Annotated in this window: 198 protein-coding genes, 2 tRNA genes and 3 rRNA genes (2 of these 203 running past the window's edge); 108 read left to right on the top strand and 95 right to left on the bottom strand. The window is 64.2% G+C overall.

Features of this window, described 5'->3' with window-relative positions; genetic code table 11:
- Together AC1TXO_RS20910 and AC1TXO_RS20905 are read right to left on the bottom strand one after the other, a co-directional pair.
- Positions 1-2,629: the 5' portion of a transglycosylase domain-containing protein gene (locus AC1TXO_RS20910; RefSeq protein ID WP_486403497.1), read on the bottom strand. Its footprint begins 488 nt before the window's first position; 2,629 of the gene's 3,117 nt are visible here — the first part of the coding sequence; the start codon lies at positions 2,627-2,629; its stop codon lies off the left edge, out of view.
- Between the two features lie 102 nt (positions 2,630-2,731).
- Positions 2,732-4,351, bottom strand: coding sequence for an FMN-binding glutamate synthase family protein (locus AC1TXO_RS20905; RefSeq protein WP_486403496.1), 1,620 nt, complete (start codon positions 4,349-4,351; stop codon positions 2,732-2,734).
- Between the two features lie 182 nt (positions 4,352-4,533).
- On the opposite strand from AC1TXO_RS20905, the gene AC1TXO_RS20900 reads away from it, so the two are divergent.
- Entirely contained in the window at positions 4,534-4,794 is a 261-nt protein-coding gene (locus tag AC1TXO_RS20900; protein WP_486403495.1) for a type B 50S ribosomal protein L31, read from the top strand.
- Positions 4,795-4,842: 48 nt separating this feature from the next.
- On the opposite strand, the gene AC1TXO_RS20895 is transcribed toward AC1TXO_RS20900, so the two are convergent.
- Positions 4,843-9,135 carry a DEAD/DEAH box helicase gene (locus AC1TXO_RS20895; RefSeq protein ID WP_486403494.1) on the bottom strand — a complete coding sequence of 1,431 codons (4,293 nt, stop codon included), beginning with the start codon at positions 9,133-9,135 and terminating at the stop codon, positions 4,843-4,845.
- Between the two features lie 140 nt (positions 9,136-9,275).
- On the opposite strand from AC1TXO_RS20895, the gene AC1TXO_RS20890 reads away from it, so the two are divergent.
- Positions 9,276-9,689, top strand: a complete 414-nt coding sequence (locus AC1TXO_RS20890; RefSeq protein WP_486403493.1) for an NUDIX hydrolase — start codon at positions 9,276-9,278, stop codon at positions 9,687-9,689.
- Here AC1TXO_RS20890 and metR read toward each other — a convergent pair.
- A complete protein-coding gene (gene metR / locus AC1TXO_RS20885) occupies positions 9,673-10,590 on the bottom strand; it encodes a transcriptional regulator MetR (RefSeq protein WP_486403492.1) in 918 nt (305 codons plus the stop codon). The two genes, AC1TXO_RS20890 and metR, sit on opposite strands and share 17 nt — an antisense overlap.
- Before the next feature lie 198 nt (positions 10,591-10,788).
- On the opposite strand from metR, the gene AC1TXO_RS20880 reads away from it, so the two are divergent.
- Entirely contained in the window at positions 10,789-11,784 is a 996-nt protein-coding gene (locus tag AC1TXO_RS20880) for an alpha/beta fold hydrolase (protein ID WP_486403491.1), read from the top strand.
- 19 nt (positions 11,785-11,803) lie between these two features.
- Here the strand turns inward: AC1TXO_RS20880 and aauR are convergent, their stop codons facing one another.
- From aauR to AC1TXO_RS20850, 6 genes are all read right to left on the bottom strand, one after another.
- Positions 11,804-13,078 carry a two-component response regulator AauR gene (gene aauR, locus AC1TXO_RS20875; protein ID WP_486406876.1) on the bottom strand — a complete coding sequence of 425 codons (1,275 nt, stop codon included), beginning with the start codon at positions 13,076-13,078 and terminating at the stop codon, positions 11,804-11,806.
- Positions 13,079-13,142: 64 nt separating this feature from the next.
- Positions 13,143-15,047, bottom strand: a complete 1,905-nt coding sequence (aauS, locus tag AC1TXO_RS20870; protein ID WP_486403490.1) for a two-component sensor histidine kinase AauS — start codon at positions 15,045-15,047, stop codon at positions 13,143-13,145.
- Between the two features lie 60 nt (positions 15,048-15,107).
- Positions 15,108-15,842: an amino acid ABC transporter ATP-binding protein gene (locus AC1TXO_RS20865; RefSeq protein ID WP_186668548.1), complete on the bottom strand. Its 735-nt coding sequence runs from the start codon at positions 15,840-15,842 to the stop codon at positions 15,108-15,110.
- Positions 15,839-16,510, bottom strand: coding sequence for an amino acid ABC transporter permease (locus AC1TXO_RS20860; protein WP_486403489.1), 672 nt, complete (start codon positions 16,508-16,510; stop codon positions 15,839-15,841). The genes AC1TXO_RS20865 and AC1TXO_RS20860 overlap by 4 nt, the downstream gene beginning before the upstream one ends.
- On the bottom strand, positions 16,510-17,256 hold the full coding sequence (locus tag AC1TXO_RS20855) for an amino acid ABC transporter permease (RefSeq protein ID WP_486403488.1): 747 nt from the start codon (positions 17,254-17,256) through the stop codon (positions 16,510-16,512). Before AC1TXO_RS20855 ends, AC1TXO_RS20860 begins: the two co-directional genes overlap by 1 nt.
- Before the next feature lie 149 nt (positions 17,257-17,405).
- Positions 17,406-18,323: a glutamate/aspartate ABC transporter substrate-binding protein gene (locus tag AC1TXO_RS20850; RefSeq protein ID WP_486403487.1), complete on the bottom strand. Its 918-nt coding sequence runs from the start codon at positions 18,321-18,323 to the stop codon at positions 17,406-17,408.
- A gap of 327 nt (positions 18,324-18,650) precedes the next feature.
- On the opposite strand from AC1TXO_RS20850, the gene AC1TXO_RS20845 reads away from it, so the two are divergent.
- A complete protein-coding gene (locus AC1TXO_RS20845) occupies positions 18,651-22,985 on the top strand; it encodes an NEL-type E3 ubiquitin ligase domain-containing protein (protein ID WP_486403486.1) in 4,335 nt (1,444 codons plus the stop codon).
- 12 nt (positions 22,986-22,997) lie between these two features.
- Here the strand turns inward: AC1TXO_RS20845 and glpD are convergent, their stop codons facing one another.
- The 4 genes from glpD to AC1TXO_RS20825 form a co-directional block, all read right to left on the bottom strand.
- A complete protein-coding gene (gene glpD, locus AC1TXO_RS20840; protein ID WP_486403485.1) occupies positions 22,998-24,539 on the bottom strand; it encodes a glycerol-3-phosphate dehydrogenase in 1,542 nt (513 codons plus the stop codon).
- 197 nt (positions 24,540-24,736) lie between these two features.
- Entirely contained in the window at positions 24,737-25,492 is a 756-nt protein-coding gene (gene glpR / locus AC1TXO_RS20835; RefSeq protein ID WP_486403484.1) for a DNA-binding transcriptional repressor GlpR, read from the bottom strand.
- A gap of 149 nt (positions 25,493-25,641) precedes the next feature.
- A complete protein-coding gene (gene glpK, locus AC1TXO_RS20830; protein ID WP_486403483.1) occupies positions 25,642-27,141 on the bottom strand; it encodes a glycerol kinase GlpK in 1,500 nt (499 codons plus the stop codon).
- A 67-nt stretch (positions 27,142-27,208) separates the two neighbouring features.
- On the bottom strand, positions 27,209-28,060 hold the full coding sequence (locus tag AC1TXO_RS20825) for an MIP/aquaporin family protein (protein WP_486403482.1): 852 nt from the start codon (positions 28,058-28,060) through the stop codon (positions 27,209-27,211).
- A 304-nt stretch (positions 28,061-28,364) separates the two neighbouring features.
- On the opposite strand from AC1TXO_RS20825, the gene ybaK reads away from it, so the two are divergent.
- Positions 28,365-28,835: a Cys-tRNA(Pro) deacylase gene (gene ybaK / locus AC1TXO_RS20820; RefSeq protein ID WP_486403481.1), complete on the top strand. Its 471-nt coding sequence runs from the start codon at positions 28,365-28,367 to the stop codon at positions 28,833-28,835.
- 32 nt (positions 28,836-28,867) lie between these two features.
- On the opposite strand, the gene AC1TXO_RS20815 is transcribed toward ybaK, so the two are convergent.
- Complete coding sequence (locus AC1TXO_RS20815) at positions 28,868-29,971, bottom strand: ABC transporter ATP-binding protein (RefSeq protein WP_486403480.1); 1,104 nt, start codon at positions 29,969-29,971, stop codon at positions 28,868-28,870.
- Positions 29,968-30,888 carry an ornithine carbamoyltransferase gene (gene argF / locus AC1TXO_RS20810; RefSeq protein ID WP_486403479.1) on the bottom strand — a complete coding sequence of 307 codons (921 nt, stop codon included), beginning with the start codon at positions 30,886-30,888 and terminating at the stop codon, positions 29,968-29,970. Before argF ends, AC1TXO_RS20815 begins: the two co-directional genes overlap by 4 nt.
- 366 nt (positions 30,889-31,254) lie before the next feature.
- On the opposite strand from argF, the gene AC1TXO_RS20805 reads away from it, so the two are divergent.
- Positions 31,255-33,363: a molybdopterin oxidoreductase family protein gene (locus AC1TXO_RS20805; protein ID WP_486403478.1), complete on the top strand. Its 2,109-nt coding sequence runs from the start codon at positions 31,255-31,257 to the stop codon at positions 33,361-33,363.
- Between the two features lie 105 nt (positions 33,364-33,468).
- Complete coding sequence (grxD, locus tag AC1TXO_RS20800) at positions 33,469-33,804, top strand: Grx4 family monothiol glutaredoxin (RefSeq protein ID WP_201202735.1); 336 nt, start codon at positions 33,469-33,471, stop codon at positions 33,802-33,804.
- Between the two features lie 71 nt (positions 33,805-33,875).
- Here grxD and bfr read toward each other — a convergent pair whose 3' ends face one another.
- Together bfr and AC1TXO_RS20790 are read right to left on the bottom strand one after the other, a co-directional pair.
- Entirely contained in the window at positions 33,876-34,349 is a 474-nt protein-coding gene (gene bfr, locus AC1TXO_RS20795) for a bacterioferritin (protein ID WP_486403477.1), read from the bottom strand.
- Between the two features lie 202 nt (positions 34,350-34,551).
- On the bottom strand, positions 34,552-34,773 hold the full coding sequence (locus AC1TXO_RS20790) for a bacterioferritin-associated ferredoxin (RefSeq protein WP_110995144.1): 222 nt from the start codon (positions 34,771-34,773) through the stop codon (positions 34,552-34,554).
- 214 nt (positions 34,774-34,987) lie between these two features.
- Here AC1TXO_RS20790 and AC1TXO_RS20785 point away from each other — a divergent pair, with 214 nt between their 5' ends.
- A complete protein-coding gene (locus AC1TXO_RS20785) occupies positions 34,988-35,590 on the top strand; it encodes a peroxiredoxin (RefSeq protein ID WP_054891793.1) in 603 nt (200 codons plus the stop codon).
- Between the two features lie 72 nt (positions 35,591-35,662).
- On the opposite strand, the gene rnt is transcribed toward AC1TXO_RS20785, so the two are convergent.
- Positions 35,663-36,337 carry a ribonuclease T gene (gene rnt / locus AC1TXO_RS20780; protein WP_486403476.1) on the bottom strand — a complete coding sequence of 225 codons (675 nt, stop codon included), beginning with the start codon at positions 36,335-36,337 and terminating at the stop codon, positions 35,663-35,665.
- A complete protein-coding gene (pyrC, locus tag AC1TXO_RS20775; RefSeq protein WP_486403475.1) occupies positions 36,334-37,380 on the bottom strand; it encodes a dihydroorotase in 1,047 nt (348 codons plus the stop codon). Before pyrC ends, rnt begins: the two co-directional genes overlap by 4 nt.
- Before the next feature lie 130 nt (positions 37,381-37,510).
- Between pyrC and AC1TXO_RS20770 the strand changes: the two genes are divergently transcribed.
- Complete coding sequence (locus AC1TXO_RS20770; protein ID WP_486403474.1) at positions 37,511-38,503, top strand: flagellar protein MotY; 993 nt, start codon at positions 37,511-37,513, stop codon at positions 38,501-38,503.
- A gap of 126 nt (positions 38,504-38,629) precedes the next feature.
- Positions 38,630-39,847, top strand: a complete 1,218-nt coding sequence (locus tag AC1TXO_RS20765; RefSeq protein WP_486403473.1) for an argininosuccinate synthase — start codon at positions 38,630-38,632, stop codon at positions 39,845-39,847.
- Positions 39,848-39,891: 44 nt separating this feature from the next.
- Here the strand turns inward: AC1TXO_RS20765 and AC1TXO_RS20760 are convergent, their stop codons facing one another.
- Both AC1TXO_RS20760 and AC1TXO_RS20755 read right to left on the bottom strand, forming a co-directional pair.
- Positions 39,892-41,223: an IS4 family transposase gene (locus AC1TXO_RS20760; protein ID WP_486403472.1), complete on the bottom strand. Its 1,332-nt coding sequence runs from the start codon at positions 41,221-41,223 to the stop codon at positions 39,892-39,894.
- 117 nt (positions 41,224-41,340) lie between these two features.
- Positions 41,341-41,775, bottom strand: coding sequence for a hypothetical protein (locus AC1TXO_RS20755; protein ID WP_486403471.1), 435 nt, complete (start codon positions 41,773-41,775; stop codon positions 41,341-41,343).
- A gap of 367 nt (positions 41,776-42,142) precedes the next feature.
- On the opposite strand from AC1TXO_RS20755, the gene AC1TXO_RS20750 reads away from it, so the two are divergent.
- Positions 42,143-42,769 (top strand): response regulator, encoded by a 627-nt coding sequence (locus tag AC1TXO_RS20750; protein ID WP_486403470.1) that lies wholly within the window; start codon positions 42,143-42,145, stop codon positions 42,767-42,769.
- Between the two features lie 39 nt (positions 42,770-42,808).
- On the opposite strand, the gene AC1TXO_RS20745 is transcribed toward AC1TXO_RS20750, so the two are convergent.
- From AC1TXO_RS20745 to metG, 3 genes are all read right to left on the bottom strand, one after another.
- Positions 42,809-42,979: a PA3496 family putative envelope integrity protein gene (locus tag AC1TXO_RS20745; RefSeq protein ID WP_486403469.1), complete on the bottom strand. Its 171-nt coding sequence runs from the start codon at positions 42,977-42,979 to the stop codon at positions 42,809-42,811.
- Positions 42,980-43,083: 104 nt separating this feature from the next.
- Positions 43,084-43,722 carry an endonuclease III gene (gene nth / locus AC1TXO_RS20740; protein ID WP_486403468.1) on the bottom strand — a complete coding sequence of 213 codons (639 nt, stop codon included), beginning with the start codon at positions 43,720-43,722 and terminating at the stop codon, positions 43,084-43,086.
- Between the two features lie 90 nt (positions 43,723-43,812).
- Positions 43,813-45,852, bottom strand: coding sequence for a methionine--tRNA ligase (metG, locus tag AC1TXO_RS20735; protein WP_486403467.1), 2,040 nt, complete (start codon positions 45,850-45,852; stop codon positions 43,813-43,815).
- A gap of 160 nt (positions 45,853-46,012) precedes the next feature.
- Here metG and apbC point away from each other — a divergent pair, with 160 nt between their 5' ends.
- Positions 46,013-47,107 carry an iron-sulfur cluster carrier protein ApbC gene (gene apbC / locus AC1TXO_RS20730; protein ID WP_486403466.1) on the top strand — a complete coding sequence of 365 codons (1,095 nt, stop codon included), beginning with the start codon at positions 46,013-46,015 and terminating at the stop codon, positions 47,105-47,107.
- 110 nt (positions 47,108-47,217) lie between these two features.
- On the opposite strand, the gene AC1TXO_RS20725 is transcribed toward apbC, so the two are convergent.
- On the bottom strand, positions 47,218-47,427 hold the full coding sequence (locus tag AC1TXO_RS20725; protein ID WP_016488765.1) for a cold-shock protein: 210 nt from the start codon (positions 47,425-47,427) through the stop codon (positions 47,218-47,220).
- Positions 47,428-47,752: 325 nt separating this feature from the next.
- Here AC1TXO_RS20725 and dcd point away from each other — a divergent pair, with 325 nt between their 5' ends.
- Complete coding sequence (dcd, locus tag AC1TXO_RS20720) at positions 47,753-48,319, top strand: dCTP deaminase (RefSeq protein WP_003258001.1); 567 nt, start codon at positions 47,753-47,755, stop codon at positions 48,317-48,319.
- A gap of 96 nt (positions 48,320-48,415) precedes the next feature.
- Complete coding sequence (locus AC1TXO_RS20715) at positions 48,416-48,646, top strand: hypothetical protein (protein ID WP_486403465.1); 231 nt, start codon at positions 48,416-48,418, stop codon at positions 48,644-48,646.
- Here AC1TXO_RS20715 and pdeM read toward each other — a convergent pair whose 3' ends face one another.
- The 16 genes from pdeM to AC1TXO_RS20635 all read right to left on the bottom strand — a co-directional run bounded on the left by pdeM (position 48,647) and on the right by AC1TXO_RS20635 (position 66,448).
- Positions 48,647-49,303 carry a ligase-associated DNA damage response endonuclease PdeM gene (gene pdeM, locus AC1TXO_RS20710; protein WP_486403464.1) on the bottom strand — a complete coding sequence of 219 codons (657 nt, stop codon included), beginning with the start codon at positions 49,301-49,303 and terminating at the stop codon, positions 48,647-48,649.
- A gap of 37 nt (positions 49,304-49,340) precedes the next feature.
- Positions 49,341-51,791, bottom strand: a complete 2,451-nt coding sequence (locus tag AC1TXO_RS20705) for a ligase-associated DNA damage response DEXH box helicase (protein ID WP_486403463.1) — start codon at positions 51,789-51,791, stop codon at positions 49,341-49,343.
- Between the two features lie 68 nt (positions 51,792-51,859).
- Positions 51,860-52,975 (bottom strand): succinylglutamate desuccinylase/aspartoacylase family protein, encoded by a 1,116-nt coding sequence (locus AC1TXO_RS20700; protein ID WP_486403462.1) that lies wholly within the window; start codon positions 52,973-52,975, stop codon positions 51,860-51,862.
- A gap of 106 nt (positions 52,976-53,081) precedes the next feature.
- Entirely contained in the window at positions 53,082-54,746 is a 1,665-nt protein-coding gene (locus AC1TXO_RS20695) for an ATP-dependent DNA ligase (protein ID WP_486403461.1), read from the bottom strand.
- Positions 54,743-55,759, bottom strand: coding sequence for a ligase-associated DNA damage response exonuclease (locus AC1TXO_RS20690; protein ID WP_486403460.1), 1,017 nt, complete (start codon positions 55,757-55,759; stop codon positions 54,743-54,745). Before AC1TXO_RS20690 ends, AC1TXO_RS20695 begins: the two co-directional genes overlap by 4 nt.
- A gap of 135 nt (positions 55,760-55,894) precedes the next feature.
- A complete protein-coding gene (locus tag AC1TXO_RS20685; RefSeq protein ID WP_486403459.1) occupies positions 55,895-58,333 on the bottom strand; it encodes a penicillin acylase family protein in 2,439 nt (812 codons plus the stop codon).
- A gap of 102 nt (positions 58,334-58,435) precedes the next feature.
- Positions 58,436-58,633, bottom strand: coding sequence for an SEC-C metal-binding domain-containing protein (locus AC1TXO_RS20680; protein ID WP_138221141.1), 198 nt, complete (start codon positions 58,631-58,633; stop codon positions 58,436-58,438).
- A gap of 6 nt (positions 58,634-58,639) precedes the next feature.
- Positions 58,640-59,116, bottom strand: a complete 477-nt coding sequence (locus AC1TXO_RS20675; protein ID WP_486403458.1) for an LEA/WHy family protein — start codon at positions 59,114-59,116, stop codon at positions 58,640-58,642.
- Positions 59,116-59,595, bottom strand: a complete 480-nt coding sequence (locus AC1TXO_RS20670) for a YchJ family protein (protein ID WP_486403457.1) — start codon at positions 59,593-59,595, stop codon at positions 59,116-59,118. Before AC1TXO_RS20670 ends, AC1TXO_RS20675 begins: the two co-directional genes overlap by 1 nt.
- A gap of 406 nt (positions 59,596-60,001) precedes the next feature.
- The gene (locus AC1TXO_RS20665) at positions 60,002-60,526 is read right to left on the bottom strand and encodes a hypothetical protein (protein WP_486403456.1); all 525 of its coding nucleotides are present in this window, start codon (positions 60,524-60,526) and stop codon (positions 60,002-60,004) included.
- A 438-nt stretch (positions 60,527-60,964) separates the two neighbouring features.
- Positions 60,965-61,969, bottom strand: coding sequence for a hypothetical protein (locus AC1TXO_RS20660; RefSeq protein WP_486403455.1), 1,005 nt, complete (start codon positions 61,967-61,969; stop codon positions 60,965-60,967).
- Between the two features lie 54 nt (positions 61,970-62,023).
- Entirely contained in the window at positions 62,024-62,425 is a 402-nt protein-coding gene (locus AC1TXO_RS20655) for a hypothetical protein (RefSeq protein ID WP_486403454.1), read from the bottom strand.
- A 304-nt stretch (positions 62,426-62,729) separates the two neighbouring features.
- On the bottom strand, positions 62,730-63,059 hold the full coding sequence (locus AC1TXO_RS20650) for a hypothetical protein (protein WP_486403453.1): 330 nt from the start codon (positions 63,057-63,059) through the stop codon (positions 62,730-62,732).
- 164 nt (positions 63,060-63,223) lie between these two features.
- On the bottom strand, positions 63,224-63,859 hold the full coding sequence (locus AC1TXO_RS20645; protein WP_486403452.1) for a hypothetical protein: 636 nt from the start codon (positions 63,857-63,859) through the stop codon (positions 63,224-63,226).
- A gap of 592 nt (positions 63,860-64,451) precedes the next feature.
- Complete coding sequence (locus AC1TXO_RS20640) at positions 64,452-65,726, bottom strand: site-specific integrase (protein WP_486403451.1); 1,275 nt, start codon at positions 65,724-65,726, stop codon at positions 64,452-64,454.
- Positions 65,727-65,953: 227 nt separating this feature from the next.
- A complete protein-coding gene (locus AC1TXO_RS20635; protein WP_486403450.1) occupies positions 65,954-66,448 on the bottom strand; it encodes a DUF6231 family protein in 495 nt (164 codons plus the stop codon).
- 160 nt (positions 66,449-66,608) lie between these two features.
- Between AC1TXO_RS20635 and AC1TXO_RS20630 the strand changes: the two genes are divergently transcribed.
- The 4 genes from AC1TXO_RS20630 (at position 66,609) to AC1TXO_RS20615 (ending at position 69,208) form a co-directional block, all read left to right on the top strand.
- Positions 66,609-67,304, top strand: coding sequence for a PA1041 family peptidoglycan-binding anchor lipoprotein (locus AC1TXO_RS20630; protein ID WP_486403449.1), 696 nt, complete (start codon positions 66,609-66,611; stop codon positions 67,302-67,304).
- A gap of 57 nt (positions 67,305-67,361) precedes the next feature.
- Positions 67,362-68,084: a PA1041 family peptidoglycan-binding anchor lipoprotein gene (locus tag AC1TXO_RS20625; protein WP_486403448.1), complete on the top strand. Its 723-nt coding sequence runs from the start codon at positions 67,362-67,364 to the stop codon at positions 68,082-68,084.
- A gap of 97 nt (positions 68,085-68,181) precedes the next feature.
- The gene (locus AC1TXO_RS20620; protein WP_486403447.1) at positions 68,182-68,457 is read left to right on the top strand and encodes a DUF1145 domain-containing protein; all 276 of its coding nucleotides are present in this window, start codon (positions 68,182-68,184) and stop codon (positions 68,455-68,457) included.
- Entirely contained in the window at positions 68,450-69,208 is a 759-nt protein-coding gene (locus AC1TXO_RS20615; protein WP_486403446.1) for a collagen-like protein, read from the top strand. The genes AC1TXO_RS20620 and AC1TXO_RS20615 overlap by 8 nt, the downstream gene beginning before the upstream one ends.
- 104 nt (positions 69,209-69,312) lie before the next feature.
- Here AC1TXO_RS20615 and AC1TXO_RS20610 read toward each other — a convergent pair whose 3' ends face one another.
- Positions 69,313-69,777: a CopD family protein gene (locus AC1TXO_RS20610; protein ID WP_486403445.1), complete on the bottom strand. Its 465-nt coding sequence runs from the start codon at positions 69,775-69,777 to the stop codon at positions 69,313-69,315.
- Positions 69,778-69,875: 98 nt separating this feature from the next.
- Here AC1TXO_RS20610 and dinG point away from each other — a divergent pair, with 98 nt between their 5' ends.
- The 6 genes from dinG (at position 69,876) to AC1TXO_RS20580 (ending at position 78,044) form a co-directional block, all read left to right on the top strand.
- The gene (gene dinG, locus AC1TXO_RS20605) at positions 69,876-72,020 is read left to right on the top strand and encodes an ATP-dependent DNA helicase DinG (protein ID WP_486403444.1); all 2,145 of its coding nucleotides are present in this window, start codon (positions 69,876-69,878) and stop codon (positions 72,018-72,020) included.
- A gap of 81 nt (positions 72,021-72,101) precedes the next feature.
- Complete coding sequence (locus tag AC1TXO_RS20600; protein WP_486403443.1) at positions 72,102-74,339, top strand: beta-agarase; 2,238 nt, start codon at positions 72,102-72,104, stop codon at positions 74,337-74,339.
- A gap of 108 nt (positions 74,340-74,447) precedes the next feature.
- A complete protein-coding gene (locus tag AC1TXO_RS20595; RefSeq protein WP_486403442.1) occupies positions 74,448-75,593 on the top strand; it encodes a serine hydrolase domain-containing protein in 1,146 nt (381 codons plus the stop codon).
- 99 nt (positions 75,594-75,692) lie between these two features.
- The gene (locus tag AC1TXO_RS20590; RefSeq protein WP_486403441.1) at positions 75,693-76,682 is read left to right on the top strand and encodes an OmpA family protein; all 990 of its coding nucleotides are present in this window, start codon (positions 75,693-75,695) and stop codon (positions 76,680-76,682) included.
- Positions 76,683-76,701: 19 nt separating this feature from the next.
- On the top strand, positions 76,702-77,349 hold the full coding sequence (gene pdxH, locus AC1TXO_RS20585) for a pyridoxamine 5'-phosphate oxidase (protein WP_486403440.1): 648 nt from the start codon (positions 76,702-76,704) through the stop codon (positions 77,347-77,349).
- A 230-nt stretch (positions 77,350-77,579) separates the two neighbouring features.
- Positions 77,580-78,044, top strand: coding sequence for an outer membrane lipoprotein (locus AC1TXO_RS20580; RefSeq protein ID WP_110996277.1), 465 nt, complete (start codon positions 77,580-77,582; stop codon positions 78,042-78,044).
- A 61-nt stretch (positions 78,045-78,105) separates the two neighbouring features.
- Here AC1TXO_RS20580 and nhaA read toward each other — a convergent pair whose 3' ends face one another.
- Positions 78,106-79,296 carry a Na+/H+ antiporter NhaA gene (gene nhaA, locus AC1TXO_RS20575; protein ID WP_486403439.1) on the bottom strand — a complete coding sequence of 397 codons (1,191 nt, stop codon included), beginning with the start codon at positions 79,294-79,296 and terminating at the stop codon, positions 78,106-78,108.
- Between the two features lie 497 nt (positions 79,297-79,793).
- Here nhaA and AC1TXO_RS20570 point away from each other — a divergent pair, with 497 nt between their 5' ends.
- Positions 79,794-81,065, top strand: a complete 1,272-nt coding sequence (locus AC1TXO_RS20570; RefSeq protein WP_486403438.1) for an OprO/OprP family phosphate-selective porin — start codon at positions 79,794-79,796, stop codon at positions 81,063-81,065.
- Between the two features lie 63 nt (positions 81,066-81,128).
- Positions 81,129-82,061 carry a ParB/Srx family N-terminal domain-containing protein gene (locus AC1TXO_RS20565; protein WP_486406875.1) on the top strand — a complete coding sequence of 311 codons (933 nt, stop codon included), beginning with the start codon at positions 81,129-81,131 and terminating at the stop codon, positions 82,059-82,061.
- A gap of 24 nt (positions 82,062-82,085) precedes the next feature.
- On the opposite strand, the gene AC1TXO_RS20560 is transcribed toward AC1TXO_RS20565, so the two are convergent.
- The 7 genes from AC1TXO_RS20560 to AC1TXO_RS20530 all read right to left on the bottom strand — a co-directional run bounded on the left by AC1TXO_RS20560 (position 82,086) and on the right by AC1TXO_RS20530 (position 89,591).
- Positions 82,086-83,699: an NAD(P)/FAD-dependent oxidoreductase gene (locus AC1TXO_RS20560; RefSeq protein ID WP_486403437.1), complete on the bottom strand. Its 1,614-nt coding sequence runs from the start codon at positions 83,697-83,699 to the stop codon at positions 82,086-82,088.
- A gap of 103 nt (positions 83,700-83,802) precedes the next feature.
- Complete coding sequence (locus tag AC1TXO_RS20555) at positions 83,803-84,477, bottom strand: COG3650 family protein (RefSeq protein ID WP_486403436.1); 675 nt, start codon at positions 84,475-84,477, stop codon at positions 83,803-83,805.
- Between the two features lie 129 nt (positions 84,478-84,606).
- On the bottom strand, positions 84,607-85,308 hold the full coding sequence (locus AC1TXO_RS20550; RefSeq protein ID WP_486403435.1) for an ABC transporter ATP-binding protein: 702 nt from the start codon (positions 85,306-85,308) through the stop codon (positions 84,607-84,609).
- Positions 85,309-86,076 (bottom strand): high-affinity branched-chain amino acid ABC transporter ATP-binding protein LivG, encoded by a 768-nt coding sequence (gene livG, locus AC1TXO_RS20545; RefSeq protein ID WP_054891752.1) that lies wholly within the window; start codon positions 86,074-86,076, stop codon positions 85,309-85,311.
- On the bottom strand, positions 86,073-87,329 hold the full coding sequence (locus tag AC1TXO_RS20540) for a high-affinity branched-chain amino acid ABC transporter permease LivM (RefSeq protein ID WP_486403434.1): 1,257 nt from the start codon (positions 87,327-87,329) through the stop codon (positions 86,073-86,075). Before AC1TXO_RS20540 ends, livG begins: the two co-directional genes overlap by 4 nt.
- Positions 87,326-88,249, bottom strand: coding sequence for a high-affinity branched-chain amino acid ABC transporter permease LivH (gene livH / locus AC1TXO_RS20535; protein ID WP_054891750.1), 924 nt, complete (start codon positions 88,247-88,249; stop codon positions 87,326-87,328). The genes AC1TXO_RS20540 and livH overlap by 4 nt, the downstream gene beginning before the upstream one ends.
- A gap of 226 nt (positions 88,250-88,475) precedes the next feature.
- Positions 88,476-89,591 (bottom strand): branched-chain amino acid ABC transporter substrate-binding protein, encoded by a 1,116-nt coding sequence (locus tag AC1TXO_RS20530; protein ID WP_486403433.1) that lies wholly within the window; start codon positions 89,589-89,591, stop codon positions 88,476-88,478.
- A gap of 361 nt (positions 89,592-89,952) precedes the next feature.
- Between AC1TXO_RS20530 and AC1TXO_RS20525 the strand changes: the two genes are divergently transcribed.
- Entirely contained in the window at positions 89,953-90,258 is a 306-nt protein-coding gene (locus AC1TXO_RS20525) for a DUF2288 domain-containing protein (RefSeq protein ID WP_486406874.1), read from the top strand.
- A 232-nt stretch (positions 90,259-90,490) separates the two neighbouring features.
- Here AC1TXO_RS20525 and AC1TXO_RS20520 read toward each other — a convergent pair whose 3' ends face one another.
- Positions 90,491-92,662, bottom strand: coding sequence for a hypothetical protein (locus AC1TXO_RS20520; RefSeq protein ID WP_486403432.1), 2,172 nt, complete (start codon positions 92,660-92,662; stop codon positions 90,491-90,493).
- A 184-nt stretch (positions 92,663-92,846) separates the two neighbouring features.
- Between AC1TXO_RS20520 and AC1TXO_RS20515 the strand changes: the two genes are divergently transcribed.
- Positions 92,847-93,734 (top strand): NAD(P)-dependent oxidoreductase, encoded by an 888-nt coding sequence (locus AC1TXO_RS20515; RefSeq protein WP_486403431.1) that lies wholly within the window; start codon positions 92,847-92,849, stop codon positions 93,732-93,734.
- On the opposite strand, the gene AC1TXO_RS20510 is transcribed toward AC1TXO_RS20515, so the two are convergent.
- Together AC1TXO_RS20510 and rapA are read right to left on the bottom strand one after the other, a co-directional pair.
- Positions 93,634-95,898 (bottom strand): putative bifunctional diguanylate cyclase/phosphodiesterase, encoded by a 2,265-nt coding sequence (locus tag AC1TXO_RS20510; RefSeq protein WP_486403430.1) that lies wholly within the window; start codon positions 95,896-95,898, stop codon positions 93,634-93,636. The genes AC1TXO_RS20515 and AC1TXO_RS20510 overlap by 101 nt on opposite strands.
- A gap of 212 nt (positions 95,899-96,110) precedes the next feature.
- A complete protein-coding gene (rapA, locus tag AC1TXO_RS20505; RefSeq protein ID WP_486403429.1) occupies positions 96,111-98,957 on the bottom strand; it encodes an RNA polymerase-associated protein RapA in 2,847 nt (948 codons plus the stop codon).
- 115 nt (positions 98,958-99,072) lie between these two features.
- Between rapA and AC1TXO_RS20500 the strand changes: the two genes are divergently transcribed.
- The 7 genes from AC1TXO_RS20500 to AC1TXO_RS20470 all read left to right on the top strand — a co-directional run bounded on the left by AC1TXO_RS20500 (position 99,073) and on the right by AC1TXO_RS20470 (position 103,919).
- The gene (locus tag AC1TXO_RS20500; protein WP_486403428.1) at positions 99,073-99,768 is read left to right on the top strand and encodes a M949_RS01915 family surface polysaccharide biosynthesis protein; all 696 of its coding nucleotides are present in this window, start codon (positions 99,073-99,075) and stop codon (positions 99,766-99,768) included.
- Positions 99,769-99,878: 110 nt separating this feature from the next.
- Positions 99,879-100,217: a hypothetical protein gene (locus AC1TXO_RS20495; RefSeq protein ID WP_054891742.1), complete on the top strand. Its 339-nt coding sequence runs from the start codon at positions 99,879-99,881 to the stop codon at positions 100,215-100,217.
- A gap of 67 nt (positions 100,218-100,284) precedes the next feature.
- Complete coding sequence (locus AC1TXO_RS20490) at positions 100,285-100,446, top strand: hypothetical protein (protein WP_486403427.1); 162 nt, start codon at positions 100,285-100,287, stop codon at positions 100,444-100,446.
- Between the two features lie 133 nt (positions 100,447-100,579).
- On the top strand, positions 100,580-100,696 hold the full coding sequence (ccoM, locus tag AC1TXO_RS20485) for a cytochrome c oxidase subunit CcoM (RefSeq protein ID WP_486403426.1): 117 nt from the start codon (positions 100,580-100,582) through the stop codon (positions 100,694-100,696).
- 160 nt (positions 100,697-100,856) lie between these two features.
- Complete coding sequence (locus AC1TXO_RS20480) at positions 100,857-102,845, top strand: FUSC family protein (protein WP_486403425.1); 1,989 nt, start codon at positions 100,857-100,859, stop codon at positions 102,843-102,845.
- Positions 102,832-103,038, top strand: coding sequence for a DUF1656 domain-containing protein (locus AC1TXO_RS20475; protein WP_486403424.1), 207 nt, complete (start codon positions 102,832-102,834; stop codon positions 103,036-103,038). The genes AC1TXO_RS20480 and AC1TXO_RS20475 overlap by 14 nt, the downstream gene beginning before the upstream one ends.
- 11 nt (positions 103,039-103,049) lie before the next feature.
- Positions 103,050-103,919: an efflux RND transporter periplasmic adaptor subunit gene (locus AC1TXO_RS20470; RefSeq protein WP_486403423.1), complete on the top strand. Its 870-nt coding sequence runs from the start codon at positions 103,050-103,052 to the stop codon at positions 103,917-103,919.
- Positions 103,920-103,949: 30 nt separating this feature from the next.
- On the opposite strand, the gene AC1TXO_RS20465 is transcribed toward AC1TXO_RS20470, so the two are convergent.
- Complete coding sequence (locus tag AC1TXO_RS20465; protein WP_486403422.1) at positions 103,950-104,678, bottom strand: SDR family oxidoreductase; 729 nt, start codon at positions 104,676-104,678, stop codon at positions 103,950-103,952.
- 101 nt (positions 104,679-104,779) lie between these two features.
- Here AC1TXO_RS20465 and AC1TXO_RS20460 point away from each other — a divergent pair, with 101 nt between their 5' ends.
- Positions 104,780-105,568: a LysR family transcriptional regulator gene (locus AC1TXO_RS20460; protein WP_486403421.1), complete on the top strand. Its 789-nt coding sequence runs from the start codon at positions 104,780-104,782 to the stop codon at positions 105,566-105,568.
- On the opposite strand, the gene AC1TXO_RS20455 is transcribed toward AC1TXO_RS20460, so the two are convergent.
- Positions 105,565-106,323: an SDR family NAD(P)-dependent oxidoreductase gene (locus AC1TXO_RS20455; protein ID WP_486403420.1), complete on the bottom strand. Its 759-nt coding sequence runs from the start codon at positions 106,321-106,323 to the stop codon at positions 105,565-105,567. The genes AC1TXO_RS20460 and AC1TXO_RS20455 overlap by 4 nt on opposite strands.
- 116 nt (positions 106,324-106,439) lie before the next feature.
- Between AC1TXO_RS20455 and AC1TXO_RS20450 the strand changes: the two genes are divergently transcribed.
- Positions 106,440-107,360: a LysR family transcriptional regulator gene (locus tag AC1TXO_RS20450; RefSeq protein ID WP_486403419.1), complete on the top strand. Its 921-nt coding sequence runs from the start codon at positions 106,440-106,442 to the stop codon at positions 107,358-107,360.
- Between the two features lie 124 nt (positions 107,361-107,484).
- Positions 107,485-107,847 carry a DUF2025 family protein gene (locus AC1TXO_RS20445; RefSeq protein WP_486403418.1) on the top strand — a complete coding sequence of 121 codons (363 nt, stop codon included), beginning with the start codon at positions 107,485-107,487 and terminating at the stop codon, positions 107,845-107,847.
- On the opposite strand, the gene AC1TXO_RS20440 is transcribed toward AC1TXO_RS20445, so the two are convergent.
- Entirely contained in the window at positions 107,825-108,901 is a 1,077-nt protein-coding gene (locus AC1TXO_RS20440) for a diguanylate cyclase (RefSeq protein ID WP_486403417.1), read from the bottom strand. The genes AC1TXO_RS20445 and AC1TXO_RS20440 overlap by 23 nt on opposite strands.
- 128 nt (positions 108,902-109,029) lie before the next feature.
- On the opposite strand from AC1TXO_RS20440, the gene AC1TXO_RS20435 reads away from it, so the two are divergent.
- The gene (locus tag AC1TXO_RS20435) at positions 109,030-110,124 is read left to right on the top strand and encodes an MBL fold metallo-hydrolase (protein WP_486403416.1); all 1,095 of its coding nucleotides are present in this window, start codon (positions 109,030-109,032) and stop codon (positions 110,122-110,124) included.
- 3 nt (positions 110,125-110,127) lie between these two features.
- On the opposite strand, the gene AC1TXO_RS20430 is transcribed toward AC1TXO_RS20435, so the two are convergent.
- Complete coding sequence (locus AC1TXO_RS20430; protein ID WP_486403415.1) at positions 110,128-111,024, bottom strand: formate/nitrite transporter family protein; 897 nt, start codon at positions 111,022-111,024, stop codon at positions 110,128-110,130.
- Positions 111,025-111,480: 456 nt separating this feature from the next.
- Between AC1TXO_RS20430 and AC1TXO_RS20425 the strand changes: the two genes are divergently transcribed.
- The 14 genes from AC1TXO_RS20425 (at position 111,481) to AC1TXO_RS20360 (ending at position 128,039) form a co-directional block, all read left to right on the top strand.
- Positions 111,481-113,017: ribosomal RNA gene (locus AC1TXO_RS20425) — 16S ribosomal RNA — on the top strand.
- Between the two features lie 77 nt (positions 113,018-113,094).
- Positions 113,095-113,171 (top strand) — tRNA-Ile (locus AC1TXO_RS20420).
- A 6-nt stretch (positions 113,172-113,177) separates the two neighbouring features.
- Positions 113,178-113,253 (top strand) — tRNA-Ala (locus tag AC1TXO_RS20415).
- A 222-nt stretch (positions 113,254-113,475) separates the two neighbouring features.
- Positions 113,476-116,368, top strand: a 23S ribosomal RNA gene (locus tag AC1TXO_RS20410).
- Positions 116,369-116,501: 133 nt separating this feature from the next.
- Positions 116,502-116,617: ribosomal RNA gene (gene rrf, locus AC1TXO_RS20405) — 5S ribosomal RNA — on the top strand.
- The 16S, 23S and 5S rRNA genes sit together here with 2 tRNA genes alongside, the layout of an rRNA operon.
- Before the next feature lie 167 nt (positions 116,618-116,784).
- A complete protein-coding gene (locus tag AC1TXO_RS20400; RefSeq protein ID WP_486403414.1) occupies positions 116,785-117,678 on the top strand; it encodes a LysR family transcriptional regulator in 894 nt (297 codons plus the stop codon).
- Between the two features lie 149 nt (positions 117,679-117,827).
- Positions 117,828-120,485 (top strand): aconitate hydratase AcnA, encoded by a 2,658-nt coding sequence (gene acnA, locus AC1TXO_RS20395; protein ID WP_486403413.1) that lies wholly within the window; start codon positions 117,828-117,830, stop codon positions 120,483-120,485.
- Between the two features lie 67 nt (positions 120,486-120,552).
- The gene (locus AC1TXO_RS20390) at positions 120,553-121,605 is read left to right on the top strand and encodes a lactonase family protein (protein WP_486403412.1); all 1,053 of its coding nucleotides are present in this window, start codon (positions 120,553-120,555) and stop codon (positions 121,603-121,605) included.
- Positions 121,606-121,713: 108 nt separating this feature from the next.
- Entirely contained in the window at positions 121,714-122,442 is a 729-nt protein-coding gene (locus AC1TXO_RS20385) for a transporter substrate-binding domain-containing protein (RefSeq protein WP_486403411.1), read from the top strand.
- Between the two features lie 48 nt (positions 122,443-122,490).
- Positions 122,491-124,134 carry an acetolactate synthase large subunit gene (locus AC1TXO_RS20380; protein ID WP_065861364.1) on the top strand — a complete coding sequence of 548 codons (1,644 nt, stop codon included), beginning with the start codon at positions 122,491-122,493 and terminating at the stop codon, positions 124,132-124,134.
- A 234-nt stretch (positions 124,135-124,368) separates the two neighbouring features.
- Positions 124,369-125,256, top strand: coding sequence for a nitrilase family protein (locus tag AC1TXO_RS20375; protein ID WP_486403410.1), 888 nt, complete (start codon positions 124,369-124,371; stop codon positions 125,254-125,256).
- A 9-nt stretch (positions 125,257-125,265) separates the two neighbouring features.
- On the top strand, positions 125,266-126,420 hold the full coding sequence (locus AC1TXO_RS20370) for a hypothetical protein (RefSeq protein WP_486403409.1): 1,155 nt from the start codon (positions 125,266-125,268) through the stop codon (positions 126,418-126,420).
- The gene (locus AC1TXO_RS20365) at positions 126,417-127,406 is read left to right on the top strand and encodes an asparaginase (protein WP_486403408.1); all 990 of its coding nucleotides are present in this window, start codon (positions 126,417-126,419) and stop codon (positions 127,404-127,406) included. Before AC1TXO_RS20370 ends, AC1TXO_RS20365 begins: the two co-directional genes overlap by 4 nt.
- A gap of 78 nt (positions 127,407-127,484) precedes the next feature.
- A complete protein-coding gene (locus AC1TXO_RS20360) occupies positions 127,485-128,039 on the top strand; it encodes a UPF0149 family protein (RefSeq protein ID WP_486403407.1) in 555 nt (184 codons plus the stop codon).
- Between the two features lie 23 nt (positions 128,040-128,062).
- On the opposite strand, the gene AC1TXO_RS20355 is transcribed toward AC1TXO_RS20360, so the two are convergent.
- A complete protein-coding gene (locus AC1TXO_RS20355; protein WP_486403406.1) occupies positions 128,063-128,968 on the bottom strand; it encodes a LysR family transcriptional regulator in 906 nt (301 codons plus the stop codon).
- A 169-nt stretch (positions 128,969-129,137) separates the two neighbouring features.
- On the opposite strand from AC1TXO_RS20355, the gene AC1TXO_RS20350 reads away from it, so the two are divergent.
- The 6 genes from AC1TXO_RS20350 to AC1TXO_RS20325 all read left to right on the top strand — a co-directional run bounded on the left by AC1TXO_RS20350 (position 129,138) and on the right by AC1TXO_RS20325 (position 134,165).
- On the top strand, positions 129,138-129,515 hold the full coding sequence (locus AC1TXO_RS20350; RefSeq protein ID WP_486403405.1) for a c-type cytochrome: 378 nt from the start codon (positions 129,138-129,140) through the stop codon (positions 129,513-129,515).
- Between the two features lie 145 nt (positions 129,516-129,660).
- Entirely contained in the window at positions 129,661-130,734 is a 1,074-nt protein-coding gene (locus tag AC1TXO_RS20345) for an aldo/keto reductase (protein WP_486403404.1), read from the top strand.
- Between the two features lie 65 nt (positions 130,735-130,799).
- On the top strand, positions 130,800-131,963 hold the full coding sequence (locus tag AC1TXO_RS20340) for an SMP-30/gluconolactonase/LRE family protein (protein ID WP_486403403.1): 1,164 nt from the start codon (positions 130,800-130,802) through the stop codon (positions 131,961-131,963).
- 331 nt (positions 131,964-132,294) lie between these two features.
- Positions 132,295-132,924, top strand: coding sequence for a glutathione S-transferase family protein (locus AC1TXO_RS20335; protein ID WP_486403402.1), 630 nt, complete (start codon positions 132,295-132,297; stop codon positions 132,922-132,924).
- Between the two features lie 37 nt (positions 132,925-132,961).
- Positions 132,962-133,174, top strand: coding sequence for a hypothetical protein (locus AC1TXO_RS20330; RefSeq protein WP_486403401.1), 213 nt, complete (start codon positions 132,962-132,964; stop codon positions 133,172-133,174).
- Positions 133,175-133,268: 94 nt separating this feature from the next.
- Positions 133,269-134,165 carry a LysR family transcriptional regulator gene (locus AC1TXO_RS20325; protein WP_486403400.1) on the top strand — a complete coding sequence of 299 codons (897 nt, stop codon included), beginning with the start codon at positions 133,269-133,271 and terminating at the stop codon, positions 134,163-134,165.
- A gap of 7 nt (positions 134,166-134,172) precedes the next feature.
- On the opposite strand, the gene AC1TXO_RS20320 is transcribed toward AC1TXO_RS20325, so the two are convergent.
- The 9 genes from AC1TXO_RS20320 to AC1TXO_RS20280 form a co-directional block, all read right to left on the bottom strand.
- A complete protein-coding gene (locus AC1TXO_RS20320) occupies positions 134,173-135,042 on the bottom strand; it encodes an aldose 1-epimerase (protein WP_486403399.1) in 870 nt (289 codons plus the stop codon).
- 19 nt (positions 135,043-135,061) lie between these two features.
- Positions 135,062-135,991 carry an EamA family transporter gene (locus AC1TXO_RS20315; protein WP_486403398.1) on the bottom strand — a complete coding sequence of 310 codons (930 nt, stop codon included), beginning with the start codon at positions 135,989-135,991 and terminating at the stop codon, positions 135,062-135,064.
- A gap of 122 nt (positions 135,992-136,113) precedes the next feature.
- The gene (locus AC1TXO_RS20310; protein WP_065861368.1) at positions 136,114-137,394 is read right to left on the bottom strand and encodes a TRAP transporter large permease; all 1,281 of its coding nucleotides are present in this window, start codon (positions 137,392-137,394) and stop codon (positions 136,114-136,116) included.
- Positions 137,395-137,922, bottom strand: coding sequence for a TRAP transporter small permease (locus AC1TXO_RS20305; protein WP_486403397.1), 528 nt, complete (start codon positions 137,920-137,922; stop codon positions 137,395-137,397).
- A gap of 64 nt (positions 137,923-137,986) precedes the next feature.
- Positions 137,987-138,958 (bottom strand): TRAP transporter substrate-binding protein, encoded by a 972-nt coding sequence (locus tag AC1TXO_RS20300; RefSeq protein ID WP_486403396.1) that lies wholly within the window; start codon positions 138,956-138,958, stop codon positions 137,987-137,989.
- 62 nt (positions 138,959-139,020) lie between these two features.
- Positions 139,021-139,902, bottom strand: coding sequence for a glucurono-1,5-lactonase (locus AC1TXO_RS20295; RefSeq protein ID WP_486403395.1), 882 nt, complete (start codon positions 139,900-139,902; stop codon positions 139,021-139,023).
- 27 nt (positions 139,903-139,929) lie between these two features.
- Complete coding sequence (locus AC1TXO_RS20290; RefSeq protein ID WP_486403394.1) at positions 139,930-140,736, bottom strand: NAD-dependent epimerase/dehydratase family protein; 807 nt, start codon at positions 140,734-140,736, stop codon at positions 139,930-139,932.
- A gap of 97 nt (positions 140,737-140,833) precedes the next feature.
- The gene (locus tag AC1TXO_RS20285) at positions 140,834-142,072 is read right to left on the bottom strand and encodes an OprD family porin (RefSeq protein WP_486403393.1); all 1,239 of its coding nucleotides are present in this window, start codon (positions 142,070-142,072) and stop codon (positions 140,834-140,836) included.
- Positions 142,073-142,578: 506 nt separating this feature from the next.
- Complete coding sequence (locus AC1TXO_RS20280; RefSeq protein ID WP_486403392.1) at positions 142,579-143,511, bottom strand: alpha/beta fold hydrolase; 933 nt, start codon at positions 143,509-143,511, stop codon at positions 142,579-142,581.
- A gap of 306 nt (positions 143,512-143,817) precedes the next feature.
- Here AC1TXO_RS20280 and AC1TXO_RS20275 point away from each other — a divergent pair, with 306 nt between their 5' ends.
- Positions 143,818-143,997 carry a hypothetical protein gene (locus AC1TXO_RS20275; RefSeq protein WP_486403391.1) on the top strand — a complete coding sequence of 60 codons (180 nt, stop codon included), beginning with the start codon at positions 143,818-143,820 and terminating at the stop codon, positions 143,995-143,997.
- A gap of 81 nt (positions 143,998-144,078) precedes the next feature.
- Here AC1TXO_RS20275 and AC1TXO_RS20270 read toward each other — a convergent pair whose 3' ends face one another.
- On the bottom strand, positions 144,079-144,762 hold the full coding sequence (locus AC1TXO_RS20270; protein ID WP_486403390.1) for a Crp/Fnr family transcriptional regulator: 684 nt from the start codon (positions 144,760-144,762) through the stop codon (positions 144,079-144,081).
- Positions 144,763-144,863: 101 nt separating this feature from the next.
- Between AC1TXO_RS20270 and AC1TXO_RS20265 the strand changes: the two genes are divergently transcribed.
- Together AC1TXO_RS20265 and AC1TXO_RS20260 are read left to right on the top strand one after the other, a co-directional pair.
- Positions 144,864-146,012: an aminotransferase class V-fold PLP-dependent enzyme gene (locus AC1TXO_RS20265; protein WP_486403389.1), complete on the top strand. Its 1,149-nt coding sequence runs from the start codon at positions 144,864-144,866 to the stop codon at positions 146,010-146,012.
- Positions 146,013-146,150: 138 nt separating this feature from the next.
- Positions 146,151-146,837, top strand: a complete 687-nt coding sequence (locus AC1TXO_RS20260; protein WP_486403388.1) for a GntR family transcriptional regulator — start codon at positions 146,151-146,153, stop codon at positions 146,835-146,837.
- A gap of 20 nt (positions 146,838-146,857) precedes the next feature.
- Here the strand turns inward: AC1TXO_RS20260 and argE are convergent, their stop codons facing one another.
- Positions 146,858-148,030: an acetylornithine deacetylase gene (gene argE, locus AC1TXO_RS20255; RefSeq protein ID WP_486403387.1), complete on the bottom strand. Its 1,173-nt coding sequence runs from the start codon at positions 148,028-148,030 to the stop codon at positions 146,858-146,860.
- A 314-nt stretch (positions 148,031-148,344) separates the two neighbouring features.
- Between argE and AC1TXO_RS20250 the strand changes: the two genes are divergently transcribed.
- Together AC1TXO_RS20250 and AC1TXO_RS20245 are read left to right on the top strand one after the other, a co-directional pair.
- Positions 148,345-149,652, top strand: a complete 1,308-nt coding sequence (locus AC1TXO_RS20250; RefSeq protein ID WP_486403386.1) for an MFS transporter — start codon at positions 148,345-148,347, stop codon at positions 149,650-149,652.
- Between the two features lie 116 nt (positions 149,653-149,768).
- Entirely contained in the window at positions 149,769-151,094 is a 1,326-nt protein-coding gene (locus AC1TXO_RS20245; protein ID WP_486403385.1) for an OprD family outer membrane porin, read from the top strand.
- Here the strand turns inward: AC1TXO_RS20245 and AC1TXO_RS20240 are convergent.
- Together AC1TXO_RS20240 and AC1TXO_RS20235 are read right to left on the bottom strand one after the other, a co-directional pair.
- Positions 151,066-151,962 (bottom strand): LysR family transcriptional regulator, encoded by an 897-nt coding sequence (locus AC1TXO_RS20240; protein ID WP_486403384.1) that lies wholly within the window; start codon positions 151,960-151,962, stop codon positions 151,066-151,068. The genes AC1TXO_RS20245 and AC1TXO_RS20240 overlap by 29 nt on opposite strands.
- 277 nt (positions 151,963-152,239) lie before the next feature.
- Entirely contained in the window at positions 152,240-152,767 is a 528-nt protein-coding gene (locus AC1TXO_RS20235) for a BRO-N domain-containing protein (protein ID WP_486403383.1), read from the bottom strand.
- A 263-nt stretch (positions 152,768-153,030) separates the two neighbouring features.
- On the opposite strand from AC1TXO_RS20235, the gene AC1TXO_RS20230 reads away from it, so the two are divergent.
- Positions 153,031-153,957 carry a hypothetical protein gene (locus AC1TXO_RS20230; RefSeq protein WP_486403382.1) on the top strand — a complete coding sequence of 309 codons (927 nt, stop codon included), beginning with the start codon at positions 153,031-153,033 and terminating at the stop codon, positions 153,955-153,957.
- A gap of 60 nt (positions 153,958-154,017) precedes the next feature.
- Here AC1TXO_RS20230 and AC1TXO_RS20225 read toward each other — a convergent pair whose 3' ends face one another.
- Complete coding sequence (locus AC1TXO_RS20225) at positions 154,018-155,268, bottom strand: ribonucleotide-diphosphate reductase subunit beta (RefSeq protein ID WP_486403381.1); 1,251 nt, start codon at positions 155,266-155,268, stop codon at positions 154,018-154,020.
- Positions 155,269-155,526: 258 nt separating this feature from the next.
- Positions 155,527-158,406, bottom strand: a complete 2,880-nt coding sequence (locus tag AC1TXO_RS20220; protein WP_486403380.1) for a ribonucleoside-diphosphate reductase subunit alpha — start codon at positions 158,404-158,406, stop codon at positions 155,527-155,529.
- Between the two features lie 681 nt (positions 158,407-159,087).
- Between AC1TXO_RS20220 and AC1TXO_RS20215 the strand changes: the two genes are divergently transcribed.
- Both AC1TXO_RS20215 and AC1TXO_RS20210 read left to right on the top strand, forming a co-directional pair.
- Positions 159,088-159,789: a response regulator gene (locus tag AC1TXO_RS20215; protein WP_486403379.1), complete on the top strand. Its 702-nt coding sequence runs from the start codon at positions 159,088-159,090 to the stop codon at positions 159,787-159,789.
- Entirely contained in the window at positions 159,786-161,390 is a 1,605-nt protein-coding gene (locus AC1TXO_RS20210; protein ID WP_486403378.1) for an ATP-binding protein, read from the top strand. Before AC1TXO_RS20215 ends, AC1TXO_RS20210 begins: the two co-directional genes overlap by 4 nt.
- Positions 161,391-161,393: 3 nt before the next feature.
- Here AC1TXO_RS20210 and AC1TXO_RS20205 read toward each other — a convergent pair whose 3' ends face one another.
- Both AC1TXO_RS20205 and AC1TXO_RS20200 read right to left on the bottom strand, forming a co-directional pair.
- Positions 161,394-162,095 carry a 4'-phosphopantetheinyl transferase family protein gene (locus AC1TXO_RS20205; RefSeq protein ID WP_486403377.1) on the bottom strand — a complete coding sequence of 234 codons (702 nt, stop codon included), beginning with the start codon at positions 162,093-162,095 and terminating at the stop codon, positions 161,394-161,396.
- A gap of 89 nt (positions 162,096-162,184) precedes the next feature.
- On the bottom strand, positions 162,185-162,976 hold the full coding sequence (locus tag AC1TXO_RS20200; protein ID WP_486403376.1) for a dienelactone hydrolase family protein: 792 nt from the start codon (positions 162,974-162,976) through the stop codon (positions 162,185-162,187).
- 138 nt (positions 162,977-163,114) lie between these two features.
- Between AC1TXO_RS20200 and AC1TXO_RS20195 the strand changes: the two genes are divergently transcribed.
- The 4 genes from AC1TXO_RS20195 (at position 163,115) to AC1TXO_RS20180 (ending at position 167,543) form a co-directional block, all read left to right on the top strand.
- Positions 163,115-163,720: an outer membrane protein gene (locus tag AC1TXO_RS20195; RefSeq protein ID WP_486403375.1), complete on the top strand. Its 606-nt coding sequence runs from the start codon at positions 163,115-163,117 to the stop codon at positions 163,718-163,720.
- Between the two features lie 109 nt (positions 163,721-163,829).
- On the top strand, positions 163,830-164,507 hold the full coding sequence (locus AC1TXO_RS20190; protein ID WP_486403374.1) for a response regulator: 678 nt from the start codon (positions 163,830-163,832) through the stop codon (positions 164,505-164,507).
- Positions 164,504-165,850: an ATP-binding protein gene (locus AC1TXO_RS20185; RefSeq protein WP_486403373.1), complete on the top strand. Its 1,347-nt coding sequence runs from the start codon at positions 164,504-164,506 to the stop codon at positions 165,848-165,850. The genes AC1TXO_RS20190 and AC1TXO_RS20185 overlap by 4 nt, the downstream gene beginning before the upstream one ends.
- Before the next feature lie 367 nt (positions 165,851-166,217).
- Positions 166,218-167,543, top strand: coding sequence for a dicarboxylate/amino acid:cation symporter (locus tag AC1TXO_RS20180; protein WP_486403372.1), 1,326 nt, complete (start codon positions 166,218-166,220; stop codon positions 167,541-167,543).
- Positions 167,544-167,688: 145 nt separating this feature from the next.
- Here the strand turns inward: AC1TXO_RS20180 and AC1TXO_RS20175 are convergent, their stop codons facing one another.
- Positions 167,689-168,183, bottom strand: coding sequence for a SprT family zinc-dependent metalloprotease (locus AC1TXO_RS20175; protein ID WP_486403371.1), 495 nt, complete (start codon positions 168,181-168,183; stop codon positions 167,689-167,691).
- A 127-nt stretch (positions 168,184-168,310) separates the two neighbouring features.
- Entirely contained in the window at positions 168,311-168,910 is a 600-nt protein-coding gene (locus AC1TXO_RS20170) for a Yip1 family protein (RefSeq protein WP_486403370.1), read from the bottom strand.
- A 252-nt stretch (positions 168,911-169,162) separates the two neighbouring features.
- On the opposite strand from AC1TXO_RS20170, the gene ttcA reads away from it, so the two are divergent.
- Positions 169,163-169,987, top strand: coding sequence for a tRNA 2-thiocytidine(32) synthetase TtcA (ttcA, locus tag AC1TXO_RS20165; RefSeq protein WP_486403369.1), 825 nt, complete (start codon positions 169,163-169,165; stop codon positions 169,985-169,987).
- 3 nt (positions 169,988-169,990) lie between these two features.
- Positions 169,991-170,662 (top strand): DNA-3-methyladenine glycosylase I, encoded by a 672-nt coding sequence (locus tag AC1TXO_RS20160; protein ID WP_486403368.1) that lies wholly within the window; start codon positions 169,991-169,993, stop codon positions 170,660-170,662.
- Positions 170,663-170,759: 97 nt separating this feature from the next.
- On the opposite strand, the gene AC1TXO_RS20155 is transcribed toward AC1TXO_RS20160, so the two are convergent.
- Genes AC1TXO_RS20155 through arsC form a run of 3 tightly spaced genes read right to left on the bottom strand, consistent with a single transcriptional unit; the run spans position 170,760 to position 172,115 of the window.
- Entirely contained in the window at positions 170,760-171,167 is a 408-nt protein-coding gene (locus AC1TXO_RS20155) for a DUF2069 domain-containing protein (RefSeq protein ID WP_486403367.1), read from the bottom strand.
- Entirely contained in the window at positions 171,160-171,765 is a 606-nt protein-coding gene (wrbA, locus tag AC1TXO_RS20150; protein WP_402765720.1) for an NAD(P)H:quinone oxidoreductase, read from the bottom strand. Before wrbA ends, AC1TXO_RS20155 begins: the two co-directional genes overlap by 8 nt.
- A complete protein-coding gene (gene arsC / locus AC1TXO_RS20145) occupies positions 171,762-172,115 on the bottom strand; it encodes an arsenate reductase (glutaredoxin) (protein ID WP_486403366.1) in 354 nt (117 codons plus the stop codon). The genes wrbA and arsC overlap by 4 nt, the downstream gene beginning before the upstream one ends.
- Before the next feature lie 87 nt (positions 172,116-172,202).
- On the opposite strand from arsC, the gene AC1TXO_RS20140 reads away from it, so the two are divergent.
- Complete coding sequence (locus tag AC1TXO_RS20140; RefSeq protein WP_486403365.1) at positions 172,203-172,670, top strand: TlpA disulfide reductase family protein; 468 nt, start codon at positions 172,203-172,205, stop codon at positions 172,668-172,670.
- A gap of 36 nt (positions 172,671-172,706) precedes the next feature.
- On the opposite strand, the gene AC1TXO_RS20135 is transcribed toward AC1TXO_RS20140, so the two are convergent.
- The 4 genes from AC1TXO_RS20135 to AC1TXO_RS20120 form a co-directional block, all read right to left on the bottom strand.
- Positions 172,707-173,111: an META domain-containing protein gene (locus tag AC1TXO_RS20135; protein ID WP_486403364.1), complete on the bottom strand. Its 405-nt coding sequence runs from the start codon at positions 173,109-173,111 to the stop codon at positions 172,707-172,709.
- Entirely contained in the window at positions 173,108-173,545 is a 438-nt protein-coding gene (locus AC1TXO_RS20130) for a hypothetical protein (RefSeq protein ID WP_486403363.1), read from the bottom strand. The genes AC1TXO_RS20135 and AC1TXO_RS20130 overlap by 4 nt, the downstream gene beginning before the upstream one ends.
- Before the next feature lie 31 nt (positions 173,546-173,576).
- Positions 173,577-174,566 carry a 2-hydroxyacid dehydrogenase gene (locus AC1TXO_RS20125; protein ID WP_486403362.1) on the bottom strand — a complete coding sequence of 330 codons (990 nt, stop codon included), beginning with the start codon at positions 174,564-174,566 and terminating at the stop codon, positions 173,577-173,579.
- A 126-nt stretch (positions 174,567-174,692) separates the two neighbouring features.
- Positions 174,693-177,449: a response regulator gene (locus AC1TXO_RS20120; RefSeq protein WP_486403361.1), complete on the bottom strand. Its 2,757-nt coding sequence runs from the start codon at positions 177,447-177,449 to the stop codon at positions 174,693-174,695.
- A 202-nt stretch (positions 177,450-177,651) separates the two neighbouring features.
- Here AC1TXO_RS20120 and AC1TXO_RS20115 point away from each other — a divergent pair, with 202 nt between their 5' ends.
- From AC1TXO_RS20115 to AC1TXO_RS20085, 7 genes are all read left to right on the top strand, one after another.
- The gene (locus AC1TXO_RS20115) at positions 177,652-178,368 is read left to right on the top strand and encodes a response regulator transcription factor (protein WP_486403360.1); all 717 of its coding nucleotides are present in this window, start codon (positions 177,652-177,654) and stop codon (positions 178,366-178,368) included.
- A gap of 2 nt (positions 178,369-178,370) precedes the next feature.
- Entirely contained in the window at positions 178,371-179,801 is a 1,431-nt protein-coding gene (locus AC1TXO_RS20110; RefSeq protein ID WP_486403359.1) for a histidine kinase sensor domain-containing protein, read from the top strand.
- Positions 179,802-179,896: 95 nt separating this feature from the next.
- Positions 179,897-180,796: a cysteine synthase CysM gene (gene cysM, locus AC1TXO_RS20105; RefSeq protein ID WP_486403358.1), complete on the top strand. Its 900-nt coding sequence runs from the start codon at positions 179,897-179,899 to the stop codon at positions 180,794-180,796.
- The gene (gene rlmD, locus AC1TXO_RS20100; RefSeq protein ID WP_486403357.1) at positions 180,796-182,160 is read left to right on the top strand and encodes a 23S rRNA (uracil(1939)-C(5))-methyltransferase RlmD; all 1,365 of its coding nucleotides are present in this window, start codon (positions 180,796-180,798) and stop codon (positions 182,158-182,160) included. The genes cysM and rlmD overlap by 1 nt, the downstream gene beginning before the upstream one ends.
- Before the next feature lie 96 nt (positions 182,161-182,256).
- The gene (gene relA, locus AC1TXO_RS20095) at positions 182,257-184,497 is read left to right on the top strand and encodes a GTP diphosphokinase (RefSeq protein WP_486403356.1); all 2,241 of its coding nucleotides are present in this window, start codon (positions 182,257-182,259) and stop codon (positions 184,495-184,497) included.
- A gap of 104 nt (positions 184,498-184,601) precedes the next feature.
- Entirely contained in the window at positions 184,602-185,435 is an 834-nt protein-coding gene (gene mazG / locus AC1TXO_RS20090) for a nucleoside triphosphate pyrophosphohydrolase (protein ID WP_486403355.1), read from the top strand.
- A gap of 26 nt (positions 185,436-185,461) precedes the next feature.
- Entirely contained in the window at positions 185,462-186,001 is a 540-nt protein-coding gene (locus AC1TXO_RS20085) for a DUF2058 domain-containing protein (RefSeq protein ID WP_486403354.1), read from the top strand.
- Between the two features lie 44 nt (positions 186,002-186,045).
- Here AC1TXO_RS20085 and AC1TXO_RS20080 read toward each other — a convergent pair whose 3' ends face one another.
- The 4 genes from AC1TXO_RS20080 to purM all read right to left on the bottom strand — a co-directional run bounded on the left by AC1TXO_RS20080 (position 186,046) and on the right by purM (position 188,841).
- Complete coding sequence (locus AC1TXO_RS20080; RefSeq protein ID WP_486403353.1) at positions 186,046-186,228, bottom strand: hypothetical protein; 183 nt, start codon at positions 186,226-186,228, stop codon at positions 186,046-186,048.
- Positions 186,229-186,410: 182 nt separating this feature from the next.
- Positions 186,411-187,121 (bottom strand): DUF3108 domain-containing protein, encoded by a 711-nt coding sequence (locus AC1TXO_RS20075; RefSeq protein WP_486403352.1) that lies wholly within the window; start codon positions 187,119-187,121, stop codon positions 186,411-186,413.
- An 8-nt stretch (positions 187,122-187,129) separates the two neighbouring features.
- The gene (gene purN / locus AC1TXO_RS20070; protein WP_486403351.1) at positions 187,130-187,783 is read right to left on the bottom strand and encodes a phosphoribosylglycinamide formyltransferase; all 654 of its coding nucleotides are present in this window, start codon (positions 187,781-187,783) and stop codon (positions 187,130-187,132) included.
- Positions 187,783-188,841 carry a phosphoribosylformylglycinamidine cyclo-ligase gene (gene purM, locus AC1TXO_RS20065; protein WP_003252437.1) on the bottom strand — a complete coding sequence of 353 codons (1,059 nt, stop codon included), beginning with the start codon at positions 188,839-188,841 and terminating at the stop codon, positions 187,783-187,785. The genes purN and purM overlap by 1 nt, the downstream gene beginning before the upstream one ends.
- A gap of 271 nt (positions 188,842-189,112) precedes the next feature.
- On the opposite strand from purM, the gene AC1TXO_RS20060 reads away from it, so the two are divergent.
- From AC1TXO_RS20060 to mqo, 3 genes are all read left to right on the top strand, one after another.
- Complete coding sequence (locus AC1TXO_RS20060; protein ID WP_486403350.1) at positions 189,113-190,177, top strand: DUF2066 domain-containing protein; 1,065 nt, start codon at positions 189,113-189,115, stop codon at positions 190,175-190,177.
- 12 nt (positions 190,178-190,189) lie between these two features.
- Positions 190,190-191,263, top strand: a complete 1,074-nt coding sequence (locus AC1TXO_RS20055) for an AI-2E family transporter (protein ID WP_486403349.1) — start codon at positions 190,190-190,192, stop codon at positions 191,261-191,263.
- Positions 191,264-191,529: 266 nt separating this feature from the next.
- Positions 191,530-193,173, top strand: a complete 1,644-nt coding sequence (mqo, locus tag AC1TXO_RS20050; RefSeq protein ID WP_486403348.1) for a malate dehydrogenase (quinone) — start codon at positions 191,530-191,532, stop codon at positions 193,171-193,173.
- Between the two features lie 251 nt (positions 193,174-193,424).
- Here the strand turns inward: mqo and AC1TXO_RS20045 are convergent, their stop codons facing one another.
- A complete protein-coding gene (locus AC1TXO_RS20045) occupies positions 193,425-196,850 on the bottom strand; it encodes a hypothetical protein (RefSeq protein WP_486403347.1) in 3,426 nt (1,141 codons plus the stop codon).
- 324 nt (positions 196,851-197,174) lie between these two features.
- Here AC1TXO_RS20045 and AC1TXO_RS20040 point away from each other — a divergent pair, with 324 nt between their 5' ends.
- The 3 genes from AC1TXO_RS20040 to AC1TXO_RS20030 are packed head-to-tail and all read left to right on the top strand — an operon-like array spanning position 197,175 to position 201,248.
- Complete coding sequence (locus tag AC1TXO_RS20040; RefSeq protein ID WP_486403346.1) at positions 197,175-198,527, top strand: cytochrome C; 1,353 nt, start codon at positions 197,175-197,177, stop codon at positions 198,525-198,527.
- 4 nt (positions 198,528-198,531) lie between these two features.
- A complete protein-coding gene (locus tag AC1TXO_RS20035) occupies positions 198,532-199,029 on the top strand; it encodes a sorbitol dehydrogenase (RefSeq protein WP_486403345.1) in 498 nt (165 codons plus the stop codon).
- On the top strand, positions 199,026-201,248 hold the full coding sequence (locus AC1TXO_RS20030) for a GMC family oxidoreductase (protein WP_486403344.1): 2,223 nt from the start codon (positions 199,026-199,028) through the stop codon (positions 201,246-201,248). The genes AC1TXO_RS20035 and AC1TXO_RS20030 overlap by 4 nt, the downstream gene beginning before the upstream one ends.
- 45 nt (positions 201,249-201,293) lie before the next feature.
- Here AC1TXO_RS20030 and AC1TXO_RS20025 read toward each other — a convergent pair whose 3' ends face one another.
- Together AC1TXO_RS20025 and AC1TXO_RS20020 are read right to left on the bottom strand one after the other, a co-directional pair.
- The gene (locus tag AC1TXO_RS20025; RefSeq protein ID WP_486403343.1) at positions 201,294-202,616 is read right to left on the bottom strand and encodes an APC family permease; all 1,323 of its coding nucleotides are present in this window, start codon (positions 202,614-202,616) and stop codon (positions 201,294-201,296) included.
- Positions 202,617-202,797: 181 nt separating this feature from the next.
- On the bottom strand, positions 202,798-203,622 hold the full coding sequence (locus AC1TXO_RS20020) for a carbon-nitrogen hydrolase family protein (protein ID WP_486403342.1): 825 nt from the start codon (positions 203,620-203,622) through the stop codon (positions 202,798-202,800).
- A 177-nt stretch (positions 203,623-203,799) separates the two neighbouring features.
- Here AC1TXO_RS20020 and AC1TXO_RS20015 point away from each other — a divergent pair, with 177 nt between their 5' ends.
- From AC1TXO_RS20015 to AC1TXO_RS19980, 8 genes are all read left to right on the top strand, one after another.
- The gene (locus AC1TXO_RS20015) at positions 203,800-204,585 is read left to right on the top strand and encodes a helix-turn-helix transcriptional regulator (protein WP_486403341.1); all 786 of its coding nucleotides are present in this window, start codon (positions 203,800-203,802) and stop codon (positions 204,583-204,585) included.
- Positions 204,586-204,994: 409 nt separating this feature from the next.
- Positions 204,995-205,159, top strand: coding sequence for a hypothetical protein (locus tag AC1TXO_RS20010; protein WP_172964786.1), 165 nt, complete (start codon positions 204,995-204,997; stop codon positions 205,157-205,159).
- A gap of 111 nt (positions 205,160-205,270) precedes the next feature.
- A complete protein-coding gene (locus tag AC1TXO_RS20005; RefSeq protein ID WP_486403340.1) occupies positions 205,271-206,200 on the top strand; it encodes a SctD/MshK family protein in 930 nt (309 codons plus the stop codon).
- An 8-nt stretch (positions 206,201-206,208) separates the two neighbouring features.
- Entirely contained in the window at positions 206,209-206,571 is a 363-nt protein-coding gene (locus AC1TXO_RS20000) for a hypothetical protein (protein WP_486403339.1), read from the top strand.
- Positions 206,571-206,906 carry a type III secretion apparatus assembly chaperone SctY gene (gene sctY, locus AC1TXO_RS19995; protein ID WP_486403338.1) on the top strand — a complete coding sequence of 112 codons (336 nt, stop codon included), beginning with the start codon at positions 206,571-206,573 and terminating at the stop codon, positions 206,904-206,906. The genes AC1TXO_RS20000 and sctY overlap by 1 nt, the downstream gene beginning before the upstream one ends.
- Positions 206,903-209,044: a type III secretion system export apparatus subunit SctV gene (gene sctV / locus AC1TXO_RS19990; protein WP_486403337.1), complete on the top strand. Its 2,142-nt coding sequence runs from the start codon at positions 206,903-206,905 to the stop codon at positions 209,042-209,044. Before sctY ends, sctV begins: the two co-directional genes overlap by 4 nt.
- Positions 209,045-209,058: 14 nt before the next feature.
- Positions 209,059-210,363 (top strand): type II and III secretion system protein family protein, encoded by a 1,305-nt coding sequence (locus AC1TXO_RS19985; protein WP_486406873.1) that lies wholly within the window; start codon positions 209,059-209,061, stop codon positions 210,361-210,363.
- A 21-nt stretch (positions 210,364-210,384) separates the two neighbouring features.
- Complete coding sequence (locus tag AC1TXO_RS19980; protein ID WP_486406872.1) at positions 210,385-210,810, top strand: hypothetical protein; 426 nt, start codon at positions 210,385-210,387, stop codon at positions 210,808-210,810.
- Positions 210,811-210,830: 20 nt separating this feature from the next.
- Here AC1TXO_RS19980 and AC1TXO_RS19975 read toward each other — a convergent pair whose 3' ends face one another.
- Complete coding sequence (locus tag AC1TXO_RS19975) at positions 210,831-211,616, bottom strand: tetratricopeptide repeat protein (RefSeq protein ID WP_486403336.1); 786 nt, start codon at positions 211,614-211,616, stop codon at positions 210,831-210,833.
- Positions 211,617-211,728: 112 nt separating this feature from the next.
- Between AC1TXO_RS19975 and AC1TXO_RS19970 the strand changes: the two genes are divergently transcribed.
- The 13 genes from AC1TXO_RS19970 to AC1TXO_RS19910 all read left to right on the top strand — a co-directional run bounded on the left by AC1TXO_RS19970 (position 211,729) and on the right by AC1TXO_RS19910 (position 220,599).
- Positions 211,729-212,301 (top strand): type III secretion protein, encoded by a 573-nt coding sequence (locus AC1TXO_RS19970; RefSeq protein ID WP_486403335.1) that lies wholly within the window; start codon positions 211,729-211,731, stop codon positions 212,299-212,301.
- Positions 212,302-212,323: 22 nt separating this feature from the next.
- On the top strand, positions 212,324-212,539 hold the full coding sequence (locus tag AC1TXO_RS19965) for a hypothetical protein (protein WP_486403334.1): 216 nt from the start codon (positions 212,324-212,326) through the stop codon (positions 212,537-212,539).
- A 93-nt stretch (positions 212,540-212,632) separates the two neighbouring features.
- Positions 212,633-212,980, top strand: a complete 348-nt coding sequence (locus AC1TXO_RS19960) for a hypothetical protein (RefSeq protein WP_486403333.1) — start codon at positions 212,633-212,635, stop codon at positions 212,978-212,980.
- Positions 212,981-212,984: 4 nt separating this feature from the next.
- Positions 212,985-213,767: a type III secretion system inner membrane ring lipoprotein SctJ gene (gene sctJ / locus AC1TXO_RS19955; protein WP_486403332.1), complete on the top strand. Its 783-nt coding sequence runs from the start codon at positions 212,985-212,987 to the stop codon at positions 213,765-213,767.
- Positions 213,764-214,390 carry a type III secretion protein gene (locus tag AC1TXO_RS19950; RefSeq protein ID WP_486403331.1) on the top strand — a complete coding sequence of 209 codons (627 nt, stop codon included), beginning with the start codon at positions 213,764-213,766 and terminating at the stop codon, positions 214,388-214,390. The genes sctJ and AC1TXO_RS19950 overlap by 4 nt, the downstream gene beginning before the upstream one ends.
- On the top strand, positions 214,387-214,977 hold the full coding sequence (locus AC1TXO_RS19945) for a FliH/SctL family protein (protein ID WP_486403330.1): 591 nt from the start codon (positions 214,387-214,389) through the stop codon (positions 214,975-214,977). Before AC1TXO_RS19950 ends, AC1TXO_RS19945 begins: the two co-directional genes overlap by 4 nt.
- A 59-nt stretch (positions 214,978-215,036) precedes the next feature.
- Complete coding sequence (locus AC1TXO_RS19940) at positions 215,037-216,296, top strand: FliI/YscN family ATPase (protein ID WP_486406871.1); 1,260 nt, start codon at positions 215,037-215,039, stop codon at positions 216,294-216,296.
- A 13-nt stretch (positions 216,297-216,309) separates the two neighbouring features.
- On the top strand, positions 216,310-216,783 hold the full coding sequence (locus tag AC1TXO_RS19935) for a hypothetical protein (protein ID WP_486403329.1): 474 nt from the start codon (positions 216,310-216,312) through the stop codon (positions 216,781-216,783).
- Positions 216,780-217,808: a type III secretion system cytoplasmic ring protein SctQ gene (gene sctQ, locus AC1TXO_RS19930; RefSeq protein ID WP_486403328.1), complete on the top strand. Its 1,029-nt coding sequence runs from the start codon at positions 216,780-216,782 to the stop codon at positions 217,806-217,808. Before AC1TXO_RS19935 ends, sctQ begins: the two co-directional genes overlap by 4 nt.
- Entirely contained in the window at positions 217,805-218,461 is a 657-nt protein-coding gene (gene sctR / locus AC1TXO_RS19925; protein ID WP_486403327.1) for a type III secretion system export apparatus subunit SctR, read from the top strand. Before sctQ ends, sctR begins: the two co-directional genes overlap by 4 nt.
- Positions 218,462-218,465: 4 nt before the next feature.
- The gene (locus AC1TXO_RS19920) at positions 218,466-218,735 is read left to right on the top strand and encodes an EscS/YscS/HrcS family type III secretion system export apparatus protein (protein WP_486403326.1); all 270 of its coding nucleotides are present in this window, start codon (positions 218,466-218,468) and stop codon (positions 218,733-218,735) included.
- 6 nt (positions 218,736-218,741) lie between these two features.
- The gene (sctT, locus tag AC1TXO_RS19915; protein ID WP_486403325.1) at positions 218,742-219,560 is read left to right on the top strand and encodes a type III secretion system export apparatus subunit SctT; all 819 of its coding nucleotides are present in this window, start codon (positions 218,742-218,744) and stop codon (positions 219,558-219,560) included.
- On the top strand, positions 219,553-220,599 hold the full coding sequence (locus AC1TXO_RS19910) for an EscU/YscU/HrcU family type III secretion system export apparatus switch protein (protein ID WP_486403324.1): 1,047 nt from the start codon (positions 219,553-219,555) through the stop codon (positions 220,597-220,599). Before sctT ends, AC1TXO_RS19910 begins: the two co-directional genes overlap by 8 nt.
- 131 nt (positions 220,600-220,730) lie before the next feature.
- Here AC1TXO_RS19910 and AC1TXO_RS19905 read toward each other — a convergent pair whose 3' ends face one another.
- Positions 220,731-224,288, bottom strand: coding sequence for a hypothetical protein (locus AC1TXO_RS19905; RefSeq protein WP_486403323.1), 3,558 nt, complete (start codon positions 224,286-224,288; stop codon positions 220,731-220,733).
- A 168-nt stretch (positions 224,289-224,456) separates the two neighbouring features.
- Positions 224,457-226,934, bottom strand: the 3' portion of a protein-coding gene (locus AC1TXO_RS19900; protein ID WP_486403322.1) for an ATP-binding protein. It continues 375 nt past the right edge of the window; the window shows 2,478 of its 2,853 coding nt (coding positions 376-2,853); its start codon lies off the right edge, out of view; its stop codon occupies positions 224,457-224,459.

The raw sequence follows: 226,934 nt of genomic DNA, 5'->3' as shown, positions 1-226,934 counted from the left end.
TCGGCAGGCGCACCCCGTCGTTCTGGATGATCCCCACCAGCTCGGACAGCGCCGCAGGACGGTCACCCGAGCTGCCGATGGCGGTGGCCAGCGACGGCACCAGGTGATCGAACGGGTAGCCCACGCGTTTCCAGCGCTGGTGGATGTCGAGAAACGCCTCGATCTCGACCATGGTGCGGATGCGGCTGTCACGGGCGCCCTGGTGACGGCTCTTGAACAGCCAGCTGTACACCTCCTGGCGCTCGAAGCGGCTGGCATTGACCATGTCGGTGGTGGTGGCGCCGGGGTTTTTCAGCAGGTAGCCGAGCAGCCACAGGTCGAGCGGGTGGACCTTGGCGATGAAACCCTGGTCGGGCAGGTCGTATTTGCCGGGGCCGTAGGCGACGTACATTTCGGCAAGCCTGCCGTCGTTGAGCCTGGCCATGGCTGCCTTGTCCCTGGCGCTGTGCGCGCGCACGAAGGCGTTGAAGGTTTCCTGGCCTGCCTCGGGGAACAGGTAGCGGTGTACGGCAGCCAGGCGTTGCGGGGTGACCCGCATGCTGTCGAGGAAGGTGTCCAGGCGCTGCTGCGAGGTCTTGCGCTGGTACTTGCGCCAGAAGCGCATGAGGTAGTTGGTGCCTTCGCGGTCGGCGAAGCGCGCCAGGTACTCCTGGCGGCGCGGGTCGGCGTCATCCTTGAGCAGCGGCTCGCGGTTGTAGGGCTGCTGGTAGGTGACGTAGCGCACCAAGTCGCGCATCAGGCGGATGAACGGCAGGTTGATCGACTCGCGCAAGGCGTCCTTGAGCGTTGGGTTGCGGCCGTTGTCCTCCTTGCGGAAGTTGTTGAACACGTGCATGCCGCCGCCGGTGAAGAAGGCCTCGCCGGTGTTGGCCGAGTACTTGCGCTCCAGCGCTGCGTCGAGCATGGCGTCGAGGTTCTGGTCCTTGCTGTTCTGCATCAGCCATTCCAGCGACCACTGGCTGATACGGTCGAGGTCGGCCACTTCGACCTTCTTCAGTTCGGCCACCGGTTTGCCGGCGTACTTGTCGTGCAGTTCGGCGATGATCTCCAGGTAGGTGGTCAGCACCCGCAGTTTGGCGGTCGAACCCAGCTCCAGCTTGCTGCCCTCGTTGATGTCGAACGGCTGGTTGGTGCTGTCGGTCTGTACCCGGACCCGCGAGCCATCGGCGGTGCGCTCGAACAGGGTGAAGCTGTAGCTGACCTGGTCGGTGGTCTTGCTGGTCAGCAGGCGTTCGCCGATCAGGCCGATCTGCGCGGCGAACTCGGGGTCGGCGAGGTTCTTCAGGTACTGGCTGACCTGGGTCTGCAGGTCGGCCTGCAGGGTGCTGGTAGCCGAGACGTCGAGGCGGTCGAGGTCGTACAGCGGGCGGTTGAGCATGGCCGCGAGGCGGTTGCGGGCCAGGCTGATGCCCTTGTTGGTGATGATCGGCACGATGGTCGGCTGGGCCACCCAGTCGCGGTACACCGCCTTGCTGGCCAGCGCGGCGTCGGCCAGCGGACGGTCGATGATGCCGTTGGCGGCGAGCACGCGGATGTGCGAGTCGGTGAGCTCTGCCAGTTCGACGCGGCCCTTGGACAGGTAGTGGGACGGCCGGCGCTGGGCGATCATCAGCGACAGCACCTCGCGCAGCGCCAGGCCACGCGCGGCCATGCTCTTTTCATCGGTCTCGGTGGCATTGAGGATCTGGTTCACTTCGGCGAAATCGGCGCCGTACCAGACCCGCAGCCCCTCGGCCAGGCCATGCACCTCGCCATGCCCCGGCACTGCCGAGAGCGGCACGCTGTTGAGGTAGTCGCGCACGATGCGCTGGCGTGCCTCAAGGGTGTCCGGCCCCCCCTGGTAGGCGCGCACGCTGGCGGAAATCATCTGGCGGATCTTCTCGGCGCCATTGACCGTCAGGCCGTCGGGCGAGTGCCGGTACTTTTCCAGCTGGGTCGCCAGGGTGCTGCCGCCAGCCGACTGGCCGGGCAGGGCGAGGTACTTGGCGACCTGGCTGTAGGCTGCCTTGGCGAAACGCGGCCAGTCCACCGCCGGGTTGTTCTGCGGATCCTTGTTGTCGAGCAGGTCGCGGTTCTCGATGAACAGCAGGCTGTTGACGATCACCGGTGGAATCGAGGCGAAGTCGCCATACAGGTGCTGCGGGTAGTGGTACTGGTAGAGGGTGTCGCCACGGCAGTCGGTGATCGACAGGCCGGCCTGGATCTTCTCGACGTAGGGCACGAACAGGCCGTGGTCGACGTAGCGCATCAGCGCCGGCGAGAAGCGTACCTGCTCGCTGATCAGGTAGTCGCGCTTGAGCAGGCGCGGCAGGAACTGCCCCAGGGCGCTGTAGCCCAGGCGCTTGTCGAACGGGCCGTCGCCGGGGTAGACGATGGCATCGCTCGGGCCACGCTCGAGCGAGTAGGTGAGGCTGCTGGCCAGGCGGCTGAATTCACGCGACTGCAGGTCCGAGCTCTGGAGCTCGTCGTAGACGGCAAAGCCCACCGCCACCATGCCCACCAGCACGATCAGGATGATCAGCCGCCACCACAACCGACGCTGACGAGGAGTCTTCGGCTGTGGGGTCTCGGCCAGAGGTGGTTCGGGTGCTTCCGTTCTGGTGTGTTCCGATTGCCACAGTGCGCCCATAGAATTCAGTCCGGCCAGGTGTTTTCGTCTTGCTTGTCTGAAGCTTAGACGCTGGCCGGGTTTGGTGAAAAAATTGTGAGGGCGACGAACTGCGCAGGTGGATCAGGCAGCGGCTTCGCTGTGCGGCTCGAAGCTGTCGGCGCGCGCCAGTTGCCACATCCGCGAGTAGAACTGCCCATCGACTTCACCGGTGAGCAGTTCGCCGGGCTTGAGGAACACGTGCATCTGCGAGAACAGCTTGATCTCGGTGGCGGAGATACGTCGCACCAGGTGCTTGGCTTCCAGTTGCGCCGGGTGCTCGAGCCCGGCGGCGGCCAGCATTTCGGCAAGGGCGCGCAGGGTGTTGTGGTGGAAGTTGAGCACGCGCTGGGCCTTGTCCGGCACCACCAGCGCGCGCTGGCGCAGGGCGTCCTGGGTCGCCACGCCGGTCGGGCACTTGTTGGTGTGGCAGCTCTGCGACTGGATACAACCGATGGCGAACATGAAGCCGCGCGCCGAGTTGGCCCAGTCGGCGCCGATGGCCAGCACGCTGGCGATGTCGAAGGCGCTGACGATCTTGCCGCTGGCGCCGAGCTTGATCTTGTCGCGCAGGTTCAGCCCGACCAGCGTGTTGTGCACGAACAGCAGGCCTTCGCGCAACGGCACGCCGATGTGGTCGGTGAACTCCACGGGCGCGGCGCCGGTGCCGCCTTCCTTGCCGTCGACGACGATGAAGTCAGGAAGGATGCCGGTTTCCAGCATGGCCTTGGCGATGCCCATGAATTCCCATGGATGACCCAGGCAGAACTTGAATCCCACCGGTTTGCCGCCGGACAGCTCACGCAGCTGGGCGATGAACTGCATCATTTCCAGGGGGGTGGAGAAGGCGCTGTGGCGCGACGGCGAGATGCAGTCCTCGCCCATGACGATGCCACGGGTGTCGGCGATTTCCTGGGTCACCTTGTGCTTGGGCAGGATGCCGCCGTGGCCGGGCTTGGCGCCCTGGCTCATCTTGATCTCGATCATCCGCACCTGTGGGTTGGCGGCCTGCTCGGCGAAACGCGCCGGGTCGAAGCGCCCGTCGGCGGTGCGGCAACCGAAATAGCCACTGCCCAGCTCCCAGACCAGGTCGCCGCCGTGCTCGCGGTGATAGGGGCTGATGCTGCCCTCACCGGTGTCATGGGCAAAGTTGCCGAGCCGGGCCCCTTCGTTGAGGGCGCGGATGGCGTTGGCGCTGAGCGAGCCGAAGCTCATGGCCGAGATGTTGAAGATCGACGCCGAATAGGGCTGGCTGCACTGCGGGCCACCAACGGTGATGCGAAAACCCGAGGGGTCGGCCAGGGGCGCCGGGCGCATGGAGTGGCCGATGAACTCGAAGCCCGATTCGTAGACGTCGATCAGGGTGCCGAAGGGCTTGTCGGACGCTTCGTTCTTGGCCCGCGCATACACCAGCGAGCGTTGCGCGCGCGAGAACGGCAGGGCGTCGCTGTCGGACTCGAGCAGGTACTGGCGGATCTCCGGGCGGATGCCTTCGACCAGGTAGCGGATGTTGCCGAGGATCGGGTAGTTGCGGCGAACGGCATGGCGTTTCTGCAGCAGGTCGAACAGGCCGATCAGGCTGAGCACTGCGGTGGTCAGGGTGAAGGGCCACAGCCATTCGTGGTGCAGGAAAGGCAGGCTGGCCAGTGTGAACAGGACACAGGCGGCGAACACGGCGTAACGGCTGAGGAGTGACAGACTCATGCGGAAATCCTTGCGAATGCTTCGGTCAATCAGGCTCAGGGCCTGGGCAAACCCCGACCATAGCCCGGTCGGGTGACAAATGGCCAGCGGACGAAAGGAGGGGAAAAATGAAACTTTGGGTATCGAAAATCATTCTCAATATAGTATGTTATAAAGTATCAACTTGGAGCGAGGAGATTTTCATGAAAGCAGGTATCCATCCCGACTACCGTCCGGTGCTGTTCCACGACACCGCAGCCGATGTGTTCTTCCTGATCGGCTCGACCGTGGACACCGACCGCACCCATGTGCACAGCGATGGCCAGACCTACCCCTACGTGGCGCTGGATGTGTCCAGCGCATCGCACCCGGTGTACACCGGACAGCAGCGCAAGACCACGGTCGAAGGGCGCGTGGCCGGGTTCAACAAGCGCTTTGCCGGATTTGCCGGGAAAGCCAGGTAATCTCGTTGCGCTGCAGCAGCGGTCTGGTGTCGCCACACGAGACCGCTGCTACGCGAGGGAGGGCGGGCGCAACAGGCGCTGGCGCCAGGTCTCCTGTTCCTGCCCAGGTGCTTCGACCAGGAACCGGTATCGACCCGCCACTCGCACCGCCACCGGCACGCCGTCGCGATACAGCAAGCGGTTGCTGCCCATTGCGGGCAGCCTGTCGCCCGGCAGCAGGGTACCGATCAGGTTCAACGGATCGCTGGCACTGACCGCCAGCAGTGCGCCGTCCGGCTCACGCCGGCGCACCTGACGCAACAACCCCACAGCCTCGGGCAGGGCGAATTGCTCGCCGGCCAGCCCGGCGATGAAGCGCCCTCCACGAATTTCCCCGCGAGCCTCGAGCCGGTGATAGCAGCGCAGCAGCTCGCGCCACGGCGGCAGTACGTCACTTTCACGCGCCAGCAGGCGCCAGCAGATCACCCCATAACGACGCAGCAGGGTGCGGGCGATATGCTCCAGGCGTTGCTCGCCATCCTGCTCGTCCGTGCTGCGCCGCAGCAATGCCCAGCGTCCGGCTTGCACCATGCTGCTGGACAGCGGCGGATGGCCGCGCCGGCTGTTGCGCGACGAGCGTTTGGCCGCTGGGGTGATCAGGCTGCGCAAACCGCTGAAGCTGTCTGCGCCCACCAACCCGGAGCCGACCAGCTCCTGCAGGGCCTGTTCCAGCTCGCTGGGCAGCAGGTGGGCTTCCCGGGCGAGCTCGTCGAAGAACAGCGCGCCCTGTGCCTGCAGTGCCTGGTGTACCCGTTGTGCCCGTGCGCCGAGGGCCTCGGGCGCCGCTGCCGTGGCCAGGCTGCGCCACAGCGGCAGGTGCTCGCGGGGCAGCAGCACCAGCGGCGTGCTCGAGAGGGTGCTGCTCGACACACTCGCGGTCAGCCGGGTCCAGGCCCATTGCCCGCTGCGGCAGGCGTCATCCAGCCAGTGCGGGCTGTAATCCTTGATCCGCGCCGGCAGCAACTCGGCCTCCCAGGCGCCGGCAGCGCCGGGGAAGCCTTCCAGTTGCCCGAGCACTTGCGCCACCGCCTGCGGGCCGCGCTGGCGTTGCTCGGCACTCAGGTGCTGCCAGTCGAACAGAAAACGCATGAAGTCCTGCAGGCTGACTGGCTCGATTTCCCGGCGCAGGCGCCTGACGGTGTAGCGGTGGATGCGCGCCAGCAGATGCCGCTCGCACCACTGCAGCGTTGGCTGGCCCGGGCTGAAGTGTCCGCGCAGGACATGCCCCTCGCGCTCCAACCGCGCCAGGGCCTGTTCGACGTCATTCTCGGAGTGACCCAGTGGCTTGGCGATCTGGGCCAGGGTGAGGGGACCGAAGGCACTCAGGCGCCCGCGCAACAGATCGCTCAGGGCGGTGTCCGGATCGATGGCCTGGTCGAAACCGGGCAATGGTTGCAAGGCGGGAACGAGCGTTGCACCGGGATACAGGGCGGTCAGCAAGGTCAGGCGTTCGCGGGCCAGCCACAGCGGCTGGGCGCAGGTGTCCAGGCGGCAGGCGCGGCCACCGTCGGCCAACTGCTCGAGCAGGGTGGCCCAGCCATCGTTGGCCTGCACCTCGGCTTGCGTGATGGCTCCCAGGCTCATCAGTGCCTCGTGCATCTCGTCGACATTGGCCGGTCGGGGCCAGGCTTCATCCTCTACTGCACGGATTGCATCGGCATCCAGCGCGCCGAGGTCGTCACCGTTGTGCACCTCGTTCCAGCGTCGGTTGAGCACCGCCTGGGTGCGTCGTTCTTCCAGCGGGGCGTCGTCGAGAAACGCATACGGGCGGGCATTGAGAATGGCCGAGGCCAGCGGCGAAGGTGCCGGCAGGTCGCGGCTGAGCAAGCGCACCTCGCCGCGCTCCATGCGTCGCAGCAATGCCAGCCAGCCCTCGCTGTCCATGGCCTCGTGCAGGCAGTCGTCGAGGGTCTGCTCCACCAGCGGATGGTCGGGCACCTGGCGTTCGCCGACGATGTTCTCCAGGCAGGCGATCTGGTCGGGGAACACAGCGGCGACCAGGTCCTCGCTCTTCATCCGCTGGATCTGCGGCGCCACCTTGCGCCCGCCGATGTAGCGCGGCAGAGCCATGGCCACCGACGCGTTCCAGCGCCAGCGCACGCCGAACAGCGGGGCATCGAGCAGCGCCTGGACCAGCACCTGTTCGGCGCTGTTGCTCGACAGGTAGCGCCACACCTCGTCGAGGTCGAAGCTGTGGCTGGTCGACAGCGACAACACGATCGCATCTTCGCTGGCCGCTGCCTGCAACTCGAAATTGAACGTGCGACAGAAGCGCTTGCGCAGCGCCAGGCCCCAGGCGCGGTTGATGCGGCTACCGTAGGGCGAATGGATGATCAGCTGGGTGCCGCCGGATTCGTCGAAAAAGCGCTCCATCACCAGCGTCTGCCGGGACGGCAGGGCGCCGAGCACCTGGCGGGTGCGACCCAGGTAGTCGAGCAGTTGGCTGGCGCTGTCGTCGTCCAGGGCATAGTCGGTTTTCAGCCACTGCAGCACGCAGGACAGGTCGGCCTCGTGCTGTTGCAGTTGTCGATCGAGACGCGCCTGCAGGCGGGCGACTGCACTGGACAGTTCGTCACTGCGCCCCGGCGCTTCACCGAGCCAGAACGGGATGGTCGGTGGCAGGCCATGGGCATCCTCGACCCGCACCCGCCCGGGCTCGACCCGCAGGATGCGATAGGAGGCGTTGCCGAGCTGGAAGATGTCGCCAGCGATGCTTTCCACCGCGAAGTCTTCGTTGACGCTGCCGATGTTCAGCGCCTGGGGTTCGAGCAATACGCTGTAGTCGGCGGTTTCGGGAATGGTGCCGCCGCAGGTCAGGGCGGTGAGCTGGCTGCCCCGACGCCCGCGCAGGGTGGCGCTGACGGCGTCGCGGTGCAGGTAGGCGCTGCGCACGCCCTGGCGGCCACTGTAGCCCTCGGCGAGCATGCGCAGCAGCGCCTGGTAGTGCTGCTGGTCAAGGGCGGCATAGGGTGTCGCTGCGCGCAGGCAGTCGAACAGCGCCTGCTCCGGCCAGGGCTGATTGCTGACTTCGGCGACGATCTGCTGGGCCAGCACGTCCAGGGGCGCCTTGGGGATGTGCAGCACATCCAGCTCGCCGCGACGTACGCAGTCGAGCAGGGCCACGCATTCGATCAGGTCGTCGCGCGAGGTGGCGAACAGACGGCCTTTCGGGGTGCCGTCGACCTGGTGCCCGGAGCGCCCGACCCGTTGCAGGAAGGCTGCGATGGAGCCGGGCGAAGCGATCTGGCACACCAGGTCCACCTCGCCGATGTCGATGCCCAGTTCCAGCGATGCGGTGGCCACCAACATCCGTAGCCCACCGGCCTTGAGGCGCTGTTCGGCAGACAGGCGATGCTCCTTGGCCAGGCTGCCGTGGTGGGCGGCGACGGCGTCCTGGCCCAGGCGCTCGCTCAGGTGCCGAGTCAGGCGTTCGGCCAGGCGCCGGGTGTTGACGAACACCAGGGTGGTGCGGTGCTCGCGGGCCAGCTCGGCAAGGCGGTCGTAGAGAAGCGCCCACACATCCGTGGCCATCACCGCCCCCAGCGGCACCGGCGGCACCTCGATGGCCAGGTCGCGCGCGCGGGCATGGCCGACATCGACGATTGCGCAGGGCCGCTGGTGCCCGACCAGAAACTGTGCGACGCGCTCGACGGGGCGCTGGGTGGCCGACAGGCCGATACGGCGCAACGGGCGGCCGCACAGGGCTTGCAGGCGCTCCAGGGTCAGCGCCAGGTGGCAGCCGCGCTTGTTGCCGGCCAGGGCATGGATCTCGTCGACGATCACCGTGTGCACCGCGCCCAGCCCGGCTCGTCCGGAGGCCGAGCCCAGCAGCACGTAGAGCGATTCAGGCGTGGTTACCAGGATGTGGGGCGCGCGCTTGCGCATGGCCGCGCGGTCTTTCTGCGGGGTGTCGCCGGTGCGTACGGCGGTGGTGATGGACGGCGCGTGCAGGCCTTGCTCGGCGAGTACCTGGGCAATGCCCTCCAAGGGCGCCTGGAGGTTGAGGCGGATGTCGTTGGACAGCGCCTTGAGCGGCGAAACATAGATTACCCGGGTGTGTGCTGGCAGCTCGCCGTCGTGTTCGAGCGCCTCGCGAAACAGTTCGTCGAGCACCGCGAGAAAGGCGCTGAGGGTCTTGCCCGAGCCGGTCGGTGCCGCCAGCAGCATCGACTGCCCGGCGTGGATCAGCGGCCAGGCGCGGGCCTGGGCGTCGGTGACCGTGGCGAAACGCTGCCGGAACCAGGTGCCGACGGCAGGATGGAACAGGTCGAGCGCCGGGTGGTGCAGGGCGGGGAGGTTCATGCAGTGGTTATGGCGCCTGGGCAGGTGATTGGCAAGGGGCCGTTCGTCCGGCATCGGTCGGGGCAGCCTTTTCTCGGACAGACCCGCTCCCGTCTGGCTCCATCAGGTATCCTTGCCGGCTTCTGCCCAGGAACCGCACCATGACCAAGACCCTCCACATCGCCGCCGCCCTGCTCATCGACCCTGCGGGCCGCACTCTGCTGGTGCGCAAGCGCGGCACCCTGGCGTTCATGCAGCCGGGCGGCAAGATCGATGCGGGCGAGACGCCGGTCCAGGCGCTGGTGCGCGAGCTGCACGAAGAACTGGGGGTGCGTATCGACCCCGGGCAGGCCGTGCATCTGGGCCGCTTCAGCGCCCCGGCGGCCAACGAGCCGGGGTTCGAAGTGCAGGCAGAACTGTTTCGCGTCGAATGTGCCGAGGTGGTGACCCCGGCTGCAGAAATCGAGGAAGTGCACTGGCTGGCGGCCGATCAGGCGCCCGCGCTCGAGCTGGCGCCCCTGACCCGCGACCTGATCCTGCCGCTGTGGCGCGAAGGCCTCAACGCACCGCGCTGACCCCGTCGAGGGTGGCGAACGAGGTATCCTTGGCGGTCAGCAGGAAGTCGCGCATGTACGGTGCATCGAGCATGTCGGTACGCACCGCCGCATAGAGCGTGGCGAACAGGCCTTTCTCACCGAGGCGCTTGCCCTTCACGTAACCCCGCGAGCTGTACTCGTGCAGGGCCCAGTGGGGCATGCCGCAGACGCCACGGCCGCTGGCCACCAGTTGCATCATCATCACCGTCAGTTCCGAAGTGCGCACGGCGGCCGGCTCGATGTCGGCCGGTTCCAGGAAGCGGGTGAAGATGTCCAGGCGATCGCGTTCCACCGGGTAGGTGATCAGGGTCTGCTCGACCAGGTCCTCGGGAACGATATAGGCCTTGCTGGCCAACGCGTGCTGGTTGGCCACCGCGAGCATGGCTTCGTAGGTGAACAGCGGCACATAGGTGATGCCGGCAAGGTCCAGCGGGTCGGAGGTCACCACCAGGTCGAGGTCGCCGCGGGCCAGCGCAGGCAGTGGCGCGAAGGCGAAGCCCGAGGCCAGGTCGAGTTCGACCTCTGGCCAGGCATCGCGGAACAGGTCGATGGTTGGCATCAGCCACTGGAAGCAGCTGTGGCATTCGATGGCCATGTGCAGGCGCCCGGCCGTACCGCCGGCCAGGCGGGCGATGTCGCGTTCGGCGCCGCGCAGCAGCGGCAGGGTGGCATCGGCCAGTTGCAGCAGGCGCAGGCCGGCGCTGGTGAAGCGGATCGGTTTGGTCTTGCGGACGAACAGCTGCATCCCCAGGCGCTCTTCCAGCTCCTTGAACTGGTGCGACAGCGCCGACTGGGTCAGGTGCAGGCGTTCGGCGGCCTCGACCAGGCTGTCAGCCTCGCGCAAGGCATGAAGGGTTTTCAGGTGGCGGATTTCCAGCACTCGCAGCTCCGGGGGGAAACACTTGGTAAAGATTGGATACGGTTGAGTTTCCCTCATGTTCCTTCATCTGTCGACCAGACCTTGCAGATGACCGTTCGGCGACATTAATCAAACTGTCACGCAACTGTGGCAGCGCCCCCGAACGGATTTCATCAGACTCGCGCTCTACTGGGGATTTGCATTCTGGTGTTTCCTTCCATGCGGGTTTTTCTGATCTTCTTCCTATTGCTGGGCGCGGTGCCGGCAGGCTTTGCCGCCGGGCGCTGCGATGCCCACGTACCGGTGCAGCGCGCCGAGCTGGGTGAATTGAGCCTGGTCTACCAGAGCGTCGGCACCCCGGGTGACCCGGCGCTGCTGCTGGTCATGGGCCTGGGCGGGCAACTGATCCACTGGCCGGACGACGTGGTCGAGGCGCTGTGTCGCCAGGGCTTCCGGGTGATTCGCTACGACAACCGGGATGTCGGCCTGTCGCGCTGGAACCAGGCGCCGGCCTCGGCCAACCTCACCGTCGAATTGCTGCGCTACAAGCTCGGCCTGCCGGTGGCGGCGCCCTACAGCCTGACCGACATGGCTGGCGACGGCCTGCGCCTGATGGATGCGCTCGAGATCGAGCAGTTCCACGTGCTGGGGGTGAGCATGGGTGGGATGATCGCCCAGCACCTGGCGGCCATGGCGCCGCAGCGGGTGCGCAGCCTCACGCTTGTCATGTCCAGCTCCGGTGCCGAAGGCCTGCCGGCGCCCAGCCCTGCGCTGGTGCAGTTGCTGGCCCGGCGCAGTGCGCCGAGCCGCGAGGTGGCGCTGGAGCAGCAGGCCGATCTGCTGGCGGCGCTGGGCAGCCCCACGGTGCATGACGACCGGGCGGTGCTGTTGCAGCAGGCGGCGCTGGCCTACGACCGTGCCTTCAATCCCGATGGGGTCAAGCGCCAGATCATGGCGATCCTGGCGGAGCCGAGCCGGGTGGCGCTGCTCAATCAGTTGCGGGTGCCGACGCTGGTGGTGCATGGCACGGCCGATCCGTTGCTGCCGGTGATGCATGGCGTGCACCTGGCGGCGCATATCCAGGGCAGCCAGCTGCGCTTGATCCCGGGCCTGGCGCATCGCTTCCAGGAGCCGTTCAAGGCGCCGCTGCTGGCGGCAGTGCTGCCGTACCTGAAATTACACCGCCAGGATGTGACGCACCTGGCGGGGCTTTGAGTCGCGCGGTTGAACGCCTTCAGCCCAGCCCGTACTTCTTGACCTTGTCGAACAGGGTGGTCTTGGCCATCCCCAGTTCCTGGCTGGCCTGGCTGAGGTTGCCGCCAGTGCGCTGCAGGGCATCGCCGAGCAGGTTGCGCTCGAAGGCTTCCACCGCTTCGGCAAAGCCCAGCCCCTGGCTGGTGCCGCCTGCAGACTTCTTGAACGCCGGCAGGCCGAGTGCATAGCGTTCGGCAACGTTGCGCAGCTCGCGCACGTTGCCCGGCCAGTCATGGGCCATCAGGCGCGACAGGGTCTGGCTGTCCAGCTCCGGCACTTCGCGGTCGAAGCGCAGTGCCGACTGCTGCAGGAAGTGTTCGAACAGTTGCAGGACATCCTCGCGGCGCTCACGCAGCGGCGGCAGTTCGAGGGTGACCACATTGAGCCGGTAGTACAGGTCGCTGCGGAACTGGCCGGCCTGGCCCATGGCGTCCAGGTCCGACTTGGTTGCGGCGATCACCCGGCAATCCACCGGGATGCTCTGGTTCGAACCCAGCCGCTCGAGGGTGCGCTCCTGCAGCACGCGCAGCAGCTTGATCTGCAGGTTGATCGGCATGCTCTCGACTTCATCGAGGAACAGCGTGCCGCCATTGGCGTGTTCGATCTTGCCGATCCGCCGCTTGCCGGCGCCGGTGAAGGCGTTGGCTTCATGGCCGAAGATCTCGCTCTCGAACAGGTTCTCCGGCAGGCCACCGCAGTTCAGGGCGACGAAGGGCGCGCCCTGGCGTCGGCTGAAATCGTGCAGGCAGCGGGCAACCAGTTCCTTGCCGGTGCCGGTTTCACCCTCGATCAGCACGTTGGCCGAGGTATCGGCGACGTTGGCGATCAGTTCGCGCAGGTTCTGCATGGCCGGCGAACGGCCGATGATGCGCCCCTCCAGGGTGCTGTGGCCGGCCAGTTGCCGACGCAGGGCAACGACTTCGCGCGACAGGCCGCGTTGCTCCAGTGCCCGGCGCACCACATCCACCAGGCGCTCGGGGGAGAAGGGCTTTTCCATGAAGTCGTAGGCGCCGTTGCGCATGGCACCGACTGCCATGTCGATGTCGCCGTGGCCGGTGATCAGCACCACCGGTAGGCTGCGATCGCGGGCCTTGAGCCGGTTGAGCAGTTCCAGGCCGTCGATGCCGGGCAGGCGGATGTCGCTGACGACGATTCCGGCGAAGTCATCGCCGATCCGCTCCAGGGCCTGTTCGGCGCTGCCGACGCCTTCGCAGGCGATGTCCTCGAGCGCCAGCGCCTGCTGGCAGCCGAGCAGCACGTGTGGATCGTCTTCGACGATCAGGACGGTCAAGGGTGCTTGGTTCATGGGGACCCTTCGTTCATGGTTGTTCGGCCGGATCGGCAGGGGGCGTGACCAGCGGCAGGCTGAGGACGAACGCGGTCCCGCCACCTGCGGGGTGCTCGACGCTCAGGGTGCCCTTGGCCGCTGTGGCGAGGCTGGCCGACAGGGTCAGGCCCAGCCCCAGGCCATGCTCGCCCGGTTTGGTGGTGAAGAATGGTTCGAACAGGTGCTTGCGCGCCTCGGCATCGATGCCATGGCCGTTGTCGCGCACCCGCAGCCGGTAACGGTCGCCGGCCAGTTCGCCTTCCAGCCACAGTTGCGGCTGCGGCTGGGCCGTCATGGCGTCGAGGGCGTTGCCGATCAGGTTGACCAGGATCTGTTCCAGGCGGGTCTGGTCGATGGCCAGTTGTTCGTCGTCGAACTGGCGGTGCAATTGCAGGTTGCGGCCGCCGATGCGATTGCTCAGTACCTGCAACGAAGCCTGTACCGCGGCGCCCAGCGAGGCGTTGCCGCTGTCTTCGCCACGGCGGGCGAATGAGCGCAGGCTGGCAGTGATGCGGCCCATGCGGTCGATCAGGTCGTTCATGGTGCGCAGGTTGGTGCTGGCGGTTTCGAAGGCGCCGCGTTCGAGGAAGCGCACGGTATTGCCCGACAGCGTGCGCAACGCCGCCAGTGGCTGATTCAGCTCGTGGGCGATGCTGGTGGACATCTGTCCGATGGCTGCCAGCTTGCCGGCCTGGACCAGCTCGTCCTGGGCGTGGCGCAAGGTCTGTTCGGCATGACGCCGCTCGCGGATCTGCCCCTTGAGGCGCTCGTTGCTGGCGCGCAGGTCGGCGGTGCGCTCGGCGATCCGCCGCTCCAGCAGGCTGTTGGCTTCTTCCAGTGCCTCACGGGCGGCCAGGCGCGTGGCGATCACCTTGCGTCGCTCGTTCCAGGCGATACCGAGAATCGCCAGCAGGGCAAAGGCCACGCCGACCAGGATGCCCTGGACCGTCGACTCGCGGTGCAGGTCCTGCAGCGGTGTGAGCAGGGTGAAATGCCACGGGGTGTCGGCCAGGCGGCGGGTCTGGGCGAGGTAGGCGACTTCACGCACCTTGCCCTGGGCGGTCTCGCTGTTGGCCGGGAAGGTCAGCTTCTCCACGCCATCGCCCAGCGCTTCGCGGGCCAGAGGTTGCAATTCGTTGAGCGGCCACCAGTAGTACTGCAGGCTGCGTGCGAGCTCTTCCTTGATCTGCGGGGTGAGCGGGCGCACCGACTTGAGCCGCCGCGCCGGGTCGCTGGAGAGGATGATGATGCCGTTCTCGTCGCTGACGAAGGCTTCCAGGCGCGCGCGCTGCCAGCGTTCTTCGAGCGTGTCCAGGCGCACCTTGATCACCGCCACACCAATGATCTTGCCGTGCTCTTCCAGGCCATGGGCCAGGTAGTAGCCGGCCTCGCCCGTAGTGCTGCCGATGCCATAGAAGCGCCCCGGCTGGCCACGCACGGCGTCCTGGAAGTAGGCACGGAAGGCCAGGTCTTCACCGAGGAAGGAGTCGGCGTCACGCCAGTTGCTGGTGGCCTGGACCCGGCCGCTGGTGTCCAGGACGTAGATCGCCCGGCTGCGGCTGCGGCGGTTCAGGCCTTCGAGGTATTCGTTGACCACCTGGCGGGTGCCGCCATCAGGATCGGCGAGCAGCTGCGAAACGCTGTCTTCGAGTTCCAGCAGGCTAGGGAGGTAGGTGTACTTGCTGATTTCACTCTCGACCGTGCGCGCATGCAGCTCGAGCTGGCGTTCGCCGTTCTCGCTGAGGGCGCGGATGCCGTTGTTCTCGCTGATCATGTAGCCGACCAGACCCAGGCCGACCATCAGCAGGACGATCAGCGGCGGCAGGAACAGTTGGCGGATCAGGCGGGATTTCACGGCAGGCTGTGCAGGGCGAAGTAGCGAAGGATCGCATTTCATCACAGTGGCCTTGTCACCACCAGCGTCCGCTGCCCTGGCAGGCAGCGGACACCGGGATCATCAGTGCTGCAGGATCTTGCTGAGGAAGTGCTGGGTACGTTCGTGGCGGCCTTCGGGGTTGCCGAAGAAGTCTTCCTTCTGGCAGTCCTCGATGATGTTGCCCTTGTCCATGAAGATCACCCGGTTGGCAACCTTGCGGGCGAAGCCCATCTCGTGGGTCACGCACATCATGGTCATGCCTTCGTGGGCCAGTTCGACCATCACGTCCAGTACTTCGTTGACCATTTCCGGGTCCAGGGCCGAGGTCGGTTCGTCGAACAGCATGACGATCGGGTCCATCGACAGGGCGCGGGCGATGGCCACGCGCTGCTGCTGGCCGCCGGAGAGCTGGCCGGGGTGTTTCTTGGCGTGGGCACCCAGGCCGACGCGGTCGAGCAGGGCCAGGCCCTTCTTGGTGGCTTCCGCCTCGCTGCGACCGAGCACCTTGCGCTGGGCGATGGTCAGGTTCTCGGTGATCGACAGGTGCGGGAACAGCTCGAAGTGCTGGAACACCATGCCCACCCGCGAACGCAGCTTGGGCAGGTTGGTCTTCGGATCGGCGATGGAGGTGCCGTCGACCACGATGTCGCCCTTCTGGAACGGCTCCAGCGCGTTGACGCACTTGATCAGGGTCGACTTGCCCGAACCGGACGGTCCGCAGACCACCACCACTTCACCTTTCTTGACCTCGGTGGTGCAGTCGGTCAGCACCTGGAAGTCCCCGTACCACTTGTTGACGTTCTTGATGGAAATCATACGGCGATCCTTTTTTGCAGACGCTTGACCAACCAGGAGGCGGAGAAACTGATGATGAAGTACACGACACCGGCGAAGATCAGGAACTCGTGGGAGCGTCCGATGATGTCGCCGTTGGCGCGTGCCGAGTTGAGGAAGTCCACCAGGCCCACGGTGTAGACCAGCGAGGTGTCCTGGAACAGGATGATGCTCTGCTGCAGCAGCAGCGGGGTCATCTTGCGGAACGCCTGGGGCAGGATGATCAGGCGCATGCACTGGCCGTAGGTCATGCCCAGTGCCTGTGCGGCGCCCATCTGGCCCTTGGAGATCGACTGCACGCCGGCACGGACGATTTCGCAGAAGTAGGCCGCCTCGAACATCATGAAGGCCACGACGCAGGAGGTGAACGCACCGATCGGGGTGTCTTCGCCGGTGATCCAGCGCAGCACGAAAGGCACGGCCAGGTAGAACCAGGTGATCACCAGCAGCAGCGGGATCGAGCGGAAGTAGTTGACGTAGGCGCCGGCGATATTGGCCAGCAGCTTGCTCGACGACAGGCGCATCAGTGCCAGGATGGTGCCCAGCGCGATACCACCGATCACGCCCATGGCCATCAGCTGCAGGGTCAGGATCATGCCGTCCCACAGGGCCGGCAGGGCCGGGATGATTTCACTGAAATCCATGTCCATTACTTACCTCCCACGGAAATCAGGCCAGGTACGGCGACTTTCTTCTCGACCATGCGCATGAGCAGCATCAGGCCCATGTTCAGGGTGAAGTAGATCAGCGTGGCCAGGGTGAAGGCCTCGAACAGGTTGGCGGAGAACTCGGCGGTCTGCTTGGTCTGGGCCAGCAGTTCCATGAGGCCGATCAGCGACGCTACCGAGGAGTTCTTGAACACGTTCAGGAATTCGGAAGTGAGCGGCGGAATGATGATCCGGTAGGCCTGTGGCAGCAGCACGTTCATGTAGATCTGCGACAGGCTGAAGCCCATCGCGCGCCCGGCGGATTCCTGTCCGCGGGGCAGGGCCTGGATACCGGTGCGCACCTGTTCGCAGACACGCGCGGCGGTGAACAGGCCCAGGCAGATGATCACGCTGATCAGTGCCGAGGTGGTCGGGTTGAGGTCCTGCTTGAACCACTCCTGCAGGCCCTCCGGAAGCAGGTCCGGTACGAGGAAGTACCAGATGAACAGTTGCACCAGCAGCGGTACGTTGCGGAACAGCTCCACATAGGCGGTGGCGATGCCCGATACCAGGCGGTTCGGCACGGTGCGCATGACACCCAGCAGCGAGCCCAGCAGCAAGGCGATGATCCAGGCGGAGATGGCGATGGCGATGGTCCAGCCCAGACCGGTGACGTACCAGTCCAGATAGATTTCGCTGCCCACGCCGGTGGACTTGAAGAACACGCCCCAGTCCCAGTTGTAATTCATCGGGATTTCCCCTCAGACGGTTGTTTCACGGGCACCTTTGAACTTCCAGGGGCGCAGGGCGCCCTCGGAAGTAAAGGTTAGACACTTATGGGTGGCCCGTCGGTTCGATTCGTGCTCGGTGGAGCACACGGGCCACTATCTGCTGGAGATCAGGACTGTTTGTCGTCCGCAGCCTTGTCGGTAGGCTCGGCGATCAGTTTTTTCAGCTCGTCGCTCATCTGGAAGTTCAGGTTCAGGCCTTTCGGTGGAATCGGCTGAGTGAACCACTTGTCGTAGCTCTTCTGCACGTCGCCCGACTTGTAGTAGGCGATGATGGCGTCATCGACCGCTTTCTTGAACTGGGCATCGTCCTTGCGCACCATGCAGCCGTAGATTTCGTACGATTGCGGAGTGCCGGTGATGACCCAGTCGGTTGGCTTCTTGGCCTTGGCCATTTCACCGGCCAGCAGGGCGTCGTCCATCATGAAGGCAACGGCGCGGCCGCTTTCGAGCATGTTGAAGGCTTCGCCGTGGTCTTTTGCGGAGATCACGTTCATCTTCATCTGCTTGTCGGCGTTCATGGCCTTGAGCAGGCGCTCGGAGGTGGTGCCGGCGGTGGTCACGACGTTCTTGCCAGCCAGGTCCGGGAAGTCCTTGTAGGAGGGCTGACCGTCCTTGACCTTGGTCAGCAGGCGGGTGCCGACCTCGAAGATGCCGACCGAGAAGCCGACTTGCTGCTGGCGCTCGACGTTGTTGGTGGTGGAGCCGCACTCCAGGTCGACGGTGCCGTTCTGCACCAGCGGGATGCGGGTCTGGGAAGTGACGAGGTTGTACTTGACCTTGATGTCGGTGCCCAGTTGCTTCTTCAGGGCTTCGACCACAGCCAGCTGGACGTCGTGGGAGTAGCCCACCGGTTCAGTGCTGCCTGCCAGGTAGGAAAACGGAATGGAGGAGTCGCGGTGGCCCAGGGTGATGGTGCCGGAATCCTTGATCTTCTTCAGAGTGCCGGTCAGTTCTTCGGCCATGGCAGGCGAAGCGATGACGGCGGCGGCGATTGCAGCGCCCAGCAATTGACGAACGATACGCATCAAATTTTCCTCGACGTTTGTTTTTTTTATGGAGCCGTTGGCGGACTCTTCGTTCAACGAACACAACAAGAAGCGGTGTGCGTTCGGCTACCAAGTGTAGAGCATGACTCGTGCCAAGCTCGCAGAATCAGCATAACACCTCGAATTCCCTGGGGAATTACAAGATGATGGCACCGTCCTGATGAGGAGGCTGTCCGCATTACCGAACGAATCCTTCAGGGGCGTTCGGTAATCCGAACGAATGCCCCAGGCTGCCCCAGCCTTATCTACCGCACCCACGACCTCGTTTCAGGATTTGCTGGGCCGACTACCCACCAGGAGCCGGCCATGAGCGATCCAACCTTTCCTTCAGATACCGTGGATGCGCTGATTGCAGCGCGATTGCCTGCCTGGCTCACCGACCATGGTCGAGTCGACCGCCTGCTGCAATTGCACCAGGCGCTGCGGCGCCAGGCATCGGCGAGCGAGGCCTTGGGTAAATTGTTACAGCGCATTCCTGCGCTGGATGAATTTGCCGCTGGCAAGCTGGTCGAGGCCTTGCGCCGCCTCGGCGTGGCCAACCCTGACCTGCGACGCAGCCATGTGATCGTCGAGCACGAACGCATCACCCTGGCCAAGATCGCCGGCTGGCCGATCCCCCGATATGCCGACCGTTCATCCAGCTCGTTGCTGAGCGCCGCACTGCACAACTTCCATATCACCGAAACCCGCCCGTCTTCCCGGCGGCGAGGAAACGTACTCGATGCTGCCGGCAACCACGTGATCGGTTACCTGGTGTTCGCCGGGATGTGCCGCTCTGTGGACGTCGGGGGCAAGTACCAGGCATTGCTGGCCGATTGCCTGGCGCCCGAGGACCTGCCCACCGAGGCGCCAGGTCAGGCCAGGGCCCGGGTTCATCGCTGCTTCGAGGAGAGTCAGCAGGCCAACCTTGAGGTTGCCCTGCGGTGCGCTCTGCTGAAAGGTGACGTGGATGAACGTTGTTACATGATGTTGCTTCCGCAGGTGCTGGCGGCGCCGGTAGTACCGCTGTTGCCAGCCGAGATCAGCGCCTGGCAGCCTTACCTGTTGGGCAAGCAGATCCGCGGCGCCTTGGCGTTCGAACTCAGGTCCGCGGCCGATGCACCGCTGGAGGCCGTGATCGGGTGGATCCCCGATGACCCGCGAGCGCCCGTCAGCCAGTATCGCTCGTGGTCTGCGTTCTACCAGACCCTGGCCACCCGGCTGCATGACGAGCGTTACCAGGAATTCTTCGTTCGATTCATCAGCCAGCGCGACCGTATCGCCTTCCAGCAGACCCTGGCCAGGCGCCTGCAATCGGCCAAACCAGGCACGCCGCTCGAACTGGATGGCCGGCACCTGCCTATCGAGGGCGCGCTCTGGGAATATGGTCGGCGCCTGCGCATCGACACCATGACCGATGATGCGCGGGTGCTGGCGACCCCCACAGGCGATGAAGACCAGCGCGACCGGGTCGCACGTCTGCAGGGCTATGCCCAGGCAGGGCTGAACCTGTTGAGCCTGGCCGGGCTGTTCGTCCCGGTGCTGGGACAGCTCATGTTGGGTGTGGGTGCCGTGATGCTGGCCGACGAGATCTACGAGGGTTACCAGGACTGGCATATCGGTGATCGCGAAGCGGCGTTGCAGCATCTGTTTGCGGTAGCGGAAACCGTCATCGGCGGTGCGCTCGTGGCGGGTACTGGCGCGGCATTCGCGGCTGCACTGAGGCGCCATCCATTCGTCGACGGACTGCAGCCAGTGCTCGCCAATGATGGGCGTATCAAGCTGGCGGCAGCCGATCTGCCCGGCTATGCGCTCGCCTCGGTGGATGAAGGCTCGCCCGGCTGGCTGTGGCAGCAACGCAACAGTCTGTACCGGGTGATCGAGGACGCTCGCGACGGTCGGCCGCGAATCCGCCACCCTGGACGGGACAAGGCCTATGCGCCGCTTCTGGAGCACAACGAGGCCGATGGCTGGCGGCACGAACTCGAGCTGCCACAGACCTGGCAGGGCGGGGAACTGGTTCGGCGTTCCAGTGGCCGGCTTGCCGGGTTGAGCGATGAGACCGTCGACTACCTCCTGCAGGTTACAGGCTACGACGAGGCGCGGTTGCGTCGGTTGCATGTGGAGCAGATGCCTGCGCCGCCGCGGCTGCTCGATGCCCTGGACCTCTACCAGATGCACCAGCGTGAGCCAGGGCTGCGCGGCATTACGCTCGACCAGGCCTACATCTCCTCTATGGGAGCAGGTGGCGGCACGGGGGGGATTCTTGTCCAGGCTTTTCCGAGCCTGTCGTTGCGAGAAGTCGTGCAATTGCTCGATCAGTGCAGCAGCGCCGAACTGGCCCAGATGCGCGAGCGCGGGCGCGTCCCGCTGACCCTGGCCGAAAGGGCGCGCTGGCAACTGCGTGAAAGTCGCCTGGACCGGGCGCTGGCAGGGCTGCGGTTGCCCCGTGCGGCAAACGCCGACAGCGAGATGCTGGCACTCGGGCTGATGCACGAAATGTCGCCTTGGCCGGCCAATGCCGGGGTCCAATTGCGCCTTGGCAATGAGACGGGGGACCTGTTGGCCCAAGCCGGCAGCCGGCAAGCGGGCCAGGGCAGCATCATTGTGCGTCACGAAAGAGGCTATCGCGTGGTCGGTGGGGACGATCAGTTGTACAGCCTGGCAGGCGCCGTGCGGCGCAGCCTCACTGAAGCCCAGTACGCTGCGCTGCAGCACGCTGCCTGGGATGACGAGGCGCTGGCCGCCTGGCTGACCGGCCAGGCGGCGGCTGACAGAGTGCGCGCCGCTCGGCTCTGTGGCTTCACGACAAGGCAGCAGTTGCTGCCACCGCGCAGGCTGGGTGATGGTCGTCTGGGTTACCCCCTCAGCGGGCATGGGGCCGGCAGTCGGCAGGCACTGCGCTGCGGTATTCAACGTATCTTCCCGACGCTGGGCGATGGCGAGATCCAGGAGTACCTGCTGCAGGTGATAGATCGCGGAGAGGGTTTGTGGGAACACTACGTGCAGTTGCAGGCACAGCTGGAGCAGTTGAGGGCCGGCTTGGGTCAGTGGCGCAGTAACGCCACCGGCCTGCTCGAGAGCTTCAGGCGGCGAAATGTGGAGCGGGCGTTGCGCCGCAGTTGGCGGCGCAAGATCATCAATGCGCTGGGTGAGTATGTGGTGGAGATCGAGGGCGAGCCTGTCGGCAGCCTGCCGCTGCTGCCTGCTGGTATCCGTTACGAGCACATACAGCGTTTGAGCCTGCGGGACATGCACCTGACCGAAGTCGACGCCGACTTCCTCTCCCGCTTTCCCAACATCGTCGAGCTGGATCTGTCGCGCAATCGTCTGGACTGCATCCCTGCGGGTATCAGCCACCTGCAGCAACTGCGCATCCTGCGTCTGCAGCACAACAACATCAGCATGGATCAGCCTGGACAGACCGTGTTGCAGCAGTCGACACACCTGACCCAGCTGGAGCTGGGCTATAACCCGTTGGGCTATTTCCCTGCATTGACGGGTTTGCGCAACTTGCGCGACCTCAGTTTGCGAGCCACTGGCTTGCACTCCGTGCCGCCAGGCATCCCCGTGCGTGCATTCGTCGATCTCAGGGACAACGCCATACGTGAAGTGCGTGAAGACCTGCGTCTGTTGCGCTTGCGCATCAATGACCTGGTGTTGCACGACAACCCCCTCGATAGCGCCAGCGAACAATTGCTCAATGACGCACGTGACGCGGGCAGTACACCGTTGCGCGTGGCCCGGCGCCCCCACGCGGTGGGCGACGATATCTTTCGGCGTTATACCGACGGCATGCGCTCCCGCCAGCGCCAGCAGGGTCGAGCCATCTGGGATGCGCTGCAGGTCGAGGAGGGGGCTGCGGATCTGTTTCGCTTCCTCGCAGACTTTGCCTACTCGGGGGACTTCGACGCCACGCCAGGCATCTACAGCCCGCGGATCTGGCGGATCCTGGAGGCCTGCGAGCAGCATGTCGCGTTGCGCCAGCGCCTGTTCCTGGTGGCCAGGGGGCCAGGCACCTGTGAAGACCGCTTGTTGCTGATTCTCGAGCAGCTCGAGCTGGCGGTGCGGGTCGAGCGTGTCTACAGCGAGGGCTCGGGCGCGCTTGTCGAACAGGGATTGTACGATCTGGGTCGAGGCCTATGGCGACTCGACGAGCTCGATCGCATCACCACCCAGCACATTGCCGTGCTGCACAGCACCCACATTGCCGAAGTCGATGAAGTGGAGATCAGGCTGTTCTTCCGGCTGGAGCTGCGTGAGCGCCTGCGTTTGCCGATCGAGCCCGAACTGATGAACTTCCCTGACTTTGCCCAGGTCCGGCCCAGTGATATCGAGCACGCCTTCCAAAGGATCATCCAGGCTGAAACCCCCGAACGGCTGGCGCAGTCCCTCGCGCAGCGCCCCTACTGGGAAGCCTACGCGCGTGAGCATCACGCCGACAGGTTCGAGGAGGCGTTCGGCTCCCTGCATGCCCAGATGGATACGCTTGACCGTCAACTGCGCGATGGGCAGATCAACGAGTGGGCCTACACCCAGCAGTGTCATGCCCTGAAAGCCGAGTACGAGCGTTGTGAACGCACCCTGCTGCTCAGGCTGGCCACCGAGTTGCAAGCCCGGCTCCAGCAGCAGGGCGCCCCAGGCAGGGGCACGGCCTCGTAGCCTGGGTGCGATTCAGGCGGCCTGCTCACCGCTGGCGGCACGGTGCTTGCCCTGCGCCAGGTAGGCCCGCAGCGCTTCGACTTCCTGTGGCGTGACGAACAGGCCTAGCTTGGTTCGCCGCCACAGGATGTCGTCGACAGTCGCTGCCCATTCTTCGCGGCACAGGTAGTCCACCTCACGGGTGAACAGACCGGCGCCAATCGCTTGCCCCAGGTCCTGCGGGCCTTGTGCGCCGTCGAGCAGTTTCCAGGTGCGCGAGCCATAGGTGCGCGCCCAGCGTTGCGCCAGATCGCTGGGCAGCCAGCTGTGGCGGGCCAGCAGCCGGGCTGTCAGTTCCTCTGTATCGCCCATGTCTTCACCGCCGGGCAAGGGCGCCTCGGCCGTCCAGCTGCCGCGCATCTGGGTGAAGAACGGCTTGAGCTCGTCCATCGCCGACTCGGCCAGCTTGCGGTAGGTGGTGAGCTTGCCGCCGAACACCGACAACAGTGGCGCCTGACCCTCCCCAGCCGACAGCGCCAGGGTGTAGTCGCGGGTCACCGCCGAGGGGTTGTCCGATTCGTCGTTGCACAGCGGGCGCACGCCGGAGTAGGTGTGCAGGATGTCGGCACGCGACAGCGGGCGGTTGAAGTGCTCGTTGACCACCTTGAGCAGGTAATCGGTTTCCGCTTCGGTGATCGCCACTTTGGCCGGGTCGCCGCTGTATTCCCGGTCGGTGGTGCCAACCAGGGTGAAACGGTCCAGGTAAGGAATGCAGAACACGATGCGCTGGTCTTCGTTCTGCAGGATATAGGCGTGTTCGCCTTCGTACAGGCGCGGCACGATCAGGTGGCTGCCCTGGATCAGGCGGATGCCGTAGGGCGCATCGAGCTTCAGGTCGTCCTTGATGAAGCTCGCCACCCAGGGGCCGGCGGCGTTGACCAGGGCGCGGGCTCGGATGGTCTGCAGGCTGCCATCGGCGTGCTGCAGTTCGACCTGCCATGCACCCTCGACGCGCTCGGCGCGCAGGCAGCGGGTGCGGGTGTGCAGGTGTGCGCCCTTCTCGCGGGCGGCCATGGCATTGAGAACGACCAGGCGCGCGTCATCGACGGCACAGTCGGCGTATTCGAAACCTCGGGTGATCGCTGGCTTGAGCGGGTATCCGGGGCCGAAGCGCAGGCTGCGCGAGGCACCCAGGCGCTTGCGCTTGCCCAGGTGATCGTAGAGGAACAGACCGGCGCGGATCATCCAGGCCGGGCGCAGGTGTGGGCGGTGCGGGAGCACGAAGCGCATCGGCTTGACGATGTGCGGCGCCTTGGCCAGCAGCACCTCGCGCTCGGCCAGGGCTTCACGCACCAGGCGGAACTCATAGTGCTCGAGGTAGCGCAGGCCGCCGTGGATGAGTTTGCTGCTGGCCGAGGAGGTATGTTGGGCCAGGTCGTCGCGTTCACAGAGGAACACCTTGAGGCCGCGCCCGGCTGCGTCGGCGGCGATGCCGACACCATTGATCCCGCCGCCGATCACGGCGAGGTCATAACAGTCGGCGAGGGGCGGCTGGGTCTGGACGGTCTGGGACACGGGCAAGGCCTCCTGGGCGCGGTTCACAGCGAATGTGAACATCTATGTTCGTTTCCGAAAATAGTAGCGCAACAAAATGCCCATCGCCAGTCGCTGATCATAGAAAATACTGATCAGATGGCAATAAAGTGAACATTAGTGAACATTTTCAGGGCAATGCCCGCTTCGGCGTCCCTGCCGAGGCTGCGCCGGCCGGCTCAGACCACTTCGAGGCGAATCTTGTTCTGGTTCAGCAGTTGCGTGAGGGTAGGGGTGGGCGCCTGGTCGGTCACCAGGCAATCGATCAGGTTGATCGAGCCCAGGCGCACCATGGCATTGCGCCCGAACTTGCTGGAGTCGGCGGCGAGGATGACCTGGCGGGCATTGGCGATGATCGCCTGGGACACCCGCACTTCCTGGTAGTCGAAGTCCAGCAGGCTGCCGTCTTCGTCGATGCCGCTGATGCCGACCAGGGCGAAGTCGACCTTGAACTGGCTGATGAAGTCGACGCTGGCCTGGCCGACCACGCCGCCGTCGCGGCGCACCGTGCCGCCGGCGACCAGCACGTCGAAGTCGTCCTTGGCGCTCAGGATCGAGGCCACGTGCAGGTTGTTGGTGATGATCTTCAGGTGGTTGTGGTTGAGCAGTGCGCGGGCGATGGATTCGGTGGTGGTACCGATGTTGATGAACAACGAGGCATGGTCGGGGATCTGCCGTGCCACGGCTTCGGCGATCCGCTGCTTCTCGTCGCGCATCTGGTCGGCGCGCATGGCGTAGGCGGTGTTCTCGACGCTCGAATCGTAGGCTGCGCCGCCGTGATAGCGACGCAGCAGGTTGGCCTCGGCCAGCTGGTTGATATCGCGACGGATGGTCTGCGGCGTGACGACGAACAGCTGCGCCATTTCCTCGATACTGACGTAGCCGCGTTCGCGCACCAGTTCGAGGATTTGTTGTTGGCGAGGGGGCAGATTCATGGGGCGGTCCTTTGGGGCTGCCGGACAAATGCTGCAATGATGCCGTAGGAAGGGGATGACGACCAGTAGACTGTTGTCGCTAGCCTGAGCCTGGCACTTCCGTAGGAGCGGCACAAGGCCGCTTCTACAGGGTGAGTGAGACGATCAGGTCAGCCTTCGTGATCTTCCCAGTCGCGGGTGCGCTCGATGGCCTTCATCCAGCCTGCGTAGAGTTTCTCTTTCTGCGCGTCATCCAGTTGCGGGCTGAACTCGCGCTCGATGATCGCCTTGTCGCGCAATTCATCGAGGCTGCCCCAGAAACCACAGGCCAGGCCTGCCAGGTAGGCGGCGCCGAGCGCAGTGGTTTCGCGCATCTTCGGACGTTCCACGCAGGTGCCGAGGATGTCGGCCTGGAACTGCATGAGGAAGTTGTTGGCCACCGCACCGCCGTCCACGCGCAGTTCGCTCAGGCGCTGGCCGCAGTCATGCTGCATGGCGTCGAGGACGTCGCGGGTCTGGTAGGCGATCGATTCCAGCGCGGCGCGGATGATGTGGTCGACCTTGACCCCTCGGGTCAGGCCGAACAGCGCACCGCGAGCGTACGGGTCCCAGTAGGGGGCGCCGAGGCCGGTGAAGGCCGGCACCAGATAGACCCCGTTGCTGTCCTTCACCTTGCTGGCGAAGTACTCGGTGTCGAGCGCGTCGTTGACGATCTTCAGTTCGTCACGCAGCCACTGCACCGTGGAGCCGCCGTTGAATACCGCACCTTCCAGGGCATAGGCCACTTCGCCGCGCGGGCCGCAGGCGATGGTGGTGAGCAGGCCGTGCGATGAGGTGACAGCCTTGTCGCCGGTGTTCATCAGCAGGAAGCAGCCGGTGCCATAGGTGTTCTTGGCCTGGCCGGGCTCCACGCACATCTGGCCGAACAGCGCGGACTGCTGGTCGCCCGCGATACCGGCGATGGCGATGCCACTCTTGGTGTGGCCATAGACTTCCGATGACGGGCGCACCTGCGGCAGCATCTGCCGGGGAATGCCGAGGATCTCGAGCAGCTTGTCGTCCCATTGCAGGGTGTGGATGTTGAACATCAGGGTGCGTGAGGCGTTGGTGTAGTCGGTGACGTGCACCTTGCCGCCGGAGAATTTCCAGATCAGCCAGCTGTCGACGGTGCCGAACAGCAGTTCGCCGCGCTCGGCGCGTTCGCGCGCGCCTTCGACGTTGTCGAGGATCCACTTGAGCTTGGTGCCGGAGAAGTACGGGTCGGTGACCAGGCCGGTCGCTTCGCGGATGTACTGCTCATGGCCGTCGCGCTTGAGCTGGGCACAGATCTCGGTGCTGCGTCGGCACTGCCAGACGATGGCGTTGTACACCGGGCGGCCGGTTTCCTTGTCCCAGACGATCGTGGTTTCACGCTGGTTGGTGATGCCGATCGCCGCCACCTGGGCATGGCTCAGGCCTGCCTGGGCCAGAGCTTCGACCATGGTCGCGCTCTGGGTGGCGAAGATCTCCATCGGGTCGTGCTCGACCCAGCCGGCCTGTGGGTAGTGCTGGGCGAACTCCCGCTGGGAGGTGCCGACCACATTGGCGTCGCGATCGAAGATGATCGCCCGCGAACTGGTGGTGCCCTGGTCCAGGGCGATGATGTAGTTCTTGTCCTGGGTGTCTGTCATGGTCGTTGCCTTGCACGAAAAGGGAGTGGGTCAGGGCTGTGGCGGGCGAAGTCGCCCGGCGTCGGTCTCAGGAAGCCTGAGTATCGCCCTGGGTAGCAGCATCTGTCTGTGGATTCGCGGCATCGGCCGTCGGCAGGTTGCGGGCGATCAGCATGCGATAGCCCGCGGCACCCAGGCACGCGCCGACGATCGGTGCGAACACCGGAACCAGGAAATAGGGTATGTCCCGCCCGCCAGTGAAGGCGATTTCGCCCCAGCCGGCCAGGAATGTCATCAGTTTTGGCCCGAAATCGCGAGCCGGGTTCATTGCAAAGCCGGTGAGCGGCCCCATGGCGCTGCCGATCACCGCGATCAGCAGGCCGATCAGCAGCGGTGCGGTGGCGCCGCGCGGCAGGCCGTTGTTGTCGTCGGTCAGGGCCATGATCACGGCCATGAGGATGGCGGTGATCACCACTTCGACCAGGAAAGCCTGGGCGATCGACAGCGACGGGTGCGGGTAGGTGGAAAACACCGACGCCAGCTCCAGGCTGGCCTGGCTGCCGCGCAGCATGCCGTGCGCCTGTTCGAAATCGAAGAAGAGTGTGCTGTACAAGGTGTACACCAGCGCCGCGCCGCAGAAGGCACCACACACCTGGGCGAGCACATAGAAGGGCAGTTTGCGCTTGTCGAAGCCGGCGAACAGGGTGAGGGCGATGCTCACCGCAGGGTTCAGGTGAGCGCCGGAAACGCCGGCGCTGAGGTAGATCGCCATGCTCACGCCGACGCCCCAGATGATGCTGATTTCCCATAGGCCGAAGCTGGCGCCCGCGACCTTGAGCGCGGCCACGCAGCCGGTGCCGAAGAAGATGAGCAGTGCAGTACCCAGGAACTCGGCCATGCACTGGCCGGAAAGCGTCGGTTGTCGTAGATCAGTCGTCATGCAGGACCCTCGGTTCTTTTTGTTGTGAGACGCTGGGCGCTCGGGTGTCGACGCCGGTTGCCCATCCCCATGAACGACCGGCGAGTGTACGAATGTGCACTATTTATGTGCGTATTTTCTTCACAAACGAAAAAATATAGACAAGAAACGCTGATGTCAAAGGTCGAAAGTGAACGGTCGGCCACATTCTGACCCGCGAACGCGACCTGGTTGCGCGCCCTTGGTGCAGACCCCGAAGTGTGCTGGCTGGCCCCCGGGAATTGCCCTAAAGTAGCCAGCGAGCCGTTACCGACTGGAGCTGTACATGACCCCTGCACTCGACCTGCTGAAGAAAGCGCGCGCTGTCCATCACGTGCTCAGCTACGAACACGACCCCAAGTCGGCCTCCTACGGCCTGGAGGCTGCCGAGAAACTCGGGCTCGACCCGCAACGGGTGTTCAAGACGCTGCTGGCCAGCAGCGAGAAGGGCGAGTTGCTGGTGGCGGTGGTGCCGGTGGTCGGCACCCTGGATCTGAAAGCGCTGGCGCAGGCGGCGGGGGTAAAGAAGTGCGAGATGGCCGATCCGGCCGCCGCGCAACGGGCAACCGGGTATCTGGTAGGTGGCATCAGCCCACTGGGGCAGAAGAAGCGCCTGCGCACTTTCATCGACGAGTCTGCGCAGCAGTTCGAGAGCATTCACGTCAGCGCCGGGCGGCGCGGGCTGGAGGTGGAACTGGCGGCCTCGGTGCTGGCCGAGCATACCCAGGGCAGGTTCGCTGGAATCGGCAGGGGCTGACTCCAGCCAGCTTTTGCAGGAACGTCTTGTCTTCAGGTGGCAGAGCTGTAGCGGCGCACGCCGCTTTCCTGTGCCTGTAGCGCGACACTCCCCGGCACTGCGAACAGCACCAGGTGATCGGCCGCCACGGCGATGCCCACGTCCTGGCCGACCTGGTGATCGACATGGCTGGGGAAGATCGCTTCGAGTTGGCTGCCGGTGGGCAGCTCCAGGCGGTAGAGCGTCGAGGCACCCAGGAAGCTCTTGCCCTTGATACGGGCACGCAGCGTACTGTTCGGGGCATGGACGATGTCGTCCGGACGCAGCAGGACATCTACCGAACTGCCGACAGGCATCAGGTAGGCGCGGTTGCCGCGCAGCTCACCGAGTTCGGTGTTCACCGCTTCCGGACTGCTCATCTGGCCGCGGATGAAGTAGCCCTGGCCGATGAAGCTCGCCACGAACGGCGTCTGCGGTTCGTGATAGAGGTTGTAGGGCGTATCCCACTGCTCTAGGCGGCCTTCCTTGAACACTCCGACATGGTCGCTGACGGCGAACGCCTCTTCCTGGTCGTGGGTGACCAGGATCGCGCTGGTGCCGCGGCTCTTGAGAATGTCGCGGACCTCGTGGCTCAGGCGTCGGCGCAGTTCCACGTCGAGGTTGGAGAAGGGCTCGTCGAGCAGCAGCAACTGCGGTTCGGGGGCCAGCGCGCGGGCCAGGGCGACTCGTTGCTGCTGGCCGCCGGATAGCTCATGGGGGTAACGCCCGCCCAGGCCACCGAGCTTGACCAGCTCGAGCATTTCCTCGACCACCGAACCCTGGCGTGGGTGCTTGCCGATGCCGAAGGCGATGTTCTGGGCCACGGTCAGGTGCGGGAACAGCGCATAGTCCTGGAACACCATGCCGATCCGGCGTTTTTCCGGTGCAAGCGTGAAGCCTGCGCGGGAGATGACCTCGCCCGCCAGCTGGATCTCGCCGTCATGCACCGGCTCGAAGCCGGCAATGGCGCGCAGGGTGGTGGTCTTGCCGCAACCCGACGAACCCAGCAGGCAACCGATGTCGCCTGCGTTCAGGTGCAGGTTGAGGTTCTGGACGATGCGTTGTTCGCCATAGCCGCAGGCGAGGTTGCGCAGGTTGAGCAGCAGCGGTTGACTCATGCGTGGTGGTAAGCCGGTTCTACAAGGAATTCAAGAAGGGCCTTCTGTGCATGCAAGCGGTTCTCGGCCTGGTCCCAGGCGACCGAACGCGGGTCGTCGAGCAGGTCCTGGCTGATTTCCTCGCCACGGTGGGCGGGCAGGCAGTGCATGAACAGGGCATCGGGTGCCGCCAGGTCGAGCAGTGCGCGGGTGACCTGGTAAGGCGCGAAATGCGCCAGGCGCCGTGCAGTTTCCTCTTCCTGACCCATGGAAGTCCAGACATCCGTGGTCACCAGGTGCGCGCCGCGTACCGCTTCTTTCGGATCACGGATGATCTTTACGTGCTCGCCACCGAGCTCGAGGAAGCGTGGATCGGGCTCGTAGCCCTCCGGGCAGGCAATGTGCAGCTGGAAGCCGAACTGGCGCGCCGCCTCGATGTACGAGTTGCACATGTTGAAGCCGTCACCGATCCAGGCCACGGTCTTGCCCTGGATCGAGCCACGGTGTTCGAGGAAGGTCTGCATGTCGGCCAGCAGCTGGCAGGGGTGCGATTCGTCGGACAGGCCGTTGATCAATGGCACCTTGGAGTGCGCGGCGAATTCGGTCAGGGTGCTGTGGGCATGGGTGCGGATCATCACCGCATCGACCATGCTCGAGAGCACGATGGCGCTGTCGCTGATCGGCTCGCCGCGACCCAGCTGGGTGTCGCGCGGGGAGAGGAAGATTGCCTGGCCGCCGAGCTGGATCATGCCGGCCTCGAACGATACGCGGGTGCGGGTCGAGGACTTCTCGAAGATCATTCCCAGCACGCGGTTCTTGAGGGGTTCGAAGAGCACGCCGCGCTTGCGCAGGTCCTTCAGCTCGATGCCTCGACGGATCACGCCGAGCAATTCGTCAGCGGTGAAATCCAGCAGGGAGAGAAAGTGCCTGGTGCTCATGATTGACTACCTTATCTGCAACGTTTTGCAGGTCGACCGTATGGTTTTTTTTGACAACGGGAGTGACCTGCGGCGTAAGCCGCACGGGGCGGACGGAATAGGGAAAGGCGCAATACTATAATTAAATGTCGCCTGAAACCAAGAGGGGAAATAGCTGGCCTGTTTCAAAGGGTGTCGTAAACCCTTGCGGCCTGTCTGTTTTTTATTTTCTACAGGGGGTTGTACACGTCCCGGCGGGGCTTTGGCAAACGCTGTGTCGCGAATCGTGCGCCTGATGACGTCCGATTCACGACACTGAGCGGCGTGGCGTTGGCGATCGGCGAGCGGCATAGTCACAGCTTCCAGAACAACAAGGCAGAGGCGGCCATGACCAAGACCCTGCATCACCGTGCCTGTCACCTGTGCGAGGCCATCTGCGGCCTCAGCATCGAAGTCAGCCATGCGCCGGATGGAAACGCCGTGATCAGTTCGATCAAGGGCGATGCGCACGACCCATTCAGCCGCGGCCACATCTGCCCCAAGGCGGTGGCCCTGCAGGATATCCAACAGGATCCCGACCGCCTGCGCCAGCCGCATCGACGCGTGGGTGAGCGTTGGCAGCCGATTGGTTGGGAGGAAGCCTTCGCCCTGGCGGCTGATCGCTTGTGGAGCATCCAGCAGGCGCACGGGCGCAATGCAGTGGCGGTGTACCAGGGCAACCCCAGCGTGCACAACTACGGGTTGATGACCCACAGCAACTATTTTCTCGGCCTGCTCAAGACGCGCAACCGCTTCTCCGCCACCTCGGTCGACCAGTTGCCCCAGCACCTGACCAGCCACCTGATGTATGGCCACGGCCTGCTGCTGCCGATCCCGGATATCGACCACACCGACTTCATGCTGATCCTGGGCGGCAACCCCCTGGCCTCCAACGGCAGCATCATGACCGTACCGGATGTGGAGAAGCGCCTCAAAGCCCTGCGTGCCCGAGGTGGGCGACTGGTGGTGATCGACCCGCGGCGCAGTGAAACCGCAGCGATGGCCGACCAGCACCTGTTCATTCGCCCCGGGGGCGATGCCGCGTTGCTTTGCGCCATGCTCAACACCCTGTTCAGTGAACGCCTGGCGCGCGGCTCGCACCTGCCCGTCAATGGCCTGGAGCAGGTACGTGAAGCGATCGCGCCGTTCACGGCAGAGGCGATGAGCCCGCTGTGCGGCATCGGCGCCGGGCAGATTCGCCAGTTGGCACGCGACTTCGCTGCGGCCGGCAGCGCCGTATGCTATGGACGCATGGGTGTATCCACCCAGACGTTCGGCACGCTCTGCCACTGGCTGGTTCAGCTGATCAACCTGGTCACCGGCAATCTCGACCGCGAAGGGGGTGCGCTGTGCACCGAGCCTGCGGTGGACCTGGTCGCCAGTACCTCGGGTGGACACTTCAACCAATGGCAGAGCCGTGTGTCGGGGCTGCCCGAGTATGGCGGGGAGTTGCCGGTTGCAGCGCTGGCCGAAGAGATCCTCACCCCCGGCGAGGGTCAGGTACGCGCGCTGGTGACCGTCGCCGGCAATCCGGTGCTGTCCACCCCCAACGGTCGTCAGCTCGACCAGGCGCTGGACGGGCTGGAGTTCATGCTCAGCATCGACCTGTACATCAACGAGACCACGCGTCATGCCGACCTGATCCTGCCATCCACCTCGGCATTGGAGAACGATCACTACGACAGTACGTTCAACCTGCTGGCGGTGCGCAACGTTACCCGTTTCAATCGGGCGATCCTGGCCAAGCCGCAAGGTGCCCTGCATGACTGGGAAATCTTCGTCGGCCTGGCCCGCGCCTTTGCCGAACGCGCGGCACTGGAGCTCAAGCCGACCATGTCGCCGGCGCAGATGATCGATTTCGCGTTGCGCAAGGGTCCGCGCGGCGAGGCATCGCCCTGGGGGTTGTCGTTGCAGGCGCTGGACGCACATCCGCACGGCCTCGATCTCGGACCGTTGCAACCAAACCTCGCCACTCGCCTGCGCACGCCTGCCCAGGCCGTGGAGGCCGCGCCGCAGGTGCTGCTCGACGACCTGCAGCGTCTGGCCCGGCAGGTACCTATGGCTGCCGGCCAGTTGCTGCTGATCGGGCGTCGGCATGTGCGCAGCAACAACTCCTGGATGCACAACTTCCATCGCCTGGTCAAAGGCAAGCCGCGGCACCAGTTGCTGATGCACCCGCAGGACATGCAGCAGCGCCAGCTCGACGATGGTCAGTGGGTGCGGATCCGTTCGCGTACCGGCAGCCTGGAGGTGCAGGTGCTGGCCAGCGAGGAGGTGATGCCCGGCGTGGTCAGCCTGCCCCATGGCTACGGGCACGGGCGCCAGGGCGTGCGCATGCAGATCGCCCATGCGCAGCCGGGGGTAAGTGCCAACGACTTGACCGATGAGCTGTTGCGTGACGCGTTGTCGGGCAATGCGGCGCTCAACGGCGTCCCGGTGGAGGTGGAGGCGGCCTGAAGGGTGATCGGGCGCCGTGGCCATTCCCAAGCACGACACTCGGCTTTCCGATACAATGCGTCACCGTGCCGACGACCGTGTCGGAAAGTTCAGCTGAGGTGCTACATGGATATCATCGATACGATCAAAGAGCAGATTGCCAACAACACCATTCTGCTTTACATGAAAGGCTCGCCGAATGCCCCGCAGTGCGGGTTCTCGGCCAAGGCATCGCAGGCTGTGATGGGTTGTGGCGAGAAGTTCGCCTACGTCGACATCCTGCAGAACCCGGAAATCCGTGCCAACCTGCCCAAGTACGCCAACTGGCCGACCTTCCCGCAGTTGTGGGTGGCCGGTGAGCTGGTCGGCGGCAGCGACATCATGCTGGAAATGTTCCAGAACGGTGAGCTGCAGACCCTGATCAAGGATGCTGCCGCCAAGGCCAAGGCTTCCGAAGCCTGATAGCGGTTTCGCGCAGCCAAGAAAAAGCCCCGCCTCGGCGGGGCTTTTTCATGGGCGCTGCAGGCTAGGGCTTATTCTTCGCCCATCTGCGACTGCAGGTAGTTCTCGATGCCGATCTTGTCGATCAGGCCCAGCTGGGTTTCCAGCCAGTCGATATGTTCTTCCTCGGACTCGAGGATGTCTTCGAGCAGTTCGCGAGAACCGAAGTCGCCGACGGTTTCGCAGTGGGCGATAGCAGCTTTCAGGTCGATCAGGCCCTTGTGCTCGATCTTCAGGTCGCACTCGAGCATTTCCCGGGTGTGCTCGCCGATCAGCAGCTTGCCCAAGTCCTGCACGTTGGGGATGCCTTCGAGGAAGAGAATACGCTTGATCAGTTTGTCAGCGTGCTTCATCTCGTCGATGGATTCCTTGTACTCGTGCTTGCCGAGCTTGTTCAGGCCCCAGTCTTCGTACATGCGGGCGTGCAGGAAATACTGGTTGATCGCGACCAGCTCGTTTCCGAGGATCTTGTTGAGATGCTGGATGACGCTTACGTCGCCTTTCATGATCGGGTTCCTGCCCTGTAGAAGTGTGCCAATGCAGGAAGTTTGAGCCCGACAACTTCGTGTGTCAAACCTAAGTTCTTGAATAATAAGTGAAAATTAATAGGAATAAGAATGTTTGTGAACCGCGTTGGCGGGCTAACTTATTGAATTACAGGCATAAAAAAACCGGACACAGGGTCCGGTTCTTTGAATTCGGGGTGTTTCAGGCTGCGTTGAATTCTACAGGATAGGGCAGGGCAGCCTGCTGACTGAGCTGAAGCTCGGTCAAGGTTTCACGAACCACCTGCTTGGCCAGGCAGGCACACTTGCCACATTGACTGGCGACATTGGTGGCGGCACGGACATCCTTGTAGCTGCAGCATCCTTCGTAGATCGCATCGCGGATCTGTCCATCGGTGACACCGACGCAGAGACATACATACATAAGGGTCGACCATCGCTGGTTGATTCGATGGACTGGAGCTTAATGGTAATGAGAATGCTTGTCAAAGCACTTGAAGAAAGCTTCATCTTCCCGCGACCGGTGGTTCGATTCGGCCTGTCACGATAAGCCGTGTATGATGGTCGGCCTTTGTTGGATGCCGGGCGGCACTGCTCTGCCCGGGCAACGGTTTTTCACCATCATCAGGAGATAACGAATGAGCGTGCTCGTTGGTAAACAAGCCCCGGACTTCACCGTTCCAGCCGTGCTGGGCAACGGCGAGATCGTCGACAGCTTCAACCTGGCTTCGGCCATCAAGGGCAAGTACGGCCTGGTGTTCTTCTACCCGCTGGACTTCACCTTCGTCTGCCCGTCCGAGCTGATCGCCCTGGACAACCGCATTCCTGACTTCGAAGCCCGTGGCGTGGAAGTGATCGGCGTGTCGATCGACTCGCACTTCACCCACAACGCCTGGCGTAACACCCCGGTCAACAACGGCGGTATCGGCCAGGTCAAGTACACCCTGGCGGCCGACATCACCCACGAAATCTGCAAGGCCTACGACGTCGAGTCCGAAGGCGGTGTGGCCTTCCGTGGCGCCTTCCTGATCGACAAGAACGGCGTTGTCCGTTCGCAGATCGTCAACGACCTGCCGCTGGGCCGTAACATGGACGAACTGCTGCGTCTGGTCGACGCCCTGCAATTCCACGAAGAGCACGGCGAAGTCTGCCCGGCCAACTGGAAGAAAGGCGACAAGGGCATGAATGCCTCGCCGGAAGGTGTTGCAGCCTACCTGAGCGAGAACGCTGGCAAGCTGTAAGCGCCACGCGTAAAAAAAACCGGCCCATGTGGCCGGTTTTTTCATGCCGTGCTGTAACGGCCTGTCAGCGGGTCAATCGTTGAAGTCGCGCCAGCCGCCCATCTCTTTCCAGCGGTTGACGATGCCGCAGAACAGCTCGGCGGTTTTCTCGGTGTCGTACCGCGCCGAATGCGCCTCGCGGCCGTCGAAGTCGATGTCGGCGCTCTGGCAGGCGCGTGCGAGCACGGTCTGACCATAGGCAAGGCCGGCCAGCGTCGCGGTATCGAAGCTGGAGAACGGGTGGAAGGGGTTGCGCTTGAGGTCGTTGCGCGCCACGGCGGCGTTGAGGAAGCCGAGGTCGAAGCTGCTGTTGTGGCCGACCAGGATCGCCCGCTTGCAGCCGTTGGCCTTGAGCGCCTTGCGCACGCCACGGAAGATGTCGGTGAGCGCGCTTTCCTCGCTTACGGCCATGCGCAGCGGGTGATCGAGCTTGATGCCGGTGAACTCCAGTGCCGCCGCCTCGATATTGGCGCCCTCGAAAGGCTCGACGCGGAAGAAGTAGGTGTGCTCCGGGAACAGGAAGCCCTTCTCGTCCATGCCGATGGTGACGGCAGCGATTTCCAGCAGTGCGTCAGTGGCGCTGTTGAAACCGCCGGTCTCGACATCCACCACCACTGGCAGGTAGCCGCGGAAACGCTCGGCCATCGGGTGGCGCGAACCGCTGCCTGCCTGACCGTCCTGGTCGTCGTCGTAAAGATCTTCGCTCACGCGTTGTCCTCCAGCAGGCGCCAGCGCAAGGTTTCACCGGCGCGCAGCGGTACCACGCTGGTGTCGCCGAACGGCAGGCTTGCCGGGGCGGTCCAGTCTTCGCGTACCAGGGTGATGGTGTCGGTGTTTGCCGGCAGGCCGTAGAACGCCGGGCCGTGCAGGCTGGCGAAACCTTCCAGCTTGTCCAGCGCGTTACGCTGCTCGAAGGCCTCGGCGTACAGCTCGATGGCGGCGTAGGCGGTGTAGCAGCCGGCGCAGCCGCACGCGGCTTCCTTGGCATGCCTGGCGTGGGGCGCCGAGTCGGTGCCGAGGAAAAACTTCGGGTTGCCGCTGGTAGCCGCATCCAGCAACGCCACCTGGTGGGTGTTGCGCTTGAGGATCGGCAGGCAGTAGAAGTGCGGACGAATGCCGCCGACCAGCATGTGGTTGCGGTTGTACAGCAGGTGCTGGGCAGTGATGGTCGCGCCGACGTTGGCAGGCGCCTCGGTGACGAACTGCGCGGCGTCGCTGGTGGTGATGTGCTCGAACACCACCTTGAGCGTGGGGAAGCGCTCGACCAGGCGGCGCATGTGCTCGTCGATGAAGCGCTTCTCGCGGTCGAACACGTCGATTTCCGAGCGCGTCACTTCACCGTGCACCAGCAGCGGCAGGCCGGTTTCGGCCAACGCTTCGATCGCCGGGAAGATGTTGTCGATGCTGGTCACGCCCGAGTCGGAGTTGGTCGTGGCGCCTGCCGGGTAGAGCTTGGCGGCGTAGACGATGCCGCTGGCCTTGGCTGCGCGGATGTCTTCGGGGCTGGTGCGGTCAGTCAGGTACAGCACCATCAGCGGCTCGAAGCGGCTGCCGGCCGGGCGTGCGGCGAGGATGCGCTGGCGGTAGGCCTGCGCTTCGGTGGCGTTGCGTACCGGCGGAACCAGGTTGGGCATGATGATGGCGCGGGCAAAGGTGCGCGCCACGTCGCCGACGGTATGTTGCAGCACAGCACCATCGCGCAGATGGATGTGCCAGTCGTCGGGACGCAGGAGGGTCAGGCGATCGGACATTGGGGTTTCCAGGCGGTTCGAACTCAGGCGTCAATGCTACCGGAAAACCCCGGGGGCAGCACGGCTATCAAGTTTTCCGACGAGCGTCCGATAGCCTGCAGGTAAGCCGTCAGAATCTGTGGAGCCGCCCGTGCGCCAGCGTTACCTACTCCTGCTCAGCCTCTGTGCCAGCCTGCCGGCCGGGGCACTCACCTTCCAGACCCGCATGGAGAATGTCGCCTGGAAGGTCGAGGGCGACCAGTTCGAGTGCCGGCTGATCCAGCCGATCGACGGTTTCGGCAGCGGCGAGTTCGTGCGTCGCGCAGGCGAGCAGCCGGTATTCCAGCTGCGTTCGGAGAGCAATGCGCTGGGTGCCGGCTCCGCCACGCTGCTGGCCGCGGCGGCGCCCTGGCAGCCCGGACGTGGCGACATCAACCTGGGCGCGGTGCGCATGAGTCGCAACGGTGTGCTGTTCAGCTCTTCGCAAGGCCAGGCCAGTCGTTTGATCAACGGCCTGCTCGACGGACGCAGCACCGTGGTGCGCAACTACACCGGCGAGGGCGGTCGGGCGATGGAAGTGCATGTGCTGCCGGTCAGCTTTGCCAAGGCCTACAACGACTACCAGCTGTGCGCCGCGAAACTGTTGCCGATGAACTATGACCAGATCCGCCAGACCCAGGTGCCGTTCCCCGGCACCGGTTTCGAGCTGGACAGTGCTGCCCGCGCGCGCCTGGACGTCATTCTCGATTACCTGAAGGCCGATCCGTCGGTCAATCACATCGAGCTCGACGGTCACGCCGACAACAGCGGCAACCGCCTGACCAACCGCGATGCCTCGCGCCGCCGCGCGCTGGCCGTAGCCGAATACCTCAAGGCCCATGGCGTGCCGGAAGAGCAGATCACCGTGCGCTTCCACGGCGAGCGCTACCCGCTGGCCAAGAACAACACGCCGGCCAATCGCGCGCGCAACCGCCGGGTCAACATCCAGCTCGATCGCGTCACGCCGATCGAGAAACCCGTGGAAAAACCCCGCGAAGCCGCACCCGCCATACCGCCGCAGCCTGCAGCCAGCACCCCTGCCAGCCCGGCACCGGCGGTGCAGGCCCCAGCCCCGGTACTGCCAGCGGGGGCGAAGAAAGTCTGAGTGCGACCCGGTCGCGCTCACGACATTTTCTGTCGCTTTGTCATCACAAGCTGTCGCCCCACTGTAAATTCTCCCGCGAGATCGGTAGAATCGACGGCTTTCCGTACAACCCCGTGGAGTGATGGCATGGCGGACGTAAAAAAGGTCGTATTGGCGTATTCCGGCGGCCTTGATACTTCGGTGATTCTCAAGTGGCTGCAAGACACCTACAACTGCGAAGTGGTGACCTTCACCGCTGACCTGGGCCAGGGCGAGGAGGTCGAGCCGGCCCGCGCCAAGGCACAGGCCATGGGCGTCAAGGAGATCTACATCGACGATCTGCGCGAAGAGTTCGTGCGAGATTTCGTCTTCCCGATGTTCCGTGCCAACACCGTGTATGAAGGCGAGTACCTGCTGGGTACTTCCATCGCCCGTCCGCTGATCGCCAAGCGCCTGATCGAAATCGCCAACGAAACCGGCGCCGACGCCATTTCCCACGGCGCTACCGGCAAGGGTAACGACCAGGTGCGTTTCGAGCTGGGTGCCTATGCCCTCAAGCCGGGCGTCAAGGTTATCGCGCCATGGCGCGAGTGGGACCTGCTGTCGCGCGAGAAGCTGATGGACTACGCCGAGAAGCACGGCATTCCGATCGAGCGCCACGGCAAGAAGAAGTCGCCCTACTCGATGGACGCCAACCTGCTGCACATCTCCTACGAAGGCGGTGTCCTGGAAGACACCTGGACCGAGCACGAGGAAGACATGTGGCGCTGGAGCGTTTCTCCGGAGAACGCCCCTGACCAGGCCACCTACATCGAGCTGACCTACCGCAACGGCGACATCGTCGCCATCGACGGCGTCGAGAAGACCCCGGCCACCGTACTGGCCGACCTCAACCGCATCGGCGGCGCCAACGGCATCGGTCGCCTCGACATCGTCGAGAACCGCTACGTCGGCATGAAGTCCCGTGGCTGCTACGAGACCCCTGGCGGCACCATCATGCTCAAGGCCCACCGTGCGATCGAATCGATCACCCTGGACCGCGAAGTCGCTCACCTGAAAGACGAGCTGATGCCCAAGTACGCCAGCCTGATCTACACCGGCTACTGGTGGAGCCCGGAGCGTCTGATGCTGCAGCAGATGATCGACGCTTCGCAGACCAACGTGAATGGTGTCGTGCGTCTGAAGCTGTACAAGGGCAACGTCACCGTGGTTGGTCGCAAGTCGGACGACTCGCTGTTCGATGCCAACATCGCGACCTTCGAGGAAGACGGCGGCGCCTACAACCAGGCCGACGCAGCAGGCTTCATCAAGCTGAACGCGCTGCGCATGCGCATTGCCGCCAACAAGGGCCGCGCGCTGCTCTGAGTCTCGGCACGTTGCACAAGACCCGGCCTCTGGCCTAATGCTGTTCACTTAAGCGGAACAGCCTTACGGTCCACCGGATACCGGGTTTTGGAAATCTTCACCGTCCTTGGCCGCCCTGGCCTTGGGCGGTGATCCAGAAACATCCCCGCGACACCTCCCCGCATCTCAGCCAACCTTCTACCTGTAGCCGATACCGGATTGGCCGCAGCCATGACGATCAACTGCACGGCGATGTACTGGCAGGCCGGCTTGAAACGTATGTCAGAAGGCGTTCGGCCAAAGGCTACAGCCGCTTGGCTAGCCTCCCGACGGATGATGTTGTAAGCCAGCAAGAGTCCCCAGACCTCCTGATAGATCAGCTCGATTTTCTTGCTGCGCAGCGTCACGGCATTCTGTTGCATGGAGCTTTTGATGTCCCGGAAACCTAGCTCGATCTCCCAGCGCTCCAGGTACAGCTCGGCTACCGCGTCTGCGCTGTAACGGTCGGCAGGCAATGAGGTGAGCAGCGATCTGACGTGCCCCTGGCTTTCATAAGTGACTTCACGCACTTCCCAGTGCGTGGGCAAATCCGGGTTTCGTTTGCGAGCCTGGGGGGAGACCTTCATGCGAACACGCCGGTCGTGCTCGCCATAACGCTCAACTTCTTCCATGACCAGATTCTTGCGAGCCGGCGTCAACCAGTGACGATTTATACCCCCTTCAGCGACGCTCAATAGCAGGTCGGCACCCCAAAAGCCCTTATCGAATAACGTGATCGAGTCATCTGGAATCTGCCCGAGGAAGCTTTCGGCCAGGCGCATTTCGCTGCCCCGGTAAGGACTGAGCTGGGCGTCGAGGATCACATGGGAGCGCACATTCATCAGCGCAACGAGGCGCAGCATCGGGAACGGTGTCTGGCGCTCGGTGCCGGTGTTGCCTGAGCCAAAATGCTCTCGCAACTCAGGTGAGTCAGGCGTTCGCATCAATGCGCCGTCCACCGCGAACACTTGTAGGCCACCCCAGTCATCACCTTCGTATCGCTCGCAGCCCCACTGCTTGGCAGTCTGGCGGAACAGCGACTCGACTGGGTCGGCACCCAGCCGTTTACGCGCCTCAGTCACGCCGCTGCGCGCTAACAACTGATCAGAAGCCAATCCTTGGGCACAGATATTCAGGCGTCTGGCCACCTCGTGCACAGGTTCATCACGGAACAAGGCCATGCCCAGCACCAACCAAAGCACCTGATCGCTCGGCAAGCGGCGCCTCCGGATGGTGGCTTGTGTCGAAAGATTAAGCGCACTGGCAACCCACTCAACAGGGATGTTCTGGGTAAAAGTGCTGAGGTCAGAGAAGTTGAAGAGATCGCCGAGGTCGAGCAACTGCTGCTGAATGGGCATAAAAAATCCGATACCAGAGGGCTGGTATCGGATTTTCTAGAAACCCCGGCTTGGACTCAAATGCTTAAGTGAACAGCATTACGGCCTCTGGCCGGGTTTTTTTTACCCGCCTTCACGCTACAGCGTGACCTTCTCTCCCTTGCGTATGGGCCTGATGGTCAGGCCGACGCGTGAGCGGCATTCCAGGTTGTAGAAGACCCAGCGGTGCTCATCCGTGGGGACAGATTTCAATGCACCCAGGATGTGCTGTTCCAGGTGCATACCCGCTTGTGGCCCGGAAAAGGTGAGGGTTCTTTCCGATTCTGCATCATTGCCCTCGGAGTGGCCGGTGCAGTGGCTCTGCTTGTCGGGACCGTACAGCGAAACATGGTTGAAGTTCAGCGTCAGAAAGAACAGCACCGTCAGGAAGAACGGGAATCCCACCAGAAACCAGGTATAGGTCTTTTGACTTTCCGGGCCCAGGAAAGGCAGGGATGCCAGTGCGGATGCCTCGATGATGCCACAGAAGATGGCAATGATCGTGAGCGGGCTGGTTGGTTCAGGACTGTTCATTATCAGCGCTCCAGGTGCATGAGCGATTTATATCCTAGAGCGCGCAAAGATGCCTGAAGTTTTCAGCAAGGGAAAAAGTTTCTCGTTGAGCTTCGAAAAAATAATGTCATTAGGTTGGAGCGAAATATCCCACTGATTTGAAGCGTTATCCTCACTTGGGGGAAATGCGCGCCATGCTAGTTTTTCATGGGTATCTGGTTGAGCTGGCCTGCAGCGGTTTGGATAACTCAATGAATGTAGGAAGTTTCTAGTTTGTATGTAGGTTTCATCTTTGAGTGCGGCCTGCGGTGGAATCGCTACGCCATTCAGCTATTGGCTCGGTTATGGTGACGTGTCACAACTAGAATAATGGATCAATGGATATCCCATGAATAAAATACTTATCGTGGATGATCATCCGGTCATTCGCTTGGCCGTACGTATGTTGATGGAGCGGCATGGATATGAAGTCGTGGCCGAAACCGACAATGGGGTGGATGCGTTGCAACTGACCCGGGATCATCTGCCGGATATCGTCGTGCTCGATATCGGCATACCCAAGCTGGACGGGTTGGAAGTGATCGCACGCATGACCGCAGCGAGCCCGGGCAGCAAGGTGCTCGTCCTGACCTCCCAGGCGCCTGGGCATTTTTCCATGCGCTGCATGCAGGCCGGCGCAGCAGGTTACGTGTGCAAGCAGCAGGAATTGACCGAACTGCTCAGTGCCATCAAGGCCGTGCTCTCCGGCTACAGCTACTTTCCCAACCAGGCGCTGCACAAGACCCGCAACGGTGTCAGCGGAGGCAGCGAGACGGAGATGGTCGAACGCCTGTCCGGGCGTGAAATGATGGTCTTGCAACAACTGGCACGAGGCCGCACGAACAAGGAGATCGCCGATAGCATGTTTCTCAGCAACAAGACGGTCAGTACCTACAAGACTCGCCTGTTACTCAAGCTCAATGCCCGTTCGCTGGTCGATCTCATCGAGTTGGCACAACGCAATGGCCTGGCCTGAAACACAAAAGCCTCCTTTGCGGGAGGCTTTTTCGCAAGACTACAAATCGTAGTCGAAGTCAGCCAGCTCTCGTTGCAGGCGCCGCTCTTCCAGCAGATTGTCGATGGTGCGGCGCTTGCTCAGGTTGGTTTTCGCGGTTTCCACCTGGGGTTCGGCTTCGTCGTCCGCGGCGAATTCGTCTTCGATCAGCTCGTCTTTATCGGTGCTCATGGATCACTCCAAGCCAAAGGGCCATTGGCCGTCCTTATAGCGAGAATCATGAAGCCGGTAAAAAAGATTTTTTCAATCGAAATGGATGACTTTTCGCTATTGCCTCAATCGTCCGAGGTCTTGTGCCGGTATTCGCACAGGTCCTCTATCCGACAGCTGCCGCAGCGCGGCTTGCGGGCCTGGCAAACATAGCGACCATGAAGGATCAGCCAGTGGTGGGCATCGAGCAGGAAATCCTTTGGTACGAATTTCAGCAGTTTCTTCTCGACCTCCAGCACCGTCTTGCCGGGGGCGATGCCGGTGCGGTTGCTGACCCGGAAAATGTGCGTATCGACCGCCATGGCCAGTTGGCGGAAGGCGGTGTTCAGTACCACGTTGGCGGTCTTGCGGCCGACACCGGGCAGGGCCTCGAGGGCCTCGCGTGTCTGCGGAACCTGGCTGGCGTGCTGTTCGACAAGCAGCCGGCAGGTCTCGATGACATTCTTGGCCTTGCTGTTGTACAGGCCGATGGTCTTGATGTATTCGCTCAAGCCCTCGACACCCAGCGCATGGATGGCTTCAGGTGTATTGGCGACCGGGTAGAGGCGGGCGGTAGCCTTGTTGACACCGACATCCGTCGCCTGGGCGGAGAGAATGACCGCGATCAGCAGCTCGAAAGGCGTGGAGTAGGCCAGTTCAGTTTTCGGGTCGGGGTTGTCTTCGTGCAGCCTGCGAAAGATTTCCAGGCGTTTGGCGGCGTTCATGGGGTCAAAGCGTTCCTTGACGGCGTGACCTGCAGGTTCGTGCAGACGCAGGCCTGAGAGCCGTTCGACGGCCCTCAGGCGTAAATGCCCTTACTTGATGCGCTGGCCTGGCTTGGCGCCGCTGTCAGGGCTGAGCAGGTAGATCTCTTCGCCGCCAGGGCCTGCCGCCATGACCATGCCCTCGGAGACCCCAAAACGCATTTTCCGGGGCTTGAGGTTGGCCACCATCATGGTCAGCCGGCCTTCGAGCTTCGATGGGTCCGGGTACGCCGACTTGATGCCGGAGAACACGTTGCGACGCTCGTCGCCGATGTCGAGGGTCAGTTGCAGCAACTTGTCGGCACCGGGCACGGCTTCGGCCTTGACGATCAGCGCCACGCGCAGGTCGACGGCAGCGAAGGTGTCGAATTCGATCTCGGCCGACAGCGGGTCCTTGCCCAGTTCACCGTTGCCGGCAGGCGCCTTGGCTTCGGCGGCCAGTAGGTCTTCCTTGCTGGCGGCGACCATGGCCTCGACCTTGGCCGGTTCGATGCGGCTCATCAGTGCCTTGAACGGGTTCAGTTGATGGTTTTCCAGGCGCGACAGGTGATCGCTCCAGGTCAGTGGCGCAACGTTGAGGAAGGCCTCGGCGTCGGCAGCCAGCACCGGCAGCACCGGCTTGAGGAAGATCACCAGTTGGCGGAACAGGTTGATGCCCTGGGCGCAGATGGCCTGGACTTCCTCCTGCTTGCCTTCCTGCTTGGCCAGCGACCAGGGCGCCTTGTCGGCGATCCAGGCGTTGGCACGGTCGGCCAGGGCCATGATTTCGCGCATGGCGCGACCGAAGTCCCGGGCCTCATAGGCTTCGGCGATCGACGGTGCGGCGGCCAGGAAGGCTTCGGTCAGTTCCGGTGCAGCATCGCCGGCAACCATCACCCCTTCGTTGCCCTTGTGGATGAAGCCTGCGCAGCGGCTGGCGATGTTGACCACCTTGCCGACCAGGTCGGAGTTGACCTTCTGCACGAAGTCTTCGAGGTTCAGGTCCAGGTCGTCGACGCCACGGCCCAGTTTGGCCGCGTAGTAGTAGCGCAGGTATTCGGGCTGCAGGTGGTCCAGGTAGGTGCGCGCCTTGATGAAGGTGCCGCGCGACTTGGACATCTTCGCGCCATTGACGGTCAGGTAGCCGTGCACGTTGACCGCGGTCGGCTTGCGGAAGCCGGCGCCCTGGAGCATGGCAGGCCAGAACAGGGCGTGGAAGTTGACGATGTCCTTGCCGATGAAGTGGTACAGCTCGGCCGTGGAGCCTTCGTTCCAGAACGCGTCGAAGTCCAGCTCCGGGCGACGGGCACAGAGGTTCTTGAAGCTCGCCATGTAGCCGATCGGCGCGTCCAGCCAGACGTAGAAGTACTTGCCGGGCTCGCCCGGGATCTCGAAGCCGAAGTACGGCGCGTCACGGGAGATGTCCCATTCCTGCAGGCCCGAATCCAGCCACTCGGCGAGTTTGTTGGCCACGGCATCCTGCAGGGTGCCGCTGCGGGTCCACTGCTGCAGCATGGCCTGGAAGTCGGGCAGCTTGAAGAAGAAGTGCTGGGAGTCGCGCAGCACCGGCGTGGCCCCGGAGATTGCCGACTTCGGATTCTTCAGCTCGGTGGGCGCGTAGGTGGCGCCGCATTTCTCGCAGTTGTCGCCGTACTGGTCTTCCGAGGCGCACTTGGGGCAGGTGCCCTTGATGAAGCGGTCGGCCAGGAACATGCCCTTTTCAGGATCGAAGTACTGGGTCACCGAACGGTTGGCGATGTGCCCGGCATCACGCAGGCGCATGTAGATCAGGCTCGACAGTTCGCGGTTCTCGTCACTGTGGGTCGAGTGGAAGTTGTCGAAATCGACGAGGAAGTCGGCGAAGTCGCTACTGTGCTCGGCCTGGACATTGGCGATCAGCTGTTCGGGGGTGATGCCTTCCTTTTCGGCGCGCAGCATGATGGCCGAGCCATGGGCGTCGTCGGCGCAGACGTAGATGCACTGGTTGCCGCGCAGCTTCTGGAAGCGAACCCACATGTCCGTCTGGATGTACTCCAGCATATGGCCAAGATGGATGGATCCATTGGCATAGGGCAGGGCGCTGGTGACGAGAATCTGACGTGGCTCGGACATGGTGGCTCGGCTACTTATCTGGCTACGGGTAAAAATTGAGGGTGATCGGCCACTATAAAGGGCTGGGAAATATATTTCACCCCGCAGACGCATCTGCTGACGGTTGACGGGTTAGCATAGGCGCCTGATTCACTTTTTCTGAAATGCCACGGGAGTCTCCATGAGTGCCGTCACACGTGCCGCCATCGAAGGCGTGCTTCGCCAGTACACCGACCCCTACCTGAACCAGGACCCGGTCAACGCCGGTTGCGTACGCGCGATCGACATTCAGGGCGGGCAGGTCAGTGTGCAGTTGCAACTGGGCTATGCCGCTGCACTGTTTCGCAACGGCTGGGCCCAGGTGCTGCGCACGGCGATCGAGAACCTCGAAGGCGTGACGGCGGCGCAGGTGAGCATCGATACGCAGATCGCCACGCACAAGGCCCAGGCCCAGGTGCCGGCCTTGGCCAACGTGAAGAACGTCATCGCCGTGGCGTCTGGCAAGGGCGGTGTGGGCAAGTCGACCACGGCCGCCAACCTGGCCCTGGCGCTGGCCCGCGAAGGCGCCCGCGTCGGCATCCTGGATGCGGATATCTACGGACCAAGCCAGGGTGTGATGTTCGGCATCCCGGAGGGCACGCGCCCGCAAATTCGCGACCAGAAATGGTTCGTGCCGATCAAGGCCCATGGCGTCGAGGTGATGTCGATGGCGTTCCTGACCGACGACAACACGCCGATGGTCTGGCGCGGGCCGATGGTCTCGGGTGCGCTGCTGCAACTGGTGACCCAGACCGCGTGGGATGACCTCGACTACCTGGTGATCGACATGCCGCCAGGCACCGGCGATATCCAGCTGACCCTGGCGCAGAAGGTGCCGGTGGCCGGCTCGGTGATCGTCACCACGCCGCAGGACCTGGCGCTGCTGGATGCCAGGAAGGGCGTCGAGATGTTCCGCAAGGTCAACATCCCGGTGTTGGGTGTGGTGGAAAACATGGCGGTGCACATCTGCTCGAACTGTGGCCATGCCGAGCACCTGTTCGGCGAGGGCGGTGGCGAGAAGCTGGCTGCGCAGTACGGCGTCGAGTTGCTGGCGTCGTTGCCGCTGTCGATGCTGATCCGCGAGCAGGCCGACAACGGCAAGCCGACAGCGATCGCCGAGCCGGAAAGCCAGATTGCCATGGTCTACCAGGAACTGGCCCGTCAGGTGGGCGCGCGTATCGTGCTGCAGGAAGCGGCGGCGCCGGCGATGCCGAGCATCACCATCAGCGAGGATTGAGGCGCTGATGGCCAGCCCCATGCAGGCGCGACGCCAGGTCGCTCCTGCATGGGGCATAAAAAAACCCGCCGGAAGGCGGGTTTTTTTGAAAGCGAGGAAGCTAAATCGACTTAGGCGATTTGAACTTCTTCAGCCTGCATGCCTTTCTGGCCGCGGGTAGCGACGAAAGTAACAGCCTGGCCTTCTTTCAGGGTTTTGAAGCCGTCAGCCTGGATGGCTTTGAAGTGTACGAACAGGTCGTCACCCGACTGAGGGGTGATGAAGCCGTAGCCCTTCTCATCGTTGAACCACTTGACGGTACCGGATTGGCGGTTGGACATGTGTCTGTCTCCTTGGACAAAGTAGATTTCGGCTCAGGAAATGCCCTGGCCGGGACTGAGTGCAAAGAGAGCGGAAAATTCAGCGATGGGCCGATCAGGATCGTGCATCAAACAGATTCTCGGTGTCACGTGCAGCACAGTGGCGCCACCTTACCCCACTTTCCGCAAGCTGCCAATGGCCAACAGCCGCTTTGATGAAATTCGGATCGGCGGGTGCTTCAGCCCCCGTCCGGCGCGGGATAGGGCGCGGAACTTTAACGCACGGGCCAGGACCGGTAAGATGCGCATCTCGTTTTTTCACCTCGTACTTTCAGGACACCCCGCCATGAGCATCAAATCGGACAAGTGGATTCGCCGCATGGCGCAGGAACACGGCATGATCGAACCGTTCGTCGAGCGCCAGGTGCGCGGCGAACAGGACAGCCGGGTGATCTCCTTCGGTGTCTCCAGCTACGGCTACGACGTACGTTGCGCCGATGAATTCAAGGTGTTCACCAACATCAACTCGGCCACCGTCGACCCGAAGAACTTCGATGCCGGCAGCTTCGTCGACATCAAGAGCGATGTCTGCATCATTCCGCCGAACTCCTTCGCCCTGGCCCGCACCGTCGAATACTTCCGCATCCCGCGCGACGTCCTGACCATCTGCCTGGGCAAGAGCACCTATGCCCGTTGCGGCATCATCGTCAACGTTACCCCGCTGGAGCCGGAGTGGGAGGGGCACGTCACCCTCGAGTTCTCCAATACCACGACGCTGCCGGCCAAGATCTACGCCAACGAAGGCGTGGCGCAAATGCTGTTCCTGCAGTCGGATGAAGAATGCGAAGTGTCGTACAAGGATCGTGGCGGCAAGTATCAGGGTCAGCGCGGCGTCACCCTGCCGCGGACCTGAGCCGACGAACCGGGGGAATTAGTTTCCGGTTTGCCACTCCAACGAGGTAAGTCCCCGGCGCGCATGACGTGTGCCGGCCCTCGTCAGGAGCAGCCCATGAAACTCGATCCTGCAATCAGCGCGAAGCTGGCCGTTCTGCAGCCGAACCAGATCGGCATGATGGCGTGGACCCTGCTGGCGCACCCGCCTACGCACCTGCAGGCTGGCGGCGTTCCGCACCAGCCTGGTCCCGACACGCCACAGCCGCCGGAACCCGGCGAACACCCGCCGATGGAACCCGGTGAGCCGACCCTGCCGGACGAGCCGCCACCGGCGCCGGTGGCCTGATCAGGCCGGCAACGGCCACACCCTGTCATCGCCCGCCACGAACAGGCGGGCACCTGCCCGTGGCTCGATCGTCCAGCCCCCTGTGAATTCGCCGAACGCCGGTAGCAGGCTGACCTGTGCATCCATCACGAAGCACGGCAGGCGCAGGCGCTGACGGCCGCGCCCGCGGAGCACGCAGGCCGGATGCACGTGCCCGGCGATCACCGGATGCTCAGGATGTGCAGTGGGTTCGTGCTGCAGGGCGAATGGCGCCAGCAACAAGGGTTCGTCCACCACCTCGATGCCGAGCGTCGGAGGCGGGTCGCCAGCATGGCGATCGTGATTGCCACGCACCAGCGTCACGGCCAGTGCACGGTGCCTCTCGCGCCATGCCTGCAGCCGCGCCAGTGTGGCGGGCGCCCGCGCCGTGCGGGCATGAAGGAAGTCGCCGAGTATTACCAAGTGCCGGCAATCATGCTGCGCCAGCAGGCTGTCCAGTCGGTCCAGCGTTGCTTGCGTGGTGCCGCGCGGCACCGGCTGGTGCAGGGCGCGATAGCTGGCGGCCTTGCCGATGTGCAGGTCGGCCACCAGCAGCGTGCGCCGAGCAGGCCAGTAGAGAGCCTTTTCCGGCAATAGCCAGAGCGTTTCGCCGCAGTGTTCGATGGCCAGGTGATGCACGTTCAGCGGTTCTCCCGGGTGTTCGCCGCAAGGGTTGTCAAATGCGGCTTGCCGCCTTTTCCAGATCCGCCACCATGCGGGCAATGCGGTCTGCCAGTTTTTCCGTGCTCAGGGTTTCGCGCATGCCCTCGACCAGCAGCGCGAAGGCCAGAGGCCCGGGCCTGCGCAAGGCATGCAGGTCGAGCTCCAGCCCGGCCATTTTGTGCAAGTGCTCCTGCAGGCGTTCGATCTCCAGTTCCTCGCGCAGCACTTCGTCACGCGCCTGGCCCAGCAGCAGATTGCTGGCGTCGTGCTTGCGGAACACCTCGTAGAACAGGCCGCTGGAGGCCTGGATCTGTCGTGTGCTTTTCTGTGCCGCAGGATAGCCGCCGAACACCAGCCCGGCGATCTGGGCGATCTCGCGAAAACGTCGCAGGGCCATCTCGCCGGCGTTCAGGCTGGCCAGCACATCGTCCAGCAGCCCTTCGGCCGCCAGTGCCCCGGGCAGGTGGGCTGCCCAGTCCACCGGGCTGGCGGCGAGCAGCTCGAAGCCGTAGTCGTTGACCGCGATCGATACCGACAGCGGTTGCGCGCGGCTGACCCGCCAGGCGATGAGGTTGGCCAGGCCCAGGTTGGCCATGCGCCCGGCAAAGGGGTAGAGGAACAGGTGCCAGCCCTGGCGGGTGTGCAGGGTTTCGGCCAGCAGCGTGCCTTGGGTAGGCAGCGCCGACCAGCTGGCCTGCAGGGCGAGCAAAGGCCGCACCGCCTGCATTTCCGGGCCGTCATGGCGCCCGTGGGCGGCGGCATCCAGGCAGGCGACCAGTGCCTCGGCCAGCTCGCTCGACAGCGGCATGCGCCCGCCATTCCAGCGCGCCACCGCGGCCTTGCGCGCGCTGCTGCGGCGCACGTAGGCGGTCATGTTCTCGACCCTCACCAGTTCCAGTATGCGTCCGCCGAACAACAGCGTATCGCCTGGCTTGAGGCGGGCGATGAAGGATTCTTCGACGCTGCCCAGCGACTTGCCGCCGCCGCCTTTGCTCCAGTACTTCAACTGCAGGCTGGCATCGCTGACGATGGTGCCGATGCCCAGGCGGTGACGCCGCGCCAGACGCGCGCTGGCCACGCGCCAGATGCCGTCCGGGTGAGCCTCGACGCGCTGATAGTCGGGGTAGGCGGTGAGCGAGCTGCCGCCATTGCGCACGAATGACAGCGCCCATTGCCACTGGCTGTCCTGCAGGTCGTGAAAGGCCCAGGTGCTGCGCACTTCCTCCAGCAGTTCGGCGGGCCGGAAGCCGCTGCCCAGGGCCATGCTGACCAGGTGCTGGACCAGCACATCCATGCTCAGGCGCGGCGAACGTCGCGCCTCGATGTGCCCGGCAGCCAGGGCCTGGCGGGCAGCGGCAGCCTCCACCAGCTCCAGGCTGTGGGTGGGCACCAGGGTCACCCGCGAGGTGCGCCCGGGTGCATGCCCGGAACGCCCGGCACGTTGCAGGAGGCGGGCGATACCCTTGGCCGAGCCGATCTGCAGGACACGCTCGACCGGCAGGAAGTCCACGCCCAGATCGAGGCTCGAGGTGCAGACGACCGCCTTGAGCGTACCCTGCTTGAGACTGCGCTCGACCCAGTCCCGGGTGTGCCGGGCCAGCGAGGCATGGTGCAAGGCGATCAGGCCCGCCCAGTCAGGACGGGCATCGAGCAGCGCCTGATACCACAGCTCGGCCTGCGCGCGGGTGTTGGTGAACACCAGGCTGCTGGCGCTGGCCTCGATTTCGGTGCTGACCTGATCGAGCATCTTCAACCCCATGTGCCCGGCCCACGGGAAACGTTCGATCTCATCCGGCAGCAGGGTGTCGACCTGGATGCGCTTGTCCTGGCGCCCCTGCACCAGGCGCCCGCCGCCGGGCAACAGCACTTCCAGGGCGTGGGGCAGGTTGCCCAGTGTTGCCGACAACCCCCAGACCAGCAGCTGCGGCTGCCAGCGTCGCAGGCGCGCCAGGGCCAGTTGCAACTGCACGCCACGCTTGTTGCCGAGCAGCTCGTGCCACTCATCGACGACGACCATGCGCAGCGCCGCGAAGTCGGCAGTTGCGTTGTCACGGGTGAGCAGCAGCGTGAGGCTTTCCGGGGTAGTCACCAGGGTGCTGGGCAGGCGTCGGGCCTGGCGTGCCCGTTCGGTGCTGGAGGTATCGCCGCTGCGCACGCCGATGCTCCAGTTCAGCCCCAGGTCGTCCACAGGCGCCTGCAGGGCGCGGGCGGTATCGCTGGCCAGCGCGCGCATGGGGGTGATCCACAGCACCTGCAGCGGCGCCGGCAAGCGTCCCGCCGACGGCCGGGCAAAGGCCCGCAGGGCGCCGAGCCAGACGGCGTAGGTCTTGCCGCTGCCGGTACTGGCGTGCAGCAGGCCCGACTCACCGCGTTCGATGGCCGCCCAGAGCGTGCGCTGGAAGGCGAAGGGCTTCCAGCCGCGGGCGGCGAACCAGGTGTTGGCGAGGTCGGGTGGGGAGGGCATGGGCGGCCGGTCTCGTCGAAGGCTGTGCTTCTACAGACCGGTCGTCAGGTACTTTGGTTTGATCGGGATCAGTTGGCCAGCAGGTATCCGCTGCGGCAGACCTTCTCGCCCGCGACATGGGCGATCACCATGCCGGTGGTCGCCATGCGCCGTACGCTGCGGGCATAGAGCAGGCCGGCCTGGACGTTGCGCACCGCTGTCACTCGGTCGCTGAGCGGGTCGATGACTTCGGCGATCAGTTGCCCTGGTTCCAGGTACTGGCCCGGCCTGGCGTGGAACACCAGCAGCCCACCAAGAGGCGCGATCAGCGGTTCCACCGCAGCCAGCGGCGTGGCTGGATGACGCAGCGGCGGCAGCGCCGGAGCCTGGCCCTCGATCACCCCGCTGTGGGTGAGGAAGTCGAGAATCGCCTGGCAGTCCTGGCTGGCCAGGTCGTGGTTGACGTCGGCCTGGCCACGCAGTTCGACGGTGACCGAGAAGCTGCCCATCGGGATCGGGAAGCGCTTGCCGAAGCGCTGTTGCAACTGCCACCACACCAGGCTGAAGCACTCGTCGAACGACTGTCCGCCCGAGTCGGTGGCCAGCAGGCTGGCCTGGGCACCGAGGTAGCGCGCCAGCGGCTCGACCTGCGGCCAGGCCTCCGGGGTGGTGTAGAGGTGTTCGACGGCTTCGAAATCACAGTGCAGGTCCAGCACCATGTCGGCGTCGCAGGCAAGCCGTTGCAAGGCCAGGCGCTGGGACTGCAGCGGCGTGACGGCCGGGTGGCTGTCGAGGCCGCGGCGCAGGTATTCACGGATCAGCGACAGGTTGTGGGCGGGATCCTGGTTAAGGTGCTCCTCGATCTGGTCACCGATGCTGTCGGACAGGTCGACGAAGTTGCGATTGAAGTTCTCTCCGCTCTGCAGCTCGAAGCGCCCCAGCGGCGCATCCAGCAGCACCTGCTCCAGGCCCACCGGGTTGGCCACCGGCACCAGCACCACCTCGCGGCGCAGCAGGCCTTGCTGGTGCAGCTCCTTCAGGCGCCGCTTGAGGTGCCAGGCCACCAGCATGCCGGGCAGCTCGTCGGCGTGCAGCGAGGCCTGGATGTACACCTTGCCAGCGCCGCGCGGACCGAAGTGGAAGCTGTGCAACTGGCGGGCGACGCCGGGGACGGGGGACAGCAGTTCGTGGGTCGAGTGGTGCATGGGGGTCCTGGTCTGCGCTGGGCGTTGAACATGGGCGACTGGAAATAGAAGCATAAACCGGCGCGTTGTGCATGTTCGCCTGTGCAGATGACCGTTCGAAAGGCTGCTACGTCGGCCCGAGCAAGCTCTGCAGGGTGGCCAGGTCATCGGCCTCCTCGACGGGTTTGTCGAGCCTCCAGCGCAGCATGCGCGGGAAGCGCACGGCAATGCCGCTCTTGTGCCGCTTCGACAGAGCGATACCCTCGAAGCCCAGCTCGAACACCAGCGTCGGGGTGACGCTGCGCACCGGGCCGAAGGTTTCCACGGTGGTCTTGCGGATGATCGCATCGACCTTGCGCATCTCCTCGTCGCTCAGGCCGGAATAGGCCTTGGCGAACGGCACCAGGCTGCGTTGCGGTGTGCCTGGCGTGCCGTCCCAGACGGCAAAGGTGTAGTCGCTGTAGAGGCTGGCGCGCCTGCCGTGTCCGCGCTGGGCGTAGATCAGCACGGCATCGACGCTGAACGGATCGATCTTCCATTTCCACCACAGCCCCAGGTCCTTGGTGCGGCCGACGCCGTACAAGGCATCGCGTTTCTTCAGCATCAGCCCTTCGACCCCCAGGCTGCGCGACTGCTCGCGCTGCTCGGCCAGGCCCGCCCAGTCGGCGGCCTGCAACAGGGGTGACAGCAGCACCGGTGCCAGCGGGTACTCGGCCAGCACCTGCTCCAACTGCGCGCGGCGCTCATGTTGCGGACGATTGCGCCAATCCTCGCCCTGCCATTCGAGCAGGTCGTAGGCCTGCAGCACCACCGGTGCGTCGGCCAGCAGCTTCTTGCCCAGGGTCTTGCGGCCCAGGCGTTGCTGCAGCAGGGCGAAGGGCTGGACGGCCACCGCCGGGGCAGTGGTAGTGGCCTTCCACACCAGGATCTCGCCATCGAGCACCACGCCGTCGGGCAAGGTCGCCGCGAGGCTGTGCAGCTCGGGAAAGCGTTCGGTGACCAGTTCTTCACCGCGGGACCAGATCCACAGTTGGCCGTCGCGCTTGACCACCTGGGCGCGGATGCCATCCCATTTCCATTCCGCCTGCCAGTCGCTGACCGGCCCCAGCAGCGTGTCGAACTGCTCGGTCGGCGCCTGCAGCGCGTGGGCCAGGAAGAACGGGTAGGGCTGGCCACCGCGCTGGGCGTGTTCGTCGGCCGACTCCGGGGCGATCAGTTTCAGGTAGCTGTCCGCCTGCGGCCGATGGCTCAGGTCGGTGTAGCCGACCAGACGCTGGGCCACGCGCTTGGCATCCAGCCCGCACAACTGCGCCAGCGCGCGGGTGACCAGCAGCTTGGACACGCCAACCCGAAAGCTCCCGGTAATCAGCTTCAGGCACAGCATCAGGCTGGGCCGGTCCAGCTGCTGCCAGAGCTCGGGCAGACGCTGGCGAATGTGTTCCTCGGGCTGTCCGCGCAGGGGCAGCAGATACGCCTCGACCCAGTGCGCCAGGCCCTCGTCGCTGCCCTGGTTCTGCTGGGGCAGGAGCAGGGAAATGGTTTCCGCCAGGTCCCCCACTGCCTGGTAGCTTTCCTCGAACAGCCAGTCGGGCAGCCCTGCCAGTGCCGTGGCCAGTTCGCGCAGCAGGCGGGTCGGCACCAGTTGGCGCGGACGCCCACCTGCCAGGAAATAGACGGCCCAGGCCGCGTCGGCGGCGGGGGCCTGGGCGAAGTAATCGCGCAAGGCCTGCAGCTTGGCGTTGCTCGAGGTGGTCGCGTCCAGGCGCAGGTACAGGTCGGCGAAGGCTTTCATGAACCGGTCTCCGTGTCGGACGTGTCGTCTTCCTCGCCGTACTCGGTGACGAATGCGCGGGCATCGAGCCCCTGCTCGCAGAGGTAACGCACCAGCACGTTGACCGAGCCATGGGTGACCATCACCCGTTCGGCACCGGTCTGCGCGATGGCCCACAACAGGCCGGGCCAGTCGGCGTGGTCCGAGAGCACGAAGCCGCGGTCCACGCCTCGCCGGCGACGGGTGCCGCGCAGCAGCATCCAGCCACTGGCGAAGGCATCGCTGTAGTCGCCAAAGCGCCGCATCCAGCTGCTGCCGCCCGCCGAGGGCGGTGCCAGCACCAGCGCCTGGCGCAACAGTGGATCGTTACGCGGGATATCTCCGGCGTACAGCGTTTCGGGCAAATGGATGCCCGCTTCCCGGTAGACCTGGTTGAGCGGCTCGACCGCACCGTGCACCAGGATCGGCCCGATACCGGCGTCCAGCCCGTGAAGAATGCGCTGCGCCTTGCCGAAGGCATAGCAGAACAGCACGCTGGCCTTGCCCTGGTCGCGGTTGGCGCGCCACCAGTCGTTGATGCCGGCGAACACCTCGGCTTGCGCGGGCCAGCGATAGATCGGCAGGCCGAAGGTGGATTCGGTGATGAAGGTGTGGCAGCGCACCGGCTCGAACGCTGCGCAGGTGCCATCGGGCTCGACCTTGTAGTCGCCCGAAGCGACCCACACCTGCCCCTGGTATTCCAGGCGAACCTGGGCCGAGCCGAGCACGTGGCCAGCGGGGTGAAAGCTCAAGGTGACGCCGTGATGCTGCAGGCGCTCGCCATAGGGCAGGGTCTGCAAGGCAATATCCTGGCCCAGGCGGCTGCGCAGGATGCCGGCGCCGGGTTCGGCACACAGGTAATGGCCGTTGCCGGTGCGCGCATGGTCGCCGTGGCCGTGGGTGATGACCGCACGGTCCACCGGGCGCCAGGGGTCGATGTAGAAATCCCCGGGCGGGCAGTACAGGCCTTCGGGGCGGGCGATGACGAGGTCCATGGCATTCGCGCTGGCTGGGGTTACAGCTTAGGAGCGCAGCGTTTGCCTGGAAGTTCTGCTGGATAGGCGCGGCCAGATCGGTTCGCGGCAGCGTGCTGGCCGAGCGGCCCAGGTCAGGCCGCTCGGTGCTGCAGGTTACTTGCCCGGCACCAGGGTCAGGCGCTGGGTGCCGTAGGCGCGGGCGAAGTTCTGCGGTTGCAGTGGCAGGCTCATGAACCGGCCCTTGAACCAGGCGTCCAGGCCGTCAGCGTGGTGAGGGCTGGCCGGGTTGCCCGACTGGCCGCTGCTGGTCAGGATCTGCAGCGGTTCGGCCTGGCCGAAATCGACGACCATGCGCGCCGACGCCGGCAGGTTGGTATCGAAGCTGGTGCCCCACGAATAGGGCGTCAGCGCCAGGGTGCTGAAGTCGCCTGCGGTGGCCATCGGCGCGCGGTTGATGGCATCGCCGAGGCCGTGGTAGTTCGGCGCGGGCCAGCGGTACTGGTGCAGTTTGCCCCATTGCCAGGCGCGGCGATCGGCGCCCAGCTGCGCGATGCCTGCATCCACTGCGGCGGCCAGGCTGCGCGCGAGGATGGCGGGCTTGTCTTCTTTCTGCGCGGTGCTGCGGTCATCCCAGAACGGGCTGTCTTCGCGGCCCAGCAGGTGGTCGGCCTGGGCCGAGTACGACAGCCGGGCATTGCTGACGAAGGCTTGCCACGCAGGGCTCGACTCCGGGCCCAATTCGTCGAGGAAGGTCTGGCGGGTGACGGCCTGGAGGAACAGTTCGTACAGCGCGGCGTCGGCCGAGACCGGGCTCAGGCGGCCGTCGAAGGCCTTGAGCCGGGTCAGGGCTTCGCGCGCCTTGTCACGCTGCTCGGCGGGCAGCGCGTCGATGGCCTGCTTGAGCGGCTGGGCCATGCCCGGGGCGTCGAACATGCGCTTGAGCTTGTCGGCCAGCAGGGTCACCTGGTCGTTCTGCAGGGCCATCAGGCTGCGGCTGTTGTGGCGGCCATTGCCGGCCAGCTGGCCCAGGCGCTCGGCACGCTCGGGGTAGTACCAGGTGCTCGACAGCTGCATGCCGTAGCCCTTGGGCAGGCTGCGCTGGTTGGCGTGGCCGATCCAGCCGCTGGGCGGATCCTGGTCGTAGGGGTGGAGCATCGCATCGGCGAAGCCGTCCCAGTCGTAGCGACCGTCCCAGCCCGGCGAGGGCAGCAGGCCCTGGCCTTCACGGCGGTTGGGGTAGCGGCCGCTGACCTGCCAGCCGATGTGCTCGGGCTCGGCGAAGACGAAGTTCAGTGCCGCGGCGCCTACCTCGCGGGTGCTGTCGAAGGCACGCTCGATGTTGCTGGCGCGGGTCAGGTCGAACAGCGCGTCGAGGCTCTTGTCATCCTTGAGCTGCGGCAGGTGCAGGGCCAGGCCGTAGCCGTTGCCGGGCTGGCCGAGCAAGGTGCCGTGGCGGGTGTCGTAGAGCACTTCGCGCAGCGGGCGCTGGCCGCGGACGAAGAAGGTCTCGTTGCGTGCCCGCGCCGGTTGCCACTTGCCATCGGCCAGGTAGGTGAGCTGGCTGCCCTGGCGGCGCAGTTGTTCGAGGAACAGGTCCTGGTTGTCGGCCATCACCGCGCTGCTGCTCCAGGCCAGTTTGCCGTTGTAGCCGGCCAGCACGATCGGCAGGCCGGGCAGCGACAGGCCGGCGACCTGGTACTTACCGGTGTGGATCTGGATCGGGCTCAGTGCCCAGGCGGCGCGGCTGTCGCTGGCCAGCAGGCTCTTGCCGCTGCGGCTGCGCAGCGGGCCGAGGGCCAGGTTCGAGGAGCCGGGGCTGCCCAGCAGGTCGAGGTCGGCGAGCTTCTGGCTGGCGGCGGCGATGTCGTTCAGGCCGGGAATCTGTCTGGCGAGGTCGATGCCCCTGAGCTTGTCGGTCTCGCCTTCGGCCAGCGGTTCGTCCGGGGCACCGGGCAGCAGCCAGGCGAGCTTGTCGCTGCCGACTTTCTGCGCCAGGGTCAGGGCCGAGAGTTCTTCCTGCAGGTTCACCGACTGGCTGAAGGCGTACAGGCTGAAGATCAGCGCCGAATCCTCGGGCTTCCAGTATTCGGGGCGATAGCCGCTGCGGGCGAGCTCGCCGGGCAGCTTGTCGCGGTAGCGGAACAGGTAGGCGTTGACCCCGCGGGCATAGACCTCGAAGAAGCGCTTCAGGCGCGGCGAGGCGTCGGCATACAGCTGGCCGGCGCTCTGCTTGAGGTTGGCGGCACGCATCAGGCGGTCGATGTCCAGGGCTTCGCTACCGGCCAGCTCCGCCAGGCGCCCCTGGGCGAGCAGGCGCATGGCGACCATCTGCTCGAGGCGGTCACCGGCATGGACGTAGCCGAGGCTGAACAGCGCGTCGTGGAAGCTGCTGCTCTCGATCAGCGGCGCACCCATGGCATTGCGCCGGATCGAAACGTTCTGCGCCAGCCCCTTGAGCGGCTGCACGCCGGTAGTCGGTGGCACGCTGTCCTGGTAGCCGCCCATCTGGCAACCGGCAAGGCCGAGCATGCCGAGCAGCGCGGCACAGGTGCCGAACCGGGGGCGAAAGGAAGGAAACACGGGGGCGGCCATGACGAGGGCTCCTGGGCGGGCGGGGCTGGGTTGCAAAGGCGCTAAGGTAGGGCGGCGAGCGTGGCGCTGCAAGCGCTAAAAGCAGCGCCGCCTGGCACGCTTTTACGCGCCGTGGCACTTCTTGAATTTCTTCTCGCTGCCGCACGGGCACGGATCGTTGCGACCGACGTCCTTCAGGGCGTTGCGCACCGGCTCCTGGTGGCCGTGGTTGCAGTGTGGGCCGTGCACATGGCCATGATCGTGGTGGTGATCGTGATCGTGGTTGCAGTCAGGGCCATGGACATGGGGTTGCTGGGTCATTGCGGGTCACTCCGGTTGAAAATCGCCGGGGATTATCTCACCACTGCGCGACAAGTGCAGGTCCCGTCGACTGATCAGTCCGGTATTCAGTTCGCCCTGCAGCGTGTAGCGCAGCGGATCGCCGCTCCTGAGCAGTTTGGCCAGGGGCTTGAGGTGCTGCCAGAGGTTGGTGCGTGCAGTGATCTTGAAGGTGCGCCTTGCATGTGGGCCGACGCTGCGCCAGAGGCTGGTTTCATCCTCCACCAGCAACAGGTCATTGAGGCGGATCGCATAGGACAGGTTGCGGATGAACAGGCGGCTGTCGTTGGGGTTGTCGATGCGCAGGTGCAGGATGAACTCCTGCTGGTGCAGGCGTGCCTTGACGGTTTCCACCCTCACCAGGTGCACCTCGGGTTCGCGCCAGTCGTTGCCGCCCCATCCCGCACACCCCCCCAGCAAGGCCAGGGTGAGGCCGAGCAGGAGCAGGCGGGCCAGGGCATTCATCAGCGGTTACCGAGGTAGCTGGCGCAGCATTTCTTGAATTTCTGCCCGCTGGCGCAAGGGCAGGGATCGTTGCGCCCGGCGTCGAGCGCCACCGTCGGGTCGATGAAGTACCAGCGTCCGGCGTGCTGGACGAAGGCCGAGCGCTCACGGTGCTGGTGATCGCCCTGCTGGTCGTGCCAGCGTGCGGTGAAGGTGACGAAGGCATGCTCGGGTTGCCCGCCCAGGACCTCGGCGCTCTCCACCTCCAGCCCCAGCCAGGTGCTTTGCGCGCTCCACGCGGCGATGCCGTCGCGATCCAGCCCGGCCTGCTGGGCGGGCAGGGTGGTGGCCACCAGGTAGTCCACCAGCCCCAGCACATAGGCGCTGTAGCGCGAGCGCATCAGCGCCTGGGCATCGGGCGCCGGGGTGCCGGCGTGATAGTGCCCGCAGCACGCGTCGAGAAGATTGCCGCTGCCGCAGGGGCAGACCGAGACACTCATGAAATCACCACCAGTACTTGCCGAAGTTTTGCGGGTTGGCCCAGAACTGAGTGGGGCATGGTGGCAGGCCAAGCGTAGCGGGCTTCATAGAGGACCTCAAGGAATTTGGTGACAAAGCTGGTGACAGTGTTGGTGACAGACAGCGAGACCGCAAGGGCGAATTAACTGGGGTCCTTAACGCGCCCACGGGCACCCATGGGAGGGCCTACGGGGGAGCCTGCGCGGGAAGTCTTGTAATGGTGACCTTTCAGATTTTTCTGTCAGATTCTCAAAGGGCCTGCTGTGAGCTGGCGAGCAGCTAACTACGGTGGTCTATGCGACCACAACCAGAACCCCAGTTGAACGGCCAGACAGACCCAGTAGAGGGCCTGTAAGTGGTCCATGGGGTTCTCCTGTAGGTTGATGATTAGGTGATCTTGAGGCCCAGCTCAGCGGCTCTCTGTGGAGTCAGATTGCCTTTTGCTACGGCAGCCCGAAGACCCCTTTGAGTGTTCTTGTGGGGAGCCTTGAGGGCCTTCCAATCGCACTTGTCGTTGAAGGTCATGCGCTTGAGGATGTCTGCACTATGGTCATTGCCCAGTGAGGCCATCTTGTCGGCCACCAGTGCAGCTACCTCGGGCATCTCAAGGATCGCCTCGAAGGCGTCATAGACCATATCCTCAAACTCTGGGGAGACCCATGCGGCATATCGGATGGTTGCTTGCTTGGTCGCCCATGCGCCGCTGCCGTGGGAGAGATTCAATTTCTGCATCTCTGCGTAGCGCTCTGCCTCTTTGCGCTTGGCCCATTGGCCGGGACTTTTACCCTTGGGCAGCTTCAGGGTTCGCCAGATGTCAGTCAGGTCCCATTGGCCCCGGTCGTTTGCTTTGAAGGCGTGACCTTCGATGATGATGACGTGGCCGGAATGCTTGTGTTTGATGTTGATATTCATGGTCATGTTTTCCTTTTGTTTGCTCTCTGAGTTCGCTCCCACGGGCAGCCGAAAGACCCCATGACGGGTACTGACAGTGGCACAGAGGGCAAACAGAAAGACTTTCGATTGGATGATGCCCAGCGACGGGCAGGTGCAGCGGTTGAGATATTGGTCGCAACAGTGAGTGGATTTAGGTAAGGGAGACCATGCCGGGCTCTTTGAGTCGGTCTTACTGGTCTATGTCATTTAGCTTTCACGGCCTTGCGGACACGGTTACGCTCACGCTCATAGGCTTCAAAGCGAGCCACAGCGGGGCCCATAGGGAGCCCAGTGAGGGAAGCTGATAAGGCCACTACAAGGCGCTTGCGTTGGATTCTGGTCATTGGCTGACTCATGGCATTGGTCTCCTGTAGAAGGCCCATTGAGGCCCATTGCGGGCCCTTAGGAGCTAAGTGGTCAGGCGGTCAGCTTCACATTGGTGACCAGCGGGAACGGCACTTGGACGGTCTGGAGACCATCGGTAGTCAGTTTCACCTTGACCATGCCATTGGCGATGATGTCCACCACAGCCATAATCTCAAGGTCCCAGCCTTGGGCGTTCGGGTTGCGGGTCGCTTCGATGCGCCACACGCTGCCGTCTTGGCGCTCACGGTAGCTCAGTGAGGTGAACAGCTTGGGCAACATGAAGATGCCGTGGTCGGTCCCAGTGTATGGCTGTACGCCTGCGCCAATGAGGTCCTCAATAGAGTTCTGACCAGCACGCTGAGCAGCACGTTCAAGGACCGCCACCAGCGACACTGGGAGCAGGATCACGAAGTCACTCAACGAGGTGCCCACAGTCTGGTTAACGTGGGTCGTCAGGATGTCGATGAGGTCCTCTGCGATCTCGACAGGCTTGCCCGTAGGCTTGGCCTCGGTGACGCTCTCAGTGCTTGGGGCAGTCGCCAAGATGGCAGCGACCTTACCGGCTGCGCTGTGCTCGATGTCACGGAGCATCTTGTCAGCGTTTTGCTCCATGGACTGGACGGTGAAGCCTGCCATCAGATTGTGGTCGAGGATGGTGGCACGGTGGCTGATGACCAATGCCGTGTCGGTGGCCTCAGTGAAGATCACAGAACCGGCCAGGACTTCACCCTTGTCGATGGTCTGGTTGTCCCAGTTCTTGCGAGGGTCGAAGGTGACGGAGCGGTCGGCCATGGTGATGATCTGTTGCCCAGTGGCCTCAGAGCCAGCCGGACGGAACTCGCAAGGGGTTGCCTCCATGGCAGCCTCTCGCCACTCGTCGCCGTTCAAGTAGTCCTCAGCGGCCTCCACAAGGGCTTCCACATAGACGGACACGTCAGTGGCCGCTTGGGTCTCTGGGCGAACATCGGCAGTGTTGAATCGAATCGACCCGGTGTGCTCATCAGTGATGGCGGTGGTGTAGGTCGAAGGTTTGGTGTACTGGAATGGCTTAGTCATGATTGTTTCTCCTGAATAGATGAATGAAGTGGTTGTGTGTCGAGGAAGGTGCTGTTACCAGCCAGCGCTGTTGGCACGGGAGGCAGCTCGGATACGGGCACCATGCTCACGAATGGCAGCGGCTCGGGCTTCCTTGTCGGCCTTCGCTTGGGCGATCTCACGGGGCGACCATTCACGGCACCGCTCAGCATGGGCATTGGCCTCAGCCTGCAAGCGAGCACGCTCCTGAGCCTTTTGGCATTGGTCTTGGCGGTACTCTCGGGCAACTACGGGAATCGCTTGGAGCGACAGACCGGCCTCATCGAACGCCTTAACGATCTCGAATTGCTGGCCCTTAACGGTCCCGCATTGGGCGACCAGCATGGGCAGCATGATGTTCTCGACGTACTCACGGGTCTGGGTTTGGCCGCAGATGGTGACTTCGTTCTTCAGGACTTTGGTGATGGTGATTTTCATGGTTGGGTTCTCCTGTGAGGTGACCCATTCGCTCAGCCTTGGTGCCATAGATACGCACGACAAGACGGCAAGGAGAGAGCCGCGTGGGCACCTTCCAAGGCTGACGGATGAGTTCTTGATTTGAGGTTTGGGTATTTGTGATGCTGGTCGATCAGGACATGGCGAGCCTGAAGGGCATCGGTATTGCGGAGGGTTCAACCGTGGCAACGGCTGTGCAGCAATGGCAGAGAGAAATTATTTTTGTTGTGGGTCGTTCTGTCTTACCCATAGTGAGGGTTTTTAACGACAGTCTTGACGGTTGCCTTCAAGCTGTGAGTGAGATTCCTTCGGGGCCACTCAATGGAATCTTCAAAGGCGTCACTGCGATTGCTTGCAGACAAAGCCCTTGGTCCAGCAGTTGGTTCAGGCGGTCGAGTGTTTTAGCGGGACACTTAACGAGGACTCTTTGAGCGAGACCCTCCATGTCGAAAGTTACTTCGCCTGCCTTATAGACTCTGAATGCGGCCCGGTAGTCGCTGAGGATGTTCCGTAGTTCGATGAGCTGAGCACGAGCAGGTCGAGGGAAGACCATGGATAAGGTGGTCAATTGTTCAGTGGTGAGGCATGAGTTAGCTGGGCAGACAATGCTGGTCATGATGAGAGGTCTCCTTTCGGTTGTTCTTTAAGATGCCCTTTGAGATGACTGAGAGATGAGGGAGTTGTAATTAACAACCCCTCTCCCTTTGGGTCTGGTCGATGAGCTTGTCGATTCTGATGGTCGCTGAGAGGTCGTTGAGATTTTCTTTATACTATCCGGCGTTAAGTCGCTAAGCCCCGGAATAGAGCCTCTGCGCCCACCTCGGCCACAATCTCAGCCTTGATGTCTGGGTGTCTCTCCAAATACGAAGCGATCCCATGGGCAGCGTGTCGGGCAGCCTTGGCGATTCGCTGGGCAGTCCTCAAGGAATACTCATTGGTCTTGCAGGCGTCCGCTGTGATCTCCGAAAGGAACAACGCACCGATGACCGCTCGGGCCTTGACGTTGATCTTTCCGTTGGTGACTCCGGCACTGGTGATGATCGACCCAGTAACGATGTCGTCTACCCATGGCAGCGGATCGGGAATCGCAAGGAGGTGCATGTAGGCTGCGACAGGGTTAGCGAAGGTGGCCTTTGGGCGTCCACGGCCTCGCTTGGGTTCATCGCTTGGGGTCTCTTGGGGTTGCCCTTGGGTCTCGCTGGAAAGGCCCTTGGCGGCTTTCTGGTGGTCCTCAGAGAGGGACTCATCGGCACGACGCTCAGCGGCCCATGCCTGATACTGGGCCTCAAGGGTTGCCGGTCGAACCATGTCTCTGTGGGTGATGACCTCGCCAGAGATTGGGTTAATGTGAAGGATGGTTCCGGTTTCGTGATCGACGTGACGGTGAAGTGGTCCGGGTTGAGTGAGCAGGGTCATGACAGTGGTCCTCATATGGCCGCTGCGAACGTGCAGCCATAGTGAGGGGTTTTGCGACACCAGTTCCCACAGTGCCTATAAGGTAGCGTTAACCACGCTTACGTCGATTGAGCCTATGACGAGCATCCCACATCAGACGCTCGTTCTCTGCGCTTGGCTCTTTCATGTATCGCCGCTGGGCTCTTTTTAGTCCGTACTCTGGGAATACCCGGCTGGCAATCACTTGCAATACAGCCCATCCGAAGATTAAAGCTACTACGATCCCGATAAACTCAAACATGCTGCTTCCCCTGCTCAGAAACTTCGTACAAATACATTATTGAAATCCCATACTGCACGTAGACCGGTTCTCTCCGCATATCCGGACTATGGCCCACCAGATGGAGTCGAGCCTGTTTGACCACTGCCCTATCAGCCATCATCGCCCTGGCAAAATCATAAGGAACACCCCGCGATGCGGCATACTGAACAGAACGGCTTATGGTCGCCCTGAGAGTGCCTTTGAGGACGTTCCATAAGACAAAACAGAGGATCGCTATAAATATGGTCGCTAACATTGAATCACTTCCTTGAGATGCGATGGGCAAAGCCACTATTTTAGTATCAGGGGAAACGCTTTCACCAGAGCCTCATGGAGCGTCCCCACAGGAACCCTCTGAGACCCCGCGTAGAGGTCGTAAGTGATGTTCCCTGAGCTGTGCCCGGTGATGCTCTGAGCGATGACCTCAGGGGTCGCTGCGGCCTTCAGCAGGCCCGACAGAGAATGTCTTAGCGAGTGGAACGACTGGTCACTGCCTGCCTTCAGCCCCAGCGGCTCACGTAGGGCCTCATTGAGCGGCTTGTTGAAATAGTGAGCCTTCGCTTTGAACAGCTTGCCGGGTTCCGATGCGACCCACTCAAGGAAGGTCTTGAGGGAGAACCCATAGGCCCCATCGATCAGAGGGACTTGCCGGATGGAGAAGTCATTCTTCAGGGTCTTTCCCTTCTCGTCCTTGTTGATGTCGATGACGGTGATCCCGTCCACTTGCTTTATGTCGTCCTGAGTCAGTTGGTACAGCTCACCAATACGGGCACCTGTGAGGACTCCCAGAGACAGCGCCCAGCGCTTCCAGTCATGTTCAGACAAGGCGTTGGCATGGTCCATGATGGTTGCCACCTCATCACGTGAGAAGGGCCTACGCTCACTGTCAGCCCCTTTCTCGATCTTCAGACCCTTGTCATAGGAGCGCTCAAGGAAGCCGTTGTTTACAGCCCAGTCCATGACGGTGGATAGCTGGGTCAATAGCTTGTTGACTGTCAGGACCTTGCGGCCATCCATCACACGCTCTTTGAGCGCCACCATGTCAGCCCTTGTGTGGGTCTTGATGTCGAGGTCCCCGAGAAGCCCTGAGAGGGTCCTACAGTTCGATTGAATGGCCTTGAGAGTCGAGCCTTCCACGTTGCCTTGGCGCTCCTTGATGAACAGCTCAGAGAGGGCCTCGAAGGTGATCGGGTCTGTCGAGGACGCATTTACAGATAGGGACACGGAAGGGGCCACAGACGTGCTACAAGACAGCTCCCCAATGATCTCCGTGAGTTCCTGAGGACGACCTTCAAGACGCTCCTGAGCAGCCCTGAGAACCCGCTGGCCTGTGCCGATAGCTCGTTGCTGGCTCCCAGTGAATCGACCAAGCGAGGCTGCCTCAGCGAGGTGGTTGCTCATCTGGTCATAGATTTCCATGTAGAGGCCCCTTGAGTCCTCGCTATGGCCCTGTAGGGCGTCCTCAGCGATCTCCTTTAGACGTTCCTTGAGGTCCTCCCACGAAGCCTCAGGGCGGTCGAGGTGGAAGACAGCCAGTGTCTTGAGGATGTCCTTGGAGAACTGCATAGCGGTTGGCCTATCGGTGGAACGGAGAGAGATGGCGAGACTACGGGTAGAGCATCCCCGAGGGCGAACCCTCAGGTAATAGATTCCTGACCGTCTGTAATGCCAGACCGAAAGGGCCTGAGATAGTCGTTGGTGACAAGGCTGGTTACAGGCTGGTGACAGTTGGCCCTGCTCTGGCATAGCTTCGATAGCGTTCATGGTGAGGTAAGCCCTTGATATTCATGGGTTTACCACCAGTACTTGCCAAACATTTCCGGGTTGGCCCAGAACTTGGCGTTGAGCCAGTCCGGGACCTGCTTGTAGTCATGTAGATCATAGGTGAACAGGCTCAGCACCTGCTCGTCGCGGCGGAATTTCTCGCTGGCCGACAGGGCCAGGGCGAAGAAGTCGGTGTCCTGCCAGGCACAGGCGGCAAGATCCGCCAGGACCGCGACCCTGCTGGCATTGAGATTGCGAATCCCGCCCAGCAGTTCCAGGCCCGTGCGTTTGGGCAGATGCTCCAGGCAGTCCACCAGCACGGCGAGGTCGAAGCGCTGCGCCGCCAGGCCGGCAGGCAGCGGGCCGGGCGTGGCGACGGCGATCTGCGCGGCCGGGTGCGCGGCGGCGAAGGCGTCCAGGGCCGGGAAACGCGTACCGACCAGCAGCAGGCGGGCCGGTGCGAAGCGCTCGAGCAGTGCCGCCAGGGCCTGCTGGGGGGTGCGTTGGGAAAAACCGTCGGTCATTGCCAATCCTCGTTCAGGTCGCTCAAGACTAGCGGTCCCGGCCGCGCTGGCAAAGAGGCGCGTCGCCGCGTCGTGGCGTATTGCTGGCAGAGAGGGAATAGGCAGTCTTTACTCCCAGAGCATCGGTTTTGCACCGATCCCCCTAGGAGAAGCAACGAAAATGAGCATAGTACGCACAGCGATACCCCTGGTTCTGCTCACCAGTGTGTTGACTGGTTGTGCAGGTTTGCAAAAAACCGACTGGCCGAAGTGTGCTGCCGTCGGGGGCGTGGGCGGCGCGGCCCTGGGCGCCATCGAAAGCTCCAGCTGGGCCGGCTGGGGCGCGTTGCTCGGCGGTGGCCTGGCGGCGGGCTATTGCTGGGCCCATGGCGACGGCGACGAAGACGGTGATGGCGTACCGGACAGCCGCGACAAGTGCCCCGGCACCCCACGTGGCGTGCAGGTCGATGCCAACGGTTGCCCGCCCGAGCCGGTCGCGGTGGTCGAGGAAGTGGTGGTGGTCGAGAAGGAAGAGGTCATCGTCATCCGTGACGTGCACTTCGAGTTCGATTCCGCGCGCCTGACCGCTGCCGACAAGGAGCGCCTGAACACCATCGCCACACGCCTGAAACAGGAAGCGCCGAGCGCCCGCCTGAGCGTGACCGGACACACCGACAGCGTCGGCGCCGACAGCTACAACCAGAAGCTCTCCGAGCGGCGTGCCCATTCGGTGACCGACTATCTGGTGAGCAGCGGCGTACCGCGCAGCAGCTTCGTGTCGGTGGTGGGGGCCGGCGAGACCCAGCCGGTGGCCGACAACGCCACGGCCGACGGTCGCGCCATGAACCGCCGTACCGAGATCAAGATCCAGCGCTGACGGCCCGCGCCCACGTCTTTAGCCGTGGCGTGGGCGCTTACACAGGGGACATGCACCATGAATACCTTGTCCAGAACGGCTGTACCACTGCTGCTGGCCACCAGCCTGCTGTCCGGTTGCGCCACCCACAGCGACGGCAGCGCACCACTCAATCAACGAACCTGGCCGGTCTGCAGCCTGTTGGGCGGGCTGGTCGGTGGTGGCCTGGGTGCCATCGAGAGTTCCAGCTGGGCGGCTGGAGCCGGGGTTGCCGGTGCGATCGCCGGTGGCCTGATCTGCTACGCCCAGGACGGCGACGAAGACGACGACGGCGTGTTCGATCGCCGCGACCGCTGCCCGGACACGCCGAAAGGTACCGCGGTCGACCACATGGGCTGCCCGCTGCCGCAGTATCCAGCCTCGACGCCCAAGCCCGAGGCGCCACCGCCTGCGCCCGAGGTCATCACCCTCGACGATCAGGGCCAGGTGCTGTTCGCCTTCGATTCGGCACAGTTGTCGGGGCCGGCGCAGCAGCGCCTGCAGGGTCTGATGCCGAAACTGGGCGATCCGTCGGTGACCGGCGTGCGGGTCGTCGGGCACACCGACAGCGTCGGTTCCGATGCCTATAACCAGGGGCTGTCCGAGCGTCGTGCGGCCAGCGTTGCGCAGTACCTCATCGGCCAGGGGCTGGCGCCGGCCAAGGTGACCAGCCAGGGGCGCGGCGAAAGCGAGCCGGTAGCGGACAACGACACTGACGAGGGGCGGGCGAAGAACCGACGGGTGGAACTGCACCTGAACTGAATCCCCTCTGGCGCGCGCCCTGGCGCGGGGGTACTGTTGTGCACGCGGTCCGCTCGAACGGGCCGCGCGCATATAACAAGACAGTCGGGGGCGGGGTATGAAGTTCATCCTGGGCCTGGGCAAGGCCCTGACGGTACTTTTCTGGTGGGTGGTGCTGGTCAATCTTCTGATGCCGCAACCCTTGCCGTTCAATCTGCTCATCAATGCTGCAGGCATCGCGCTGCTGGGCTTGCACGTGCTGGAGGTGTTGTTCTTCAACGCCAGCCTGCGCGGGCGCAGCCATCGCTGGTTCGATCGCCTGCAGATCCTGCTGACCGGCATCTTCCATGTCATGTCCATTCCCCGTCCGCAGGAGGCTCCACGCCATGCGTAAGTTGATGTTGCTGGCCGCCCTGGCCACCCCGCTGGCCCAGGCCGAGAGCCTTGAAGTGGCGGCGCACTCGATGCTGCGCCTGGCGAACAAGTCATCCAGCGTGCACCTGGAGCGGGTGCAGGTGGCCGACTCGGCGACCTTGCTGCTGCCGGCCACGCTCACCACCCTGAAGATCGACCACCTCGAGCTGGGGCGCGACGCACGGATTGCCATTGCTCCTGCGCAGAGCGCACTGAGCATCGAGGCCGGCAGCGCCGTGCTCGGTGCCGGCAGCGAGATCAGCGCGCCGGGTGCTCCGGGCAGCTTTGAACGTGCCGCGCGTCCGGGACGTGACCTGGACCTGCGTCTGCAGACGCTTGAGGCCGAGCAGTTGTCGATCGACGCCCGTGGCGGTGCCGGGGCACCGGGTTTTGCCGGGCTCGATGGCGGCAACGGCGCTTCCGGTGGCTGTACCTGGGGTTCGGCCAGCCGCGGCGCGAACGGCGACAACGGCGGCGATGGCCACGACGGCGCGGCTGGCGGCAGGATTCGCCTGGCCCTGCCGGCGGATTTCCCGCAGGAGCGCATCCAGGTGCGCCTCGATGGGGGGGCACCGGGCAAGCCGGGTGCGGCCGGCAAGGCTGGGCAGGGTGGGGCGAGCAAGGGCTGCCTGGTGTATCGCACCGAGGCCGGTGGCAATGGTCGTCCGGGGTTGCCCGGGCAACCTGGGCTGGCCGGGGCGGCGGGGGAATTGATCCTGCAGCGGCTGTGACGGGCAGCGCCCTGCGCTTTCACGCATGGCGTCCGGCGTGAGTCATCGGGGCCGCCTTGCGGCCCTGTCGCGACACGAGGTTGCGGTTGCCTGCAGCCGCGAGGTCAGAACACCAGGCGTGAACTGGCCACCGCCACCACCGCGATCCCCAGCAGCAGGTTGAACCCCACCATCCGCCGGATCCGACCCAGCACGCTGGCGCCGGTCGCCCAGTCCTGCGCCTGTACCGCGGCCCGCAGCTCCGGCAGCAGCAGCGCCTGTATGCGCATGAACACGGCGAACATCACGATCCCCCCGCCCATCATCAGTTGCACATGACGCGGCGCGGTCTCGAAGCCGTTGAAGCGCATGTGCAACATCCCGATACCACTTATTGCCAGTACCGCGACCGACAGCCAGACCCATCCGAAGAAGCGTCGGAAAACTTCCAGCCACAGCTGCAGGCGCGCAGGCCCCTCCAGCGCCACCACCATGGCCGGGCGCAGCACCAGCCAGGCGAAGAACATCCCGCCGACCCAGACGAGGGCGGCCAGGACATGCAGTGTGTAGGGCAGGGCAAAGGCGAGCATCCGGATCTCCATGCGGCATAAAGGGCAATAGCGGGGTATGATAGCCGCCCCATGCGAAACACTGAAAATATATCCAGCCCTCCGGGCGCCCTCAGACCATGATCAGCAACGAACTCAAAGCCACCATCCAGGGCGCCTATTCGCGTTTTCTCGAAGCCAAGGGCCTCAAGCCGCGTTATGGCCAGCGCCTGATGATCGCCGAAGTGGCCAAGGTGCTCGGCGACATCGCCAGTGACGACGAAGGCCGCCGCACCGGCGAGCCTGCCGTGGTTGCGGTCGAGGCCGGCACCGGTACCGGCAAGACGGTCGCCTACAGCCTGGCTGCGATTCCTGCCGCCAAGGCCGCCGGCAAGCGCCTGGTGATCGCCACGGCCACCGTTGCCCTGCAGGAGCAGATCGTCTTCAAGGACCTGCCCGACCTGATGCGCAACAGCGGCCTGAACTTCAGCTTCGCCCTGGCCAAGGGCCGTGGCCGCTACCTGTGCCTGTCCAAGCTCGACGTGCTGTTGCAGGAAGGCCATGCGCAGTCGGCCACCGCCCAGTTGTTCGAGGAAGAAGGCTTCCACATCGAGGTCGACGAGCGCAGCCAGAAGCTGTTCAACAGCATGATCGAGAAGCTGGCCGGCAACCGCTGGGACGGCGACCGCGACAGCTGGTCGGAAACCCTGGAAGACCAGGACTGGGCGCGCCTGACCACCGACCACAGCCAGTGCACCGGCCGCCATTGCCCGAATTTCCAGCAGTGCGTGTTCTACAAGGCACGTGAAGGCATGGGCAAGGTCGATGTGATCGTCACCAACCACGACATGGTCCTGGCCGACCTGGCGCTGGGTGGCGGTGCGGTGCTGCCCGACCCGCGCGACACGATGTATGTGTTCGACGAAGGCCATCACCTGCCAGACAAGGCCATCGGCCACTTCGCCCACTACTCGCGGCTGCGCTCCACCGCCGACTGGCTGGAGCAGACGGCCAAGAACCTCACCAAGCTGCTGGCCCAGCACCCGCTGCCCGGCGACCTGGGCAAGCTGATCGAGCAGGTGCCGGAGCTGGCGCGGGAGATCCGCACCCAGCAGCAGTTCATGTTCACCCTGTGCGAGCAGGTCGCCGATTTTCGTCCCGGCGAGGACATGGAAGGCCGCGACCGCCCGCGTTACCGCTTCGAGGGCGGCGTGGTGCCGGAGCAGATCCGCGAGGTCGGCATCGAATTGAAGAAGGGCTTTGCCCGCCTCAACGACCTGTTCACCCGGCTGGCCGACCTGCTCAAGGAAGGCATGGACGGCGAGGTCAACATCGGCATCGCCAGCCATCAGGCCGAAGAGTGGTACCCGCTGTTCGGCAGCCTGGTCACCCGTGCCCAGGGCAACTGGGAGCTGTGGACCGCCTTCACCGCCGAAGACCCGGAAGACAATCCGCCCATGGCGCGCTGGCTGACCCTGGCCGAAAGTGGCGCGCTGTTCGACATCGAGGTCAACGCCAGCCCCATCCTGGCTGCCGAAATGCTGCGCAAGAGCCTGTGGAACGTCGCCTACGGTGCACTGGTCACCTCGGCGACCCTGACTGCGCTGGGCAAGTTCGACCGCTTCCGCATGCGCTCGGGCCTGCCCCGTGACGCGGTGCAGTGCGTGGTGCCCAGCCCGTTCGTGCACGGTGACGCCGGCCTGTTGCGGGTGCCGGACCTGGGCGCCGACCCACGGGATGCCGCAGGCCACACTGCGGCGATCATCCGCGAACTGCCGAACATCGTCGAGGAGGCGCGTGGCGCGCTGGTGCTGTTCTCCTCGCGCAAGCAGATGCAGGATGTGTTCGACGGCCTGGACCGCGACTGGCGCAAGCTGGTGCTGATCCAGGGCAACCTGTCCAAGCAGGAGACGCTCAACAAGCACAAGGCCCGGGTCGACGACGGCCAGCACAGCGTGCTGTTCGGCCTGGCCAGCTTCGCCGAAGGTGTCGACCTGCCGGGTGCTTACTGCGAGCACGTGGTCATTGCCAAGATCCCGTTCGCCGTGCCGGACGACCCGGTCGAGGCGGCGCTGGCCGAATGGATCGAGGCGCGTGGCGGCAATCCGTTCATGGAAATCGCCGTGCCCGACGCCTCGCTGCGCCTGATCCAGGCCTGTGGCCGCCTGCTGCGGACCGAGCAGGACCGGGGTGTCATCACCTTGCTTGACCGGCGCCTGGTCACCCAGCGCTACGGCAAGGCTATCCTCAATGCGTTGCCGCCCTTCCGGCGGGAGATCCAGTAACGGCCGGAGCACGATGCACCGGCCTGTTGTCCATGACTCGATCACGGGCCCGCCAGGGCCTTGAAGGAGAGCCCCGTCCACATGATCCGTCGTACCCTGCCTGTAGTCCTCGCCCTGTTGTTCAGCACGCCCTTGCTGGCAGGCCAGCAGACGTTGTTCAGCTTCGTCCGTCCGAGCTCGGTGGTCACGGTCACCACCGAAGATGCCGACATGCCGCAGTACAACGCGGAGCAGACGGCCGAGGGCGAGGTCTTGCGGCGAGTGGTGTTCAATCCGGTGCAGCGCCCGACCCTGCGCCTGGCCCCGCAGACGGGAAGCTGGGACTGGTCGGCGGGGCAATTCCTCACCCTTCGCCTGCAAAGTGCCATGGACTGGGCCCTGACCGTCGACCTCACGCTGCTGGACAGCGCCGGGCGCAGGCTCACCAGCCGCATCGACCTGCCGGCCGGCCCGGCGCAAACGGTGATGGTGCCGCTCAAGGCCAGCTCGCCGCTGGGCCAGGGCATGCGTGCCGGGCCGCCGATGCCCTGGACCTACGAAGGCCAGCGCGTGCTGATGACCAGCAGCGCCGGCGAAGTGGACCTCAAGCAGGTGGTGTCGCTCAGCCTGAGCATTCCGGGGCCCAAGGTGGCGCAGAACCTGCTGATCGAAAAGGTCGGCATCCAGGATGACGACCAGGCATTCAAGGCCGCCTACAGCGGGCTGATCGATGCCTATGGCCAATCCACCCGCGCGCGCTGGCCGGAAAAGATCGTCAACGACGAGCAGCTCAAGGCCGCCGATGTGCGCGAGCAGCAACAGCTCAAGACCTGGCTGGCCGAGCGTGACCGGCACAAGCTCGACCCCTATGGCGGCCTGCTGGCAGGCTCGGCTTTCAAGGCCACGGGATTCTTCCGCACCGAGAAGCGCGACGGCCGTTGGTTTTTGGTCACACCTGAAGGCCACCCGTTCTACTCGCTGGGCGTCAACGCCGTGGCTGCCGACGGCGGGCGCACCTACGTGGCCGGTCGCGAGGCCATGTTCAATGGCCTGCCCCAGGACGGCGAGCCCCTTGCAGCCTTCTATGGCGAAGGCAACAACGACGATGGCAATGCATCGTCCCAGGGCCGTGGTTTCAAGCAGGGGCGCTGGTTCGACTTCTATGCCGCGAACCTGCAGCGCACCTACGCCAGCCCCTGTGCCCCGGCGACGGCAGGGCAACCGGCAACCGTCTGTACCCAGGCCGGCTTCGACGCCGCCCGCTGGCAGGCCCATAGCCTCGACCGACTGCAGGCATGGGGTTTCAACACGCTGGGCAACTGGAGCGACCCGGCGCTGGCTCAGGCCAAGCGTGTGCCGTACACCTTGCCCCTGTCGATCGTCGGCGACTATGCGAGCATCAGCACCGGCATGGACTGGTGGGGGCGCATGCCCGACCCGTTCGATCCACGCTTTGCCATGGCCACCGAGCGCGCGGTGGCGATTGCCGCCCGGGACCATCGCGACGATCCCTGGCTGATCGGTTACTTCGCCGACAACGAACTGGCCTGGGCTGCGCCCGGCGATGATCCCAAGGCACGCTATGGCCTGGCCTACGGCACCTTGCGCCTGACCACCGATGTGCCGGCCAAGCGCGCCTTCCTCAAGCAACTGCGCGACAAGTACCGCAACCAGGAAGGCCTGTCCAAGGCCTGGGGTATCGAACTCAAGGCCTGGGAACTGATGGAAGACCCCGGCTTCGAGGCGCCGCTGCCGGATCCGCAGCACCCGGAAATCGAGCGCGACTACCAGTACTTCCAGCAGGTATTCGCCCAGACCTACTTCAAGACCATCTCCGATGCACTCCAATGGCACGCTCCCAACCACCTGTTGCTGGGGGGGCGCTACGCGATTAGCACCCCCGAGGCGGTCAAGGCCTGCGCCGAGTTCTGCGATGTGCTCAGTTTCAACTTCTATACCCTCAAGCCTGAAGACGGCTATGACTTCGCCCGCCTGGCCGAGCTGGACAAACCGGTGCTGGTGTCGGAGTTCCAGTTCGGCTCACGCGACCGTGGCCCGTTCTGGCCGGGGCCGCTGGAAGTGGCGCGGGAGGAGGACCGAGGGCCGGCCTATGGCAACTTCCTCAAGGCCGCCCTGGCCCAGCCGATGATCGTCGGCGCCCACTGGTTCCAGTACCTCGACCAGCCGGCCAGTGGCCGCCTGCTCGATGGTGAGAACGGGCACCTGGGCCTTGTCGGGATCACCGATGTGGCCTACCCAGGCTTTGTCGATGCGGTGCGCAGGGCCAACCAGCAGACCCTGGAGCAACTGCGCAAGCTGCTCGAGACGAAAGCGCCCTGACGCTCTGCCCGCTTTCCCGACAACCTTCCAGCCACATTCAGTATGCAAACCCGCCAACTACTGAAACAATGCACGACTTTGTGAGACAGTCGGACGGAGAGCAGGCGGGTGCAGATCCAGGGTCACTATGAACTGAAGTTCGAAGCAGTGCGCGATGCCTTCGCTGCATTGTTCGAGGATTCCCAGGAGCGTGGCGCGGCGCTGTGCATCCAGGTCGGCGGCCAGACCGTCATCGACCTTTGGGCCGGCAGCGCCGACAAGGACGGCCAGCAGGCTTGGCAAAGCGATACCATCGCCAACCTGTTCTCCTGCACCAAGACTTTCACTGCCGTCACCGCCCTGCAACTGGTCGGCGAGGGCAAGCTGGCGCTGGACGTTCCGGTCGCGCGCTACTGGCCGGAGTTCGACCAGGCCGGCAAGCAGGACATCACCCTGCGCCAGTTGCTCAGCCACCGCGCCGGCTTGCCGGCCATCCGCGAATTGCTGTCTGCCGAAGCCCTCTACGACTGGCAAACCATGGTCGACGCCCTGGCTGCCGAGGCGCCCTGGTGGACGCCGGGCACTGAACACGGTTATGCCGCCATCACCTATGGCTGGTTGATCGGCGAGCTGATCCGTCGCGCCGACGGCCGTGGCCCGGGTGACTCCATCGTTGCCCGCACCGCGCGTCCGTTGGGGCTGGACTTCCATGTCGGCCTGCCCGACGAAGAGTTTCACCGGGTGGCCCACATCGCCCGCGGCAAAGGCAACCCCGGTGATGCCGCGGCCCAGCGCCTGCTGCAGGTGACCCTGCGCGAGCCCGAAGCGCTGTCGACCCGCGCCTTCACCAACCCGCCGGCGATCCTTACCAGCACCAACAAACCCGAGTGGCGGCGCATGCAGCAGCCAGCGGCCAACGGCCACGGCAACGCCCGCAGCCTGGCCGGCTTCTATGCCGGCCTGCTCGACGGCAGCCTGCTGGAGTCCGAACTGCTCGACGAACTGACCCGCGAGCACAGCCTTGGCCAGGACCGCACCCTGCTGACCCAGACCCGTTTCGGCCTGGGCTGCATGCTCGACCAGCCGGAGGTGGCCAACGCGACCTTCGGCCTGGGTGCCCGGGCTTTCGGTCATCCGGGTGCTGGTGGGTCGGTAGGCTTTGCCGATCCCGAGCACGACGTCGCCTTTGGTTTCGTCACCAACACCCTGGGCCCCTATGTATTGATGGACCCCCGTGCGCAGAAACTGGTGCGGGTACTGGGCGATTGCCTTTGATCGGGTAATGCGGGTAATGCCGGATTCCTTTGACTATCCTCAATGCCAACGCCGCCTATGCGTGGGCAAAATCTCTTTCTAATTCATGGTGTATCGCTGATGTCTTCACACAAAACCTTAGCACTTGCCCTGTGCCTGGCCATGACCGGCTGCGCCAGCCACTCCCAGGACGGCTCCAAGGACGCCGGCCTGAACTGGTGGCCTTTCGGTTCGGACAAGGTCGCCGACCAGGAAGTGAAGGAAGCGGTGACCGAGAAGGTTGCCCAGGCCGATGCCAAGTCCGAGAGCAGCAGCCGCTGGTGGTGGCCGTTCGGTTCCAGCGACAAGCAGGCCGAGGCGCCGGCCGTGCCGAAGATCGACCAGAAGGCCACCCAGGCCTGGCTGGACGAGTACGAACCGAAGCTGCGCGAGGCGGCCAAGGACAGCAAGCTCGAAGTCGAGCGTCGTGACAACGTGATTGCGGTGACCCTGCCGGTCGACGGTTCCTACAACCCGGACCGCCCGAACATGCTGCTGCCGTCTTCCCTGGGCCCGATCACCCGTGTGGCCAAGATCGTCGAAGTCGACCCGAAGACCGCGGTCCTTGTACTTGGCCACGCCGACACCAGCGGCGTCGCGGTCGCCAACCAGAAACTCAGCCTCGAGCGCGCCGCCTCGGTGTCGGCGATCTTCCGCCTCAGCGGCTTGCAGCGCGACCGCCTCACGCTCAAGGGCATGGGTTCGGTGATGCCGCGTGCGGCCAACGACAGCGTTGAAGGCCGTGCCCTGAACCGTCGTGTCGAGATGCTGCTGACCCCGCAGAACACCATGGTTGCGCTGCTCGCCAAGTACCAGCAGGCCGCGCCGGCGCCGGTACCGGCCGCGATGGTCGCCACCCAGGATGCCAAGGCGCCGGTCAAGGCGGCCGAGCCCAAGGCTGCCGCCAAACCTGCTGCCAAGGCCGCCGCCAAGCCGGCCGCGAAGAAAGCCGTGGCCAAGACTGCCGCCAAGCCTGCGGCGAAGAAGCCGGCCGCCAAGCCAGCTGCCAAGAAAGCAGCGCCTGCAGCCGACAAGAAAGTCGCCGCCAACAGCACTGCGAAGAGCAACTGATCGTCAAGGAAACGCAATCATGACCCAGTCCCTGGCCGATATGCGCCGCGACTACACCCGTGACGGCCTGGCCGAGGCTCAGGCGCCGGACGACCCCTTCGCCTTGTTTCACCAGTGGTTTGGCGATGCGGTGAAGACCGAGCAGCCGCCAGTGGAGGCCAATGCCATGACCCTGGCGACCGTCGACGAGCAAGGGCGCCCGCATTGCCGGGTGCTGTTGCTCAAGGGGCTGGATGAGCAGGGATTCACCTTCTTCACCAACTACGACAGCGCCAAGGGCCAGCAGCTGCAGGCCAATCCTTTCGCAGCCATGACCTTCTTCTGGCCGGCGCTCGAGCGCCAGGTGCGGATCGAGGGTCGGGTCGAGAAGGTCAGCGCCCAGGAATCGGACGCCTACTACCAGGTGCGGCCGCTGGGCAGCCGCCTGGGGGCCTGGGCTTCGCCGCAGAGCCGGGTGATCGCCGACCGTGCCGAGCTCGAAGGGCTGGTCAAGGCCACCGAGGCGCGTTTCTCCGACACCCAGCCACATTGCCCCGAACATTGGGGTGGTTACCGGTTGCTGCCCGAGCGCATCGAATTCTGGCAAGGCCGCTCCAGCCGCCTGCACGATCGCCTCAACTACCGTCTGGCTGCTGGCCAGTGGCAGCGTGAGCGACTGGCACCTTGAGTGCCCGGGGCCGGTCACGGCCCCATTCTCTCCAGGCTTGCGCAGGTCTGCGACAGCCGTCACCACGCCGATGGAGCAATCCATGGCTATTCTTGGTCTCAATGGTGAAACTGACGGCAAATCAGTTGCAGCCTGTACTTGAGCTGAATGAAAACAATTTAATAACGTTTGTGTCGTGACACCCATCATCACGCGGAGTCTAATGGACACCTGACTTATGGAGATTTCCCATGCGTAAATCCGTTTTGCTGGTGGCGAGCTTCACCACCATGGCGCTGCTGCTTGGCGGCTGCCAGTCCAGCCTGACCGGCGACAGCTATTCCCGGGATGAAGCCCGCCGCGTGCAGACCGTGCGCATGGGCACCATCGAATCGCTGCGCCCTGTGAAAATCGAAGGTACCAAGACCCCGATCGGCGGTGGCGCCGGTGCGATCGTCGGTGGTGTGGCCGGCAGCGCCGTGGGTGGCGGGCGTGGCAGCATCGTCGCCGCGGTGATCGGTGCCGTTGCCGGTGGCCTGGCAGGTTCGGCTGCCGAGGAAGGCCTGACCCGTACCCAGGGCGTGGAAATCACCGTGCGTGAAGACGACGGCAGCATGCGTGCCTATGTGCAGCAAGTGCAGCAGAACGAGATCTTCCGTGTGGGTGAGCGTGTGCGCATCATGACGGTCGATGGCACCAGCCGCGTCACGCACTGATTTGCAGGCATGAAAAACCCCGACTCGGCTTGGCCGGTCGGGGTTTTTTAATGCCTGCCGGTCAGTGCGCGGTGGCTGCGACCGATTGCTTGCGACTGGCGGCTGCCGTCACTGCATAGCCGATCAATGCGGCGAACAACGAACCGGTGAGAATGCCCATGCGGTCTTCTCCGGCATACTCGCTGACGCCTGAGGGGAAGGCCAGCGAACCGACGAACAGGCTCATGGTGAAGCCGATGCCGCACAGGATCGCCACACCGAACACCTGCCCCCAGTTGGCGCCGGCCGGCAGGGCGGCCAGGCGCAGCTTGATGGCGATCCAGGTCAGGCCGAACACACCGATCATCTTGCCCAGCAACAGGCCGGTGGCAACGCCCATGGGCACCGTGTGGGTGAAGCTCTCTGCACTGACGCCCACCAGCGACACCCCGGCATTGGCAAAGGCGAACAGCGGCAGGATCGCATAGGCCACCCAAGGGTGCAGGGCATGCTCCAGGGTGATCAAGGGGGAGCTGTGTTTCCCGGCGCTGCCGCGCAGCGGAATGAACATCGCAAGCGCCACGCCTGCCAGGGTGGCATGGACACCGCTTTTCAGCACGCAGACCCATAGCACCAGGCCCACCAGCAGGTAGGGCGCCAGCCGTTTCACGCCAAGGCGATTCATCGCCAGCAATGCCAGCAGGCAGGCCCCGGCGAGCATCAGCGCGAGGCTCGACAGTTCGCCGGAGTAGAACAGCGCGATGATGATGATCGCGCCCAGGTCATCGATGATCGCCAGGGTCATCAGGAACAGCTTCAGCGATACCGGTACGCGCTTGCCCAGCAGCGCCAGCACGCCCAGGGCGAAGGCGATATCGGTGGCGGTGGGGATGGCCCAGCCGGCCAGCGTCGCGGGGTTGTCACGGTTGATGAACCAGTAGATCAGTGCCGGCACCAGCATGCCGCCCACCGCGGCGGTAGCGGGAAGAATGACCTGCGAAGGCCTGGACAGCTGGCCTTCGAGCACTTCGCGCTTGACCTCCAGGCCGATCAGCAGGAAGAACAGTGCCATCAGGCCGTCGTTGATCCACAACAGCAGGGGTTTGGCGATCTGCAGGGCGCCGATCTGCACGGCGACCGGGACGTCGAGAAAACCGACGTACAGGTGCGACAGCGGTGAGTTGTTGACGATCAGGGCAATGACCGCCGCGGCAATGAGCAGCAGGCCGCTGGCGGCCTCCAGCTGCAGGAAGCGATTGATGAGGCTGCGCACGGGCAAGCGTCTCCAGTACGTATTCGAACGGAACGGACGTACACCCTAACGTGGTGGGATATTCTTTAAAACAAAAATTATATTCTTTTTTGTTATAAGAGTTTGAGCTTTGGCTATTCGAGAGCAACGAGGAGTTTTTCGCCTGTTTTCGCGGAGTGTTCGGACACTCGCTGCTGCTTTTTCCGCTTGATTTCCCCGCTGAAAAATTTCGCATCTGAAAGAGCTCAAATCGGGTCCCCCTGTAGGAGCGGGCTTGCCGCCTTGAGTGTGCGCATTGGCCTACATGACCTTCGGATCAGTCGCAGCACCGATGCAGCACAGTTGGCGTCTGTTTACCGAAAATACCTGGTGACATTTCAAAATATCTCTCTAATTCATTGATTTAATTGACTAATTATTTCAATGAAACCTGATTGTCACACGCTCTCAACAGCCTCACCTACCACCGAACGGCTGTTGTCCGGCGGTAGATAAACATGACTTTTGGGAGATGTTGCATGAACGTTCTTTACCGACTCGCTACCTGCTGCCCCGGATTTGCCGCGGGCTCGCTGGCATTGATGATCAGCACCCCGGCCGCGGCGGGCACCGTGACCACCGATGGCGCCGATATCGTCATCAAGACCCGTGGAGGGCTTGAGGTTGCCACCACCGACAAGCAGTTCGCTTTCCAGATCGGTGGCCTTCTGCAGGCCGACTACAGCGAATTCGACGGTATCTACAGCAATAACGGCAAGCGTGCGAACGAGGCCTACCTGCGCCGCGCCCGCTTGGAGCTGACCGGCAGGGCGTATGCCGACTGGTCCTATGAGTTCTCCATCGATTTCGCCGACGACGGCGCGACCTCCTGGAAAGAAGCCTCTGTCAGTTACCTGGCTCTGGACCCGGTGACGATCAAGGTGGGGCGTTTCGATCCCGACTTCGGGCTGGAGCAAGCCACCAGTTCCAAATGGACCACCGCAATCGAGCGCAGCCTGCTCGGGGATCTGGCCCCCTGGGTCGCGGATCATGCCGACGGCATGGGTGTGCAACTGAGCGCCAGCGCCGACATGTTCCATGGCGTCGTCGGTGTCAATCGCCCCAAGGGCCAGGAAGACAAGAACGGCAGGAACACCAATACCTACAACCTGCGCGCCGTCGTTGCGCCTCGGGCCGAGCCGGGCAATGTGCTGCACTTGGGTGTCGATTACGCCATGAGTGATATCGACAAGGTGGCGAGCAATGGCCGTATCCGCTCGCGCCTGGGTGTGCGCGGAACTTCCGAGGACAGCGTCAACGGCAATCGCGTGGACCTCGCCCCCGGTGTCTCCGGGGCCTACGACGGCGATGCGGTCTGGGGGCTGGAGGCCGCCTGGGCGCAAGGCCCGCTGTCGGTGCAGGCCGAGTACCTGCGTCGCGACCTCGCTGCCGCGTCGGGCACCCGGCGCAATGATCGAAAGGCGACCGGCTACTACGGCCAGGTGGCCTACACCCTCACCGGCGAGCCTCGCGGATACAAGCTCGACGGCGGCAAGTTCGACAAGATAAAGCCGTCCGACAAGCGACTGGGCGCCTGGGAAGTGTTCTATCGCTTCGATGCCGCCGAAGTCGAGGAGCGCGATTACCTTGATAACCGCGCCAGGCTGCACACCCTGGGGGTCAACTGGTATGTGAACGATCTGCTCAAGGTCTCGGCCAATTATGTGAAGACAAAGGTCGACGGCATCAGCAACCAGGCCGGTGATGATTCTGGTAATGCCTTGGCGATGCGTCTGCAGTATGTTTTCTGACGCTTGTGGCTGATCTGTGGCAGCCCCGCTCCTGCGGGGTGCCCGACAACGAGGAATACCATGATTCGCTTATCCAGGATCCTACTGGCGCTTCTGCTGCTCCCGCTCTGTGGGCAGGCCCTGGCCCGAACCGAGGTCGACCCGGTTCGTACTGGGCAACTGGTGCAGGTCAGTATCGAACAGTTGCACCCCACCCAGGCGGTCATCGGATTCGACCAGGTCTATTTCAAGCTGGGTCGATATGCCGATGAGCCACGAAGGGCCTTCGATGACTACTGCGAGGTCAACGGGCAGGGGCAAGCCCGTGCGCTGGAGAAGGGCGCCGAGCTGACCAAGGCCGACAGCTTTGCTTGTGAGGCCCCCGTGGGCAGCCGCAAGGCCGATATGAAGACCGTGGTCGTCGGGCCGGGTGGGCAGCTCTACCTCACCGATGGACACCACAGTTTCACCAGTCTTGCCGAATGGGCCGGCCCCGCCCTGAAGGTCTGGGTGCGAGTCACCGACGACTTCAGCGACAGTGCCGACCTTGCGCAGTTCTGGCAGCGTATGCAGCAGGCCCGCAAGGTATGGTTGCGCGGCGCCGACGGCGAGCCGATCACGCCGGCCCGCTTGCCGGCCCATGTCGGTTTGCGCGACATGGCCGACGATCCCTATCGCTCCCTGGTGTACTTCGCCCGCGGGGTTGCCTACGACAAGCCACGCTCAGGCGACGTCGCACCGGAGTTTCTCGAGTTCTACTGGGGTAACTGGCTACGCGGTGTGCTGCCGCTGGCAGCCTTCGACCTCGATGAGCGCAGCGGTTATCGTCAGGCGGTTGCGACAGCAGCCAGGCTGATGGTGGCGCTGCCCCCGGACGATGTGGTCGGGGACAGCGGTCTCACGGCTCGCCAGTTGGGGGGGTATGGCCGTGTTGATCGCAAGGCACTGGACAAGGTCGCTGGCCGCAAGCTGGGCTATGTGGCCGAGTACCGCAAGCAGCGCAGTACCCGGCAATAGCCCCAACCTGCTGGCCTGGGGGAGTCAGGCGTCGATGCCCAGGATATCCCGCGCCACCGCTTCGGCGATGCGGATGCCGTCGACGCCTGCCGACAGGATGCCGCCGGCGTAGCCTGCGCCTTCACCGGCCGGGAACAGGCCCTTGAGGTTCAGGCTCTGGTAGTCCTCGCCACGGGTGATGCGCAGTGGCGACGAGGTGCGCGTCTCGATGCCGGTCAGCACGGCATCGTGCAGGTTGTAGCCCTTGATCTGGCGATCGAAGGCCGGCAGCGCTTCGCGGATCGCCTCGATGGCGAAGTCCGGCAGGCTCGGAGCCAGATCGCCCAGGGTGACGCCGGGTTTGTAGGAAGGCTCGACACTGCCCAGTGCCGTGGACGCACGACCGGCGACGAAATCGCCGACCAGCTGGGCAGGCGCCTGGTAGTTGCTGCCGCCCATGACATAGGCGTGGGCTTCCAGGCGCTCCTGCAACTCGATGCCGGCCAGCGGGCCGCCCGGGTAGTCGCGCTCCGGGTCGATGCCCACGACGATGCCCGAGTTGGCATTGCGCTCGTTGCGCGAATACTGGCTCATGCCGTTGGTGACCACGCGCCCCGGTTCGCTGGTGGCCGCGACCACGGTGCCGCCGGGGCACATGCAGAAGCTGTACACCGAACGCCCGTTCCTGGCGTGGTACACCAGCTTGTAGTCGGCCGCGCCCAATTTCGGGTGCCCGGCGTACTTGCCCAGGCGCGCCTTGTCGATCAGCGTCTGCGGGTGCTCGATACGGAAGCCCACCGAGAACGGCTTGGCTTCCATGAATACGCCCCTGGCATGGAGCATGCGGAAGGTGTCACGGGCACTGTGGCCCAAGGCCAGGACCACATGGCGCGAGTGCAGTTGCTCGCCGCTCTCCAGCACCACGCCGGTCAGCTGGCTGTCTTCGCAGAGCAGGTCGGTGACCTTCTCCTGAAAGCGTACTTCGGCGCCCAGGGCGATCATGTCCTGGCGCATCTGCTCGACCATGCCGGTCAGGCGGAAGGTGCCGATGTGCGGCTTGTTGATGTACAGGATCTCGTCCGGTGCACCGGCCTTGACGAACTCTTCCAGGACCTTGCGGCCATGGTGATTCGGGTCCTTGATCTGGCTGTACAGCTTGCCGTCGGAGAAGGTGCCTGCGCCGCCTTCGCCGAACTGCACGTTGGACTCGGGGTTGAGCACGCTTTTACGCCACAGGCCCCAGGTATCCTTGGTGCGCTGGCGCACTTCCTTGCCGCGCTCGAGGATGATCGGCTTGAAGCCCATCTGTGCCAGCAGGAGGCCTGCGAAGATGCCGCACGGGCCGAAGCCGACCACGATCGGACGCTGCTCGAGATCGGCTGGGGCCTGGCCGACGAACTTGTAGGTCACGTCCGGAGCCGGGCCGATGTTGCGGTCGTCGGCGAACTTCTGCAGCAGTTCGGCTTCGTTGCTGGCTTCAAGGTCGATGGTGTAGATGAACAGCAGTTCGCTGTTCTTCTTGCGCGCATCGTAGCTGCGCTTGAACAGGTTGAAGCCGAGCAGTTGCTCGTCGCGGATGCCCAGGCGCTGGACGATGGCTTCGCGCAGGGCTTCGTCGGGATGGTCCAGGGGCAGCTTCAGTTCGGTGATTCGTAGCATGGCAGGGTCCAGTGTCCCGGCCATGGGCGGCCGGCGGCTTTACTCAAACCGCCAAGTATAAGCTGTTAGCCGCCCTGACTGGCAGGATAAAACGACCCGGTGATCAGTTGTCGCGCGCGCCGCCGTAGTAGGCGCAGCCTTGCAGGGTCTGGCCGTCGATGCGCAGTTCGGCGCGCAGGTGGCGCACCGCGCCGCTGCCGGGCTCGACGCAGCGCTGCGGGGCGACCCACAGTTCGACGCGCTGGCCGTTGGCTTCGCTGGACAGGCTCAGGCCGCCGCCGGGCATCTGTTCCTCGAGGAAGGGCAGTGGCAGCGGCTCCTTGTCGGCGCGGTTGATCACCATGCCCTTGCCGCTGGCCTTGATGTCCCAGTCTGGTTGGTGGCCGCCGGCACGCAGGGTCAGTTGCTTGAAATTGGGGTCCTCGCAGGCGTTGGCAGAGGCTTCGACGCGGTACAGCCGGGTCACGTCGAGCTGACCGTCAGTGCCGGCCTCGCGGCTGCCGGCCAGGCGCCCACGGATATCGGCGAACAGCGTGGTCTTCGGACCACTGGCCAGGTTGGCGGCTTCCTGCAGGATGCCGGTGCCGGCGGCATCCTTGACCACGAAGCGGCGCGCTTCGCTGCACGGCTTGAACAGCAACTGGCCATTGGCTGCACTGAGCTCGCCCTGCATGCGGGTGGTGCCGACGTTCGGGTCGCTCGGTTGCTCGGCGAGCATCTGGCAGCCGGCGAACAGGGGCAGCAGGGCGGCGAGCAACAGGGGAGGGGTGAGGCGCATCGATGGACTCCGGGGTCGCGGCGGGTTGAAGTGGGCCACGTTACCCAGCGGGGGGCGGCTTCACAAGGGCCAGCACTTTCACCCACCCTGCACCGCCATGAAAAAAGGGCCCGCAGGCCCTTTGATCAGTCAACCACCCAGGTACGCGTCGCGCACCTTCGGATCGGTCAGCAACGCCTCCCCGGTCCCTTGCATCACCACCTTGCCGTTCTCCAGCACGTAGGCACGGTCGGCGATCTTCAGTGCCTGGTTGGCGTTCTGCTCCACCAGGAACACCGTCACGCCGTCGCGGCGCAACTGCTCGATGATGTCGAAGATCTGCTGGATGATGATCGGTGCCAGGCCCAGCGATGGCTCGTCGAGCAGCAGCAGCTTGGGTTTGCTCATCAGCGCCCGGCCGATGGCGAGCATCTGCTGTTCGCCGCCGGACATGGTGCCGCCGCGCTGGGTGAAGCGCTCTTTCAGGCGCGGGAACAGGTGCAGGACCTTGTCCATCTGTTCCTGGTAATCGCCCTTGTCGGTGAAGAAGCCACCCATGGCCAGGTTTTCCTCGACGGTCAGGCGGGCGAACACACGGCGGCCTTCCGGCACCACCGCGATGCTCTTGCGCATGATGTGCGAGGACGGCTGGCCGACCAGTTCCTCACCCAGGTACTTGATGCTGCCGCTGTGGGCCTGTGGCGAGCCGCACAGGGTCATCAGCAGGGTCGACTTGCCGGCGCCGTTGGCGCCGATCAGCGTGACGATCTCGCCCTGGTTGATCTCGACGTTGACGCTGTGCAGCGCCTGGATCTTGCCGTAGAAAGTGGAAACGTTCTCGAACTTCAGCATTTACGCTTCCCCCAGGTAGGCCTTGATCACATCGGGATTGCCGCGAATCTCTTCCGGCGTGCCATCGGCCAGCGGCGTGCCCTGGTTGATCACCACGATGTGGTCGGAAATGCTCATCACCAGCTTCATGTCGTGCTCGATCAGCAGCACGGTCACGTTGTGGGATTCGCGCAGGTAGCCGATGAGGGCCTTGAGGTCCTCGGTCTCCTTGGGGTTCAGGCCTGCTGCCGGTTCGTCGAGCATGATGATCCGGGGCTGGGTCATCATGCAGCGGGCGATCTCCAGGCGACGCTGCTGACCATAGGCCAGGGTGCCGGCGGTACGGTTGGCGAATTCGGTCAGGTTGACCTTCTCCAGCCAGTACTGCGCGCGCTCCATGGCTTCCTTCTCGCTGCGGCGGAATGCCGGGGTCTTGAACAGGCCGGCGAAGAAGTTGGTGTTCAGGTGACGATGCTGGGCAATCAGCAGGTTTTCCAGCGCGGTCATCTCCTTGAACAGGCGCACGTTCTGGAAGGTCCGCACCACGCCCTTGCGGGCGATCTGGTGGCCGGCCAGGCCCTGGATCGGCTGGCCGTCGAGCAGGATGGTGCCGCCGCTGGGCTTGTAGAAGCCGGTCAGGCAGTTGAACACCGTGGTCTTGCCGGCGCCGTTCGGGCCGATCAGTGCCACCACCTGTTTTTCCTTGACGGTCAGGCCGACGCCGTTGACCGCCAACAAGCCGCCGAAGCGCATGCTCAGGCCGCTGACTTGCAGAATTTCGCGGCTCATCGACGCAGCTCCATGTGTGGACGTTGCATGGGCAGCAGGCCCTGCGGACGCCAGATCATCATCAACACCATCAGCGCACCGAACATCAGCATCCGGTACTCGCTGAACTCACGCATCAGCTCGGGCAGCAGGATCATCACGATGGCCGCGAGAATCACACCCAACTGAGAGCCCATGCCGCCAAGCACGACGATGGCGAGGATGATCGCCGACTCGATGAAGGTGAACGACTCCGGCGTCACCAGGCCCTGGCGCGCGGCGAAGAAGCTGCCGGCGAAACCGGCGAAGCAGGCGCCCAGGGTGAAGGCCGAGAGCTTGATCACGGTGGGGTTCAGGCCCAGCGCCCGGCAGGCGATCTCGTCTTCGCGCAGCGCTTCCCAGGCACGCCCGATGGGCATGCGCAGCAGGCGGTTGATCACGAACAGCGCCAGCAACGCCAGCAGCAGTGCGACCAGGTAGAGGAAGATGACCTTGTTGATCGAGTTGTATTCCAGCCCGAAGAACTCGTGGAAGGTCTGCATGCCCTCGGCCGCGCGGCGTTCGAAGGTGAGCCCGAAGAACTCCGGCTTGGGGATGTTGCTGATGCCGTTGGGGCCGCCGGTCCAGTCGGTGAGGTTACGCAGGAACAGGCGAATGATCTCGCCGAAGCCCAGCGTGACGATCGCCAGGTAGTCGCCGCGCAGGCGCAGCACCGGGAAGCCGAGCAGGAAGCCGAAGGTGGCGGCCATCAGGCCGGCGATCGGCAGGCAGACCCAGAAGCTCCAGCCCAGGTAGTGCGAGAGCATGGCGTAGCTGTAGGCGCCGACGGCGTAGAAGCCGACGTAACCCAGGTCGAGCAGCCCGGCCAGACCGACCACGATGTTCAGGCCAAGGCCCAGCAGCACGTAGATCAGGATCAGGGTGGCGATGTCGACCGCGCCGCGCGAGCCGAAGAACGGCCACACCAGGGCTGCCGCGATCAGGCCGAGAATGACCCAGCGCTGGGTCCTGGGCAGGGTCAGGAAGTTGCTCACCGACGCCGGGATCAGCTTGCGCTCGCCGCGCGCGCCCATCACCGCACTCCACTGCCGGTCGAACAGCACGCGCAGGAACATCAGTACCGAGCACACGGCGATGATGCCGATGGTGAAGCTGCCCTGGCTGTGCACGATCAGGCTGATGCCGTCGATGCTCAGTTTCAGGCCCAGCACCGGGAAGGCGACGGCCCAGACCAGCAAGGCGCTGAAGAACGCCTGTTTGAGATTTCTGTTCATACTTTTTCAACCTCCGGACGGCCCAGGATGCCGGTCGGCCGGAACAGCAAGACGAGAACCAGCAAGCCGAACGCCACCACATCCTTGTACTGGTCGCCGAAGATGTCGGCGCCGAAGGCTTCGGCCACACCCAGCACCAGGCCGCCGAGCATGGCGCCCGGAATGCTGCCGATGCCGCCCAGTACCGCTGCGGTGAAGGCCTTCAGGCCCACCAGGAAGCCGGCGTTGGGGTTGATCACCCCGTACTGCATGCTCAGCAGCACGGCCGCCACTGCCGCCAGGGCAGCGCCGATGACGAAGGTCAGGGCAATGATGTTGTTGGTGTTGATGCCCAGCAGGTTGGCCATCTTGATGTCCTCGGCGCAGGCGCGGCAGGCGCGGCCCAGGCGGGAACGGGAGATGAACAGGGTCAGGCAGGTCATGGCCACCAGGGTGACGACGAACACCAGCACCTGCATGTAGGACACCAGCACTTCCTCCGCACCGCCCGGGCCGAACGAGAAGGCGCCCGGAATCAGGTTGGGGATGGATTTGTCCTTGGAGTCCTGCGACAGGAGCACGGTGTTCTGCAGGAAGATCGACATGCCGATGGCGGAAATCAGCGGGATCAGGCGGTTGCTGTTGCGCAGCGGCCGGTAGGCGACCCGTTCGATGCTGTAGCCATAGGCACTGGTGACGCAGATGGTGGCGACGAAGGCCACGGTCATCAGGATCGGCAGCGAGTGGATACCCATCATGGCCAGGCCCGCGAGGGCGATGAAGGCCACGTAGGAACCGATCATGTACACCTCGCCGTGGGCGAAGTTGATCATCCCGATGATGCCGTACACCATCGTGTAACCGATGGCGATCAAGGCATAGGTGCTGCCGATGGTCAATCCATTAACCAGTTGTTGGAAGAAATGGTAGATCTCAGGCATTACAGCGCTCCTAAAAACCTGATTTGCATTTCGCTGGCGGGCGATGGGCCCGGCCCGTTTCGTGGTCTTCGCCAAGTCAGTGGGCACAGCCAGGAAACCGCGGGTGACGGTTTTAAGATTTTCAGGTGAACCGGCTCCCGGATCGCGGGAATCAGGTCCATGAACCTCGTAAAACAAAGCCCACTGCTCGCACAGTGGGCTTCTCGGTCAGCTATTAGTCACGCAGTTACTGAGGGGAGACTTCGGTCTTCGGCTTGCCGAAGTGCCATTCGTAGACCACGAACTTGAAGTCTTTCAGGTCGCCTTTCTCGTCGTAGGACAGGGTGCCGGTCGGGGTCTTGAACGAGCCGGCGTGGATGGCAGCTGCCACCTTGTCGGTGTCTTCGGACTTGGCAGCCTTGATACCTTCGGCGATCAGCTCGACGGCGGAGTAGGCAGGGAAGACGAACGGACCGCTTGGATCCTTGCCGTCGGCCTTGATGGCGTCGACGATGGCCTTGTTCTCGGGATCGGCGTCGAAGGATTTCGGCAGGGTGACCAGCAGGCCTTCCGAGGCGCCTTGGGCGATCTGCGAGATGGAGTCGTTGCCGACACCTTCCGGACCCATGAACTTGGCTTTCAGGCCCTTCTCCTGCGCCTGGCGCAGGATCAGGCCCAGCTCTGGGTGGTAGCCGCCGTAGTAGACGAAGTCGACGTTGTTCTGCTTGAGCTTCTGGATGATCGAGGAGAAGTCCTTGTCACCGGCGTTCAGGCCTTCGAAGACGGCGACCTTGGTGCCTTTCTTCTCCAGGGTCTGCTTGACCGCGGTGGCGATGCCTTCACCGTACTGCTGCTTGTCGTGCAGCACCGCAACGACCTTCGGCTTGACATGGTCGGCGATGTAGTTGCCGGCGGCCGGGCCCTGGGCGCTGTCCAGGCCGATGGTACGGAAGATCAGCTTGTAGCCACGGGCGGTGATTTCCGGGGAGGTGGCGGCAGGGGTGATCATGATCACGCCTTCGTCTTCGTAGATGTCGGACGCAGGCTGGGTGGAGCTGGAGCACAGGTGGCCGATGACGTACTTGACGCCGTCGTTGACCACTTTGTTGGCGACCGCAACGGCTTGTTTAGGGTCGCACGCGTCGTCATATTCCTTGGCCTCGAGCATCTTGCCGTCGACGCCGCCCTTGGCGTTGATGTCTTTGATGGCCTGTTTGGCGCCGATGAACTGCATGTCGCCGTACTGGGTTACCGGACCGGTCTTGGGACCGGCAATGCCGATCTTGATGGTGTCGGCGGCAAACGAATGGCTGGCTACCCCGGCCAGGACCATTGCGGCGAACAGCTTGGAAATCTTGATCATAGTGCTCCACTCATTCTGTTGTAATTCTTATAGTCCTGGCGGCCAGGGCTACAGACCGGGCGGGATTTGCGGCACGCTCGTGCCATGTCGCAAGCCCACCTTCCCCCGGAACATGTCCCGGAACTGTACCGGTACAGTGTAGAGCGCTCTCCGAGCGCTTGAAAAGCGGGCGAAAAGTCCCTGTTTCCCGGGGTGTCGCATGATCGACATAAAGATACAAAAAAGCGCCATCATCTTGCCTGTATCTCGGACCCGACCCCGCATAATCCGGGTCCATCGACCAAATTACGTATTTGAAACCGGGTTTTTCTGCAAAAATGCCGACCCTTTTTCAAAGGCCATTCTGTCGGCAGGAAAACCCATGACTGATCACACAAGCACCCTCTATGCCAAATTGCTCGGCGAAACCGCGATTATCGAGTGGAAAGCCTTGGAGCGTTTCTGGGCCAAGGGTGACCTGATTTGGGTCGACCCCAGTCTGGACCTGATCGCGGTTGCCGAGGCAATGGCCGAGAATCGCAGCGATATCTTCACCAAGTGGCGCAATGATGGCACTGTCGGGCCGCTCAGCGCAGCGCAGGCGCTAGAGCTGCAAGGCAGCGACCCGCAGATCTGGGCGGTGGTGGTTTCGCCGTTCATCGTGATCCAGGTTAAGAAAGCGGAATAACCACGGGCGTTTTTAGTGCGTAAAAGTGCTTGATTGCACCTCATTGGTGCGTGTTGACGCTGACGTAAGGTGGAAGTAAGTAACAAGTCGCCGCGGCGTTCGCCACTGCGGTAACAATTTACGGGATGCGTAATGCCCCTTGCAGGAGCGGGCTTGCCCGCGAATGCGTCGGTGAAGTCACTATTCGCTTTCTCGGGTGAACCCGCTCCTGCGGGGGGGCATGTGCCAGCCCTCAGTAATCGACCCGCCCGGTGTGGCTGTTCAGCGAGATCACGCGCGTCTTGCCGATCCGATGCCTGAAGATCTCGCGCAGGTATTTCACCGCCTTCTTCACGCATTCGCGCGACAAGCGGATGTCGTTGATCGAGACGAAGCGGCTCTTGTCGTTGATCAGCTCGCGATACTTCTTCTCGTACATCGGCTTGATCGCATACCAGTTGGTATCGAGGATCTTCGCCGGGTTCTCGAATTCGTTGAGCAGGTCGTCGATGTGGGCTTCGTCGAAGTGTTCGCTGGTGATGAACTCGAGGATGGCGTTGTCCAGGGTATCGTCGAAGCGGTAGGGCGTACGGGCGAAGCAGCGCTTGATGAACGCCACGATCAGGGTCAGGAAGTCGTCCGACAGGCACGGGCTCTTGGCGATCAGGGTGGTCAGCGACAGGTTGGCCGAGGCGCCGATCACCAGCGCGTAGCGCTTGAGCGTGGTGTTGGGGAACAGGCTGTTGAGGTGAGTCTTCAGCCGGTTCAGGTCCATGTACGACAACTTGTAGTCCTTGGGCAGCGACACGATCGACACCACCGAGGAGCAGTTCTTGAAGAAATGCAGGTCGTGCAGCGCCGCGGCATCGAAGCCCGAGGCCTGGTACTGCTCGAGCGCGGCGCGGTAGCGGCGTGACTCGATCGGCAGCAGGCTGATGCCCTCGATGGCCTGGGTCTGCTTGTTGAAGTGCGGCAGGTCGATGGAACGGAAGAACAGGTCGTCGATGTCCAGCCGCGGCGCCTCGCGCTCGAACACCTTGAACTTGTCCGACCCCTGCGCCGGGGCTTCCGGCACCACCGATTCGGCATAGGCCACCGCCACCGGGCCTGCCAGGCTCATGAACAGGTCGTTGGCATCCAGGCGGATGGTTTCGCCGATGTCGATGCCGGCGCGGCGGAAGTAGTTCTGGTCGTAGTCGGTGGTCACCGCCTGGGCGGTGAGGATGTTGAAGATCTGCTGGGAGATGTACTGGTTGGCGTGCTTCTCCATGGCGTTGACGTCGATGTTGTGGATGGTGCCGTCGTCGCTTTCCTCGGCGTAGCGCATGATGTCGTTGGAGATCAGCATCATTGCGTTCCATGGGCGGATGCGGCCCATGACGCTGGCCTCGCTGCTGTCTTCATTATCGAAGTTGTACGAGAAGTCCCATTCTTCGGACAGGTACTTGCACAGCAGGCGTCCGGCATTGATGTGCAGGGCCTCGGACATTTCACTGCGGTGGTCGGAGGCATTGGGCAGTACGCAGATGCCACTGGTGAAGATCGGCTCGAAGACAAACGAATGCCCGCTCTTGCCGTCGTTTTCGTCGGCAGCCTTGGTGTCGAAGGTCTTGTTCATGTACGAGTACTGCTGGGCCAGGCCGAATTCCGAGGCCATGCCCGAACCCGTTCCGCCGCCGGCGCTGAAGATGTAGAAATACAGGCGCGACTGGTTGGCCTTGATGCCGCAGGAGTCGATCAGGTACGAGTGGATCAGCTTCCAGTCGGCGCTGGAGAAGCGCTGGGTATCCTTGTTGAGGATGATCTTGGCCAGGTACTGGCCGAGGATCGGCGCGTTGCCGGCGCCACCGGCGTGTACCTCGGACAGGTCCATGATCTTCATCTTGCTGTAGTCGCGCAGGAACTCGCCGCGCTCGCCCTTGCGCGAAAAGCGGATGCGTCCGGCGATGTCCTTGTCCAGGTCGCCGAGCATCACCAGCGGTTCGACCAGGAACACCGGCTTGGCCCCTTTATTCTGTACCAGGCGCAGGTTCTGTCGGATCCAGCGGGCGGGGCTGTAGCCGCCTTCGCCTCTGTTGCGGTCTTCGTTGTTGAACTCGTTGAGGAAGAAGGTGCGCGCGTTGTACACCAGCTCCGCCACGTCCAGGGCGATGTTCGAGCCGCAGCGCCCCAGGCCGATCAGGCACACCGAAGGGAATTGCTGGTCCAGGCGCAACTGGCTTTCGTCTTCGACATGCAGGCCCTGAGGAAATACCAGGTCACGCAGGCCGTCGAGGTTCTCGAGGATGCGCTGGATGTCGGTCTCGGTGAAGTACAGATACTGCGCGGCAACGCTGCGGGCGGGTTGACTGCCACCAAGGATCGGTGCGCTGCTGCTGGTCGAGGGCTCGGGCACTGCATTGGCAGAAGTATTATTGGAAGTCATAGTGCGCCATTTGCCTGGAGTGATGGACGGTTGGGGTGGATGTCATCTGGCCATTACTTAAATCGGGCGACTGTAGCAGCGCGCGTTTTACCCGGGCGATAGGGGATTACCCTATGACGGGTAGGGTTTTTCGCGGCTGATCCGCAGCGCCTCGCGCCTGTTCAATCTTTGCCTGGAGTCGTTCATGAGTACTGCATTGCCTTCGCTGGGGTTCGCCGGGATCGGCTTGATGGGCTTGCCGATGTGTCGTCGCCTGCTCGCCGCCGGCTACCCGCTGACCGTGTGGAACCGCAACCCGAGCAAGTGCGCCGAACTGGTCGCTGCCGGGGCCCGTATGGCCGACAGCCCGGCCGCGTTGAGCCGTGACAGCGACATGGTGCTGCTGTGCCTGGCCGATACCGCTGTGGTGCGCGAGGTGGTGTTCGGCAGGCAGGGTATCGCCCAGGGCGGGCGCAAGGGGCAGTTGCTGGTGGATTTTTCCAGCCTGGAACCGACCGCCACCCGCGAGATGGCCGCCGAGCTGGCGGCGTTGTGCGGCATGGCCTGGCTGGATGCCCCGGTGTCCGGTGGCACACCCGGCGCCGAGGCCGGGACGCTGGCGATCATGGTTGGTGGCGAGGCCGCTGACCTGGCCCGGGCGCGCCCGGTACTGCTGAGCCTGGGCCAGCGCGTGACGCACATGGGTGGCGTCGGCGCCGGGCAGGTGACCAAGGCCTGCAACCAGATGATCGTCGCCTGCAACGCATTGGTGATTGCCGAAGTGGTGGCCCTGGCCGAGCGCTCAGGGGTGCAGGCCAGCCTCATCGCCGAGGCGCTGGCCGGCGGTTTCGCCGATTCCCGCCCGCTGCAGATCCTCGCGCCGCAGATGGCAGAGAGCCGCTACACACCGGTCAAATGGCACGTGCGCACCCTGCTGAAGGACCTCGACACCGCGGTGAAATTCTCTCGCGAACAGGGTTCGGCCACGCCGGTCAGTGGCCTCGCCGCACAACTGATGCGCCTGCACGGCAGCCAGGGCCACCTGCAAAGCGATCCGGCGACCCTGGTAGAGCTGTTTCGCAGCCGGGATTGAATGAGCTGTCCAGGTTGTCGAGGCGTTCGAGCACGGCGCGCAGATCGGTCACAGGCACCGGCCGGCTGAGCAGATAGCCTTGCAGGAAGTCGCAACCCTGGGCGGCCAGGAAGGCATGCTGCTCGGCCGTTTCCACGCCCTCGGTGACGACCTGCAGGTGCAGGGTGTGCGCCATGATGATGATCGCCTGGACGATCTCGCGATCCTGCTGGCTGCCCGGCACATCCTGGATGAACGATCGGTCGATCTTCAGCACGTCCAGCGGCAGGCGCTTGAGGTAGGCCAGTGACGAATAGCCGGTGCCGAAGTCGTCGATCGACAGCGCCACACCCTGGGCGCGGATGCGCTTGAGCAGGTTGATGGTGCGGTGGATATCGCCCATCAGGGCGTTTTCCGTGACTTCCAGCTCCAGTTGCCGTGCGGCCAGGCCAGCCTGGAACAAGGCCATCTCCACCTCACTGGCCAGCTCTTCCCGGCCAAGCGTCACGGCCGAGCAGTTGACCGTGACTTTCAGGTGCCCGTAGCCGTAGCGGTTGAGCTCGGCCAGGTCCTTGCAGGCACGCCGAAGCACCCACAGGTCCAGCTCGGCGATCAGTCCGTTGGCCTCGGCAATGCCGATGAAACGGTCCGGGCCCAGCAGCCCGTGCTGCGGATGCTGCCAGCGCACCAGCGCCTCGAGCTTGGCGACGCGGGCAGCGTGCAGGTCGAAGATCGGCTGGTAGTGCACGCACAAGCCATGCTCTTCATGCAATGCGACGCGCAGTTCTTCCTCGAGCTGCAGCTCGAGGGTGGCACGGGTCTTGAGGCTGCTGTTGAAGAAGTTCAGGTTGTTGCGTCCGCAGCCCTTGGACTGGTAAAGCGCCAGGTCGGCGTTCTTCAGCAGTTCCTCGGCCGTCTGGCCATCGTCGGGGAAGATGCTGATACCGATGCTGGTGGTCATGACCATGCGCCGTCCGCCCAGATCGATCGGTTCTTTCATCCGTTGCATGATGCGTTGCGCAAGGTGCCGGGCCTCGTCACGGTTGTGCAGGCCGGTGACGATGCAGAACTCGTCGCCGCCGAAGCGTGCCACCACGTCCTGGGCACGGGTGGCGCCCTTGATGTGGGTCGCGATCACCTTGAGCAGGTCGTCGCCGGCAGCATGCCCGAGGCTGTCGTTGATGCGCTTGAAGTGGTCGATGTCGAGGAACATCACCGCCAGCATGCCATTGTTCGCGGTCTGTTCGGCCAGGCGCTCGGCGAACACCTGGTTGAAGCCGCGGCGATTGACCAGGTTGGTCAGGGCATCGTAATGCGCGGCCTGCTGCAGCGACACCCGGGCCTGGTCGAGCTGGCTGAGCAGCACGTTGACCCGACGCAGGTCGTGTTCCTTGCTCTGCAGTTTCTTGTCGGCCAGTGCGGCGCTGATGCTGCTGCCGCTGATCAGCAAGGTGATGAAGGCGATGGTCAGGCCCAGTTGCAGGCTGTTGTTGTCCGAGGGCAGTTCCAGCGGCAGGTCCTGGGGGATCACCAGGGACAGGGCGGCCATGCCGGTGAAGTGGGTGAGGACGATGCCGGCCGCCATCATCAGGCTGGCGCCGTATTTCATGATCAGGTGCAGGGTTCCGCTGCCGCTGCGGAAATAGCGGGTCATCAGCAAGGCCACCAGGCTGGTGACGATGGCGATGCACAGTGAGGCGAGCAGCAATGGCGTCTGGTAGTACTGCAGCGCGCTGGTCTCCAGGGCTGCCATGCCGGTGTAGTGCATCACGGTGATGCCGATACCTATGGCCAGCGCGGCCTGCAGGTAGTGACGCAGTTGCATGGGGGAGCGGTCCAGGCTGTTCATCGCCAGCCATGCGGCCACCAGCGCGACCAGCAGCGAGACGGCAGTCAGCGGCATGTCGTAGTGCACCTGCAACGGTGCCTGGAAGGCCAGCAGGCTGATGAAGTGCATGGCCCAGATACCGCTGGCCAGGCAGCAGGCACCGAGGATTTTCCATTGACGCCGGGCTCTGCGTTCTTCGCTGTGGCTCTGTCGCTCGGCCATGTCCAGCGTCGCGAAACACGCAGCGCAGGCTACCAGGTAGGCGAGCATGACCAGGAAAGGGTTGTGACGACAGTCGAGAATGATTTGTCCGTTCGCCGGCAGCTCGGCAAACAATTGCAGTCCCAGCCACTCCATTGCCTGTCTCTTCCTCGAGTTTGCACTCGTCCCCTAACAACGTGGTGGAGACCGTTGAAACTCGAGTATAGGAAAGGGGAGCTAGACCATCCTGATTAATGGCAATTTGATTTCTACCATTTGGGCATCAGGTCGATAGCGGAAGGTTATAAGAACAGGTGAGGCGCTGTGCGCTTTGCGGGCGAGCCCACGAAGCGCGCAGCGCCATTCTGTCAGCCCGCCACCAACACGCGAATCGCTTCCAGGCGCAGGGCTGCCTTCTCGAGCATCGCCAGACCCTGTTCACGCTGCTTGCGCAAGGCATCGATCTCGCTGTCACGCACGCTCGGATTGACCGCCTTGAGCGCGGTCAGGCGTGCCAGCTCTTCGTCGGCCTCGGCGGCCAGACGGCGCTGGGCCTCGGCCACGCGCTCATCATGCACGGGCAGGACCTTGGCCTCGCCGGCGGCAAAGCGCTTGGCCAACACATCGCGCTGGGCCTGGATGAACTTGTTGGCGCTGGCCTTGGGCACGCTCTCGAGCTGGTCGTTGAGCGTTTCGAAGGCGACCCGCGCCGCCAGGTCGTTACCGTTGGCGTCGAGCAGGCAGCGCAGCGCGGCCGATGGCAGGTAGCGGCCCAGTTGAAGGCTGCGCGGCGCCACGACTTCACTGACATACAGCAGTTCGAGCAGCACGGTGCCCGGCTTGAGGGCCTTGTTCTTGATCAGCGCCACCGCGGTGTTGCCCATCGACCCGGACAACACCAGGTCCATGCCGCCCTGCACCATCGGGTGCTCCCAGGTCAGGAACTGCATGTCCTCGCGCGACAGGGCCTGGCCACGGTCGTAGGTGATGGTCACGCCTTCGTCGTCGCCCAGCGGGAAGCTGGCGTCGAGCATCTTCTCGCTGGGCTTGAGCACCAGCGCATTCTCCGAATGGTCCTCGCTGTCGATGCCGAAGGCGTCGAACAGGGTTTCCATATAGATAGGCAGGGCGAACTGGTCGTCCTGCTCGAGGATCGCCTCGACCAGCGCCTCACCTTCGCCGGCTCCCCCGGAGTTGAGTTCCAGCAGGCGGTCGCGGCCGGTATGCAGCTCGGCTTCCAGGCGCTGGCGCTCGTTGCGTGCTTCGTCGACCAGGGCGTCCCAGGCCTTGCTGTCGCCACCGGCCAGTTGCGCCAGCAGGCGCGGGCCGAACTGATGCTGCAGGGCGTTGCCGGTCGGGCAGGTGTTGAGGAAGGCGTTCAGGCCCTCGTGGTACCACTGGAACAGGCGCGCCTGCGGGCTGTCCTGCAGGAACGGGATGTGCAGCTGGATGGTGTGCTTCTGGCCGATCCGGTCGAGACGGCCGATGCGCTGCTCGAGCAGGTCCGGGTGCGCCGGCAGGTCGAACATCACCAGGTGATGGGCGAACTGGAAGTTGCGGCCTTCACTGCCGATTTCCGAGCAGATCAGCACCTGGGCGCCGAACTCTTCGTCGGCGAAGTAGGCGGCGGCGCGGTCACGCTCGAGGATGTTCATGCCTTCGTGGAACACCGTGGCTGGGATGCCGGAGCGCACGCGCAGGGCGTCTTCCAGGTCCATGGCGGTCTCGGCGTGGGCGCAGATCACCAGGACCTTGGTGCGCTTGAGCATCTTCAGGGTATCGATCAGCCAGTCGACACGTGGGTCGAAGCGCCACCAACGTTGTTCGTCGGCGGTTTCGCCCTGGGCCTGGAAGGCGACTTCCGGGTACAGCTCGGCGCGTTCGCCGGCCGGCAGCTCGCTGTACTGCTCGGGATTGGCGAGCGGGTAGGGGTGCAGCTGGCGCTCGGGGAAGCCCTGGATCGCCGCGCGGGTGTTGCGGAACAGGACGCGGCCGGTGCCGTGGCGATCGAGCAGTTCGCGGATCAGACGGGCGCTGGCCTGGCTGTCGCCATCGCTGACTGCAGCCAGCAGCGCCTCGCCCTCTGCGCCGAGGAAGTTGTGGATGGTGCTGTGCGCCTTGGGCGACAGACGGCCCTCGTCGAGCAGTTCCTGGACGGCTTCGGCCACTGGGCGATAGTGCTCGCTCTCGGCACGGAAGGCGGCCAGGTCGTGGAAGCGGTTGGGGTCGAGCAGGCGCAGGCGGGCGAAGTGGCTGTCCTGGCCGAGTTGCTCGGGGGTGGCGGTGAGCAGCAGCACGCCGGGGATGACCTGGGCCAGTTGCTCGACCAGCGAATACTCGCTGCTGGCCTGTTCTTCATGCCACACCAGGTGGTGGGCTTCGTCGACCACCATCAGGTCCCAGCCGGCGGCGAACAGCGCGTCCTGGGCCTTTTCGTCCTCGACCAGCCACTCCAGCGCCACCAGCGCCAGCTGGGCGTCTTCGAAGGGGTTGCTGGCATCGCTCTCGATGAAGCGCTCGGCGTCGAACAGCGCCACCTGCAGGTTGAAGCGCCGGCGCATTTCCACCAGCCACTGGTGCTGCAGGTTTTCCGGGACCAGGATCAGCACGCGGCTGGCGCGGCCGGTCAGCAGTTGGCGATGGATCACCAGGCCGGCTTCGATGGTCTTGCCCAGGCCCACTTCGTCGGCCAGCAGTACCCGCGGTGCGATGCGGTCGGCCACTTCACGGGCGATGTGCAGCTGGTGGGCGATCGGCTGGGCGCGGCAGCCGCCCAGGCCCCAGAGCGGGGAGAGCATCTGCTTGCTGTTGTGTTGCAGGGTGTTGTAGCGCAGGGAGAACCACGACAGCGGGTCGATCTGCCCGGCGAACAGGCGGTCGCTGGCCAGACGGAACTGGATGAAGTTCGACAGTTGCGTCTCGGGCAGGGTACAGGCCTGGTTCTGCCCGTCCAGGCCATGGTAGACCAGCAGGCCGTCGACATCCTCGACCTCGCGCACGGTCAGCTTCCAGCCATCGAAGTGGGTGATCTGGTCGCCCGGCGAGAAGCGCACGCGGGTCAGCGGCGCATTGCGTAGCGAGTACTGGCGGGTGTCGCCAGTGGCCGGATAGAGCACGGTCAGCAGGCGGCCATCCTGCGCCAGGATGGTTCCCAGGCCGAGCTCGGCTTCGCTGTCGCTGATCCAGCGTTGCCCCGGTTGATACTGCTGCGCCATACTGCCTGAACTCCCGCGATGAAAAAGCGCACTATCTTAACGGATAGGCCCGGCGGACCAAAGCGTTCAGCCAATTCATCGACGAATACCTTGTCAACGAGGGCCTCGCGCCAACATGCCTGTCACGCACCGCTGGTTGAACCTCTCCATGGCCGTGGGCAGCCTGGCGCTGCTCGCCGCCTGCGATCAGAAGAAGTTCGAGATCCTCGCGCCGATCCCGGTCGAGCAACTGGAAGTCCTCGGCGTGCAGACGCCGCTCAAGAGCGTGCATTTCCACGACCGCGAAGGCGAGGGCCTGCTGGTGCTCAGCCGGGTCGACGGCCAGGCCACCGATGCCGAGAGCGAGCAGGAAGTGGACAAGGTGGTGCTCAAGGCCACGCTCTATGGGCGTGCGAGCGACAGCGAAGGGTTCAAGCCGCGCTGGCAGATCGACCAGGAAACCACCTGCCCGGGCCTGGACCTGGATGTCGACTTCTACACCGACGTCAGTGACGTCACCGACCTGAACAAGGATGGCGTCGCCGAAGTGACCGTGGCCAGCCATGCCTTCTGCGGCGGTGGCATCGACCCCCACGACATCAGCATCGAGATGCGCGAAGGCCAGGCGATCTACAGCATCAGCGGCCAGTCGCAGATCAGCCCTGCGGGCGAGGAACCGATCGGTGGCGAACGCGAGGACAGCGCCTCGCTGAAGAACGCGCCGCAGGTGCTGCGTGAGCACATGGATGCGGTGTGGCAGCAGGTCTACAAGCGCCCCTGGAGCGAAACCAGCCAGCCGATGGATGACGACCCTGACGACGAAGGCGAGTGAGCGCGGTCTATACTTCATGCACGGCGCTGTGACAGACCGCACAAACCCTTGCGCATGCGCTCAAGGCGGTTGATGGCCGGCCGATACAGGGGCTACAGGAGAACCGACTCATGCTGCCGCCGATCATCCCGCTCAGTGCCGTGCCCGTGACTTCGCAACAAGACCCCGTCAAGCAGAGCCCCAATATTCCCCCGGTGGTTCCGGCGCAGCCTGCCTCCAGCGATGGCACCATCGACCTCAAGCAGCAACGCGATCCGCAGGATGAAGCCTATCGGCTGCGCGAGGAACAACGCCGTCAGCAGCAGCGTCGCCAGCAGCGCCGCCAGGACGAGCAGGAAGAACTCTACAGCGCCATGCCCGGCGACGAGCTCAACGCCGACAACACCGTGCCGGTGGCGCCGCTGGGCGAGCGCCCGCGCCAGGGCCTGCTGGTGGACATCGAAGTCTGAAGCGGGGCTGTTCAGCGCCGCCGCCAGGCTTCATCATGGACATATCCGCTGTCAGTCGAGCCCGCCCATGAGCCAGGACAACCTCATCGACTTTGGTGCCGAGCGCGCCAAACGTATCCACGACATCAAGGACAAGCGCCTGGACGAAATGCGCCAGGCCTTCGAGCAGGCCATGCCGTTGGCGGCCGGCAAGAAGAAAAAGGGCAAGAACAAGCCCAAGAAGCGCTGAACACTGATGCAGGTCAACCCTGCGCCCCCTCCTGTGCCCGGTCCCGGGCCACATTGACCCTGGTCAATTTCCCCTCCCGCCGCATTCGTTACCTTGTGCCCATCGGACAACGGCAACGAATCGGGAGGCCGACATGTTCTTCGACAACGTGGTGATCGCTGGCGTAGTGACGGTCGGGTTGATGTTGACGTTCTTTGCCGGTCTGGGACTTTTCATCTGGAAGGATGCGAACAAGCGCAAGCCGCGCTGATCTGTCCAGGTACACGAGCACGCAAGGCATTTAGGGCGACTTCGGTCGCCCATTTTTTTGTGCCTGAAAAAAGATTGTTAGCTAGCTAATTAAGTCGCTTCGCTTTATTCTCCCATTCGTTGTCTATCGTTCTACTCACCATTCCCGCAAGGTCCGCTTCGTGCCCATCACCTTCCAGGCCCTGTTCGCACCTACCAGCCTCGCCCTGAAGTTCGCCATCAAGACCTTGCTCGGTGGCGGGCTGGCGCTGTGGCTGGCCATGCGCTGGGGCCTGGAACAACCGGCCTGGGCGTTGATGACCGCGTTCATCGTCGCCCAGCCGCTGTCGGGCATGGTGGTGCAGAAGGGCCTGGCGCGGCTGGCCGGGACCCTGGTCGGCACCTTCATGTCGGTGGTGTTCATCGGCCTGTTCGCCCAGACGCCGTGGCTGTTCCTGCTCACGCTCGCCTTGTGGCTGGCCTTGTGCACCGCCGCGTCCACCCAGTTGCGCAGCGCCTGGGCCTATGCCTTCGTGCTGGCCGGCTACACCGCGGCAATCATCGCGCTGCCAGCCATCGACCATCCCTTGCAGGTGTTCGACCAGGCGGTGGCGCGCTGCACCGAGATCTGCCTGGGCATCGTCTGCGCCACGGCCACCAGTGCGCTGCTCTGGCCCATGCGGGTGGAACAGCAGCTCGGCGGCCAGGCGCGCCAGGCCTGGGAGAACGGCATGCAGACCGCCAGCGCCATGCTCGGCGGTGAAGACGAGGCGCGCAAGGGCTTGCTGGACATCCTCAGCCGCATCGTCGCCATCGACGCCCAGCGTGAACACGCCTGGTTCGAAGGCAGTCGCGGCCGTCAGCGGGCCCGGGCGATCCGCGGGCTGAGCCAGAGGTTGATGGTCCTGCTGCGCATCTCGCGTTCGGTGCGGCGCCAGTGGCGCCAGCTCGACGAACGGCAGGCGGCGCACCTGGCGCCTTGGCTTGAGGAAGTCCGCGCCCAGCTCGGCAACCCCGACCAGCCGAGCCTGCTGCTGTTGCGCCAGCGTATCTGGGATGCCGCCCACGACGAACAGATCAGCCCGGCCGAGCACTTCTGCCTGGCGCGCATGACCTTGCTGCTGGATTTCGCCATGGCGGCCACCCAGGCGCTGCTGGACGTGGAGCAGGGGCGCACGCCCAAGGATGTGTCCCAAGGGTTGGCGGTGCACCGCGACCTGCCGCTGGCGCTGCTGTTCGGCTCGCGCAGTGCCCTGGCATTCCTGGTCATGAGCAGTTTCTGGCTGGCCACCGCCTGGCCTTCGGCCCCGGGCGGCCTGGTGCTGACCTGCGTGGTCTGCAGCCTGTTCGCCAGCCGGGAAAACGGGGCGCAGATCGGCCTGAGCTTTCTGCGCGGCATCCTGCTGGCGATTCCGGCGGCATTTCTCGTCGGGCAGATCCTCCTGCCGGAGTGGAGCAGCTTCGCGTTGCTCTGCCTTGGCATGGGCGTGCCGCTGTTCTTCGGCGCGCTGGGCATGGCCCACCCGCGCACCGGGGCGACCGCCACCGCGTTCTGCCTGCATTTCATCGTGCTGGTCGCGCCGCTCAATGCCATGCACTTCGACGTGGCGAGCATGCTCAACAGTGCCCAGGCCATGCTGATCGGCGTGGGCGCCGCGGTGCTGGCGTTCCGCCTGGTGGTGCTGCGTCATCCGAAATGGCTGGGGCGGCGCCTGCGGGCAGCCACCCAGAGCGACCTGGTGCGCCTCACGCATCGTGACCTGCGTGGTGCCGACAGCTGGTTCGGCGGGCGCATGGCCGATCGCCTGATGCAACTGGCCCGGCACGCCAGCGAACTGCCCGAGGCTGAACGCAAACGCTGGGACGACGGCCTGCACGGCCTGGATATCGGCGATGAACTGGTACACCTGCGCATGTGCCTGGCCGTGGCGCAGGCGCCGCTGGCCGGCGCCGAGCGCCAGTACCTGCAGCAGCTCGAAGCCGTGCTGGCCAGCGGGCCGGCACCTGGGCGCGGGCAGCGTCTGGACGCGGCCAGTGAGCAGTTCCTCGAAGCCTTGCGCCGCCAGCCGTCGAGCGATCCGCTGCGCCTGGCCGTGGGCGCGGTGCTGCAGTTGCAGAAGAGTTGGGGCAAATGGTGCCGCTGGCAGGAGGAAGTCCATGGGCTTGCGTGAATGGGCGCTGGGCGGCGTGCTGCTCAGCCCGTTTCTGATCTACGTGCTGATGGCGCTGGTGCTGACCGGGCTGCTGCGCCTGGTGGTGCAGGGCACCCCGCTGGGGCGCTGGATCTGGCATGAAGCGTTGTTCGACGCGGCGCTGTTCGTCTGCGTGCTGTCGTTGGTGGTACATCTGTTGGGACCTTTGTAAGGAGTCAGTCCATGCGTGCAGCGGTACGTACCCTGGTCACCCTCTGTGTGGTGGCTGTTGCCGTGTTTGCCGGGTATCACCTCTGGCAGTACTACATGCTCACCCCCTGGACCCGCGATGCGCGGGTACGGGCCGACGTGGTGGTCATCGCCCCGGATGTGTCCGGCTGGGTGCGCGACTTGCGCGTGCATGACAACCAGCCGGTCAAGGCCGGCGATGTGTTGATGAACATCGACCGCGAGCGTTTCCAGGCTGCCTTCGACCAGGCCAGCGCCGTGGCCGAGACGCGCACCCAGCAGTTGCGCTTGCGTGAGCGCGAAGCCGCGCGGCGTACTGCGCTGGGCCCGGAAGCGATCAGCGCCGAGTTGCGCGAGAACGCGCAGATCAACGCAGCAGTCGCCCGCGGCGAGCTGCACGAGGCCCAGGCGCAACTGCAGGTGGCGAAGATCAACCTGGAACGCAGCGAGGTGCGCGCGCCGCGCGACGGGCATATCACCAACCTGCGGCTGGCCCAGGGCAACTACGTCACTACCGGGCAATCGGTGATGGCGCTGGTGGACGACTCGACGTTCTACATCCAGGCCTATTTCGAGGAAACCAAGTTGCCGCGCATTCGCGTCGGTGATCCGGTGAAGGTCTGGCTGATGGGGGCGGGGGAGGCGATGCACGGGCATGTCGAGAGCATCAGCCGGGGCATCACCGACCGTAACTCGACCCCCGACGGGCAGTTGCTGCCGGAGGTGGAGCCAACGTTCAACTGGGTGAGGCTGGCGCAGCGGATCCCGGTGCGGATCAGGCTGGACGAGGTACCGGCCGGGATCAACCTCAGTGCGGGGATGACCGCGAGCGTGCAGGTGCGTGAGGATCAGGTGCAGCGCTGAGCGACCCCGCGCTGCACCAGCGTCGCCTGATCAGGGCTGCTGCGCAGTCGCTGCCAGCACGATCTCGCGGATGCACACATATTGTGGCTGCTGGTATGCCCAGACGATCGCTGCGGCGACATCGTCGGCCTTGAGCACCACGCCGCCCATGTCGTTGGCTTTCCACGACTCGTAGTCGCGCTTGATGCCCTCGTCGGTGGTGTGGCCGAGCAGCTCGGTTTCCACCGCGCCCGGGGCGATGGTCACCACCCGCACGTTGTGCGGTGCCAGTTCCTCGCGCAGGTTTTCCGACAGGCCATGCACGGCGAACTTGGTGCCGACGTAGGCGACATGGTTGGGGAAGGTCTTGCGACCGGCCACCGAGCTGACGTTGATCAGGGTGCCGGTGCGCCGCGCGACCATGCCACTGGCCAGGGCATGCACGCCGTTGAGCAGGCCCTTGATGTTGATGTCGATCATCCGGTCCCATTGCTCCGGATCCTGCTCGTGCACCTGGCCCAGCAGCATCACCCCGGCGTTGTTCACCAACGCGTCGGCCGGGCCGTACAGGGCTTCGGCCTCGGCAACGGCAGCCACCAGGGCGGCGCGGTCGCGGATGTCTACCGCGCGGCACAGGCAGTTGGGCAGGGCCAGTGCTTCCAGACGCTCCAGGCGACGGGCGATCAGCAGCAGGGGGTGGCCTGCGGCCGAGAACTGTTGGGCAGTGGCTGCGCCGATACCGGAGCTGGCGCCGGTGATGATGATCAGGGGTTTGTTCATGAACGCCTCCAAGGCATAATCGTTTTCGATGGCCTGGATTGTAGAGCCCGATCCTTGCCTTGAAAAACGGCTTATTCCTCTGGCTGGCATCGGTTTCACCTATGGATATTCGACACCTCAAGGCGTTCATCGCCGTCTTCGAAGAGCGCAACATCACCTCGGCCGCCCAGCGCCTGTGCGTGGCACAGCCGACCCTGTCGGTCACCATTCGCCAACTCGAGGACGACCTGGGTGCGAGGCTGTTCCTGCGCCAGGCGCGGGGTGTGGATGTCAGCGAGCAGGCCCGGGCACTGTACCCCCAGGCCTGTCGCATGGTCGCCGAAGCTGAAGCGTTGCGCTCGCGCTTTCGCCAGGAGCAGGCGCATCGGCCGCTGGTTCTGGGCATCGAGGCGGATATCGCCCCGGCGCAGGTGGAGGCCTGTGTACGCATTGCCGCCCAGGCCGTGCCCGGCCTGCAGTTGAGCTTGCTCGACGGGTGCGAGGGGGACGCCCGCCTGGCCGATGAAGCCGAGCGCTGCGAAGACGAACTCTTCCTGGCGCTGTGGGAAGAGCCGTTCGTACGGGTCGCAGCCACGGGCAGCCCGGCCGAGGGGCGCTGGATCAGTTGCCCGCAACACCCGTCGCACCAGCGCCTGATGGGGCTGTACGGCGATGGTGAGCAGGTGGCGCAGGCCGGCTCCCTGCAACTGGCGCTGGCGCTGGTCGCCGCCGGGGTGGGTGCAGCCTGGTTGCCGCAGTCGCTGGTCGAGCGTCACCCGGGTGTCTACTGGCAGCCGGCACCCGGCCCGGCGCTGCGCCGTCGGATCGGCCTGTGCTACGCCGCCCAGGCCCTGGAAATACCGGCCCTGGCGAGCCTGCAGCAGGCCCTGAGCGGCAGCCGCCTCGGTTAGAGGAACATGCCGCCGGACACTTCCAGGCGCTGTCCGGTGATCCAGCCATTGCCCTCCTCGAGCAGCAATGCGATGGCGGCACCGATGTCGTCGGGCAGTCCGGCACGGCCCAGCGCCGTATTGGCGGCCACGAAGGCATTGACCTGCTGGTTGTCGCGCACCGTGCCGCCGCCGAAGTCGGTCTCGATCGCGCCCGGCGCCAGGATGTTCACCCGGATGCCACGCTCGCCCAATTCCTTGGCCTGGTAGCGGGTCAGCACTTCCATTGCGCCTTTCATCGCGGCATAGGTGGAGTACCCCGGCAGGGAGAAGCGCGCCAGGCCGCTGGAGATGTTGACGATCCGCCCGCCATCGGCCAGCAGGGGCAGCAGACGCTGGGTGAGGAAGAACGGGCCCTTGAGGTGGATGTTCAGCAACTGGTCGAACTGCGCCTCGGTGGTCTCGCTGAACAGGGCATGGATGCCGATGCCGGCGTTGTTCACCAGAAAATCGAAGTGCTGGCGGGCAAAGCGTTGTTCCAGGGTGTGCGCCAGGCGTTCGGCGAATCCGGCAAAGCTCTGGCTGTCGCCGACGTCCAGCTGCAGCATGGCGGCGCGTACGCCGGACCGCTCAAGGCGTTCGACCAGCGCCTGGGCTTCGTCGGCCTGGCTGCGGTAGGTGCCGATGACATCGATACCACGGGCAGCGAGATGTTCGGCAGCGTTGCGGCCCAGGCCGCGGCTGGCGCCGGTGAGCAGGGCGATCTTGCGGGTCATGGGTGTTTCCTCGTCGATGAAGATGGCGAGGTGAAGGTTATTGGTCGACAAGGGGCTGTTAAATCCACGGATTTTGGAAATACTGTTCGCCTTGTCCGAACGATCGAGGTGGCCTGATGAACAAGCTCGACTTGCTGCGCACCTTTGTCAGGGTCAGCGAACTGTCCAGTTTCACGTTGGCAGGAGAGAGCCTCGGCCTGCCGCGCTCGACCGTCTCGGAGCAGGTGCGGGCACTGGAAACCTTGCTCGGCACGCGCCTGCTCAACCGCACCACGCGTCGGGTCCAGGCGACCCAGGACGGTGTGCTGCTCTACGAGCGCAGCAAGGACCTGCTGTCGGGCATGGACGAGATCGAGAGCCTGTTTCGCAGCGATGACGCCGAACTGGCCGGGCGCCTGCGCATCGACATGCCGACCATGATGGCGCGCAAGGTGGTGCTGCCGGGCTTGCCGGGTTTCGTCCAGCGTTACCCGCGCCTGGAAGTGGAGCTCAGTTGCACCGACCAGCGTGTCGATCTGCTGCAGGGCGGCTTCGATTGTGTACTGCGGGTCGGCGAGCTGGGCGACCTGGACGTGGCGGCCCGACCGCTGGGGCGCATGGCCATGTGCAATTGTGCCAGCCCCGAGTACCTGGCCCGGCACGGTGTGCCGCGAAGCCTGGACGATCTGGCGAATCATCAACTGGTCCATTACGTGCCCAGGCTCGGTGCGCAAAGCGCGGGTTTCGAGTACGAAGTCGACGGGCAGCTGCGCTTCCAGGCCATGGGCGGTGTGCTCACCGTCAACAACGCCGTGGCCTATTCGGCAGCGGGGCTTGCAGGCTTGGGGCTGATTCAGGTGCCGGCGGCCGGTGTTGCCGACGACGTGCGCCGTGGCGATCTGGTGCGCGTGCTCGAGCCCTGGCAGGCACGGGCGATGCCGGTGTCGATGCTGTACCTGCGCCAGCGTCACGTGCCGCGGCGGGTGCAGGCGTTCATGGCGTGGATGGAAGCGCTGTTGGCCGACCAGCTCGATTCGGCGACATCGCGCCACGGCTGAAAGTCTTGGCGCAAGCGGTACGGCTCAAGGTAGTCTGTACACCTGACGATTCAGCGCGTTGCCCGTCAGAGGCAACCGTCCCCGCCTGGCGTGCGTTCCTTCCGATTCCATTCGAGGTAACGACATGGCCATTACATCCCAGGACATCTGCAGCGCCGCCGACCAGCTCAACGGCTTCGTCGGTTTTCACGCCAGGCGCGGCACGCATATCGTGCGTTTCTCCGAAGACGCCTTCGGCATGGACGTTGCCGACGACAGCATCACGCCCTGCAGCGAGTTCGTCTGGCGGCCCGAATCCGGCAGGCGCATGGCGCTGTGTCGTGAACGCCTGGCGTTGCTGTTGGCGCAACACGTCGACGACCGGCTTAACATCGGCCAGGCACTACGCCTGTACCTGACGCGGACCGACCTGCCGGAAATCGTTGCCGAGCGCAGTCTGCGGCGAGCGGACGGGGCCGTGGGGGTCAGTCGGGATAGGCAAGTTTGAGGGTGATGCCTTCGCTGCGGGCGAAGTTGACCTGGTTGCGCCCCTGGTGCTTGGCGCTGTAGAGCGCCTTGTCGGCGTCCTCCAGCCACTGCTCGGGCGTCTTGAGCTCCGGGTGATAGGCCGACAGGCCGATGCTCAGGCTGATACGCAGGTCCGGCAGCTGCGGGTTACGGTAGGCACTGACCTGCTCGCGCAGGCGTTCCATCGCCACACAGGCCCGGGCCTGGTCGGTGGCGGGCAGGATCAGGCAGAACTCGTCGCCGCCGTAGCGTCCGGCCAGGTCGTCTTCGCGCAGGACGTGCTTGAGTTCGTGGCTCAGTTGGCGCAGCACGCAGTCGCCCACCACATGACCGAAGGTGTCGTTGATGGCCTTGAAGTGATCGATATCGATCAGGGCAATCACGGCAGGTGCCTGCTGTTGCTGGCAGATCTGGAACCTGAGCAGCAGCAGGTCCTTCCAGGAGCCGTGGTTGAGCAGCCCGGTGAGGCTGTCGGTGCGGCTCAGGGCGCTCAGCCGGCGCTTGTGCTCGGCCAACTTGATCGCAAGCTGGTAGCAGACCCAGCCCAGCGCAAGGGGGTAGAGCGTCAGCATCGGCAAACAGGCATACACTTGCAGCGAGGTAGCCTGCAATTGCAGCCCGGGCCCGAACAGTGCCATGGCCAGCAGCGTCCCCGCCAGCTGTGCGCACAGGCCGCGCAGCACCAGGCGCTTGCCCCCGGCTGCAACGTTGTTCATGGTCATCATCGACAGGATGGTCACGCTCGGCAGCGGATTGAAGTGCATGGTCGCCGCCCAGAAACCGCCGCTCAGCGAGTCGAGCAGCAGGTTGCGCTGCTCGGCGTTGTAGGGGGCGGCCGAGCGGATCGCCCACTGGTAGGCGAGGTGCGGCCACACCAGGCCGTTGAACAGCATCAACAACCAGACCCAGGCGGGCGGCTGCAGGGGCGCGATGGCCGCCATCACACTGAACAGGCCGATGCCCATGCCGATGATGCGCGGCAGGTAGATACGCCTGGCGAAGGAAAGGCCCTTGCCGCTTCTGTTGTCGATCATGTCCGTCGTTCTTTTTCTTCAGGCGCCGTTTATCGCATAAGTTGCATGAATATTGTTGAACAATGATTCACGGCGGAAAAATGACCTTACAAGCCAATTCACGGTTGATGCGATCATTGTGAGGTAGCATGAAGTCCTTCTTCCTCCTCGGAGTGCTCCTGTTCATGGCCCCCATGGCTTCCCCCGCCGGCGAGCCGGCACCCTACAGGGACGGGCGTTTCCACAACCAGGCCGAGCTGCCCAGGGACGGCGTGCTCAAGAAGCTGCGCATCGGCCTCAAGTACCTGCTGCTGCGCAAGCCACCCGAAACCCGCCCGGCAACGGCGCCGAGCCTGCAGCCGATGACCCGCCAGCAGGTGCTCGATGCCCCCGACCACAGCCTCTGGCGCCTGGGGCACTCCACGGTACTGCTCAAGCTGCGGGGCCGCTTCTTCATCACCGACCCGGTCTTTGCCGAACGCGCATCGCCGGTGCAATGGGCCGGTCCGCTGCGCTTCCATGCGCCGCCCCTGGCGATCGACCAGCTACCGCCGTTGGCTGCGGTGATTCTTTCCCATGACCACTTCGATCATCTGGACGAATCGGCCATCCGCCAGCTGGCGCCGGGCACGGGCGTCTTTCTCGCACCGCTGGGCGTGGGCGACCGCCTGATCGACTGGGGTGTGCCGGTCGAAAAGGTACGCCAGCTGAACTGGTGGCAGGAAACCGAAGTGGCGGGCGTGCGTTTCGTCGCCACGCCCGCGCAGCACTTTTCCGGGCGCGGCCTGTTCGACAGCAACAGCACCCTGTGGGCATCCTGGGTGGTGATCGACGAGGAACTGCGCCTGTTCTTCAGTGGCGATACCGGGTACTTCGAGGGGTTCCGGGAGATCGGCGAGCGGTTCGGCCCCTTCGACCTCACCCTGATGGAAACCGGTGCCTACAACCTGGCCTGGCCCAACGTGCACATGCAACCCGAGCAGAGCCTGCAGGCGCATATCGATCTGCGCGGGCGCTGGATGCTGCCGATCCACAATGGCACCTTCGACCTTTCCCTGCATGGCTGGCAGGAACCCTTCGAGCGTATCGTTGCGCTGGCGGCGGCGGCGCAGGTGCCGCTGAGTACACCGCAGATGGGCGAGCGGGTCAGTATCGATTCGCCCCATCCCGGGCAGAACTGGTGGCAACCACGGCCACTGCGTCAACGCGGCGGGCCTCCCGAGCGGGCGGTGGCGACGCGCTGAGGTTCAGTTATCGCGCTCCTGCTTCGGTGCATGGGGGCGCTTTTCTTCTTCAAGCAGTTTCGACGGCGGCTTGCCGCTGTCGCTGCGCACCTGGGCGTGGCTGATGAGGGCAAAGATGAAACTGCCGCCGATGATGTTGCCGGCCAGGGTCGGCAGGGCGAACTCCAGCCAGAAGGTTCGCCAGCTCTCGTCGCCGGCCCAGACCAGGTAGGACACTTCTACCGAGCCGACCACGATGTGGGTGAAATCGCCCAGCGCCATCAGGTAGGTGATCATCAGGATGATCCAGATCTTGGCGTGCTCCATGGACGGGATCATCCACACCATGGTGGCGATCATCCATCCCGAGACGATGCCCTTGGCGAACATCTGGCTGAGGTCGTTCTGCATCACCTTGCGCCCGACCTCGAGAAAGGCCACGTCGGTCTTGCTGTCGAAGATCGGCAACTCGAGCATCACCCAGGCTACCAGCAGGGTGCCGGCCAGGTTGCCGAGCAGCACCACGGTCCACAGGCGCAGCAGGCGGCCGAGGTTGGCGAGGGTAGGGGTGGTCATCACCGGCAGCACGGCGGTCAGGGTGTTCTCGGTGAACAGCTGCTGGCGGGCGAGGATCACCGCAAGAAACCCGGCGCTGTAGCCGAGGCTGGCAATCACCTGGCTGCTGGCACTGTCTGGCAGCCGTGCATAGAACAACCCCATGGCCATCAGCGACAGGCCCATGGTCAGGCCGGCGGCCAGCGCCGACCACCACAGCGCGGCGAGGGTGCGCTCCAGTTCCTGGTCGCCCTGGTAGCGAATGATCTCGTGCAGCACTGCTGCGCGAGGCGGCTGGTTATGGCTGACTTCCTGCTCTTCGTCTGCCGACAGGCCGGGGGTCTTCTCGTTCTGCGCTTCGCTCATGGTTGCACCGCTCCGGGGGTGTTTCTCTACAGATCGATTGCGCTTCGATTAGTTGCCGACTGCCACCAGCAGGCGGATAAAAGTTTTTTTGGATCAAGGTGTTGACTCTGATTTCAAACCACGTATTATTCGCCTCCTCGCAGCGATGCACGCAGCGAGGCAGGCGGTAAGTTGTTGAGGTTGAAGGCTTTTGAAAGAAAGCGAATTCGAAAAAACTTCAAAACAACGCTTGACACGAAGTAAGGCTGCTGTAGAATGCGCGGCCTCGGTTGAGACGAAAGGCTCTTAACCAAACGCTCTTTAACAAATCGAATCAAGCAATTCGTGTGGGTGCTTGTGAGTACGGACTGATAGTCGCCAAGATTATCAGCATCACAAGTGGCCATGCGAGAAATCACATAGTCATTTGAGATTGCTGAGCCAAGTTTAGGGTTTCTTAAAAACCCAAGCAGTATTGAACTGAAGAGTTTGATCATGGCTCAGATTGAACGCTGGCGGCAGGCCTAACACATGCAAGTCGAGCGGATGACGGGAGCTTGCTCCTTGATTCAGCGGCGGACGGGTGAGTAATGCCTAGGAATCTGCCTGGTAGTGGGGGACAACGTTTCGAAAGGAACGCTAATACCGCATACGTCCTACGGGAGAAAGCAGGGGACCTTCGGGCCTTGCGCTATCAGATGAGCCTAGGTCGGATTAGCTAGTTGGTGAGGTAATGGCTCACCAAGGCGACGATCCGTAACTGGTCTGAGAGGATGATCAGTCACACTGGAACTGAGACACGGTCCAGACTCCTACGGGAGGCAGCAGTGGGGAATATTGGACAATGGGCGAAAGCCTGATCCAGCCATGCCGCGTGTGTGAAGAAGGTCTTCGGATTGTAAAGCACTTTAAGTTGGGAGGAAGGGTTGTACGTTAATACCGTGCAATTTTGACGTTACCGACAGAATAAGCACCGGCTAACTCTGTGCCAGCAGCCGCGGTAATACAGAGGGTGCAAGCGTTAATCGGAATTACTGGGCGTAAAGCGCGCGTAGGTGGTTCGTTAAGTTGGATGTGAAAGCCCCGGGCTCAACCTGGGAACTGCATCCAAAACTGGCGAGCTAGAGTATGGTAGAGGGTGGTGGAATTTCCTGTGTAGCGGTGAAATGCGTAGATATAGGAAGGAACACCAGTGGCGAAGGCGACCACCTGGACTGATACTGACACTGAGGTGCGAAAGCGTGGGGAGCAAACAGGATTAGATACCCTGGTAGTCCACGCCGTAAACGATGTCAACTAGCCGTTGGAATCCTTGAGATTTTAGTGGCGCAGCTAACGCATTAAGTTGACCGCCTGGGGAGTACGGCCGCAAGGTTAAAACTCAAATGAATTGACGGGGGCCCGCACAAGCGGTGGAGCATGTGGTTTAATTCGAAGCAACGCGAAGAACCTTACCAGGCCTTGACATGCAGAGAACTTTCCAGAGATGGATTGGTGCCTTCGGGAGCTCTGACACAGGTGCTGCATGGCTGTCGTCAGCTCGTGTCGTGAGATGTTGGGTTAAGTCCCGTAACGAGCGCAACCCTTGTCCTTAGTTACCAGCACATTATGGTGGGCACTCTAAGGAGACTGCCGGTGACAAACCGGAGGAAGGTGGGGATGACGTCAAGTCATCATGGCCCTTACGGCCTGGGCTACACACGTGCTACAATGGTCGGTACAGAGGGTTGCCAAGCCGCGAGGTGGAGCTAATCTCACAAAACCGATCGTAGTCCGGATCGCAGTCTGCAACTCGACTGCGTGAAGTCGGAATCGCTAGTAATCGCGAATCAGAATGTCGCGGTGAATACGTTCCCGGGCCTTGTACACACCGCCCGTCACACCATGGGAGTGGGTTGCACCAGAAGTAGCTAGTCTAACCTTCGGGAGGACGGTTACCACGGTGTGATTCATGACTGGGGTGAAGTCGTAACAAGGTAGCCGTAGGGGAACCTGCGGCTGGATCACCTCCTTAATCGAAGACATCAGCCTGCTGATGAGCTCCCACACGAATTGCTTGATTCATTGTCGAAGACGATCAAGACCCTATATAGGTCTGTAGCTCAGTTGGTTAGAGCGCACCCCTGATAAGGGTGAGGTCGGCAGTTCAAATCTGCCCAGACCTACCAATATGCGGGGCCATAGCTCAGCTGGGAGAGCGCCTGCCTTGCACGCAGGAGGTCAGCGGTTCGATCCCGCTTGGCTCCACCACTTATGCTGCACCTTGATCAGAACCTAGAAATGAGCATTCACTGATGAATGTTGATTTCTGGCTTTTGTCAGATCGTTCTTTAAAAATTCGGATATGTGATAGAAATAGACTGAATGCCAGTTTCACTGCTGGTAGTTCAGGCTAAGGTAAAATTTGTGAGTTCTCACGAATTTTCGGCGAATGTCGTCTTCACAGTATAACCAGATTGCTTGGGGTTATATGGTCAAGTGAAGAAGCGCATACGGTGGATGCCTTGGCAGTCAGAGGCGATGAAAGACGTGGTAGCCTGCGATAAGCTTTGGGGAGTCGGCAAACAGACTGTGATCCAGAGATCTCTGAATGGGGGAACCCACTCAGCACAAGCTGAGTATCTTGTACTGAATACATAGGTGCAAGAGGCGAACCAGGGGAACTGAAACATCTAAGTACCCTGAGGAAAAGAAATCAACCGAGATTCCCTTAGTAGTGGCGAGCGAACGGGGACCAGCCCTTAAGCTGGTTTGAGATTAGTGGAACGCTCTGGAAAGTGCGGCCATAGTGGGTGATAGCCCCGTACACGAAAATCTCTTGCCAGTGAAATCGAGTAGGACGGAGCACGAGAAACTTTGTCTGAACATGGGGGGACCATCCTCCAAGGCTAAATACTACTGACTGACCGATAGTGAACCAGTACCGTGAGGGAAAGGCGAAAAGAACCCCGGAGAGGGGAGTGAAATAGAACCTGAAACCGTATGCGTACAAGCAGTGGGAGCCTACTTTGTTAGGTGACTGCGTACCTTTTGTATAATGGGTCAGCGACTTATATTCAGTGGCGAGCTTAACCGAATAGGGGAGGCGTAGCGAAAGCGAGTCTTAATAGGGCGCTTTAGTCGCTGGGTATAGACCCGAAACCGGGCGATCTATCCATGGGCAGGTTGAAGGTTAGGTAACACTGACTGGAGGACCGAACCGACTACCGTTGAAAAGTTAGCGGATGACCTGTGGATCGGAGTGAAAGGCTAATCAAGCTCGGAGATAGCTGGTTCTCCTCGAAAGCTATTTAGGTAGCGCCTCATGTATCACTGCTGGGGGTAGAGCACTGTTTCGGCTAGGGGGTCATCCCGACTTACCAAACCGATGCAAACTCCGAATACCAGCAAGTGCCGAGCATGGGAGACACACGGCGGGTGCTAACGTCCGTCGTGAAAAGGGAAACAACCCAGACCGTCAGCTAAGGTCCCAAAGTCATGGTTAAGTGGGAAACGATGTGGGAAGGCTTAGACAGCTAGGAGGTTGGCTTAGAAGCAGCCACCCTTTAAAGAAAGCGTAATAGCTCACTAGTCGAGTCGGCCTGCGCGGAAGATGTAACGGGGCTCAAACCATGCACCGAAGCTACGGGTATCACCTCTGGTGATGCGGTAGAGGAGCGTTCTGTAAGCCTGTGAAGGTGAGTTGAGAAGCTTGCTGGAGGTATCAGAAGTGCGAATGCTGACATGAGTAACGACAATGCGAGTGAAAAACTCGCACGCCGAAAGACCAAGGTTTCCTGCGCAACGTTAATCGACGCAGGGTTAGTCGGTCCCTAAGGCGAGGCTGAAAAGCGTAGTCGATGGAAAACAGGTTAATATTCCTGTACTTCCAGTTATTGCGATGGAGGGACGGAGAAGGTTAGGCCAGCCTGGCGTTGGTTGTCCAGGTTTAAGGTGGTAGGCTGAAATCTTAGGCAAATCCGGGATTTCAAGGCCGAGAGCTGATGACGAGTGCTCTTTAGAGCGCGAAGTGGTTGATACCATGCTTCCAAGAAAAGCTCCTAAGCTTCAGATAACTGGGAACCGTACCCCAAACCGACACAGGTGGTTAGGTAGAGAATACCAAGGCGCTTGAGAGAACTCGGGTGAAGGAACTAGGCAAAATGGCACCGTAACTTCGGGAGAAGGTGCGCCGGCGAGGGTGAAGGACTTGCTCCGTAAGCTCATGCCGGTCGAAGATACCAGGCCGCTGCGACTGTTTATTAAAAACACAGCACTCTGCAAACACGAAAGTGGACGTATAGGGTGTGACGCCTGCCCGGTGCCGGAAGGTTAATTGATGGGGTTAGCGCAAGCGAAGCTCTTGATCGAAGCCCCGGTAAACGGCGGCCGTAACTATAACGGTCCTAAGGTAGCGAAATTCCTTGTCGGGTAAGTTCCGACCTGCACGAATGGCGTAACGATGGCGGCGCTGTCTCCACCCGAGACTCAGTGAAATTGAAATCGCTGTGAAGATGCAGTGTATCCGCGGCTAGACGGAAAGACCCCGTGAACCTTTACTATAGCTTTGCACTGGACTTTGAGCTTGCTTGTGTAGGATAGGTGGGAGGCTTTGAAGTGGGGACGCCAGTTCTCATGGAGCCATCCTTGAAATACCACCCTGGCAACCTTGAGGTTCTAACTCAGGTCCGTGATCCGGATCGAGGACAGTGTATGGTGGGTAGTTTGACTGGGGCGGTCTCCTCCCAAAGAGTAACGGAGGAGTACGAAGGTGCGCTCAGACCGGTCGGAAATCGGTCGTAGAGTATAAAGGCAAAAGCGCGCTTGACTGCGAGACAGACACGTCGAGCAGGTACGAAAGTAGGTCTTAGTGATCCGGTGGTTCTGTATGGAAGGGCCATCGCTCAACGGATAAAAGGTACTCCGGGGATAACAGGCTGATACCGCCCAAGAGTTCATATCGACGGCGGTGTTTGGCACCTCGATGTCGGCTCATCACATCCTGGGGCTGAAGCCGGTCCCAAGGGTATGGCTGTTCGCCATTTAAAGTGGTACGCGAGCTGGGTTTAGAACGTCGTGAGACAGTTCGGTCCCTATCTGCCGTGGACGTTTGAGATTTGAGAGGGGCTGCTCCTAGTACGAGAGGACCGGAGTGGACGAACCTCTGGTGTTCCGGTTGTCACGCCAGTGGCATTGCCGGGTAGCTATGTTCGGAAGAGATAACCGCTGAAAGCATCTAAGCGGGAAACTTGCCTCAAGATGAGATCTCACTGGGATCTAGAATCCCCTGAAGGGCCGTCGAAGACTACGACGTTGATAGGTTGGGTGTGTAAGCGCTGTGAGGCGTTGAGCTAACCAATACTAATTGCCCGTGAGGCTTGACCATATAACACCCAAGCAATCTGCCTTGCAGATTGTGGTGGTGAAGACGAAACGAACCGAAAGTTCGAAGCGACCCACAAAGATCACATATCCGAATTGGCTGGCGTGTCTGAAAGGACGCACTGGCAACCGAATTTCTTGACGACCATAGAGCATTGGAACCACCTGATCCCATCCCGAACTCAGCAGTGAAACGATGCATCGCCGATGGTAGTGTGGGGTTTCCCCATGTGAGAGTAGGTCATCGTCAAGATTCATTTCGCAAAACCCCTATCTGCGCGAGCAGGTAGGGGTTTTGTCTTTTCTGCTTTCCGATCACGCAGGCAGCACCCTCCTACACCAAGCAGGCGCTTGCGCCACGGGACAAGCGTTCCTGCAACAGGTATGGTGCACGTCCACCTTCGTCCCTGACCCCAACACATGCGCTACGACCTCACCAGTCTGGACCTGTTCATCACTGTCGCCCAGGAGCGCAACCTGACCCGCGCCGCCGGCATCAAGCACCTGGCGGTTTCGGCTGTCAGCAAGCGGATCAGCGAACTCGAGGCGCAGATCGGCTCGCCCCTGTTGATCCGCAATGCCCGCGGTGTCGAGCTGACGCCCGCCGGCCAATCCCTGCTCCACTACGCCCGCCAGCTCAAGCAGACCATGGCTCAGCTCGACAACGAGCTGAGCGAGTTCGCCGCCGGGGTCAAGGGCCATATCCGTGTCCACGCCATCACCTCGGCGCTGTCGCAGTTCCTGCCCCAGGACATGGCCAGTTTCGCCCGGCTCTACCCACAGATCAGGTTCGATATCGAGGAGCGCATCGGCTCGGCGGTGATACGTGCAGTTGCCGACGATCACGCCGACCTCGGCATCATCTCTTCCCACACGCCGCCACAAGGGCTCGAAACCTTGCCTTATCGACGCGACGAACTGGTACTGGTGACACCGGTCGGACATGAACTGGGCAGCCGCCGCGCGGTGCCATTCAGCGAAGTCCTCCAGCATGAGCTTGTGGGGCCGCACCAGGACAGCACGCTGCACGGGCTGCTCACTGAACAGGCCCAGGCGCTGGGCCAGACGCTCAAGCTGCGCATCCGCATCAGCAGCTTCGACTGCATGTGCCGCATGGTCGTCAACGGCCTGGGCCTTACGGTGCTGCCGCGCAGCGTGGTCGAGCCCTACGTGCGCAGCCACCGCCTCAAGCGCGTGAGCCTGTCCGAGCCCTGGGCCCATCGTTCGTTGCTGCTGGTGTTCAAGAAGTACGAGATCGCCTCGCCGACCCTGAAGACTTTCATCGATCACCTGCGCGCGCCCTGCGAGGCATGACTTCCCATGCCAGCGTTCTCCAATGGAGAACGCTGGCATGGTCAACGATCAATTTTCACTCCCGGCTCAAGCCCCTAGCATTGGCTCACTTGCAGCGTCGGCGCCTGAACGACGCGATGACAACGACAAGCAGCCAAAGCGAGACCTGCATGACCGACAATGCGCACCTGATCAGCCCCCTGGTGATCGGCCAGGACCACTTCACCTACCTCGATCTGTACAAACTCCTGAGCCCGTCCCAGCTGCAGCGCCTGCCCTACGCCATCCGCATCCTGCTGGAGAACGTGGCGCGCTGCTCGCCCGAAGCGCTGGATGCCGTGCTCGCCCGCGCCCTCGGTCATGGCCCGGACTGTGAAGTGCCGTTCCAGCCTAACCGCCTGATGTTCCATGACACCACCTGTCTGCCTGCCTTGGCCGACTTTGCCGGGATGCGCGATGTGGTCGCCGAGCTCGGCGGTAATCCTGAGGCCATGAACCCGCTGATTCCTGCGGTGCTGACCATCGACCATTCGGTGATCGTCGAGCACTACGCCGAGGCCGATGCGGTCGAGCAGAACCTCGACATCGACTTTCGCCGCAACGGCGAGCGCTATCGCTTCATCAAATGGGCGCAGAAGAGCCTGGACAACTTCGGCGTCATCCCGCCCGGTACCGGCATCATCCACCAGATGAACATGGAAGCCCTGGCCAAGGTGGTGTGGGAAACCCGTACCGCCGATGGCCAACGCCTGCTGCACCCGGACGACATGGTCGCCACCGACAGCCACACCCCGATGATCAACGCTATCGGCGTGCTGGGTTGGGGTGTCGGCGGCCTGGAAGGGCAGGCGGCGATGCTTGGCGAACCGGTGCCGATCAACTTCCCGCAGGTCATCGGTGTTCGTGTCAGCAATGCCCTGCGGCCGGGTGTGACCGCCACCGACCTGTCGCTGCACGTGGCCGAGATCCTGCGCCAGCGTTCAGTGGTGGGCAAGTTCGTCGAGTTCACCGGCCCGGGTTTATCGAGCCTCGGCTGGGCTGCGCGTGGCACGGTGTCGAACATGGCGCCTGAGTATGGCGCCACCGTGGTGTTCTTCCCCTTCGACGACCACACCCTCGATTACCTCAAGCTCAGCGGTCGCTCCACCGAGCTGTGCTCACAGGCCGCCACCTACTTGCAAGTTCAGGGACTCTACCGTCGCGACGACCTGCCGGAGCCCGGGTTCGACGAACTGATCGAGCTCGATCTTGCCAGCATCGAACCCAGCGTCGCAGGCCCCTACCAGCCGCACCAGCGTCAGCCGCTGTCGCGCGCCGGTGAATCGTTCTGTGAACAGGTGCTGGGCGGTAGCGAGTTGATCGGCAACGGCTACCTCGAACCCAGCTTCGGCGAGGCCATCGATCATGGTGCGGTGGTGCTTTCGGCCATCACCAGTTGCACCAACACAGCCAACCCTGCACAGATGATCCAGGCCGGTCTGCTGGCCCGTCGCGCGCGGCGATTGGGGCTCAAGCGCAAGCCTTGGGTCAAGACCTCGTTGTCGCCCGGCTCGCAGGTCGTGGCTGATTACCTGAGAGAAGCCGACTTGCTGCAGGATTTCTCCGCCCTGGGCTTCGATCTGGCAGGATTCGGCTGCATGACCTGCATCGGCAACTCCGGCAAGCTGCAGGCACATGTCGAGGCCTTTGCCGACCAAGGCCTGAAGGGAGTGGCAGTGCTCTCGGGCAACCGCAACTTCGAGGGCCGGGTAAACCCCAAGGTGCCGGCGGGCTACCTGGCATCGCCAGCACTGTGCGTGGCCTTCGCCATTGCCGGGCGTATCGATATCGATCTGACCCACGAGCCGCTCGGTCAGGATAGCGCCGGTAATCCGGTTCATCTGCACGATCTGATGCCCGCTGACGACGACGTGCAGGCGCTGGTGGCCCAGGTGGTCAAGCCCGAGTTCTTCCAGCAGCGCCTGGCCACGGTGTGGGAGGGGACGCATTATTGGCAGGCCCTCTCGGCCGAGGGCAGTGTGCAGTTTCCCTGGGATGCGCGTTCGACCTACCTGCGACGTCCGCAGTACCTGGCCGATATCCAGGCCGCGCCCAAGGCAAGCCTGGCAATCGAGAACGCCCGCACGTTGATGGTGTTGGGAGACAACGTCACCACCGACCACATCTCCCCGGCCGGCGCCATTCCCGCCAGCAGCCTGGCCGGCCAGTGGCTGCTGGCCCGCGGCGAAGACCCACAGGACCTCAACCAGTATTCGACTCGCCGCAGCAACCACGAAGTCATGCTGCGCGGTGCCTTCACCAACAAGTCGGTGAAAAACCGCCTGCTCGGTGATACGCAGCCCGGCGCCGGCGCCTGGGCCTGGAATGCCGACCACAGTCAGTGCCTGCCGCTCTACGAAGCCGCGCAGAGCTATGCCGGGACGCCCATGGTGGTGTTCGCCGGTATCAACTACGGTGCTGGCTCCAGCCGCGACTGGGCGGCCAAGGCCCAGGCCCTGCTCGGCGTACGCGTCGTGGTGGCACGCAGCATCGAGCGCATCCACCGCAGCAACCTGATCGGCATGGGCGTCCTGCCCCTGCTGTTCACGGCGGGGCAGGACGTCGAAGCGCTGCAGCTCGATGGCAGCGAACACTTCGACTTCATCGGCCTGGATGAGCTGAGCGTTGGTGACAACCTCGTCGGCCTGCAGATACGCCGCAGCGACGGCCGCGTCGATGAAGTCCGGCTCAGCGACCGCTTCGATTCGCAGCAGGAGCTGCGCTACCTGGGCCATGGCGGTGTGCTGCCCTATGTGATCCGCAAGGTGGTGCAACGAACCCGCAGTTGAGGCAGCATGCCTGTTCCAGGACTCATCAGGCGCTGAACGCCCATTCGCCATCGAGAGAGCAATCCCCATGCATGCCTATGTCGGCTCGCGCACCACCCGAGAACGCAACGCCCGCGGCGAGGGCATCAGCGTCTATCGCCTCGATCAGGACAACGGCACCCTCGAACCGGTCCAGGTCGTGGGTGATCTGGTCAACCCCTCGTTCCTGGCGCTGAACCGTGCTGGCGACAGGCTGTATACGGTGCATGGCGACCTCGACACGGTCAGCGCCTTCAGCGTCGACAAGGCCAGTGGCAGGCTCAGCGTTCTCAACCGCCAGTGCTGCGAAGGCAAGAACCCGGTGCACCTGGCGCTGGACCCGAGCGAACGCTTCCTGGTAGTGTCCAACCACCTCAGCGGCACCCTGGCCGTGCTCGATGTCGGGCAGGACGGTCGCCTCGGCCCGCTGCGCCAGTTGCTCACGCTCGAAGGGCCGCCCGGCCCGCACCGGATCGAGCAGCCTTTCTCCAAGCCGCACTTCAATCCTTTCGACCCCTCTGGCCAATATGTCCTGGTGCCGGACAAGGGGCTGGACCGGGTATTCAGCTTCCGTTTCGACAATGGCCAGTTGCAGCCGGCCGAGCAGCCCTTCGTCACCACCCGCGAAGGGGCTGGTCCGCGCCATGTCGCGCTGCACCCGCAGGCGCCGTTCGCCTACGTGGTCAACGAGCTGGATTCGACCGTCACCACCTACCGCTTCGACCCGCGCAGTGGTGCGTTGCAGCCGTTGCAGATCCTCTCGTCGCTGCCGTCCAGCTACACCGGCAACAGCCGCGCCTCGGAAATCGAGATCGACCGCAGCGGCCGTTTCGTCTACGCCTCCAACCGCGGCTGCGACAGCCTGGCGCTCTATGCCGTCGATGCCTGCACCGGGCTGCTGAGCCTGGTCGACGTGCAGCCCAGCGGCGGCAAGACCCCGCGCTTCTTCGCCCTGACCCCCAACCAGCGCTTTCTCTTCACGCTCAACGAAGACAGTGACAGCATCGTCGCGTACGCCGTCGATCCCGAGCAGGGGACGCTGCGCCAGACCGGCTTCTCGCTGCACACCGGCAGCCCGGTGTGCATGGTCTTCTCTGGCTGAGTCGATGCTTGAATCGGTGGTGGTCTTTCGCGGGCAAGCCCGCTGCCACAGGTCTGATTCGCCAGTGCCTGTAAACCTCAATCCCACTCATAGCCCAGCGGAGTTCCAATGGCTCTCACTATCCCCAAGGCCGTCCTCGACGAGCTCGCCCCCAATGGTGTCCTGCGTGCCGCGATCAACTATGGCAATCCAGTGCTCGCCCAACGCGGCGCTGACGGTGAACCCCAGGGCGTCTCCGTGGCCCTGGCCCGGCAGTTGGCCGGGGAATTGGGCGTGCGCCTGGAGATGCGCACCTTCGACGCCGCGGGCAAGGTGTTCGCCGCGCTGGAGGAGGGCGCCTGGACCCTGGCCTTCCTCGCCATCGAGCCGGTACGCGAGGCGCAGATCGCCTTCAGCGAGCCCTACGTGCTGATCGAAGGCACCTACCTGGTCAGGCACGACGCACCCTTTGGGCATGTCGATGAACTCGATCGGCCCGGCCTGCGCCTGGCCGTGGGCCAGGGCGCGGCCTACGATCTCTACCTCAGCCGTACCCTGCAGCACGCGCAGCTGCAACGCGCCGACACTTCCGCGGCTGCCGTCGATCTGTTTGTCGAACAAAACCTCGACGCCGCCGCCGGTGTGCGCCAGCCTCTGCAGAGGGTCGCCGACGCCGATCCGCGCTACCGTGTACTGGAGGGGGCGTTCACCTCGATCCGCCAGGCCATGGCCGTGCCGAGGGGCTGCGACAATTCGGCCGCCTTCGTACGTGACTTTGTCGAGCGTTACCTGCGTCAAGGCTTTGTTCGGGGGGCTTTGCTGGCCACCGGACAGACCGATGTCAGTGCTCCGCGCTGACCGTCCCTGGACTCCACCCACGTCCAATCAATTGAGGTAACAAGCAAGATGGCCAAGGCCGCCGATGTCGTTGTGCAATGCCTGGAAAACGAAGGTGTCGAGTATGTGTTCGGCATTCCCGGCGAGGAGAACCTCGACCTGCTCGAATCCCTGCGCAAGTCGAAGATCAAGCTGGTACTGACCCGCCACGAGCAGTCCGCAGGCTTCATGGCCGCCACCTACGGCCGCCTGACCGGCAAGACCGGCGTCAGCCTGTCGACCCTCGGCCCCGGCGCGACCAACCTGGTGACCGCCAGTGCCTACGCCTACCTGGGCGGCATGCCGATGATGATGATCACCGGCCAGAAGCCGATCAAGAAGTCCAAGCAAGGCCGTTTCCAGATCATCGACGTGTGCGGCATGATGGACCCCATCACCAAGTACACCCACCAGTTCGCCTCGGCCGACAACATCCCGGCGCGCATGCGTGAAGCCTTCCGCCTGGCCGAAGAAGAGAAGCCCGGCGCCGTGCACCTGGAACTGCCCGAGGACATCGCCGCCGAGCAGACCGACGCCTTGCCGATCCCGCGCAGCCTGCACCGCCGCCCGCTGGCCGAGCACGTGGCCATCGAAGCTGCCGTGCAGAAGCTGCAGAACGCCCGCAACCCGATCCTGGTGATCGGTGCCGGCGCCAACCGCAAGATGACCGCCAAGGTCCTCAAGCAACTGATCGACAAGACCGGCATCCCGTTCATCACCACGCAGATGGGCAAGGGTGTGGTCGACGAGCGTCACCCGCGCTTCCTGGGCAACGCCGCGCTGTCGTCCGGTGACTTCGTGCACCGTGCGGTCGAAGCTGCCGACCTGATCATCAACATCGGCCACGACGTGATCGAGAAGCCGCCGTTCTTCATGGTCCGCGGCGGCACCGAAGTCATCCACATCAGCTTCCGCTCCGCCGAAGTCGATGCCGTGTACTTCCCGCAGGTCGAAGTGATCGGCGACATCGCCAACGCCGTGTGGCAGATCAGCGAAGCACTGACCGACACCTCGCACTGGGACTTCACCCGCCTGATGGCGATCCGTGAAGCCAACGAAGCGCAGATCGCCGAAGGCGCCGACGACGACCGCTTCCCGGTCTACCCGCAGCGCCTGGTTGCCGACATCCGCCGCGTGCTGCCCTCCGAAGGCATCGTCGCCCTGGACAACGGTATCTACAAGATCTGGTTCGCCCGCAACTACAAGGCGCACAAGCCCAACACCGTGCTGCTGGACAACGCCCTGGCGACCATGGGCGCGGGCCTGCCATCGGCCATGGCTTCGCATCTGGTGTACCCGGATCGCCCGGTGATCTCGGTGTGCGGCGACGGCGGCTTCATGATGAACAGTCAGGAGCTGGAAACCGCCGTGCGTCTGGGCATGCACATCACCGTGGTGATCCTGCGTGACGACGGCTACGGCATGATCCGCTGGAAGCAGGCCAACATGGGCTTCACCGATTTCGGCCTGGACTACGGCAACCCGGACTTCGTCAAGTACGCCGAAGCCTACGGCGCCAATGGCCACCGCGTGGAAAGCGCCGAAGGCCTGCTGCCGCTGCTCGAGCACTGCATCAAGACCCCTGGCGTGCATGTGATCGACTGCCCGGTCGACTACAGCGAGAACGACCGCATCCTCAACAGCGAGCTGCGTGAGCGCGCGCTGGCGGTGTAACGCCTGAGGTCTTTTCACGGTTCAGTCGCAGCAGCGGTTCGCCGCTGTGACTGAACCGTGAAAGTGTTTTGGCGCCGACGCGCCGATCACAACGCTTTCATTTGCTCAGCAAGAACTTCCCTACCACTTTCTGCGTTGAATCCCGCACGTCGATAAGACGTTGCTGGCTGTTCTGCCATGGTTAGTACTCGCTCTACTGGTTGCTTTCCAAAACAACCACAAGAGAAAGCCGCCATGCTCCATCCTATCAGCCCTGTGCGCATCGCTGTCATTCAGTACGACCCGCAAGTCGGTCTCGAACATTGCAATGCTAATCTCTGCCAAAGCCTGACCCTTGTACGACAGGCTGCGCGTGAAGGCGCGAACCTGATCGTGCTGCCCGAGTTGTCCAATACCGGCTATACCTTCCAGTCCCGCGCAGAAGCCTACGCCCATGCCGAAACCTTGTCTGAGGGACGAAGCCTCAAAGCCTGGACCGAGCTAGCCCGCGAGCTGCAAGTCTATCTGGTGGCCGGCTTTGCCGAACGTGATGGCCTCAAGCTCTACGACAGCGCCGTGCTCCTGGGGCCCGACGGGCTGCTGGGGCATTACCGCAAAGCGCACTTGTGGAATCAGGAGAAGCTCTGGTTCTCTCCCGGTGACCTGGGCTTTCCAGTGTTCGAGACACCCATCGGCAGGATCGGCCTGCTGATCTGCTGGGATATCTGGTTTCCCGAGGTTGCGCGGCTGATGGCCACCCAGGGCGCCGATATCATCTGCAGCCTGAACAACTGGGTGTGGACGCCACCGCCACTGTTTGACGAATCCGGACGCTGCATGGCGTCGTACCTCACCATGACGGCGGCTCATGTCAACAATGTCTTCATCGCGGCCGCCAATCGCATTGGCCATGAACGGGGTGGGCGTTTCCTGGGTTGCTCGCTGATCGCCGGTACTCATGGATGGCCAATCGGGGAGGTGGCGGGCGCCGAAGAGGAGTGCATCCTCTACGCCGACGTCGACCTCAGCACGGCACGTTCGGCGCCCATCTGGAACAGCTTGAACGACTTGCCCCGTGATCGGCGCACCGACCTGTACGACGTCAGCCTGGGCTACCGGCTGCATGCGCCGCTGCCGCGTTGAGGGGGACGTATGGACCAGTCGCTCTTCCCGGGAAAACCTTTTGGGGCCTCGCTCATCGTCACCTGCATCGCGGCTGTGCTGGTCGTCTTGCTGGCGCTGGGACAGTGGCCCGATCACGCGCAGCTTGTCATGACCCTGGAGCAGCCGCTGAGTCGGTTGCGCTGGATCATCGGTGACATCAGCGAAGTGGTGTTCTACAAACACGAATTACCGGCGCTGGGACTGCTGTTAGGGGCAGGTCTTGCCCATTGGGCACAGCTGCGAGGCTATCGCTGGCAAGGATTCGCCATCTGCTACGGCACGGGCCTGTGGCCGTGGCTGCTGGTCAGTTCACTGCTGGGGTTGTTGTTCAGCCATGCCCTGTGGGGCTGGACGCTGGGCAGTGGCATCTGGCAACCGACGTTCGTGGCATTCGTTTCGTTGCCGGCGGCCATGGTGCTGCTGTTTGGCGCAGGCTGGCGTGTTGCGCTCAGTGGCGCGCTGCTCGGGGCGGTGCTGGTCACGCCCGCCTGTCTGCTGATGGTCAATTACCTGTGTTACCCGCTGGGGCTACCTGTGGTCATCGGCAATGTCAGTGGCATGGCGCTGGGGAGCGTGATGGCCTTCATGCTGTGCAGGCGCTACCCGTTTCTGGTGCGGGAGGGCCGCGAAAGCGTCGTGCCTGCTGCGGTGATCCAAAAGCCTGACTATGGTGTTGTCTGGACCCTGCGCCGGGTACTGGCGGACTTCAGCGAGGCGCCCTTTCTGGGAAACGAGTTGGCCAGTCTTGGCCTGCTGGCGGGCTTGCTGCTCGCTTGCCTGCTCGCTCCGGGGGCTGCGGCCTATGGGTCGCCGTGGTTGCTGCACATGGTGGTTGGCCAGGCGCTGGCCTCGCTGATTGGCGTGATCCTCTGGCGACGTCGGTGGATGGAGCTGGGCTGGTACCCTACCTACATTCCTGTGGTCTCGGTTGTGCCGGCAGCTGTGCTGACAGTGGGCGGCGCCTGGCCGGTGGTGGTTGCCAGCGCCGTGCTGGGTGCACTGGCCGCGCCACCTCTGGCAGTGGCCATCAGCCAGCGTTTGCCCGGCTACATGCACGGTTATATCGGCAATGTGTTATCCATGGCCATCTGTACCCTGGGGATAGTCCCCTTGCTCGGGTGGTTGGCAGGAGGTGAAGCATGAAGCAGGAAACGGCGTTGCCGAAGATCGCCGTCGGTAGCCTGGGGGGGACGGTCAGCATGCAGGCCACTGTCCCGGGGCAGGGCATCACACCGAAGCTCGATTGTGATGCGATGCTGGCTGCATTGCCGCAATTGACCGGGCTGGCGCAGTTCAGCACGGCGACCTTGTGCCTGGTGCCAAGTGCATCGCTGGGCTTCACCGGGTTGCTGGAGGTATTGGCATGGGCCAAGGCGCAGGTCGGGCAGGGCGCACAGGCGGTGGTGCTGACCCAGGGTACCGATACCCTCGAGGAAGCGGCGTACTTCCTCGACTTGCTCTGGCCCTGCGATGCACCACTGATCATGACCGGTGCCATGCGCGCTGCCAGCCACCCGGGGGCCGATGGGCCGGCCAATCTGCTGGCGGCCGTGCGGGTGGCCCTGTCCCAGGACAGCCGCGGGCGAGGTGTTCTGGTGGTGATCAATGACCAGATCCATGAAGCCAAAGCGGTTCGCAAGACTGCAAGCCTGGCGATGGCGGCGTTCGAGTCTCCGGGCAGCGGGCCCATAGGGCAGGTGGTGGAGGGCTGTGCACACTATCGTCAGGTCGCTGCACAACGCCGGGTACTGCCTGTCCCGCAGCGTACCAGCCAGCGCGTCATCTTGCTGGAGGCGTGCCTCGATGCGGATACGACCTTGCTGCAGGCCCTTCCGGGGTTGGGGTATGACGGGCTGGTCGTCGCCGGGTTTGGCGCCGGCCATGTTTCCGAGCCCTGGGCCGAGACGTTGGCGGATGTGGTCGGGCACATGCCGGTCATCGTCGCCACCCGAACCGGCAGTGGCTCGACGGCGCGTGCGACCTACGGATTTGTGGGTGGCGAGATCGACCTGCAGGCAAAGGGCATGCGCATGGCCGGTGTGCTCTGCCCGCGCAAGTGCCGCATCCTGCTCTGGTTGCTGTTGGGCAGTTCAGCACTCACACAGTTGGATGACTGGTTGGCGCACTAACCCGGTGCCCGCATGAGCGGGCACGTTTTGCATGGCTCTGTGCTAGGGTGCATCCCTATTCAATCAGGACTCCAGCCCATGCTCCCGCCGCTCAGCGAAAAAGAACTCGACCGCCTCGAAGACCTGCTGATCACCTACGGCAACGACTATTCGGTACTCAACCTCGCCGAGCTCAACGGTTTCTTCACTGCGCTGGCCAGCTCCCCTGTCAGGGTCAATCCCGAGCAATGGCTGCCAGCCGTTGCCGGCGGCAAGGTGCCCAAGTTCAAGAAGCCCGCCCACGAGGAAGCCTACACTGCGCTGATGCTGCGCTACGCCAACCAGGTTGCCGAGCAGTTGGCCGAGAACCTCGACGGCTTCGAGCCGCTGTTCGAGGAAAGCGAGGGCGAGGAGGGGCCAGCGATCATTCTCGAGGAGTGGTGCTTCGGCTACATGCGCGGCACCCAGGTTGCCGGCTGGAGCGAGCTGCCGACCGAGCAGGACGCGCTGCTCAAGGCCATCTCCCTGCACGGCCTGGAAGACAACTTCGAACTGCTCGACACGATGAGCTTCGAACAACTCCAGGCCTGTGTGCCGGGTGTGATCGAGGCGGCCCGGGGTTTGTACCGCTACCAGAAACAGGTCGGCAACTGATCTTCGCGCTGGCGCCTTGACGCTCACCCCGTCGGGCAGATCGCCCCGCGGGCCTTGAGCAGGTCCAGGAAGGCGGCCGGTGCGGGATCCGGCAATTCGGCCTCAGCCCCCTGGGGCGAGTAGGCCACCACCAGCTCCCAGCAGATTTCGGTGTCGAGCGGCACCGTGGCCAGCCCGCTGTCGTGGGTGCGGGCGACGGTTTCCGGCATCAGCGCCACGCCCAGGCCGTGGCCAACCAGCTCCAATTGCGTGAGCAGGTCGCTGACCTCGAAGGCCACGCGCCGCTCCAGGCCCTGCGCGGCAAAGGCGTTGTCCACCAGCTTGCGGATGCCGAAGGCCGGTTCGAAGTCGACGAAGGTCTGCCCGGTGATGTCGGCAAGCCCCAGGCGTTCGCGCCGGGCGAGGGCATGCGCAGGGTGGCAGGTGAAGACCATGTCCTCGCAGACGATCAGCGTGGTCTTGAGCTCCGGTGGCGGTTCGGTGATCGGCAGGATCGCCAGGTCGAGCTGGCGCGAACGGACCTTGTCGATCAGGTGCTGGGTGCTGCCCTGCAGCAGCTGCACCTCGATGTCCGGGTAGCGTCCATGGAAGTCGGCCAGCAGTGCCGGCAGGTCGATGAACGCCGACAGGCTGTGCACCGTGCCGATCGACAGGCGCCCCCGGCGCAGCCCCAGCGTGTCGGCCACCGCGTCTTCGCTTTCGCGCACCGCCTCGAGCACGGCATGGGCCTTTTCCAGAAAGATCTCGCCCGCGGCCGTCAGGCTGACCTGGCGCGTGGTGCGGGTGAACAGGGCTGCGCCCAGTTCATCTTCCAGGGAGCGGATCGACGTCGACAAGGCCGACTGGACGATATGCACGCGTGCCGCAGCACGGGTGAAGTTCGACTCTTCGGCCAGTGCGATGAAGTGTCGGAGTTGGCGGATTTCCATGATGTGGCCCAAGACGGTCAATAGATGGACAGTATAGATCAATGCCATCGGTGAGTTGAATTTCACGGGCGACTGGCAACTTCGTAAAGTCTGGCGGGCGCACCCTGTGACGGTTGAGAAAGTGTGCGCGGCAATCATTCAGACAACCCACGCGAAGGAGGAAAGTTGCATGACCCCGACCGCGAAGTTGCAGCGTATCTTCGTCGGCGGACTGCTGGTGCTGCTCCCGCACCTGGCCCTGGCAGACCCGACGCCCGACGAGCAACTGCGCCATGGCGAAGAGATATTCTCCGGCGTCTGCGCCGCCTGCCATGGTGCCGACCCCGCGCGCCCCATGGCCTTCGCCCGCCAGCGCATGCACACCCTGGGCGAGCTGTACGGCTTCGTCTCCACGCGCATGCCGGCCAGTGCTCCCGGAAGCCTGGCGGCACAGGACTATGCCGATGTCCTGGCCTATGTGCTGACCCGCACCGGTACCCCCATCGATCATCCGCCGTTGACGGCGCAGGCGGCCAGTCGTTCGACCTTGCCGTTGCAACAGCCATGAGCTGTGCGGATAACTTCAAATACGGCGAAAGTTGATTGATCTGTGGTGAAGATCAATCCGTTCTGAATATTGAATTTCAGTAGAACGCCCGCTGTTACTTATTCTTTGTCCATGCGCACTGTTGCGCACTCATTGGAGGTGTTACATGGAATATTCACCGCTGGGCCGTTCCGGCCTGCTGGTATCCAAATATGTATTCGGCACCCTGACCTTTGCCGGAACCAACGGCTTCGAGGCATTGGGTTCGGCCGACGCGCAGCAGGGGCGGCGCATGATCGACATGGCCCTGGATGCAGGTGTCAACGCGATCGATACCGCCAACCTGTATTCCAAGGGCGACTCGGAAGTGATCGTTGGCAAGGCCCTGGCCGGGCGGCGTGACCGGGCGCTGGTGTTCAGCAAGGCGGCCAGCCCGATGGCGGCCGGCCCCAACGACAGTGGCGCATCGCGCCAGCACCTGTCGCTGCAGATCGAGAATTCGCTGCGCCGGCTGCAGACCGACTACCTCGACCTGTACTTCATCCACCGCTGGGATGGCGTGACGCCGGTGGAGGAAACCGTGCAGACCATGAGCGACCTGGTCCGCGCCGGCAAGATCCGCTACTGGGGCGTGTCCAACTACTCCGGCTGGCAGGTCGCCAAGACCGTGCTCACTGCCCGCCAGATGGGCGCCGTGGCACCTGTCGCGCACCAGCTCTACTACACCCCTGCCGCCCGTGAGGCCGAGTACGAGCTGATCCCGGCCGGTGACGACCTGGGCCTGGCGACCATGGTCTGGAGCCCGCTCGGCCAGGGCCTGCTCAGTGGCCGCGTGGGCCGTGACCAGGCGCCCGCTGCCGATACCCGCCAGGGTACGCCCGGCTGGCTGGAACCCTACGTCGCCGACCCGGCGCAGCTGTATGCGGTGATCGATGCCCTGCAGGACGTTGCAGGCAGCCTCGGGGTATCGGCAGCGCAGATCGCCCTGGCGTGGATTCGCCAGCGCCAGTACGTGCACAGCGTGGTGATCGGTGCGCGCACCGAGGCGCAACTGCAGGACAACCTGGCCTCGGCCGGCGTGACCCTGGATGCGGCGCAGATGGCGCATATCGAACAGGCCGCACGGCCAGCACCGCTGTATCCGTTCTGGCACCGGTCGATGTGGGCGCTGGATCGTCCTACGCCTTCGGAGCGCGAATTCCTCCAGTTGCACCGCAAGACCATGGGTCTTTCCGACTGAAACAAAAAAGGGGCACCGGCCTGGCCGGTGCCCACCCCCCACGCTTTCAACAAGAGGGCAATTCCATGCCTCCACAGACGCTCGCCCGTACCTTCGCGCCGCTGGTATTGGCCCTGGCTGCGATCAATGCCAGTGCCGCCACGGTTCAGCAGATCGCCCCCGCGCACCAGGCCACCCATCTGCTCGCCGACCTCGGCCCACAGATCAACACCCCCGATGGCCTGGGCATCGCTGCCGACGGCACGTTGATCCTCTCGGTGCCGAACTTCAACAACGATCACCTGCTCAAGCGCGGCCTGATCAAGCAGCCGGCGCCGCCATTCATGGCGGCCATCGACAAGCACGACAAGGTCACCCACTGGTACGACTTCAAACCCCAGGACCTGCACCCCGACACCGGCCATATCGGCCCGATGGACAATGCCTTCGGTCCGGACGGCAACCTGTACATCTGCGACATGCAGGTGTTCTTCGACAAGGATCACAAGTCGCGGATCCTGCGGGTCAACGTCAAGGACGGCAAGGCCACCAGCGTCGATGTGGTCGCTGAAGGGCTGATCGCCGCCAACGGCCTGGTCTGGGAAGGCGATACCCTGTACGTCACCGACTCGCTGCTGGTCGATCCGGCCACCCAGGCCAAGGGTGAACCGCTGGTCAGTGGTGTTTGGGCGCTGCCGCTGGCGGAAATGAACAAAGGCCCGATCAAGCTCAAGGCCTATGATGCCAAGAACGAGGACCGCCACCTGGTATCGGCCTTCAAGTCCAGCGGCCGCATGGGCTTCGGGACCGACGGCATTACCTTCGACGACAAGGGCAACCTGTTCGTCTCGGTGATCGAGGATGCCACCCTGTACAAGCTGACCCTCGGCCCTGACCACAAGGCCACCAGCATGAAGGTGTTCGCCCGTGATCCGCAGATCCAGTCGATCGACGGCGTGATCTTCGATGCCAGGCGCCAGATGTTCTACAGCGCCGACTTCCTTGGCAACGCGGTGCATGCCATCGACACGCAGGGCAAGGTCACTACCCTGCAGAAGAACGGTGACAGCACCGGCGCCGACGGTACACTCGACCAGCCGGCCGAGGTGATCATGCGGGGCGATCAACTGGTGATCGTCAACATGGACATGGCCTGGGCCACGCCGGGCCTGTCGGTCAACACCGAAGTGGACACCCAGAGCAACCTGGTGGCCATCGACCTGCCGCCGGTGAAGGGCAAGGGCCACTGAAGCTTTCTCTGCGCACTAGAAGCAACTGTCTGGTTCAACATCCAAAGGCCAGTCCATCCCTATGGGGGCGGGCTGGCCCGCGAAAGGGTCACCGCAGTGCATGGCACCGGCTGCACTGGTGATTGCGGGCCAGGTTGCAGCGGCGAAACCGCTGCTGCGCAAGTGCGGATAGCGGGTCCTTTGACTGCAATGATTGTTTCGGCCAGCGAAATTATGGATTGCTGCCCGCACGGATTCTCTCGAACGATGAACAGGCGCAGGATTCACTCCAGCAGCGCCACCCTTGGATACCGGCGCTCAGACCTCAAACCTTTGAACCGGAGTCCAGATCATGTCCAACCCTATCAAGCTCTACCACTTCCCCAAGTCCGGCCATGCCCACCGTGCCCTGCTGATGGCCTCGCTGCTCAAGCTGCAGCCGGAAGTGATCTTCGTCGACCTGGCCAAGGGCGAACAGAAGAAGCCTGAGTTCCTGGCGCTCAACCCCTTCGGGCAAGTGCCGGTGATCGACGACAACGGCACCGTCATCGGCGACTCCAACGCCATCCTCGTCTACCTGGCCAAGACCTACGGCAACGGCCGCTGGTTGCCGCAGGACGCTGCCGGCGAAGCCCGCGTACAGCGCTGGCTGTCGATCGCCGCAGGCCCGGTTGCCTTCGGCCCTGCCGCTGCCCGCCTGATCACCGTGTTCGGTGCCGGCTTCAATGCGGACGAAGTGATCGGCCGCGCCCACAACCTGCTCAAGGTGATGGACGCCGAGCTGGCCAAGACCGCGTTCCTCACCGGCGACGAACCGAGCATCGCCGACGTCGCCAACTACTCCTACATCGCCCATGCACCGGAAGGCAACGTGTCGTTGGATGCCTACCCGAACGTGCGCGCCTGGCTGGCACGCGTCGAAGCGCTGGACGGTTTCGTGCCGATGCCGCGCACCGCAGTCGGCCTGCAGGCCGAGGTCTGATGCGCAGCAGTTGAACGCAGGCGGCAGGAGGTGAGCCATGAATGACTTCAGCATGATTGTCGAAGGGCGTGAATGGGCCGGGGATCTTGACCCGGACCGCGAAACTGGTGAAAGCCAGGTGCTGGCCTGCATGGGCGAGCGCGAAGCGGGGTACCTGCTGCCGCAGGTGATGGTCGAGCCCGGATATGCGCACTATGGCCAGGCAGCGGGTTTTCGCCGCTGGCTGGCGCATCGTGTCGAGGTGCGCTGAGCCAGTGTCGAAAAACACACCCGCAGAGCGCTACTCTTCAGGCCCAGGGGCTGGAATAATCCAGCTCCAACCACCACGGCACGAAGGGAAGGGCATGGACCACATCCACCTGATGAAGGTATTCGTCGCCGTCGGCGAGCTGGAAAGCTTCGCCGGCGCTGCGCGTCTTCTGGACATGTCACCGGCGGCCGTGACCCGCGCGGTCAGCGCCCTCGAGGAACGCCTGGGGGTCAAGCTGCTGCTGCGTACCACCCGCAGCGTGCGCCTGACCGAAGCTGGCGGGCGCTACCTCGAGGACTGTCGCAGCATCCTGGCCAGCATCGCCGAGGCCAACGAGGCGGCGGCAGGCGTCAATACCACGCCCAAGGGCGAACTGTCGGTGACCGCGCCGACCCTGTTCGGCAGGAAGTTCGTCATGCCCAGCATCGTGCGCTACCTGCAGCAGTACCCCGAGGTCGACGTCTCGGCATATTTTCTCGACCGGGTGGTGAATATGGTCGAGGAGGGCATGGATGTAGCCGTGCGCATCGGCCAGCTACCCGACTCCGGGCTCAAGGCCCTGCGGGTGGGCAAGGTCCGGCGCATGCTCTGCGCTTCGCCCGACTACCTCGCCCGGCACGGCGTGCCGACGCATCCCAGCGAGTTGCACGAGCATGTGGTGGTCGCCACCACCAACCTGTCGCCACGGGCCGGCTGGCGCTTTGGTGTCACCGACGAGCCGACCATGGTGCGCATGAAGCCGCGCCTGAGCGTGACCAGCAACGATGCGGCCATCGCCGCAGCCTGTGCCGGCCTGGGCATCGCCCGGCTGCTGTCGTACCAGGTGGTCGACGAGATCGAAAGCGGTCGCCTGCAGGTGGTGCTGGCCGACTTCGAGGAAGCCCCCTGGCCCATTCATATCCTGCATCGCGAGAGCAAGTACGGCTCGGTCAAGGTGCGTGCGTTCATCGACATGCTCGCCGCTGACGTGCGCGCCAAGGGCCTGGACTGACCGCCACTCAGCCTGGCTGGTAGTGCAGGCGCAGACCGAGGCTGGCCTGCTCGCCCTGTTGCAGCAATCGCAGCCCCGGCCGCCCCGGCAGATGATGGGCGTTGATCGGGTGGCTGACCGGTTCGAAGCAGAAGAAATCACGCCCTTGCGGGCAGAACAGCAGAAAGTGCTCGGCGCCGCTGGCCTGGCATTGCAGGCGATAGCCCTGGGCGGGCTGCTCGATGGTGCAGGCCCCGGTCCAGCCGGCGAAGGCATGGTCGATGTGATCGTCGGGCAGGCAGCTGGCGCTGTCGAAGCGCCAGGCCCGGGGGATGGGTGCCAGGCGCGAGGGCAGCTCGCCAACCTCACCGACCCACACCTGGCCAGCCTTGGCCTGCAGACGGGTGTCCGGGTACCTTGGAAAATACGGGTGCAGGCCCAGGCCGTGCCAGGTCGGTTGCGCGGCCTGGTGGGTGACGTGCAGCTCCAGGTCCAGGCGCCCTTCGTGCAGGTGTACATCCAGCATCGCCTGATAGGCGAAGGGCGTGTGGCTGTCCAGACGCAACCGCGCACGGCGTTGGCTGTGATGCTCCACGCGCCAGGGCTGCAGCCAGGCGCTGCCGTGAATCGGGTAGGGGGCGTGGTCGGTGTTGGCCGCAAGCGCCTGCCAGCCATCCGGGCGGTCGAAACCGCCGGCGGCGATGCGGTTGGACCAGGGCACCAGCGGGTAGCAGGCCAGGCGTCGGGGCGAGCCGCTGGCCAGCGCTGCGGCATCGCTGGCGCGCAGCAGCGCCTGGCCGCTGGCCCTGACCTGCCAGTTGACCAGGCTGGCGCCGAGCGCAGGCGCCAGGGTGAGACGGGTCAGGCGGTCCTGCAGGTGCAGTAGGGTCATGGTCATGGGCTCCGGGTGACGAAGATCATTTCGCCGCAGGTGCGCGGCGGTAGGTCAGCAGCACGATGCCGCCCACCACCACGGCGCCGCCCACCAGTTGCAGGCCGCTCAGTTGCTGGTCGAGCAATGCCCAGCCGAGCAACAGGGTGGCGATTGGCTCGATGTTCATCACCGGCGCGTTCTGCGCCATGTTCAGGCGCGGCACGCAGACGAACAGCAGGGTGAACGCCACCCCGTACAGCACCACCAGGCTGGCCAGGGCCGCCCAGCCGCCGGCGCTGCCCGGTACCGACAGGCCTGCAGGTACCCAGCCACCGAAGCCGGCAACCAGCATGCTGGCGAACACGATCAGCAACGTGAGCAGGCTGCGTACCGGGCCATGCACGCCGGCCAGCTTGTTGTCGGTGATCCACAGGGCGCAGGCGAATACGCAGGCGGCGCAGAAGGCCAGGCTCACTCCGAGGGTCCAGTGTGGATTGGCCGCGCCGCTGTCGGCCAGGCGTCCCGGCACATCCAGGGCCAGCACCAGGCCGCAGAGGATCATTGCCATGAACAGCACCGTGCGCCCGCTTGGCCGTACGCCGTTGAGCCCCCAGTTGAGCAATGCCAGCAGGATCGGGAAGGTGTTGCCCACCAGCAGGGCCAGGGCCACCGGGATGCGCGCCACAGCTGAATACAGGCACAGGCTCTGGGTCGCGATCAGCAGCCCCAGCAGCAATTGCCAGCGTCGGGTGCCGCTGGGCAGCCCGATGGCCTGGCGTTGCCAGAGCACGAGGCTGGCCAGGGCGAGGAAGGTGATGCCGGAGCGGCAGAGGATCGCCAGCAGCACGCCGGTGCCGTCGTCGAAGGCGATGCGTGCGGCGATGTGGTTGCCGGCGAACGAGCAGGCCAGCAGCGCCAGCAGGGCGATGGCCAGCTTGCGCGGGAAGAGGGAAGGTGAGGCAGGAACAGCCATGTGCAGGGTCCATTTGCAAATGAGGTCAACAGTGGGGGCTTGCCGGAGCGGGTAGCCGCGCCGCTCCCACAAGGGCAGTGCTCTCAAGGGCAGTGCCCCTTGAGAGCTGGCTGCCCGCGAACTTAGAGCACGACGCTTGGCAACCACAGCGAGATGGCAGGGATGTAGGTCACCGCCATCAGCACCATGAACAGTGCGAGGTAGAACGGCAGCAGCGCCTTGACCGTCGCCTCGATGCTGACCTTGCCGATCGCCGAGCCGACGAACAGCACCGCACCCACCGGCGGCGTGATCAGGCCGATGCCCAGGTTGACCAGCATGATCATGCCGAAGTGCACCGGGTCGACGCCGATGCCAGTGATCACCGGCAGCAGGATCGGGGTGAGGATCAGGATCAGCGGCGCCATGTCCATCACCGTGCCCAGCAGCAGGAGCATGAAGTTGATGCACATCAGGATCACGTAGCGGTTGTCCGACAGGGTCAGGAACGCGGTGGTGATCTTCGACGGGATCTGCATCAGCGTCATCACGTAGCCGAAGCTGGCCGCGAAGCCGATCAGGATCATCACGATGGAGATGGTCCGTACCGTGCGGTGCATCAGCTTGGGCAGGTCGCGCCACTTGTAGTCGCGGTAGATGAACATGGTCACGAAGAATGACCACACCACCGCCACGGCTGCCGACTCGGTGGCGGTGAACACCCCCGAGAGAATGCCGCCGAGGATGATCACCATGGCCATCAGGCCCCAGAGCGCTTCACCGGCGATCTTCAGCGCCTGGCGCATCGGGATCACTTCGCCCTTGGGGTAGTTGCGTTTTTTCGCGAACAACAGGCACAGGCCCATCATCACGGCGCTGAGCAGCAGCCCCGGCATCACCCCGGCCATGAACAGCGAGGCGATCGACACCGTGCCGCCGGCGGCCAGCGAATAGAGCACCGAGTTGTGGCTCGGCGGGGTGAGCAGCGCCTGCACCGAACCGCTGACGGTCACCGCCGTGGAGAACTCGCGCGGGTAGCCCTTGCGTTCCATTTCCGGGATCAGCACCGAACCGACCGAGGCAGTGTCGGCCACCGATGAGCCGGAAATCGCGCCGAAGAAGGTCGAGGCCATGATGTTGACCAGCGACAGGCCGCCACGCACGAAGCCCACCAGCACCCCGGCGAAGGCCACCAGGCGCCGTGACATGCCGCCCTCGGCCATGATCGCACCAGCCAGCACGAAGAACGGAATGGCCAGCAGCGAGAACTTGTTAACCCCGCTCGCCACCTGGATCATCATCGCCTGCAGCGGGATGTCGATCCACCAGGCGCCGATCAGCGCCGAAAGCCCCAGCGCGTACGCCACCGGCATGCCCAGCAGGATCAACGCGATGAAACTGCCCAACAGAATGAACGCATCCATTTACGCCGCTCCCTCGCTTTCTTCCACTAGGTCGAAGCGCACCACCTTGCGGTTGCTCTGATCGCCCAGCATGAGTTTTTCGATCACGAAGATCAGGGTCAGCACGCCGCCGACCGGGATCGGCGCATAGGTCATGCCCACCCGTACGCCCGGCAGCGTGGCCAGGAACTGGTTCCAGGTGGTGATGCACAGTTGGGTGCCGTACCAGGTCATGAACAGGCACACCACGATCATCAGCACCTGCACCAGCACGGCGACCAGTGGGCGCAGTGGCGCGGGTAGACGGTCGGTGACCATCGCCACCGCCATGTGCGCGCCGGCCCGGTAGCTGGCGGCGGCGCCGACGAAGGTGAACAGCACCATCAGCAGGATCGCCACCGGCTCCGGCCAGCTGGAGCCAGTGCCGAGCACGTAACGGGCGAAGATGCCCCAGGGAATGATCAGCGACATGGCCAGGATCGACAGGCCGGCGATCCAGATGCAGCTGCTGTAGAGCCTGTCGTTCAGGCGCAGGAAGAAGGTTTTCATGGGCATCACCAGGGGCGGCGGCATGGCCGGTGCCATGCCGCCGGGGTCGTCTAGGAAAGGCGGCTTACTCGACCGCGCCGATACGCTTCATCAGGTCGGCGTACTGCGCGCCGTACTTCTCGCGCACTGGCGCCGTGGCGTCATAGAACGGCTTGGTATCGACGGCGATGAACTCGACACCGGCGGCCTTGAGCTTCTCTTCGCTGCTGGCGGTCTTGGCGTCCCACAGTTCGCGCTCTTCCATCTGTGCTTCACGCGCGACCTTCTTCACCAGCGCCTGCTGGTCGGGGGTGAGCTTGTTCCAGGTGGTCTTGGACATCACCACAGGCTCCGGCAGGATCAGGTGGTTGGTCAGGGTGAAGTACTTGGCACTCTGGTAATGGTTGTGCTCGAGCAGGGTCGGCGGGTTGTTTTCGGCGCCGTCGATCACGCCGGTCTGCAGGGCACTGAAGATTTCGCCGGTGTCCATGGCGATACCGTTGCCGCCCATGGCGTTGATCATGTCGATGAACAGCGGGTTGCCCTGCACGCGGATCTTCATGCCCTTGAGGTCGTCGATGCTGCGCACCGGCTTCTTGGTGTAGATGCTGCGCGAGCCGCCATCCATCCAGGCCAGGGCCACCAGGTTGAATTCGGAGTTGGTGATCTTGTCGAGGATCTCCTGGCCGATCTCGCCATCGATGATCTTGCGCATGTGCGCCTGGTCGCGGAACACGAACGGCATGTTGAACACGTTCACATCCGGCACCACCGGGCCGACGATGCCCAGGCTGACGCGGCTCATCTGCACGGCGCCGATCTGCGCCTGCTCGATGACTTCCTTCTCTGAGCCGAGCACACCGCCGGCGAACATCTTGAAGGTGATTTCGCCATTGCTGGCCTGTTCGAGTTTCTTGCCCATGTTCTGCTCGGCGACCACGGTCGGGTAGCCGGCCGGATGGATCTCGGCGAACTTGATGTCCAGTGCGCTGGCGGCACTGGACAGGCCGAGGGCGAAGGGAAGGGTGGCAAGAAGCAGCTTGCGTTTGAAGGTCATGGTGAAACTCCGTGGTTTTTATTATCTGGTTTCGGTCGTGCAGGTGTTGGTGAGATGGGCGGTCAGCCCCGCCAGAGTGTTTCCTCCAGGCCCTTGACGCCGGGGTTCAGGGCGAACACGCCGCCGGCCAGCGGCTGGTCGGCGAGGTCGATGCCACCTGGGCGGATCGAGGTGACGAACAGGGTGTCGAGGTTGGCGCCACCGAAGGCACACATCGCCGGCTTCTTCACCGGCACGCGCAGCGAGCGGTCCAGGCGGCCAGCGGGGGTGAAGCGGTGGATCACGCCTTCGTCGTTGCCGCAGATCCAGTAGCAGCCGTCCTGGTCGACGGCCGCGCCATCAGGGCGACCGGGATACTCTCGCATGTCGACGAACAGTTGCTGGTTGAAAGGCGTACCGCTGTCGATGTCGTAGTCGAACGACCAGATCTTCTGCATCGTGGGGTGCGAGTCGGACAGGTACATGCGCCTGCCGTCCGGGCTGAAAGCCAGGCCATTGGGCACGATCATGCCTTCGAACTGACAATGCAGGCGGTCCTGGCCATCGAGGCGGTAGAGTGCGCCGACCTGTGCACCTTGCTGCATGTCCATCAGCATGGTGCCGGCCCAGAAGCGGCCCTGGCGGTCGCAGCGCCCGTCGTTGAAGCGCATGCCGTCGCGGGCGTGCTCCACGCTGGCCAGGCGGGTGCCGAGCAAGCGTCCGTCCGCGGTCGGTTCAAGGGTGAACAGGCCGGTCTCCATCGCCCCGACCCAGCCCTGTGCGCCACGGGCGATGCAGGCCAGCATCTCATCGCCTTGCCAGGTCCGGTGGCTGCCGTCGGCCAAGGTCCAGCGGTGCAGTTGGCTGGTGGGGATGTCGACCCAGTACAGGGCCTGCTCGCCGGCATGCCACACCGGGCTTTCCCCGGTAGCGTTGCGGGCGTCGACGATCAGTTCACATTGCATGGTGCTGCTCCTTGCACACGGTGACGGTCAGTCGAAGGGACCGGCGGCGACGAAGGCTCCGCCTTGGTAGACCATGCTCGGGTCGTCGGCGGGGGGCGCGGGCTTTGATTCGACATCGGCGCGGAACACCTCCGAGCTATCCTTGGGCCGATAGCCCAGGTGCTCGGCGTAACGGTTGTCCCACCAGACGGTGCGGTTGTCGGAGGCGCCATAGACCACGGTGTGGCCGACGTCGGGGGTGCGCAGGCTGCGGTCGATGAGTTGCAGCAGGTCGTCGTAGCTCAGCCAGGTGCAGAGCATCCGCGGGTTCTGCGGTTGCGGGAAGGATGAGCCGATGCGCAGGCTTACGGTCTCGATGCCATAACGATCGAAGTAGAAGCTGGCCAGGTCCTCGCCGTAGCTCTTGGACAAGCCGTAATAGCCATCGGGGCGGCGAGGGGAGTGGGCATCGAGCTGCTCGTCCTGGCGGTAGAAGCCGATCACGTGGTTGGAACTGGCGAAGACGATGCGCCTGACCCCGTGCTTGCGCGCCGCTTCGTAGATGTGGAACACACCGCAGATGTTGGGGCCGAGGATGTCCTCGAAACTGTGCTCGGTGGACACCCCGCCAAAATGCAGGATGGCATCCACGCCTTCGACCAGCGCATGCACCGCAGCCTTGTCGGCCAGGTCGCAGGTGATCACTTCTTCATGCGGACCGGCAGCAGGTGCCATCGGGGCGATATCGGAAAGGCGCAGGACTTCGGCGCTGCCTTTGAGGCGTTCGCGAAGCACCTTGCCCAGGCCGCCTGCCGCTCCGGTGAGCAGCAGGCGTTTGAAGGGAGTAGTGGTCATGGCCAGCTCTTGTCGTTGATTGTTGTAGGTTGTCGTACGACATGGGTCGATTATCGACAGCGAGTTCGCGGCTTGTCAATGCATTGATGGCATCGCTTTACAGGATCGACAGCGGGTAGTTGAAGATCAGCCGGTTCTCGTCGAACTCGTTGTTGCTGAAGCTGCGGCGAATGTTGGAGTTGCGCCACTTCACGCTGAGGTCCTTGAACGGTCCGCTCTGGATCACGTAGGCCAGTTCCGACTCGCGCACCCATTCCTTGCCGTCGCTGACCGCGCCGCTGTGCACGTCGCGGCCACTGATGTAGCGGTTCATCATGCTCAGGCCGGGGATGCCGACGGTGACGAAGTTGAAGTCGTGGCGCACCTGCCAGGAGCGTTCGTTGGCATTGTCGAAGCTGGCGTTGTAGCTGTCGTTGGCCAGGGTGCCGCCGCTGGTGCCGTTGACCCGCATCCAGGTATCGCCGCTGACCTTCTGCAGGCCGATCCAGAACGTATGCCCGGCATAGCGCGCCGAGAACATGCCCGAGTAGGTCTTGTTGTCGAGTTTGCCGGCGCGCTCGGCGCCGTCGTCTTCGCCCTGGAAGTAGCCGAGGTTGGCGCCCAGGGTCCAGTCGCCCACGGGCTGGCTGTGGCTCAACTGCAGGTACTGCTGCTGGTAGACATCCTTGAGCTGGGCATTCCACAACCCGACCAGGGTGCGCTTGTCGTTGAAGCTGTATTCGCCGCCGACGAAGTTGAAGCGATCGGACACCCCACGGCCGAAGCTCATGTCGTCCATGCTCGCGTCGTTGCGTGGGCTGTTGCCGCGGAACTGGCCGCCGTAGAGCGTCAGCCCGGCGATCTCGCTGGACGTCACCTGGCCGCCGCGGAAGGTCTGCGGCAGCGAGCGGCCATCGTCCGAGCGCAGGATCGGCAGCACCGGCATCCACTCGCCGATCTTCAGCTCGGTCTTGGAGATGCGCGCCTTGCCGGCCACGGCCAGACGGCCGAAATCGTCTGCCGGGCGGCCGTCGTCATGGCGTGGCAGCAGGGCCGTGCCGTAGGTGCCGCCACCGCCGTCGAGCTTGACCGACCACAACCCCAGCACATCCACGCCGAAGCCGATCGGCCCCTCGGTGAAGCCCGAGCGGGCGTCGAGGATGAAGCTTTGGGTCCACTCCTCGGCCTTGCTTTGCGGGTTGCTCGGGTCGACGAAGTTGCGGTTGATGTAAAAGTTGCGCAGGTTCAGGGTCGCCTTGGAATCTTCGATGAAGCCGGCGGCCAGTGCCGCGTCGGGCAGTGCGCCCAGGGCGGTGGCGCCGAACAGGGCGAAGGGCAGGGTCTGGCGGATTTTCATTATTGTTGTGCTCCCAGCAGTGAGGCAGCCGCCTGCCGGGCACGCGCAAGCGACCGGTGACAGGGGCGGGTGGTTGAATGGCCCGTCGTGGACCAAGGTGAAACGCGCGGATCGGGCGCTCAGGTGCCCGTCGCTGACAGCGACTCGCCGCAGCGGCGAATGTTGGCAAGGGGAGGGTGCGAATAGCGTGGGTGTGGTGTCGACATGAGAGGCTCACTGATTGTTGTTTTTGTTGTGTGTTGTCGTACAACTAGGAGAATTATTAACAACGGATCAAATTGCTGTCAACGCTTTTGCTGCAGGCCCTGCCCCGTATTTACTGGAAAAATTCATGTTCAGCGCCCGTGGTGGCTCTAGCCCGCTTGTTGCGAAGACATCCTATGACCCCCGTTCTCTGAGCCAGGCAACGAAAACGCCCGTCTCGATTATCGAGGCGGGCGTAGGGTGCGATCGCTGTCGGGCAGCTCGCATGGCGAGCGTCGGTCATGGGTTTCAGCGCTGTAGCTTCAGTGCTGCTTCGCAATCCCCTGCATGAAGCCCTCAGTCAACTCCACCACCTCGTCCAGGCGGGTATCCATCACGAAATGCCCACCGTCGAGCACGTGCACCTGGGCCTTGGGCAGGTCGCGTCGAAACGCTTCGGCACCGGGCACGATGAAGGCCGGGTCGTACTTGCCCCACAGCACCAGGGTCGGGAGCTGCTGCTGGCGCAGCCATGCCTGCCAGCGCGGGTAGGCGCTGAGGTTGTTCTGGTAGTCGTAGATCAGCTCGGCCTGGATCGGGCCTTGGCCTGGACGATTGAGGTAGGCGTACTCGTCCATCCACAGATCGGGGTCGTAGGCCTGGACATTCGGATCGGTGCCGATGTGTCGGCCCCGGGTCACCTCCAGCGACTGCTGGGCCTTGATCACCTCCTGCTCGTGGGCGGCGCGGTCGCTCCAGAACGGCTTGCGCTTGGCCCACATCGGGCCCAGGCCCTCTTCGTAGACGTTGCCGTTCTGGAACACCAGCGCCTGCACCGCCTGCGGACGAGCCATGGCCAGGCGCAGGCCGACCGGCGCACCGTAGTCCTGCATCAGCAGGGTGTAGTGCGAGGCGCCGACGGCGTCGGTGAACTTCTCCATGGTGTGTGCCAGGTTGTCGAAGGTGTAGCGGTAGCGTGCCGGCGTTGGCGCGTCGCTGTTGCCAAAGCCCGGGTAGTCGGGTGCCAGCAGGTGGTAGTGATCGCCGAGCCTGCGCATCAGCGCATCGTACATGCGCGAGGAACTGGGGACGCCGTGCAGCAGCAGTAGCGTTGGTTTGCCGGGGTCACCGGCTTCGCGGTAGGCAATCTGCACGCCTTCGATCTCGACGCTGCGATAGCTGACCGGCGCGGCCTGGACAAGGCTGGCCAGGCCCAGGCCGAGGGTGGTGAGTGCGCTGAACATGAGGCGGTTCATGGTGGTGCTCCGGGGGTGGACAAGTGATGGGCGGACTGTATCCAGCACCTTCAGGTCGGAGAACCGGGCAGGGCGCAAATGACTGTTGCAGTTGGCGGAAGGACTGGCCGGGTGACTGCAGCAGCGGGTGTGAAAAAACGTGCGATTGCCTTCGCCGTCTACGCACGCGCAAAACGCTGTGAAAGTTGCCTGGACAAGCATGTTCACAACGAAACCGCGGTGTAGATTCACTTTGCGTTCGGTCGGTGCGTGTTCGCCAGCACTGCAGATGACGCACAACGGATGTCTACCTCACGGAGCCTCATGATGAAGAAAGTTTCCCTGTCCTTTGCAGCCTTCGCCCTGTTCGCCAGCCTCGGCCTGAGCGCCTCGGCGATGGCCGATGGCGGCATGACCACCTCGCCGGTCGGCGGCGGCAACACCATCGACAAGTGCCACACCTGCGTGCGGATCGGTGGTGCCTTGAAGTGCTTCCCGATCTGCTGAGCAAGGATCGCCGGGGGCCTGCAAGGCGGCCCCCGGTGGCTCGCTGGATGTGAATCCTCACCACGCTGAAGGCACTGCCCATTACAGCAGATGCGCAACCAGGCTCCGTATGCGCTGCGGATCGATCAGCCATCTCCGATCAGGCTCGCGCCTCATGGCCTGCAGCGTTTCCAGCCGGCCAAAGGCCTGGCTGACGCTGACCCGCGACAGGCAGCAGATCTCCGCCATTTCCTGCTGGGTGAAGTCGAGCTCCAGGCGAATGCCCTGTGCCGTCTGGCGGCCATGGGCGCTGGCCAGGCCCAGCAGGTGGAAGCACACCCGCTCGAAGGCGTCCGCACAGTTGGCCAGCCGATAGTGCTGCAGCAGGATGCGCTGGCGCAGGTGGGCAGCCTCGAGAAAGCGCAGGGCCAGGCCCGCATCGTGCTGGATCGAGCGCCTGAGCGTGCCGGCATCGAGCATGGCCACGGTCACTGCGGTGGATGCGCGCGCCGTCATGGCATGGCGCTGATTGCCGAACAATCCGCAATCCCCGATCACGCTCCCGGGTGAAACCACCAGCAGGTGTCCCTCCCAGCCGTCGGCGCCGGTGCTGACCAGGCGCACGCGACCCTCGAGCACCAGCATCAGGTGCCTGCAGGCGGCGGTCTCGCTGAACAGCACCTGGTTCTTGGCGAAGTGACGTCGCTGGCCCTCTTGCATGCACGCGGGCCAGTCGGGCGTATCGCTCAACCAGGGTGAGATCAGTGGCAGGGACGGGGTGTGCATGTCGATTCCAAGACGAAGAAAGGTGGCCGGATGTAAAGCGCTTTACAGACCTGCCCTGACGGCGGGTTCACGCTGTGGCTACATCTGATGAGGAGTCTGCCATGGACCATGCTGTTACCCGCTATCGCCACCTGTTCCCGTCGCTGACCAACAACATCCAGCTTTCCAGCTGTTCGCAGAGCGCTATCGCCACCCCGGTCCGCGAAGCGGTGGCCGAGTACTTCGACAGCCTGCATGCGCGCGGCATGGATTGGGAACTGTGGATGACCCGGGTGGCAGCGGCCAAGGCCGAGTTCGCGCGCATGATCAACGCCGACGAGGATGAAGTGGCGGTATGCGCCAGCGTCACCGAAGCGGCCGGCCTGATCGCCTCGGCGCTGGATTATCCGGCGGCGCGCAACAAGGTGCTGATGACCGACATGGACTTCCCTTCGATCGGTCACCTGTGGCTTGCACAGCAACGTTTCGGTGCGCAGGTGCAGTTCGTCGAATCCACCAACGACGCGGTGCCGACCGAGCGTTTCATCGAGGCCATCGACGAGCGCGCCCGACTGGTGTGCATCTCCCAGGTGTGTTTCTACAACGGCTATCGCCAGGACGTCGCGCAGATCACCCGCCAGGCCCATGCGCACGGTGCGCTGGTGTTCGTCGATGCCTACCAGGCCAGCGGCAGCGAGCCGATGGACGTCAAGGCGACGCCGATCGACATGCTCGCCTCCGGCATGCAGAAATACCTGCTGGGCTTGCCGGGCATCGCCTTCCTCTATGTGCGACGCGAGGTGGCGCTCAAGCTCGAGCCGAGCCTGACCGGCTGGTTCGGGCGCAGCAATCCGTTCGAGTTCGATATCCGCAAGCTCGACTACGCACCCAATGCCAACCGCTTCGACGTGGGCACGCCGCCGATGATGGCGGCCTACGCCGCGCAGGCTGCACTGCAGCTGATCAACGAGGTTGGCGTGGGGCACATCAATGCCTGGCAGAAGCGCCTGTCGCAGGTGGCGCTGGACACCGCCGCAGCCCAGGGCCTTGAAGTGGCGAGCCCGACCGAGCTGTCGTGCAAGGCCGCCAACACGGCGATCCGCGTCGCCCAGGCCAAGACCCTCGAAGGCCTGATGGCCAAGGAGGGCTTCATCGTCTCGGCGCGCAGCGATGTGCTGCGCATCGCCCCGCACTTCTACAACACCGAAGCCGACGTGCGTCAGGCCATCGAGTGCCTGGCGGCGCTGGACCGGCAGCTGAACCAACGCTGATCCGTCGCGGCTCGTGCAAGGTTGCCGGTGGGGCAGCGTTGCACGAGCCGCCGCGCTGGTCCGGCGTTTTCGCTGTGTGTACCGCTGCTCTCTCATCTGCTAGCCTCTGCGATTCGTTCCTGCCCAAGTTCCCGCACCATGCCAAGATCCGCCCGTTCATCCGAGACCGTCGAGGCGGCGAACAAAGAGCCGCGCCAGACGCTGGTCGATACGGTCTACCTGTTCATTCGCCAGCAGCTCAACCTCGGCAAGTGGCGTCCCGGCGACCGGATTCTCGACTACCAGATCGCCGAAGATTTCCAGTGCACGCGCATGCCGGTCAGGCAGGCGATGTTGCGCCTGGTCAACGAAGGTTTCCTGGAAGGCACCAGCCGTGGTTTCCGCGTGCCGGTGCTGACCGATGCCCAGATCAGGGATGTCTTCGAGGCGCGCCGGATTCTCGAGCCCGCTGCCGCAGCGATGGTCGCAAGGGCTGCCGATGCGCAGCTGGCCGAGCAGTTGAACAACGCCATCGAGATCGCCATGACTGCCATCGTCGCCCTGGACAGCGACATCATGTTCACCGCCAACGCCGCTTTCAGGCGGGCCTGGCTGGGCCAGGTGCAGAACAAGCGGGTGCTCGAACTGATCGAGAACCTGGCCGACCATGCCAATCAGGTGCGCTTTTCCAACGTGCGTGACGTGGCCAACTTCGGTGTGACCGTGGTCGAACTCAAGAAGCTCGCCGCCGCCCTCACCAGCGGCTGCCCCGACACGGCCCACCAGGCGGTGTACCAGTTCCTGGTGATCTCCGAAGACTTCTACTTCAAGCGCCGCGACGGCTGAGCCGACGCGGCGGCTTCGCTTCACTTGCGACAGCAGTTTTCGATCAGCTTGCGGATGAACACTTCGCAGCGATACAGCTGCTCCAGCGACACGTACTCGTCCGGCTTGTGTGCCTGCTCGATCGAGCCGGGGCCGCAGACGATCGTTGGCACCCCCACCTCCTGGAAGAACGACGCCTCGGTGCCGTAGGCCACACTGCGGGTCTTGCTGCTGTCGAGCAACTGGCTGGCCAGGGCCTGCAGCTCACGGCTGGTCTCGGCGTTCAGCGCAGGGATGGCGCCCTTGCAGTGGAACTCGATACCGGCGGCCGGGTTCCTGGCCTTCATCTTCGGGATCACGTGATCGTCGGCGTAGGCCTTGATCCGGTTGAAGAGGCTGTCCGGATCGATGCCGGGCAGGAAGCGGTACTCGAACGAAAAATCGCAGGCCGCCGGGATGATGTTCAGGCCGTTGCCGCCATTGATGAGGTTGGTGGACAGCGTCGAGAAGGGCACGTCGAAATCCTCCATGCGCTTGCCCTCCACGGCCTCCTGCTCGGCCACATCCTGCATGTAGGTGATCAGGCGTGCGGCGTATTCCACCGCGTTGACGCCGCGCGGGGTCAGTGAGGAATGCGCTGCGCAGCCGCTGACGTGGCAACTGTAGATCCGCCCGCCCTTGTGCGCGGACACCACTTCCATGCTGGTCGGTTCGCCGACGATGCAGCCGCTGGGCTCGATGCCGGCCTCGCGCATCTCCTGCAGCAGGCCGGGGATACCCAGGCAGCCGACTTCCTCGTCGTAGCTCAAGGCGATGTGGATGGGTTCGCGCAGATCGGCCGTGGCCATTTCGCCCGCCATGCCCAGCACCACGCCGATGAAGCCTTTCATGTCGCAGGCGCCGCGGCCGTAGAGCAGGCCGTTTTCGATGCGCGCGGTGAACGGGTCGCCCTGCCACTGCTGGCCGTCGACGGGCACCACATCGGTGTGCCCGGACAGCACCACGCCGCCCGGCCCTTCGCCGAAGGTGGCGATCAGGTTGGCCTTGCTGCGATCGGCGTTGTAGTTGAAGCGCAGCCTGGCGCCCTGGGCACGCAACAGATTGGCCGCCCACTCGATGAGCTCGAGGTTGGAGTGGCGGCTGACGGTATCGAAGGCGATCAGTTGCGAGAGGCAGTTGATCACGGCCGGGCTGGGGGAGGGCGTAGTGGGCATGAATAATAAGCTCCTAAATTGAATTCAATTTGCAGATTAGGACGCTTTTTGAGCAAAGGTCAAGCCACTTCATGGCGAGTGATTCGAGTTTTTATCAAGATTTAATCTAACAAATACTGGGTTTTCGAAAGGTGTTGACGGCGTTCTTGGCAGGTGATTCTATTTGTCTCGTAACTGAATTCAGTTTGCGACTTGGTGACAGATATCGACGCTTGGGTGCCGACATTCACCCTGCGATTCCGTTGCCCAGGCACAGGTGGCAGGCTCATCATGCGAGCCTGCTCGAGCGGTTCACATCGAGGGTAATAATAAAAATGAAGGCCGTTACCGATTCGCTGGTGCTGGATCAGGAGGAGGCGTCCGACAAGGCGCTGTTCCTCAGGATCATGCTTCGGATCATGCCGATTCTGTTCATCGGCTACATCATTGCCTACATCGACAGGGTCAACGTCGGCTTCGCCAAGCTGCAGATGCTCGATGACTTGAGCTTCTCCGCCGCGGTCTACGGCTTCGGCTCGGGCATCTTCTTTCTCGGTTTCATCCTCTTCGAAATCCCCAGCAACCTGGTCCTGCACCGGGTCGGCGCGCGGGTCTGGCTGGCCAGGATCATGCTGACCTGGGGCATCATCGCCATCGCCACGCTGTTCGTGCGTACACCGCTGCAGTTCTACATCTCGCGTTTTCTGCTGGGCGCCGCCGAGGCCGGCTTCGTACCAGGTGCGGTGTACTACCTGAGCCTGTGGTTCCCACCCAACCGGCGCGGCCGAGTGTTCTCGATCCTGATCACCGCAACGGCAGTGGGCGGTATCGTGGTCGGACCGTTGTGCGGCTGGATCATGGAGCACTTCGCGCAGTCGCAACTGCTGCGCAACTGGCAATGGCTGTTCCTGCTGCAAGGCTTGCCTGCCCTGGTCTTCGCCGTGGTGTTCTGGCGCCTGCTGCCCGAGCATCCAGACAAGGTCGACTGGCTCAGCAAGGGCGAGCGCGAACGTCTGGCGCAGCTCAACGACAATCGCCAGCAACAGCAATCGGGGCATGAGCGCATCGGCCAGGTGCTGTCCCAGGCCAATGTCTGGTTGCTGGCAGTGACCCTGCTTTCGGTCAACCTGGGGATCTACTCGGCCGTGTTCTGGACGCCGACCATCATCAAGGAGTCGGGTGTCGAGAACCTTTCCAGCATTGGCTACATCTCGTCGCTGCCGTACATCGCTGCTGCGCTGTTCATGCTGGTGCTGGGCAGGTCTTCGGACCACTTCCAGGAGCGGCGCTGGCACATTGCGCTGAGCAGTGTCATCGCCGCGATCGGCCTGTTGCTGGTGGCCAGTGACGGTGAACCGGTGCTGCGCATCGGCGGGGTGATCCTGGCCACCGGCGCGTTCATCGGCACCACACCGCTGATCTGGGCCACGGCCGGCAACTACATGAGCGGTCGCGGTGCGGCGGTGGGTCTGGCGATGATGAATACCATCGCGGCCCTGGGTGGTCTGTTCGGGCCTTATCTGATGGGGCTGGCCAAGGACCTGACCGGCAGCACCAACCTGGCCACCAACGGCCTGGCCGTGGCGGCCCTGCTCGGCAGCCTGGCGATCCTGAGATTGCCGAAGAAGGCTGCTGCCCGCTGAGCCAACTGCGACTCCAGCACCACAACCTGCCAGCGACAGGTGACCGGGCGTCCTGCCCGGCACCGGTCGGCTGACGCCTGCCTGTCGAAATAACCACAACAACAATGGATCGACTGATGAGTGCTCTATTGCGTGCAATTGTGTGCGTCGCTTGCGTGTGCCTGCCGGTTTCCCTGGCGCTGGCCGATGACGCGCCGGTCAACCGAGGCTTTCTCGAGGGAGCCAGCAGCGACCTGCTGGTGCGCAACTATTACTTCGACCGCGACTACCGCAAGGGCGCATCCAACAACTTCGGGGCGTCGCGCGGTTCCTATCGCCAGGAATGGGCGCAGGGTGCCAACCTGGCGTTTTCTTCCGGGTTCACCCAAGGCACCCTGGGCTGGGGCCTCGACGCCTACGCCCGTGGCGGCCTGCGCCTGGACAGCGGTGGCGGCACTACCGGCACCATGCTCCTGCCCATCGGTGACAGCCGCAGGGCGCATGCGGCGTTCGGTACCCTCGGTGGTGCAGTCAAGGTCAACCTGTCGCACACCCGGCTGTACTACGGTGACGTCGCCCCGGCCAACCCGGTGTTCTTCGTCGACACCAGTGCCCGCCTGCTGTCGCAGCTCGCCCATGGCTGGCAGTTGATCAGCGAGGACATCAGCGGCCTGAAACTCGACGCCGGGCGCTTCACCTCCGGCGTCGCCGGCACCGGCACCACACCCGACATCCTGCGCTCGGCCTATTCGGACAAGGAAGTCAAACGCTACCAGTACGCCGGTGGGCGCTACACCCTGTCCAGCAACTGGGACATATCGCTGTTCACCTCCGAGGCCAAGGACTTCTGGCGCCTGTACTACCTGGGCTCCAACTACAGCATCCCGCTGGCGGGCAACCGCAGCCTGCGCCTGTCGTTCAATGGCTATCGGAGCACCGACGCCGGCGCTGCGACGGCCGGCCCCATCGACGGCGTGGCCGGTGCGATCAGTGCGGCCTACACCCAGGGCGCGCATACCTTCACCCTGGTCGCGCAGAAGAACAACAGCGACACGCCCCTGGATGAAATCGCCTTCGCCGATCGCAAGGCCAGCGGCCTGAGCCTGCCGATGGCGATGATGGTCGACGAGTTCCAGGGGCCGCGTGAGCGGGCGTTCCAGTTCCGCTATGAAGTGGACATGGGCGCCTATGCCATCCCTGGCCTGAAGCTCGCCATGCGCTACGGCATCGGCCGCACCGATGGCAGCCACGTCGATCCGTCCAGCGCCTACCGGGGCCTGTACGGGCCCAACGGCCGACACTGGGAAAGCAACTACGACGTGCAGTACGCCGTGCAGGGTGGCTGGGCCAAGGACCTGCGCCTGCGCCTGCGTTACGCCGTGGTGCGCGAGAACAAGGACCAGCCGCTGGCCAATATCGATGAGGTGCGGTTCATCATCGAGTATCCGGTGAAGTTGTTGTAGGAGGGGATGGCTTGAGCATCTCGATATAGCGCTGCACGGCCGGTGCCTTTTCGAATCGCCGATGCAGCACAGCGAGGCTCGACTTTGGCTGGCAGTCGGCGATAGGGCGGTAGTTGACCTGCGGCAGGTTGACCCGGCGCACCATCGACTCCGGCACCACCGCGATGCCCTGGCCCAAGGAGACCAGGGCGACCACTGCTACCAGACTGCCGGGCTGCGGCCCCAGATGAGGGGTGAAGCCGCCCTGTGCGGCTACTGCCAAGGTGCCGGAGATCTGTTCGGGCAGGATGAAGGTTTCCCCTGCCAGCCGTGCGGCGTTGATCAGCGGCAGTTCGTTGAGGCGCGAGCTTGAGGGCAGGGCGAGGACGAAGCCTTCTTCCAGCAGCGTGATGGCGTGCAGTTCTTCTGGTAGCTCCATGGGCATTCGTACATAGGCGAGGTCAAGCAGCCCGTCACGAACCAGTTCGGGCGAGGCCATCATGCCGACCTCGCGGATATTGAGCTGGACGCCGGGGCAGGCTTGATTGAAGTGCGTCACCTGTTGCTGCAGCAGCCCGGAATACGCTGCAGAAGCCACATAACCCACCTCGATCCGCCCGACATCGCCGCGCCCGGCCCGCTGCGCGCCGAGTTGCGCAGCATCGAACTGGCGCACCGCCTGCAACGCCTCGACCCGCAGCGCCTCGCCGGCTGCGGTGAGACGCACGGCCCGTTGGCTGCGCTGGAACAGGCGCACGCCCAGCTCGTTTTCCATGTCCTGGATCTGCCGGCTCAGCGTTGGCGGCGCGATGCCCAACTGCTCAGCGGCACGGGTGAAGTGACCGTGCTGGGCAACGCTGAGGAAGTAGCGGAAATGGCGGATTTCCATGGGGGGTATTGGCTCGGGGATTTGATGATGGTGCAACGCTACAGGGGGGATGGCTTGGGTGCCAAGCGACTGCGCGTTTTAATCTTGTCCAGGTGCTGGCGGAGTTCAAGTTAGCTTGCTGGCCAGAGTTCGCCACCTGCTGCTATTTGCACCGGTTGTCGCACCGCCCTTGTAGGAGCGGGCTTGCCCGCGAAGAGGCCACCACAGTCCCACAAAAGCACCTGCCATCCCCAGAAGCGGCGAACCCTCAAGCCTCTGCTATATGCCACAAGCTCAGCTAAACCCCATGCAGCCCCAAAGCCCGCTGGGCGCATTCCATCCAGCTCATCCTGCGCTTCACCGTCACCTCAGCCTCATCCCCAGCCAGCATCACCGGCATATCCCGCATCCTCATCCAGGGCTCGCTCTGCCAATAGAGCAATGTCGCCGTCCGCCCTCCAGGCCAGCACATCTGTCCCAGTCGCGGCGCTTCATCCCGATTCATCTGCCCATCACGTAGCACTGCCACCACCTCGTGGGTCAGCCAGCGCCTCAAGTGACGGTTCTCCGGAATGTGATGATGAGCCAGTAGGGTGTAGGCTCCGGACTCGCTGACCATGGTGGTTTCGCCGTACTGGCCGTAGCGCAGCAGCTGCACGGTGCGATGCTGGTCCGGGTCGAGCTTGCGGATGCAGTGTTCGTCGAAGAAGCGCCCGGTCATCCGACCGAGTTCGTGGGCACAGAACCAGGCTTGGGATTCGAGCCAGAGGGTGTGGAGGTGACGGTTGTGGCGGGTGAAGAGGGTGGGGGAATAATGGTTGTCCATGATTGGCCTTCCAGAATAAGGAGAGCCGTTTCTAACGGGAACGGGATTCCGCTGCGTGAGCGTTTCTTAGGCGCGTGAGAAAGGTATCTCGCTTCCAGAAGGGCACACAATGCAGCTGAGGTAGGAAACGTCTTTTTCGGAGGTAGCTTGATTGAGGTCGCAAGTCAGCCAGAAAAAATGTTTAGTAAATTACAAAAGATTCTTGTAAATCCTTGAGGTTGTGTTTACATTATCATTTTGATAATTTACTAAATTGGTGTGATATGAGCAGTGGTGCAATTATTCAGCTAGCTCTAGATCTATTTTCGTGTAATCAAAAAGAACTAGCCACACGTCTTGGAGTTTCCCAAACGCAGGTTAGTAAGTGGAAGAAAGGGGATTACATCTCGTATGAGATGGAAACTAAGCTTCGGGAGATGATGGAGATAGGTCAGCAGAACCCGGAGTTCATACTTTGGGTTGGGGGGAAAGAAGCAGCCGCTAAATGGGCGAGGCTCATTAAATTTATAGCGGAAATTGCGCAGCAGCAAGAAGAAACGGGATACCCGACCGAGCCATTATTTGATTCTAGCGATCTATTGTGTTGGAGTGTGTTTTATACGCTCGTTCAGATGGGTGTTGAAATTCCTAAGGTATATCCGTCAGAGTTGGATGTCGATTTCGATGATCCCGATTTAGATTGGGGGGTTGTTGAAATAAATGAAATTTCTTCTTTGGTAGAAAAAATATTTTTGTCCCTAAATGATGTCTATGGGTTCTATGCGGCATATTTGGAATATCTTTTAGAGGATGAGAAACTAGAGCTTTATGGTACCTCCGCTGACAATATACTTCCTTGCCTTATGGAACTGGCCGCTAGCAAGGTCCAATCGGCTGAGAGGTTGGCAAAGAATTTTACAGAGTTTTGTTTCTCTGTGAATTCAAATTATGAAAAGTGGCTGATAGAGATCAAAGAGGCGGCATTTAAAAACGGCGTCCCATTAAAAGCCGAGTTGCTGAATTTAGTGCACATGTCGCATGATGAGGTTGGGCATGAGGCAGAAGCTGAAAGTTTAGGATTTAATAAGCATAGGCTGCACCCTGATATCTATATGAATGAGCTGTTGGTGGGGATGAGGAACGTACAGAAAATGCTTCCGCTTATTTTGAATAAATTGGGAATTGAAGAACCGTTTGATGGTCTTCAATAAACTGATTGTGAGCTAGAAAAAAGGCTGCCCAAAGGCAGCCTTTCTGGATAGCAAGGACGATTAATCCCAGCTCAACGCCCCACCAGTCTGATACTCGATCACGCGCGTCTCAAAGAAGTTCTTCTCCTTCTTCAAGTCCATGATCTCGCTCATCCAAGGGAACGGGTTGGTGGTCCCTGGATACTCTTCCTTCAGACCAATCTGGGTCAGGCGACGGTTGGCGATGAACTTGAGGTAGTCCTCCATCATCGCCGCGTTCATCCCCAGCACGCCGCGTGGCATGGTGTCGCGGGCGTATTCGATCTCCAGCTGGGTCCCTTGCAGGATCATCTGGGTCGCTTCTTCCTTCATCGCCGCATCCCACAGGTGCGGGTTCTCGATCTTGATCTGGTTGATCACGTCGATACCGAAGTTCAGGTGCATCGACTCGTCGCGCAGGATGTACTGGAACTGCTCGGCAACGCCGGTCATCTTGTTGCGACGGCCCATGGACAGGATCTGGGTGAAGCCGCAGTAGAAGAAGATGCCTTCCAGAACGCAGTAGTAGGCGATCAGGTTGCGCAGCAGCTCTTTGTCGGTCTCGACGGTGCCGGTGTTGAACTCCGGATCCGAGATGGCGCGGGTGTACTTCAGGCCCCAGGCGGCTTTCTTCGCGACCGACGGGATCTCGTGGTACATGTTGAAGATCTCGCCTTCATCCATGCCCAGCGACTCGATGCAGTACTGGTAGGCGTGGGTGTGGATCGCCTCTTCGAAGGCCTGGCGCAGGATGTACTGGCGGCACTCGGGGTTGGTGATCAGGCGGTACACGGCCAGGGCCAGGTTGTTGGCAACCAGCGAGTCGGCGGTGGAGAAGAAGCCGAGGTTGCGCATCACGATGCGGCGCTCGTCCTCGGTCAGGCCGTCCATGCTCTTCCACAGGGCGATGTCGGCGGTCATGTTGACCTCCTGCGGCATCCAGTGGTTGGCGCAGCCGTCGAGGTACTTCTGCCAGGCCCAGTCGTACTTGAACGGCACGAGCTGGTTGAGGTCGGCGCGGCAGTTGATCATGCGCTTCTCGTCGACCGCGACGCGGGCCGAGGAGCCTTCCAGCTCGGCCAGGCCTTCGGCGATGTCGAGGGCGTCGAGGGCAGCCTTGGCGCGCTTGACTGCGTCGGAGTCGGTCGCGGTGGCGGCGCGGGCTTCCAGGGCGGCGGCACCGCCGGCGCTGTCGAGCTTGTCGAGGGTGGCGCTGGCATTGGCCTGCGCAGGGGTGTTGCCTTTGGCGGCGACTTCGCCGTCTTCCTTATCGAATTCGTCCCAGCTCAGCATGGTGAGGTTCTCCTGCTCGAGGGCCATCTATGGAGTATGGCCGGTGGATCTTGGTTGCGGTGCCTAGGCCCCAGGGTGGGGTACTGCTGTGCACGCAAATCGGGTGTGCCGTTGAGGCTAACCGAGGCTATGGGGCTTCGGCTTTCTTATATAGGGCTATAGGGAGGCGTTGGCCTCTTCGCGGGCAAGCCCGCTCCTGCAGGGGCTGTGCCGTGGCACAGAAAATTGAGGCTTCCCGTGGGAAGCCTCAGCCAAGCCTTACTGGCAGGCTTCGCAATCCGGCTCGTCGATGGCGCAAGCCTTCGGTACCGGGGCAGGGCCCGCGGCCTGGACCGGGGCGCTGTCGCCGCCGCTGGAAACGGCGTTGAGCTTGCCGGTGTTGATGGTCGACTTCTCGGTGCTGGTCGCGGCCAGGGCACGGAGGTAGTAGGTGGTCTTCAGACCACGGTACCAGGCCATGCGGTAGGTGACGTCCAGCTTCTTGCCCGAAGCGCCGGCGATGTACAGGTTCAGCGACTGGGCCTGGTCGATCCACTTCTGGCGACGCGAGGCGGCATCGACGATCCACTTGGTGTCGACTTCGAACGCGGTGGCGTACAGGTCCTTCAGCTCTTGCGGGATACGCTCGATCTGCTGCACCGAACCGTCGTAGTACTTCAGGTCGTTGATCATGACCGAGTCCCACAGGCCACGGGCCTTCAGGTCGCGGACCAGGTACGGGTTGATCACGGTGAACTCGCCCGACAGGTTCGATTTGACGTACAGGTTCTGGTACGTCGGCTCGATCGACTGCGACACGCCGGTGATGTTGGCGATGGTCGCGGTCGGCGCGATGGCCATGATGTTCGAGTTGCGGATGCCTTTCTGTACGCGCTCGCGGACCGGAGCCCAGTCCAGCGACTCTTCCAGGTTGACGTCGATGTACTTGGCGCCACGGGCCTCGATCAGGATCTGTTGCGAATCCAGCGGCAGGATGCCCTTGGACCACAGCGAACCCTGGAAGGTGTCGTAGGCACCGCGCTCATCGGCCAGGTCGCACGAGGCCTGGATGGCGTAGTAGCTGACCGCTTCCATCGACTTGTCGGCGAACTCGACGGCAGCGTCCGAGCCGTACGGGATGTGCTGCAGGTACAGCGCGTCCTGGAAGCCCATGATGCCCAGGCCGACCGGACGGTGCTTGAAGTTCGAGTTCTGCGCCTGCGGCACCGAGTAGTAGTTGATGTCGATCACGTTGTCGAGCATGCGCACGGCGGTCTTGACGGTACGCGCCAGTTTCGCGGTGTCCAGCTTGCCGTCCACGATGTGGTTCGGCAGGTTGATCGAACCCAGGTTGCACACGGCGATTTCGTCGGCGTTGGTGTTCAGGGTGATCTCGGTGCACAGGTTCGAGCTGTGGACCACGCCCACGTGCTGCTGCGGCGAACGCAGGTTGCACGGGTCCTTGAAAGTCAGCCACGGGTGGCCGGTCTCGAACAGCATCGACAGCATCTTGCGCCACAGGTCTTTGGCCTGGATGGTCTTGAACACCTTGATCTTGTTGTACTCGGTCAGGGCTTCGTAGTACTCGTAGCGCTCTTCGAAGGCCTTGCCGGTCAGGTCGTGCAGATCAGGCACTTCGCTTGGCGAGAACAGGGTCCACTTGCCGTCGTCGAAGACGCGCTTCATGAACAGGTCCGGGATCCAGTTGGCGGTGTTCATGTCGTGGGTACGGCGACGGTCGTCACCGGTGTTCTTGCGCAGCTCGAGGAACTCCTCGATGTCCAGGTGCCAGGTTTCCAGGTAGGCGCAGACCGCGCCCTTGCGCTTGCCGCCCTGGTTGACCGCAACCGCGGTGTCGTTGACCACTTTCAGGAACGGCACGACGCCTTGCGACTTGCCGTTGGTGCCCTTGATGTACGAGCCCAGGGCGCGTACCGGGGTCCAGTCGTTGCCCAGGCCGCCAGCGAATTTGGACAGCATGGCGTTGTCGTGGATGGCCTTGTAGATGCCCGACAGGTCGTCCGGAACGGTGGTCAGGTAGCAGCTGGACAGCTGTGGACGCAGGGTGCCGGCGTTGAACAGGGTCGGGGTCGAGGCCATGTAGTCGAACGACGACAACAGGTTGTAGAACTCGATCGCACGGGCTTCGCGGTCTTTCTCCTGCAGCGCCAGGCCCATGGCCACGCGCATGAAGAACACCTGCGGCAGTTCGAAGCGCACGCCATCCTTGTGGATGAAGTAGCGGTCGTAGAGGGTCTGCAGGCCCAGGTAGGTGAACTGCTGGTCACGCTCGTGGTTGATGGCCTTGCCCATGCGCTCCAGGTCGTAGCCCTTCAGTGCCGGGTCGAGCAGCTCGAACTCGACGCCTTTCTCGACGTAGGCCGGCAGGGCCTTGGCATACAGTTCGGCCATCTCGTGGTGGGTGGCGCTGTCGGCCACGCCGAGGAAGCCCAGGCCTTCGGCACGCAGGGTGTCCATCAGCAGGCGGGCGGTGACGAACGAGTAGTTCGGCTCGCGCTCGACCAGGGTACGGGCGGTCATCACCAGGGCGGTGTTGACGTCCTTGATGGCCACGCCGTCGTAGAGGTTCTTCAGGGTGTCGCGCTGGATCAGGTCGCCATCGACTTCGGCCAGGCCTTCGCAGGCTTCGCTGATGATGGTGTTCAGGCGCGCCATGTCCAGCGGCGCCAGGCTGCCGTCGGCCAGGGTGATGCGGATGCTCGGGTGCGGCTCGACCACGGCGTCGGTGTGGGCGCGGGTGGCACGCTCTTTTGCGCGCTGGTCGCGGTAGATCACGTAGTCGCGGGCGACTTTCTGCTCGCCGGCACGCATCAGCGCCAGTTCGACCTGGTCCTGGATTTCTTCGATGTGGATGGTGCCACCGGACGGCATGCGGCGCTTGAACGTGGCAGTGACCTGCTCGGTCAGGCGCGCGACGGTGTCGTGGATGCGCGACGAGGCGGCGGCGGTGCCGCCTTCAACTGCAAGGAACGCCTTGGTGATGGCAACGGTGATCTTGTCGTCGGTGTAGGGGACGACAGTGCCGTTGCGCTTGATCACGCGCAGTTGGCCCGGAGCGGTCGCAGCCAGATCCTGGTTCGAATCGGCGGCCTGCGGCGCCTTGGCCTGCGGGTTCTCGCGAGTTGTGTCGGTTTGCATGGGTGTCTCCACAGTTTCTATATTGTTCAGGCGCCTTGTGGGCGCCCACCGTTCCATCCATCAGTTCGACCGGCCCGGGTGGGGGATGCCACGCGCACGTGCATCCGCCCGCTCGGGCTTACCGACTTCGGGACAGACTCAGGAATAAGGGGCAATCAATTGCCGCTCCCTGGCCGAAGTCAAAGATTCTGGGTCACGCCCAAAAACTGTTGCTGTCGGGTGCCAGGCGATGCCTGCAACACCCATACCCGAACAAGACCCTGGCGGGCTTGCCTCGGTCGCGCCTGCGCAGGAGCGCTTTGGCTGCTGAAATCACCGTAAGTTCCGGCACAAAAATCGCTTGAGTTTCGGCCTGGACTTGTGTTTGTGATTTGGGGCGAAGCCACAACATGTAGTGGTTCGCTGCACTGGGGATACAAGATAATGCGGTATCGGGGTCTTTGCAAGGCGAGCTGCTGTGGATAACTTGTGGGTACTTTGTGTGTGAAAGGTGGGTATTCGCTGTAGGCCTTGTCGCAGGAGGTTTTAGCCGGTTTCGGGCCTGTGACAGAATTTTTCGCACAGTTGGCAGTGCCCTGGGCGGGACGTAGTATCGGGGCGATATGTTGCCCTTTGGTGAAGGGCGGCGGTGGCCTCGTCGCGGCGCGGGCCTGCTCCCATGATAAACAGAGGTGATCGGCGATGGACCAGCCCAACAACCGCATCCTCATCGTCGAGGACGACGAGCGCCTGGCCGAGCTCACCGCCGAATACCTGCAGGCCAATGGCTTCGAGGTGGCGGTCGAGGGCGACGGCGGGCGGGCGGTGCGGCGCATCATCGACAGCCAGCCCGACCTGGTGGTCCTCGACCTGATGCTCCCAGGCGAAGATGGCCTGAGCATCTGCCGGCGGGTGCGCGGCCAGTACCCCAACCCAATCCTCATGCTCACCGCGCGCAGCGACGAACTCGACCAGGTCCAGGGCCTGGACCTGGGGGCCGACGACTACGTGTGCAAACCGGTGCGCCCGCGCCTGCTGCTGGCGCGCATCAATGCCCTGCTGCGGCGCAGCGAGGCGCCCCAGGGCAGGGGCCATGAACTGAGCTTCGGCCCGTTGCGCATCGACAACCGCCTGCGCGAGGCCTGGCTCGGCGGGCAACCGATCGACCTGACCGGCGCCGAATTCGACCTGCTCTGGTTGCTGGCCAGCAACGCCGGGCGGGTGCTGTCGCGCGAGCAGATCTTCACCTCGCTGCGTGGCGTCGGCTATGACGGCCAGGACCGCTCCATCGATGTGCGCATTTCCAAGATCCGCCCCAAGATAGGTGACGATCCGATCCATCCGCGGCTGATCAAGACCCTGCGCAGCAAGGGCTACCTGTTCGTCGGCGACGCTGCCGCATGAATTCGATCTTCCTGCGCATCTATGGCGGCATGCTCGCGGTGCTGGTGCTGGTCGCCGTGCTGGGTGTGCTGAGCCTGCACCTGGTCAACGAGGTACGTGCCGGCCAGCATCGCGAAGGCCTGGCGCAAGGCACCTTCAGCCTGATGGCAGACAACCTGGCGCTGCAGAACGAGGTCGAGCGCAAGCGCTCGCTGGTGATCTGGGAGCGTCTGCTCGGGGTGCCGCTGGACCTGGTGCCGCTGTCGGCGCAGACCCTCGATGCCGGCCAGCGCAGCCGCCTGGCGCGTGGCCTGGTGGTGGTGGAGAAGACCGGGCCGCATGCGGCCAAGGTGTTGCGCCAGGTGGGGCATGAAGAGGTGCTGCTGGTGGCCCAGGTCAAGCAGGTCAGTGAACAGCTGGCCCGTGCCACGCTTTACCTGCTGGCCGACGAACTGGTGCGCTACCCGGTCACCGAGCAACAGCAGCGCCTGGCCCAGATCAGGCAGAGCAAGGGCTTCGGCTTCGATATCGCCCTGCAGCGCATCGAGCGGGTCGGGTTGGACGACGACCAGCGGCGCCGGGTCGAGGAGGGCGACACGGTGATGGCGCTGGGCCGCGACGGTGATTCGATCCGCGTGTTCGCCGGGTTGTCCGGCTCGCCCTGGGTGCTGGAAATCGGCCCGCTGTACCAGCTCAACCCCTATCCGCCACAACTGTTGATCCTCATCGCCTTTCTCGGGCTGTGCCTGATCGGGCTGGTGGTCTACCTGCTGGTACGCCAGCTCGAACGCCGGGTCTCGGGGCTGGAGATGGCGGCCTCGCGCATCGCCCAGGGCAGCCTGGAAACCCGTGTGCCGGCCGGCGATGCCGACTCGGTCGGGCGCCTGGCTGCGGCGTTCAACGGCATGGCCGAGCACCTGCAGCGCTCGCTGACGATGCAGCGCGAGCTGGTGCGGGCGGTGTCCCACGAACTGCGCACCCCGGTGGCACGCCTGCGCTTCGGCCTGGAGATGATCGAGAGCGCCAGTACCGAGCAGGCACGGGCCAAGCACCTGGCGGGCATGGACAGCGACATCCAGGACCTGGACCGGCTGGTCGACGAAATGCTCACCTATGCGCGCCTGGAGCAAGGTGCGCCGGCGCTCAAGTTCCAGCGCGTCGACCTGGACAATCTGCTGGACCGGGTGATCGACGAGCTGGCGCCGCTGCGTGCCGATGTGCGGGTGACGCGCGGCAGCTGTCAGCTGGGCGAAGACCGGGAGACCTGGGTCGAGGCCGAGCCGCGCTATCTGCACCGGGCCTTGCAGAACCTGGTGAGCAATGCCATGCGCCACGCCGAATCGGAGGTGCGCCTGAGCTTCCAGCTGGGCCAGCAGCGCTGTCGCATCGAGGTGGAAGACGATGGACCGGGCATTCCCGAGGGCGTCTGGGACCGCATCTTCACCCCCTTCACCCGCCTGGACGACAGCCGTACGCGCGCCTCGGGTGGCCATGGCCTGGGGCTGTCGATCGTGCGGCGGATCATCTATTGGCACGGTGGCCGGGCGCAGGTGGGGCGCAGCGAGGCACTGGGCGGCGCCTGTTTCAGCCTGAACTGGCCGCGCGAGCAGGCGCCGGGCTGAGCCTCAGGCGTTGACCAGGCTCAGCAGGTGGCCATCCTTCAGGCAGAATTGGCCGTCCAGTTCGCGGCCGTGGTGCCACTCGTCCGACAGGTCGGTGAGCAGGCGCAGGCGTGCCTGGCCCGCGGCGTCCCACTCCAGCACTTCGGCGTGTTCGAAGTAGAAGCGCTTGAGGGTCAGCGGGTAGAGGGCCTTGAACAGGCTTTCCTTGAGCGAGAAGGTCAGGGTCACACCCAGGCCGATCGTTGAGCGGTCGAGGCGCTGCAGCTCGTCGGTGGTGAGGATCTCGCCTGCCAGGCGCTCGGCGCGCTCATCGTCGAGCAAGCTCTCCTGGTCAAGACCGATGCCTTGGCAGGCGCCTTCATGGGCAACCACGGCAGCGGCCCAGCCCTGGCCGTGGGTGATCGAACCTCGGATGCCGGTGGGCCAGACCGGTGAACGGTCTTCGTGGCTGCCCGGAACATAGTCGCGGCCGTCGAGACGCTGCAGCGCCGCACGGGCACAGACTCGGCCGGCCAGGTACTCGGCCTGGCGCTTGGCCACCGAGCGCTGCAGGCTGGCGCTTTGTACGATGCCAGCACGCTGGAAGTCGTCGTTGGCCAGGCGCTTGGGGTCGAAGGCGCAACTGACCAGCACCGCGCCGGGGAGGGGCTGGGGCAGGGGCCAGTGGTGCTGGAGTGGGGTGCAGCAGGTGGGAAGTCTGTCCATGGGCGGTATTGTGCCAGTTCCGGCCCTTTACAGGTATGCAGGGCATCAGTAGCGGGCCTCGACCGAGGAGGCCGCCGCGGTCTGGACCCCTACTTGAACGCTTGCTTGAAAAACGCCTGCATATCCTTCCATGAGCTTTCATCTGCCGCCTTGTCATAGCCAATGTCCGGCCCGCCATGCGCGCCATGGCTCAGGCGGTCCGCATCCGGGTTGGTAAAGCCATGCCTGGCCCCGGGAATGCCAACGAACTGCATGTCTGCCCCGGCATCCTTCATTTCTTTCTTGAAGGCCTCGACCTGCTCGGGCGTGACCATGCTGTCGGCCTCGCCATGCTCGACCAGGATCTTCGCCCTGACCACCCCAGGCTTGGCCGGTGTCTGGGTGACCAGCGCGCCATGGAAGCTCACCACGCCATCGAGCTTCTCGCCCCGGCGTGCGGCGTCGAGCACCACCTTGCCGCCGAAGCAGTAGCCGACGGCACCCAGCTGGTGCTTGTTGGTGTTGGGTTGCAGCTTGAGCAGTTCGAGCCCGGCGTCGAAGCGTCGCGCCGCTGCCGCTGGATCCTTGAGCGCTGCCGCCATGAACGCCTGGGCGTCCTGCGGGTGCTCGGTGTGCTTGCCGTCGCCATACATGTCGATGGCCAGCGCGTTGTAGCCCAGCGCTGCAAGATCGCGGGCGCGGCGCTTGGCGTAGTCGTTCAACCCCCACCATTCATGCACCACGACGATACCCGGGCGCTTGCCTTCGACGGCATCGTCGTAGGCGTAGTAGCCGATCAGCGCGGTGCCGTCGGCGTCCTGGTAGCGGATCTCGCGGGTCTGTACCGCCGCCTGGGCAAAGGCGGCGCTGCACATCAGGGCCAGGGCCAGCAGTGTACGCATGGGGGTGTTCTCCAGGAATGATGCATCCGTGTCCAGTTCGTTCAGCCAAGGTTCAGCCGGGGTTCAGGAGCGGTTCAGGGCGCCCTGCTTACTCTAGTCCCCAGACCGAAACAGCGCACCTAACTGGAGAAACAAAGCATGAAAGCACTCAACACCCTGATGGTTGCCATGGCTGTTTGCGCCGCCGGCGTTGCCGCCACCGCCCAGGCCGACGATACCTTCGCCAGCCTGACCTACGGCCAGACCAGCGACAAAGTCCGCAAGTCCGGCCTGCTGCAACGCAACACCGACCACCTCAACGCCGACGGCATCATCGGCAAGGACAGCACCTGGGGCCTGCGTGTCGGCCAGATCAACGAGCAGGGCCGCTACTACCTGACCTACGACAACGTCTCGGGTGACCACAGCGGCGTCAAGCTGCGCCAGGAAAACCTGCTCGGCAGCTACGATGCATTCCTGCCGATCACCGACACCACCAAGCTGTTCGGCGGTGGCAGCATCGGCGTCACCAAGCTGACCCAGACATCCTCCGGCTACAGCCGCGACACCGACTACGGCTACGCAGTCGGCCTGCAGGCCGGTGTGCTGCAGCAGGTCACCGACAATACCTCGGTCGAACTGGGCTACCGTTACCTGACCAGCAACGCCGCCACCGAACTGTCCTCGCACGGTGGTCCGAAGGATGGCACCCTGCGCCTGAAGAGCAGCGCCCAGACCTACCTCGCCGCCAGCTACAAGTTCTAAGGTCGAGGTTCACCGAACCGGCAGGGGTTTCCCGTGCCGGTTCGCTGTTATGCTGTGCCGGCCCTGATCGCGCTGCGACCGGGGAGATAGACATATAAGGAGAAGCGGCATGAAGTTGCTGGTGGTCGAGGACGAGGCGTTGCTGCGTCATCACCTGTACACGCGCCTGGGCGAGACGGGGCATGTGGTCCAGGCCGTAGGCGATGCCGAGGAGGCGCTGTACCAGGCCGAGCAGTACAACCACGACCTCGCCGTGATCGACCTGGGCTTGCCGGGCATGAGCGGGCTGGACCTGATCCGCCGGTTGCGCAGCCAGGACAAGACCTTCCCCATCCTGATTCTCACTGCTCGCGGCAACTGGCAGGACAAGGTCGAGGGCCTGGCTGCCGGCGCCGACGACTACGTGGTCAAGCCCTTCCAGTTCGAAGAGCTGGAGGCGCGCCTGAACGCGCTGCTGCGCCGCTCCAGCGGCTTCACCCAGTCGACCATCGCCGCTGGCCCCCTGGTGCTGGACCTCAACCGCAAGCAGGCCACCCTGGGCGATCAGCCCCTGGCGCTCACCGCCTACGAATACCGGATTCTCGAATACCTCATGCGCCATCACCAGCAGGTGGTGGCCAAGGATCGCCTGATGGAACAGCTGTACCCGGACGACGAGGAGCGTGATCCCAACGTCATCGAGGTACTGGTCGGCCGCCTGCGGCGCAAGCTCGAGGGCGACAACGGCTTCAAACCCATCGACACAGTACGTGGCCTGGGCTACCTGTTCACCGAGCGCTGCCGATGATCCGCTCGCTGCGCCTGCGTCTGATGATGGCCGCGGCGCTGCTGGCCCTGCTGTTCATGCTGGCACTGCTGCCAGCGTTGCAGAAGGCTTTCAGCCTGGCCCTGCAGGAGTCGATCGAGCAGCGCCTGGCTTCGGATGTGACCACCATGATCTCGGCCGCGCGTATCGAGCACGGGCACCTGCAGATGCCCGACCTGCTGCCCGACGAGCGTTACAACCTGCCCAACATGGGCCTGCTCGGCTATATCTTCGACCGCGAAGGCCGGTTGGTCTGGCGCTCGCGCGCCACCGCCGACAAGCACATCAACTATCAACCCCGCTATGACGGACGCGGCAACGAGTTCGCGCGGATCCGCCAGGACGACGGCGACGAGTTCTTCGTCTACGACGTCGAGGTCAAGCTGCTCGGCGGCAAGAGCGCGGCGTTCAGTATCGTCGCGCTGCAACCGGTGCGTGAATACCAGCACACCCTCGATGGCCTGCGCGAGAAACTCTACCTGGGCTTCGGCGCGGCCTTGCTGGCGTTGATGGTGCTGCTCTGGGCCGGCCTGACCTGGGGCCTGCGCTCGCTTCGACGGCTCAGCCGGGAGCTGGACGAGGTGGAAAGCGGTGCCCGCGAAGGGCTTAGCCGTGAGCATCCGCGCGAGCTGCTGCGCCTGACCGGCTCGCTGAACCGCCTGCTGCACAGCGAGCGCGAGCAGCGCCAGCGCTATCGTGATTCGCTGGACGACCTGGCGCACAGCCTGAAGACGCCGCTGGCAGTGTTGCAGGGCGTCGGCGAAAGCATGGGCCAGGGCAGCGGCGAGCGCGAGCAGGCGCGAGTGCTGCAGAGCCAGATCGAGCGCATGAGCCAGCAGATCGACTACCAGCTGCAGCGCGCCAGCCTGCGCAAGAGTGGCCTGGTGCGCCACCAGGTGCGTCTGGCACCGGTGCTCGACAGCCTGTGCAGCACGCTGGACAAGGTCTATCGAGACAAGCGCGTCACCATCACCCTGGACATTCCGGCACAGGCACGGGTGCCGATCGAGGAGGGCGCCTTGCTCGAGCTGCTCGGCAACCTGCTGGAGAACGCCTACCGGTTGTGCCTGGGGCAGGTGCGGGTGAGCCTGGAGGAATTGCCGGAACAGTTGGTACTGTGCGTGGAGGATGATGGTCCGGGTGTACCGCCGGGCCAGCGCATGCGCATCCTGCAGCGTGGCGAGCGCCTGGACCGGCAGCATCCGGGGCAGGGGATCGGCCTTGCGGTGGTCAAGGATATCATCGACAGCTTCGATGCCCGGCTAACGCTGGATGATTCGCCCTTGGGTGGGGCCGCGTTCAGGATCGTGTTCAGCCTGGAGTGACCCTGCGGGCAGCTCGACCTCATCGCGGGACGAGTCGCAGCGGCGACCCGCCGCTCGCACAAGGGCCGAATGTGAGCCCCTTGCACCGGGCGGATTCCCGCCATCGCTCTGGTACGAATCTCGCCACCGGGCGGAAATCCGCCAACCCATCCCTGTCGGTGCGCCCTGTCCTTGGGCGGAAATTTCCCGAAAACACTGGCCTTGCACCCAATCCGGGCATTTTGGCATCACCCTTGCTAAAGATCTGGCAGAGGCCTGCTCAGGCAGCTCGAACACAACGACAAATCCCTCCAGGTGCAGGAGGGTTCGCGCTTTAGGTGCCACGCCCTGGGAAGGGTGACACGGCACACTTGAGGATATTTAAGCCATGACGACACGTCAGCCGCTGTACAAGTCCCTGTATGTCCAGGTGATCGTTGCCATCACCATCGGCATTCTGCTCGGCCACTACTACCCCGAAACCGGCGTTGCCCTCAAACCCTTGGGTGACGGCTTCGTCAAACTGATCAAGATGGTCATCGCTCCGATCATCTTCTGCACCGTGGTCAGCGGTATCGCCGGCATGCAGAGCATGAAGTCGGTCGGCAAGACCGGCGGCTACGCACTCCTGTACTTCGAGATCGTCTCCACCATCGCCCTGATCATCGGTCTGGTCGTCGTCAACGTTGTGCAGCCAGGCGCTGGCATGCACGTCGATGTCAGCACCCTGAACGCCAGCAGCGTCGCCGCCTACGCCGCCGCCGGTGCGCAGCAGACCACCGTCGGCTTCCTGCTCAACATCATCCCCAACACCGTGGTCGGTGCCTTCGCCAACGGCGACATCCTCCAGGTCCTGATGTTCTCGGTGCTGTTCGGCTTCGCCCTGCATCGCCTGGGCAGCTACGGCAAGCCGGTGCTCGAGCTGATCGACCGCTTCGCCCATGTCATGTTCAACATCATCAACATGATCATGAAGCTGGCCCCGATCGGTGCCTTCGGTGCGATGGCCTTCACCATCGGCCAGTACGGCGTGGGTTCGCTGGTGCAGCTGGGCTACCTGATGGCCTGCTTCTACATCACCTGCCTGGCGTTCATCCTGATCGTGCTCGGTGGTATCTGCCGCGCCCATGGCTTCAGCGTCCTCAAGCTGATCCGCTACATCCGTGAAGAGCTGCTGATCGTACTGGGTACTTCCTCCTCGGAATCGGCCCTGCCACGCATGCTGGCCAAGATGGAGCGCCTGGGCGCCAAGAAATCCGTGGTTGGCCTGGTGATCCCGACCGGCTACTCGTTCAACCTCGACGGTACCTCGATCTACCTGACCATGGCTGCGGTGTTCATCGCCCAGGCCACCGACACCACCATGGACATCACCCACCAGATCACCCTGCTGCTGGTGCTGCTGGTCGCGTCCAAAGGTGCTGCCGGCGTGACCGGTTCGGGCTTCATCGTCCTGGCTGCCACCCTGTCTGCCGTTGGCCACCTGCCGGTTGCCGGCCTGGCGCTGATCCTGGGTATCGACCGCTTCATGTCCGAAGCCCGCGCCCTGACCAACCTGATCGGCAACGCCGTTGCCACCGTGGTCGTGGCCAAGTGGGTCAAGGAGCTGGACACCGACAAGCTGCAATCGGAACTGGCTTCCGGCGGTGCGCCGCTGGTTGAAACCCGTCCGACCGACGACCTGGGCGTTGCTGAAGGCCCGGCTACTCGCTGATAGCGCTTGTAGTGATGTGAAAAAAGGCGACCTTCGGGTCGCCTTTTTCATGCCTGGGTATTCTGTCGTCGGTGGCGGCCCTATCGCGGGGCAAGCCCGCTCCCACTGATACGGTGGGGGCGGGTCTACCCGCGAATGCGTTGGTTCATTCGACGCGTGTCTCGCCGCTGTACACCAGAATCTCCCGGCACCGCCTGCACAGATACCGTCGCCCCTGGCGCACCAGCTTGTGCCGCTGCGCGCTGAACGCAAAGTCGCTGTCCGGGCACGGGCAGCGGTAGATGTAGCGGGTCGCCACGCGCCGCTGCACTTCGTAGTTGTGGCAGCGATTGGGCGGCAGTTCGTAGACCCCGCGCATGATCAGTTGCCATTCCTCGCCATGGGCCTGGATGCGCTCGCCGAACAGTTGGTGGGCGATCAGGTGGGCGACTTCATGGGCCACGGTCTGGCGCAGGAAATCTTCCTGGTTTTCACGGTACAGCTGCAGATTGAAACGCAGCAGGTTCTCGTGCAGGTGCGCGACACCGGCCTTCTGGCCGCGCAGCTTGAAGCTGACCTGCGGGCGCGGGAAGGTGCGTTTGAAGAAGGTTTCGGCTTGCTGGTAACAGGTTTCGACGCGTTGCGTGAGTTGCTCGGGCATGGCGGGATGATTCTCCTGACGCGCCATTATGCCGCAAGCCTTCTGCGCTTGCCGAGCCGCCGGTCAGCACGAAGCCAGAGGCCGCCAAAACGGCGGCCCCTGGCCCGACGCCCCAGTGTTGGTATTTCTAATTGGTGTAGACCGGCCCCACGCCAAGCCCCCAGATGATGACCGTGGCGGCCATGATCGCCACCAGCACCACCAGCCCTACCGCCAGTACCGAACTGGAGAACAGGAAGCCTTCGTCACTGGGGATGTTCATGAAGGTCGGCAGCCCGACGTACAGCAGGTAGACCGTGTAGCAGATGGCCGCCGTGCCCAGCAGCATGCCCAGCCACAGGTGCGGGTAGAGTGCGGCCAGGCCGCCGAGGAACAACGGGGTGGCGGTGTAGGTGGCAAAGGCGATGCACTGCGCCATCGACGGGTTGGCATCGTAGGTGCGTGCCATCCAGTGGATGAAGGCGCCCATTACCGCGACCCCGGCCAGCATCGCCAGGTAGGACATGACGCTCATCCATAGCGCGCTTTCCATGGTCAGCATCACCGGTGGTCGGTCACCAATCACCCAGCCCACCTGGGTGGTGCCGATGAAGGCCGACACCGCCGGAATCGCCGCCAGGATCAGGGTATGGGTCAGGTACATGTGGCTGATGCTTTCGTCTTCGCCACGGATCTCGCGCCATTCCTGGTCAGGATGGGTAAACAGCCCCAGAACGTGATGGATCATGCCGGTCACTCCTATCGTCGTCGCCAAACGCCCCCCAAGCGGAGCGCCTGTGGCCCGAGGCCAGGCAACCGATCAAGCGGTAATATGGCCTTATGTCGCAGTATAGGAAGCAGAACCCGGCACAAACCCGGGTTTTTAGAGCAAATCGCGCTGTCGGCGCCGCTGTTGATTCTTTATCGGAATGGCCTACGCCTGTGCCCGGTTTGTGCGTAAAATAGCCGGCTTTTGTCACACCTCGCGGATCCAAGCGCTATGGGCACCCTCTCGGTCAACCAGAACAAACTGCAAAAACGCCTGCGTCGTCTCGCCGGCGAAGCCATCACCGACTACAACATGATCGAGGATGGCGACAAGGTCATGGTCTGCCTGTCCGGCGGCAAGGACAGCTACACCATGCTCGATGTTCTGCTGCACCTGCAGAAGGTGGCACCGATTTCGTTCGAGATCGTCGCGGTGAACATGGACCAGAAGCAGCCCGGTTTCCCCGAGCACGTGCTGCCGGCCTACCTCAAGACCCTCGGTGTCGAGTACCACATCGTCGAGAAGGATACCTACTCGGTGGTCAAGGAGCTGATCCCCGAGGGCATGACCACTTGCTCGCTGTGCTCGCGCCTGCGCCGCGGCACGCTGTACACCTTCGCCGACGAGATCGGCGCGACCAAAATGGCGCTCGGCCACCACCGCGACGACATCGTCGAGACCTTCTTCCTCAACATGTTCTTCAACGGTGCACTCAAGGGCATGCCGCCCAAGCTGCGCGCCGACGATGGCCGCAACGTGGTGATCCGTCCGCTGGCCTACTGCAGCGAGAAAGACATCCAGGCCTATTCGGACATGAAGGAATTCCCGATCATTCCGTGCAACCTGTGCGGCTCGCAGGAAAACCTGCAGCGCCAGGTGGTCAAGGATATGCTGGTGGAGTGGGAGCGCAAGCACCCGGGGCGTACCGAGAGCATCTTCCGCGCCCTGCAGAACGTGGCGCCGTCGCAGCTGGCCGACCGCAACCTGTTCGACTTCACCAGCCTGAAGATCGACGAGAACGCCACCCCGCGTTTCCTCGACGTGCTGAACATCTGACCCATGCGCGACTACCAGTGGCTGCATGAGTACTGCCTCAACCGCTTCGGCTCGGCCAAGGCGCTCGAGGCCTACCTGCCGCAACCGCGCAGCGCGGCGCAGTTGCGCGACATCACCGACGACCGCTACCTGTCGACCCTGGCCCTGCGGGTGTTCCGCGCCGGGCTCAAGCACAGCCTGGTGGACGCCAAATGGCCGGCGTTCGAGCAGGTATTCTTTGCTTTCGACCCGGAGAAAGTGGTGCTGATGGGCGCCGAGCACCTGGAGCGGCTGATGCAGGACGAACGCATCATCCGCCACCTGGGCAAGCTCAAGAGCGTGCCGCGCAACGCGCAGATGATTCTCGACGTGGTGAAGGAAAAGGGCAGTTTCGGTGCCTTCATCGCCGAATGGCCCGAGACCGATATCGTCGGCCTGTGGAAGTACCTGGCCAAGCACGGCAACCAGCTCGGCGGCCTGTCGGCGCCGCGTTTCCTGCGCATGGTCGGCAAGGATACCTTCATCCCCACCGAAGACATGGCAGCAGCCTTGATTGCGCAGAAAGTCATCGACAAGCAGCCCACCAGCCAGCGCGACCTGGCGCTGGTGCAGCAGGCGTTCAACCAGTGGCATGAAGAGAGTGGCCGGCCGCTGTGCCAGCTGTCGGTGATGCTGGCGCATACCGTCAATCATTGAGGTTTGCGGCGTCTGCTTCGCGGGGCAAGCCCGCCCCTACAGGTATTGCGCTGAACCTGTAGGAGCGGGCTTGCCCGCGAATGCCGTATCAGTTGCCCTATTCCCCCGCCATCCGCCGCTCGAACTGAAACTTCCAGCGAACGTACAGCAACCCGCTGACGAACAACCCCAGGCTCATCAGCACCTCGACCCAGCCAAACAGTGCCCGGCCAGGATCGAACGCCGCAAGCACGCCCTTGATGAAATAGATGTTCACCACGAAGCAGGTCCAGGCGTGTGCCCGGGCGCTGCCGCTGACCATGCCCGGCAGCAACAGCAGCAAGGGGACCAGTTCGATGGCCAGGATCACCTCGACCCGCGCGCCATGCAGGTCGGCGAACACCAGGTTGTTCACCACCAGCAGGGCGATCAGGCCGAAGAAGCAGGCCAGGCTCAGCGCCCGGGTCAGGCGCAGGCGTGGCGCCAACCAGTCCAGCGCCGGCAGCACCCTGGGCTTTCTAGCCACGCTCGCCACCCAGGGCCTTGGCGGTGTTGGCCAGGCGCTGGCCGAGGGCACGGCACAGGGCGATTTCGTGCTGATCCAGCTCGCGCTTGCCGTCGGCGCCGGCATGGTGACTGGCGCCATAAGGCGTGCCGCCACCGCGGGTCTCGAGCAGGGCCGATTCGCTGTAGGGCAGGCCGGTCACCAGCATGCCGTGGTGCATCAGTGGCAGCAGCATCGACAACAGGGTGGTTTCCTGCCCGCCATGCAGGCTGGCGGTGGAGGTGAACACGGCGGCCGGCTTGCCGACCAGCTCGCCACCCAGCCACAGGCTGCTGGTGCCGTCGAGGAAGTACTTCAGCGGCGCCGCCATGTTACCGAAGCGGGTCGGGCTGCCCAGGGCCAGGCCCGCGCAGTGGCGCAGGTCGTCGAGGGTGGCGTAGAGCGCGCCGCTGGCAGGGATGTCGGGCGCCACCGCTTCGCATTCGGTGGAAATCGCCGGCACCGTGCGCAGGCGTGCTTCCAGGCCAGCCATCTCGACGCCACGGGCGATGTGCCGGGCCATCTCGCTGGTGGAGCCGTGGCGGCTGTAGTACAGGACCAGGATGAACGGATCGCTCACGGCAGGATCTCCAGGATTTTCTCGGGCGGGCGGCCGATCACGGCCTTGTCGCCAGCGACCAGGATCGGGCGTTCGATCAGTTTCGGATGGCCGACCATGGCGTCGATCAGTTGCGCGTCGCTGAGCGCGGGGTTGGCCAGGTCCAGGGCCTTGTATTCGTCTTCGCCGCTGCGTAGCAACTGGCGTGCGCCGATACCGAGCTTGCCGAGCAGTGCCTTGAGCGTGGCGGCGTCGGGCGGGGTTTCGAGATAGCGCACCACGGTCGGGGCCAGGCCGCGCGCTTCGAGCAGCTCGAGGGCGCCGCGGGATTTGGAGCAGCGCGGGTTATGATAGAGGGTCAGATCGGTCATGACGGGTCGCATCCAGCTGGGTGTGGCGGTTATTCTAACCGCAGCGACCAACATTTCCTGCTTTAAAACTTCGAGAAGGATTGACCCATGGCAAGGCGTTTGGCAGCTGCACTGGCCATCACCGCGAGCCTTCTGCTCGGCGGCTGCGGTGCCGACTACGGCGTGGACCAGCACGGCAATACGGTGAAGGCCGAACAGATCGACGGGCACTGGCTGGTGCTCAACTACTGGGCCGAGTGGTGCGGACCGTGCCGCACCGAGATCCCGGAACTGAACACCGCGGCAAAACAGTGGCAGGCCGAGGGCATCAGGGTGGTGGGGGTGAACTTCGATGGCCTGCAGGGCGATGACCTCAAGCAGGCCGCGCAGGCCCTGGGCATCGATTTCACCGTGCTGGCGCAGGATCCTGCCGAGCGCTACGAGCTGCCGCGCAGCGAGGCACTGCCGGTGACCTACATCATCGACGACAAGGGCAAGGTGCGTGAGCAGTTGCTCGGCGAGCAGACGCTCGAAGGGCTGCAGGCGAAGATCAAGGCGCTCAAAGGCGGCGCCTGATCGGTTGTCGGGGCTGCGAAGCAGCCCCGATGCACTTCAGCCTTGCTCAGGCCAGAAGCGCAGTGGCTTGCCCTCAGCTGGCCAGAAGCGGATCTGTTCGATTGCCGACACATCCCAGCGCTGCACCGTCTCCAGTGCCTGCAGGAAGCGCTGCTCCTGCTCCATCAATGCCGGCGCGCACAGCTTGCGGGTTTTGCCGATCTTGCCGAAGCTCAGCCGCTCACCTTCCAGCGTATAGCTGGCGAACCAGTGGTTGCAGCCGGCATTGCCATAGGCGCGGCCATCGTTGGCGAGGGTCAGGGTCAGGTGGCTGTAGTCGATCAGCGGACGCTCGCCGATCCACTCCAGCACATAGCTCTGCTCCTGCTGCAGTTTCGAGGGTTGCGCGGCACAGCCGAACAGGCCGCCCAGCAGCGCGGCGCAGGTCAACAGGTGTTTCACTGGGCGCTTCCCTGGCAGTTGCGGCACAGGTGACGTTCGCCCTGGCTGCTCCAGCCAAGTTCGGCGATACGGGCGTTGGCTGCCGGCTGGCGGGCTTTCTTGCCGAGCTTGGCGTCCACGGCGAACTCGAAGTCGAGCACGGCCTCGCAGCTGTCGCACTTGACCTGCCAGGTGAGGATTTCCAGTTCGTTGAACACCGGGCCGCTGGCCACGGCGACCCACTGGCCGCGTGGGTTGATCAGGTGGCGGACGCTCTCGACGGTCAGGCGCATGGACAAGTCCTTGCTGCCTTTGAGCGTCACCAGCAGGGCATCGCCCTTGTGCATCGAGCCACCGTTGCCGGTCACCTGGTAGCGACCTGGCACCAAGGCGCGGCATTCGATGAGGGTGTGTTGCGGGTTGAAAAGGGTGTAGCGAAAATCGTGCTCGACCATGGGTCCTCCAGAAATGCCGCGTATCCTAGCACTAACCTGTGACCGTGTTACGCGCATCGCCCGCCGCCCAGTGGATGACGTTGTCCAGCGTGGTCGCGGCAATCGCCTCCAGCGCTTCGCGGGTCAGGAACGCCTGGTGCGCGGTGACGATCACGTTGGGGAAGGTCAGCAACCGCGCCAGCACGTCGTCCTGCAGCGGCAGGTCGGAGCGGTCCTCGAAGAACAGTTGCGCCTCCTCTTCGTAGACATCGAGGCCCAGGTAGCCGAGCTGACCGCTCTTGAGCGCATCGATCAGCGCCGGGGTATCGACCAGCGCGCCGCGCCCGGTGTTGATCAGCATGGCGCCGTGTTGCAGGCGTGCCAGGCTCTGGGCATTGACCAGGTGGCGGGTCTGCTCGGTCAGCGGGCAGTGCAGGCTGATGATCCGCGATTGCGCGAGCAGTTCCGGCAGCGCCAGGTAGCGGGCGCCGAGGGCCAGCAGTTCAGGGTTGGGGCAGGGGTCGTAGGCCAGGAGCTGGCAACCGAAACCGGCCATGATGCGGGCGAAGGCTGTGCCGATCTGTCCGGTGCCGACCACGCCCACGGTCTTGCCGTGCAGGTCGAAGCCGGTCAAGCCGTGCAGGGTGAAGTCGCCCTCGCGGGTACGGTTGTAGGCACGGTGCAGGCGGCGGTTGAGGGCCAGGATCAACGCCACTGCATGCTCGGCCACGGCATGGGGCGAATAGGCCGGAACCCGCACCACGGTCAGCCCCAGGCGCGCTGCGGTGGACAGGTCGACATGGTTGTAGCCGGCCGAGCGCAGGGCGATCAGCCGCGTGCCGCCGTCGGCCAGGTGCTGCAGGACTTCGGCGCCCAGATCATCGTTGATGAAAGGGCAGACCACCTCGAAACCCCGGGCCAGCGGTGCGGTGTCCGGGGTCAGGCGGGTGGGCTGGAAGTGCAGTTCCAGCCCGCTGCCGACGGCGGCGTGGGTAAAGCTTTCCTGGTCGTAGTGCTGGCTGCTGAACAACAGGACGCGCATGGCGGGAACTCCTTTGGCGGGCGGTCAGGACAGTCTGGACCAGGGCGGGAGGGGCGATGTTGATCTGGGCAAGGAATGCCTGCACCCGCCCGCTCCCGCAGTACGTTCAATGCCTGTCATCGCTGATCAAGCGCTCAGGTGCGCCTGCTCGGCCAGGCGGTGGATGGCTCGTTCCAGTTCATCCAGCGCCTGCATCGCCTGCGGGCTGTCCTGCTTGAGCAGGGTTTCACTGCGCTGGCAGGCGGCGCGCAGCTGCGGTACGCCGCAATAGCGCGAAGCGCCATTGAGGCGGTGCACGCGCTCGATCATCGCCGAGCGGTCGCCGGCCTCGCGGGCACTGCGGATGGCCTGGCGATCACTGTCCAGCGAGGCCAGCAGCATCGCCAGCATGTCTGCGGCCAGGTCGGCCTTGCCAGCGGCCAGGCGCAGGCCTTCCTCGTGATCGAGCACCTGCAGTTCGCTGTCATCGGGCAGGCGCTCGCCGATGCGTTCCGGCGGTGGCGCGCCCAGGCTCAGGCCGGTCCACTTCATCACCACCTGGGCCAGCTGGCGCTCGCTGATCGGCTTGGTCAGGTAGTCGTCCATGCCGCTGTGCAGCAGGGCGCGTTTCTCGTTGGCCATGGCGTGGGCGGTCAGGGCGACGATGGGCAGGGGTGGGCCGCTCTGGCTGGTTTCCCAGCGGCGGATCTGTTCGGTGCAGGCGCAACCGTCCATGCCCGGCATCTGCACGTCCATCAGCACCAGGTCGAAGGGTTCGTCCTGCACGGCCTGCACCGCCGCGAAGCCGCTCTCTACCGCCACCACCGCAGCACCCATGCCCTCGAGCAGGGTCTGCACCAGCAGCAGGTTGGCCGGGGTGTCGTCGACGCAAAGAATGCGCGGCGCCCGCGAACCGGCGTTGTGGCGTGGCTCGACGTGGGCACGGCTGGGCTGGATCAGCTCCAGCAACAGGCGCCGCAGCTTGCGCGTGCAAGTCGGCTTGGACAGCAACTGGCCGTGGGCATTGGGCAGGAACGGCAGGTACAGCGCCTGTTCGGTGGTCGGGCACAACACCACGCACTGGCAGCCCAGGCGTTCGAGCTGCTGGTGATAGTCACCCAGGTGGTCCGGCGAGAGGTTGCCCAGGTTGGCGCCGAGCACGGCGAACTCGAATGGCTGGCCGGCCTGGCTCGCCGCCTGTACGCCCTGCAGCAGTTGCTCGAACGAAGAGAACAGGCTGACACTCAGGCCGCAATCCTCGAGCTGGTGCTCCAGGGCCTGGCGCGCCAGCTCGTGGCCGTCGACGATCGCCGCGCGGCGCCCGAGCAAGGCTTGCAGTGGCAGTTCCTCGGTATCGTCGTGGGCCTTGGGCAGGCTGAGGTTGATCCAGAACTGCGACCCTTCGCCGGGCGTGCTGTCGACCCCGATCTCGCCGCCCATCTGCTCGATCAGGCGCTTGGAGATCACCAACCCCAGGCCTGTGCCGCCGGGTTGGCGCGACAGCGAGTTGTCGGCCTGGCTGAAGGCCTGGAACAGGGTGCGCACGTCCTGTGGCGACAGCCCGATACCGGTGTCCTGCACGCTGATGCGCAACTGCGCGGTGTCTTCGTGCTCGTCCTCGACCATGGCACGCACGACGATGGTGCCTTCGCGGGTGAACTTGATGGCGTTGCTCACCAGGTTGGTGAGGATCTGCTTGAGCCGCAGCGGATCGCCGATCAGCGACAGCGGCGTGTCGCGGTACACCAGGCTGACCAGCTCCAGCTGCTTGGCATGGGCGGCCGGGGCGAGGATGGTCAGGGTGTCCTGGATCAGGTCGCGCAGGTTGAACGGGATGCTGTCGAGTACCAGCTTGCCGGCCTCGATCTTGGAGAAGTCGAGGATCTCGTTGATGATCCCCAGCAGGTTGTCGGCGGACTTTTCGATGGTGCCCAGGTAGTCGAGCTGGCGCGGGGTGAGCTCGCTTTTTTGCAGCAGGTGGGTGAAACCGAGGATGCCGTTGAGCGGCGTGCGGATCTCGTGGCTCATGTTGGCGAGGAATTCGGATTTGATCCGGCTGGCCTCCAGGGCTTCCTTGCGCGCCATGTCCAGCTCGATGTTCTGGATCTCGATGGTTTCCAGGTTCTGGCGCACGTCCTCGGTGGCCTGGTCGATGCTGTGCTGCAGTTCTTCGTGGGCGCTGTGCAGGGTTTCGGCCATGCGGTTGATGCCGGCGGCCAGCTCGTCCAGCTCGACGCTGCCCATCGGTGGCAGGCGTTCCTCGAGGTTGCCCTCCTTGAGCTGGGTGACGGCATGCTTGATGCGCCCGATCGGGCCGTTGATCGCCCGGCTCATGCGCAGGGCCAGCAGCACGGTCAGGCTCAGGCAGGCGAAGATCAGCAGCAGGCTGGTGAACAGGTTGCGGTAGCCGCGCAGCAAGGTGCCGTCGTGGGACAACTCGATCTCGACCCAGCCCAGCAGGCGTTCGGCCTCATGCGGCACCGCGTCGGTGGCCAGGTCGCGGTGATGCCCGAACACCGGCATCAGGTAGCGCGTGGCGTCGTTGCCGGTGCGTTGCAGCAGTTGCGTGCCGGTGCCACCGCTGGGCGCCTGGTTGAGCATGCTCGGCCCGGCATGGGCCAGGCGCGTGCGGTTCGGCGCCAGGAAGGCCACGGCGCGCACATCGGTCTGCTCCAGGGCCTCGGCGGCGATGCGCTCGAGCTGCGCTGGCGCTTCCTGGGCCAGGGCAGGGGCGGCGAGCGGTGCCAGTTGCTCGGCGATCATCTTGCCGCGTTGCAGCAGCTGGGTGCGCAGTTCGTTCTGCTGCAACCAGGTGAAATAAATGCCCAGCACCAGCGCCATCAGCCCTGCGGGCAGGAGGGCCAGCAGCAGGACGCGGCTTCTGATTCCCAAACGATCGAGCACACCTGTCTCCTGTCATGTGCGTGCGGGCCGTCGCGGATGGACGGGATCCCGCAGAACGTTACTCCGCGCGCACCGGTAATGCACTTTGTTTGTGCGGGTTTTTTAGCCGCGCAGCGCTTGCCGGGGCTTTGGTCGGCAGGCGGTTGCGATAACGCCGGTACTCGCCAATAATCACGCAATTGAGAATTCATGGCAGTTGCCAATGCATACCGTATCGATTCACGACTCCAGCATCCTCGCCATCGAGGACGATCCGGTGCTCGGCGCCTACCTGCACGAGGAGCTGCAACGCGGCGGCTTTCGGGTGACCTGGTGCCGCAATGGCCTGGAAGGCCTGGAAACCGCAGGCCGGCAGATGTTCGACGTGGTGCTGATGGATATCCTGCTGCCGGGGCTCAACGGCCTGGACGCCCTGGCGCAGTTGCGCCGCCGCAGCGCCACGCCGGTCATCCTGATGTCGGCCCTGGGTGCCGAGGCCGACCGCATCAGCGGCTTCCAGCGGGGCGCCGACGATTACCTGCCCAAGCCCTTCAGCATGGCCGAACTGCGCGTGCGCATCGAGGCGATCCTGCGCCGGGTCGCGCTCGAGCGTCGTCACCAGGCGCCGCGCGAGGGGTTGGCCGGGCAGTTGCACTTCGACGAGCAGGCCTGCGACGTGACCCTGCATGGCTGTGCCGCGGGCCTGACCCCCAGCGAGTATCGCCTGCTCGACACGCTCAACCGCAGCCAGGATGAGGTGCTGAGCAAGCCCTTCCTTTACCAGCAGGTGCTGCAGCGCGGCTATTCGCGCCACGACCGCAGCCTGGACATGCACGTCAGCCAGATCCGTCGCAAGCTCAGGGGCATCGGCTACCAGGAGCGCCAGGTGCGTACCGTGTGGGGCAAAGGCTACGTGTTCTGCGCCGGTGAGGGCGACTGAGCGTGCCGGGACGTCGTTCGCTGTTCTGGAAGCTCACCGTGCTGCTGGTGGGCTTCTGCCTGTTGATGATCGGCCTGAGCTACACCTGGGGCCGACACATGGAAAACCGCAATGCCTTCCTCTCCGAACCGGCCCGGCAACTGTTGCGCGGCTATGCCGCACAGGCCGAGCAGGCCTGGACCGAGGGCGGCCGCGAGGGGCTCGATCGCTGGCTGGCAGACCTGCGCCAGCGCGAGCACGGTTGGGTCAATGTGCTCGATGGCAACCTGCGACCGCTGGCTGGCGGCCAGCTGTCCACCGATGAAATGCAGCGCCTGACCCGCCTGCGGGGCGTCGACTGGCCCATGAGCCGGCGCAGTGTCGACCAGCCCTGGCTGCGCCTGCCGTTCCCCCGGTCACCCGAGCAGGGCATGCTGGTGATCGAGCTGCCGCAGCGCCTGAATCCAGGCCAGTACCGTCTGTTCTGGCAGGTCATCACCAATGGCGTGATTCCCGGGCTGTTCACCTTGCTGCTGTGCGTGGGCCTGTACCGGATGCTGATCGTGCCGCTGAACCAGTTGCGCGAGCAGGCCAATGCCTGGCGTGCCGACCAGCTGTCGGCGCGGCTCGATTCGCGCACCATCGGCCGCCACGACGAGTTGGGCGAGCTGGCGCGGGCTTTCGACCAGATGGCCGAGCGCCTGCAGGGCACCGTCGCCCTGCAGCAGCAACTGTTGCGCGATCTGTCCCACGAGATGCGCACGCCACTGAGCCGCCTGCGCGTAGCCTGCGACGGCGAGACCGATGTCGCACGCCTGCGTGAGCGCCTCGCACGCGAGCTGGACGGCATGCAGCAACTGGTCGAGGACACCCTGCAACTGGCCTGGCAGGACGCCGAGCGTGCGCCGATGAACCTCGAGCCCATCCAGCTGCCGGCCTTGTGGGACGTGCTGGTGGAGAACGCCTGCTATGAAAGTGGCTGGGCTGCGCAGCGTCTGCACTGCGAGTTGCCGGCCCGCTGCTGGGTGGAGGGCAATCTCAACCTGCTGGCCCAGGCGCTGGAAAACATGCTGCGCAACGCCATTCGCCATTCACCGGCGCACGGCGTGGTGCGCCTGGGTGGTCGCCACGACGGCAATCACTGGCAACTGTTCCTGGAAGACGAAGGGGGCGGGGTCGATGAGGACGACCTGGAGCGAATCTTCGCGCCATTCTCGCGCCTCGACGGCTCGCGCCCCGGGGATGGCGGCTTCGGCTTGGGTTTGAGCATCGCCCGCAGCGCGATCCAGCGCCAGGGCGGGCTGTTGTGGGCCGAGAACGGCCGAATGGGGCTGCGCCTGTGCATGCGCCTGCCTTGCGTCGCTGCCGAATACCCGGCGGGCAGCCCCGCTGTGGCGGCGCTACGCGCGCCTGTGGAAGTGGGACCGCCCGTGAAGAACCCGCAGCCGATATAACGGTCTGCTATATGCCCCAGCAATTGCGTGATATGGCCGCGCCTTCTTTGCCGGTATGATAGGCGCCCCTGCCGTCCTGATTGCGAAATACGCCCATGACCTTGCAGTACCCAACCATCGCCGATTGCATCGGCAACACCCCCCTGGTCCGCCTGCAGCGTATCGCCGGGCAGACCAGCAATACCCTCCTGCTCAAGCTCGAAGGCAACAACCCGGCCGGCTCGGTCAAGGACCGCCCGGCGTTGTCGATGATCACTCGCGCCGAGCTGCGCAACCAGATCAAGCCAGGTGACACCCTGATCGAGGCGACTTCCGGCAATACCGGCATCGCCCTGGCGATGGCAGCGGCGATCAAGGGCTACAAGATGATCCTGATCATGCCCGACAACTCCACGGCCGAACGCAAGGCGGCGATGACCGCCTACGGCGCCGAGCTGATCCTGGTGAGCAAGGAAGAGGGCATGGAAGGCGCGCGGGATCTTGCCGAGAAGCTGCAGGCCGAAGGCCGTGGCCTGGTGCTCGACCAGTTCGCCAACGGCGACAACCCGATTGCCCACTACACCAGCACCGGCCCCGAGATCTGGCAGCAGACCCAGGGCAGCATCACCCACTTCGTCAGTTCCATGGGCACCACCGGCACCATCATGGGCTGCTCGCAGTACCTGAAAGAGCAGAACCCGGCGGTGCAGATCGTCGGCCTGCAGCCGATGGAAGGCTCGGCCATCCCGGGTATCCGCCGCTGGCCGGAGCAATACCTGCCGAAGATTTTCGACGCCACCCGCGTCGATCGCGTGGTCGACATGTCCCAGCAGGAAGCCGAAGACACCACTCGGCGCCTTGCACGTGAAGAGGGCATTTTCTGTGGCGTGTCCTCCGGCGGTGCGGTCGCAGCCATGCTGCGCCTGTCCCGTGAAGTGGAAAATGCCGTGATGGTCGCGATCATCTGCGACCGCGGCGACCGTTATCTCTCAACCGGCCTGTTCGACGCGACCTGATGTCCAGAAAGAAAAGCAACAGCAGCGGCCTGCGCTTCCAGCCAGCCGGGGGCGAACGCACCGCACAGGTGCCGGTCGGCAAGAAGCAGCGCCTGGACATCGAGCGTCTGGCCGGGGACGGGCGCGGCATCGCCTTCGTCGACGGGCGTACCTGGTTCGTCAGCGGCGCCCTGGCCGGCGAGGCGGTGGAGGCGCGGGTGCTCAATGCCCGCGGCAAGATCGTCGAGGCGCGCCTGGAGCGTGTCCTGCAGGCCAGCCCCGAGCGCCGTGACGCGCCGTGTCGGCACTATGCCCGCTGCGGTGGCTGCAACCTGCAGCACCTGCCGCACGAAGGCCAGCTGGCGCTCAAGCAGCGCCTGCTCGCCGAACAACTGCAGCGCGTGGCCGGGGTGCAGCCGGACGAGTGGGCCGCGCCGCTGGCCGGAGCGCAATTCGGCTACCGCCGCCGCGCCCGGGTCGCCGTGCGCTGGGATGCCAAGGCGCGCGAGCTGCAGGTCGGTTTCCGCGCCGAAGCCAGCCAGGACATCATCGCCATCGACGAATGCCCGGTGCTGGTACAACCCTTGCAGTCCATCCTCCGCCACCTGCCGACGGTGCTGCGCAGCCTGAGCCGGCCGCAGGCGCTGGGGCACGTGGAACTGTTCAGCGGCACCGCCGAGGCGTTGCTGGTGCGGCACGTGGCGCCGCTGCCGGAAGACGACCTGATGCGGTTGCAGGCGTTCTGCCAGGAGGCGGGCGCGCAACTGTGGCTGCAGGGCGAAGGCGAGCCGGCGCCGTACGAGGGCGACGCCCGCCTCGGGTTCGCCCTGGAACCCTGGGGGCTGGAACTGGCGTGGCGGCCGGGCGACTTCGTGCAGGTCAATGCCCAGGTCAACACGCTGATGATCGAACAGGCGCTGGCCTGGCTGGCGCCTCAACAGGACGAGCGGGTGCTGGACCTGTTCTGTGGCCTGGGCAATTTTGCCCTGCCATTGGCACGCCAGGCCCGCGAAGTGGTGGCGGTGGAGGGCGTGCAGGCGATGGTCGACCGCGCCGCCGCCAACGCTGCCAGCAACAATGTGCATAACGCACGTTTTTTTCAGGCCGATTTATCGCAGTCTTTGGCCGGTGCCGAATGGGCCGCCGAGGGCTTTTCTGCGGTACTCTTGGACCCACCGCGCGACGGTGCCCACGAGGTGGTGCAAGGCATCGCCCGTCTCAAGGCCCGGCGGCTGGTCTATGTATCGTGCAACCCCGCCACGCTGGCGCGAGACGCGCAGGTGCTGGTCGGCCAGGGGTACCGGTTAAAAAGGGCCGGGATTCTCGACATGTTTCCTCAGACGGCGCATGTCGAGGCCATGGCGTTATTCGAAGCGGGCCAGTAACGGCTGGCCCCTTGGTGTGGCTTCCATGGACGGGAAGCGGCACGGTTGATTGCCAGTGCGCCCGCGTGGCGCGCTGTATGGAAAGGTAAAAGAAACATGGTACAGGTGAGAGTGCACCAGCCGGTCAACACCGACGGCAGTATCAATCTCGAAGCATGGCTGGATCATGTGGTGAGCGTCGATTCGGCGCTGGATCGTACGGCGCTCAAGGAGGCCTGCGATTTCGCCCAGGAAGTCGAGAAGAAGGGCAATCCGGCCAAGCATTCCTGGGCCGACGGCACGTCGAGCTTCCAGGCAGGGCTGGAGATCGCCGAGATCCTCGCCGACCTCAAGCTCGACCAGGACTCGCTGGTCGCCGCCGTGATCTACCGGTCGGTGCGCGAGGGCAAGGTGACCCTGGCCGAGGTCGGCCAGCGTTTCGGCCCGGTGGTCTCCAAACTGATCGACGGCGTGCTGCGCATGGCCGCCATCAGCGCCAGCCTCAGCCCTCGCCAGTCGCTGGTGCTGGGCTCGCAGGCGCAGGTCGAGAACCTGCGCAAGATGCTCGTGGCCATGGTCGACGACGTGCGCGTGGCGCTGATCAAGCTGGCAGAGCGGACCTGCGCCATCCGCGCGGTGAAGGCCGCCGATGACGAAAAACGCCTGCGCGTGGCGCGCGAGGTGTTCGACATCTATGCGCCGCTCGCTCACCGCCTGGGTATCGGCCATATCAAGTGGGAGCTGGAAGACCTGTCCTTCCGCTACCTGGAGCCCGACCAGTACAAGCAGATCGCCAAGCTGTTGCACGAGCGGCGGCTGGACCGCGAACGCTTCATCAGCGACGTGATGAACCAGTTGCAGAACGAGCTGCTGGCCACCGGGGTCAACGCCGACATCAGCGGCCGGGCCAAACACATCTATTCGATCTGGCGCAAGATGCAGCGCAAGGGTCTGGAATTCAGCCAGATCTACGACGTGCGTGCGGTGCGCGTGCTGGTCCCGGAAATCCGCGACTGCTATACCGCGCTGGGCATCGTCCACACCCTGTGGCGGCACATTCCCAAGGAGTTCGACGACTACGTCGCCAACCCCAAGGAGAACGGCTACCGTTCGCTGCACACCGCGGTGATCGGCCCAGAGGGCAAGGTGCTCGAGGTGCAGATCCGCACCCACGGCATGCACGAAGAGGCCGAACTGGGCGTCTGCGCGCACTGGAAGTACAAGGGCACCGACGTCAAGTCCAGCTCCAACCACTACGAAGAGAAGATCTCCTGGCTGCGCCAGGTGCTGGAGTGGCACGAGGAGCTGGGCGACATCGGCGGCCTGGCCGAGCAACTGCGGGTCGACATCGAACCGGACCGGGTGTACGTGTTCACTCCCGACGGCCATGCCATCGACCTGCCCAAGGGCGCCACGCCGCTGGACTTCGCCTACCGCGTGCACACCGAGATCGGCCACAACTGCCGTGGCGCCAAGATCAACGGGCGCATCGTGCCGCTGAACTACAGCCTGCAGACCGGCGAGCAGGTTGAGATCATCACCAGCAAGCAGGGCAGCCCGAGCCGCGACTGGCTGAACTCCAACCTCGGCTACGTCACCACCTCGCGGGCGCGGGCCAAGATCGTCCACTGGTTCAAGCTGCAGGCGCGCGACCAGAACGTCGCAGCCGGCAAAACGCTGATCGAGCGCGAACTCAGCCGCCTGGGCCTGCCCCAGGTGGACTTCGAGCGCCTGGCGGAAAAGGCCAACGTCAAGACCGCCGAGGACATGTTCGCCGCCCTGGGCGCCGGCGATCTGCGCCTGGCGCACATGGTCAACGCCGCCCAGCAATTGCTGGAGCCCGAGCGCATCGAGCCGGTCGAGCTGATCCCGCGCCCGGCGCGCGGCACCCGATCGGGCAAGCGCAACGACATCCAGATCCAGGGGGTTGGCAACCTGCTGACGCAGATGGCCGGTTGCTGCCAGCCGCTGCCGGGCGATGCCATCGTCGGCTACATCACCCAGGGTCGTGGCGTGAGCATTCACCGCCAGGATTGCGCCTCGGTGCTGCAGCTGGCCGGCAAGGAGCCGGAGCGCATGATCCAGGTGAGCTGGGGGCCGATTCCGGTGCAGACCTACCCGGTCGACATCGTCATCCGCGCCTACGACCGCCCGGGCCTGCTGCGCGACGTGTCGCAGGTGCTGCTCAACGAGAAGATCAACGTGCTGGCGGTCAACACCCGCTCGAACAAGGAAGACAACACCGCGCTGATGTCGCTGACCATCGAGATTCCCGGCCTGGATGCGCTGGGGCGCTTGCTCGGGCGGATCTCGCAGTTGCCGAACATCATCGAGACGCGGCGTAATCGTACGCCTTGAGACTGCGTCGCCCCCATCGCGGGCAAGCCCGCTCCTGCAGGTGCAGCGTGATCCCTGTGGGAGCGGGCTTGCCCCGCGATGAAGGCACTGCCGAAGGACCTGTAATGACCTACACCCTCGACGACCTGCTCCACCTCATGGCCCGCCTGCGCGACCCGCAGTATGGCTGCCCGTGGGATCTCGAGCAGGACTACACCAGCATCGTCAAGCACACCATCGAGGAAGCCTACGAGGTGGCCGACGCCATCGAGCAGGGCGATTTCGCGCAGTTGCAGGGCGAGCTCGGCGACCTGCTGTTCCAGGTCGTCTATTACAGCCAGCTGGCGCGCGAAGAAGGGCGTTTCGAGTTCGCCGGGGTGGTCGATTCGATCACCCGCAAGCTGATTCGCCGTCATCCACACGTGTTCCCCACCGGCGACCTGTACGCCGCACCCGACCTCCCGCGCCTGAGCGAGGCACAGGTCAAGTCGCGCTGGGAAGCGATCAAGGCCGAGGAACGCGCCGAGAAGACCACCCCCGAACAGCTGTCGCTGCTCGACGATGTGCCGGGCGCCTTGCCGGCGCTGGCGCGTGCGGCCAAACTGCAGAAGCGTGCGGCCACGGTCGGTTTCGACTGGCCCGAGGCACTGCCGGTGCTGGACAAGGTCCGCGAGGAACTCGACGAAGTGCTGCAGGCGATGGCCGACGGCGACGAACAGGCCCTGGAAGACGAAGTGGGCGACCTGCTGTTCGCCGCCGTGAACCTGGCCCGCCACCTCAAGCAGGACCCTGAAAACGCCCTGCGCCGCGCCAACCGTAAATTCGAACGCCGTTTTCGCTTCATCGAACAGGCATTGCGCGACAGTGGCCGACCGATCGAAGATTGTAACCTTGACGAGCTGGACGCCCTCTGGGGCGAAGCCAAGCGTCAGGAAAAGAACCTGCCCAGCTGCGGCTGAGCCGATGCATAAGTGAGTGAACACCGATGAGCCTTTCCCTTCGCGATCAATTGCTCAAGGCCGGTCTGGTCAACCAGAAGCAGGTCTCCCAGACCAACAAGGCCGAGAAGAAACAGAAACGCCTGGAACACAAGGGCCAGGTCGAGGTAGACGACAGCCAGCAGCGCCTGGCCAAGGAAGCCATGGCCGACAAGGCTAAAAAGGACCAGGAGCTGAACCGTCAGTTGCAGGAGAAGGCCGAGCAGAAAGCCCGTGCCGCGCAGGTCAAGCAATTGATCGAGGCGACCCGCCTGCCCAAGCTGAACACCGAGGACTACTACAACTTCGTCGACGACAAGAAGGTCAAGCGCATCGCCGTCAACGCCCTGATGCGCAGCAAGCTGAGCAACGGCTCGCTGGCGGTGGTGGCCCATGGCGGCGGCTACGAGGTGATTCCGCGCGAGGCGGCGGTGAAGATCCAGGAGCGCGACCCCAAGCGCATCCTGCTGCTCAACACCCATGTCGAGGAGGCCGACGAGGACGATCCATATGCGGCCTACAAGATCCCAGACGATCTGATGTGGTAAATGACGAAAACCCCGCTCAGGCGGGGTTTTTCGTGGGGGAGATCTTATTGTGTGGTGCGCTGGCTCTCGAGGGTTTCGAGCTCCTGGCGATACTGGTGGGCTTCATGCTCGTTGTGGAACATGCCGACCAGCTGGCCCTGCTGGTGTACGTCCCAGATCCGCACGCCAGCGGCCAGGCCTTCGTGGGACATTTTCGATTCGTCGCGTTCGGTTACTTGGACAGTCATCGGTAAACTCCACTTCTGTTGGTCTGCGACACTGTGTCGCACACCTTCTTTATAGAGTTTGTTAGCAGGCTAAGTAAATAAAACGACGATGAAACTATGTTCATGAAACGCGCTGCGCTTGTTTGCGCAGGCCAAAAAAAGCCCCGCATCAAGGCGGGGCTCGGGCTACAGCAGGGAAGGGATCAGTTGCCCTTCACCGTCCTGCCGTCGACCGTACCATCCTGCAGCACGATCACGTATTCCTTGCCATCGGTCTCGACCTGGCGCAGTTGCACCAGCAGGTAGTCCCAGTCCTTGGCGAACCACAACTCGGTGATGCGCTTGCTCTGGCTCGGGTCGCGAACGCGCTCGACCTTCACCGCATCGACCTGGCCGGTCTTGGTGGTGACTTTCTCGGTGCCGAGCACGCGGAAGTCGTAGGTGTCGATCTCGTCACCGTCGACCACCTGGTAGGTCATGCTCTTCTTGCCGGCTGCCACGTCATGCTGCAGCGCCAGCTGGTAGGACGACTTGTCCAGCACGCCACGGTTGAGCGGCAGGCTGATCGCGTCGCCACGGTCGCTGCCGGTGACCTTCTTGCTGCTCCAGTCGAAGTCCAGGTCGACTTTCTTCGCCTTGCCCAGGCCGCCGCGTTCGAAGTGGTACTTCTGCGGCAGCAGGGTGTCGTTGTCCATGCGCACCGTGCTCTGCTCGGTCAGGCTGGCGATCATCATGGAGGCTTTGAAGTTCAGGTCCCAGGTACCGTTGGCGTTCTTGACCAGGCTGCGTTCGGCAGTGCCGCTCATGGGCAGCTGTTTCCAGTCGGCGGTGTAGCTGGCCGAGAAAGGCTTCAGATCAGCTGCCTGGAGCGGCAGGGCGAGCACGGCGAGAGCCAATAGCAGGGCGCGACGCATAAATTCTCCTAGGGTCGAATCAAGTGACCGCTGGCCGCCAGCGGCTGGCCATCCAGTAATGCACCTTGTTCGCCCAGGCGCAAGCGTCCTTTGGCGAACCAGTGCACCGCCAGCGGGTAGATCTGGTGTTCCTGTCGGTGGACCCGTTGTGCCAGGCTCTGCGCATCGTCGCCTGGCGCGACCGCTACCACAGCCTGTACGACCAAGGGCCCGCCGTCGAGTTCCTCGGTGACGAAATGAACACTGCAGCCGTGCTCGGCATCACCGGCATCCAGGGCCCGCTGGTGGGTGTGCAGCCCTTTGTACCTGGGCAGCAACGACGGGTGGATGTTGAGCAGGCGACCCTGGTAGTGGCGCACGAAGTCGCCACTGAGGATGCGCATGAAACCGGCCAGCACCACCAGGTCGGGGGCGAAGCCGTCGATCAGTTGCACCAGCGCCGCATCGAACGCCTCGCGGCCGTCGAAGCCGCCATGCTCGAGCACGGCGGTGTCGATCCCGGCCGCCCGGGCCCGTTCCAGGCCGTAGGCGTCGGGGCGGTTGGATATCACCGCGCGGATCCGCGCCGGGCTGTCCGGGGCGGCGGTGCTGTCGATCAGGGCTTGCAGGTTGCTGCCGGAACCCGACAGCAGTACCACGACATTGCAGGTCTTGCTCGGCATCAGTGTGCCTTGAGGTTCTGCAGCTCGACCTGGGCAGCGCCTTCGGCGGCTTCGGCGATATGGCCGATTACCCATGGCTGCTCACCGGCAGCGCGCAGTTCGTTCAGGGCGGCTTCGACCTGGTCCTGGGCCACGCAGATCACCATGCCTACGCCGCAGTTCAGTACGCGGTGCATTTCGTGCTCGTCGACGTTGCCTTTTTCCTGCAGGAAGTCGAATACCGCCGGGCGCTGCCAGCTGGCGACGTCTACCACGGCCTGGGCGTTTTTCGGCAGGACGCGCGGGATGTTGTCCAGCAGGCCGCCACCGGTGATGTGGGCCATGGCCTTGACCGCGCCGGTGTTCTTGATCAGCTGCAGCAGCGGCTTGACGTAGATGCGCGTCGGCGCCATCAGCAGGTCGGTCAGCGGCTTGCCGTCCAGCTGGGTGTTCTCGATGTCGGTGGCCGACACTTCGAGGATCTTGCGGATCAGCGAGTAGCCGTTGGAGTGCGGGCCGGAGGAGGGCAGGGCGATCAGTGCGTCGCCAGTGGCAACCTTGGAGCCGTCGATGATTTCGGCCTTTTCCACCACGCCGACGCAGAAGCCGGCCAGGTCGTAGTCTTCGCCTTCGTACATGCCCGGCATTTCGGCGGTTTCACCACCGACCAGCGAGCAACCGGCCAGTTCGCAACCTGCGCCGATGCCGGTGACCACGGTGGCGGCCACGTCGACGTTGAGCTTGCCGGTGGCGTAGTAGTCGAGGAAGAACAGCGGTTCGGCGCCGCAGACCACCAGGTCGTTGACGCACATGGCGACCAGGTCCTGGCCGATGCTGTCGTGCTTGTTCAGGTTCAGCGCCAGGCGCAGCTTGGTGCCGACGCCGTCGGTGCCGGACACCAGCACCGGCTGCTTGTAGCCGGCCGGGATCTCGCAGAGGGCGCCGAAGCCGCCCAGGCCACCCATGACTTCAGGGCGTGCGGTGCGCTTGGCGACGCCCTTGATGCGTTCGACCAGTGCTTCGCCGGCGTCGATGTCTACACCGGCGTCCTTGTAGCTCAGGGAGGGTTGCTTGCTCATTGATCCAGGCCTTTAAGAGGGAGGGATTCAGGAAAACGACCAGCGCGGCCAAGGCCGGCTCGGGAGGCGGCGGCTGCCTGTACGTGACTGGTCTGCGAAGGCGCGCGATTTTATCAGGGTTGCCCGGCAGCGGCCATCCTCCATTGAACGGCAAGTGGCGAGCGGTAGGCTATAAGAGAAGACAGGCAGCGCTCGCGCGCGCTTTTGCTTGCCGCTGACACGCTGCAGCTTGTAGCTTCTGGACTGAAAGTCATCTGGACAGGAATCCTTCATGCGTTTTCTCAATTACCTGGCAGTGGTGTGCGTGGGCCTGATCGGTGCGACGGCCCAGGCCGAAACCGTATCGGGCCTCTACCAGGTCCGCGAGCCCGTCGACGGGCAGGGCAGCGAGGCGCGCACCCAGGCCACCTCCAAGGCCCTCGACACCCTGGTGCTGCGTCTTACCGGCGATCCCAAGGCCCTCCAGAACCCTGCAGTCGCCGCCCTGCGCAAGGATCCGCAGCAGATCATCAACCAGGTCGGCAACGAGGCCGGCCCGCCTGAAGCGCTGGTGGTGGAATTCGACCCCGGCAGCACCGAGCGCGCCCTGCGCCAGGGTGGCCTGGCACTGTGGGGCAGCAACCGGCCGTCGATTCTCGGCTGGTGGCTGTACGACAGCGTCGAAGGCAGCAGCCTGGTCGGCGATGGCCAGACCAGCGCCGAGCCCCTGCGTCGCGCTGCCCAGCACCGTGGCCTGCCGCTGCGCCTGCCGCTGGCCGACCTGCAGGAGCAGCTGGTGGCCAACGCCAAGCAGCTCGAAGGCAACGACCCGGCGCCGCTGCGCGAGGCGTCCGAGCGTTACGGCGCCGATGCGCTGCTGGCCGTGCACGCCCACGAGGCTGACGGCAAGTGGCAGGGCAAGTGGCAGCTGTGGCTGGGAGACCAGCGCGAGCAGGGCACGGCCGAGGGTGCCGACCAGGCTGCCATGGCCGATGCGCTGATGCTGGCGATCAGCACCCGCCTGGCGCCGCGCTACGTCATCCGTCCGGGGGCCAGCAGCGACCTGCAGGTCCAGGTGCAGGGCATGAACCTGCAGCGCTATGCCGAACTGGGGCGCGTGCTCGAACCCTACGGCCCGCGCCTGCAGATGGCCGAAGGCGACACCCTGACCTACGCGGTCACCGGTAATCGCGAGCAGTTGCGCGCCCAGCTGGGGCTGGCGCATCTGCAGGAGGTGCCGGTCGAGCAGGCGCCCGCCGCCGCACCCGCGCCTGTGCCCGACGCCACGCCGGGCCAGCCTGCCACGACGCAGGCGCCTGCCGCCAGGCCGTTCGACGGCCTGCGCTTTCGCTGGTAAGGAGACGAGTCCATGACCGATGTGCGTCGTTGGGTATGGCTGGGCGTGGCCCTGTTGATTGCCGTGGTGCTGTACCTGCTGCACAACATTCTCTCGCCGTTCCTGGTCGGCATCCTGCTGGCGTACCTGGCCGACCCGCTGGTCGATCGCCTGGAACGCCTGGGGTTGTCGCGCACCTGGGGCGTGGTGGTGGTGTTCAGCCTGTTCACCCTGGTGTTCCTCGCCTTGCTGCTGGTGCTGGTGCCGATGCTGGCCAAGCAGCTGGTGCGCCTGTACGAGCTGGCGCCGCAGATGCTCGACTGGCTGCAGCATGTGGCGCTGCCCTGGGTGCAGAGCCGCCTGGGCCTGGCCGACGGCTTCTGGAAGTTCGACAAGATCAAGGCCGCGATCGGCGAACACATGGGCCAGACCACCGACATCGTCGGCATCGTCCTGTCCCAGGCCACGGCCTCGAGCCTGGCGCTGATCGCCTGGCTGGCCAACCTGGTGCTGATCCCGGTGGTGGGCTTCTACCTGCTGCGCGACTGGGACCTGATGATGGCCAAGCTGCGCAGCCTGCTGCCGCGCCAGCGCGAAGACCAGGTGGTGGAACTGGCCGGCGAGTGCCACGAGGTGCTGGGCGCGTTCGTGCGCGGGCAACTGCTGGTGATGCTGGCGCTGGGCGTGATCTACGCGGTCGGGCTGTCGCTGGTGGGGCTCGAGCTGGGGCTGCTGATCGGCCTGCTGGCGGGCCTGGCGGCCATCGTGCCGTACATGGGCTTCATCGTCGGCATCGGCGCGGCGCTGATCGCCGGGCTGTTCCAGTTCGGCGGCGACCTGTACCCGATGCTCGGCATCGTCGCGGTGTTCATGATCGGCCAGGCCCTCGAAGGCATGGTGCTGACGCCGTTGCTGGTGGGCGACCGCATCGGCCTGCACCCGGTGGCGGTGATCTTCGCCATCCTGGCCGGTGGCGAGCTGTTCGGCTTCACTGGCGTGCTGCTGGCGCTGCCGGTGGCGGCGGTGATCATGGTGCTGCTGCGCCATGTGCACGACCTGTATAAAGAGTCGGACATGTACGCCGGGGACATCGATCCCGACCTGTAACCCCGACGTTCGCCCGGCCCTCGTGCCGGGCGAAGCCCTGAGGCAACCCGCCACGTTGACGTTGCCGCCGCCAATTTGTTTGTGCTGGCGTTTCGGTTACAATCCGCAATCGTTTCAGCCTGTCCCCGGTCAATCAGACCAAAGGCTGAAGCGCACAAGGGTTCTCTGGCTGCTGAACAATGATCACAAAAAGCCTGCGCTGAAGAACAAGTAACACCAGGGCCAGCCACAGGCCTACCCTCCGTTCTACTGACTGGAAGTGATCAATGTTCAAAAAAGCTGGCAAGACCTTGCTGGGTCTGGCTGTCGCGGCGAGCTTCATGCAAGCGCACGCCGACGAAGCCAAGAAAGTCGATGTGCTCCTGATTGGCGGCGGCATCATGAGTTCGACCCTGGGCGTATGGCTCAGCGAACTGGAGCCGAGCTGGTCGATGGAAATGGTCGAGCGCCTGGACGGCGTCGCCGAGGAAAGCTCCAACGGCTGGAACAACGCCGGTACCGGCCACTCCGCGCTGGCTGAGCTGAACTACACCCCGATGGACAAGGACGGCAAGGTCAACATCTCCAAGGCGATCGAGATCAACGAAGCCTTCCAGGTGTCGCGCCAGTTCTGGTCCTGGCAGGTTCGCCAGGGCGTGCTGAAGAACCCGAAATCGTTCATCAACACCACCCCGCACATGAGCTTCGTCTGGGGCGACGACAACATCGCCTTCCTGAAGAAGCGCTACGAAGCACTGCAGGCGAGCCCGCTGTTCCGCCCGATGCAGTTCTCCGAAGACCACGCGCAGATCGCCAAGTGGGTCCCGCTGATGATGGAAGGGCGTGACCCGAACCAGAAGCTGGCCGTGACCTGGACGCCGATCGGCACCGACGTCAACTTCGGCGAGATCACCCGCCAGTTCGTCGGCCACCTGCAGACCCGCGACAACTTCAAGCTGAAGCTGTCCAGCGAAGTGCAGGACATCAGCCGCAACAAGGACGGCTCCTGGCACGTCGAGTACAAGAACCTGAAGGATGGCACCAAGTCGGCCACCGACGCCAAGTTCCTGTTCATCGGTGCCGGCGGCGGCGCGCTGAAGCTGCTGCAGAAGTCGGGCATTCCTGAAGCCAAGGAATACGCAGGCTTCCCCGTGGGCGGCTCGTTCCTGGTGACCGAGAACCCGACCGTTGCCATGCAGCACATGGCCAAGGCCTACGGCATCGCCTCGACCGGTGCGCCACCCATGTCGGTTCCGCACCTGGACACCCGTGTGCTGGACGGCAAGCGCGTGATCCTGTTCGGGCCATTCGCCACCTTCTCGACCAAGTTCCTGAAGAACGGTTCGTACCTGGACCTGCTGAGCAGCACCACCCTGCACAACGTCTGGCCGATGACCAAAGTCGGTATCGAGCAGTACCCGCTGGTCGAGTACCTCGCCGGCCAGGTGATGCTGTCGGACGACGACCGCTTTGAAGCCCTGCGCACCTACTTCCCGCACGCCAAGAAAGAAGACTGGCGCCTGTGGCAGGCCGGTCAGCGCGTGCAGATCATCAAGCGTGACGAAGAGAAGGGCGGTGTGCTGAAGCTGGGCACCGAGGTCGTGGCGTCCGAAGACCGCACCATCGCCGGTCTGCTGGGTGCTTCGCCAGGCGCCTCGACTGCGGCACCGATCATGCTCAACGTGCTCGAGACCGTGTTCAAGGAAAAGGTTGCCACCCCTGAATGGCAGGCCCGCATCCGCGAGATCGTGCCGAGCTACGGTACCAAGCTGAATGATTCCGCTGCTGCCGTGCAGAAAGAGTGGAACTACACCGCTGAAGTGCTGCAGCTGGAGAAGCCTCCGGTCATCGACCAGAGCGTCGGCACCAGCACCGGCGCCGAGTCGACCGCACCTGCCGAAGGCAAGGCTGCCAACGACATGGCACTGTAAGCTGCCTGAGGAGATGGCCTGTCGTCTGACAGGCCGTTGCCTGAAGAGCCACGAGGATCGCCGCAGGCGGGCTCGTGGCTTTTTTGTGCCCTAGTTACAGTGATTTGTGACAGCGGGCCCCTGTGGGAGCGGGCTTGCCCGCGAACACCGGCGGAGCCGGTGCCATTCACCGCGGTGTTCTTTTCGCGGGCAATCCCGCTCCCACAGGGGTTGGATTTGTGTCCAACTTCTTGGGGGCAGTCTAGAGATGCTCAATGATCGACGTGCAGCTTGTCGTCCAGGCGGTTGCTCGATGAGCCATTCTTCTGCGGCGTCTCGTCGAAATGCTGCCACTCCGCCTCCTGGAAGCGGAACAGGCTGTCATCCTCCGGCGCCTCGCGGTCGCCGTAATGGTGGATCGAATAGTGGGCATACTCGACCTTGTCCGCCCAATCCCCCTGCAGCAAACCATCGGCGGCCAGGTCGCGGTACCAGTCGTTTTCCTTCTCGCTGGCCTTCTGCCGTTTGTTGTGATCGACGAAGTAGCCGATGATCCCGCCGATCACCCCCAGCACCACCCCGACCAGGAAGAACGGCCCGGTCAGCGCAGCAGCGGTGCCGGCACCGAACAGGCTGGCAGCGCCCAGTACTCCTGCGGAGGCACCGAAGGCACCGCCGGCGATCTGCAGGCCACCGGAAGCCTTGGCCAGCGGGTCGCCGTCCTTGATCGCGTTCTTGATGGTGAAGGCGCCGAGCACGATGTCGGCAAAGCCACCGGCAAGGTCGGTCGCAGGCCCCAGCACCTTGATCACCGAACCGGCGATCTTCGCTGCCTTGCCCGGCGGCAGCTTGACCGTGCCGGAAGCCGAGACCGCATCTTCCAGGCGCTGGGTAATGCCGCCATAGGCGTTCTTGGCGGCGTTGGCGTTGCCGGCGCCATCGCCGAGCACATCGGAAAAATCGCCCAGCTTGCTGCCGGGCAGGGTATCGAGTGCCTCGGCGATCTTGGCCTTGGTGGCTGACGGCAGTTCGCTGAGCTTGAACTCGAACTTAGGTTCCTGGATCCCGCCCTTGCCCCAGATTTCCGGGAGGGTCTTGTCCAGGCCGAGGAAGTCGACCAGCCCGCTCTTGCCCACCAGCCCGCCGATGGCATCGCCGACCTTGGCGAAGTGGCTGCCGGCCCCGGCGAAGCTGACGAAGTCCTTGGCGATCGACAGGCGCTGCTGCCAGGTCTCGCCGAGCTTGCCGCCCTGGCCGACCAGCTGGTAGATGCCGGAGAACAGGTTTACCCCGGCGCCCAGCGTACCGAGGATGCCCTTGCTGTTGAGGGCGCTGAACACCTCGCCCAGGGTGCCGCGGTCGGCAATCGGTACATAGGGCTTGGACAGCACGGTCTTGAGGTCGGCCTCGCTGATGCTGCCTTTGGCCATGTCGATCTGCGACAGCTCTTCGAGCACCTTGGTGACCACCGAGGATTTCTGCTTGCCCTGCAGGCCCTCTTCGAGAAATTTCTCGATGACCTCCTGGGTGCGTCGTGGCATGTCCAGCAGCGAACCCTTGAGCACGCTCTTGAGCAGGCCGAACACGTCCTTGGTGGCCAGTTCCTTGTTCTCGTCGGAGATCTTGCTGGGGTCGCCGACCAGGTCGTTGAGGTCGCTGGTCAGGCCGTCGGCCTGGATCGACTGGGCCGCCTTGGTGGCCGCCTCCGGATCGAACAGCGACAGCGCCGAGAGTGTGCTGTTGAGGTCTTCCTTGGCTTCGTGGTCCTTGCCCTGTTTCTGCAGGTCCTTGAGGTAGGCGATGTAGTCGGGGTTGTTGGTCAGGTCGAGCAGCTTCTGTTTGACCTCGTCCTTGTTGGGGATGCGATCTAGCGCACCGTCCATCTTCGACTTGTAGTCCTTCTGGATGGTCTCGTCGGCGAACAGGGTGCTGATCTGCTCCTTGAGCTTGCCGCCGTCGATGATGTCGTGCATGTCGGCGGAGGTGAGCTCGGTCTGTTCCTTGTCGAACACCCGCCAGGTGCCGCCGAAGGCACCGGGCTCTTCCTCGTAGCCGGTGATGCCGCGGCCGTTCTGGTAGGCGGCCTGGGCCTCGAGCGCGCGGACCAGCTTGGCCCGCGGGTCGTCCTTGGCGATCGAGCCGTCCTGCACGCCCTTGCGGTAGTCGTCGAGCAGTTCCTTGGTGGCCAGCTCGCCCACGGTCAGCTCGGGTGATGCGCCATCCTTCTCGTCAGCCTTGACCCCGGTCTTGAGATTGAGCGCATCGAGCTCCTCGCGCGGTGGCAGGTTGTACTTGCTGCGGGTTTCATCGACCTCGCCCTTGGTCCAGCCCTCCCACTTGCCGACCACTTCGTCGTACAGCTGTGGGCTCAGTTCCCTGGAGACGATGAACTTGCCCTCGTCGGTCTCGAAGCGGATCAGGCCATCGCCCAGTTCGTCGGGCGAACCGAAGGACATGTCCTTGTTCTTGAGGAAGTCGTTGGGGCTGGCGAGCTTGTAGCCTTCTTTTTCGCTGTCGTGGATCTTGCCCCAGGTCTCGTTGGCGGTCGCGACCTGCTTGAACAGCTCGGGTGAAACGTCGCGCGAGACCACGACCTTGCTGCCGTCGTGGGTTTCGTAGGTGAGGACGTTGCCCTCCTGGCCGGTGGTCCAGCCAAACCCCTTGTAGTCGTTGAGGCCCGGTGCAGGCGTGTTGGCATCGGCCAGTACCGCGCCGTTGTCCAGTGCGGTGCGGATGTCGGCGGCCTTGGCCGGATCGCTGTAGACCTCGTGCAGGCCGGCCAGGTAGTCGAACAGCTTGGGGTTGTCGTCGCGGGCGACCACCACTTTTTCGCCGTCGTGCTCATAGCGGATCAGGTCCGGGCCGACCTCGTCGCGCGCGCCGATGAGCGTGCCGTCGAAGGGTGGCCATACCTCGTTGTCGGTGGCGCGGCGGTAGCCGTCGGCTTCGCTGGCCTGCAGCCCCGAGAGGCTGTCGTAGGCACTGGTGACGGCCTTGTAGAGCTCCGGATTGTCGCGCTCGGAGACCACGTACTTGTTGCCGTCCCGGGTTTCGTAGCGCACCACGCCGGGGCCGACTTCCTCGGCCGGGCCCACCGCGCGGAAGTCGCCGAGCGTGCCTGGCACCTGCTGGTCGGCGCCGACCCACTGGTAGCCCTCGGCACTGCTGGCGTTGATGCCCGACAGCGCCTTGTAGTCCTGCGCGACTTGCTTGAACAGTTCGGGGTTGTCCTGCTCGGCAACGATGTAGGACTTGCCGTCGGTGGTCTGGTAGCGGATCAGGCCCGGCCCGACTTCGTCCGCGGCGCCAATGGCCTTGTAGTCGCCGAGGGCGGCGGGAGCCTGTGCATCCTTGCCGAGCAAGGTGTAACCCTCTTCCTTGCTCGTGGCGATGGCGGCCAGGGCAGGGCGGGCGTCGACGATCTGCTGGTAGAGCTTGGGATTGCTCGCCTTGCTCACCAGCACATGGTCGCCTGCCGCCGTCACAAAGCGCACGGTGTCTGCAGCCAGGGTGCCGGGCGCTTCGATCGAGGCCAGATCGCCCAGCGCGGGCATCTGCTCGTCGGGCTTGGCGCTGCGGTCGCTGTCGGCGTTGCGCTCGCTGTTGGCCAGCAGCACGCGGAAGGTGGCGGCGGGCTTGTGGTCGCGTGGCTCCGACACTGTGCTGTCGGGGCTGCGGGTGAGGGGGCTGGTCGACATGCCGTGAACTCCTTTCGTGGGTACGCGAAGGGCGCGAGGCGGCAGGTGCCGGACACCGGGCGGCCCTTGAGGCGGCTCGACGGTAGCAGAGCAGAATGTAAGCAAAGGTTTCGGTGCACGGGAATTCACAACGTTTTACGCCTGTGAAGACGGTGCTGAGCGCCTGCGTCGTGGGTAATAACCCTACCGTCAGTCAGATTATTCGAGCTATGGCTAATGGCCAGCTAGCCTGCAATTCAGCGTCAGGGATAACGCTGAATACAGGGACCATGAAGGCCCCGCGTCTTGTGTCGTCCCGACGCTTTATCTGCTGAGGAGACGATAATGAGAAAACGACCGAAACACCTGGCCTGCCTGGGTGCAGGCTTCACCAGCGTACTGGCCATGGCCGCCGTGGCGGACAGTCCCGTGTTGTCGCCGCAAATTCCTTTCGATGTCACCGTGGTCGTCCCGCCCACACCCACCCTTGAAAGCCTGCAGCATGATTTCGACCTGTTGTCGTGGAAGACCTTCGTTGCCCTGAACTGGCCGGCCAAGCCTGACGGCACTGCCGACACCCAGGCGCAGATCGGCAAGTCGAACGCAACGACAGTGTGGGAGTCGTGGAAGGAGAGCTACGAGATCTTCCTGCCCAAGGGTCAGAAACCTGTAGGTTGGCACGAAAAGGCGCCCCTGCCCGCAGCCTGCCAGGGCAAAGGCGACCTGCCTGTGCTGCAGCAGATGGGCAAGGTCGCCGGTGTGCTCGATGAGTTCATCCAGCCGTTCAAGACCGGGCCGCTGGTCGACCAGAACGGGCATTACACGCGCAACGCGATCATGGTCAACCAGCCGATGTTCGACGATATCGTCAACAACGGCCTGTACAGCAAGGAGGGTCAGCAAGCGTTCCTGGGCAAGGCCGGGAATCGTATCGCCTTCGCCTGTGGTTCCGAGAAGGACGAGCGGGTTGGCGCGATCATGGTCAAGTCGGCCTGGAAGGTGCTCGACGGGAACGACAACGCCGCAGAATTCCATGCGGTCGATGCGCTGGTGTACACCCCGGGCAATGCCAACCCTGACAAGGGCGACATCGTCGTCGAGTCGTGCAGTGCGCAGAAGGTCGGCCTGGTCGGGTTGCACATCGTGCACAAGACCCAGGACGCCCAGCAGTGGGTGTGGTCGACCTTCGAACACGTGCGCAACGTGCCGGAAAAGACCACGCCCGTGAGCGAGCGCAAGGGGCCGTACCTGTTCTATGACGCCAAGGCCGACCGACCGATCAACGAGCCGCCGGCACAGCCGTGGGATCCGTCGAAGAAGGCCGAGCCGTCGCAGATCGTGCGCGAGATCCCGATCACCGCCGCTGCCCAGGCGCTCAACCAGCAGTGGCGCAGCGCGTTGTCAGGCACGGTCTGGGCCAACTACCAACTGGTGAGCACCCAGTGGCCGACCAAGCCCGCCACGGATCCGAAGTGCCAGGTTCCCGACCCGGTCAACCCCCTGGGCTCCCCGGCGCCAAGCTTCCTGGCCAACGCCACGCTGGAAACCTACAACCAGGGTAGCGTGCCGCAGGCGTCTTCAAGCTGCATGGAGTGCCACAACAACGCGACCACCCGGGTGACCGAATCGCCGCGCACCAGTTTCGCCGACTTCACCTTCCTGCTTGAACGTGCCCAATCCACTGGCGCCAAGGAGTGATGCCATGAACGACCAGAACCTGCAGAACTTCATCGAGCTTTCGGCACTGCTCACCGGCCTGTCGAGCGACCACCTTGCGCCGTCCGACGACCCGGTCAACCTGCCACCGGTCTTTTTCGCCACGGCGCAAGGCGGCATGGGCGCGGCAGCGTTCAGCAACCTGCTGGAGCTGTATGTCAGCCTCAAGGGCCAGCCCGTGGAAAAGATCGCCGCCGCCATACTGGGCAGCCAGGATTCACAGATCGCCCAGGGCGCGCGTTCGATCATGAAGCTCTGGCTGCTGGGCAGTTGGTACCAGCCCTACGACCTGAAGGGCGCGCAGAAGACCAAGGGTGATACCACGGTGGTTTCCGACCAGGCCTACAAGGAAAGCTGGGCGTGGAAGATCGCCCAGGCCCACCCCATGGGTTACAGCCAGTACCACTTCGGCTACTGGGCCGAACAGCCACCAACCCTCGAGCAATTCACCGGTGTCAAAGCCAAGGAAGGGCAGCAGCCATGAGCCTCGTACAAGCCAGGAATATCGAGCAAGCCGATGTGATCGTCGTGGGGGCCGGCATGGCCGGCAGCGTGATGGCCTACCAGTTGGGGCTGGCCGGGCTCAAGGTGCTGGTGCTGGAGTCGGGGCCGGCGATTCCGCCGAACCGCAGCGAGTACCTGGAGCGCTTCTACACCGCAGTGCTCAAATCGCCTGAGTCGCCCTATCCGCCTGAGCAGAGCGAGCAGACCCCGGACAAGCAGTTCGCCCCCCGGGCCACCATCCAGGACCTGATCACCTCCGGTAGCAGCGATCCGCACAAGGAACAGAAAAGCTACCTGGTGCAAAAAGGGCCACTGCTGTTTGCCAGCACCTACGAGCGCGTCGGTGGCGGCACCATGTGGCACTGGATGGGCACCGCTCTGCGTTTGCTGCCCAACGACTTTCGCATGAAGTCGGCCTACGGCGTCGGAGTCGACTGGCCGATCACCTACGCCGACCTGCAGACCGCGTACTGCCGTGCCGAGGAAGAGATGGGCGTGTCTGCCGACGTGGGCGTCCAGTCCTATCTCGGTGTGACCTTCCCCAGGGGATACCAGTACAGCATGCACGGCATCCCACCGTCGCTGGTCGACCAGGGCGTGGCCAAGGCCGTGGACGGCAAGCTCTACAACGGCATCACGCTGAAGGTGCGGCCGACCCCGGCCGGACGCAATTCGCAGAACGACAACGGGCGGCGGGTGTGTGCCGGCAACACCAGCTGTACGCCGATCTGCCCGATCCAGGCCAAGTACGATGCCACCGTGACCATGGCCAAGGCGCTGGCTACCGGCAACGTGCGCATCCTCTACCAGACCGTGGCCAGCAAGGTGCTGGTGAGCGACAAGCAGGTCAGCGGCATCGAGTTCATCCAGTACCAGGCCGATGGCAAGCGCATTGATGGTGTGGCCCAGGGCCAGCGTTACGTGATCGCCGCCCACGCCATTGAAACCCCGAAACTGCTGCTCAACTCGAAGACGGCCGATTGGCCGCATGGCGTTGCCAACAGCAGTCAGCAAGTCGGCTGCGGCCTGTCGGACCATCCGGTGTACCTGGCCTGGGGGCTGATGCCCGAGGGCAAGCCGCTGTTTCCGTTCCGTGGCCCGCTGTCGACCTCAGGCATCGAGGAGATGCGTGATGGCGATTTCCGCAGAAAGCATGCCGCCTGGCGTATAGAAATTGGCAACGAGGGCTGGAACTGGTCGCAGGAGGACCCGTACAAGGCGGTGTGCGACCATATCGACGGCACCAACAAGGGCGGGACCAACCCCAAGGAGTTGGCACTGTCCGGCAAGGCACTGGTGCAGCAGCTCAACAGCGTGCTGACCCGGCAGTTCCGCCTGGGCTTTCTGGTCGAGCAGTTGGAAAAGGACCCAGACAAGGCGCTGTGTCGAGTGAAGGTCAGCGATACCCTCACCGACGGCCTCGGGCTGGCCCGACCGGAGATCGAATATGATTTCTCCGACTACACCAGGGAAGGGTTCAGGCAGGCGCGCCTGGCCGCGACACACATCATCACCGAGCTGATGGGCGCCAGCGAGCTGACCGACTTCCACCCCAAAAAGGAACCTGGACCGCAAACGGTGTTCGACCATGGCAACGAACGCTATGCGTTCTACGGCGCCGGGCACCTGATGGGCACCTACCGCATGGGGAGCGACCCGGGCAAGTCGGTGGTCGACAGGCAGCAGCGCAGTTGGGACCACAACAACCTGTTCCTGGTCGGCGACGGCGTGTTCCCCACCACCGGTACCGCCAACCCGACCCTGACCATCACCGCGCTGACTTTCCAGGCCGCCGATGTGGTAGCCAGCGACCTGCTCGCGCGCACTGTGCAGGTACAGGCCAACCAGGCCTGGCAGGGCACCGGCGTTCAGGTCAATGGCCATAGCTGGCAGTTGGCGGTGTGCAAGGGCGGGCATTGGACCGCCAACCCGGCGACCGGATTCGTCGGCGCGGCAGGTCACCCTGGGCTGATTGCCAAGGATGGCTACACCTTGCCCGGGCAGAACGAAGGTGCGCTGATCGGTCGTATCGGCAGCAACGGCACGCCGTTCCTGGTGGCTGACCAGGTGCAGCTGCCGCGTGGCCAGAAGGGGGAATTGCAGTTGTGCATCAATGACGATCTGCAGGGCCGTTACGGTGTCGGCCTGCGCGACAACCAGGGGAGCTTGAGCGTCGAGGTGCGCTTCGGAGCTTTGTAAGCCGGCCCCTGCGGCAAGGGCACCGGCTCGGCCGGTGTCCTTCGCTCACGCCTCTTCGAAATTCATCTCCGGCGGCTGCTTGCTGAACCCGCCTGTCAGCACTGCAAGGTAGACGATGCCCGCCGCCAGCCAGGCCAGGCCCAGGTAGATGGCCAGGTGATCCAGGCTCACCATCAGCCACAGGTCCGCCGCCAGGCCGATCAGCGGGAACACGAGGAACAGCAGCACCGCACGTGGCCCGCGCTCGCCACGGCCGATCCAGTAGTGGAACACCACCGACAGGTTGACCAGGCTGAAGGCCAGGAAGGCGCCGAAGTTGATGAACGAGGTCGAGGTGGTCACATCCATGTGCAACGCCAGCAGCGCCACCACGCCGCACAGCACGATGCTGCCGACCGGGGTGCCGAAGCGCTCGCTCAGGCGCCCGAAGAACGCCTTGGGCAGCACACCGTCACGCCCCATGGCGAACAGCAGGCGCGAAGCGCTGGCCTGGGCGGACAGCCCCGAGGTGAACTGACCGACGATCAGGCCCACCAGGAACAGGCTGACGAACAGGTCGCCACCGATGTTGCGGGCGATCTCGTAGGCCGCCGAGTCGGCGTTCTCGAACGTGGTCGAAGGATGGGCAAGCTGCACGAAGTAGCTGGCGGCAATGAACAGGAAGCCACCGATCAGGGTGATCAGCAGGATCGCCCGCGGGATGTTCTTGCGCGGCTCGTGGGTTTCCTCGGTCAGCGTGCTCACCGCATCGAAGCCCAGGAACGAATAGCAGGCGATGGCCGCGCCGCTCATGATCAGCGGCAGTTGCACACCTTCCTTGAAGAACGGCTCCAGCGACCACAGCGGCTTGCTCGCATCGCCCAGTACATAGTGGATCGCCAGCACCACGAAGGCGGCCAGCACCAGGAACTGCACCAGCATCAGCGCACCGTTGATGTTCTTCGCCAGGCGCAGGCCGACCACGTTGATCGCCGTGGTCACGCCGATGAACGCCAGCACCCACAGCGCTTGCGGCACGGCGGGGAAGGCCGAGTGCAGGTAGGCCGCACCGATCAGCCAGATGGCCATGGGCAGGAACAGGTAGTCGAGCAGCACGCCCCAGCCCGCCAGGAAGCCGAGCTTGGGACTGATGGACTTGCGCACGTAGGTGTAGGCCGAGCCGGCCACCGGGAAGGCTGCGGCCATTCGCCCGTAGCTCAGGGCGGTGAACAGCATGGCCACGGAAGCGGCGAGATACGCCGACGGAACCACGCCGCCGGTGGTGTCGGCGAGGATACCGAAGGTGCCGAGGACGATGATCGGCGTCATGTAGGCGATGCCGAACAGCACCACCGCGCTGAGCGAAAGGGTTCGCTTGAGTCGGGCCATTACTGCTTACTCCAGATTATGTTTGTTATGCAGAGTCGAAATCGACGCAAAAATGGCATTCCTTGCCTGTGGTGGGTCAGTGCTTTGCAGTCTGCGCTGACCCTCAGGATTCTCGGATTCCCTGCAGGCGCGGCCTTGTGTCGCGAAAGGGGCGCAAGGCCGCGCCTACGGTTCGGTGGTGTCAGCGGTTATCGATGATCAGCTCGCGCAGGCCGTTATCGTGCTCGCGCACCTCACCCGGCAGGACGAAGCGTCGCTCGGCCAGATAGCTGTAGTCGCGACGGGCAACGTCCAGTTGTGTCAGGTCCAGCTCGAGCCCGATCCGGCACTCCTCGCGTCCTGCTTCGCACAGCAGCTGGCCGTAGGGGTCGACCACCGCGCTGCCGCCGGCGAACACCAGGCCGCCGTCGCCGTCGCCGACACGGTTGACCATCACGGCAAACGCCTGGTTTTCCATGGCCCGGCCACTGATCGCGGTGCGGTGGGTCGGCCCGTAGGGGTCCATGTTGCCGTTGGTTACCAGGATCAGCTCGACGCCCAGTTGGCCAAGGGCGCGGGCGCTTTCGGGGAATTCGATGTCGAAGCAGATCAGCAAGCCGACCCGCACCCCCTTGAACAGCGCGGTGGCGTAGCGGTCGCCTGGGGTGAAGATGCCGCGGTCCGACGCCCACAAGTGGGTCTTGCGGTATTTCAGGGCGATGCCTTCAGCGGTGATCAGCAGGGTGGTGTTGTAGAAGCGGCCGTCGTCACCTGCTTCGGCCATGCCGACCACCACGCCGACGTCACGCTCGCGTGCTGCCTGCTGCACGGCGCGCACGCTGGGGCCGTCGAGGGGTTCGGCGAGGTCTGCGATGTTGTCTTCGCTGGGAAAGCCCATCAGTTGGGTTTCAGGGAAGACCACCAGGTCGGTGCCGGCAGGGCAGGCGTGGATTGCCTCCAGGGTGCGGTTCAGGTTGTAGGCGGTGTCACCGTCGCGGCCCACCAGTTGCACGAGTTCGACCTTCATTGCTGTTCTCATAGACCCAATCTTTTATTGAAATGCCCGAGCCCTGGCGGTGACATGACCGCCCGGTGAAAAACGGTCAGAATGCGTATCGGACCGAGGCAAGGCTTTCCCGAGTATGCGTCGGCCATCATACCGGGGGTAATTACGCCCACGTGGTAACCCAACAGGGGTAGAGGCATGAACCTTACGCTGCAGGACCTGGCCTGGCACCGCTCGGTCGGTCACCTGGTCGAGACGCTCGACAAGCCCGGCTTCTGGCTCGCCCTGGTGCGCCTGCTCGACCAGTATGTGCCGTTCGACAGCTGGGTGGCCTTGCTCTTCAGCAATGGTAGACCGCAAGTGTTCGCCGAGTGTCCCGGCGAGGATGGCGGGCCCGACCCGCTGTTCCAGGACTACCTCAAGGGCCTCTACCTGCTGGATCCGTTCTACATCGCCAGCCGCGAGGCACCGGGCAGCGGTCTGTTCCAGCTGGCCGACGTGGCGCCGGAGTGCTTCGAGCAGACCGACTATTACCAGCGCTACTTCCGTCTGAACGTGGTGGCGGATGAAATGCAGTTCAACGTCCAGCTCGATGGCGAGCGCACCCTGTGCCTGTCGTTGGGCACCAAGGGGCGCTTCAGTACCGAGCAGATCACCCTGCTCGACCTGCTGCGGCCCTGGGTGGCCGGGCTGATGCGCCAGCGCATGGCCTTCGAGCGCGAACTGCTGGAGCAGGCCACGCCGCCGGCGCCCCGCTGGCAAAGCCGCCTGGAGGAAACCGTCGAAGCGCTGCAGACACCCCTTACTGCGCGGGAGCTGGAAGTCGGGCGGCTGATGCTCAGCGGCTGCTCGAGCAAGGAGATCGCGCGCAAACTGGTGATATCTGCAGAAACCGTGAAAGTGCACCGCAAGCACATGTACAGCAAATTGGGAATCAAGTCACAGTCCGAGTTGTTTTCGCTGTTTCTGCAGGCACAAAGTTGATTCGCCTCACAAAAGTCATTATTCATCCCGATATACCGCCGCCTTGTAATAATTACCCTGTAGCGCCCGATCACACGAGCGTTGTTGAGTAACGAAACTTCATTTCTGCGCTTTTACAAGCGTCAGAAACAGCGTATTTCCTCCCCTCCGATGACCTCCAGGGCTTCCGGCGTATCCGCTGGAGGCCTTGTGTTTCGTGGTTTGTGGCGGGTGTAAAGGTACTCCCGAGTATTTGTATCAAGAGTTTTCCCAACCTTTCACAACGTTTCACAGCAGTGGCGAAGATTCATTGCCTAACATGGGCCCCGTGTTAGAGAGCGACTGCCTGAATCCCCCGATGTCGCTCTCTTGCACAGACTTCTACTGGCCTCAAGCGGCTGATGAAACCCTATCCTGAAGGAGTATCACCATGAGCAACGTACCTCCAGCAAGCAGCGGCGGCGGCGCAGATGCAGCAATCGCCAAGATGGAAGCCACTTTCAACATGGCTATCGAGAAGTCGGCCCAGATCACCGAGCTGACCACTGCCAAGAAGGCTGAGCTCGACGCCACCAAACAGCGTCCGCAGAACTGACGTTGTGCCTTGCGGGCGGAGGTTGCTCCGCCCGCATGTCTTGCAACGACGCATTTTCCGGCAGTGGCCTGAATGGCCGTTGCCCGTGGTATTCACGGTGGTGCCCCGCCCATGACAGCCCTTACCGCTCTGGCCGCCGTCACCGGTGGCGCGACAGCCTCCAAGCCGGTACTCAGCGTCACCCAGGGTCAGCACCAGGGTGGCCGGATCAGTCTCGACGGTACCCAGTACAGCTTCGGCAGCTCGGCAGATGCCGACTTCATTCTCAACGATCCGGGCATCGCGCCCCGCCACCTGGTGTTGCGCCTGGCCGATGGCAAGGTGGCGGTCGAGGCGGTGGGGGGTGAGGTGCGGGTCGAAGACCCACAGGGCCGGATGATCGTGATTCCGGCCGGCAGCGGCTACCGTGGCCAGCTTCCCCTGCGTATCGCCCTGGGCGAGGCGCAACTGAGCCTGGAGCACGACCAGCCCGCGCGCGCGGCGGCCCCCGCTGCGGCGCCTGTCGCCACCTCGGCCTTTACCCGTACCCACGTCGCGCTGGCGCTGGGCCTGATGCTGATCTGCGCCTTCGCCTATGCCATGCGCAGCGAGCCTCCCAGGCCCCAGGTGGCCAGCGTGACCCCCGTCCCGCGCGCGCCGCAGGCACCTTCGCTGGTCCAGGCCCATGACTGGCTGCAGCAGCAGTTGCACGGCAACGGCCTGGATGCCGTCAGGCTCAGCGAGGCCGGTGGCCAGCTGGTCGCCGAAGGCCGCCTGGACCTGACCCGGAAATCGCGCTGGCTGGCCGTGCGCCAGGACTTCGACCAGCGCTACGGCCAGCAGGTGGTGCTGCACAGCACCGTCACCGCACAGGCCGACGTCGCCCGCCCGCGCGTGCGCTTCCAGGCGGTGTGGTTCGGCAACAACCCCTACGTGATCAGCGAAAGCGGCAAGCGCCTCTACCCCGGCGCAGCCCTGGCCGACGGCTGGATGCTGGAGCGTATCGACAGCGACCAGGTGATCCTGGCCCGGGGTGAAGAACGCTTCACCCTGACCTTATAGGACCGAGCATGAGGATCGAACCACGGCCGCTGTTGCCGTCTTCCACCGAAAAGACCCCCACCGTCGAGGCCGTACGCCCGCTGCAGGCGCGCCCCAATGCGCGCTTCGATGCGCTGCTGGGCAAGCGCGAGGTCGCCGGGCGCCGCTCGCTGCGCGCCGAGCTGGAGCAGGCCTGCGCGGGCGAGGAGATCAACCCGGAACTGTTCAGCGGCACCCGTGCGCTGGACCTGTTGCAATACCTGCTGGACGAGGTCATGCCATCGCTGGATGCCGAACCCGGGATCCGCGACCTGGCCGAAGACCTGCTCCGTGAGGAGATCCACCTGCGCCAGTCCCTGGAGCAGCAACGCGCCGAGGTTCAGGAGCCATGATGTCCCGCGAACGCCACGACAGCATCGAACTGCTCAAGGGCCTGGGCGATCTCTATCGCCGCAGTGGCCAGCCCCAGCGTGCACTGGTGATGCTGCTGATCGCCGCGCAGATGGCCCCGCAGGACGGCACGCTGCTGCGCCACCTGGCCATGGCCTTCACCGACAGCGGCGATGCCAGTCGTGCCCTGAACGCCCTCGACCGCCTCACCGAGCAGGAGGGCGAGTCCCCCGGGCTATTGCTGCTGCGCAGCCACGCGCTGTGGCGTGGCGGCCGCAAGGATGAGGCGCGCCAGTGCTTCAAGCGTTACCTCAGCGCCCGCAGGGCCGCCCGATGAGCCCGCTCGATCGCCTCAACGGCCTGGCGCGGGCAGCCTCGCAGCGCACCGACGTGATCATCGTGTCGTTCATGCTGATGGCCATCGCGATGATGATCATCCCGCTGCCGACCTATCTGGTCGACGGCCTGATCGGCCTGAACATCGCCCTGAGCATGCTGATCCTGATCGTCGCCTTCTACATCAACCACTCGGTTGAATTCTCGGCGCTGCCGCCGCTGATCCTGCTGAGCACGCTGTTCCGCCTGTCGCTGTCGATCACCACCACCCGTCTGATCCTGCTGCATGGCGACGCCGGGCATATCGTCCAGGCCTTCGGTGACTTCGTCATCGCCGGCCAGGTGGTGGTCGGCCTGGTGGTGTTCCTGATCATCACCGTGGCGCAGTTCGTGGTCATCACCAAGGGTGCCGAGCGGGTCGCCGAGGTGGCGGCGCGCTTCACCCTCGATGCGATGCCTGGCAAACAGATGAGCATCGACAACGACCTGCGCAACGGCGACATCGACCAGGCCGAAGCCCGCCGGCGCCGCTCGCGCCTGGAACGTGAAAGCCAGATGTTCGGCGCCATGGACGGGGCGATGAAATTCGTCAAGGGCGATGCCATCGCGGGCCTGGTGATCCTTGCGGTGAACCTGCTCGGTGGCATGCTGATCGGCATGGTCGAGCGCGACATGCCGTTCGGCACCGCCGTGCACACCTATTCGCTGCTGACCGTCGGCGACGGCCTGATCGCGCAGATTCCGGCGCTGCTGATCTCGGTGGCGGCGGGTACCGTGGTGACCCGGGTCAACAGCGACGGCGCCAGCGGCGACCTGGGCACGGAAATCATTCGCCAGTTGGGCGCCAGCCACCGTGCGCTGTTCCTCACTGCATTGATCCTGCTGGGCATCGGCCTGCTGCCGGGCTTCCCGGCAGCGGTGTTCTTCGTGCTGTCGGCCGTGCTCGGCGGTGCGGCGTTCTACCTCAAGCGTCGCCAGGCGGCCGAGCAGGTGCAGCCAGAGCCGGAGTTGGTGGACGACGACGAACCCCAGGCGCCGGTGATCGAGTCCAGCGCGCCGCTGAGCAAGCCGCTCAACTGCCGCATTCTGCTGGTCATGGGGCCGGGCCTGGCGGCCAGTGCCCCTGAACAGCCGCTGCGCCAGCGTTTCGAGGCGCTGTGCCACGAGATTCGCGGCGAGCTGGGCATCGATGTGCCGCTGGCTGCGGTGCACGTGGACGCCAAGAGCGCCGCCCAGCGCTTCGTCATCGAGCTCGAGGGCGTGCCGGTCAGCGAAGGCGAGTTGCCTGCCGATTGCCTGCTGCTGCGTGACGATCCGGTCAATGCACAGTTGCTGGACATTGCACTGATCGAGGCCGACTCGCCCCTGGCCGCGCGCACTGCCTACTGGATCGGCCGCCAGCACCAGGAGCGCCTGGAGCAGGCTGGCGTCGGCTTCATGCTGCCCGAGGAAGTCTTGCGCGCCGCGGTCGAGCGCACCCTGCGCCGCTATGCGGCAGATTTCCTCGGGATCCAGGAGACCCGCGCGCTGCTGGAAAGCATCGAGGGCAGCTACGGCGAGCTGATCAAGGAAGTGCTGCGCAACCTGTCGCTGCAGCGCATGGCCGAAGCCTTGCGCTACCTGGTCGGCGAGGGCGTGTCGATCCGCAACCAGCGCGCCCTGCTCGAAGCCATGGTCGATTGGGGCGGGCGCGATGCCGATGCCTCGCACCTGGCCGAGCACCTGCGCGCCGCCCTGGCCCGGCAGATCAGCCACCAGTATGCCGACCGCAACCGGGTGATCAGCGCGCTGGTGCTGGCGCCGGCGCTGGAGCAGCAACTGCGCGCCGGCATGCGTCGCCAGGACGGTGGCCGCGAAGCGATTCCCGAGCAGGTCAGCCGCGCCCTGATGCTGCAATTGCGCCAGGCCTGCGAGCGCCTGCCCGAAGACCGCACCAGCGTGCTGCTGGTACACCCCGAACTGCGTCGCCACCTGCGCCGCCTGGTGCTGCGCGGCGACATGGAACTGGCGGTGCTGTCGTTCCGCGAGCTGGCCGGTGAATACAACCTGCAGGCCGTGGGCACCCTCGAACTTGGCGACACCTCTCAACGCCGCTCCACCAGCGGTGCCTCGGCAACCTCTCTGGCGAATGCTCCATGATCGGCTCTTCTCGCATTGGCGCTGTGTTCCATTACCGTGTGTGGCTCGGCCTGGCCGGCCTGCTGTTGTCGTTGCTGGCCTCTGCCGACGAGATTGCGCTCGGCAGCCATGGCCGCCTGGACCTGGCCTCGGGCGAGGGCAGGGTGCTGCACTTCAAGGCGCCGGTGGCCTCGGTGCTGGTGGCCGAACCCGGGATCGCCGACCTGCAGGTGGTGTCCGACGGGGTGATCTACGTGTTCGGCAAGGCGCCGGGGCAGACCAGCCTGATCGCCCTGGACGATGCCGGCAAGCAACTGGCGGCGCTGAGCCTGTCGGTGAACAACGCCACCCAGGGCGTCAGCCGGCCGCTGCAGGAACTGCACCCGGCCAGCGGCGCCCAGGTCAGCGCCGTGGGCAACCAGGTGGTGGCCAAGGGGTTGCTCGGAGATGTCGGCGAAGCCAGTGATCTCAACGCCCTGCTCGACAACCAGAGCCAGGTGCCGGCGGTCAATGCGGCGACCTACGCAGGTTCCGCCCAGGTCAACATCCGGGTGCGCTTCGCCGAAGTGTCGCGCTCGGAACTGCTGCGCTACGGGGTGAGCTGGAACGCGCTGTTCAACAACGGCACCTTCTCGTTCGGCCTCATCACCGGTGGGCGCCTGGCGGCCGATGCGGCCAGCGGCGCCTCGAACATCATCGGCGCCGGGCTCAGCTCGGGCAACGTCAACATCGATTCGATGCTCGAAGCCCTGCAGAGCAATGGTGTGCTGCAGATCCTGGCCGAGCCGAACATCACCGCCATGACCGGCCAGACCGCAAGCTTCCTGGCCGGTGGCGAGATCCCCGTGCCGGTGCCGGTCAACCGTGACCTGGTGGGCATCGAGTACAAGCCCTTCGGTGTTTCGCTGCTGTTCAGCCCGACGCTGCTGCCCAACGGCCACATCGCCCTGCAGGTGCGCCCCGAGGTCAGCAGCCTGATGGGCTCGGACACCACCGAGGTCAACGGCTACCGCGTGCCGTCGTTCCGCGTGCGGCGCGCCGATACCCGGGTCGAGGTGGGCAGCGGCCAGACCTTCGCCATCGCCGGCCTGTTCCAGCGCGAGAGCAGCCAGGACATGGACAAGGTGCCGATGCTGGGTGACATGCCGGTGCTGGGCAACCTGTTCCGCTCCAAGCGCTTCCAGCGCAACGAGACGGAGCTGGTGATCCTGATCACGCCATACCTGGTGCAGCCGACCCGCGAACGCGACCTGGCCACCCCCCTCGACGCCCTGCCGGGCCCTGCGACCGCCTCGGCGGGCCCGCGCAGTGGCAGCAAGTTCGGCTTCTACATGAACTGACCGGGAGCGACCATGAAACCGATGTTTTCGCAGGCGATGATCCGCGTTCCCACAACGCTGTGCTGGCTGTTGCCGCTGGCGCTGCTGGCTGGCTGCCAGACGCACCTGGAGCCGGTGTCCTATTCACCTGATTTCCAACACAAGACACTGGCCGATGGCAGCACCGCGATCCTGCCGGTGGAGTGCCTGAAACCGGCGAGCAAGGACGATTTCGGCCTCGACGAGGACTTCGTGCCGTTGCTGCCACCGGGCTGCGCCAACAACCTCACGCTGATGCGCATGGTCGAGCAGCCGGACGACCTGGCCCAGGGCCGTCCGACCGGGCCGACCATGGCCGCCCCGGTGGGCCGTGCTGCGCAGGTCTACATCGAGGGTTACGACCGCGCCGAGTTGCGTCGGCGCCAGGATGAACAGCAAGCGCGCGCCGATCGCCAGGAGAAGCAATGAAACGCGCGCATGTGCAGGTGCTAGCGACCGTCCACCAGGCCCAGTTCGCGGGCCTGGGCCTGGGCATCCGGGATCGCCTTGATGCGCCGGGCTTCGTTGAGCAGCGCCTGGCGTTCGCTGGCGGAGAGATCGTCCAGGGGCAGGCCGGCGACGTCCTGCTCGCGACCGGCCAGTACGGTGACCAGCAGTTCGTTGCGCTGGTGCCGGGGCAGGGCGCGCGGCGACTGCCCCACACTGCGCACGGTGTCCAGGGCCCGCTGCGCCTGGCCACCGAGGGCGTAGGCCAGGGCCAGGTTGCAGCGGCTGTCGAGGTCGTCCGGTGCCAGCGCCAGGCCCTTGGCGAAGGCGCCCTGGGCCGCCACTGCCTGGCCGCGCAGGATCTGCGCGATGCCCAGGCGGTTCCAGGCGTCGGCGCGGTTGCCACGCTCGGCCGCCTGGCTCAGAGAATTCACCGCACGTTCGAGCTTGCCCTGGCGCAACTGCGCACTGCCCAGGCCAGTCAGGGCGTCGAGGTTGTCGGGTTGCAGCTCCAGGGCCTGTTGGTACGCCCGCTCGGCCGCGCGTGCATCGCCGGCGGCCAGCGTGGTGTCGCCCAGCTTCAGCCAGGCCTCTGGATGACGGCCCGGTTGCTGTGCGGCGTTCTGGTAGAGCGCCGCGGCCGAGGCGGCGTCGCCGCGCTGTTGCAGCTCGCCGGCCAGGTGCATGAGGCGCTCGTAGCCATCATCGGCGCCGTGCGGCTGGCTGGTGCAGGCGCCGAGCAAGGTGCTGGCGATCAGAAGCAGGGTGGATGGCAAACGCTGGGGCATGGGCAGGACTCGAGCGGACGACTGAAGGGCCATTCTAACGACTTGATGTGTGAATTCGACTGCGCTTCATACGATTTCACAACCGTGACCCTCGCCAGGGAGGCTGTTGCCCATGCGTAACCTGTTCTGGCTCACCGGCCTGCTGCTGGTCGTGCTGTCGCTGCCGGCGCGCAGTGACGACAGCGAACCGACCTGGTTCGCCCAACCCTACGCCTATGCCCTGGTCGACCAGGACCTGCGCGGCGCGCTGAGCGAGTTCGGGCAGAACATGGAACTGGTCGTGGTGGTGTCCGACAAGGTCCGCGGCAAGGCCCGCAGCCCGCTGCGCAGCAGCACCGCCGGAGACTTCCTCACCCAGCTGTGCGACAGCAACGCGCTGGGCTGGTACTTCGACGGCAGCGTGCTCTACATCAACAGCAACGACGAGGTCGCCACGCGCCTGTTCCGTCGCCAGCCGGGCCTGGACCTGGAGCAACTGCGCGACTACCTGCAGAGCCTCGACGTGCATGGCCGCCAACTGTCGATGCGCCCCGGTGCCGAGCGCGACGAACTGCTGGTGTCCGGCCCGCCCGCCTACCTGAACATGATCCAGCAGCATCTCGACAACCGACCCCAGGCCGTCGCCACATCCGCCCCCTCGCGGGGGATCCGGGTGTTCCGCGGCGCCAACGTCAGCGATCACTGAAAACCCACCCAGGAGAAGCCCCATGGCCGTTACCCCGATCGAGACCCCCGGCAGCACCCCGAGCAGCTCCGAAGCACGCTTCGACGCCGCACTCGACAAGTCCCAGGACGCCGCTGACGATCCGAGCTTCCAGGAAGCGCTGGTGAACCAGGCCGTACTGATCGGCGGGCAGTTCATCATCATGCCCAAGGCTCAGGAAATGCTGAACGAAGCCCAGTCTTCGGACGACGACGAGTAAACGGCCATGACAGCCAGTCTCGCGACTACGGCGGCATTGCCGCCGTCAGGAGGACAAGGGGGGCCGGGTGCCTCCCAGAACCTCTTCGAAAACATGGCCAGCAACGCCAAGGGCATGCCCGAAGGTGCCAGCCCGCACCAGATCGGCGAAAGCCTGATGCAGCGCCTGGACGGCTTCATCGACCGCTCGCGGACCTTCAGTGCCCGCGCCGAGTCGCTCAGTCACGCCAGCCCGGCGATGCCCTCGTCGAGCCCGGCGCCCGGCCCGTCGCCCTTCGTTGCCAGCGCCACCGAGGGCGCGCCCAAGGTCGGCGATACCCAGGTCGCCAACATCGTCCAGTCGCTTGGACGGATGTTCGACTACTCCATCGAAACCCAGATGGTGGTGCGCGGTGCGACCCAGGTTTCCGGCTCCGCCAACACTTTGCTCAAAGGACAATGAATCGATGACCCGTCGTTGGCGAGCCCTGCGTGTGCTGATCGTCGTCGCCCTGGCCAGCCTGTTGCAGGCCTGCGACATGGACCTGTACAGCAACCTCAGCGAGCGCGAGGCCAATGCCATGCTCGCGGTGTTGCTGCGCGACGGTATTCCAGCCTCGCGCAAGGTCCAGGACAACGGCCAGATGAAGATCGTGGTGGACGAGCGCCGCTTTGCCGACGCCATGGCCCGTCTCGACGAAGCCGGCCTGCCGGGGCAGTCGTTCTCCAACCTGGGCGAAGTGTTCAAGAGCAATGGCCTGGTGTCGTCGCCGGTGCAGGAGCGCGCGCAGATGGTCTACGCCCTGAGCGAAGAACTGTCGCACAGCGTGTCGCAGATCGATGGCATCGTCTCGGCGCGGGTGCACGTGGTGCTGCCGGACAACGACCTGCTCAAGCGGGTCATCTCACCTTCGTCGGCTTCGGTGCTGGTGCGCTATGACGCCAACACCGACATCAACCCGCTGATCCCGCAGATCAAGACCCTGGTCGCCAATGGTATTTCCGGGCTCGGTTATGACGGCGTATCGGTGACCGCGATCAAGGCCGCCGCGCCCAGCAGCGAGGCCGATGGCCAGCCGCGCCTGGCCAGCTTCATGGGCCTGTGGATGCTTGAGCAGGACGTGGCCCGCGCGCGCCTGCTGCTTGGCGGCAGCCTGCTGCTGGCGCTGGCCCTGGCCGGATTCGTCGGCTGGCGGTACTGGCAGCAGCGCCGGGGTCGTGCGCTGTACAGCCTGTCGGAGGCGCCATGAGCTTGATGTCGCAATGGCAGGCCCTGCTGCTGCAGCCGCTGGCTTTCATCGACCGGCGCCATCTGCGCCGCTGCTTTGCCGAAAACGTGGCCGGGGCGCAGATCCAGGCACTGATCGAGTCGCCGCGTTTCCAGCCGCGCCTGCAGGCACTGATGATGGCGCATTTCCAGTTGCAACCGCTGGAGCAGGTGCCGCAGCCGATCGAACAGGACTTGCCGGTACTGCTGCTGGCGCCGGAGGCGTTCGCCCGCCTGCCGCGCCTGTGCGGCGCGATCTGGCATGGCGCGACCCTGGGCCGGGAGATCCGCCGCGAGGTGGTCGAGCACCTGCGCCAGGGGCTCGGGCACGAGGTGTTCGGCCTGGCCATCGCCCACCGACAATGGGGCGGGGCGATGGACCTGTTGCGCCAGCCCGACGACCTGCTGGCCGCCATCGACCACGACGGTGCGCGCTGTGTACAGGCCTGGCTCGACGAGCAGCCCGCCGACCTGCGTGACTGGTTGCAATTGCGCCTGCCGATGCCGGTGGCCGAAGGTTCTTCGTCGCTGGCCGACCCCGGTATCGTGCGTCGGGTCGCGGCCTTGCTGATGCCTGTCGGCGAGCGCGGGGAGGTGGTGCGATGAGTCAGCTCCCCAGCCGTCCGGCGGCGCGCATCCTGCGCGCTGCCGAAGTCCAGGCCTGGACCGATGGCCGCGATTACCTGCAGGCCGCCCGTGACGAGGCCGAGCGCATCCGCGAAGGCAGCACGCGCTGGCTGGAGCAGGCCCGCGCCGAAGGTTTCGAACTGGGCCGCAGCAAAGGCGCCGAGGCGGTCAGCGAACTGCTGGCCGACACCGCCGCCAGGGTCGAGAGCTACCTGGCCGGGCTGGAAAGCAGCCTGGCCGACCTGGCCCTGGGCATCGCCCGCGAAGTACTGGAAAGCCTGGGTGATGCCGAGCGCATTGTCCTGTGCACGCGCAAGGCGCTGGTTGCGTTTCGCCAGGACCAGGCGCTGACCCTGTTCGTTCCGCGCCTGGAAGTCGAGGCGGTACGTCGGCGCATGCACGCTGAAACCGACGGCCTGGCTGCCATTGCCGTGGAGTCCGACGACCAGCTGCAGGCGGGCCAGGCGCGCCTGAGCAGCCCGGTCGGTTCGGTGGAGCTGGGGCTCGATGCCCAGTTGCAGGCCCTGCGCCGCAGCCTGTTGCCATTCGCCGAGGTGACGCCGTGAGCCTGGAACCGCTGCTGCCGCGCTTGCAGGCGCGCCTGGGCGATGCCCGGCCCCGGCCGATGAAGGGCACCATCCGCAGTATTCGCGGCGTGCTGCTGCGCGCCAGTGTCGCCGGGGTGCGCATCGGCGAGCTGTGCCGCCTGCACGATCCCTCCAGTGGCCGCGCCCTGGCGGCAGAGGTCATTGGTTTCGATGGCGACGAGGCGATCCTCTCGCCGATCGGCTCGCTCGAAGGCTTGTCGACCCGCACCGAGATCACCGCCACCGGCGAGGCGCTGGGGGTGAGTGTCGGTGACGGTCAGCTGGGGCGGGTGATCAGCCCCATGGGCGATTATCTCGATGGTGATCGCCAGCCGCCGCTGGGGCCGATGCGTCGTTACCCGCTGCAGGCCGAGCCGCCCGAGCCCTTTGCCCGGCAGGTGATCGTCGAACCGCTGTCGGTGGGCGTGCGTGCCATCGACGGGTTGCTCACCCTCGGCCGTGGCCAGCGCATGGGCCTGTTCGGCGAGCCGGGCGTGGGCAAGTCGTCGCTGCTGGCCAGCATGGTGCGCAACACCGATGCCGACGTGGTGGTGATCGGCCTGATCGGCGAGCGTGGCCGCGAGGTGCGCGAGCTGCTCGACGTGCAGCTCGATGCCCAGGCCCGTGCGCGTACCGTGGCGGTGGTCGCCACCTCCGACCGGCCCGCCGCCGAACGTGCCCGTGCGGCCTACGTGGCCACGGTGCTGGCCGAGTATCACCGCGACCAGGGGCGCAACGTGCTGCTGTTGATGGACAGCCTGACCCGCTTTGCCCGTGCCCAGCGCGAGATCGGCCTGGCGGTCGGCGAACCACCGACCCGGCGCGGTTACCCGCCGTCGTTCTTCTCGGCCCTGCCGCGCCTGCTCGAGCGCGCCGGCCCCGCCGCCTGCGGCAGCATCACCGCGCTGTACACGGTGCTCACAGAGGGCGATGCGGCCACCGACCCGGTCGCCGAGGAATCGCGCTCGATCCTCGACGGTCATGTGGTGCTCAGCGCCGAGCTGGCCCAGCGCAACCATTTCCCCGCCATCGACGTGCTGCGCAGCCGCAGCCGTCTGATGGAACAGGTCGCCAGCCCCGAGCAACGTCAGCTGGCCATGCGCATGCGCGAGCTGATGGCGCGGCGCAACGACATCGAGATGCTGATCCGCATCGGCGAATACGCCGCCGGCAGCGACCCACTGGCAGACGAAGCCATCGCCCGCCACGCCGCTATCGAAGCTTTCCTGCGCCAGTCGGCCGGCGAGCCGAGCGGTGCCCGACAAACCCTGGATCACATGCGCAAGGTGCTGGCATGAACGAGGTGCGCCCATGAAGAGTCACGAACTGAAAAGCCTGCAGACCCTGCGTCAATTGCGCGAACAACGGGCGTCCGCGCAGTTGGCCGCGCAGCGTCAGGTCTGCCGCGAAACCCACGCCGCCCTCGACGACGCCCGTCAGCGGCTGTGCCTGGCGCGGGAAACCTCCGCGCTCGAGGCGGAAAAACTCTACGGCCGCTTCAGTGAGGGGCTGTCGGTCAAGGCCTGGCTGGCGGCCCAGGTGCACCTGTCGGAGCTGGAAGAAGAACAGGAGACGCTGCTCGGCAACCTGGACGAAGCCCACCACTACCACCAGCAGCAGGAGCTGACCCAGGAGAGCCTGCGTCAGGCCCACGTCGCCCGCCAGCGCCAGGCCGATGCCTGGGAGTCGCTGGTCGAGGACCATGCAGTGGGCCAGCGCCGCGCCGGTGAAGCGCAGGACGAGGGCGAAGACCTGTTCGCGCCGCTGCTGGACCTCACGCCTTGACCCTCCAGGCCACCGGGGTGCCCGCCGACGCGCTGGCCTTCGAGCACAGCCTGGAGCGCCTCGACCCGCAGTGGCTGGCGCTGCACCAGCGCCTGCAGCGTCCGCGCCAACCCTGGCAGGGGCAACTGGGCGAGCAGGCGTTGAGTGTCGCCTGGCAGGCGCAGCCGATGCCGGAGGACGAGCCGCTGTTGGTGCTGTGGCTGTCGCTGGGCGACTCGCCGGTACAGCTGCGCCTGCCGACCCGTGCCCTCGACCTGCTGGGGCTCCCTGAAGAACTCGCGTTGCCGGGCCTGCCCGCGGCGCTGTTGCTCGAGCAGGCGCTGCTGACGGTGATCGCGCCGCTGGAGCAGTTGCTCGGGCAGCCGATCCGCGTGCTCGACCGCTCGCTGGAGCAGCGCGTCGAGCTGGCGCCGCTGGGCCTGGACCTGGACGTGCGCCTGGACGAAGCAGCGCTGGCGGTGCAATTGCGCAGCGACGCGGCGACCTGGGCCGAGATCGCGGCGCTGCTGGAGCGTCATGTCGCGCCCCTGCCGCAAGACCTCGGTGCCCTGGCACTGACGCTGGATGTCGATGCCGGCGAGGCCTGGCTCAGCCTGTCCGAACTGCGCAGCCTGCTGCCGGGCGACGTAGTCATGCTCGACCCCTGGCCTGACGATCATCTGCGCCTGCACCTGGACCACCAGTGGCAGGCCCGTGTGCAGCGCGACGAACGACGCCTGCAACTCATCGAACCCCCTATTACCGCGCAGGCCTTGAAGGAGCGACACATGAGCGAACAGGGCACCGGGCCGAGCCTGGACAGCAGCCTTGACGAGCTGCAACTGAAACTGGTCTGCCAGGTCGGCAGCGTCGAGCTGAGCCTGGCGCAACTGCGCGAGCTCGGTGTGGGCAGCGTGCTGGAGCTGGCCCCACGCATGCACGAAGGCGTGGACCTGATGATCAACGGCCGCCGCGTCGGCCAGGGGCAACTGGTGAAGATCGGTGACGGCCTGGGCGTGCGCCTGCTGAGCTTTGCCGCATCATGAGTGGCTACCAGCCGAACCTGATCGAGATCATCCTGGTCGTCGCCTCCATCGGCCTGATTCCGCTGGCGGTGGTGACCCTGACCGGGTTCCTGAAGATCTCCGTGGTGCTGTTCCTGATCCGCAACGCTCTGGGTGTGCAGCAGACCCCGCCGAACCTGGTGCTCTATGGCATCGCGCTGATCCTGTCGGTGTACGTCACCACGCCGGTGATCGGCGACATGTACCGGGCGGCGCAGAGCCATGGCCTGCAACTGGAGAACGCCGAGCAGCTCAAGGAGCTGGGCGAGGCGATCCGGCCGCCGTTGCAGGCGCACCTGTCGCGCTTCGCCAACGAGAGCGAGCGCGGCTTCTTCGTCCAGGCCACACAGAACTTGTGGTCCGAGCAGGCCCGTGCCGAGTTGCGCGACGACGACCTGGTGGTGTTGATCCCGGCGTTCGTCAGCTCCGAGCTGACACGGGCCTTCGAGATCGGCTTCCTGTTGTACATCCCGTTCCTGGTGGTCGACTTGCTGGTGTCCAACGTGCTGATGGCGATGGGCATGTCGATGGTATCGCCGACACTGATCTCGATACCGCTGAAACTCTTCCTGTTCGTGGCGTTGAGCGGCTGGTCGCGCTTGATGCATGGCCTGATTCTGAGCTACGGGAGCTGAACCGATGGGACAGGACGTTTTCCTTTCGTTGATGAAACAGGCACTGATGACGGTGCTGCTGCTGTCGGCACCGGCGCTCGGGGTGGCGATCATCGTCGGCCTCAGCGTCGGTCTGTTGCAGGCGCTGACGCAGATCCAGGACCAGACCCTGCCGCAGGTGGTCAAGCTGGTGGCGGTGCTGCTGGTGATCGTCTTCGTCGGCCCGCTGCTGGCCGGGCAGGTGATGGGCCTGGGCAACCAGGTGCTGGACAACTTCGCGCTGTGGACGCGCTGAGCGGGCATGGACGCGGGTTTCGTCAATGCCTTCCTGGAGATCGCCTACCCGGTGATCAGTTCGGCTGCGCTGTCCACCGCCCGCGCCATGGGCGTGGTGGTGATCACCCCGGCCTTCAACCGCCTGGGCCTGACCGGGATTATCCGCACCTGCGCGGCGGTGGCGATCTCGGTGCCGATGTTCCTGCCGGTGTTCTCCGCCTTCACTGCCACACCCGAGCTGGGTGGCTTCTGGCTGGCAGGGCTGCTGATCAAGGAGTTCCTGGTCGGGCTGGTGATCGGGCTGCTGTTCGGCATTCCGTTCTGGGCTGCGGAAGTGGCGGGTGAGCTGATCGACCTGCAGCGCGGCTCGACCATGGCGCAACTGGTCGACCCGCTGTCCTCGGGTGAGTCCGGGGTGATGGCCACGCTGCTGACAGTGATGCTGATCGCGCTGTACTTCATGTCCGGCGGATTCATCCTCATGGTCGATGGCTACCTGCACAGCTATCAGCTATGGCCGGTGACCCAGTTCACCCCGCTGTTCGCCAGCTCTGCGCTGACGGCGGTGCTGGCGATCCTCGACCAGGTGATGCGCATCGGTGTACTGATGGTATCGCCGCTGCTGATCTCGCTGCTGATCACCGACCTGATGCTCGCCTACCTCTCGCGCATGGCGCCGAGCCTGCACATCTTCGATTTGTCGTTGCCGGTGAAGAACCTGTTCTTCACGCTGCTGATGGTGGTCTACATCGGCTTCCTGGTGCCGTTGATGCTCGATCAGCTCGCCGAGTTCCGGGGCACCGTGGGTGTGCTGCAGAGCCTGGTGGAGGGCGGCGATGGCTGACACCAGCGAAGAGAAGTCGCAGCCGGCTACGGACAAGAAACTCAAGGATGCGCGCAAGAAGGGCCAGGTCGCCAAGAGCCAGGACCTGGTGTCCGGCGTGGTGATTCTGCTCTGCACATTGTGCATCGCCATCCTCGCACCGCGGGCCAAGGCCCAGGTCACGGCGCTGGTGGACCTGACGGCGCAGATCTACATCGAGCCCTTCGCCACGGTGTGGCCACGCCTGCTCGACACCGCCGAGCAACTGCTGATCGGCATCACCCTGCCGGTGGTGGCAGTGACGGTGACGGCGGTGGTGCTGACCAACCTGGTGACCATGCGCGGGGTGGTGTTCTCGGTCGAGCCGCTCAAGCCGGACTTCAAGCGCATCAACCCTGCCGAGGGCTTCAAGCGCATCTTCGCCATGCGCAACGTGGTGGAGTTTCTCAAGGGCCTGGTCAAGGTGCACTTGCTGGGGCTGGCGTTCTATGTGGTCGGGCGCAATGCCCTGCAGGCGCTGATGGAGTCGTCGCGCTGCGGGCCTGAGTGCCTGCAGTCGACCTTCTTCCTGGTGCTCAAGCCGTTGGTGTTCACCGTGCTGGCAGCGTTTCTGGTGCTGGGGGCGGCGGATGTGCTGATGCAGCGCTGGTTGTTCGGTCGTGACATGCGCATGACCCGTAGCGAGCAGAAGCGTGAGCGCAAGGATATCGACGGCGACCCGCTGATCAAGCGCGAGCTGCGCCGCCAGCGCCAGGAGATGCAGGCCATGGCGACCAAGCTGGGGCTGGGGCGGGCGTCGTTGATGGTGGGTGTGGCCGGTGGCTGGGTGGTGGGTTTGCGCTATGTGCGCGGCGAAACCCCGGTGCCGGTGGTGGTGTGCCAGGCCGAGCCTGAAGACAGCGCGCGGATGCTGGCCGAGGCAGCACAGCTGGGCATTGCCCATGCCATGGATGCGCGCCTGGCGGCCGAGCTTGCCCGGCGCACCGTGGCAGGCGATCCGGTGCCGGACAACACCTTCCAGGCGGTGGCGGACCTGCTGGTGGCGGCGCGGTTGATCTAAACCCCCGGCGTAGCCAGTGCCATGGCACCTTGTGGGAGCGGGCTTGCCCGCGAAAGGTACACCGCGATGCATGGCACCGGCTAGGCCGGTGTTCGCGGGCAAGCTCGCTCCCACGCCTTTGCAACTACAGGTCAGCCGTTGTCCACCGGCTTGTACGGTCCACCATAGCCATCACCGACCATCGAGATGATGGTGCCCTTGTCGTCGATCCAGTCCGAGGGCTTGAGCGAGTACTTGTAGCTTTCCGACATGCTGTTGTTGCCGTCGCCGATGTAATCCGGATGGGCCACTCGGTGGTCGCCGCGGATGCTCGAGCGCGCGTCCCACTCTTCCTTGCGGAAGTCGAAGATGCTGCGGTCGCCCGGTGCGTCGCGCTGGCCCCAGTCGGAGAGGTAGGTCTGCAGCCATACATAGGCCTCGTCGCCGTTGGGCTTGAGCAGGCCGTCCTGCTTGAAGTCCTGGATCTGGTCCCAGTTCTGCAGCGAGATCTTGTGCAGCTTGTGCGACTTGACGTCGTTGAGGATCGCCCCCACGAACGAGAACACCCCGGAGAACAGGAACCCCACCGGCCCGAGCAGGGGCACCAGGCGCCCGGTGACCCCGAACACCCCGGCAACGCTGCCGGCTGCGCCGAACAGGCTGCTCACGCCACCGGCCACCGACAGCGAGCCGGAGGCGATCTTGATCGGGTCCTTTTCACGCACGCCGTCGCGGATGGTCAGGCCGCCCATGACCACGCCGATCACCCCGCCGACCACGTCGGCACCGGCGCCGATGACCTTGATCGCACTGCCGGCGAAACGCGCGACCTTGCCGGCACCGACCACGCCCCCGCGTTTCTCGATACCGCTCTCGATACCCTGGTGCAGCTTGTTCATCGTGGCTTCGTCGAACGGCTGGCCGTTGAGCGCCTTGCCGACATCCTTACCGTCGGCCATGGCGTCGTCGATGATGTTGTAGTACTGGTTCTGCACATCCTGGACACTGCGCGGAATCTCCGGCCCCGCCGTGCCCGGCTTGCTCCAGATGGTCGGCACCGACCGGTCCAGACCCATGAGCTTGTAGGCATTGGTACCGAACGCCTTGTCGAAGGCCTTGGTACCCAGGGTGGCGAAGTGCGAGCCGGTACTGAGGAAACCGATGAAGTCGTTGGCGATGCCGGCGCGTTCGCGCGGGGTGTCGGCCAGGGTGCCGCCCTTGCCGGCCAGCTGGTAGATGGCGCGGCCCAGGGAGATGGCGCCGCCCATCGAACCGAGCACGCCATTGTCGCTGAGGAAGGACAGGGTCTTGACGAAGGCGCCGCGGTTTTCCGCGCTCAGGCTCGGCATCAGCTCGGTGCTGACCGCCTTGTTGATGTCGTCCAGGGTGATCTTGCCATTGGCCTGCCAGGTGTCGCCCAGGTTGCTCATGACCTTGCCGAAATCGGTGGCCATGTCCTTGTCCTTGAGCAGCATCTCGACGAACTTCTCGTAGGACGCCAGCGACCTGCGCGGGATGCCGTCGCCGCCGGCCTTGAGGGCCTGGAGCATGAGCAGGGTCTGGTCGGTGGTGGCCAGCGCGGTGTTGTCGTCGGAGATCTTGCTGGGGTCGGCGATCAGCTTGTCCAGTTCCAGGGTGTAGCCGTCGATCTGCAGGTTCTGCAGGAACTGATCGGCCTTGGCCGGATCGATGTCGGCGAGCCCTGCGTAGGCGCTGCGTATTTCGCTGGTGGCAATCTCGGTCTGGCCGTTGGCCTGCAGGTCGTTGATGTACTTGACGAAGTTTTCCGAAGAGGTGCTGTCGAGCAGTTTCTGGCGGGTTTCGTCGACCTTGGCCGAGCCGCCGTCGACCTTGCCCAGGGCGGCGTCGTGCTTGCTCTTGAGGTCGGCGACGATGGTCGGGTCGCCGAGCAGTTCGCCCAGTTGGGCATCGATGGCCTTGGCATCGAAGATCTCGTCGCGCACATCGCGCGAGGTCACGGTGATCGGGTCGCTGGCGCTACCGTGGTTGCCGAAGCCGTGCTCGGGGATGACCGACATGCCGTTGTCGGCCATGCTCTTGGCTTCCAGCGCGCGGACCAGCTTGGCCCGCGGGTCGTCCTTGGCGATGCTGCCGTCCTTGATCCCGGCGCGGTAGCCGTCGACCAGGTCGCGGATGGCCAGGTCGCGCACCGACAGCGGCTGGCCGTCGTCATCCTTCTCGGTGGTGGCGAGCTCGTCCACCGACACTTCCTTGAGCGGCGGCAGGCCGTGGTCGGCGCGCAGCTTGTCGACGTCGGTGACCTGTTCGGCGATGGTGCTGCGGTAGTCGGCGATCTGCTCGAACATCTGCGGGTTGTCGAACTGCGAGACGATGATCTTCTGCTCTTCGCCGCCGGGCTTGCGCTGGGTGAAGGCGATCAGGCCAGGGCCATAGTCGCCGATGCCGCCGACGCTCATGATGTCTTCGGTGGACGACAGGTAGTCGTCGGCGCCAGCCTTGGTGTAGCCCTCGCCCTTGGCCTTCTCCAGCCCGGCAAGGGTCTGGCCCTTGGTGCTGTAGTCGAGGAAGGCCTCGGGAGACACATCGCGCGACACCACGATCAACTTGCCGTCGCCCTGGGTGACCACCAGGATGCCGTCGGTGGGCGCATCGACCTTGCTGATGTCGTTCAGCCCCAGCGTGCCTTCGGCGCGGTTCTGCAGGTGCTGGTCGGGCAGTTTGTGGGCGTTCTTGATGTAGTCGAAGGCCGGCGTGCCCTTTGTGGTGTCCAGCGCGTGGAGGAAATCGTACAGCTGGCTGCCACGGTTTTCCGGCGCGGGCTGGTTGGCGGCGGCGGAGGGCACGCTGTCGAGCGAATCGTAGCCGCGGTCGTGGGCCTTGGCGTCGTCGCGGCTGATGGCGTACTTGTGGCCGTCGTGCTCGAACAGGATGACGTGGGCGTCCTTGTCTTCGGAAACCACCTTGAGCTTGTCCACGTCGAGCCCGGCGGGCAGGCCGGTGACCTGCTCGTAGCCTGCAGCCTTGGCCTCGTCCAGTGCGACACGGGTCTTGCCGGCACCGCTGTAGGCGGCATAGGCCTCGGGTGTGATGCCCTCGGCGATGATGACTTCGCGGCCGTTGGTGAGCTTGACCTTGAGCACGCCATCGGTGGCTTGCTCCACCGACTGGATGTTGTCCAGCAGGAAGCCGCCGTCGTCCTTGCGCAGCAGCGACTGGCCCGGGTCGGTGAGGCCGGCGACGATCAGGTCGTGGGCGGGTGTGCCCTGGGTGTCGGCCAGGGTGTCGAGCAGGTTGTAGAGCTGGGTGCCGTGGTCGGGGCCACGGTCTTCCCGGGTCGGCACGGCATGGCCGAAGCGCAGGTTCTCGAAGGTCTCGAAGCCTGGCTGGGTGTCTTTGGCGGCCTTCTCGCTGATCTGGTACTTGTTGCCGCCGTGCTCGAAGTAGATGACGCCGTTATCCTTGTCCTGGGCGACGATCTTCAGCTTGCCGATATCGAGGGTTTCCGGCAGCTCGGTGATGTCCTTGTAGCTGTCGGCATCGGCGGGCTTGTCGTGCGATACGCTGCCACCGCCGTCGTTGGCGGCCAGCACCTTGGGCTTGAAGGTCTTGTCCGCGCCCGGATCGCTGAGCAGCAGGCGGGCCTTGTCGAGGACGCTGTCGAAAAGGCCGGCGGTATCGGCGGGGGAGGAGGGGCTGCTGCTGGAGGGGGCTTCGGGTCTGTTGATCATTGCACGGTCCGGGGCGAGGACGGCGGCCGGCGCAGACCTCGCAGACCCCAGGACGATGCCGTGGCTGGGCGACCAGGTTGCGCGACCGACATCAAAGGTTCATGGAAGTCTGATCCTAGGCCACCCCGCCCGCTGAAACGCACAACCTTGGCAAGTTACAACAAGGTTTCACGTGTGTGAAAACTGCGAATTGAGCAGGCGTTCCTGGCGTCGCTGATCCCAGGCCTGACTGCTGCGTTTCGGGGTTTCCTCCGGTTGGCTGGTCAACTGCGACAGGCTGGCGGTGATACGACCGGCCCAGAAGCGCGAGCCCTGTTCCTGGGCATCGTGCATGGCCTCGTTGAGCAGATCCAGGGCCTGTGCCTGGCGTTCGGGCGAATCGGGCCTGGCCAGCAACTGGGCCTTGATGCGCAGCAACTCAGGGCGGAACCAGCGCTCCTGGCGGGCGGCGGTGACGGCCAGGGTCTGGTCGATGATCTCGATCGCCAACTGCTCCAGGCCCAGTTGTGCCAGGCCCTGGGCGTATTCGCTGCGCACCAGGTTGTACAGCGGGCTGTCACCGATGGCGTGGAGCTGGTCGAGGGCTTCGCCCAGCCCGCGCACACCGTCCTCGGCTTTGCCCTGACGGATCAGCAGGATGTGCTCGAAGCAGCGAGCGAACAGACGCCATACCGGCATTTCGTGCTGGCCCAGGCTGTCCTTGAGGCGGGCGAGGAATTCGCGGCTGCGCTTTTCGTGGCCGACCAGCAGGGTGATGGGGATGGCGCTCAGGCTCAGGGTGTACCACAGGCTGGCCGGGTGGTGCTGGGTCATCGCCGCTTCGACGTTGGCCTCGATGGTCAGCAGGGCCTGGCCGACCTGGCCTTGCAGCAACTGGATCTGCGCCTTGAGCGAACGGGCGGCCAGGCCCTGGTCGAAGTGGCTGTCGATGATGTGCGCGCGCGGCATCATCGGGAAGCTCAGGGCTTCGCTGATCGCCTGGCGCGCACCGTCGAAATCGGCCATCTGGAACAGCGGCGTGGCACGCATGCGCCGACCCAGCATGCGCCGTTCGAGCATGCCGGTGCGTTCGCTGAGCTGGATGTACTGGTTGGCCAGCTCCAGTGCCTCGGCGTGCTGGTTGCTGCAGCAGTGGTCGTGCCACAGGCCCCACAGGCCGCGCAGTTCGTGCTCGGTGTCGCCCAGGGTGCGGGCGTCCTCGACCACCTGCAGCCAGGCCGTGCGGATCGCCGGTCCCGCGCCGCGGGTCAGGGCCATGACACTGGCCGAGATGGTCAGCAGCAGCATGCGCTGGCGCGGGCTGATGGCCTCGAAGCGCAGGCCGCGATCGACCCAGGCGTGGCATTCGTCGACGCGCGACAGGCGCAGCCACAGCGGCACGCTCATCAGCGTCAGTTCCACCCCCAGCGATGCCTCGCCCTGTTCACTGAAGCACCAGCCCAGGGCACTGCGCACGTTGTCGCTGTCGGGGCTGTGCAGGGCCAGCCAGGCGTTGCTGTCCAGCCGCTCCAGATCCTGCACGGCGCGGCGCTGTTCCTCCAGGGTGTGGTGGGCGTGACGACGGGCGATGGTCGCGGCTTCGCCGTGCAGCGCAAGCTGCTGCGCCGCGTACAGGCGCGCGGTGTGGTGCAGGCGATAGCGTTTGATCGGTTGCGCACCGGCGGCTACCAGCAGCGACTTGTCCATCAGGCTTTCCACCAGCCAGGCTGCGTCCTGGAAGGGGCCGGGCTGGACCTCGACCACCGCCTTGGCCGCCGCGAGGGTGAAGCTGCCGGTAAACACCGAGAGCTGGCGGAACATCGCCTGCTCCTGCGCCGAGAGCAGCGCATGGCTCCACTGCAGCGAGGCTTCCAGGGTGCGGTGGCGGGGCAGCGCGGTACGCCGGCCGGCCATCTGCAGGCGGAAGCTGCCGGCCAGCAGCTCGACCAGGTAGGTCAGGCCGAAGGCCCGCACATGGCTGGCGGCGATCTCGATCGCCAGTGGGTTGCCGTCCAGGGTGCGGCACAGGGCAAGGGCGGCAGGCACGTCGGTGTCGCTGAAGACGAAGTCGGTATCGTGCGCTGCGGCACGCTCGACGAACAGCTGCACGGCCGGACTGACCAGGGCCTGGGCGGTGCACAGGACGTGATCGTTTGCGGCGCAGGGCAACGGCGCGACCTCGTGCACGCACTCGCCTTCGGCATGCAGGGCCTCGCGACTGGTGACCAGGATGTGGCAACCCGGCGCCTGCTGCAGCAGGGCTTCGACCAGGGTCGCGGTGGCTTCGAGCACATGGCCGCAGTTGTCCAGCACCAGCAAGTGGCTGGCGTCGTCGAGTTTCGCGGCGATCTGCACCAGGCTGTCCCGGGCAGTGCTGTCGATGCCCAGCGCTGCCGCCACCAGGTCGGCGACGCAGGAGGGCTGGTTGGCCTCGGTGAGGTCGACGAAGGTGCGGCCATCGCTGAAGTCGGCCGCCATGGCGTGGGCCAGGGTCAGCGCCAGGGTGGTCTTGCCGATGCCGCCGGTGCCGGTGAGGGTCAGCAGGCGGCGGCTGCGCAGGGTCTCGGCCAGCGCCTGGCTCAGTTCGTCGCGGCCGATGACGCTGCTGCCAAGGCCGGGCAGGTCGTTGCCGGCCTTCGCGCCGGGCAGGGGTTGCGGCGCCATTTC

The sequence above is a fragment of the Pseudomonas sp. FA117 genome, assembly GCF_057370475.1.
The sequence above is the reverse complement of the archived record's forward strand: the minus strand, read 5'-3'. Positions and strand labels throughout refer to the sequence as shown.

What these genes read in the sequence shown, in the direction of transcription:
- AC1TXO_RS20205 (WP_486403377.1), bottom strand. Translation starts at nt 162,095, where the DNA reads ATGGACAGACTTCCCACCTGCTGCACCCCACTCCAGCACCACTGGCCC.
- AC1TXO_RS20175 (WP_486403371.1), bottom strand. Translation starts at nt 168,183, where the DNA reads ATGCCCGAGCAACTCACGCAACGCGTCGAAACCTGTTACCAGCAAGCC.
- AC1TXO_RS20530 (WP_486403433.1), bottom strand. Translation starts at nt 89,591, where the DNA reads ATGATCAAGATTTCCAAGCTGTTCGCCGCAATGGTCCTGGCCGGGGTA.
- AC1TXO_RS20815 (WP_486403480.1), bottom strand. Translation starts at nt 29,971, where the DNA reads ATGAGTCAACCGCTGCTGCTCAACCTGCGCAACCTCGCCTGCGGCTAT.
- mazG (WP_486403355.1), top strand. Translation starts at nt 184,602, where the DNA reads ATGACCTACACCCTCGACGACCTGCTCCACCTCATGGCCCGCCTGCGC.
- ybaK (WP_486403481.1), top strand. Translation starts at nt 28,365, where the DNA reads ATGACCCCTGCACTCGACCTGCTGAAGAAAGCGCGCGCTGTCCATCAC.
- AC1TXO_RS20570 (WP_486403438.1), top strand. Translation starts at nt 79,794, where the DNA reads ATGAACGTTCTTTACCGACTCGCTACCTGCTGCCCCGGATTTGCCGCG.
- AC1TXO_RS20170 (WP_486403370.1), bottom strand. Translation starts at nt 168,910, where the DNA reads ATGATCCATCACGTTCTGGGGCTGTTTACCCATCCTGACCAGGAATGG.
- AC1TXO_RS20455 (WP_486403420.1), bottom strand. Translation starts at nt 106,323, where the DNA reads ATGACCCGCAAGATCGCCCTGCTCACCGGCGCCAGCCGCGGCCTGGGC.
- AC1TXO_RS20360 (WP_486403407.1), top strand. Translation starts at nt 127,485, where the DNA reads ATGCTCCCGCCGCTCAGCGAAAAAGAACTCGACCGCCTCGAAGACCTG.
- AC1TXO_RS20010 (WP_172964786.1), top strand. Translation starts at nt 204,995, where the DNA reads ATGAGCAACGTACCTCCAGCAAGCAGCGGCGGCGGCGCAGATGCAGCA.
- AC1TXO_RS19970 (WP_486403335.1), top strand. Translation starts at nt 211,729, where the DNA reads ATGCGTAACCTGTTCTGGCTCACCGGCCTGCTGCTGGTCGTGCTGTCG.
- AC1TXO_RS20020 (WP_486403342.1), bottom strand. Translation starts at nt 203,622, where the DNA reads ATGAAGGTCGAACTCGTGCAACTGGTGGGCCGCGACGGTGACACCGCC.
- AC1TXO_RS20515 (WP_486403431.1), top strand. Translation starts at nt 92,847, where the DNA reads ATGAGTACTGCATTGCCTTCGCTGGGGTTCGCCGGGATCGGCTTGATG.
- AC1TXO_RS20350 (WP_486403405.1), top strand. Translation starts at nt 129,138, where the DNA reads ATGACCCCGACCGCGAAGTTGCAGCGTATCTTCGTCGGCGGACTGCTG.
- AC1TXO_RS20655 (WP_486403454.1), bottom strand. Translation starts at nt 62,425, where the DNA reads ATGAAAATCACCATCACCAAAGTCCTGAAGAACGAAGTCACCATCTGC.
- pyrC (WP_486403475.1), bottom strand. Translation starts at nt 37,380, where the DNA reads ATGTCCGATCGCCTGACCCTCCTGCGTCCCGACGACTGGCACATCCAT.
- AC1TXO_RS20560 (WP_486403437.1), bottom strand. Translation starts at nt 83,699, where the DNA reads ATGCTACGAATCACCGAACTGAAGCTGCCCCTGGACCATCCCGACGAA.
- livG (WP_054891752.1), bottom strand. Translation starts at nt 86,076, where the DNA reads ATGAGCCGCGAAATTCTGCAAGTCAGCGGCCTGAGCATGCGCTTCGGC.
- glpR (WP_486403484.1), bottom strand. Translation starts at nt 25,492, where the DNA reads ATGAATCTGCCCCCTCGCCAACAACAAATCCTCGAACTGGTGCGCGAA.
- AC1TXO_RS20195 (WP_486403375.1), top strand. Translation starts at nt 163,115, where the DNA reads ATGAAAGCACTCAACACCCTGATGGTTGCCATGGCTGTTTGCGCCGCC.
- AC1TXO_RS20590 (WP_486403441.1), top strand. Translation starts at nt 75,693, where the DNA reads ATGTCTTCACACAAAACCTTAGCACTTGCCCTGTGCCTGGCCATGACC.
- AC1TXO_RS20880 (WP_486403491.1), top strand. Translation starts at nt 10,789, where the DNA reads ATGCGGGTTTTTCTGATCTTCTTCCTATTGCTGGGCGCGGTGCCGGCA.
- ttcA (WP_486403369.1), top strand. Translation starts at nt 169,163, where the DNA reads ATGGGCACCCTCTCGGTCAACCAGAACAAACTGCAAAAACGCCTGCGT.
- AC1TXO_RS20700 (WP_486403462.1), bottom strand. Translation starts at nt 52,975, where the DNA reads ATGCACCACTCGACCCACGAACTGCTGTCCCCCGTCCCCGGCGTCGCC.
- AC1TXO_RS20850 (WP_486403487.1), bottom strand. Translation starts at nt 18,323, where the DNA reads ATGCGTATCGTTCGTCAATTGCTGGGCGCTGCAATCGCCGCCGCCGTC.
- AC1TXO_RS20905 (WP_486403496.1), bottom strand. Translation starts at nt 4,351, where the DNA reads ATGAGTCTGTCACTCCTCAGCCGTTACGCCGTGTTCGCCGCCTGTGTC.
- AC1TXO_RS20140 (WP_486403365.1), top strand. Translation starts at nt 172,203, where the DNA reads ATGGCAAGGCGTTTGGCAGCTGCACTGGCCATCACCGCGAGCCTTCTG.
- AC1TXO_RS20690 (WP_486403460.1), bottom strand. Translation starts at nt 55,759, where the DNA reads ATGGACCTCGTCATCGCCCGCCCCGAAGGCCTGTACTGCCCGCCCGGG.
- AC1TXO_RS20635 (WP_486403450.1), bottom strand. Translation starts at nt 66,448, where the DNA reads ATGACCGACGGTTTTTCCCAACGCACCCCCCAGCAGGCCCTGGCGGCA.
- AC1TXO_RS20080 (WP_486403353.1), bottom strand. Translation starts at nt 186,228, where the DNA reads ATGACTGTCCAAGTAACCGAACGCGACGAATCGAAAATGTCCCACGAA.
- AC1TXO_RS20045 (WP_486403347.1), bottom strand. Translation starts at nt 196,850, where the DNA reads ATGTCGACCAGCCCCCTCACCCGCAGCCCCGACAGCACAGTGTCGGAG.
- AC1TXO_RS20490 (WP_486403427.1), top strand. Translation starts at nt 100,285, where the DNA reads ATGAGCCAGGACAACCTCATCGACTTTGGTGCCGAGCGCGCCAAACGT.
- AC1TXO_RS20190 (WP_486403374.1), top strand. Translation starts at nt 163,830, where the DNA reads ATGAAGTTGCTGGTGGTCGAGGACGAGGCGTTGCTGCGTCATCACCTG.
- AC1TXO_RS20430 (WP_486403415.1), bottom strand. Translation starts at nt 111,024, where the DNA reads ATGAGCGAAGCGCAGAACGAGAAGACCCCCGGCCTGTCGGCAGACGAA.
- purM (WP_003252437.1), bottom strand. Translation starts at nt 188,841, where the DNA reads ATGAGCAAGCAACCCTCCCTGAGCTACAAGGACGCCGGTGTAGACATC.
- nth (WP_486403468.1), bottom strand. Translation starts at nt 43,722, where the DNA reads ATGAACGCCGCCAAACGCCTGGAAATCTTTCGCAGGCTGCACGAAGAC.
- AC1TXO_RS20615 (WP_486403446.1), top strand. Translation starts at nt 68,450, where the DNA reads ATGCGTAAGTTGATGTTGCTGGCCGCCCTGGCCACCCCGCTGGCCCAG.
- AC1TXO_RS20075 (WP_486403352.1), bottom strand. Translation starts at nt 187,121, where the DNA reads ATGCGTCGCGCCCTGCTATTGGCTCTCGCCGTGCTCGCCCTGCCGCTC.
- AC1TXO_RS20500 (WP_486403428.1), top strand. Translation starts at nt 99,073, where the DNA reads ATGCCTGTCACGCACCGCTGGTTGAACCTCTCCATGGCCGTGGGCAGC.
- AC1TXO_RS20625 (WP_486403448.1), top strand. Translation starts at nt 67,362, where the DNA reads ATGAATACCTTGTCCAGAACGGCTGTACCACTGCTGCTGGCCACCAGC.
- AC1TXO_RS19935 (WP_486403329.1), top strand. Translation starts at nt 216,310, where the DNA reads ATGAAGAGTCACGAACTGAAAAGCCTGCAGACCCTGCGTCAATTGCGC.
- AC1TXO_RS20465 (WP_486403422.1), bottom strand. Translation starts at nt 104,678, where the DNA reads ATGAACAAACCCCTGATCATCATCACCGGCGCCAGCTCCGGTATCGGC.
- AC1TXO_RS20440 (WP_486403417.1), bottom strand. Translation starts at nt 108,901, where the DNA reads ATGATCGACAACAGAAGCGGCAAGGGCCTTTCCTTCGCCAGGCGTATC.
- AC1TXO_RS20290 (WP_486403394.1), bottom strand. Translation starts at nt 140,736, where the DNA reads ATGACCACTACTCCCTTCAAACGCCTGCTGCTCACCGGAGCGGCAGGC.
- AC1TXO_RS20355 (WP_486403406.1), bottom strand. Translation starts at nt 128,968, where the DNA reads ATGGAAATCCGCCAACTCCGACACTTCATCGCACTGGCCGAAGAGTCG.
- dinG (WP_486403444.1), top strand. Translation starts at nt 69,876, where the DNA reads ATGATCAGCAACGAACTCAAAGCCACCATCCAGGGCGCCTATTCGCGT.
- livH (WP_054891750.1), bottom strand. Translation starts at nt 88,249, where the DNA reads ATGCCTGAGATCTACCATTTCTTCCAACAACTGGTTAATGGATTGACC.
- AC1TXO_RS20900 (WP_486403495.1), top strand. Translation starts at nt 4,534, where the DNA reads ATGAAAGCAGGTATCCATCCCGACTACCGTCCGGTGCTGTTCCACGAC.
- AC1TXO_RS20235 (WP_486403383.1), bottom strand. Translation starts at nt 152,767, where the DNA reads ATGGACAACCATTATTCCCCCACCCTCTTCACCCGCCACAACCGTCAC.
- AC1TXO_RS20750 (WP_486403470.1), top strand. Translation starts at nt 42,143, where the DNA reads ATGAATAAAATACTTATCGTGGATGATCATCCGGTCATTCGCTTGGCC.
- AC1TXO_RS20805 (WP_486403478.1), top strand. Translation starts at nt 31,255, where the DNA reads ATGACCAAGACCCTGCATCACCGTGCCTGTCACCTGTGCGAGGCCATC.
- AC1TXO_RS20085 (WP_486403354.1), top strand. Translation starts at nt 185,462, where the DNA reads ATGAGCCTTTCCCTTCGCGATCAATTGCTCAAGGCCGGTCTGGTCAAC.
- AC1TXO_RS20215 (WP_486403379.1), top strand. Translation starts at nt 159,088, where the DNA reads ATGGACCAGCCCAACAACCGCATCCTCATCGTCGAGGACGACGAGCGC.
- AC1TXO_RS20270 (WP_486403390.1), bottom strand. Translation starts at nt 144,762, where the DNA reads ATGCACACCCCGTCCCTGCCACTGATCTCACCCTGGTTGAGCGATACG.
- AC1TXO_RS19905 (WP_486403323.1), bottom strand. Translation starts at nt 224,288, where the DNA reads ATGATCAACAGACCCGAAGCCCCCTCCAGCAGCAGCCCCTCCTCCCCC.
- AC1TXO_RS20825 (WP_486403482.1), bottom strand. Translation starts at nt 28,060, where the DNA reads ATGACGACTGATCTACGACAACCGACGCTTTCCGGCCAGTGCATGGCC.
- AC1TXO_RS20265 (WP_486403389.1), top strand. Translation starts at nt 144,864, where the DNA reads ATGGACCATGCTGTTACCCGCTATCGCCACCTGTTCCCGTCGCTGACC.
- AC1TXO_RS20555 (WP_486403436.1), bottom strand. Translation starts at nt 84,477, where the DNA reads ATGCGCCTCACCCCTCCCCTGTTGCTCGCCGCCCTGCTGCCCCTGTTC.
- aauS (WP_486403490.1), bottom strand. Translation starts at nt 15,047, where the DNA reads ATGAAATGCGATCCTTCGCTACTTCGCCCTGCACAGCCTGCCGTGAAA.
- AC1TXO_RS19960 (WP_486403333.1), top strand. Translation starts at nt 212,633, where the DNA reads ATGGCCAGCAACGCCAAGGGCATGCCCGAAGGTGCCAGCCCGCACCAG.
- AC1TXO_RS20000 (WP_486403339.1), top strand. Translation starts at nt 206,209, where the DNA reads ATGAGGATCGAACCACGGCCGCTGTTGCCGTCTTCCACCGAAAAGACC.
- AC1TXO_RS20610 (WP_486403445.1), bottom strand. Translation starts at nt 69,777, where the DNA reads ATGCTCGCCTTTGCCCTGCCCTACACACTGCATGTCCTGGCCGCCCTC.
- AC1TXO_RS20670 (WP_486403457.1), bottom strand. Translation starts at nt 59,595, where the DNA reads ATGAGTGTCTCGGTCTGCCCCTGCGGCAGCGGCAATCTTCTCGACGCG.
- bfr (WP_486403477.1), bottom strand. Translation starts at nt 34,349, where the DNA reads ATGAAAGGCGACGTAAGCGTCATCCAGCATCTCAACAAGATCCTCGGA.
- AC1TXO_RS20260 (WP_486403388.1), top strand. Translation starts at nt 146,151, where the DNA reads ATGCCAAGATCCGCCCGTTCATCCGAGACCGTCGAGGCGGCGAACAAA.
- AC1TXO_RS20325 (WP_486403400.1), top strand. Translation starts at nt 133,269, where the DNA reads ATGGACCACATCCACCTGATGAAGGTATTCGTCGCCGTCGGCGAGCTG.
- AC1TXO_RS20745 (WP_486403469.1), bottom strand. Translation starts at nt 42,979, where the DNA reads ATGAGCACCGATAAAGACGAGCTGATCGAAGACGAATTCGCCGCGGAC.
- AC1TXO_RS20495 (WP_054891742.1), top strand. Translation starts at nt 99,879, where the DNA reads ATGCTGCCGCCGATCATCCCGCTCAGTGCCGTGCCCGTGACTTCGCAA.
- AC1TXO_RS19950 (WP_486403331.1), top strand. Translation starts at nt 213,764, where the DNA reads ATGAGCTTGATGTCGCAATGGCAGGCCCTGCTGCTGCAGCCGCTGGCT.
- AC1TXO_RS20890 (WP_486403493.1), top strand. Translation starts at nt 9,276, where the DNA reads ATGACCAAGACCCTCCACATCGCCGCCGCCCTGCTCATCGACCCTGCG.
- AC1TXO_RS20785 (WP_054891793.1), top strand. Translation starts at nt 34,988, where the DNA reads ATGAGCGTGCTCGTTGGTAAACAAGCCCCGGACTTCACCGTTCCAGCC.
- mqo (WP_486403348.1), top strand. Translation starts at nt 191,530, where the DNA reads ATGTTCAAAAAAGCTGGCAAGACCTTGCTGGGTCTGGCTGTCGCGGCG.
- AC1TXO_RS20675 (WP_486403458.1), bottom strand. Translation starts at nt 59,116, where the DNA reads ATGAATGCCCTGGCCCGCCTGCTCCTGCTCGGCCTCACCCTGGCCTTG.
- AC1TXO_RS20600 (WP_486403443.1), top strand. Translation starts at nt 72,102, where the DNA reads ATGATCCGTCGTACCCTGCCTGTAGTCCTCGCCCTGTTGTTCAGCACG.
- argE (WP_486403387.1), bottom strand. Translation starts at nt 148,030, where the DNA reads ATGCCCACTACGCCCTCCCCCAGCCCGGCCGTGATCAACTGCCTCTCG.
- AC1TXO_RS20220 (WP_486403380.1), bottom strand. Translation starts at nt 158,406, where the DNA reads ATGCAAACCGACACAACTCGCGAGAACCCGCAGGCCAAGGCGCCGCAG.
- sctR (WP_486403327.1), top strand. Translation starts at nt 217,805, where the DNA reads ATGAGTGGCTACCAGCCGAACCTGATCGAGATCATCCTGGTCGTCGCC.
- AC1TXO_RS20620 (WP_486403447.1), top strand. Translation starts at nt 68,182, where the DNA reads ATGAAGTTCATCCTGGGCCTGGGCAAGGCCCTGACGGTACTTTTCTGG.
- AC1TXO_RS20470 (WP_486403423.1), top strand. Translation starts at nt 103,050, where the DNA reads ATGCGTGCAGCGGTACGTACCCTGGTCACCCTCTGTGTGGTGGCTGTT.
- AC1TXO_RS20340 (WP_486403403.1), top strand. Translation starts at nt 130,800, where the DNA reads ATGCCTCCACAGACGCTCGCCCGTACCTTCGCGCCGCTGGTATTGGCC.
- sctT (WP_486403325.1), top strand. Translation starts at nt 218,742, where the DNA reads ATGGACGCGGGTTTCGTCAATGCCTTCCTGGAGATCGCCTACCCGGTG.
- AC1TXO_RS20475 (WP_486403424.1), top strand. Translation starts at nt 102,832, where the DNA reads ATGGGCTTGCGTGAATGGGCGCTGGGCGGCGTGCTGCTCAGCCCGTTT.
- AC1TXO_RS20160 (WP_486403368.1), top strand. Translation starts at nt 169,991, where the DNA reads ATGCGCGACTACCAGTGGCTGCATGAGTACTGCCTCAACCGCTTCGGC.
- AC1TXO_RS20275 (WP_486403391.1), top strand. Translation starts at nt 143,818, where the DNA reads ATGAAGAAAGTTTCCCTGTCCTTTGCAGCCTTCGCCCTGTTCGCCAGC.
- AC1TXO_RS20300 (WP_486403396.1), bottom strand. Translation starts at nt 138,958, where the DNA reads ATGACCTTCAAACGCAAGCTGCTTCTTGCCACCCTTCCCTTCGCCCTC.
- AC1TXO_RS20245 (WP_486403385.1), top strand. Translation starts at nt 149,769, where the DNA reads ATGAGTGCTCTATTGCGTGCAATTGTGTGCGTCGCTTGCGTGTGCCTG.
- AC1TXO_RS20665 (WP_486403456.1), bottom strand. Translation starts at nt 60,526, where the DNA reads ATGAATATCAACATCAAACACAAGCATTCCGGCCACGTCATCATCATC.
- AC1TXO_RS20550 (WP_486403435.1), bottom strand. Translation starts at nt 85,308, where the DNA reads ATGCTGAAGTTCGAGAACGTTTCCACTTTCTACGGCAAGATCCAGGCG.
- AC1TXO_RS20240 (WP_486403384.1), bottom strand. Translation starts at nt 151,962, where the DNA reads ATGGAAATCCGCCATTTCCGCTACTTCCTCAGCGTTGCCCAGCACGGT.
- AC1TXO_RS20280 (WP_486403392.1), bottom strand. Translation starts at nt 143,511, where the DNA reads ATGAACCGCCTCATGTTCAGCGCACTCACCACCCTCGGCCTGGGCCTG.
- AC1TXO_RS20040 (WP_486403346.1), top strand. Translation starts at nt 197,175, where the DNA reads ATGAGAAAACGACCGAAACACCTGGCCTGCCTGGGTGCAGGCTTCACC.
- AC1TXO_RS20845 (WP_486403486.1), top strand. Translation starts at nt 18,651, where the DNA reads ATGAGCGATCCAACCTTTCCTTCAGATACCGTGGATGCGCTGATTGCA.
- AC1TXO_RS20200 (WP_486403376.1), bottom strand. Translation starts at nt 162,976, where the DNA reads ATGCGTACACTGCTGGCCCTGGCCCTGATGTGCAGCGCCGCCTTTGCC.
- rapA (WP_486403429.1), bottom strand. Translation starts at nt 98,957, where the DNA reads ATGGCGCAGCAGTATCAACCGGGGCAACGCTGGATCAGCGACAGCGAA.
- AC1TXO_RS20640 (WP_486403451.1), bottom strand. Translation starts at nt 65,726, where the DNA reads ATGCAGTTCTCCAAGGACATCCTCAAGACACTGGCTGTCTTCCACCTC.
- AC1TXO_RS20225 (WP_486403381.1), bottom strand. Translation starts at nt 155,268, where the DNA reads ATGCTGAGCTGGGACGAATTCGATAAGGAAGACGGCGAAGTCGCCGCC.
- AC1TXO_RS20435 (WP_486403416.1), top strand. Translation starts at nt 109,030, where the DNA reads ATGAAGTCCTTCTTCCTCCTCGGAGTGCTCCTGTTCATGGCCCCCATG.
- argF (WP_486403479.1), bottom strand. Translation starts at nt 30,888, where the DNA reads ATGAGCACCAGGCACTTTCTCTCCCTGCTGGATTTCACCGCTGACGAA.
- AC1TXO_RS20385 (WP_486403411.1), top strand. Translation starts at nt 121,714, where the DNA reads ATGGCTCTCACTATCCCCAAGGCCGTCCTCGACGAGCTCGCCCCCAAT.
- apbC (WP_486403466.1), top strand. Translation starts at nt 46,013, where the DNA reads ATGAGTGCCGTCACACGTGCCGCCATCGAAGGCGTGCTTCGCCAGTAC.
- AC1TXO_RS20860 (WP_486403489.1), bottom strand. Translation starts at nt 16,510, where the DNA reads ATGGACATGGATTTCAGTGAAATCATCCCGGCCCTGCCGGCCCTGTGG.
- ccoM (WP_486403426.1), top strand. Translation starts at nt 100,580, where the DNA reads ATGTTCTTCGACAACGTGGTGATCGCTGGCGTAGTGACGGTCGGGTTG.
- glpK (WP_486403483.1), bottom strand. Translation starts at nt 27,141, where the DNA reads ATGACAGACACCCAGGACAAGAACTACATCATCGCCCTGGACCAGGGC.
- AC1TXO_RS20295 (WP_486403395.1), bottom strand. Translation starts at nt 139,902, where the DNA reads ATGCAATGTGAACTGATCGTCGACGCCCGCAACGCTACCGGGGAAAGC.
- AC1TXO_RS20715 (WP_486403465.1), top strand. Translation starts at nt 48,416, where the DNA reads ATGAAACTCGATCCTGCAATCAGCGCGAAGCTGGCCGTTCTGCAGCCG.
- AC1TXO_RS19940 (WP_486406871.1), top strand. Translation starts at nt 215,037, where the DNA reads ATGAAGGGCACCATCCGCAGTATTCGCGGCGTGCTGCTGCGCGCCAGT.
- AC1TXO_RS20060 (WP_486403350.1), top strand. Translation starts at nt 189,113, where the DNA reads ATGCGTTTTCTCAATTACCTGGCAGTGGTGTGCGTGGGCCTGATCGGT.
- AC1TXO_RS20790 (WP_110995144.1), bottom strand. Translation starts at nt 34,773, where the DNA reads ATGTATGTATGTCTCTGCGTCGGTGTCACCGATGGACAGATCCGCGAT.
- AC1TXO_RS20855 (WP_486403488.1), bottom strand. Translation starts at nt 17,256, where the DNA reads ATGAATTACAACTGGGACTGGGGCGTGTTCTTCAAGTCCACCGGCGTG.
- AC1TXO_RS20035 (WP_486403345.1), top strand. Translation starts at nt 198,532, where the DNA reads ATGAACGACCAGAACCTGCAGAACTTCATCGAGCTTTCGGCACTGCTC.
- AC1TXO_RS20525 (WP_486406874.1), top strand. Translation starts at nt 89,953, where the DNA reads ATGACTGATCACACAAGCACCCTCTATGCCAAATTGCTCGGCGAAACC.
- AC1TXO_RS20895 (WP_486403494.1), bottom strand. Translation starts at nt 9,135, where the DNA reads ATGAACCTCCCCGCCCTGCACCACCCGGCGCTCGACCTGTTCCATCCT.
- grxD (WP_201202735.1), top strand. Translation starts at nt 33,469, where the DNA reads ATGGATATCATCGATACGATCAAAGAGCAGATTGCCAACAACACCATT.
- AC1TXO_RS20400 (WP_486403414.1), top strand. Translation starts at nt 116,785, where the DNA reads ATGCGCTACGACCTCACCAGTCTGGACCTGTTCATCACTGTCGCCCAG.
- AC1TXO_RS20180 (WP_486403372.1), top strand. Translation starts at nt 166,218, where the DNA reads ATGACGACACGTCAGCCGCTGTACAAGTCCCTGTATGTCCAGGTGATC.
- sctY (WP_486403338.1), top strand. Translation starts at nt 206,571, where the DNA reads ATGTCCCGCGAACGCCACGACAGCATCGAACTGCTCAAGGGCCTGGGC.
- AC1TXO_RS20310 (WP_065861368.1), bottom strand. Translation starts at nt 137,394, where the DNA reads ATGGATGCGTTCATTCTGTTGGGCAGTTTCATCGCGTTGATCCTGCTG.
- AC1TXO_RS19965 (WP_486403334.1), top strand. Translation starts at nt 212,324, where the DNA reads ATGGCCGTTACCCCGATCGAGACCCCCGGCAGCACCCCGAGCAGCTCC.
- AC1TXO_RS20305 (WP_486403397.1), bottom strand. Translation starts at nt 137,922, where the DNA reads ATGAAAACCTTCTTCCTGCGCCTGAACGACAGGCTCTACAGCAGCTGC.
- AC1TXO_RS20520 (WP_486403432.1), bottom strand. Translation starts at nt 92,662, where the DNA reads ATGACTTCCAATAATACTTCTGCCAATGCAGTGCCCGAGCCCTCGACC.
- AC1TXO_RS19975 (WP_486403336.1), bottom strand. Translation starts at nt 211,616, where the DNA reads ATGCCCCAGCGTTTGCCATCCACCCTGCTTCTGATCGCCAGCACCTTG.
- AC1TXO_RS19980 (WP_486406872.1), top strand. Translation starts at nt 210,385, where the DNA reads ATGTTTTCGCAGGCGATGATCCGCGTTCCCACAACGCTGTGCTGGCTG.
- AC1TXO_RS20365 (WP_486403408.1), top strand. Translation starts at nt 126,417, where the DNA reads ATGAAGCAGGAAACGGCGTTGCCGAAGATCGCCGTCGGTAGCCTGGGG.
- AC1TXO_RS20030 (WP_486403344.1), top strand. Translation starts at nt 199,026, where the DNA reads ATGAGCCTCGTACAAGCCAGGAATATCGAGCAAGCCGATGTGATCGTC.
- AC1TXO_RS20330 (WP_486403401.1), top strand. Translation starts at nt 132,962, where the DNA reads ATGAATGACTTCAGCATGATTGTCGAAGGGCGTGAATGGGCCGGGGAT.
- AC1TXO_RS20445 (WP_486403418.1), top strand. Translation starts at nt 107,485, where the DNA reads ATGGCCATTACATCCCAGGACATCTGCAGCGCCGCCGACCAGCTCAAC.
- arsC (WP_486403366.1), bottom strand. Translation starts at nt 172,115, where the DNA reads ATGACCGATCTGACCCTCTATCATAACCCGCGCTGCTCCAAATCCCGC.
- AC1TXO_RS20005 (WP_486403340.1), top strand. Translation starts at nt 205,271, where the DNA reads ATGACAGCCCTTACCGCTCTGGCCGCCGTCACCGGTGGCGCGACAGCC.
- AC1TXO_RS20725 (WP_016488765.1), bottom strand. Translation starts at nt 47,427, where the DNA reads ATGTCCAACCGCCAATCCGGTACCGTCAAGTGGTTCAACGATGAGAAG.
- AC1TXO_RS20695 (WP_486403461.1), bottom strand. Translation starts at nt 54,746, where the DNA reads ATGAAAGCCTTCGCCGACCTGTACCTGCGCCTGGACGCGACCACCTCG.
- sctJ (WP_486403332.1), top strand. Translation starts at nt 212,985, where the DNA reads ATGACCCGTCGTTGGCGAGCCCTGCGTGTGCTGATCGTCGTCGCCCTG.
- AC1TXO_RS19945 (WP_486403330.1), top strand. Translation starts at nt 214,387, where the DNA reads ATGAGTCAGCTCCCCAGCCGTCCGGCGGCGCGCATCCTGCGCGCTGCC.
- AC1TXO_RS20335 (WP_486403402.1), top strand. Translation starts at nt 132,295, where the DNA reads ATGTCCAACCCTATCAAGCTCTACCACTTCCCCAAGTCCGGCCATGCC.
- AC1TXO_RS20865 (WP_186668548.1), bottom strand. Translation starts at nt 15,842, where the DNA reads ATGATTTCCATCAAGAACGTCAACAAGTGGTACGGGGACTTCCAGGTG.
- AC1TXO_RS19910 (WP_486403324.1), top strand. Translation starts at nt 219,553, where the DNA reads ATGGCTGACACCAGCGAAGAGAAGTCGCAGCCGGCTACGGACAAGAAA.
- AC1TXO_RS20390 (WP_486403412.1), top strand. Translation starts at nt 120,553, where the DNA reads ATGCATGCCTATGTCGGCTCGCGCACCACCCGAGAACGCAACGCCCGC.
- rlmD (WP_486403357.1), top strand. Translation starts at nt 180,796, where the DNA reads ATGTCCAGAAAGAAAAGCAACAGCAGCGGCCTGCGCTTCCAGCCAGCC.
- relA (WP_486403356.1), top strand. Translation starts at nt 182,257, where the DNA reads ATGGTACAGGTGAGAGTGCACCAGCCGGTCAACACCGACGGCAGTATC.
- AC1TXO_RS20765 (WP_486403473.1), top strand. Translation starts at nt 38,630, where the DNA reads ATGGCGGACGTAAAAAAGGTCGTATTGGCGTATTCCGGCGGCCTTGAT.
- AC1TXO_RS20115 (WP_486403360.1), top strand. Translation starts at nt 177,652, where the DNA reads ATGCATACCGTATCGATTCACGACTCCAGCATCCTCGCCATCGAGGAC.
- AC1TXO_RS20375 (WP_486403410.1), top strand. Translation starts at nt 124,369, where the DNA reads ATGCTCCATCCTATCAGCCCTGTGCGCATCGCTGTCATTCAGTACGAC.
- AC1TXO_RS20510 (WP_486403430.1), bottom strand. Translation starts at nt 95,898, where the DNA reads ATGGAGTGGCTGGGACTGCAATTGTTTGCCGAGCTGCCGGCGAACGGA.
- AC1TXO_RS19920 (WP_486403326.1), top strand. Translation starts at nt 218,466, where the DNA reads ATGGGACAGGACGTTTTCCTTTCGTTGATGAAACAGGCACTGATGACG.
- AC1TXO_RS20230 (WP_486403382.1), top strand. Translation starts at nt 153,031, where the DNA reads ATGAGCAGTGGTGCAATTATTCAGCTAGCTCTAGATCTATTTTCGTGT.
- AC1TXO_RS20210 (WP_486403378.1), top strand. Translation starts at nt 159,786, where the DNA reads ATGAATTCGATCTTCCTGCGCATCTATGGCGGCATGCTCGCGGTGCTG.
- AC1TXO_RS20450 (WP_486403419.1), top strand. Translation starts at nt 106,440, where the DNA reads ATGAACAAGCTCGACTTGCTGCGCACCTTTGTCAGGGTCAGCGAACTG.
- acnA (WP_486403413.1), top strand. Translation starts at nt 117,828, where the DNA reads ATGACCGACAATGCGCACCTGATCAGCCCCCTGGTGATCGGCCAGGAC.
- pdxH (WP_486403440.1), top strand. Translation starts at nt 76,702, where the DNA reads ATGACCCAGTCCCTGGCCGATATGCGCCGCGACTACACCCGTGACGGC.
- AC1TXO_RS20370 (WP_486403409.1), top strand. Translation starts at nt 125,266, where the DNA reads ATGGACCAGTCGCTCTTCCCGGGAAAACCTTTTGGGGCCTCGCTCATC.
- dcd (WP_003258001.1), top strand. Translation starts at nt 47,753, where the DNA reads ATGAGCATCAAATCGGACAAGTGGATTCGCCGCATGGCGCAGGAACAC.
- sctV (WP_486403337.1), top strand. Translation starts at nt 206,903, where the DNA reads ATGAGCCCGCTCGATCGCCTCAACGGCCTGGCGCGGGCAGCCTCGCAG.
- AC1TXO_RS20315 (WP_486403398.1), bottom strand. Translation starts at nt 135,991, where the DNA reads ATGGCTGTTCCTGCCTCACCTTCCCTCTTCCCGCGCAAGCTGGCCATC.
- AC1TXO_RS20760 (WP_486403472.1), bottom strand. Translation starts at nt 41,223, where the DNA reads ATGCCCATTCAGCAGCAGTTGCTCGACCTCGGCGATCTCTTCAACTTC.
- AC1TXO_RS20185 (WP_486403373.1), top strand. Translation starts at nt 164,504, where the DNA reads ATGATCCGCTCGCTGCGCCTGCGTCTGATGATGGCCGCGGCGCTGCTG.
- AC1TXO_RS20285 (WP_486403393.1), bottom strand. Translation starts at nt 142,072, where the DNA reads ATGAAAATCCGCCAGACCCTGCCCTTCGCCCTGTTCGGCGCCACCGCC.
- AC1TXO_RS20460 (WP_486403421.1), top strand. Translation starts at nt 104,780, where the DNA reads ATGGATATTCGACACCTCAAGGCGTTCATCGCCGTCTTCGAAGAGCGC.
- AC1TXO_RS20320 (WP_486403399.1), bottom strand. Translation starts at nt 135,042, where the DNA reads ATGACCATGACCCTACTGCACCTGCAGGACCGCCTGACCCGTCTCACC.
- AC1TXO_RS20705 (WP_486403463.1), bottom strand. Translation starts at nt 51,791, where the DNA reads ATGCCCTCCCCACCCGACCTCGCCAACACCTGGTTCGCCGCCCGCGGC.
- AC1TXO_RS20680 (WP_138221141.1), bottom strand. Translation starts at nt 58,633, where the DNA reads ATGACCCAGCAACCCCATGTCCATGGCCCTGACTGCAACCACGATCAC.
- AC1TXO_RS20650 (WP_486403453.1), bottom strand. Translation starts at nt 63,059, where the DNA reads ATGACCAGCATTGTCTGCCCAGCTAACTCATGCCTCACCACTGAACAA.
- metG (WP_486403467.1), bottom strand. Translation starts at nt 45,852, where the DNA reads ATGTCCGAGCCACGTCAGATTCTCGTCACCAGCGCCCTGCCCTATGCC.
- AC1TXO_RS20630 (WP_486403449.1), top strand. Translation starts at nt 66,609, where the DNA reads ATGAGCATAGTACGCACAGCGATACCCCTGGTTCTGCTCACCAGTGTG.
- AC1TXO_RS20130 (WP_486403363.1), bottom strand. Translation starts at nt 173,545, where the DNA reads ATGGTCGAGCACGATTTTCGCTACACCCTTTTCAACCCGCAACACACC.
- AC1TXO_RS20025 (WP_486403343.1), bottom strand. Translation starts at nt 202,616, where the DNA reads ATGGCCCGACTCAAGCGAACCCTTTCGCTCAGCGCGGTGGTGCTGTTC.
- AC1TXO_RS20660 (WP_486403455.1), bottom strand. Translation starts at nt 61,969, where the DNA reads ATGACTAAGCCATTCCAGTACACCAAACCTTCGACCTACACCACCGCC.
- AC1TXO_RS20540 (WP_486403434.1), bottom strand. Translation starts at nt 87,329, where the DNA reads ATGAACAGAAATCTCAAACAGGCGTTCTTCAGCGCCTTGCTGGTCTGG.
- AC1TXO_RS20125 (WP_486403362.1), bottom strand. Translation starts at nt 174,566, where the DNA reads ATGCGCGTCCTGTTGTTCAGCAGCCAGCACTACGACCAGGAAAGCTTT.
- AC1TXO_RS20015 (WP_486403341.1), top strand. Translation starts at nt 203,800, where the DNA reads ATGAACCTTACGCTGCAGGACCTGGCCTGGCACCGCTCGGTCGGTCAC.
- cysM (WP_486403358.1), top strand. Translation starts at nt 179,897, where the DNA reads ATGACCTTGCAGTACCCAACCATCGCCGATTGCATCGGCAACACCCCC.
- AC1TXO_RS20345 (WP_486403404.1), top strand. Translation starts at nt 129,661, where the DNA reads ATGGAATATTCACCGCTGGGCCGTTCCGGCCTGCTGGTATCCAAATAT.
- AC1TXO_RS20685 (WP_486403459.1), bottom strand. Translation starts at nt 58,333, where the DNA reads ATGGCCGCCCCCGTGTTTCCTTCCTTTCGCCCCCGGTTCGGCACCTGT.
- AC1TXO_RS20380 (WP_065861364.1), top strand. Translation starts at nt 122,491, where the DNA reads ATGGCCAAGGCCGCCGATGTCGTTGTGCAATGCCTGGAAAACGAAGGT.
- AC1TXO_RS20580 (WP_110996277.1), top strand. Translation starts at nt 77,580, where the DNA reads ATGCGTAAATCCGTTTTGCTGGTGGCGAGCTTCACCACCATGGCGCTG.
- purN (WP_486403351.1), bottom strand. Translation starts at nt 187,783, where the DNA reads ATGCCGAGCAAGACCTGCAATGTCGTGGTACTGCTGTCGGGTTCCGGC.
- AC1TXO_RS20250 (WP_486403386.1), top strand. Translation starts at nt 148,345, where the DNA reads ATGAAGGCCGTTACCGATTCGCTGGTGCTGGATCAGGAGGAGGCGTCC.
- AC1TXO_RS20645 (WP_486403452.1), bottom strand. Translation starts at nt 63,859, where the DNA reads ATGACCCTGCTCACTCAACCCGGACCACTTCACCGTCACGTCGATCAC.
- AC1TXO_RS20755 (WP_486403471.1), bottom strand. Translation starts at nt 41,775, where the DNA reads ATGAACAGTCCTGAACCAACCAGCCCGCTCACGATCATTGCCATCTTC.
- AC1TXO_RS20055 (WP_486403349.1), top strand. Translation starts at nt 190,190, where the DNA reads ATGACCGATGTGCGTCGTTGGGTATGGCTGGGCGTGGCCCTGTTGATT.